216 protein-coding genes, 2 tRNA genes and 1 pseudogene (2 of these 219 cut by a window edge) are annotated in these 225,154 nt (G+C 60.9%); 130 read left to right on the top strand and 89 right to left on the bottom strand.

Annotation, left to right across the window (positions count from 1 at the left end; genetic code table 11):
* Together ABOK31_RS14915 and ffh are read right to left on the bottom strand one after the other, a co-directional pair.
* Nucleotides 1-66, bottom strand: the 5' end (the start) of a protein-coding gene (locus ABOK31_RS14915) for a chorismate mutase (protein ID WP_015341476.1). Its footprint begins 237 nt before the window's first position; the window shows 66 of its 303 coding nt (coding positions 1-66); its start codon is at nt 64-66; its stop codon lies off the left edge, out of view.
* Nucleotides 67-84: 18 nt separating this feature from the next.
* Nucleotides 85-1,653 carry a signal recognition particle protein gene (gene ffh / locus ABOK31_RS14910; protein WP_349956517.1) on the bottom strand — a complete coding sequence of 523 codons (1,569 nt, stop codon included), beginning with the start codon at nt 1,651-1,653 and terminating at the stop codon, nt 85-87.
* A 385-nt stretch (nt 1,654-2,038) separates the two neighbouring features.
* On the opposite strand from ffh, the gene ABOK31_RS14905 reads away from it, so the two are divergent.
* Entirely contained in the window at nt 2,039-3,028 is a 990-nt protein-coding gene (locus ABOK31_RS14905; protein WP_349956516.1) for a hypothetical protein, read from the top strand.
* Nucleotides 3,025-4,041 (top strand): MBL fold metallo-hydrolase, encoded by a 1,017-nt coding sequence (locus ABOK31_RS14900; protein ID WP_349956515.1) that lies wholly within the window; start codon nt 3,025-3,027, stop codon nt 4,039-4,041. The genes ABOK31_RS14905 and ABOK31_RS14900 overlap by 4 nt, the downstream gene beginning before the upstream one ends.
* Before the next feature lie 70 nt (nt 4,042-4,111).
* Here the strand turns inward: ABOK31_RS14900 and ABOK31_RS14895 are convergent, their stop codons facing one another.
* The gene (locus ABOK31_RS14895; RefSeq protein ID WP_075853825.1) at nt 4,112-4,555 is read right to left on the bottom strand and encodes an SRPBCC family protein; all 444 of its coding nucleotides are present in this window, start codon (nt 4,553-4,555) and stop codon (nt 4,112-4,114) included.
* 272 nt (nt 4,556-4,827) lie between these two features.
* Between ABOK31_RS14895 and dapF the strand changes: the two genes are divergently transcribed.
* The 5 genes from dapF to ABOK31_RS14870 are packed head-to-tail and all read left to right on the top strand — an operon-like array spanning nt 4,828 to nt 9,879.
* Entirely contained in the window at nt 4,828-5,733 is a 906-nt protein-coding gene (gene dapF / locus ABOK31_RS14890; RefSeq protein ID WP_349956514.1) for a diaminopimelate epimerase, read from the top strand.
* The gene (gene mtaB / locus ABOK31_RS14885; RefSeq protein WP_349956513.1) at nt 5,730-7,004 is read left to right on the top strand and encodes a tRNA (N(6)-L-threonylcarbamoyladenosine(37)-C(2))-methylthiotransferase MtaB; all 1,275 of its coding nucleotides are present in this window, start codon (nt 5,730-5,732) and stop codon (nt 7,002-7,004) included. Before dapF ends, mtaB begins: the two co-directional genes overlap by 4 nt.
* Nucleotides 7,005-7,022: 18 nt before the next feature.
* Nucleotides 7,023-8,564, top strand: a complete 1,542-nt coding sequence (ftsY, locus tag ABOK31_RS14880; protein WP_349956512.1) for a signal recognition particle-docking protein FtsY — start codon at nt 7,023-7,025, stop codon at nt 8,562-8,564.
* Nucleotides 8,561-9,292, top strand: a complete 732-nt coding sequence (locus tag ABOK31_RS14875; RefSeq protein ID WP_174178124.1) for a septation protein A — start codon at nt 8,561-8,563, stop codon at nt 9,290-9,292. The genes ftsY and ABOK31_RS14875 overlap by 4 nt, the downstream gene beginning before the upstream one ends.
* On the top strand, nt 9,289-9,879 hold the full coding sequence (locus ABOK31_RS14870; protein ID WP_349956511.1) for a DUF2585 domain-containing protein: 591 nt from the start codon (nt 9,289-9,291) through the stop codon (nt 9,877-9,879). Before ABOK31_RS14875 ends, ABOK31_RS14870 begins: the two co-directional genes overlap by 4 nt.
* A gap of 243 nt (nt 9,880-10,122) precedes the next feature.
* Here ABOK31_RS14870 and ABOK31_RS14865 read toward each other — a convergent pair whose 3' ends face one another.
* The 5 genes from ABOK31_RS14865 to ccmA all read right to left on the bottom strand — a co-directional run bounded on the left by ABOK31_RS14865 (nt 10,123) and on the right by ccmA (nt 13,516).
* The gene (locus ABOK31_RS14865) at nt 10,123-10,734 is read right to left on the bottom strand and encodes a DsbE family thiol:disulfide interchange protein (RefSeq protein ID WP_349956510.1); all 612 of its coding nucleotides are present in this window, start codon (nt 10,732-10,734) and stop codon (nt 10,123-10,125) included.
* The gene (ccmD, locus tag ABOK31_RS14860; protein ID WP_174178119.1) at nt 10,731-10,904 is read right to left on the bottom strand and encodes a heme exporter protein CcmD; all 174 of its coding nucleotides are present in this window, start codon (nt 10,902-10,904) and stop codon (nt 10,731-10,733) included. Before ccmD ends, ABOK31_RS14865 begins: the two co-directional genes overlap by 4 nt.
* A 1-nt stretch (nt 10,905) precedes the next feature.
* A complete protein-coding gene (locus ABOK31_RS14855; RefSeq protein WP_349956509.1) occupies nt 10,906-11,667 on the bottom strand; it encodes a heme ABC transporter permease in 762 nt (253 codons plus the stop codon).
* 180 nt (nt 11,668-11,847) lie between these two features.
* Nucleotides 11,848-12,507 carry a heme exporter protein CcmB gene (gene ccmB / locus ABOK31_RS14850; protein WP_349956508.1) on the bottom strand — a complete coding sequence of 220 codons (660 nt, stop codon included), beginning with the start codon at nt 12,505-12,507 and terminating at the stop codon, nt 11,848-11,850.
* Between the two features lie 361 nt (nt 12,508-12,868).
* Nucleotides 12,869-13,516, bottom strand: a complete 648-nt coding sequence (gene ccmA / locus ABOK31_RS14845; RefSeq protein ID WP_349956507.1) for a heme ABC exporter ATP-binding protein CcmA — start codon at nt 13,514-13,516, stop codon at nt 12,869-12,871.
* A gap of 263 nt (nt 13,517-13,779) precedes the next feature.
* On the opposite strand from ccmA, the gene acnA reads away from it, so the two are divergent.
* The 3 genes from acnA (at nt 13,780) to ABOK31_RS14830 (ending at nt 18,204) form a co-directional block, all read left to right on the top strand.
* Nucleotides 13,780-16,470, top strand: coding sequence for an aconitate hydratase AcnA (gene acnA / locus ABOK31_RS14840; RefSeq protein WP_174178111.1), 2,691 nt, complete (start codon nt 13,780-13,782; stop codon nt 16,468-16,470).
* A 258-nt stretch (nt 16,471-16,728) separates the two neighbouring features.
* Nucleotides 16,729-17,472 (top strand): thioredoxin family protein, encoded by a 744-nt coding sequence (locus ABOK31_RS14835; protein ID WP_174178108.1) that lies wholly within the window; start codon nt 16,729-16,731, stop codon nt 17,470-17,472.
* Between the two features lie 330 nt (nt 17,473-17,802).
* Complete coding sequence (locus ABOK31_RS14830) at nt 17,803-18,204, top strand: DUF2794 domain-containing protein (protein ID WP_349956506.1); 402 nt, start codon at nt 17,803-17,805, stop codon at nt 18,202-18,204.
* 249 nt (nt 18,205-18,453) lie between these two features.
* Here ABOK31_RS14830 and ABOK31_RS14825 read toward each other — a convergent pair whose 3' ends face one another.
* The 4 genes from ABOK31_RS14825 to ABOK31_RS14810 form a co-directional block, all read right to left on the bottom strand.
* The gene (locus ABOK31_RS14825; RefSeq protein ID WP_349956505.1) at nt 18,454-19,011 is read right to left on the bottom strand and encodes an N-acetyltransferase family protein; all 558 of its coding nucleotides are present in this window, start codon (nt 19,009-19,011) and stop codon (nt 18,454-18,456) included.
* A 121-nt stretch (nt 19,012-19,132) separates the two neighbouring features.
* Nucleotides 19,133-19,873: a Bax inhibitor-1/YccA family protein gene (locus ABOK31_RS14820; RefSeq protein WP_174178102.1), complete on the bottom strand. Its 741-nt coding sequence runs from the start codon at nt 19,871-19,873 to the stop codon at nt 19,133-19,135.
* 195 nt (nt 19,874-20,068) lie between these two features.
* Complete coding sequence (locus ABOK31_RS14815) at nt 20,069-22,615, bottom strand: ABC transporter permease (protein ID WP_349956504.1); 2,547 nt, start codon at nt 22,613-22,615, stop codon at nt 20,069-20,071.
* Nucleotides 22,612-23,322: an ABC transporter ATP-binding protein gene (locus ABOK31_RS14810; RefSeq protein WP_349956503.1), complete on the bottom strand. Its 711-nt coding sequence runs from the start codon at nt 23,320-23,322 to the stop codon at nt 22,612-22,614. Before ABOK31_RS14810 ends, ABOK31_RS14815 begins: the two co-directional genes overlap by 4 nt.
* A gap of 81 nt (nt 23,323-23,403) precedes the next feature.
* Between ABOK31_RS14810 and ABOK31_RS14805 the strand changes: the two genes are divergently transcribed.
* Nucleotides 23,404-24,054 carry an arylesterase gene (locus ABOK31_RS14805; protein WP_349956502.1) on the top strand — a complete coding sequence of 217 codons (651 nt, stop codon included), beginning with the start codon at nt 23,404-23,406 and terminating at the stop codon, nt 24,052-24,054.
* Between the two features lie 68 nt (nt 24,055-24,122).
* Nucleotides 24,123-24,719: an RNA 2',3'-cyclic phosphodiesterase gene (gene thpR / locus ABOK31_RS14800; protein ID WP_174178094.1), complete on the top strand. Its 597-nt coding sequence runs from the start codon at nt 24,123-24,125 to the stop codon at nt 24,717-24,719.
* Here thpR and ABOK31_RS14795 read toward each other — a convergent pair.
* Nucleotides 24,650-25,132 (bottom strand): low molecular weight protein-tyrosine-phosphatase, encoded by a 483-nt coding sequence (locus ABOK31_RS14795; RefSeq protein ID WP_349956501.1) that lies wholly within the window; start codon nt 25,130-25,132, stop codon nt 24,650-24,652. The genes thpR and ABOK31_RS14795 overlap by 70 nt on opposite strands.
* A 139-nt stretch (nt 25,133-25,271) precedes the next feature.
* On the opposite strand from ABOK31_RS14795, the gene ABOK31_RS14790 reads away from it, so the two are divergent.
* The 5 genes from ABOK31_RS14790 (at nt 25,272) to ABOK31_RS14770 (ending at nt 28,894) form a co-directional block, all read left to right on the top strand.
* On the top strand, nt 25,272-25,577 hold the full coding sequence (locus ABOK31_RS14790) for a 4a-hydroxytetrahydrobiopterin dehydratase (RefSeq protein ID WP_174178090.1): 306 nt from the start codon (nt 25,272-25,274) through the stop codon (nt 25,575-25,577).
* Nucleotides 25,578-25,643: 66 nt separating this feature from the next.
* Nucleotides 25,644-26,033, top strand: a complete 390-nt coding sequence (locus ABOK31_RS14785) for a YkvA family protein (protein ID WP_174178088.1) — start codon at nt 25,644-25,646, stop codon at nt 26,031-26,033.
* Between the two features lie 332 nt (nt 26,034-26,365).
* Nucleotides 26,366-26,929 (top strand): invasion associated locus B family protein, encoded by a 564-nt coding sequence (locus ABOK31_RS14780; protein ID WP_174178086.1) that lies wholly within the window; start codon nt 26,366-26,368, stop codon nt 26,927-26,929.
* Nucleotides 26,930-27,236: 307 nt separating this feature from the next.
* A complete protein-coding gene (rlmN, locus tag ABOK31_RS14775) occupies nt 27,237-28,472 on the top strand; it encodes a 23S rRNA (adenine(2503)-C(2))-methyltransferase RlmN (RefSeq protein ID WP_349956500.1) in 1,236 nt (411 codons plus the stop codon).
* Between the two features lie 5 nt (nt 28,473-28,477).
* A complete protein-coding gene (locus ABOK31_RS14770) occupies nt 28,478-28,894 on the top strand; it encodes a hypothetical protein (RefSeq protein ID WP_349956499.1) in 417 nt (138 codons plus the stop codon).
* On the opposite strand, the gene ABOK31_RS14765 is transcribed toward ABOK31_RS14770, so the two are convergent.
* From ABOK31_RS14765 to ABOK31_RS14755, 3 genes are all read right to left on the bottom strand, one after another.
* Entirely contained in the window at nt 28,878-29,519 is a 642-nt protein-coding gene (locus ABOK31_RS14765) for a LysE family translocator (protein WP_349956498.1), read from the bottom strand. The two genes, ABOK31_RS14770 and ABOK31_RS14765, sit on opposite strands and share 17 nt — an antisense overlap.
* A 64-nt stretch (nt 29,520-29,583) precedes the next feature.
* Nucleotides 29,584-30,438 (bottom strand): SDR family NAD(P)-dependent oxidoreductase, encoded by an 855-nt coding sequence (locus ABOK31_RS14760; protein ID WP_349956497.1) that lies wholly within the window; start codon nt 30,436-30,438, stop codon nt 29,584-29,586.
* A 71-nt stretch (nt 30,439-30,509) separates the two neighbouring features.
* Nucleotides 30,510-31,286, bottom strand: coding sequence for an MBL fold metallo-hydrolase (locus ABOK31_RS14755; RefSeq protein ID WP_349956496.1), 777 nt, complete (start codon nt 31,284-31,286; stop codon nt 30,510-30,512).
* 78 nt (nt 31,287-31,364) lie between these two features.
* Between ABOK31_RS14755 and ABOK31_RS14750 the strand changes: the two genes are divergently transcribed.
* Nucleotides 31,365-32,252: a LysR family transcriptional regulator gene (locus ABOK31_RS14750; protein ID WP_174178074.1), complete on the top strand. Its 888-nt coding sequence runs from the start codon at nt 31,365-31,367 to the stop codon at nt 32,250-32,252.
* A gap of 130 nt (nt 32,253-32,382) precedes the next feature.
* Nucleotides 32,383-33,606: an argininosuccinate synthase gene (locus tag ABOK31_RS14745; protein WP_349956495.1), complete on the top strand. Its 1,224-nt coding sequence runs from the start codon at nt 32,383-32,385 to the stop codon at nt 33,604-33,606.
* A 72-nt stretch (nt 33,607-33,678) separates the two neighbouring features.
* On the opposite strand, the gene ABOK31_RS14740 is transcribed toward ABOK31_RS14745, so the two are convergent.
* Nucleotides 33,679-34,161 carry a MarR family winged helix-turn-helix transcriptional regulator gene (locus ABOK31_RS14740; RefSeq protein ID WP_092717391.1) on the bottom strand — a complete coding sequence of 161 codons (483 nt, stop codon included), beginning with the start codon at nt 34,159-34,161 and terminating at the stop codon, nt 33,679-33,681.
* A gap of 162 nt (nt 34,162-34,323) precedes the next feature.
* Between ABOK31_RS14740 and ABOK31_RS14735 the strand changes: the two genes are divergently transcribed.
* On the top strand, nt 34,324-34,965 hold the full coding sequence (locus tag ABOK31_RS14735) for a LysE family translocator (protein WP_174178070.1): 642 nt from the start codon (nt 34,324-34,326) through the stop codon (nt 34,963-34,965).
* A gap of 98 nt (nt 34,966-35,063) precedes the next feature.
* Nucleotides 35,064-37,127, top strand: a complete 2,064-nt coding sequence (locus ABOK31_RS14730; protein WP_349956494.1) for a M3 family metallopeptidase — start codon at nt 35,064-35,066, stop codon at nt 37,125-37,127.
* A gap of 94 nt (nt 37,128-37,221) precedes the next feature.
* Here ABOK31_RS14730 and chrA read toward each other — a convergent pair whose 3' ends face one another.
* Together chrA and ABOK31_RS14720 are read right to left on the bottom strand one after the other, a co-directional pair.
* Nucleotides 37,222-38,451, bottom strand: a complete 1,230-nt coding sequence (chrA, locus tag ABOK31_RS14725; RefSeq protein ID WP_349956493.1) for a chromate efflux transporter — start codon at nt 38,449-38,451, stop codon at nt 37,222-37,224.
* A gap of 427 nt (nt 38,452-38,878) precedes the next feature.
* Complete coding sequence (locus ABOK31_RS14720; protein WP_174178064.1) at nt 38,879-39,343, bottom strand: helix-turn-helix domain-containing protein; 465 nt, start codon at nt 39,341-39,343, stop codon at nt 38,879-38,881.
* Between the two features lie 92 nt (nt 39,344-39,435).
* Between ABOK31_RS14720 and ABOK31_RS14715 the strand changes: the two genes are divergently transcribed.
* The 4 genes from ABOK31_RS14715 (at nt 39,436) to ppa (ending at nt 43,579) form a co-directional block, all read left to right on the top strand.
* Entirely contained in the window at nt 39,436-40,119 is a 684-nt protein-coding gene (locus ABOK31_RS14715; protein WP_174178062.1) for a glutathione S-transferase family protein, read from the top strand.
* Nucleotides 40,120-40,358: 239 nt separating this feature from the next.
* The gene (gene typA, locus ABOK31_RS14710) at nt 40,359-42,176 is read left to right on the top strand and encodes a translational GTPase TypA (RefSeq protein ID WP_092717403.1); all 1,818 of its coding nucleotides are present in this window, start codon (nt 40,359-40,361) and stop codon (nt 42,174-42,176) included.
* A gap of 200 nt (nt 42,177-42,376) precedes the next feature.
* Nucleotides 42,377-42,883 (top strand): GNAT family N-acetyltransferase, encoded by a 507-nt coding sequence (locus ABOK31_RS14705; protein WP_174178060.1) that lies wholly within the window; start codon nt 42,377-42,379, stop codon nt 42,881-42,883.
* A 159-nt stretch (nt 42,884-43,042) separates the two neighbouring features.
* Nucleotides 43,043-43,579: an inorganic diphosphatase gene (ppa, locus tag ABOK31_RS14700; protein WP_069613363.1), complete on the top strand. Its 537-nt coding sequence runs from the start codon at nt 43,043-43,045 to the stop codon at nt 43,577-43,579.
* On the opposite strand, the gene ABOK31_RS14695 is transcribed toward ppa, so the two are convergent.
* Both ABOK31_RS14695 and ABOK31_RS14690 read right to left on the bottom strand, forming a co-directional pair.
* A complete protein-coding gene (locus ABOK31_RS14695; RefSeq protein ID WP_349956492.1) occupies nt 43,580-43,897 on the bottom strand; it encodes a DUF167 domain-containing protein in 318 nt (105 codons plus the stop codon). It lies immediately after the preceding gene.
* Nucleotides 43,894-44,217, bottom strand: coding sequence for a YggT family protein (locus ABOK31_RS14690; RefSeq protein ID WP_092717410.1), 324 nt, complete (start codon nt 44,215-44,217; stop codon nt 43,894-43,896). The genes ABOK31_RS14695 and ABOK31_RS14690 overlap by 4 nt, the downstream gene beginning before the upstream one ends.
* 106 nt (nt 44,218-44,323) lie before the next feature.
* Here ABOK31_RS14690 and ABOK31_RS14685 point away from each other — a divergent pair, with 106 nt between their 5' ends.
* A complete protein-coding gene (locus ABOK31_RS14685; RefSeq protein ID WP_349956491.1) occupies nt 44,324-45,580 on the top strand; it encodes an MFS transporter in 1,257 nt (418 codons plus the stop codon).
* A gap of 10 nt (nt 45,581-45,590) precedes the next feature.
* Nucleotides 45,591-46,220, top strand: coding sequence for a poly-gamma-glutamate hydrolase family protein (locus ABOK31_RS14680; RefSeq protein WP_349956490.1), 630 nt, complete (start codon nt 45,591-45,593; stop codon nt 46,218-46,220).
* A gap of 99 nt (nt 46,221-46,319) precedes the next feature.
* Here ABOK31_RS14680 and ABOK31_RS14675 read toward each other — a convergent pair whose 3' ends face one another.
* The 6 genes from ABOK31_RS14675 to hemC all read right to left on the bottom strand — a co-directional run bounded on the left by ABOK31_RS14675 (nt 46,320) and on the right by hemC (nt 52,397).
* Complete coding sequence (locus ABOK31_RS14675) at nt 46,320-47,045, bottom strand: glutamine amidotransferase (protein WP_174178275.1); 726 nt, start codon at nt 47,043-47,045, stop codon at nt 46,320-46,322.
* On the bottom strand, nt 47,038-47,523 hold the full coding sequence (locus ABOK31_RS14670; RefSeq protein ID WP_174178052.1) for a TerB family tellurite resistance protein: 486 nt from the start codon (nt 47,521-47,523) through the stop codon (nt 47,038-47,040). Before ABOK31_RS14670 ends, ABOK31_RS14675 begins: the two co-directional genes overlap by 8 nt.
* 113 nt (nt 47,524-47,636) lie before the next feature.
* On the bottom strand, nt 47,637-49,244 hold the full coding sequence (locus ABOK31_RS14665; RefSeq protein WP_349956489.1) for a heme biosynthesis protein HemY: 1,608 nt from the start codon (nt 49,242-49,244) through the stop codon (nt 47,637-47,639).
* Nucleotides 49,245-49,372: 128 nt separating this feature from the next.
* Nucleotides 49,373-50,653, bottom strand: a complete 1,281-nt coding sequence (locus tag ABOK31_RS14660; RefSeq protein WP_349956488.1) for a hypothetical protein — start codon at nt 50,651-50,653, stop codon at nt 49,373-49,375.
* Between the two features lie 79 nt (nt 50,654-50,732).
* Nucleotides 50,733-51,461: a uroporphyrinogen-III synthase gene (locus ABOK31_RS14655; RefSeq protein ID WP_349956487.1), complete on the bottom strand. Its 729-nt coding sequence runs from the start codon at nt 51,459-51,461 to the stop codon at nt 50,733-50,735.
* 6 nt (nt 51,462-51,467) lie between these two features.
* Nucleotides 51,468-52,397, bottom strand: coding sequence for a hydroxymethylbilane synthase (gene hemC / locus ABOK31_RS14650; RefSeq protein ID WP_174178044.1), 930 nt, complete (start codon nt 52,395-52,397; stop codon nt 51,468-51,470).
* Between the two features lie 84 nt (nt 52,398-52,481).
* Between hemC and tsaD the strand changes: the two genes are divergently transcribed.
* From tsaD to ABOK31_RS14625, 5 genes are read left to right on the top strand one after another with little or no spacing between them, the layout of a single operon-like run.
* Complete coding sequence (gene tsaD / locus ABOK31_RS14645; RefSeq protein ID WP_349956486.1) at nt 52,482-53,579, top strand: tRNA (adenosine(37)-N6)-threonylcarbamoyltransferase complex transferase subunit TsaD; 1,098 nt, start codon at nt 52,482-52,484, stop codon at nt 53,577-53,579.
* Complete coding sequence (locus tag ABOK31_RS14640) at nt 53,576-54,565, top strand: NAD(P)H-dependent glycerol-3-phosphate dehydrogenase (protein ID WP_349956485.1); 990 nt, start codon at nt 53,576-53,578, stop codon at nt 54,563-54,565. The genes tsaD and ABOK31_RS14640 overlap by 4 nt, the downstream gene beginning before the upstream one ends.
* Nucleotides 54,566-54,593: 28 nt before the next feature.
* Entirely contained in the window at nt 54,594-54,887 is a 294-nt protein-coding gene (locus tag ABOK31_RS14635) for a YciI-like protein (protein WP_349956484.1), read from the top strand.
* A gap of 3 nt (nt 54,888-54,890) precedes the next feature.
* On the top strand, nt 54,891-55,322 hold the full coding sequence (locus ABOK31_RS14630) for an EVE domain-containing protein (RefSeq protein WP_113347886.1): 432 nt from the start codon (nt 54,891-54,893) through the stop codon (nt 55,320-55,322).
* 18 nt (nt 55,323-55,340) lie between these two features.
* On the top strand, nt 55,341-55,991 hold the full coding sequence (locus tag ABOK31_RS14625) for a methyltransferase (protein WP_349956483.1): 651 nt from the start codon (nt 55,341-55,343) through the stop codon (nt 55,989-55,991).
* 6 nt (nt 55,992-55,997) lie between these two features.
* Here ABOK31_RS14625 and ABOK31_RS14620 read toward each other — a convergent pair whose 3' ends face one another.
* Nucleotides 55,998-56,393 carry a hypothetical protein gene (locus ABOK31_RS14620; RefSeq protein ID WP_349956482.1) on the bottom strand — a complete coding sequence of 132 codons (396 nt, stop codon included), beginning with the start codon at nt 56,391-56,393 and terminating at the stop codon, nt 55,998-56,000.
* Between the two features lie 303 nt (nt 56,394-56,696).
* On the opposite strand from ABOK31_RS14620, the gene sdhC reads away from it, so the two are divergent.
* From sdhC to ABOK31_RS14525, 19 genes and pseudogenes are all read left to right on the top strand, one after another.
* Nucleotides 56,697-57,095 carry a succinate dehydrogenase, cytochrome b556 subunit gene (gene sdhC / locus ABOK31_RS14615; protein WP_174178033.1) on the top strand — a complete coding sequence of 133 codons (399 nt, stop codon included), beginning with the start codon at nt 56,697-56,699 and terminating at the stop codon, nt 57,093-57,095.
* Nucleotides 57,096-57,160: 65 nt separating this feature from the next.
* Nucleotides 57,161-57,541 carry a succinate dehydrogenase, hydrophobic membrane anchor protein gene (gene sdhD / locus ABOK31_RS14610; protein ID WP_174178031.1) on the top strand — a complete coding sequence of 127 codons (381 nt, stop codon included), beginning with the start codon at nt 57,161-57,163 and terminating at the stop codon, nt 57,539-57,541.
* Nucleotides 57,542-57,548: 7 nt separating this feature from the next.
* Nucleotides 57,549-59,405, top strand: coding sequence for a succinate dehydrogenase flavoprotein subunit (sdhA, locus tag ABOK31_RS14605; protein WP_349956481.1), 1,857 nt, complete (start codon nt 57,549-57,551; stop codon nt 59,403-59,405).
* A 17-nt stretch (nt 59,406-59,422) separates the two neighbouring features.
* Nucleotides 59,423-60,202, top strand: coding sequence for a succinate dehydrogenase iron-sulfur subunit (locus tag ABOK31_RS14600; protein ID WP_349956480.1), 780 nt, complete (start codon nt 59,423-59,425; stop codon nt 60,200-60,202).
* A gap of 55 nt (nt 60,203-60,257) precedes the next feature.
* Nucleotides 60,258-61,058, top strand: coding sequence for a nucleotidyltransferase domain-containing protein (locus ABOK31_RS14595; protein ID WP_349956479.1), 801 nt, complete (start codon nt 60,258-60,260; stop codon nt 61,056-61,058).
* Between the two features lie 145 nt (nt 61,059-61,203).
* The gene (locus ABOK31_RS14590) at nt 61,204-61,728 is read left to right on the top strand and encodes a protease inhibitor Inh/omp19 family protein (RefSeq protein WP_174178027.1); all 525 of its coding nucleotides are present in this window, start codon (nt 61,204-61,206) and stop codon (nt 61,726-61,728) included.
* Between the two features lie 64 nt (nt 61,729-61,792).
* Complete coding sequence (zapE, locus tag ABOK31_RS14585) at nt 61,793-62,956, top strand: cell division protein ZapE (RefSeq protein WP_349956478.1); 1,164 nt, start codon at nt 61,793-61,795, stop codon at nt 62,954-62,956.
* A gap of 180 nt (nt 62,957-63,136) precedes the next feature.
* Nucleotides 63,137-64,099, top strand: coding sequence for a malate dehydrogenase (mdh, locus tag ABOK31_RS14580; protein WP_174178023.1), 963 nt, complete (start codon nt 63,137-63,139; stop codon nt 64,097-64,099).
* A 27-nt stretch (nt 64,100-64,126) separates the two neighbouring features.
* Entirely contained in the window at nt 64,127-65,320 is a 1,194-nt protein-coding gene (sucC, locus tag ABOK31_RS14575; RefSeq protein WP_149635908.1) for an ADP-forming succinate--CoA ligase subunit beta, read from the top strand.
* 5 nt (nt 65,321-65,325) lie between these two features.
* Entirely contained in the window at nt 65,326-65,817 is a 492-nt protein-coding gene (locus tag ABOK31_RS14570) for a DUF1579 family protein (RefSeq protein ID WP_349956477.1), read from the top strand.
* 12 nt (nt 65,818-65,829) lie between these two features.
* Nucleotides 65,830-66,732, top strand: coding sequence for a succinate--CoA ligase subunit alpha (gene sucD / locus ABOK31_RS14565; RefSeq protein ID WP_077471929.1), 903 nt, complete (start codon nt 65,830-65,832; stop codon nt 66,730-66,732).
* 175 nt (nt 66,733-66,907) lie between these two features.
* Complete coding sequence (locus ABOK31_RS14560; protein WP_349956476.1) at nt 66,908-69,892, top strand: 2-oxoglutarate dehydrogenase E1 component; 2,985 nt, start codon at nt 66,908-66,910, stop codon at nt 69,890-69,892.
* Nucleotides 69,893-70,138: 246 nt separating this feature from the next.
* A complete protein-coding gene (gene odhB, locus ABOK31_RS14555) occupies nt 70,139-71,377 on the top strand; it encodes a 2-oxoglutarate dehydrogenase complex dihydrolipoyllysine-residue succinyltransferase (protein ID WP_174178017.1) in 1,239 nt (412 codons plus the stop codon).
* Nucleotides 71,378-71,392: 15 nt separating this feature from the next.
* Nucleotides 71,393-72,142: a DUF4241 domain-containing protein gene (locus ABOK31_RS14550; RefSeq protein ID WP_349956475.1), complete on the top strand. Its 750-nt coding sequence runs from the start codon at nt 71,393-71,395 to the stop codon at nt 72,140-72,142.
* Nucleotides 72,139-72,666, top strand: coding sequence for a hypothetical protein (locus tag ABOK31_RS14545; RefSeq protein ID WP_234910272.1), 528 nt, complete (start codon nt 72,139-72,141; stop codon nt 72,664-72,666). Before ABOK31_RS14550 ends, ABOK31_RS14545 begins: the two co-directional genes overlap by 4 nt.
* Nucleotides 72,663-73,418, top strand: a complete 756-nt coding sequence (locus ABOK31_RS14540) for an SDR family oxidoreductase (RefSeq protein ID WP_349956474.1) — start codon at nt 72,663-72,665, stop codon at nt 73,416-73,418. The genes ABOK31_RS14545 and ABOK31_RS14540 overlap by 4 nt, the downstream gene beginning before the upstream one ends.
* Nucleotides 73,419-73,435: 17 nt before the next feature.
* A complete protein-coding gene (locus ABOK31_RS14535; protein WP_349956473.1) occupies nt 73,436-74,074 on the top strand; it encodes a LysE family transporter in 639 nt (212 codons plus the stop codon).
* Nucleotides 74,075-74,102: 28 nt separating this feature from the next.
* Entirely contained in the window at nt 74,103-75,509 is a 1,407-nt protein-coding gene (gene lpdA, locus ABOK31_RS14530) for a dihydrolipoyl dehydrogenase (RefSeq protein ID WP_349956472.1), read from the top strand.
* Nucleotides 75,510-75,621: 112 nt separating this feature from the next.
* Nucleotides 75,622-78,410 (top strand): annotated as a pseudogene (locus ABOK31_RS14525) (insulinase family protein).
* A gap of 80 nt (nt 78,411-78,490) precedes the next feature.
* Here the strand turns inward: ABOK31_RS14525 and ABOK31_RS14520 are convergent.
* The 3 genes from ABOK31_RS14520 to ABOK31_RS14510 all read right to left on the bottom strand — a co-directional run bounded on the left by ABOK31_RS14520 (nt 78,491) and on the right by ABOK31_RS14510 (nt 81,786).
* Entirely contained in the window at nt 78,491-79,378 is an 888-nt protein-coding gene (locus ABOK31_RS14520) for a TraB/GumN family protein (RefSeq protein WP_349956471.1), read from the bottom strand.
* Nucleotides 79,379-79,628: 250 nt separating this feature from the next.
* Nucleotides 79,629-80,720, bottom strand: coding sequence for a TraB/GumN family protein (locus ABOK31_RS14515; RefSeq protein ID WP_349956470.1), 1,092 nt, complete (start codon nt 80,718-80,720; stop codon nt 79,629-79,631).
* 130 nt (nt 80,721-80,850) lie between these two features.
* A complete protein-coding gene (locus tag ABOK31_RS14510) occupies nt 80,851-81,786 on the bottom strand; it encodes a tyrosine recombinase XerC (RefSeq protein WP_349958959.1) in 936 nt (311 codons plus the stop codon).
* Nucleotides 81,787-82,031: 245 nt separating this feature from the next.
* Between ABOK31_RS14510 and ABOK31_RS14505 the strand changes: the two genes are divergently transcribed.
* The 11 genes from ABOK31_RS14505 to ABOK31_RS14455 all read left to right on the top strand — a co-directional run bounded on the left by ABOK31_RS14505 (nt 82,032) and on the right by ABOK31_RS14455 (nt 93,651).
* On the top strand, nt 82,032-82,976 hold the full coding sequence (locus ABOK31_RS14505; RefSeq protein WP_349956469.1) for a 1-acyl-sn-glycerol-3-phosphate acyltransferase: 945 nt from the start codon (nt 82,032-82,034) through the stop codon (nt 82,974-82,976).
* Between the two features lie 26 nt (nt 82,977-83,002).
* Nucleotides 83,003-84,139 carry an AAA family ATPase gene (locus ABOK31_RS14500; RefSeq protein WP_349956468.1) on the top strand — a complete coding sequence of 379 codons (1,137 nt, stop codon included), beginning with the start codon at nt 83,003-83,005 and terminating at the stop codon, nt 84,137-84,139.
* Between the two features lie 58 nt (nt 84,140-84,197).
* On the top strand, nt 84,198-84,896 hold the full coding sequence (locus ABOK31_RS14495; protein ID WP_349956467.1) for a uridylate kinase: 699 nt from the start codon (nt 84,198-84,200) through the stop codon (nt 84,894-84,896).
* Between the two features lie 233 nt (nt 84,897-85,129).
* Complete coding sequence (locus tag ABOK31_RS14490) at nt 85,130-85,504, top strand: VOC family protein (protein WP_174177996.1); 375 nt, start codon at nt 85,130-85,132, stop codon at nt 85,502-85,504.
* A 212-nt stretch (nt 85,505-85,716) separates the two neighbouring features.
* Complete coding sequence (locus ABOK31_RS14485; protein WP_349956466.1) at nt 85,717-87,948, top strand: primosomal protein N'; 2,232 nt, start codon at nt 85,717-85,719, stop codon at nt 87,946-87,948.
* A gap of 108 nt (nt 87,949-88,056) precedes the next feature.
* Nucleotides 88,057-88,440: a DUF4345 domain-containing protein gene (locus ABOK31_RS14480; RefSeq protein ID WP_174177992.1), complete on the top strand. Its 384-nt coding sequence runs from the start codon at nt 88,057-88,059 to the stop codon at nt 88,438-88,440.
* Between the two features lie 262 nt (nt 88,441-88,702).
* Nucleotides 88,703-89,269, top strand: a complete 567-nt coding sequence (locus ABOK31_RS14475; protein ID WP_349956465.1) for a F0F1 ATP synthase subunit delta — start codon at nt 88,703-88,705, stop codon at nt 89,267-89,269.
* Nucleotides 89,269-90,798: a F0F1 ATP synthase subunit alpha gene (atpA, locus tag ABOK31_RS14470; RefSeq protein ID WP_174177988.1), complete on the top strand. Its 1,530-nt coding sequence runs from the start codon at nt 89,269-89,271 to the stop codon at nt 90,796-90,798. Before ABOK31_RS14475 ends, atpA begins: the two co-directional genes overlap by 1 nt.
* A 29-nt stretch (nt 90,799-90,827) precedes the next feature.
* A complete protein-coding gene (locus ABOK31_RS14465) occupies nt 90,828-91,712 on the top strand; it encodes a F0F1 ATP synthase subunit gamma (RefSeq protein WP_174177986.1) in 885 nt (294 codons plus the stop codon).
* A 23-nt stretch (nt 91,713-91,735) separates the two neighbouring features.
* Nucleotides 91,736-93,166 (top strand): F0F1 ATP synthase subunit beta, encoded by a 1,431-nt coding sequence (gene atpD / locus ABOK31_RS14460; protein WP_174177983.1) that lies wholly within the window; start codon nt 91,736-91,738, stop codon nt 93,164-93,166.
* 77 nt (nt 93,167-93,243) lie between these two features.
* Nucleotides 93,244-93,651, top strand: a complete 408-nt coding sequence (locus ABOK31_RS14455; RefSeq protein ID WP_095436050.1) for a F0F1 ATP synthase subunit epsilon — start codon at nt 93,244-93,246, stop codon at nt 93,649-93,651.
* Nucleotides 93,652-93,980: 329 nt separating this feature from the next.
* Here ABOK31_RS14455 and ABOK31_RS14450 read toward each other — a convergent pair whose 3' ends face one another.
* Complete coding sequence (locus ABOK31_RS14450) at nt 93,981-94,886, bottom strand: LysR substrate-binding domain-containing protein (RefSeq protein WP_349956464.1); 906 nt, start codon at nt 94,884-94,886, stop codon at nt 93,981-93,983.
* A gap of 117 nt (nt 94,887-95,003) precedes the next feature.
* Here ABOK31_RS14450 and ABOK31_RS14445 point away from each other — a divergent pair, with 117 nt between their 5' ends.
* The 3 genes from ABOK31_RS14445 (at nt 95,004) to ABOK31_RS14435 (ending at nt 98,846) form a co-directional block, all read left to right on the top strand.
* A complete protein-coding gene (locus ABOK31_RS14445) occupies nt 95,004-96,149 on the top strand; it encodes an iron-containing alcohol dehydrogenase (RefSeq protein ID WP_349956463.1) in 1,146 nt (381 codons plus the stop codon).
* Between the two features lies 1 nt (nt 96,150).
* Nucleotides 96,151-97,650, top strand: a complete 1,500-nt coding sequence (locus ABOK31_RS14440; protein WP_349956462.1) for an aldehyde dehydrogenase — start codon at nt 96,151-96,153, stop codon at nt 97,648-97,650.
* 74 nt (nt 97,651-97,724) lie between these two features.
* Entirely contained in the window at nt 97,725-98,846 is a 1,122-nt protein-coding gene (locus ABOK31_RS14435; RefSeq protein ID WP_349956461.1) for a mandelate racemase/muconate lactonizing enzyme family protein, read from the top strand.
* A 46-nt stretch (nt 98,847-98,892) separates the two neighbouring features.
* Here the strand turns inward: ABOK31_RS14435 and ABOK31_RS14430 are convergent, their stop codons facing one another.
* Together ABOK31_RS14430 and ABOK31_RS14425 are read right to left on the bottom strand one after the other, a co-directional pair.
* The gene (locus ABOK31_RS14430) at nt 98,893-100,104 is read right to left on the bottom strand and encodes an acyltransferase (RefSeq protein ID WP_349956460.1); all 1,212 of its coding nucleotides are present in this window, start codon (nt 100,102-100,104) and stop codon (nt 98,893-98,895) included.
* A 172-nt stretch (nt 100,105-100,276) separates the two neighbouring features.
* Nucleotides 100,277-100,852, bottom strand: coding sequence for an NAD(P)H-dependent oxidoreductase (locus tag ABOK31_RS14425; protein ID WP_349956459.1), 576 nt, complete (start codon nt 100,850-100,852; stop codon nt 100,277-100,279).
* A gap of 74 nt (nt 100,853-100,926) precedes the next feature.
* On the opposite strand from ABOK31_RS14425, the gene soxR reads away from it, so the two are divergent.
* A complete protein-coding gene (gene soxR / locus ABOK31_RS14420; RefSeq protein ID WP_349956458.1) occupies nt 100,927-101,391 on the top strand; it encodes a redox-sensitive transcriptional activator SoxR in 465 nt (154 codons plus the stop codon).
* 9 nt (nt 101,392-101,400) lie between these two features.
* On the opposite strand, the gene glpD is transcribed toward soxR, so the two are convergent.
* Both glpD and ABOK31_RS14410 read right to left on the bottom strand, forming a co-directional pair.
* Nucleotides 101,401-102,912 carry a glycerol-3-phosphate dehydrogenase gene (gene glpD, locus ABOK31_RS14415; protein WP_349956457.1) on the bottom strand — a complete coding sequence of 504 codons (1,512 nt, stop codon included), beginning with the start codon at nt 102,910-102,912 and terminating at the stop codon, nt 101,401-101,403.
* 113 nt (nt 102,913-103,025) lie between these two features.
* Nucleotides 103,026-103,799, bottom strand: coding sequence for a DeoR/GlpR family DNA-binding transcription regulator (locus ABOK31_RS14410; RefSeq protein WP_285174602.1), 774 nt, complete (start codon nt 103,797-103,799; stop codon nt 103,026-103,028).
* A 97-nt stretch (nt 103,800-103,896) separates the two neighbouring features.
* Between ABOK31_RS14410 and ABOK31_RS14405 the strand changes: the two genes are divergently transcribed.
* From ABOK31_RS14405 to ABOK31_RS14365, 9 genes are all read left to right on the top strand, one after another.
* On the top strand, nt 103,897-104,667 hold the full coding sequence (locus tag ABOK31_RS14405; RefSeq protein WP_349956456.1) for an SDR family oxidoreductase: 771 nt from the start codon (nt 103,897-103,899) through the stop codon (nt 104,665-104,667).
* 102 nt (nt 104,668-104,769) lie between these two features.
* Nucleotides 104,770-105,108 carry a metalloregulator ArsR/SmtB family transcription factor gene (locus ABOK31_RS14400; RefSeq protein WP_349956455.1) on the top strand — a complete coding sequence of 113 codons (339 nt, stop codon included), beginning with the start codon at nt 104,770-104,772 and terminating at the stop codon, nt 105,106-105,108.
* Nucleotides 105,109-105,178: 70 nt separating this feature from the next.
* On the top strand, nt 105,179-106,075 hold the full coding sequence (locus tag ABOK31_RS14395; protein ID WP_174177964.1) for a LysR family transcriptional regulator: 897 nt from the start codon (nt 105,179-105,181) through the stop codon (nt 106,073-106,075).
* Nucleotides 106,076-106,235: 160 nt separating this feature from the next.
* Nucleotides 106,236-106,715 (top strand): formate dehydrogenase subunit gamma, encoded by a 480-nt coding sequence (locus tag ABOK31_RS14390; protein WP_349956454.1) that lies wholly within the window; start codon nt 106,236-106,238, stop codon nt 106,713-106,715.
* Complete coding sequence (locus ABOK31_RS14385) at nt 106,712-108,268, top strand: NADH-quinone oxidoreductase subunit NuoF (protein ID WP_349956453.1); 1,557 nt, start codon at nt 106,712-106,714, stop codon at nt 108,266-108,268. The genes ABOK31_RS14390 and ABOK31_RS14385 overlap by 4 nt, the downstream gene beginning before the upstream one ends.
* Nucleotides 108,269-108,273: 5 nt before the next feature.
* Nucleotides 108,274-111,153 carry a formate dehydrogenase subunit alpha gene (gene fdhF / locus ABOK31_RS14380; RefSeq protein WP_349956452.1) on the top strand — a complete coding sequence of 960 codons (2,880 nt, stop codon included), beginning with the start codon at nt 108,274-108,276 and terminating at the stop codon, nt 111,151-111,153.
* A gap of 274 nt (nt 111,154-111,427) precedes the next feature.
* Complete coding sequence (fdhD, locus tag ABOK31_RS14375; protein WP_174177956.1) at nt 111,428-112,255, top strand: formate dehydrogenase accessory sulfurtransferase FdhD; 828 nt, start codon at nt 111,428-111,430, stop codon at nt 112,253-112,255.
* The gene (locus tag ABOK31_RS14370) at nt 112,245-112,511 is read left to right on the top strand and encodes a formate dehydrogenase subunit delta (protein WP_174177954.1); all 267 of its coding nucleotides are present in this window, start codon (nt 112,245-112,247) and stop codon (nt 112,509-112,511) included. The genes fdhD and ABOK31_RS14370 overlap by 11 nt, the downstream gene beginning before the upstream one ends.
* Nucleotides 112,512-112,617: 106 nt before the next feature.
* Nucleotides 112,618-114,279 carry an OFA family MFS transporter gene (locus ABOK31_RS14365; protein ID WP_174177952.1) on the top strand — a complete coding sequence of 554 codons (1,662 nt, stop codon included), beginning with the start codon at nt 112,618-112,620 and terminating at the stop codon, nt 114,277-114,279.
* Nucleotides 114,280-114,352: 73 nt separating this feature from the next.
* On the opposite strand, the gene ABOK31_RS14360 is transcribed toward ABOK31_RS14365, so the two are convergent.
* From ABOK31_RS14360 to rocF, 3 genes are all read right to left on the bottom strand, one after another.
* Entirely contained in the window at nt 114,353-116,026 is a 1,674-nt protein-coding gene (locus tag ABOK31_RS14360; protein WP_349956451.1) for a PAS domain-containing methyl-accepting chemotaxis protein, read from the bottom strand.
* A 299-nt stretch (nt 116,027-116,325) separates the two neighbouring features.
* Nucleotides 116,326-116,802 carry a chemotaxis protein CheW gene (locus tag ABOK31_RS14355; RefSeq protein ID WP_174177948.1) on the bottom strand — a complete coding sequence of 159 codons (477 nt, stop codon included), beginning with the start codon at nt 116,800-116,802 and terminating at the stop codon, nt 116,326-116,328.
* A 281-nt stretch (nt 116,803-117,083) separates the two neighbouring features.
* The gene (gene rocF / locus ABOK31_RS14350; protein WP_174177946.1) at nt 117,084-118,019 is read right to left on the bottom strand and encodes an arginase; all 936 of its coding nucleotides are present in this window, start codon (nt 118,017-118,019) and stop codon (nt 117,084-117,086) included.
* Nucleotides 118,020-118,245: 226 nt separating this feature from the next.
* On the opposite strand from rocF, the gene ABOK31_RS14345 reads away from it, so the two are divergent.
* The gene (locus ABOK31_RS14345; protein ID WP_174177944.1) at nt 118,246-118,686 is read left to right on the top strand and encodes an Lrp/AsnC family transcriptional regulator; all 441 of its coding nucleotides are present in this window, start codon (nt 118,246-118,248) and stop codon (nt 118,684-118,686) included.
* Between the two features lie 231 nt (nt 118,687-118,917).
* Here the strand turns inward: ABOK31_RS14345 and ABOK31_RS14340 are convergent, their stop codons facing one another.
* The 3 genes from ABOK31_RS14340 to ABOK31_RS14330 form a co-directional block, all read right to left on the bottom strand.
* Complete coding sequence (locus ABOK31_RS14340) at nt 118,918-123,102, bottom strand: translocation/assembly module TamB domain-containing protein (RefSeq protein ID WP_349956450.1); 4,185 nt, start codon at nt 123,100-123,102, stop codon at nt 118,918-118,920.
* A 65-nt stretch (nt 123,103-123,167) separates the two neighbouring features.
* Nucleotides 123,168-125,093, bottom strand: coding sequence for an autotransporter assembly complex family protein (locus ABOK31_RS14335; protein WP_349956449.1), 1,926 nt, complete (start codon nt 125,091-125,093; stop codon nt 123,168-123,170).
* 314 nt (nt 125,094-125,407) lie between these two features.
* On the bottom strand, nt 125,408-125,683 hold the full coding sequence (locus ABOK31_RS14330; RefSeq protein ID WP_112804037.1) for a glycine zipper domain-containing protein: 276 nt from the start codon (nt 125,681-125,683) through the stop codon (nt 125,408-125,410).
* A gap of 297 nt (nt 125,684-125,980) precedes the next feature.
* Here ABOK31_RS14330 and ABOK31_RS14325 point away from each other — a divergent pair, with 297 nt between their 5' ends.
* The 4 genes from ABOK31_RS14325 to hemA all read left to right on the top strand — a co-directional run bounded on the left by ABOK31_RS14325 (nt 125,981) and on the right by hemA (nt 131,145).
* Nucleotides 125,981-126,469 (top strand): (2Fe-2S)-binding protein, encoded by a 489-nt coding sequence (locus ABOK31_RS14325; protein ID WP_075853722.1) that lies wholly within the window; start codon nt 125,981-125,983, stop codon nt 126,467-126,469.
* 84 nt (nt 126,470-126,553) lie between these two features.
* Nucleotides 126,554-128,899 carry a xanthine dehydrogenase family protein molybdopterin-binding subunit gene (locus ABOK31_RS14320; protein ID WP_349956448.1) on the top strand — a complete coding sequence of 782 codons (2,346 nt, stop codon included), beginning with the start codon at nt 126,554-126,556 and terminating at the stop codon, nt 128,897-128,899.
* Nucleotides 128,900-128,919: 20 nt separating this feature from the next.
* Nucleotides 128,920-129,714, top strand: a complete 795-nt coding sequence (locus ABOK31_RS14315) for a xanthine dehydrogenase family protein subunit M (RefSeq protein ID WP_349956447.1) — start codon at nt 128,920-128,922, stop codon at nt 129,712-129,714.
* Between the two features lie 219 nt (nt 129,715-129,933).
* Nucleotides 129,934-131,145, top strand: coding sequence for a 5-aminolevulinate synthase (gene hemA / locus ABOK31_RS14310; protein WP_174177935.1), 1,212 nt, complete (start codon nt 129,934-129,936; stop codon nt 131,143-131,145).
* A 119-nt stretch (nt 131,146-131,264) separates the two neighbouring features.
* On the opposite strand, the gene ABOK31_RS14305 is transcribed toward hemA, so the two are convergent.
* The 3 genes from ABOK31_RS14305 to dxr all read right to left on the bottom strand — a co-directional run bounded on the left by ABOK31_RS14305 (nt 131,265) and on the right by dxr (nt 134,197).
* On the bottom strand, nt 131,265-131,897 hold the full coding sequence (locus ABOK31_RS14305; RefSeq protein WP_349956446.1) for a LysE family translocator: 633 nt from the start codon (nt 131,895-131,897) through the stop codon (nt 131,265-131,267).
* Between the two features lie 158 nt (nt 131,898-132,055).
* Complete coding sequence (locus ABOK31_RS14300; protein ID WP_349956445.1) at nt 132,056-132,970, bottom strand: pyridoxal-phosphate dependent enzyme; 915 nt, start codon at nt 132,968-132,970, stop codon at nt 132,056-132,058.
* Nucleotides 132,971-133,003: 33 nt separating this feature from the next.
* Entirely contained in the window at nt 133,004-134,197 is a 1,194-nt protein-coding gene (dxr, locus tag ABOK31_RS14295) for a 1-deoxy-D-xylulose-5-phosphate reductoisomerase (protein ID WP_349956444.1), read from the bottom strand.
* Nucleotides 134,198-134,398: 201 nt separating this feature from the next.
* On the opposite strand from dxr, the gene ABOK31_RS14290 reads away from it, so the two are divergent.
* Entirely contained in the window at nt 134,399-134,665 is a 267-nt protein-coding gene (locus ABOK31_RS14290) for a BON domain-containing protein (protein ID WP_075853728.1), read from the top strand.
* A gap of 72 nt (nt 134,666-134,737) precedes the next feature.
* Nucleotides 134,738-135,199 carry an Ivy family c-type lysozyme inhibitor gene (locus ABOK31_RS14285; RefSeq protein ID WP_349956443.1) on the top strand — a complete coding sequence of 154 codons (462 nt, stop codon included), beginning with the start codon at nt 134,738-134,740 and terminating at the stop codon, nt 135,197-135,199.
* On the opposite strand, the gene ABOK31_RS14280 is transcribed toward ABOK31_RS14285, so the two are convergent.
* The 3 genes from ABOK31_RS14280 to ABOK31_RS14270 form a co-directional block, all read right to left on the bottom strand.
* Complete coding sequence (locus ABOK31_RS14280) at nt 135,135-135,782, bottom strand: GNAT family N-acetyltransferase (protein ID WP_349956442.1); 648 nt, start codon at nt 135,780-135,782, stop codon at nt 135,135-135,137. The genes ABOK31_RS14285 and ABOK31_RS14280 overlap by 65 nt on opposite strands.
* Before the next feature lie 131 nt (nt 135,783-135,913).
* Nucleotides 135,914-135,990, bottom strand: a tRNA-Arg gene (locus ABOK31_RS14275).
* Between the two features lie 123 nt (nt 135,991-136,113).
* On the bottom strand, nt 136,114-137,274 hold the full coding sequence (locus ABOK31_RS14270; protein ID WP_349956441.1) for a M20 aminoacylase family protein: 1,161 nt from the start codon (nt 137,272-137,274) through the stop codon (nt 136,114-136,116).
* Between the two features lie 241 nt (nt 137,275-137,515).
* Between ABOK31_RS14270 and ABOK31_RS14265 the strand changes: the two genes are divergently transcribed.
* Complete coding sequence (locus ABOK31_RS14265; RefSeq protein WP_349958957.1) at nt 137,516-138,634, top strand: D-alanyl-D-alanine carboxypeptidase family protein; 1,119 nt, start codon at nt 137,516-137,518, stop codon at nt 138,632-138,634.
* A gap of 117 nt (nt 138,635-138,751) precedes the next feature.
* The gene (locus tag ABOK31_RS14260) at nt 138,752-139,945 is read left to right on the top strand and encodes a GTP-binding protein (protein ID WP_349956440.1); all 1,194 of its coding nucleotides are present in this window, start codon (nt 138,752-138,754) and stop codon (nt 139,943-139,945) included.
* A 120-nt stretch (nt 139,946-140,065) separates the two neighbouring features.
* On the opposite strand, the gene ABOK31_RS14255 is transcribed toward ABOK31_RS14260, so the two are convergent.
* The 5 genes from ABOK31_RS14255 to ABOK31_RS14235 all read right to left on the bottom strand — a co-directional run bounded on the left by ABOK31_RS14255 (nt 140,066) and on the right by ABOK31_RS14235 (nt 144,006).
* Entirely contained in the window at nt 140,066-140,299 is a 234-nt protein-coding gene (locus ABOK31_RS14255; RefSeq protein ID WP_349956439.1) for a sulfurtransferase TusA family protein, read from the bottom strand.
* Nucleotides 140,292-141,605 carry a L,D-transpeptidase family protein gene (locus tag ABOK31_RS14250; protein WP_349956438.1) on the bottom strand — a complete coding sequence of 438 codons (1,314 nt, stop codon included), beginning with the start codon at nt 141,603-141,605 and terminating at the stop codon, nt 140,292-140,294. The genes ABOK31_RS14255 and ABOK31_RS14250 overlap by 8 nt, the downstream gene beginning before the upstream one ends.
* Before the next feature lie 230 nt (nt 141,606-141,835).
* Nucleotides 141,836-142,789, bottom strand: a complete 954-nt coding sequence (locus tag ABOK31_RS14245) for an acetyl-CoA carboxylase carboxyltransferase subunit alpha (protein ID WP_174177915.1) — start codon at nt 142,787-142,789, stop codon at nt 141,836-141,838.
* Nucleotides 142,790-142,852: 63 nt separating this feature from the next.
* Nucleotides 142,853-143,842 carry a site-specific tyrosine recombinase XerD gene (xerD, locus tag ABOK31_RS14240; protein WP_349956437.1) on the bottom strand — a complete coding sequence of 330 codons (990 nt, stop codon included), beginning with the start codon at nt 143,840-143,842 and terminating at the stop codon, nt 142,853-142,855.
* A complete protein-coding gene (locus tag ABOK31_RS14235) occupies nt 143,839-144,006 on the bottom strand; it encodes a hypothetical protein (RefSeq protein WP_174177912.1) in 168 nt (55 codons plus the stop codon). Before ABOK31_RS14235 ends, xerD begins: the two co-directional genes overlap by 4 nt.
* Before the next feature lie 160 nt (nt 144,007-144,166).
* Here ABOK31_RS14235 and ABOK31_RS14230 point away from each other — a divergent pair, with 160 nt between their 5' ends.
* From ABOK31_RS14230 to ABOK31_RS14220, 3 genes are read left to right on the top strand one after another with little or no spacing between them, the layout of a single operon-like run.
* On the top strand, nt 144,167-144,760 hold the full coding sequence (locus ABOK31_RS14230; protein WP_174177910.1) for a shikimate kinase: 594 nt from the start codon (nt 144,167-144,169) through the stop codon (nt 144,758-144,760).
* A complete protein-coding gene (aroB, locus tag ABOK31_RS14225; RefSeq protein ID WP_349956436.1) occupies nt 144,757-145,887 on the top strand; it encodes a 3-dehydroquinate synthase in 1,131 nt (376 codons plus the stop codon). The genes ABOK31_RS14230 and aroB overlap by 4 nt, the downstream gene beginning before the upstream one ends.
* Nucleotides 145,887-147,197 carry an HlyC/CorC family transporter gene (locus ABOK31_RS14220; protein ID WP_113348336.1) on the top strand — a complete coding sequence of 437 codons (1,311 nt, stop codon included), beginning with the start codon at nt 145,887-145,889 and terminating at the stop codon, nt 147,195-147,197. Before aroB ends, ABOK31_RS14220 begins: the two co-directional genes overlap by 1 nt.
* Nucleotides 147,198-147,215: 18 nt before the next feature.
* Here the strand turns inward: ABOK31_RS14220 and ABOK31_RS14215 are convergent, their stop codons facing one another.
* Nucleotides 147,216-147,503 carry a BolA family protein gene (locus ABOK31_RS14215; protein WP_174177906.1) on the bottom strand — a complete coding sequence of 96 codons (288 nt, stop codon included), beginning with the start codon at nt 147,501-147,503 and terminating at the stop codon, nt 147,216-147,218.
* A 108-nt stretch (nt 147,504-147,611) separates the two neighbouring features.
* Between ABOK31_RS14215 and ABOK31_RS14210 the strand changes: the two genes are divergently transcribed.
* From ABOK31_RS14210 to ABOK31_RS14190, 5 genes are all read left to right on the top strand, one after another.
* Entirely contained in the window at nt 147,612-148,232 is a 621-nt protein-coding gene (locus tag ABOK31_RS14210) for a DnaJ domain-containing protein (protein ID WP_349956435.1), read from the top strand.
* Nucleotides 148,233-148,543: 311 nt separating this feature from the next.
* Nucleotides 148,544-149,533, top strand: coding sequence for a cobaltochelatase subunit CobS (cobS, locus tag ABOK31_RS14205; protein ID WP_113231585.1), 990 nt, complete (start codon nt 148,544-148,546; stop codon nt 149,531-149,533).
* Between the two features lie 17 nt (nt 149,534-149,550).
* Nucleotides 149,551-151,452, top strand: a complete 1,902-nt coding sequence (gene cobT, locus ABOK31_RS14200; RefSeq protein ID WP_174177904.1) for a cobaltochelatase subunit CobT — start codon at nt 149,551-149,553, stop codon at nt 151,450-151,452.
* Between the two features lie 104 nt (nt 151,453-151,556).
* Nucleotides 151,557-152,561 carry an esterase-like activity of phytase family protein gene (locus tag ABOK31_RS14195; protein WP_349956434.1) on the top strand — a complete coding sequence of 335 codons (1,005 nt, stop codon included), beginning with the start codon at nt 151,557-151,559 and terminating at the stop codon, nt 152,559-152,561.
* 96 nt (nt 152,562-152,657) lie between these two features.
* The gene (locus ABOK31_RS14190; RefSeq protein ID WP_349956433.1) at nt 152,658-153,410 is read left to right on the top strand and encodes an alpha/beta hydrolase; all 753 of its coding nucleotides are present in this window, start codon (nt 152,658-152,660) and stop codon (nt 153,408-153,410) included.
* Nucleotides 153,411-153,461: 51 nt separating this feature from the next.
* On the opposite strand, the gene ABOK31_RS14185 is transcribed toward ABOK31_RS14190, so the two are convergent.
* Both ABOK31_RS14185 and rpmB read right to left on the bottom strand, forming a co-directional pair.
* Complete coding sequence (locus tag ABOK31_RS14185) at nt 153,462-154,097, bottom strand: queuosine precursor transporter (RefSeq protein WP_174177898.1); 636 nt, start codon at nt 154,095-154,097, stop codon at nt 153,462-153,464.
* 117 nt (nt 154,098-154,214) lie between these two features.
* Nucleotides 154,215-154,514 (bottom strand): 50S ribosomal protein L28, encoded by a 300-nt coding sequence (gene rpmB, locus ABOK31_RS14180; RefSeq protein WP_004107717.1) that lies wholly within the window; start codon nt 154,512-154,514, stop codon nt 154,215-154,217.
* Nucleotides 154,515-154,751: 237 nt separating this feature from the next.
* On the opposite strand from rpmB, the gene ABOK31_RS14175 reads away from it, so the two are divergent.
* Together ABOK31_RS14175 and ABOK31_RS14170 are read left to right on the top strand one after the other, a co-directional pair.
* Complete coding sequence (locus tag ABOK31_RS14175) at nt 154,752-155,528, top strand: DUF3108 domain-containing protein (protein ID WP_174177896.1); 777 nt, start codon at nt 154,752-154,754, stop codon at nt 155,526-155,528.
* A gap of 139 nt (nt 155,529-155,667) precedes the next feature.
* Nucleotides 155,668-156,567 carry an EamA family transporter gene (locus ABOK31_RS14170; protein WP_349956432.1) on the top strand — a complete coding sequence of 300 codons (900 nt, stop codon included), beginning with the start codon at nt 155,668-155,670 and terminating at the stop codon, nt 156,565-156,567.
* Nucleotides 156,568-156,588: 21 nt separating this feature from the next.
* Here the strand turns inward: ABOK31_RS14170 and ABOK31_RS14165 are convergent, their stop codons facing one another.
* The 3 genes from ABOK31_RS14165 to gloB all read right to left on the bottom strand — a co-directional run bounded on the left by ABOK31_RS14165 (nt 156,589) and on the right by gloB (nt 159,076).
* Nucleotides 156,589-157,704: an alpha/beta hydrolase-fold protein gene (locus ABOK31_RS14165; RefSeq protein WP_349956431.1), complete on the bottom strand. Its 1,116-nt coding sequence runs from the start codon at nt 157,702-157,704 to the stop codon at nt 156,589-156,591.
* 176 nt (nt 157,705-157,880) lie between these two features.
* Nucleotides 157,881-158,306 (bottom strand): cupin domain-containing protein, encoded by a 426-nt coding sequence (locus ABOK31_RS14160; protein ID WP_174177890.1) that lies wholly within the window; start codon nt 158,304-158,306, stop codon nt 157,881-157,883.
* Nucleotides 158,306-159,076: a hydroxyacylglutathione hydrolase gene (gloB, locus tag ABOK31_RS14155; protein WP_349956430.1), complete on the bottom strand. Its 771-nt coding sequence runs from the start codon at nt 159,074-159,076 to the stop codon at nt 158,306-158,308. Before gloB ends, ABOK31_RS14160 begins: the two co-directional genes overlap by 1 nt.
* Nucleotides 159,077-159,129: 53 nt before the next feature.
* On the opposite strand from gloB, the gene ABOK31_RS14150 reads away from it, so the two are divergent.
* The 4 genes from ABOK31_RS14150 to ABOK31_RS14135 all read left to right on the top strand — a co-directional run bounded on the left by ABOK31_RS14150 (nt 159,130) and on the right by ABOK31_RS14135 (nt 162,503).
* A complete protein-coding gene (locus ABOK31_RS14150; RefSeq protein WP_174178266.1) occupies nt 159,130-159,909 on the top strand; it encodes a class I SAM-dependent methyltransferase in 780 nt (259 codons plus the stop codon).
* A gap of 102 nt (nt 159,910-160,011) precedes the next feature.
* A complete protein-coding gene (hisC, locus tag ABOK31_RS14145) occupies nt 160,012-161,121 on the top strand; it encodes a histidinol-phosphate transaminase (protein ID WP_349956429.1) in 1,110 nt (369 codons plus the stop codon).
* Nucleotides 161,118-162,047 carry a prephenate/arogenate dehydrogenase family protein gene (locus tag ABOK31_RS14140; RefSeq protein WP_174177884.1) on the top strand — a complete coding sequence of 310 codons (930 nt, stop codon included), beginning with the start codon at nt 161,118-161,120 and terminating at the stop codon, nt 162,045-162,047. Before hisC ends, ABOK31_RS14140 begins: the two co-directional genes overlap by 4 nt.
* Nucleotides 162,048-162,074: 27 nt before the next feature.
* Nucleotides 162,075-162,503, top strand: coding sequence for a GNAT family N-acetyltransferase (locus ABOK31_RS14135; RefSeq protein WP_349956428.1), 429 nt, complete (start codon nt 162,075-162,077; stop codon nt 162,501-162,503).
* A gap of 4 nt (nt 162,504-162,507) precedes the next feature.
* On the opposite strand, the gene ABOK31_RS14130 is transcribed toward ABOK31_RS14135, so the two are convergent.
* Entirely contained in the window at nt 162,508-163,521 is a 1,014-nt protein-coding gene (locus tag ABOK31_RS14130; RefSeq protein ID WP_174177880.1) for a DUF2125 domain-containing protein, read from the bottom strand.
* Between the two features lie 50 nt (nt 163,522-163,571).
* Between ABOK31_RS14130 and ABOK31_RS14125 the strand changes: the two genes are divergently transcribed.
* On the top strand, nt 163,572-164,105 hold the full coding sequence (locus tag ABOK31_RS14125) for a gamma-glutamylcyclotransferase (protein WP_349956427.1): 534 nt from the start codon (nt 163,572-163,574) through the stop codon (nt 164,103-164,105).
* A 25-nt stretch (nt 164,106-164,130) separates the two neighbouring features.
* On the opposite strand, the gene ABOK31_RS14120 is transcribed toward ABOK31_RS14125, so the two are convergent.
* The 4 genes from ABOK31_RS14120 to ftsE form a co-directional block, all read right to left on the bottom strand.
* A complete protein-coding gene (locus ABOK31_RS14120) occupies nt 164,131-164,934 on the bottom strand; it encodes a 1-acyl-sn-glycerol-3-phosphate acyltransferase (RefSeq protein WP_174177876.1) in 804 nt (267 codons plus the stop codon).
* Between the two features lie 190 nt (nt 164,935-165,124).
* On the bottom strand, nt 165,125-165,841 hold the full coding sequence (locus ABOK31_RS14115) for a YdcF family protein (protein ID WP_174177874.1): 717 nt from the start codon (nt 165,839-165,841) through the stop codon (nt 165,125-165,127).
* 75 nt (nt 165,842-165,916) lie between these two features.
* The gene (locus ABOK31_RS14110) at nt 165,917-166,864 is read right to left on the bottom strand and encodes an ABC transporter permease (protein ID WP_178133053.1); all 948 of its coding nucleotides are present in this window, start codon (nt 166,862-166,864) and stop codon (nt 165,917-165,919) included.
* Nucleotides 166,865-166,952: 88 nt separating this feature from the next.
* Entirely contained in the window at nt 166,953-167,612 is a 660-nt protein-coding gene (ftsE, locus tag ABOK31_RS14105; RefSeq protein ID WP_075853762.1) for a cell division ATP-binding protein FtsE, read from the bottom strand.
* 210 nt (nt 167,613-167,822) lie between these two features.
* Here ftsE and ABOK31_RS14100 point away from each other — a divergent pair, with 210 nt between their 5' ends.
* The 3 genes from ABOK31_RS14100 (at nt 167,823) to ABOK31_RS14090 (ending at nt 169,642) form a co-directional block, all read left to right on the top strand.
* Nucleotides 167,823-168,488 carry a hypothetical protein gene (locus ABOK31_RS14100; RefSeq protein WP_174177872.1) on the top strand — a complete coding sequence of 222 codons (666 nt, stop codon included), beginning with the start codon at nt 167,823-167,825 and terminating at the stop codon, nt 168,486-168,488.
* 86 nt (nt 168,489-168,574) lie between these two features.
* Nucleotides 168,575-169,123, top strand: a complete 549-nt coding sequence (hpt, locus tag ABOK31_RS14095; RefSeq protein WP_132720689.1) for a hypoxanthine phosphoribosyltransferase — start codon at nt 168,575-168,577, stop codon at nt 169,121-169,123.
* A gap of 159 nt (nt 169,124-169,282) precedes the next feature.
* The gene (locus ABOK31_RS14090; protein WP_113332370.1) at nt 169,283-169,642 is read left to right on the top strand and encodes a response regulator; all 360 of its coding nucleotides are present in this window, start codon (nt 169,283-169,285) and stop codon (nt 169,640-169,642) included.
* Between the two features lie 46 nt (nt 169,643-169,688).
* On the opposite strand, the gene ABOK31_RS14085 is transcribed toward ABOK31_RS14090, so the two are convergent.
* The 5 genes from ABOK31_RS14085 to argH all read right to left on the bottom strand — a co-directional run bounded on the left by ABOK31_RS14085 (nt 169,689) and on the right by argH (nt 176,353).
* Nucleotides 169,689-170,114 carry a cupin domain-containing protein gene (locus tag ABOK31_RS14085; protein ID WP_349956426.1) on the bottom strand — a complete coding sequence of 142 codons (426 nt, stop codon included), beginning with the start codon at nt 170,112-170,114 and terminating at the stop codon, nt 169,689-169,691.
* A 52-nt stretch (nt 170,115-170,166) separates the two neighbouring features.
* Nucleotides 170,167-172,911: a TIGR02302 family protein gene (locus tag ABOK31_RS14080; RefSeq protein ID WP_349956425.1), complete on the bottom strand. Its 2,745-nt coding sequence runs from the start codon at nt 172,909-172,911 to the stop codon at nt 170,167-170,169.
* A 351-nt stretch (nt 172,912-173,262) separates the two neighbouring features.
* Nucleotides 173,263-174,534 carry a diaminopimelate decarboxylase gene (gene lysA / locus ABOK31_RS14075; protein ID WP_349956424.1) on the bottom strand — a complete coding sequence of 424 codons (1,272 nt, stop codon included), beginning with the start codon at nt 174,532-174,534 and terminating at the stop codon, nt 173,263-173,265.
* A gap of 13 nt (nt 174,535-174,547) precedes the next feature.
* Nucleotides 174,548-174,742: a lipoprotein gene (locus ABOK31_RS14070; RefSeq protein WP_015341316.1), complete on the bottom strand. Its 195-nt coding sequence runs from the start codon at nt 174,740-174,742 to the stop codon at nt 174,548-174,550.
* Nucleotides 174,743-174,952: 210 nt separating this feature from the next.
* Complete coding sequence (argH, locus tag ABOK31_RS14065) at nt 174,953-176,353, bottom strand: argininosuccinate lyase (protein ID WP_349956423.1); 1,401 nt, start codon at nt 176,351-176,353, stop codon at nt 174,953-174,955.
* Between the two features lie 23 nt (nt 176,354-176,376).
* Between argH and ABOK31_RS14060 the strand changes: the two genes are divergently transcribed.
* Both ABOK31_RS14060 and ABOK31_RS14055 read left to right on the top strand, forming a co-directional pair.
* A complete protein-coding gene (locus ABOK31_RS14060) occupies nt 176,377-177,042 on the top strand; it encodes a TlpA disulfide reductase family protein (protein WP_349956422.1) in 666 nt (221 codons plus the stop codon).
* Between the two features lie 121 nt (nt 177,043-177,163).
* Nucleotides 177,164-179,020, top strand: coding sequence for a tetratricopeptide repeat protein (locus ABOK31_RS14055; protein ID WP_349956421.1), 1,857 nt, complete (start codon nt 177,164-177,166; stop codon nt 179,018-179,020).
* Between the two features lie 44 nt (nt 179,021-179,064).
* Here the strand turns inward: ABOK31_RS14055 and ABOK31_RS14050 are convergent, their stop codons facing one another.
* From ABOK31_RS14050 to ABOK31_RS14025, 6 genes are all read right to left on the bottom strand, one after another.
* On the bottom strand, nt 179,065-179,943 hold the full coding sequence (locus ABOK31_RS14050; RefSeq protein WP_349956420.1) for a 3-hydroxybutyryl-CoA dehydrogenase: 879 nt from the start codon (nt 179,941-179,943) through the stop codon (nt 179,065-179,067).
* 144 nt (nt 179,944-180,087) lie between these two features.
* Nucleotides 180,088-181,017 (bottom strand): electron transfer flavoprotein subunit alpha/FixB family protein, encoded by a 930-nt coding sequence (locus tag ABOK31_RS14045; protein WP_349956419.1) that lies wholly within the window; start codon nt 181,015-181,017, stop codon nt 180,088-180,090.
* A gap of 24 nt (nt 181,018-181,041) precedes the next feature.
* Nucleotides 181,042-181,791 (bottom strand): electron transfer flavoprotein subunit beta/FixA family protein, encoded by a 750-nt coding sequence (locus tag ABOK31_RS14040; RefSeq protein WP_349956418.1) that lies wholly within the window; start codon nt 181,789-181,791, stop codon nt 181,042-181,044.
* Between the two features lie 195 nt (nt 181,792-181,986).
* A complete protein-coding gene (locus ABOK31_RS14035; RefSeq protein ID WP_174177852.1) occupies nt 181,987-182,565 on the bottom strand; it encodes a cob(I)yrinic acid a,c-diamide adenosyltransferase in 579 nt (192 codons plus the stop codon).
* A gap of 13 nt (nt 182,566-182,578) precedes the next feature.
* On the bottom strand, nt 182,579-182,782 hold the full coding sequence (locus ABOK31_RS14030) for a twin transmembrane helix small protein (protein WP_174177850.1): 204 nt from the start codon (nt 182,780-182,782) through the stop codon (nt 182,579-182,581).
* A 121-nt stretch (nt 182,783-182,903) separates the two neighbouring features.
* Nucleotides 182,904-183,737, bottom strand: a complete 834-nt coding sequence (locus ABOK31_RS14025) for an SDR family oxidoreductase (RefSeq protein WP_349956417.1) — start codon at nt 183,735-183,737, stop codon at nt 182,904-182,906.
* Nucleotides 183,738-183,848: 111 nt separating this feature from the next.
* Between ABOK31_RS14025 and ABOK31_RS14020 the strand changes: the two genes are divergently transcribed.
* Nucleotides 183,849-184,799, top strand: a complete 951-nt coding sequence (locus ABOK31_RS14020; protein ID WP_349956416.1) for a YihY/virulence factor BrkB family protein — start codon at nt 183,849-183,851, stop codon at nt 184,797-184,799.
* On the opposite strand, the gene gluQRS is transcribed toward ABOK31_RS14020, so the two are convergent.
* Nucleotides 184,764-185,645 (bottom strand): tRNA glutamyl-Q(34) synthetase GluQRS, encoded by an 882-nt coding sequence (gene gluQRS / locus ABOK31_RS14015; RefSeq protein ID WP_349956415.1) that lies wholly within the window; start codon nt 185,643-185,645, stop codon nt 184,764-184,766. The genes ABOK31_RS14020 and gluQRS overlap by 36 nt on opposite strands.
* On the opposite strand from gluQRS, the gene ABOK31_RS14010 reads away from it, so the two are divergent.
* Complete coding sequence (locus ABOK31_RS14010) at nt 185,644-186,333, top strand: DNA-3-methyladenine glycosylase 2 family protein (RefSeq protein WP_174177843.1); 690 nt, start codon at nt 185,644-185,646, stop codon at nt 186,331-186,333. The two genes, gluQRS and ABOK31_RS14010, sit on opposite strands and share 2 nt — an antisense overlap.
* Nucleotides 186,334-186,445: 112 nt before the next feature.
* Nucleotides 186,446-187,003 (top strand): HNH endonuclease, encoded by a 558-nt coding sequence (locus ABOK31_RS14005; protein ID WP_015341304.1) that lies wholly within the window; start codon nt 186,446-186,448, stop codon nt 187,001-187,003.
* Between the two features lie 264 nt (nt 187,004-187,267).
* On the opposite strand, the gene ABOK31_RS14000 is transcribed toward ABOK31_RS14005, so the two are convergent.
* Complete coding sequence (locus ABOK31_RS14000; RefSeq protein WP_349956414.1) at nt 187,268-187,780, bottom strand: disulfide bond formation protein B; 513 nt, start codon at nt 187,778-187,780, stop codon at nt 187,268-187,270.
* Nucleotides 187,781-187,796: 16 nt separating this feature from the next.
* Nucleotides 187,797-188,390, bottom strand: a complete 594-nt coding sequence (locus tag ABOK31_RS13995) for a YqaA family protein (protein WP_174177839.1) — start codon at nt 188,388-188,390, stop codon at nt 187,797-187,799.
* 244 nt (nt 188,391-188,634) lie between these two features.
* Here ABOK31_RS13995 and ABOK31_RS13990 point away from each other — a divergent pair, with 244 nt between their 5' ends.
* On the top strand, nt 188,635-190,422 hold the full coding sequence (locus tag ABOK31_RS13990) for an AAA family ATPase (protein WP_349956413.1): 1,788 nt from the start codon (nt 188,635-188,637) through the stop codon (nt 190,420-190,422).
* 111 nt (nt 190,423-190,533) lie between these two features.
* Here ABOK31_RS13990 and ABOK31_RS13985 read toward each other — a convergent pair.
* Both ABOK31_RS13985 and ABOK31_RS13980 read right to left on the bottom strand, forming a co-directional pair.
* Nucleotides 190,534-190,618: transfer RNA gene (locus ABOK31_RS13985), tRNA-Leu, on the bottom strand.
* 143 nt (nt 190,619-190,761) lie between these two features.
* Nucleotides 190,762-192,060, bottom strand: coding sequence for an MFS transporter (locus tag ABOK31_RS13980; protein WP_349956412.1), 1,299 nt, complete (start codon nt 192,058-192,060; stop codon nt 190,762-190,764).
* A gap of 232 nt (nt 192,061-192,292) precedes the next feature.
* Between ABOK31_RS13980 and ABOK31_RS13975 the strand changes: the two genes are divergently transcribed.
* Nucleotides 192,293-192,880 (top strand): TetR/AcrR family transcriptional regulator, encoded by a 588-nt coding sequence (locus tag ABOK31_RS13975; RefSeq protein WP_349956411.1) that lies wholly within the window; start codon nt 192,293-192,295, stop codon nt 192,878-192,880.
* A 7-nt stretch (nt 192,881-192,887) separates the two neighbouring features.
* On the opposite strand, the gene ABOK31_RS13970 is transcribed toward ABOK31_RS13975, so the two are convergent.
* On the bottom strand, nt 192,888-193,682 hold the full coding sequence (locus tag ABOK31_RS13970) for a class I SAM-dependent methyltransferase (RefSeq protein WP_349956410.1): 795 nt from the start codon (nt 193,680-193,682) through the stop codon (nt 192,888-192,890).
* 229 nt (nt 193,683-193,911) lie between these two features.
* A complete protein-coding gene (locus tag ABOK31_RS13965; protein WP_349956409.1) occupies nt 193,912-194,892 on the bottom strand; it encodes an aldo/keto reductase in 981 nt (326 codons plus the stop codon).
* 255 nt (nt 194,893-195,147) lie between these two features.
* Between ABOK31_RS13965 and ABOK31_RS13960 the strand changes: the two genes are divergently transcribed.
* Nucleotides 195,148-196,788, top strand: a complete 1,641-nt coding sequence (locus ABOK31_RS13960) for an AMP-binding protein (RefSeq protein WP_349956408.1) — start codon at nt 195,148-195,150, stop codon at nt 196,786-196,788.
* Here the strand turns inward: ABOK31_RS13960 and ABOK31_RS13955 are convergent.
* Complete coding sequence (locus ABOK31_RS13955; protein ID WP_174177821.1) at nt 196,775-198,046, bottom strand: GNAT family N-acetyltransferase; 1,272 nt, start codon at nt 198,044-198,046, stop codon at nt 196,775-196,777. The two genes, ABOK31_RS13960 and ABOK31_RS13955, sit on opposite strands and share 14 nt — an antisense overlap.
* A 2-nt stretch (nt 198,047-198,048) precedes the next feature.
* Nucleotides 198,049-199,464, bottom strand: coding sequence for a lipopolysaccharide biosynthesis protein (locus tag ABOK31_RS13950; protein ID WP_349956407.1), 1,416 nt, complete (start codon nt 199,462-199,464; stop codon nt 198,049-198,051).
* Nucleotides 199,465-199,714: 250 nt separating this feature from the next.
* Here ABOK31_RS13950 and ABOK31_RS13945 point away from each other — a divergent pair, with 250 nt between their 5' ends.
* Nucleotides 199,715-200,344: a glutathione S-transferase family protein gene (locus ABOK31_RS13945; RefSeq protein ID WP_174177816.1), complete on the top strand. Its 630-nt coding sequence runs from the start codon at nt 199,715-199,717 to the stop codon at nt 200,342-200,344.
* A gap of 110 nt (nt 200,345-200,454) precedes the next feature.
* On the opposite strand, the gene secA is transcribed toward ABOK31_RS13945, so the two are convergent.
* On the bottom strand, nt 200,455-203,175 hold the full coding sequence (gene secA / locus ABOK31_RS13940) for a preprotein translocase subunit SecA (RefSeq protein WP_349956406.1): 2,721 nt from the start codon (nt 203,173-203,175) through the stop codon (nt 200,455-200,457).
* Nucleotides 203,176-203,422: 247 nt separating this feature from the next.
* Here secA and ABOK31_RS13935 point away from each other — a divergent pair, with 247 nt between their 5' ends.
* The 4 genes from ABOK31_RS13935 (at nt 203,423) to mutT (ending at nt 206,850) form a co-directional block, all read left to right on the top strand.
* On the top strand, nt 203,423-204,346 hold the full coding sequence (locus ABOK31_RS13935) for a peptidylprolyl isomerase (protein WP_349956405.1): 924 nt from the start codon (nt 203,423-203,425) through the stop codon (nt 204,344-204,346).
* 62 nt (nt 204,347-204,408) lie between these two features.
* Nucleotides 204,409-205,650 carry a bifunctional glutamate N-acetyltransferase/amino-acid acetyltransferase ArgJ gene (argJ, locus tag ABOK31_RS13930; protein ID WP_349956404.1) on the top strand — a complete coding sequence of 414 codons (1,242 nt, stop codon included), beginning with the start codon at nt 204,409-204,411 and terminating at the stop codon, nt 205,648-205,650.
* Nucleotides 205,631-206,440 carry a GNAT family N-acetyltransferase gene (locus tag ABOK31_RS13925; protein ID WP_349956403.1) on the top strand — a complete coding sequence of 270 codons (810 nt, stop codon included), beginning with the start codon at nt 205,631-205,633 and terminating at the stop codon, nt 206,438-206,440. Before argJ ends, ABOK31_RS13925 begins: the two co-directional genes overlap by 20 nt.
* Entirely contained in the window at nt 206,437-206,850 is a 414-nt protein-coding gene (mutT, locus tag ABOK31_RS13920) for an 8-oxo-dGTP diphosphatase MutT (RefSeq protein WP_174177807.1), read from the top strand. Before ABOK31_RS13925 ends, mutT begins: the two co-directional genes overlap by 4 nt.
* A 2-nt stretch (nt 206,851-206,852) precedes the next feature.
* On the opposite strand, the gene ABOK31_RS13915 is transcribed toward mutT, so the two are convergent.
* Nucleotides 206,853-207,179 carry a hypothetical protein gene (locus tag ABOK31_RS13915; RefSeq protein WP_349956402.1) on the bottom strand — a complete coding sequence of 109 codons (327 nt, stop codon included), beginning with the start codon at nt 207,177-207,179 and terminating at the stop codon, nt 206,853-206,855.
* A gap of 387 nt (nt 207,180-207,566) precedes the next feature.
* Between ABOK31_RS13915 and ABOK31_RS13910 the strand changes: the two genes are divergently transcribed.
* Nucleotides 207,567-207,884, top strand: a complete 318-nt coding sequence (locus ABOK31_RS13910; protein WP_069612953.1) for a hypothetical protein — start codon at nt 207,567-207,569, stop codon at nt 207,882-207,884.
* Nucleotides 207,885-207,960: 76 nt separating this feature from the next.
* The gene (locus ABOK31_RS13905) at nt 207,961-208,146 is read left to right on the top strand and encodes a Flp family type IVb pilin (protein WP_174177803.1); all 186 of its coding nucleotides are present in this window, start codon (nt 207,961-207,963) and stop codon (nt 208,144-208,146) included.
* A 20-nt stretch (nt 208,147-208,166) separates the two neighbouring features.
* On the opposite strand, the gene ABOK31_RS13900 is transcribed toward ABOK31_RS13905, so the two are convergent.
* Complete coding sequence (locus ABOK31_RS13900) at nt 208,167-209,051, bottom strand: methyltransferase domain-containing protein (protein WP_349956401.1); 885 nt, start codon at nt 209,049-209,051, stop codon at nt 208,167-208,169.
* Between the two features lie 119 nt (nt 209,052-209,170).
* Between ABOK31_RS13900 and ABOK31_RS13895 the strand changes: the two genes are divergently transcribed.
* The 5 genes from ABOK31_RS13895 (at nt 209,171) to ABOK31_RS13875 (ending at nt 212,240) form a co-directional block, all read left to right on the top strand.
* Nucleotides 209,171-209,947: a ComF family protein gene (locus ABOK31_RS13895; protein WP_349956400.1), complete on the top strand. Its 777-nt coding sequence runs from the start codon at nt 209,171-209,173 to the stop codon at nt 209,945-209,947.
* Between the two features lie 140 nt (nt 209,948-210,087).
* The gene (gene grxC / locus ABOK31_RS13890) at nt 210,088-210,345 is read left to right on the top strand and encodes a glutaredoxin 3 (RefSeq protein WP_349956399.1); all 258 of its coding nucleotides are present in this window, start codon (nt 210,088-210,090) and stop codon (nt 210,343-210,345) included.
* Nucleotides 210,346-210,370: 25 nt separating this feature from the next.
* Nucleotides 210,371-211,228: a carbon-nitrogen hydrolase family protein gene (locus ABOK31_RS13885; protein WP_349956398.1), complete on the top strand. Its 858-nt coding sequence runs from the start codon at nt 210,371-210,373 to the stop codon at nt 211,226-211,228.
* Nucleotides 211,225-211,653, top strand: coding sequence for a DUF1178 family protein (locus tag ABOK31_RS13880; RefSeq protein ID WP_349956397.1), 429 nt, complete (start codon nt 211,225-211,227; stop codon nt 211,651-211,653). Before ABOK31_RS13885 ends, ABOK31_RS13880 begins: the two co-directional genes overlap by 4 nt.
* Nucleotides 211,653-212,240: a DUF3291 domain-containing protein gene (locus ABOK31_RS13875; RefSeq protein WP_349956396.1), complete on the top strand. Its 588-nt coding sequence runs from the start codon at nt 211,653-211,655 to the stop codon at nt 212,238-212,240. Before ABOK31_RS13880 ends, ABOK31_RS13875 begins: the two co-directional genes overlap by 1 nt.
* Nucleotides 212,241-212,261: 21 nt before the next feature.
* Here ABOK31_RS13875 and ubiG read toward each other — a convergent pair whose 3' ends face one another.
* A complete protein-coding gene (ubiG, locus tag ABOK31_RS13870; RefSeq protein WP_349956395.1) occupies nt 212,262-213,014 on the bottom strand; it encodes a bifunctional 2-polyprenyl-6-hydroxyphenol methylase/3-demethylubiquinol 3-O-methyltransferase UbiG in 753 nt (250 codons plus the stop codon).
* Nucleotides 213,015-213,279: 265 nt separating this feature from the next.
* Between ubiG and ABOK31_RS13865 the strand changes: the two genes are divergently transcribed.
* From ABOK31_RS13865 to clpB, 8 genes are all read left to right on the top strand, one after another.
* Nucleotides 213,280-213,906, top strand: a complete 627-nt coding sequence (locus tag ABOK31_RS13865; RefSeq protein ID WP_174177789.1) for a hypothetical protein — start codon at nt 213,280-213,282, stop codon at nt 213,904-213,906.
* A 171-nt stretch (nt 213,907-214,077) separates the two neighbouring features.
* Nucleotides 214,078-215,352, top strand: a complete 1,275-nt coding sequence (locus ABOK31_RS13860) for an aspartate kinase (protein WP_174177787.1) — start codon at nt 214,078-214,080, stop codon at nt 215,350-215,352.
* A 100-nt stretch (nt 215,353-215,452) separates the two neighbouring features.
* Entirely contained in the window at nt 215,453-217,720 is a 2,268-nt protein-coding gene (gene ptsP / locus ABOK31_RS13855; protein WP_174177786.1) for a phosphoenolpyruvate--protein phosphotransferase, read from the top strand.
* Between the two features lie 90 nt (nt 217,721-217,810).
* Nucleotides 217,811-218,890, top strand: a complete 1,080-nt coding sequence (gene prfA, locus ABOK31_RS13850) for a peptide chain release factor 1 (RefSeq protein ID WP_174177784.1) — start codon at nt 217,811-217,813, stop codon at nt 218,888-218,890.
* Nucleotides 218,887-219,762 carry a peptide chain release factor N(5)-glutamine methyltransferase gene (gene prmC / locus ABOK31_RS13845; protein ID WP_349956394.1) on the top strand — a complete coding sequence of 292 codons (876 nt, stop codon included), beginning with the start codon at nt 218,887-218,889 and terminating at the stop codon, nt 219,760-219,762. The genes prfA and prmC overlap by 4 nt, the downstream gene beginning before the upstream one ends.
* 348 nt (nt 219,763-220,110) lie before the next feature.
* Complete coding sequence (locus ABOK31_RS13840; protein WP_349956393.1) at nt 220,111-220,812, top strand: DUF4167 domain-containing protein; 702 nt, start codon at nt 220,111-220,113, stop codon at nt 220,810-220,812.
* 62 nt (nt 220,813-220,874) lie between these two features.
* On the top strand, nt 220,875-221,582 hold the full coding sequence (locus tag ABOK31_RS13835; protein ID WP_349956392.1) for a hypothetical protein: 708 nt from the start codon (nt 220,875-220,877) through the stop codon (nt 221,580-221,582).
* 210 nt (nt 221,583-221,792) lie between these two features.
* Nucleotides 221,793-224,393, top strand: coding sequence for an ATP-dependent chaperone ClpB (gene clpB / locus ABOK31_RS13830; RefSeq protein WP_349956391.1), 2,601 nt, complete (start codon nt 221,793-221,795; stop codon nt 224,391-224,393).
* Nucleotides 224,394-224,495: 102 nt separating this feature from the next.
* Here clpB and ABOK31_RS13825 read toward each other — a convergent pair whose 3' ends face one another.
* Nucleotides 224,496-225,154: the end of a M23 family metallopeptidase gene (locus ABOK31_RS13825; RefSeq protein WP_349956390.1), read on the bottom strand. 1,282 nt of this gene lie beyond the right edge of the window; the window shows 659 of its 1,941 coding nt (coding positions 1,283-1,941); the start codon falls outside the window, past its right edge — the gene reads right to left on this strand; the stop codon is at nt 224,496-224,498.

Genomic DNA, 225,154 nt, shown 5'->3' with positions numbered 1-225,154 from the left:
GGCATCGATATTGTCGATCGACTGGCGGTAGTTGCCCAATTGGGCCTTGATGTCTGGATCAATCATGGGGGTCAACGATCCTTCTCACTTCTTCTTCGGCAAACCGGGAAGCCCCGGGAAACCACCGCCGAGGCCTGGTAGCTTGGCGCCACCGAGACCTGGCAAACCACCACCGCCGCCGAGGCCTGGCATGCCGCCGGGACGACCGAGGCCTGCGGCTTCGGCCTGCTTCTGCAGGGCTTCGAGCTGCTTGGGGTCCATGTTCGACAGGTCGGGCATGCCGCCCATACCGCCGCCGAGGCCCATCTTGCCGGCAAGGCCGCCCATGAGCTGCTTCATCATGCCGCCTTTGCCCTTGCCGCCCATCATCTTCATCATGTCCGCCATCTGGCGGTGCATTTTCAGAAGCTTGTTGATGTCGGAGGCGTCGGTGCCGGAGCCGGCGGCGATGCGCTTCTTGCGGGAATGCTTGAGGAGGTCCGGATTGGCGCGCTCTGCCTTGGTCATCGAGGAGATGATGGCGAGCTGGCGGCCGAAAAGCTTGTCGTTGAGGCCGGCTGCGGCCATCTTGTCCTTCATGCCGGCCATGCCGGGCATCATGCCCATGATGCCGCCCATGCCGCCCATCTTCTGCATCTGACCGAGCTGGTCGGCCAGATCGTTCAGGTCGAACTTGCCCTTGGCCATCTTGGCGGCCATGGCAGCCGCCTTTTCGGCGTCGATATTCTCGGCTGCCCGCTCGACCAGCGAGACGATGTCGCCCATGCCGAGGATGCGGTCGGCGATGCGGCGGGGATGGAATTCTTCCAGCTCGCCCATTTTTTCGCCGACGCCGATCAGCTTGATCGGCTTGCCGGTCACGGCGCGCATCGAAAGGGCCGCACCGCCGCGGCCGTCGCCGTCCATACGGGTCAGCACGAGGCCGGTGATCCCGACGCGCTCGTCGAAGTTGCGGGCGAGATTGACAGCGTCCTGACCGGTCAAGCTGTCGGCAACCAGCAGGATTTCGTGCGGATTGGACTTCTTCTTGATATCCGCCATCTCGACCATGAGCGGCTCGTCGATATGCGTGCGGCCGGCGGTGTCGAGGATGACGACGTCATGGCCGCCGAGCTTGGCAGCCTGCACGGCGCGCGCGGCAATATCGGTCGGCGACTGACCCGCGATGATCGGAAGCGTGTCGACGCCCGTCTGCACGCCGAGCTGGCGCAGCTGCTCCTGCGCGGCCGGACGGCGCGTGTCGAGCGAGGCCATCAGGACCTTCTTGCGGTCGCGGCTCGTCATGCGGCTGGCGATCTTCGCCGTCGTCGTCGTCTTACCAGAACCCTGCAGGCCGACCATCATGACGACGACAGGGGCAGGTGCATTGAGATCGATGCCCACGCCTTCGCCGCCGAGCATTTCGATCAGCTCGTCATGGACGATCTTGACGACCATCTGGCCGGGCTTGATCGACTTCAGGATTTCGGCGCCGACGGCCTTTTCGCGGACGCGGTCGGTAAAGGAGCGAACGACATCCAGTGCCACGTCGGCTTCGAGCAGCGCGCGGCGAACCTCGCGCAGCGCTGCGGAAACATCGGCTTCCGAAAGCGCGCCGCGGCCTGTCAGTCCATTCAGAATGGAACCAAGACGGTCCTGGAGGTTTTCAAACATCGGTTCTTCCTTATCGATCGCTCGGGAATTTGGATTTGCGCCTATGCGCGGTTCCTCGCCCGAAAACGTCGTGCTTTTCCATGACGAAAACAAGACGCAAAGCCAAAAACCACCCGAGGGCGCATCGCGCTGTCGGGTGTTGACCTCCGGGATCTCTTTATACCTCTATGGGTCCCGGTCGGTGGCTCGGAGGCTTGTGCTCGTCGCAGATTGCGGGCGATAAACAGGAAAAGGCCGTCAAAGTCAACCCAAAGCGGCCGAAATGCCTGAAATGCGCGCATGAGATCGCCATACCATCGCCATACCAATGTCGATTGACCGTACCATCGTCTTCCAATTGTTGTATCGATCCCGCCATCCAGTGATTCCCCCGAGACCGTTTCGAATGAATGATGCAGCCCTGACCGATCTTCTCGTCGCCTGCCGCGCTTACGCAGGCGGCCGAGTCGACGCGCGCTTCAACGAAGCGGCGCAAGCCTTTTACGCCAGCGCCAAGGCGCAACCGAAGATCGCGGCGCGGGCGGCGCGCGAGCTCAGCCGTCTGCCGCCGCCGGGTGCCGCCGTTCTTGCCAATATGCTTGGAACCATCGTCGAAAAGGGCGGGGCGGTCGAGCGCAGCGGTGCTGCCGTATGGGAGCTCTATCTGGCGTGGCTGCCGCAGATCCATCGCGGCTTTGCCGGCCGCAAGGAGCTGAGCCCGCGGCAAAGGCAGCTGCTCGACGCTTTCCAGCTGCTCGGCCAATCGGCAGTTTCGCATCTTTCCGGCATGCCGCAGGAGCGTGCACTCGCCGCCGGCAACAAGGCGCTGATGGCGCAGCTTGCGGAACTTCAGGATTATACGCCGGGTGCGGCCTGGGTCCGCCAGGTACTCCTGAGCCGCAGCGACGTGCTGCTGGTGCTGCATCTGCCGAGCCGCCAGGGTTTTCGTCTGCGGTATGAGAATATCGTCAACTGCTTTCATCTGTTCACGCTCATCCAGGCGGCTTTCGGCGAGCGGCTGCCCGGCGGTCGTGCGCCCAACAGGTTCATTGTCGATATGGCGCGCTGCGTGACCGTGGCCGAAGAGGGCAATGACGAGCCTTGGTGGCGCTATGAGACGATGCAGCCGGATGAGCCGGGCTTCCACGAGATTTCCGGCGAGGCATCGGTGGAGACGATTGCCCGCATCGATGGCCGGCAGGTCATCCTGCTTTCGGCACCCATCGAAGGTGCGGTGCTGTGGGATACGAGCTTCTTCACGCCGCAGCTTTTCGCCATGCCGGCGAATGTGGTGTTGGAAGAGACATTGACGGCGCAAGAGGCAGAGGAATGGTTCGCGAGGATCGGCCTGCCAGCCGGCGAAGCGACCGGCGCGCAAGGGGCGGAGAAGGCATGACCAGCTCATCCGGCTCGGCCAAGAAGAATCCCTATTATCAAGGCCCGGTTTCCGATCATTTCGACGGCCAACGCTTCTTCAATCCCGGTGGCGTCGAGCCGGGCGGGGCCTTCGATCTCCTGCGCTGGCAGCTCGGCGGCGGGCGGGTGCGCTGGCCCAATCCCGTCATCAGCGCCTTTCCTCCGGCCAAGCCCGACAGACATGTGTTCGGCGAGCAGATGCGGGTAACGATGGTCGGCCATGCCTCTATGCTGGTGCAGATTGCCGGGCTGAACATCCTGACCGATCCGGTCTGGTCGGAGCGGGTCAGCCCCTTCCGATCCCTAGGGCCGAAGCGCGTGGTGCCGCCCGGCATCCGCTTCGAGGACCTGCCGCATATCGACCTCGTGCTGGTGACGCATAATCACTACGACCACCTCGATCTCGCAACGCTTGTCCGCCTGCAGCAGGCGCACCGGCCGAAAATCCTCACGCCGCTCGGCAACGACACGATCATCCGCCGCGCCGTTCCCGACGCCGATATCACCGTGGTCGACTGGGGTGACCGCATCGCTTTCAGGGCTGGGGTGACCATCGATGTCGAGCCCTGCCATCACTGGTCGGCGCGGGGCATGGGCGACCGGCGCATGGCCCTCTGGGCGGCATTCGTGCTGACGACGCCATCGGGCAAGATCTACCATGTCGGCGACACCGGCTTTCACGGAGGCATCAATTATGAAGCGGCCGCCGGCAAGCATGGTGGTTTCCGCCTCGCGATCCTGCCTTTCGGCGCCTACGAGCCTCGCTGGTTCATGAAGGGGCAGCACCAGAATCCGGAAGAAGCGGTGAAGGGCATGAAGCTTTGCAGGGCCGCCTATGTCGCCGGCCATCACTTTGCGACCTTCCAGCTGACGGACGAGGGCATCGATGCGCCCGTTCAGGCGCTGGATACCGCGCTGAAGGCGGAGGGCGTGGAGCCGGATCGCTTTCGTCCGCTCCGGGCAGGGGAAGTTTTTGACGTGCCTGTTGGCTGAATCTGTCGTTCAGGCCGAAAGCCCCTTCTCCCCGGGGGAGAGGGGGCTGAATCTTGAAAGTCTTGACGACTTACTGGTTGATCTCTGGCTCGACGAGCTTTGCGAGATTGATCAGCGATTCCTGCCAGCCAAGATAGCAGGCCTCCGGCGGAATGACATCGGGCACGCCGGCCTGGGTGATGTTGACTTCGGTTCCGACGAGGACCTTCTTCAAGGTCACGGTCACTTCCATTTCGCCCGGTAGGTTCGGGTCGTCGAACTTGTCGGTATAACGCACCAGCTCGCCCGGGATCAGCTCACGGAAATCGCCGCCGAAGGAGTGGCTGGCGCCGGTCGTGAAGTTGCGGAACGACATTCTGAACGTGCCGCCGACGCTCGGCTCCAGATGATGCACGGTGCAGGCAAAGCCGTTCGGCGGCAGCCACTTAGCAAGCGCATCCGCTTCGATGAATGCGCGATAGACCTTTTCCGGGCTGGTGGCCAGGACGCGGTGCAGGCGTATGGTATTCGGCATTGTCAAAATCCTTCTGGTTTGACGGAGTGGACGAGCCTAGGACGTGCTGGGTTCCGGTGATCCGACATGGGGAATGATTTTTTCTCAAAATAGATTGCGTCAAGGCTTCCTGGCGGGATCATATCGAGACATTTAGTTGAAAGACGAGGCTACCGCCTTCGTCGTTCGAGACAAGCCGGCCAAATCTCAATAGCGCCGTCCTTCACGCCCCACTGGTAATTCCCCCGCAATTCCGCCATATACAGCTCGAAAACACGGACGGACATGGCATCATGAGCAATACGGTCGAATTCGCGAGGATGAACGGGCTTGGCAACAAGATCCTGGTCGTCGACATGCGCGGCCGCAAGGATGTGGTGACGCCTGCTGCTGCGATCGCGCTCAATGCCGATCCAGCGACCCAGTTCGACCAGATCATGGCGATCCACGATCCGAAGATTGATGGCACCGACGCCTGGATCGACATCCTGAACTGCGATGGCACGAAGGCGCAGGCCTGCGGCAACGGCACGCGCTGCGTCGTGCAGGCGCTGGCGGCCGAAACCGGCAAAAAGGTGTTCACCTTCCAGACCGTCGCCGGCATCCTGAATGCCAGGGAGCACGAGGACGGCACGATCTCGGTCGATATGGGCACGCCTGTCTTTGCCTGGGACAAGATCCCGCTTGCCGAGGAATTTGCCGATACCAGCCGCATCGAGCTGCAGATCGGGCCGATCGATAATCCCGTCCTGCATTCGCCTTCTGTGATGTCGATGGGCAATCCGCATGCGGTCTTCTGGGTGGACAGAGACCCGATGTCCTTCGATCTCGATCGCTTCGGCCCGCTGCTCGAAAACCATCCGATGTTTCCCGAGCGCGCCAATATCACGCTGGCGCAGGTGCTTTCGCCGACCCTTGTGCGCACCCGTACCTGGGAGCGCGGCGCCGGCCTGACGCTTGCCTGCGGTTCGGCCGCCTGCGCGACTGCCGTCAGTGCCGCCCGCACCGGCCGCACCGGCCGCAAGGTGACGATCGACGTCGCCTCGGCGCCCGCTCCGGGCAAGCTCACCATCGAATGGCTTGAAAGCAACGATCATGTCGTCATGACAGGGCCTGCCGAGTGGGAATGGTCCGGCATGGTCGATCCGGTCACAGGCAGCTTCTCGCGCGATGAAGAGCAGGGGGCTCAGGCGCGGTGAGCGGGGTCGAGGTCATTACCTTCGGCTGCCGTCTCAATACCTATGAATCCGAAGTGATGAGGGCCGAGGCGGAAAAAGCCGGGCTCAACAACGCCATTCTGGTCAATACCTGCGCCGTGACGGGCGAAGCCGTGCGTCAGGCGCGCCAGGCGATCCGCAGGGCGCGCCGCGACAATCCGCATGCGCGCATTATCGTCACAGGCTGCGCGGCACAGACGGAGAAGCAGACTTTTGCTGAAATGCCCGAAGTGGATGCCGTGCTCGGCAATGAGGAGAAGCTGACGAGCGCTTCCTATCGTTCCCTGCCGGATTTCGGCGTTTCGGCGGAAGAGAAGCTGCGCGTCAACGATATCATGAGCGTGCGGGCGACAGCGCCGCAGATGATCCGCCATATCGACGGTCACGTGCGCGCTTTCATTCAGGTGCAGAATGGCTGCGACCATCGCTGCACCTTCTGCATCATCCCTTATGGCCGCGGCAATTCGCGCTCTGTGCCGATGGGCGCTGTCGTCGATCAGGCCCGTAATCTGGTCGAAAGCGGCTATCGCGAGATCGTGCTGACCGGCGTCGATGCCACGAGTTATGGCGCCGATTTGCCGGGAACGCCGACGCTCGGCCTGCTTGCCAAGACGCTGCTGAAGCAGATCCCGGAAATCCGCCGGCTGCGGCTGTCCTCCATCGACAGCATCGAGGCCGATCGGCATCTGATGGATCTCATCGCCGACGAGCCGCGCTTCATGCCGCATCTGCATCTCTCGCTGCAGCATGGCGACGACATGATCCTCAAGCGGATGAAGCGGCGGCATTCGCGCGCCGATGCTTTTCGCTTTATCGAGGACGTGCGTCGCCTGCGCCCCGAGACGAGTTTCGGCGCGGATATGATCGCCGGTTTTCCGACGGAGACGGAGGAGATGTTTGCCAATGCCGTTGGGCTTGCGGAGGAGGCCGGTATCGCGCATCTGCACGTGTTCCCGTATAGCCCGCGCCCCGGCACGCCGGCTGCCCGCATGCCGCAGCTCGATCGCGGACTGATCAAGGAACGCGCCGCCCGCCTGCGCGAGGCTGGACAAAGATTGCACCAGGCTCATCTCAACAAGATGGTTGGCACGCGGCAATGGCTGCTTGTGGAGAATGGCGGGCTGGCGCATACGGAAAACTTCACGCTTGTCGCCGCCCCCGGCCTTCGCCCGCGCGACCTTGTGCAGGTCGCAATCACCGGCCACAATGGCAAGCACCTCGACATGCAACTTCTGGCCGCCGACGCGGCCTAATGCTTCAACGGACATTTCATGGCGCTCGGTTTCATCAAAAAAGTCTTCACCTTCGGCCGTGAAAAGCCGGCCGAGGAGCAGGCGCCTGCAGAGGTTTCGCAGAAGGTTGATGCGCCTGCTGTAGATGTTTCGCCGGCTTCCGAATTTGTCGAGCCCGCGTCGCCCCCCTCTGTCCCTTCGGGACATCTCCCCCACGAGGGGGGAGATCGGTTGGAGGATGCCGCGCCGGCTGAGCAGGAGCATGAGGCTAAAAGCCAGGCGGAGGCTTCCGGCGCGAAAGAGATTGGGGCCGCTGAGACTCCCGATTCTTTTGAATCCGAGTCGCAAGAGCAGCGTGACGACCTTCAGGCACTCGAACCGGAGCAATCTGCCGATACTGAAGCTAGTGTAGTTTCGGAAGAGCACCCCATCGAACCGATCTCCCCCCTTGTGGGGGAGATGTCCGAGAGGACAGAGGGGGGCGAGGAAGCTTCGGCAAACTTGGAACCTTCGTCTGAAAGCACGGAAACCGAAGCACGCTCCAAACCTTCCTCGGAAGTCACCGAAACTCCATCTGCCCCCATCCTCCCCAAGGGTTTCTCCACCGCTGCCTCAACCCCTGCACCAGTTCCAGAAGCCCCAAAGCAAAAACTCTCCTGGTTTCAGCGCCTGCGCGCCGGGCTTGCGCGCACCTCGTCGCAGCTCACCGGCCAGATCGCGGCGCTTTTCACCAAGCGCAAGCTCGACGATCAGACGCTGCAGGATCTGGAAGATCTGCTGATCCAGGCCGATCTCGGCGTCGAAACGGCGATGCGCGTCACCGATACCCTTGCTTCCGAGCGCTACGGCAAGGATGTAACGAGCGAGGATGTCGGTCGCATCATGGCGCAGGAAATCGCCAAGGTGTTGAAGCCGGTCGCAAAGCCCTTGCAGCTCGACCTTAGCCACAAGCCGCATGTCATCCTCGTGGTTGGCGTCAATGGCACCGGCAAGACGACGACGATCGGCAAGCTGGCGGCAAAGCTCTCGGGCGCCGGGCTGAAGGTCATGGTCGCTGCCGGCGATACGTTCCGCGCCGCGGCCATCGAGCAACTGAAGATCTGGGCGGACCGTACCAAGTCGGAATTCATCGGCACCAAGCTCGGCGCGGATGCGGCCGGCCTTGCCTTCGACGCTTTCCAGCAGGCCAAGGCCAACAAGAGCGACGTGCTGATCATCGATACCGCCGGCCGTTTGCAGAACAAGGCGGAGCTGATGGCCGAGCTGGAAAAGATCGTGCGTGTGCTCGGCAAGCTCGATCCGGATGCGCCGCATACCGTGCTGCAGACGCTGGATGCGACCACCGGCCAGAATGCCTTGAACCAGGTGGAAATCTTCCGCAATGTCGCCGGCGTCAACGGGCTGATCATGACAAAGCTTGACGGCACGGCACGCGGCGGCATTCTTGTCGCTATCTCCGCCAAGCATAAGCTGCCGGTCTATTTCATCGGCGTCGGCGAGGGTGTAGACGATCTCGAGCCGTTCGAGGCCGAGGATTTCGCCAATGCCATCGCGGGCACGGGGGCTGGAAACGGCCAATGAACGACAAGAACAAACTCGATGACAAATTTGATGACAGGGAAAGTGCCGCAATGACGACCAGCGACAGCGATCTCACCCCAAGTGCCGCCGACAAGCACCATCCGATGCTGAAGCTGGTGCTGGAACTCGGGCCTTTGCTGGTGTTCTTCTTCGGCAATCTGCGCGGCGACTGGCTGGTGCAGCATTTCCCGCAGCTGGCCGCGCTCGGCGGCCCGCTCTTCGTCGCCACTGGCCTGTTCATGGCTGCAACGGTGATCTCGCTCGTCGTCTCGAAGGTCATGCTCGGCCATCTGCCGCTGATGCCCTTCGTCTCCGGCATCGTGGTGCTGATCTTCGGGGCGCTTGGCATCTACCTGCAAAACGAAACCTTCATCAAGATGAAGCCGACCATCGTCAATGCGCTATTCGGCGTTGCGCTGCTCGGCGGCCTTGCTTTCGGCAAGTCGCTGCTCGGCTACGTTTTCAACGCCGCCTTCCAGCTGGATGCCGAAGGCTGGCGCAAGCTGACGCTGCGCTGGGGCATTTTCTTCTTCGTGCTGGCCGTGCTCAATGAAGTCGTCTGGCGCGGCTCGAACTGGTACTACCTGCCCGACACCAAGGCCGCGGATAATCTCTGGGTGAACTTCAAGGTGTGGGCGACGATGCCGATCACTATTATCTTCACCCTGTCGCAGATGCCGTTGATCATGAAGCACACGATCGAGCCGCCGGCGGAAGGCGGAAAATGAGCGAAACCGTCGACGCGCAAAACCGCTACCGCCAGCAGAGCTTCTGGTTCATCGCCTGCGCCGTCGTTCTGCTCGTGCAGATCGTCGCGGAATATATGATGGGCCGCGTGCCGATCTGCACCTGCGGCTATGTGAAGCTCTTCGAGCCGGTGGTGAAGTCGAGCGGCAATTCGCAGCATATCGCCGACTGGTACACGCCGTCGCACATCATCCACGGTTTCCTCTTCTTCGGCCTCACGCATCTGATCATGCGCGGCAGGCCGCTGTCGATGCGGCTCTTCGTTGCCATGCTGATCGAATCCGGCTGGGAGCTGTTGGAAAATTCTCCGATCATCATCAACCGCTATCGTTCGGCGACGATCTCGCTCGATTATGTCGGCGACAGCATCCTCAATTCGTCGATGGATGCCGTGTTCATGGTGGTCGGCTTCCTGTTTGCCTGGCGCGCCCCGGTGCTGGTGACAGTTGCCATCGCCATCTTCTTCGAGCTGCTCACCGGCTATCTGATCCGCGACAATCTCACGCTCAATGTGCTGATGCTGGTCTGGCCGGTCGATGCGATCAAGATCTGGCAGGGCGGGATCTAACAGAGTTTTGAAGCTGGCCCCGTGGCCACCTCGTGGTTCGAGGCCCCATTGCCTGCGCTATGCTTCGGCAATAGGGCACCTCACCATGAGGTGGAGTGACTTTTGCGCCGATTGGTTGGCAGCTTAGCTGCCTTAGTGAGCTGGGTGATCTTTAGATTGCGCAAGGGAGATCAGCCCTCATGGTGAGGTGTGGAAGCTCCGAACCACGAGGGCGGGTGGTTGCTCTTCGATGAAGCGAGGAGTCTAGGACGCAGGCTTCCCTTGCGCCTTCGCTATGGCCGGATAGAGCCCTTCCTTCAGGCTGGTCGGCGTGAAGGGGCCGACCTGCTTGTAGAGGATCGTGCCGTCAGGCGAGACGAGATAGGATTCCGGGATGCCGTAGACGCCCCAGTCGATGGCGGCGGAGCCGTTGGGGTCGATGCCGATGGCGTTGTAGGGATTGCCGAGTTCGCCGAGGAAGCGCAGTGCGTTCTCGCTCGTGTCCTTGTAATTGATCGCCACGATGTTGAGCTGGCCGCTCTTGGCGAGTTCCTTCAGCACCGGATGCTCGTCGCGGCAGGGAATGCACCAGGAGGCGAAGACGTTGACGAGCGTCAGCTTGTCCTTGATGGCGTCATCGCTCAGCGCCGGCAGGTTGGAGCCTGCAAGCGGCGGCAGGGCGAGCTTCGGCGCCTTGGTGCCGATCAGGGCCGAGGGAATGGCCGAAATGTCAGTGCCGTGTACTTCCTGGTCATACATGACCTTGCCGACGGCAAGGGCGATGCAGGCAAAGACGATGAGCGGGATCAGCGCGAATAGATAACGCGCTGTGGCGCCTGATTTCGGCTGATCCTTATTGTCGGTATCGGCAGTCATTTCGTATCGCTCTCGGGCGGGCGCTGCGAGCGGCGGCGGATGCCGGAGGCTTCCAATGCAGCGAGCTCGCGGCGGCGCAGGCGTCCGTCGATCCAGATCCAGGCGATGATCGCGAGGATTATGAAGGCGGCAAAGCCATAGGAGCCGAAAACGTAGAAGGGATGCGACATGCTATTCCTCCCGGCCTGCCATGCGCGCGGCCATGCGGCGCTGCGTGGCGATGCGGCGGCGCCAGATCTCATTGCGGATCGCCATCAGGTGCAGCGTGAAGAACAGCAGCGTGAAGGCGAGCGCCATGGTGAAAAGCGGCCAGAGGAATTCCGCGTCGATGGCCGGGCCATCCATGCGCATGATGCTTTCCGACTGATGCAGTGTGTTCCACCAGTCCACGGAAAACTTGATGATCGGGATATTGATGAAGCCGACCAGCGTCAGGATCGAGGCGACGCGGGCCGCCTTCGACGGATCGTCCATGGCGCGGTTGAGCGCGATCAGGCCGAGATACATCAAGAAGAGGATGAAGACCGAGGTCAGGCGCGCATCCCAGACCCAATAGGTGCCCCACATCGGCTTGCCCCAGAGGGATCCTGTCACCAGCGCGATTAGCGTAAAGGCGGCGCCGAGCGGGGCTGCCGTCTTGCCGGCGACATCGGCGAGCGGATGGCGCCAGACCAGCGTGCCGATCGCCGACATGCTCATGATCGTATAGCACATCATCGACAGCCAGGCGGCGGGAACGTGGATATACATGATGCGGACGGTGTCGCCCTGCTGGTAATCGCCCTCGGTCGTAAAGGACAGATAGAGGCCGATTGCGAAAAGTATGGCCGAGATGACGGCCAGCCAGGGAATGAGACGCGTCGAAAAAGCCAGAAACCGCGTGGGGTTGGCGAGGTCGGAAAATCGGCTGATCGCAGGGCTGATATCGCTCATGCGGCTTGTTTAACCCGATATGGCTTTTCCGGCAATCGACCGCATTGTCTCAGATGGACGAAACAGTATCTCCGTTAGAGCCTTTCCGCTTTTCTTCGAAACGCGAAAAGACTCTACCCTTTTGTATTCATGCAATTCCGGACAGAAAACTGCTTCCCACTTTTCCCGGAATTGCTCTGATCAATCAGTCGTGTTCCGCAAGGCAAGGGCGGCCGCGGCCGGGCCGAGGACGGCAAAGAATAGAGTTAGCGCGATCAGGATCAGGAATGGCGGCAGGAAGGGCTGAGGCCCTTCGACGGCGGCATAGGTCGCGCTGACGCCGAAGATCAGCACGGGAATGGTCAGCGGCAGCACGAGAATGGAGACCAACAGCCCGCCGCGCGGCAGCGCCACGGCGACGGCGGCACCCACCGCGCCTATGAAGGTGATCGCCGGCGAGCCGACGAGCAGGGTCAGTGCTGTGGCACCGATTGCCGTCTCGTTCATATTCATAAAGAGGCCGAGCAGCGGTGAGGCGATGACGAGGGGCAGGCCGGTTGCCACCCAATGTGCTGTGCATTTGATGAAGACCGTCAGCACCAGCGGTGTTTCCTGCATGACGAGCAGATCGAGCGAACCGTCGTCACGTTCAGCCTGGAACAGCCGGTCGAGGCCGAGGAGGCTTGCAAGCAGCGCGCCGATCCAGACGATGGCTGGGCCGATGCGCGAGAGAAGCTTCAGGTCAGGCCCGACGCCGAAGGGGATGACGGCGACGACGGTGAGGAAGAAGAGGATGCCGATCAGCGCCCCGCCGCCGGCGCGTACCGAAAGTCTGAGGTCGCGGAGGAGGAGGGCGGTCATGGGGTGCGGCTTTCAAAGTGAATCGGGGAATTGCCTTTCGCCTGGCTCCAGGCGCGAGAAGCGTTTGCTTCCCGCCACCCCCCTCTGCCCCTTTGGGGTATCTCCCCCACAAGGGGGGAGGTCGGCAATTCGTTGTGCACTCGAAGCCAAACAAAGCCTTCCTGTATTTGCAGATCATATGGAAATTGCTTGGGGCAGGGTGCTGCCGTCCATGATCTCCCCCCTTGAGGGGGAGATGTCACGATAATGACAGAGGGGGGTAACTCATCGCAAAGCGATGAGCGCTCTGTGAGGAGGCCGTCGCTTACGTTCATGGCAAGAAGAGGGTAGCGAGGGTTCGGTAAATTCCGCATTGTCTGCTTCATCCCCACACCCCCTCACTTACCCCGGCAAACCGCGTCATCCTCATCTCCTGCACCTTCTCCAATCCCAGCGGCTGGTGCGTCGCAGCAAGAACGATGCCGCCGCTCTTCTGATGCGCGGTGATGAGGTCGGCGAAAAGCTGGTCGGCGGAGCTGTCGAGTGCTGCCGTCGGCTCGTCGAGGATCCAGATGGGGCGGTGGGCGACCAAAAGTTTGGCGAAAGCGATTCGCCGCTGCTGGCCGGCGGAGAGGTAGCCGAAGGGCAGGTGGGCGATGCCGGCAAGTCCGACGGCATCGACGGCTTCATCGACATCCAGACCGAAGCCATCAGCCATGTCGCCGAGGAAGGTTTTCCAGAAGGTCAGATTTTCCGCGACTGTCAACTCGGATTTCATCGCATTGCGGTGGCCGAGATAGTGGCTGGCTTCGCCGGCCGGCCGGCCGGATTCGCCATCGTTTCCGGTGAATGTGACACGGCCCTTTTCCGGCCTGAGAAGGCCCGCCACAACGCGCAGAAGCGTCGATTTTCCCGACCCGTTGCGGCCCGTCAGAACGAGGGCGTCGCCACCTGCCAAGTTGAAGGAAACATTCAAGAAAATCAGGTCTTCGCTTCGCCTTGCCGCCAGATTTTCAGCGCTTAGATGCATTCGCTCAGGCTTTCCCTATTGTCTTTGCCGCAGTGCGCAAAAAATTGTCCAAATTTGCATCTTGTCACTCTGGCAAGTCTTTACGAAATTATCTATAAGACCTGCAACCACGCCAGCGGTCGGCGTGAATTTCATCCTTGCGCCGAACTTAAGGTATTTTACCTTACGTGCGGACAGCGGAAATGGCCGTACCCGCATCCTGATGTGCATAAAGTGCATAGGCGTTCGCACGACTGTGTTGGCTATCAGAAACGGGGTATCTCGTGTCTAAATCTCTTGACAGTTTTAATTGTCGTTCCACGCTGACCGTCGGCGGGAAAGACTATGTCTATTTCAGCCTGCCCAAGGCTGAGGCGAATGGTCTTTCCGGCGTTTCCAAGCTGCCTTATTCCATGAAGGTACTTCTGGAAAACCTGCTGCGTTTTGAAGACGGGCAGTCGGTCACCAAGGACCATATCCTTGCCGTCGCCGAATGGCTGACGAACAAGGGCACCGTCGAGAACGAAATCGCCTATCGCCCGGCGCGCGTGCTGATGCAGGACTTCACCGGCGTTCCGGCCGTTGTCGACCTTGCTGCCATGCGCGACGCGATGGTCTCGCTCGGCGGCGATCCGGAAAAGATCAACCCGCTCGTTCCCGTCGACCTCGTCATCGACCACTCGGTCATCGTCGACGAATTCGGCACGCCGCAGGCTTTTGCCAAGAACGTCGAGCTGGAATACCAGCGCAACGGCGAGCGCTACCGCTTCCTGAAGTGGGGCCAGCAGGCATTCAAGAACTTCCGCGTCGTTCCCCCCGGCACCGGCATCTGTCATCAGGTGAACCTCGAATATCTCGGCCAGACCGTCTGGACGAAGGAAGAAGACGGCGAAACGATCGCTTATCCCGACACCTGCGTCGGCACCGATTCGCACACGACGATGATCAACGGTCTCGGCGTTCTCGGCTGGGGCGTCGGCGGCATCGAGGCTGAAGCCGCGATGCTCGGCCAGCCGGTCTCCATGCTGCTGCCTGAGGTCATCGGCTTCAAGCTGACCGGCAAGCTCAAGGAAGGCGTCACCGCGACCGACCTCGTGCTGACCGTCGTGCAGATGCTGCGCAAGAAGGGCGTTGTTTCCAAGTTCGTCGAATTCTTCGGCCCCGGCCTCGACAACATGCCGCTCGCCGACCGCGCCACCATCGGCAACATGGGTCCGGAATATGGCGCGACCTGCGGCTTCTTCCCGGTCGACAAGGAAACGCTGCACTACCTCAACATGTCCGGTCGCACCAAGGACCGTATCGCGCTCGTCGAAGCCTATTCCAAGGCTCAAGGGATGTGGCGCGACAATGACGGTTCCGACCTCGTCTTCACCGACACGCTGGAACTCGACCTCGGCGACGTCGTGCCGTCGATGGCTGGTCCGAAGCGTCCGGAAGGCCGTATCGCGCTGGAAAACATCGCTTCCGGCTTCGCCACCTCGCTGGAAACCGAATACAAGAAGCCCGGCCAGCTCTCCAACCGCTATGCGGTCGAAGGCACGGATTTCGATATCGGCCATGGCGACGTTGCCATTGCTGCCATCACCTCCTGCACCAACACCTCCAACCCCTCGGTGCTGATCGCTGCCGGCCTTCTCGCCCGCAACGCCGTTGCCAAGGGCCTGAAGACCAAGCCGTGGGTCAAGACATCGCTGGCACCGGGAAGCCAAGTCGTCGGCGAATACCTCGCCAAGTCCGGCCTGCAGGCCGACCTCGACAAGCTCGGCTTCAACCTGGTCGGCTTCGGCTGCACCACCTGCATCGGCAACTCCGGCCCGCTGCCGGCGCCGATCTCCAAGACGATCAACGACAAGGGCCTGATCGTATCGGGCGTGCTCTCGGGCAATCGCAACTTCGAAGGCCGTATTTCGCCTGACGTCCAGGCAAACTACCTGGCTTCGCCGCCGCTCGTCGTCGCTTACGCGCTCGCCGGCTCGGTGCAGCTCGACCTGACGAAGGAGCCGATCGGCGAGGACCAGAACGGCAAGCCGGTCTACCTCAAGGACATCTGGCCGACCTCGCATGAGGTTCAGGAGTTCATCCAGAAGTACGTCACGCGCGAGCTCTACGAGAGCAAGTATGCCGACGTCTTCAAGGGCGACGCCAACTGGCAGGCCGTGCAGGTTCCTCCGGGCCAGACCTATGCCTGGGACGACAACTCGACCTACGTGCAGAACCCGCCTTACTTCGTGGGTATGGGCAAGAAGGGCGCCGGCGTTTCCGACATCAAGGGCGCTCGCGTTCTCGGCCTCTTCGGCGACAAGATCACCACCGACCACATTTCGCCGGCCGGTTCGATCAAGGCTGCCTCGCCGGCCGGTTCCTACCTCATCGGCCATGGCGTCGGCGTTGCCGACTTCAACCAGTACGGCACGCGCCGCGGCAATCATGAAGTCATGATGCGCGGCACCTTTGCCAACATCCGCATCCGCAATCACATGCTCGGCCCGAATGGCAAGGAAGGTGGCTACACCATCCACTATCCGTCCAAGGAAGAGACGTCGATCTACGATGCGGCCATGCAGTACAAGGCCGAGGGCGTTCCGCTCGTCATCTTCGCAGGTGTCGAATACGGCAACGGCTCGTCGCGCGACTGGGCTGCCAAGGGCACGAACCTGCTCGGCGTGCGCGCCGTGATCGCCCAGTCCTTCGAGCGTATTCACCGCTCGAACCTGGTCGGCATGGGCGTCATCCCCTTTGTCTTCGAAGAGGGCACCACCTGGGCAAGCCTCGGCTTGAAGGGTGACGAGCTCGTGACGATCGAAGGCCTGGCTGATATCAAGCCGCGCGAGCGCAAGATCGCCAAGGTCACCTACGGCGACGGCACGGTTCGCGATATCCCGATCATCTGCCGTATCGATACGCTGGATGAGGTCGTCTACGTCAACAATGGCGGCATCCTGCAGACTGTTCTGCGCGATCTCGCTGCCTGATAGGTTTTTAACGCCATTCCTGGAGGCCGCCGGAAAACTCTTCCGGCGGCCTCTTGTTTTTCACGGTGATGTGTACGGCAGGCCCTCAGGCTCACCACGGCCTCACCCCTTCGTGACTTTGCGTCATCGCACTAAACTATTATCTCTTGTTTCAGGTTTTTCAGGCTTGATGTGAGCATGGTCGCTCAACAAGGATGAGTGTTTCGGAGCCTGTGTGGGCAGAAGGCTCGCGGGATTTGATGCAGAGGTAAGATAGAAATGCGCCTTCGATTTTCGGTTTCACTTCTGGCAGGCATTGCGCTCGCAAGTTCGCTGCATGCGCAGGAAGCCACGAAGATCAAGGGCGTGGTCGAACTCTTCACCTCGCAGGGCTGCGCCTCCTGTCCCCCGGCCGATGCGGCATTCCGCAAGCTGATCCGCCAGGGCAATGTGGTGGCGCTCGCCTATCATGTCGACTATTGGAATTATCTCGGCTGGAACGATACCATGGCGTCCAAGGACAATACGGCGCGCCAGTATGCCTATGCCCGGACGATGGGCCGCAGCGGGGTCTATACGCCGCAGGCGATCGTCAATGGCAGGGACCATATGAACGGAGCCGATCTCAATGCCATCAACGTCAAGCTCGATGACTTTCAACGCCTTGGCGAAGGGCTGACGGTTCCGGTGAATGCCGCCATGAAGGGCGACGAGCTCGAGATCAAGATCGGCGCCGGACAGGGCAAGGCCAATGTCGTTGCCGTCTATTTCGACAAGGAGCAGATGGTGGCCCCGAAGGGTGGGGAAAACACCGGCCAGCAGATCGCCTACATGCACGCGGTGTCCGATGTCGAGACCGTCGGCATGTGGGACGGCAAGGCCATGAGCCTCGTGCTGCCCTCCACCGTGCTCGATAAGGCTGGCCGCAGAGGTCTTGCGATTCTCCTGCAATCGTCGACGCCTTCGGGCGATCCCGCCGCCATTCTCGGGGCGACGGTTCTGACGGTCGGTTCTGACGGCTGAACGGCTTTTCCAGCTTTGCTGGGAGTTATCCATTTGGCTTTGGTCGAAAAGGCTCTCTATTCTGGCTGGCGCCAAAAAGGGGAGGTGCCCGGCGAGGACGCATTCGGGGCTGGGGTTTAATCGATGCGCCCCGGCCGGGCCGTTTGACGCGGCGGCGTCAAACGGCCCTCTATACTTCCTGTAAATTGGGCGTCGTTTTGGCTGAAATGCGGCACTGACGAGGTGCTTTGAGACCCGGGAAAGAAATTGTGAGCCGTCAGCCGTCTTGCAATTTGATGCGGCTGAGGCAAACTGTCATTCTCCTGTCATGAGATAGCCCCTGGGGGATTGATGACTGATCAGCCGGATTTGCGACACGGCGAAAGCCGCTCCACCGATACCAGTTCCTCCGTCGTCGTCGATCTCAGGGAATACAAACAGAGCAAGGACCCGCTGCCGGTGACCTTCCATCGCCGGGAGCTGGATGCGATTCTCTGGATCTATGGCCGCATGGTCGGCGAGGGCGAGTGGCGTGACTACGCGATCGACCATTTGAAGGAGAAGGCGGTTTTCTCCGTCTTCAAGCGCTCCGGCGAGATGCCGCTCTTCCGCATCGAAAAGAATCCGAAACTTGCGGCCAAGCAGGGCGCCTTTTCCGTCGTGAACACCAACGGCATGATCCTGAAGCGCGGCCACGATCTGCAGCAGGTGCTGAAGGTTTTCGACAAGCAGCTGAAGCTGGTGGAGAAATAATTCTTCTCAACTGGGATGAGGATGGTGAGGCACCCCCCTCTGTCCCTATCGGGACATCTCCCCACAAGGGGGAGATCGTTGGGAGTGCGCCGAACTTTCCCTGTGAAACAATAGGCTGTACTTTCTGCGGCCGCGATGTTGGTTTGAGCCGGAAGGTTGCCGCAAGCTACCAATCTCCCTCCTTGTGGGGGAGATGTCGCGGTAGCGACAGAGGGGGGTATCAGAGGCGCGGCATGCGCGAAACTCGCTTTAGCCCCCAAACAACGTCCCCGGATAGACCGACGGGTCCGGATCGGTGCCGTTTCCTTCGCCCAGCGCCTTCTGCATCAGCATGGTATCCAGCCAGCGGCCATGCTTGTAGCCGGTGCCCTTCAAGAGCCCGACTTCGGTAAAGCCCGCGGCCCGATGCACGGCGACGGAGGCCGGATGGGCGCCGCCGATGACGGCGATCATCTGGCGGAAGCCGAGTGTCTGACAGCTTTCGACGAGTGCATCGAGCAGCAGCCTGCCGATGCCGCGACCGCGGGCCTCCGGCGCTAGATAGATCGAGTCCTCCACCATCCAGCGATAGGCTGGCCGCGTGCGGAACGAGGAGGCATAGGCATAGCCGAGAAAGGTGCCGGCATCGTCTTCGGCGACCAGATAGGGATAGGCCTTTTCCTGGATCGCCAGGAAGCGGGCGGCCATCTCCTCCTGGCTTGGCGGCGTGATCTCGTAGCTTGCCGTACCGTTGAGGACGGAGTCGCGATAGATTGCCGTGATGTGGGAAAGGTCGTCTCTGGTAGCGCTGCGGAGGCTGACGGACATCTGCTTCTTGTTGCCTGACTTGCTGGATGTGACGGCAGCTATCAAATCGCAGGGCCTGCGGCCAGGCAAATAAAAAAGGCGGCCGAAGCCGCCTTTCCATTTCTTAATTCATGCTGCGCGATTAACGGCGATTGCCCATGAATTGCAGCAGGAACATGAACAGGTTGATGAAGTCGAGGTAGAGCGAAAGGGCGCCCATGATCGCCTTGCGGCCGGCGACCGTCGCATCGTCGGCGGTATAGTACATTTCCTTGATCCGCTGCGTGTCGTAGGCGGTGAGGCCTGCGAAGATCAGGACGCCGATCACGGAGATCGCGAACTGCAGGGCGGACGAAGCCAGGAAGATGTTGACCAGCGAAGCGATGATCAGGCCGAAGAGACCCATCATCAGGAACGAGCCCATCGCCGAGAGGTCACGCTTCGTCGTGTAGCCGAACAGCGACAGCGCGCCGAAGGAGGCGGCGGTCACGAAGAAGGTCTGCACGACGCTCTGGCCGGTGTAGATGATGAAGATCGATGACAGCGACAGGCCCACCAGCGCGGCGTAGACCCAGAAGGTCGTCGTCGCGGCGGCCACGCTCATGCGGTTAATCCTGAAGCTCAGGAAGAAAACCATTGCCAGCGGGGCAAGGATGACCACCCACTTCAGCGGGCTCAGATAGATCGCCTGGCCGAAGGCCGTGATCTGTCCGTTTGCGAAAGCGAGCGAGAAGGAGAGATAGGCGGCAACACCCGTGATCGCCAGACCCAGCGCCATCAGGTTATAGACCTTGAGCATGTAGGCTCGAAGGCCTTCGTCTATCATCGCACCGGATTGCGCACCGCTCTGCGCCCGGTTTTGGTAATTGCGAAAGTCAGCCATGTTTTCCTCTTTCAAGCTCCGATGTGAGTACGGTGTCGGGTCTTTGAAGGCCCAGGCGCCGCTGCGGAGCTCAGCATGCCTGCACAGAATATGAGGCTTTCGGGCCTCATAGACAAGGGTCTAGCGATCGGCCCCATGTTAAATCGGCGTAATATCGTACCGATTCATCGCGTTCGGTTAATGCGCAAAGACGAATCAGAGTTCGCGCAGAACGGGCGCTGCTTTCTGCCCGAGAATCCGCCAAGTGCCGATCAGCCCGATCCCAACTGTCAAAATAAGGGCGATGACAAGCGTGGAGAAGGCGACATCGGGCAGGAAGGCGGAAGGCAGGTGCATGATGCGGCTGACGATATACCAGGCGGACGCGGCGCCGGCGATCAGTGCGAATACGGCGGTTGCGGCACCCAAAATCAGATATTCGTAGCTGAAGGCGCGGATCAACGTCGCCCGCGTCGCGCCGAGCGTCTTGAGGATGACCGCGTCATGCGTGCGGGCGCGGTTGCCGGCTGCAAGCGCGCCGGCCAGCACCAGAACAGAGGCGATCAGCGCCACCGACGCGGCGGAGCGGATGGCTGTTGCCAGCTGTCCGACAAGCGTGTTGACGACATCGAGCGCATCCTTGACGCGGACGCTTGTTATGGTCGGGTAGGTATTGGTGACTTTCCGGAGGATCGCAGCTTCCTGCTCCGAGGTGGCGGATGTGTCGGTCAGCGTTGCGAGCCAGGCATGCGGTGCACCCTTGAAGGTATTGGGCGAGAAGATCATCACGAAATTGATCGACAGCGACTGCCATTGAACCTTGCGGAAGCTGGCGATCCTGGCGGTGACGTTGCGGCCGAGCACGTTGACGGTGACCTTGTCGCCGAGCTTCAGGCCGAGCGCCTTGCCTTCCTCTTCGGAGAAGGAGACCAGCGGCTCGCCGCTATAATCCTTGTCCCACCATTTGCCCTCCGTGACCGAGGCGTTTTCCGGGATGGTTTCGGCATAGGTGATGCCGCGATCGCCGCGCAAGACCCATTGGCCTGCCGCCGGCACCTTCATCTTGGTGACATCCTCGCCGTTGAAGGCAACGATCCGGCCGCGAAGCATCGGTGCCTCGACGAGCTTGCCCTTGGGGTCGATGTCGAGGACGATCTTGCGGAAGCCTTCCAGCTCCGGCCCCTGAATATCGACGAAGAAGAAGTTCGGCGCCTGCTCGCTCATGCGGCCCATCAGCTCGCGGCGCATGTTGCCGTCGATCAGCGTCAGCGTTACCAGCAGCGCCAGGCCGAGGCCGAGCGACAGCACGACGGATGAGGTCAGCGCACCCGGCCGGTGGATGTTGCCGATCGCCAGGCGAAGAGCGGGCGAGCGCACGCGCGGGCTACGGCGGGCAAGCCAGGAGAGCAGCGCGGCAACGACACGCAGTATGACGAAAGCCCCGGCGATCGACACGACGAAGACGACCGCGATGAAGCGGTCATAGGCGGTGACGATCGCCAGAGCCGCAAGTGCTGCCATCAGCACGCCTGCCGCCAGCAGATAGGGCCAGCTGGGCAGGCGGCGCGCCTCGAAGCCCTGCTCGCGGAACAGCGCCGTTGCCGGCACTTCGCGGGCATGGCCGAGTGGCGGAATGGCAAAGGCCAGCGTCGTCAGAAGGCCGAAGAGCGCAGCCAGCGTCAGCGCGCCGGGATAGAGCCGCGGCGCGGTGGAAATCGGCAGGAATTCCGCCATGAATTGTGAAGCGATCATCGGTGCGATGGCGCCGAGTACGAGGCCGACGATGATGCCCGCGAGCGCGATGACGGCGATCTGGATCAGATAGATCAGCACGACGACGAAAGCCGGCGCGCCCAGGCATTTGAAGGTGGCGATGGTCGTGCGCTTGGAATCGAGGAAGGCGCGCACGGCATTGGCAACGCCGACGCCGCCGACGATCAGGGCGGCCAATCCCACCAGCGTCAGGAACTGCGAGAAGCGGGTGACATTGTCGGCAAGCTGCGGCGCGGCGCGGTCGCTGCTGCGGATAGACCAGCCTGCCTGCGGGAAAGCGGCATTGGCGCGGTCGCCGATGTTGCGCAGGCCGGCGGCCGGATCATCCATGCGAATTCGATAGGCCTGCTCGACCAGGCTGCCGGTCGCAATCAGGCCGGAGGCGGTCAGAGCATCCCGGCTGGTGAGCAGGCGTGGCGCAAAGCCGAAGCCTTCGGAGACGGCATCCGGCTCAGTGGTGATGGTGCCGGTAATGCGCAGTTTGGCGTTGCCCAGCAGCAGATCGCTGCCAACCTTCAGGTTCAGGCGTTCAAGCAGCAAGGGCGCGACGACCGCACCATAGGTGCCGTCCTTGACGGCCAGCAGGGTCGAGAGCGGTTCATTCGGGTCGGCCTCGAAGGTGCCGTAGAGCGGATAGGCGTCATCGACCGCCTTGACCTCGACCAGTGCCTGATCGGAGCCATCGGGCAGGCGGGACATGGAGCGCAGATTGGTGGAGCGAGACAGCTTGCCGAGGCCCTGAAGATAGGCCAGCTCCTCCGGCGTCGCCTCGCGATTGCGCAGCTCGAAGCGAACGTCGCCTGACAGCAATGACTGTCCCTGCGTCGAGATCGCGTCGGTGATCGAGCGGGAAACGGAATTGACGGCGGCGATCGCGCCGGTGCCGAGTGCGATGCAGGCGAGGAAGATGTAGAAGCCGCCAAGGCCGCCGCGCAACTCGCGCAGGGCAAGGCGGAAGGCGAGCGGCAGGCGCAATGTCGCCGCGCTCATGCAATCGCCGCCTGGCTGGTGCGGGTGCGGGCGCTGTCGTTCTCGATCTCGCCGGAGCGGACGCGGATCTGGCGTGAGCAGCGGGCGGCAAGGGCGGGATCGTGGGTGACGAGCAGCATGGTCGTGCCGCGCTCGGCCTGCTGGGCAAAGAGCAGGTCGGCGATCTGCCGGCCGGTATCGGTGTCGAGGTTGCCCGTGGGTTCGTCGGCGATCAGAACGGCCGGTGAGGGCGCCAGTGCGCGGGCGATCGCCACGCGCTGCTGCTCGCCGCCGGAGAGCTGCCCGGGATAGTGATTGAGCCTTTCGCCAAGTCCCACCGCTTCCAGCTCACGCCGCGCGATGTCGAAGGCATCGCGGACATTGGCAAGCTCCAGCGGCACGGCGACGTTTTCCAGCGCTGTCATATTGGCGATCAGGTGGAAGGACTGGAAGACGATGCCGATGTTGCGGCCGCGGAAATCGGCAATGCGATCTTCGCTCAGGCTGTGCAGCGGCGTGTCGCGGATCAGAAGTTCGCCGCTGTCGAGCTTTTCGAGGCCGGCCAGCACCATCAGCAGCGTGGACTTGCCGGAGCCGGACGGGCCGACGATACCGACGGCCTCACCCTCTATGACGGTGAGATCGATGCCCTTCAGCACATGGACCGATGCGGCGGCGTTGCCGAGCGTCAAATCCGCCTTCTTCAGCTCAATGATGGTTTTTGCCAATGCGAACGCCCTATATATCAGAGAACATCAGAGACAATGGCGGGCGCGACTGGCCCGAGCAGCGAATTTAGGGAATGGATCATGGGATTTAAAGTTGCTGCGCTTCAATTCGCTGTCATCACTTTCGGTCTTTTGTTTGGCGCGGTTCATGCTGCCGATGCGCGGACGATCCAGCTGGTCGGCTTCGGCGACAGCCTGATGGCGGGCTATCAGCTGTCGCCCGGCGATGGCTTTCCCGCCAAGCTTGAGGCGGCGCTGAAGGCCAAGGGGCTCGATATCGCCGTCGCCGATGCTGGCGTTTCCGGCGATACGACCTCGGGCGGTCTCTCGCGCATCGACTGGTCGGTGCCAGATGGCACGGATGGCGTGATCCTGGAACTTGGCGCCAACGACGCGCTGCGCGGCATTCCGCCGGAACAGACGGAAAAGAACCTGGAGACGATGATCGAGCGGTTGAAGGACAGAAAGATCTCGATCCTTCTCGTCGGTATGCTGGCGCCGCCGAACATGGGTGCCGACTATGCCGATAAATTCAACCCGATCTACAAGCGTCTGGCCGACAAGTACCAGCTCGCGCTCTATCCATTCTTCCTCGACGGTGTTGCAACACATGCGGATTTGCAGCTCTCGGACGGGATGCATCCTAACCCCAAGGGGGTCGATGTCATGGTCGAGCATATGTTGCCTGATGTTATGAGTTTTGTAGGGATGATTGACGCAGGTGCGAAATAGATGCTTGCACCGACTGCAAATGCGTGATTCCCTACCTATACCTGCAAGAGATTCGGGGAGTGCTCGTCATGCCGAGACTTTTTACCGCCCTCGAAATTCCGCGCAATGCGGCCATGAGCCTGTCATTGTTGCGCGGTGGTCTCCCGGGAGCCAGGTGGATCGACGTTGAAAATTATCACATTACCTTGCGCTTCATCGGCGATGTCGATGGCCGCACGGCGGATGAGATCGTCGACCGTCTGGACCGGATAGATCGACCTGAATTCCAGCTTCGGCTGGAGGGCATCGGTTCCTTCGGCTCCAAGAAACCGCATTCGGTTTGGGCCGGGGTCTCGCAGACGCCTGATATGTTCGCCCTGCAGGGCGAGATCGAGCGCATCTGCCAGCGCATCGGTCTGCAGCCGGATCCCCGCAAGTTCACGCCACATGTCACGCTTGCCAGGTTGAAGTCCTCGCGGGTCGACGACGTCGTGCACTATCTCTCCGGTCGCGGCAATTTCTACACTCAGCCGTTCACGGTCGGGCGCTTCGTGCTTCTGTCATCCCGCGAATCGGTCGGTGGCGGTCCTTATCTCACCGAAGAGATATTCCCGCTTCACGAACCCCGCGGCACCTTCCCGGCCTTGGGTAACAGCGCGCTGCAGCCTGCCAAGAGCATGGTATAGACAGCTTCGAAATCCTCGCGGTCTCCGTAATAGGGGTCGGGGATGTCTTTGTTGCTTCCGAGCGCTAGGGTATTGAAGAGATGCAGCTTGCCGAGGGCATCGGCGGGTGCTGCCTTGCGCAAGTTCTTCAAATTGTCTTGATCCATTGCCAGGATCAGATCGAACCTGCCAAAATCGGCGGGTTCTATGCGCCGGGCACGCTGGCCCGAAATATCGATCCCATGACCGGCCGCGACCGCGATCGAGCGGCGATCCGGGCGTTCTCCCTGATGCCAGCCGCCGGTGCCGGCCGAATCGATTTCGAATTCGTCGGCACGGCCCGCCTCGCCCGCCAGATGCCTGAATATGCCCTCGGCGACGGGCGACCGGCAGATATTGCCGGCGCAGACGAAAAGAACCCTGTGACGATCCATGCTATCGTTTCACCGCTAGAGAGTAATTCCAGGAAAAGTGCAAAGCGGTTTTCTGTTCGGAATTGCGTGAGAATAACAAAGTAGAGCGGTTCGGAGATTCCGTGAAGAGTTGAACCGCGCTCGAGAGGAGTGACTTGCCATGAAATACGAAAAGCTGGACCGTGCGGCAATCGATGAAAATCTTGCGGAGCTTGCCGGCTGGGCGCTTGCGGCCGACGGGCTTTCGATTTCGAAGACCTTCAAGTTCCGCAACTTCGTCGAAGCTTTCGGCTTCATGACGGAAGCTGCCCTTGCCGCCGAAAAATTCAACCATCATCCGGAATGGTTCAACGTCTATTCCCGTGTCGAGGTGAAGCTGACGACGCATGATGCCGGCGGCCTGACCGACCATGACGTCAAGCTCGCCAAGGCGATGGAAAAGGCGGCTGCCCGCCGGATCGATTGAATCGCCAGGAGCGATCACCATATGTTTACACGGCCCGGGCGCCGGGCCTTGCTAGAGGTGAATGGAATGGATGACATCAAGTACGGGGAAATCCTGATGCCTGGTGACGAAGAGACCCAAAAAGAGCAGGAGAAATCGGTGCGCAGAAAATTCTGGCCGACCTTGCGGAAGGCGGCTCGCCATATCCCGTTCTCGCGTGACGTCGTTGCTGCCTTCTATTGCGCGCTCGACCCGCAGACGCCGACCCGCGTTCGCGGCATATTGCTGGCCGCACTCGGCTATTTCGTCATGCCCATCGACATCATTCCCGATTTTTTTGCCGTCATCGGCTATTCGGATGACGTCGCGGTGCTGACGCTCGCCTTCAGCATGATCCGGGGCCATATCCGGCAGGAGCATTATGACGCAGCTGACCGGGCTTTGGAGAACGAGCCAGAGACCTTGAAGACGGCATAACGCCCATTTCGGAGGCTGATCTGAATCCTCTCGGCTTTCCAGAGATTTATGAGGCCTCCCTGATTTTAGCGAGGTCAAATTCTTGCCTGAATCTTTCTGTCTTAAATCGAATCCGTTGGGTGGTACTCAACCATCCGGGTTTTCCAATTCCTTCTGGTGCCTTTCAAGCTTAGTGCGATACCTGGGTTGAAATGGCACGGAGCCAGTGGCGGGCAGCGCTCCGTTGACGGTTTGGTAACCTGAATAAAGTCAAAATAAGGCAGCTCACGAGCATAGGCGTGCGTCAATCGAATCGCCATGAGCTCTGGACCGCAAGAAATCGGCAGGAAACCATGTTTGTAAAAAGCTTCGCAATCGCCCTCTCGCTCGTTCTGGCCGGAACCGGCATCGCGTCCGCGCAGACCAAGAAGCAGAAGCAGACGCAGCAGGCACCGGCCGCAGCAGCGGCGGCGCCGGCAGCTCCCACGCGCATTCAGCAGTTCGACGCCTGGGGCGCGTATTCTTACCAGTCCGCTGGCGGCAAGGTATGTTACGTTCTTTCCGTGCCGACGGCCAAGGCGCCGACGACGGGCATCGACCACGGCGACAATTTCTTCATCGTGTCGCAGCGTCCGGGCCAGAACATCTCCTACGAGCCGCAGGCGATGATGGGCTATCCCCTCAAGGACAACTCCAAGGTCAACGTCGTCATCGACAACAAGACCTTCGTGATGTTCACCAAGGACAAGGCCGCATGGGTCGAGAATGCCGCGCAGGAGCCGGCGCTGGTCGCCGCGCTGAAATCGGGCCATTCGCTGAAGGTTTCGGCAACTTCGAAGAAGGGCACCGCCACCTCCTACACCTATTCGCTGAAGGGTGTCAGCGCTGCGCTGAAGCAGATCGAAAACTGCAAATAAGATCGAGGGCCGAGGGATCACGGTAATGTGATCCTCCCGTTGCCGCGACCGCAATGAACAAGGCCGGTCATGTCGACCGGCCTTTCGCTTTTGAGGGCCGGCCTTCGCTTTTGAGGGCCAGCCTTTGCTTTCGAGGGAAAGGGATGACGCGAGCGGAAATTAATGCTAAAGGCCGCGCCAACGATAGGTGCGCGGCAGACAGCTTGTCCCGCCACCGCATGAATCTTCAGATTTCCGTGCCTTGCCCGCATCCGCAGCTTTCGTCAGCTTTTGCGGCATCGCCGATGTGAACCGTTGGAACGATCCTATGTCCGCCACCGATGTCATAACCCCTACCAGGCTTAAGCCGATGCCCGTGTCGCAGCCGGTCGAACTTTCGCCCAAGCCGTCGCTGATCGGCCTGACGCGCGAAGAGATGGGTGCCGCGCTCAGGGAAAAGGGCGTTGCCGACAAGCAGATCAAGATGCGCGTCAGCCAGCTCTGGAACTGGATCTACGTGCGCGGCGTCTCCGATTTCGATGCCATGGCGAACGTATCGAAGGATATGCGCGAGATGCTGAAGACGCATTTCACTATCGCGCGTCCCGAGATCGTCGAGGAGCAGGTCTCCAATGACGGCACCCGCAAATGGCTGCTGCGCTTCCCGCCGCGGGGCGCCGGCCGTCCGGTCGAGATCGAGGCCGTCTACATCCCGGAAGAGGGGCGTGGCACGCTCTGCATTTCCAGCCAGGTCGGCTGCTCGCTCACCTGTTCCTTCTGTCACACCGGCACGCAGCGTCTGGTGCGCAACCTGACGGCGGAAGAAATCCTGTCGCAGCTGCTCTTGGCGCGCGACCGGCTCGGCGATTTTCCGGATCGCGAGGCGCCGCAGGGCACGATCATGCCGGCTGAGGGACGCAAGGTCAGCAATATCGTCATGATGGGCATGGGCGAGCCGCTCTATAATTTTGATAGCGTCAAGACGGCGCTGCTCATCGCATCCGACGGCGACGGCCTTTCTCTTTCGAAGCGGCGCATCACCCTTTCAACCTCGGGCGTCGTGCCGGAAATCTACCGCACCGGCGACGAGATCGGTGTCATGCTGGCGATCTCGCTGCATGCGGTGCGCGATGATCTGCGCGACATGCTGGTGCCGATCAACAAGAAGTATCCGCTGAAGGAGCTGATGGACGCCTGCCGCGCCTATCCCGGCCTTTCCAACGCGCGCCGCATCACCTTCGAATATGTGATGCTGAAGGGCGTCAATGACAGCCTTGAGGATGCGAAGGGGCTGATCCAACTGCTGAAGGGCATTCCGGCCAAGATCAACCTGATCCCCTTCAATCCCTGGCCCGGCACGAACTACCAGTGTTCCGACTGGGAGCAGATCGAGAAGTTCGCCGATTTCATCAATTCGGCCGGCTATGCCTCGCCGATCCGCACGCCGCGCGGCCGCGATATTCTCGCCGCTTGCGGTCAGCTGAAGTCGGAATCCGAGCGCATGCGCAAGACGGAGCGATTGGCCTTCGAAGCGATGATGATCGCCAATCACGGCGAGGATTGAGATCGATGCTCCTTGGACTGCGCAAGCCGATACGCCTCTTGTGGGGCTATCTCGCCGCTTGCGCCCTGATGGGCTTCGTGCTCGCCTGCGTTGCCGCCTACACCCTACCGGGGAGCGGGGCGCCGGAGCTTCTGGCGCTGACCTTCGAGATGACCAAGGCTGCAATGATCGTCAGCATTCTGCCATCTCTCGTCGTCATTCCCATCATGGAATGGCGTGGGGTCCGCCGCTGGTTCGGGTATGCGATCTATGGCTCGGTGTTGTCGGCAGTGGCGTCCATATTGATTTCCGGCGCCATGGAAAAGCCGCAGACCCTCAATCTGATCACGATTGCAGTCTGCTTCGCCTTCCTAGGGGCTGCCTGCGCCACCGTTTACTGGTTGATCGCCGGCCGCTATCCGATCATCAACGAGCCTGAGTGAAGAAGATTTTCACCGCGAAAATCGAAAAGACGCCGGCAAAGGCGTAGTCGAGGCCGCGCATCACGCCGCGGTTCCTCTGCAGCCACGACGACAGACCGTCGGCGGCGAGAACGACCAGCGTGTTGACCGGCATGCCGATGGCGATGAAGAAGAAGCCGAGGAAGAGCAGCTTATGCGTGACGGCGGGGTCGCCGGCGGTCACGAATTGCGGCAGGAAGGTCATGAAGAAGATGATGACCTTGGGGTTCAGGAGATTGACCCAGAAGCCGTTCGAAATGTTGGCGAATGGCGTTCCGTTGACGGCGTCGACCTTCTTGACCGACAGGCTGGAGCCGAAGCGGATCGCCTGGATTGCCAGCCAGAGCAGATAGGCGGCACCGCCGGTCTTCAGGACGGTGAAGGCGACGGGTGAGGCCGTAATCAGCGCGGAAATGCCGAAAGCTACCAGGCAGGTATGGACCACGACGCCGAGCGTGGTGCCGAGCACGACGAACAGCGCTGCTTTCTTGCCCTGCGCCAGCGCGCGGCTGATCGACAGCGTCATGTCTGGGCCTGGTGTCATCGCCAGCAGCAGGCTCGCTGCGGAAAAGGCAAGAAGGGTCGGCAGGCTGGGTATGAAATCCACGAGAATGCTCCGAAAGCCGGATAAGGGGCTGTCCGTTCTTATCCGGCTTTCGGTTGATTGCAAATCAATCCTTCTTTTCGAGGAAGGCCTTGAATTGATCGGCATGGTCGGGGTGCCAGCGTGACAGCGGCGGCCGGTTCTCGACGATATCGCCGGCGGCCCAGAGCATGCGGCGCTCGTCGATCGGCCTGGCCACGTCATTATCGGGGCAAAGAATGTAGAAATCGCCGCGCCTCAGGCTCTCCACCATGAAATCGACCGTCTGCTCCGGCGTCCAGGCGCCGGCCGGCTTTTCCTTGCGCTCGCCTTTGGTCAGGCCGGTAAAGACGAAGCCGGGGATGAGGAGGTGAGCCGAAATCTTCGCGCCTTCCGTATTGCGGAGTTCGTGTTGCAGCGCTTCGGTAAAGACCTTCACGCCGGCCTTCGAGACATTATAGGCGGGGTTGCCCGGCGGGGTGGTGATGCCCTGCTTCGAGCCGGTATTGATGATGATGCCCGGTTCACCATGCGCCAGCATGCCGGGTCCGAAGACGCGCGTGCCGTTGATGACGCCGAGCAGGTTGACGCCGAGGATCGCATCCCATCCCGCCTGGGCGCTGAAGATCGAGGTTTCCGGGCCGATGCCGGCATTGTTCATCAGCACATGCACGCGGCCGAAGCGCTGCAGGACGGCGCGCTCAAGAGCTTCCAGGGCATCCTTGCTGGCGACATCGGTCTCGATTGCCATGACATGCTCTTCGCCCGCGATCGTCTTGAGTTCGGCGCTTGCCTGCGCCAGCCGGTCGCCGCCGAGATCGGCAACGACGACGCTCATGCCGAGCGAGGCGAAATATTTCGCTGCGGCGAAGCCGATGCCCGAAGCGCCTCCGGTGATGACGGCAACATTGGATTTCTTGAAAATGTCTTGAATATCGGTCACGGCGAGGCCCTCCCTGGGCATGGTTCGATCGCGGCCGAATATGGCTCTTTCGCGAACCAAGTCAAACCGGCCTACCATTCAAACAGGGTTGGCTTACCCCTTTCGAGATTGCTCAATCGGGACGCCGCGCCGAGCGTGGCGAAGGCGGCGGCGAGTTGCTCGGGGCTTTCCTTGAAATGTACCCACCCTTCATTGTGAATGGCGACGATTGCGGCGTTGGTAAACGCGTGCGCGGCTTCCAATGCGTCATTGCTGCCCATCGTCATGTGAAAACGCCCTCTCGGCTCCGCCGCGCCCGTGAAAAGCATCACGACCTTGGGCGAGAAACGGCGTGCGACCTCCGCCGTTCCCTCATACCAAACCGTGTCGCCGGTGATGTAGATCGCGTCGCCCGGTTCGTTCTCTCCCAATAGAAAGCCGACGACATCGCCGGAAAGCGGTTCGATACCGACCGGACCATGCCGTGCCGGAGTTGCCGTCACAAACAGCCGCTTCCCATCCTTACCCTCCAGAATGCGGGTCTCCAATGGGGCAAGCCCGATCGCGTTGCCGCCAAGGCGTGCAGCCCCCGCGTTTGTTGTGTAGCTTATGCCGGCGGCCGGAAGCATTGCCCGTCCCGCATTGTCGAGATTGTCGAAATGGTGATCGTGGCTCAGCAGCACGGCATCGATCGGGCCGATCTCTTCCACGGAAAGAGCGGGACCGGACGTCTTTTCGAACCGAACCGGCGCCGTTTGATAAAGACCTGGCGGATCGAAGGTCGGATCGGTCAACAGGCGAAAACCGTCGATTTCGATGAGCGCGGTCGGGCCGCCGATCAGGGTGATCGTGGCACTGGATGTGAGCATGGCAGATCTCCTTGCGAATTTTTCTAAGATCGAGACTAGCCGCTCGCGCCCTGTGATAAAATTCACTAAACTCTCTCAATGGCTGATCAAATTCGCACAGCTCCCGATTGGGAGGATATCCGTATTTTCATCGCGCTTGCCCGTCACGGCAGCCTGTCGGCGGCGGCGCGGGCGCTTTCCGTCAACCATGCGACCATCGCGCGGCGAATTGCGTCGCTGGAGCGGACGCTAGGCGAACGGCTCGTCGAACGGCGGCCGGATGGTTATGTACTGACCCTTGCCGGCAATCGGGCGCTTCAGGCAGCTAGCGACATGGAGACGGCAGCTGCCACATTGCGCCGAGGTGGGGCGGATGAAAGCCCAAGGGGAGTGGTGCGGCTCAGTGCGACGCCGGGCTTGGCACAGAGCTTTCTTGTCGAGCGGCTCGCAAGGCTTGCTGCGCGGCATTCCGGCCTCGATATCGAAGTCGCCACCGACGTTCGCCTCGTGAGCCTCGAACGGCGGGAGGCCGACATTGCGTTGCGCCTGGGGCGTCCGCAGGACGGCGATGTGGTCGCCAAACGTCTCGTGAATTTCGGATTTGGATTTTACGCCTCTTCCGAGTGGTGCCATTGGCTTGAGAACGGTGTTGCGCCTGTTTTCGTGGGATTCGATGAGGCCAATGCCCACCTGCCGGAAGCGATCTGGCTTGCTCGACGCTTCCCGGAGGCACGCACGGCATTTCGAACGAGCAATCAGTTTGCGCAGGCAGCGGCGGCGAAGGCCGATGCAGGCGTTGCCCTGCTACCGCATTTCATCGGGCGGGCGGATGACAATCTCAGTCCCTGCCTCCAAAGCCATGAGCTGCCGCCATCGCGGGAGCTGTGGCTGGTGACGCGGCGGCACGACAGCAAGGATCTTGCGATCGTAACGGTCGTCGATTTTCTGATGCAGGTCTTTCGCGGCGAACGCGATCTTTTCGAGTGACGGAGCGCCATTGTCGAGGACGTCAATGGCCGCACTTTCCCTTGCGCGTTGCGATAATCTCGCTAAAAGTGCCGCGATACGGGGTTTACGGCACTTTCCGCGAGCCCACACTCTAACGGACCTCATCATCATGGCATCACATAAAGACGTGAAGAAAGTCGTTCTCGCCTATTCCGGCGGTCTCGACACCTCGATTATCCTGAAGTGGCTGCAGACGGAGCTGGGCGCGGAAGTCGTCACCTTCACCGCCGATCTCGGCCAGGGCGAAGAGCTGGAGCCGGCGCGCAAGAAGGCCGAACTGCTCGGCATCAAGGAAATCTACATCGAGGACGTGCGCGAAGAATTCGTGCGCGATTTCGTCTTCCCGATGTTCCGCGCCAATGCCGTCTATGAAGGTGTCTACCTGCTCGGCACGTCCATTGCCCGTCCGCTGATCTCCAAGCACCTCATCGAGATTGCCAAGAAGACCGGCGCCGATGCCATCGCGCATGGCGCGACCGGCAAGGGCAACGACCAGGTACGTTTCGAGCTTTCGGCCTACGCGCTGAACCCGGACATCAAGATCATCGCTCCCTGGCGCGACTGGTCGTTCAAGAGCCGTACCGATCTGCTTGAATTCGCCGAGAAGCACCAGATCCCGGTTGCCAAGGACAAGAAGGGCGAAGCGCCGTTTTCCGTCGATGCCAACCTGCTGCACTCTTCTTCCGAAGGCAAGGTTCTGGAAAACCCGGCCCAGGAAGCACCGGAATACGTGCATATGCGCACGATCTCACCTGAGGCTGCTCCCGATAAGGCCACCATCATCAAGGTCGGTTTCGAAAAGGGCGATGCGGTTTCGATCAATGGTGAGCGCCTGAGCCCGGCAACCCTGCTTGCGAAGCTGAACGATTACGGTCGCGACAACGGCATCGGCCGTCTCGACCTCGTCGAGAACCGCTTCGTCGGCATGAAGTCGCGCGGCGTCTACGAGACCCCCGGCGGCACGATCCTGCTTGCGGCCCATCGCGCCATCGAATCCATCACGCTTGACCGCGGTGCGGCGCACCTCAAGGACGAGCTGATGCCGCGCTATGCCGAGCTGATCTATTACGGCTTCTGGTTCTCGCCGGAGCGCGAAATGTTGCAGGCGCTCATTGACAAGAGCCAGGAGCATGTCGAAGGCGAAGTGACGCTGAAGCTCTACAAGGGCAATGTCATGACCATCGGCCGCGAAAGCCCGAAGTCGCTCTATTCCGACAAGCTCGTCACTTTCGAAGACGACCAGGGCGCCTACGACCAGAAGGATGCGGCCGGCTTCATCAAGCTTAACGCGCTGCGCCTGCGCACGCTCGCCAAGCGCAACCTGTCGAAGTAATTCACGACATGCGGAAAGCCCGCTTCCGATCGCCGGAGGCGGGCTTGCTTTTTCGAGGATGGCGGCCTGGAATTAATCCACCGGCCTCAATTCCCGTTCGACTTCTGCAGGTGCTTCGGCCTTCTGAAGATTGCTGCGAAAAGTGCAGAGCGCATCATGCAGTTGCACTTGAAGACCTTCGTCGAAACCCTGTGTCGCATTGCGTTCGACTTCGCAGACTTCACGGTCGATTTGCCTGAGCTTGGCGTCCGCAGCTTCCGAAAGCACGATCCGCTTGGCGCGGCGGTCGAGCGGATCGGGCTGGCGTTCGATCAGGCCGCGTGCCTGCAACTTGTCCAGAAAAGCGCTGACCGTCATCGGCTCCAACCCCATACGGGAGGCGATGTCGAGCTGGCGACTGCCATTGATGGCGGCAACCTGCATCAGCGTCCGTGCTTCACCCGCCGTCAGCCCGAGCCCGGCGACAAGAATGCGTCGCTCGAAGGCCGCTCTGATCAGTCGGGCACAATCGCTTACAAGAAAAGCGAGTGAGTCCGTATTAATCCTGCTGTTCATAAGCGCTTCCCTACTTACGCTCTTTGATTTTTGGGGCCCCACTACGTTCTTATTGATTTCATCCCACGAACACAACGGCTTCTTGGGACTTAAAACGACCAGCCGCTTGACCGGGTTCCGCAGATTGCTACTCTCGCGCGATCATCAGCGGGATCACTCATTATGACGCAATCGCTCGTTGTCGGCGCCTTTCTCGCCGCGCTTTTCTATGTGCTTATTCCCGGCCCTGCCTTTCTGGCGCTGCTCGGCATAGGTGCCGGCCAGGGGCGCAAGGCGGGTGCATTCTTCGTCAGCGGCCATCTGCTTGGCGATCTTGTCTGGTCCACGCTCGCCTTGGTCGCCATTGTCGGCGCCAAAACCATCGGCACCTTCGTCTTCGATCTGCTTGGTTTGCTGTGCGGTTTCTATCTCGCCTGGATCGGCTGGAGTGCCGTGACCGCCAAGCCGAAGGGTGACGGCAAGGCGCTGGTCAAGGTCGACCGCCCCTTCCGTCGCGGCCTGATCTTCGGCGTTACCAATCCGAAGGGATATCCCGTTGCGCTGGCGACATTCACGGCCCTTGTTGCGGGCTCGGCCGGCGCGCTGACCTTCAGCGCCCTGCCGTTGCTGCTCGTGGTCTCTTTTGCCGGCTTCATAACGGCCGACCTCATTCTCATCAGCATCATCGGCGCAGGCGCCGTGCGCCGCTTCTATCGTGCGCATGAGCGGCTGATCGTGCGTTGTTCCGGCGTGCTGTTCATGGGCTTTGCGGCGCAGGCGCTCTGGCACGCCACGCCCGGCCTGCTCGGCTGGCGCAAAGCCTGAACCCGCCACATCAATTTGTTCGACCCTCGCCATACCAATTCGGCGGGGGTAGCCTTATATCGTGCTTCGGTCAGATGTCTGTCGAAAGGATGCCCCGCATGTCTTCCCTTACTGCCGTCAATCCCGCGCTCACCGAATGGAGCGGGCATCAGGGGCTGCCGCGTTTCGATGCGGTGAAGGATACGGATTTTGCACCTGCCTTCGATGCGGCGCTTGCATCGCATGAAGCCGAGATCGATGCGATCGCCGGCAACAGCGAGGTGCCGACCTTCGCCAACACGGTGACGACGCTAGAGATCGCCGGCGACGAGCTGTCGCGCATCTCGGCGCTCTTCTGGAACAAGGCTGGCGCTCACACCAACGAGACCATCCAGGCGCTGGAGCGCGAGATCGCGCCGAAGATGGCGCGGCATTATTCGAAAATCGGCACCAATGCGGCGCTCTTTGCCCGCCTCGATGCGCTCTGGGAGGGCCGTGATGCCCTTGGGCTGACGCTCGAGGAAACCCGCGTGCTGGAACGGCACTGGAAGGGCTTCGTCAAGTCGGGTGCCAAGCTGCCGAAGGCCGAGCAGGAGCGCTTGTCCGCCATCAATGAAAAGCTTGCTGGCCTCGGCGCGCAGTTCGGCCAGAACGTGCTGGCGGATGAAAAGAGCTGGGCACTGCTTTTGTCGGAAGAGGCCGAGCTTGCCGGTCTCCCGGACTATCTGCGCGAGGCGATGGCAGCGGCTGCGCGCGAACGCGGCGAGGAGGGCAAGTATGCCGTCACCCTGTCGCGCTCGATCATCGAACCCTTCCTGACGTCGTCCGAACGCCGCGATCTGCGTGAACAGGCTTTCAACGCCTGGGTGGCGCGTGGCGCCAATGGCGGCAAGACCGACAACCGCGAGATCATCCGCGAGACTTTGGCTTTGAGAGCGGAAAAGGCAAAGCTGCTTGGCTATGCCAACTTTGCCGAGCTCAAGCTCGACAACACCATGGCGAAGACGCCGGCAGCGGTGAACGATCTCCTGATGACCGTGTGGGCGAAGGCGGCCGCGCGCGCGGGAGAAGAGGAAAAGGATATTGCCGGGCTGATCGCCGAGGAGGGCCGCAATCACGAAGTGATGCCCTGGGACTGGCGGCACTATGCCGAGAAGATCCGGACACGGAAGTTCGATTTCTCCGAAACGGAGCTGAAGCCCTACCTGCAGCTCGAAAAGATCATCGCCGCCTGCTTCGATGTCGCCGGGCGTCTCTTCGGCATCAAGGCCGTCGAGCAGAAGGGCGTTCCCGCCTATCATCCAGACGTGCGCGTCTTCGAGATCCGCGACCGCTCCGACAGGCTCGTCGCCCTCTTCCTCGGCGATTATTTCGCCCGCAGCTCGAAGCGCTCCGGCGCCTGGATGAGCTCGTTCCAATCGCAGCATAAGCTGCCACTGAAGAACGGCCATGTCGGCGAGCTGCCGATCATCTACAATGTCTGCAACTTCGCCAAACCGGCGGAAGGCCGGCCGGCGCTGCTGTCACTCGACGATGCGCGCACGCTGTTCCACGAATTCGGTCACGCGCTGCACGGAATGCTTTCGAACGTCACCTATCCCTCGGTTTCGGGCACCGGTGTTTCCCGTGATTTCGTCGAACTGCCGTCGCAACTCTACGAACATTGGCTGACCGTTCCCGCCATCCTCAAGGAATACGCCGTTCATTACGAAACCGGTGCCCCGATCCCGCAGGCGCTGCTCGACAAGGTGCTGGCGGCCCGCACCTTCAATGCCGGCTTCAATACCGTTGAGTTCACCTCCTCGGCCCTGGTGGACATGGCGTTCCACACGCGCGGCGCGGTCGAAGATCCGATGGCGGTGCAGGGCGAAGTGCTGGCTGAGATCGGCATGCCGAAGTCGATCGTCATGCGCCATGCGACGCCGCACTTCCAGCACGTGTTTGCCGGCGATGGCTATTCGGCCGGCTACTATTCCTACATGTGGTCGGAGGTGCTCGATGCGGATGCCTTCGCCGCCTTCGAGGAAACCGGCAATGCCTTCAATCCGGACATGGCGGCGAAACTCAAAGGCAACATTTATTCCGTCGGCGGTTCGATCGACCCGGAAGAGACCTACAAGGCCTTCCGCGGCAAGCTGCCGAGCCCGGATGCGATGCTGAAGAAGAAGGGGCTGGCAGCCTGAGCCAGCAGCGGGATGAGAGCGTCCGGATGGCGAGATTGCCCATGATATGGAGCAATTGCCATCCGTGATGGCTGTTGTCCGTGTCTGCCGAGCCTCAAATGAAGGCGAGGCCTATGCCCGCCAGACCCATCAAGACTACGACGACCCAGGGCGGCGCCTTCCAGGCGACCAGCAGCACGAAGCCGACCAGGGCAGCGGCGAAATCATACGGCCTTAGGATTGCGCTGGTCCATACCGGGTTATAGAGCGCGGTGGCGAGAATGCCGACCACAGCAGCACTCGCGCCACGCATGGCGGCTTGTGCCAGGGGATAGCGACGGAAACTATCCCAGAATGGCAGAGTGCCGACCAAGAGCAGCAGGCCGGGCAGGAAAATTGCAACAAGCGCGATTGCCGCCCCGGCAAGACCGTACGGCGCAGGCCCTATCACTGCGCCGAGATAGGCCGCGAAGGTAAAGAGCGGTCCCGGTACGGCTTGCGCAGCGCCATATCCAGCCAGGAAGGCGTCGGCATTGACCCAGCCGGTATTGACCACCTCCGCCTGCAGGAGTGGCAGCACGACATGCCCGCCGCCAAAGACGAGCGAGCCGGAGCGATAGAAGGCGCTGAACAGGGTCACGCCTTGTGACCCGCTGACGGCCGAGAGGATCGGCGACAGGCCGAGCAACGCAAAGAAGCACGCCAGGCATAAAAGTCCGATCCATCTTGGAACGCGGAACGAGACGTGGTGGGTAGTGGACGCCATTTCGCGGCGGCAGAACCATAATCCGGCGATGGCGCCGGCGGCGATCGCCATGATCTGCCCGATCGCGCTCGGCACGAAGACGACGATCAGGACGGCCGCCAGCGCAATGCTCGCCCGCTCCTTGTCAGGCGTCAGATTGCGCGCCATGCCCCAAACCGCCTGCGCGACCACGGCGACGGCGACGATCTTGAGGCCATGCAGCAAGCCGCCTCCGGCCGATCCGCCAAAGGCGGGTGCTGCCATCGCAAAAGCGACGAGGAGGATCGCCGAAGGGAGGGTAAAGGCCGTCCATGCGGCGAAGGCACCGGCAAAACCGCCGCGCAGCAGGCCAAGGGCAAACCCGACCTGGCTAGAAGCCGGGCCTGGCAGAAACTGGCAGAGGGCAACCAGATCCGCATAGCCTTCCTCGCTTATCCATTTCCGGCGAATGACCAGTTCATTGCGGAAATATCCCAGGTGAGCGATCGGACCGCCAAACGACGTGAGGCCAAGTTTGAGGAAGGCAAGAAAAACCTCGCCAGCCGTGCCTTGCGGCTGGCTGGTCGCGGTCTCAGGAGTTGCCGTTGCCGACGATTTCACCCTTCAACTCCCTGGCTTTTGCTGGCTTAGACGACGTCGTTAAGTAGCGTGCATATGTTACAAATTCCGCACGGCGGCTCGGCACGCAAGGCATGATAACCATTTTCGTTGAATGATGCATCGCAACACGTAGCGTGCCTGCCCGGCTGGCAAGCCTCGGCCAACTTGAACTTCTTCTCATGAGGCACGCGTATCCTGCTTTGGCAAAGATCAGAGCCTTTGCGGAAATTCGATCTCGCGGGCTCTGCTCGACAAGGGGCTGGTGGCGCGCACCGTCAATGCCGGCTTAAATGCGGTCGAGTTTCCTTCCCCGACTTTGATCGACTGTCCTTCCATACCCTGGGTGGCGCCGAGAACCAGACGACGGTGCAGGGCGAAGTTCCGGCCGATTTACCAACGTTTGTTTCGCGTTGATTTGCCCGGTCGATCACGGCTTGCGCGAGAGCATAGCCAAAAGCCCGGCCAGTTGGTCGGCCTGGGCATCGTCCAGCTTGTCGCCCAAGTGGCGTTGAAGTGCCGTGGCATAGACTAACCACATGCGGTTCCGCATGACGCTCCCCGCTTCGGTGATGACGATCCAGCGGCCTCGGCCATCCTCGGAAAACATCTCGCGGCGGACAAGATCGGCCTTCTCCATCCGGTCAAGCAGGCGGGAAAGGTTATGTTGTGCGAGAAGCGTACGCTCCTCGATCTCATAGGGCCGCAGCTTGCCGTCTGAGGCACGCTCCAGCTCCAGCAGGACGTCGTACCAACCGAGTGGTGGCAGGCCTGCCGTCTTGAAATCCTGCTCGATCGCGGCAAGGACGATCTGTTGAGTCCGCATCAGTCGTATCCACGCGCGCGTGATGGCGGGCGACGGCTGCGAGGCTTGGGCATCTGAACGATCGGACATGGATGCAATTACATCTATATTGACCAGGCTGGCAAGTCCGGATATAGATGCAATTACATCTATATTGAGCGAAGCCTCCCGGAGATGCGATCATGCCTGATACGAAATTGGTTCTCGTCAGCCATCACCTGTGCCCCTATGTCCAACGAGCCGCCATCACGCTTGCTGAAAAGGGCACGCCATTCGAGTTCCGCTATGTCGATCTGTCGGCAAAGCCAGATTGGTTTCTGACCATTTCTCCGCTCGGCAAAGTACCGCTTCTGATCGTGCGGCAGGGCGACGGCGTGGAAACGGTCTTGTTCGAGAGTGCCGTGATCTGCGAATATCTCGAGGAAACCCAATCAGGTCCTCGGCTACATCCGGCCGATCCGCTGGCGCGTGCCCGGCATCGCGGCTGGATGGAATTCGGTTCTTCCATCCTTTCGGACTTGTGGGGATTTGAGACGGCCAAGGATGAGGAAACCTTTGAAGCCAAGCGGAAAGCGCTGGTCGGTAAGTTCGCGCGCGTCGAGGCGGAATTGAAAGATGGCCCCTTTTTCGCGGGCGAGGCGTTCAGCCTTGTCGATGCGGTCTTTGCGCCGATCTTCCGTTACTTTGACGTGTTCGATGTCATCACATCAACCGGCGTTTTCGATGCTCTGCCGCGTGTCGCGGCATGGCGCAGAGAATTGGCATCGCGGCAAAGTGTGCGAGATGCGGTGACGCATGATTATCCGGATCGTCTCAAAGTCTTCCTGGTGAATCACGATGCATGGCTGCTTCAGCGTGCCGCCTGAGGGCGGCACGGAAATCCCTGTTAAGACTATTGCTTACATCCGATGTCGGCGGCATCGTAGAACGAAAGCTTTGGCTACCGACTAGTGTGAGCTAGCCATATGCGCGGCGTGCAAAGGCAGGCTTGCCATTGCTTTCTTGCCTCCCCCCTTTCGCATTCGCGAAAAAAAGGGTATGAGCGCGCCAAATGCAATTGGCGTGTTGACCAGACACTGCGCCCCAGCCTCAGAGATTAAGACATATGGCACTTCGCAACATCGCGATCATCGCGCACGTTGACCATGGGAAAACCACCCTCGTCGACGAGCTCCTGAAGCAGTCCGGCTCGTTCCGCGAGAACCAGCGCGTTGCCGAACGCGTCATGGATTCCAACGACCTGGAAAAGGAACGCGGCATCACCATTCTCGCCAAGGCGACCTCGGTCGTCTGGAAGGACACCCGCATCAACATCGTCGACACCCCCGGCCACGCCGACTTCGGCGGCGAAGTTGAGCGTATTCTTTCGATGGTGGATGGCGCGATCGTTCTCGTCGATGCTGCCGAAGGCCCGATGCCGCAGACCAAGTTCGTCGTCGGCAAGGCGCTCAAGGTCGGCCTGCGCCCGATCGTTGCGATCAACAAGATCGACCGTCCGGACGCCCGTGCCGACGAAGTCATCAACGAAGTGTTCGACCTCTTCGCCAATCTCGATGCCACCGACGAGCAGCTCGATTTCCCGATCCTCTACGGCTCCGGCCGTAACGGCTGGATGAACTATTCGCCCGAGGGCCCCAAGGACGAAGGTCTCGGCCCGCTTCTCGATCTCGTCGTCAAGCACGTTCCGGAGCCGACCGTCGGCGAAGGTCCGTTCCGCATGATCGGCACGATCCTCGAAGCCAACCCCTTCCTCGGCCGCATCATCACCGGCCGCATTCATTCCGGCTCGATCAAGCCGAACCAGGCCGTCAAGGTTCTCGGTGCTGACGGCAACCTCATCGAAACCGGCCGTATCTCGAAGATCCTCGCCTTCCGCGGCATCGAGCGTCAGCCGATCGAAGAAGCGCAGGCAGGTGATATCGTCGCCATCGCCGGCCTTTCCAAGGGCACCGTCGCCGACACCTTCTGCGACCCGCAGGTCAGCGAGCCGCTGATCGCACAGCCGATCGATCCGCCGACCGTCACCATGTCCTTCATCGTCAACGACAGCCCCTATGCGGGCACCGAAGGCGACAAGGTCACCTCGCGCGTCATCCGCGACCGCCTTTTCAAGGAAGCCGAGGGCAACGTCGCGCTGAAGATCGAAGAAGCCGAAGGCAAGGATTCGTTCTACGTATCCGGCCGCGGCGAATTGCAGCTCGCAGTTCTGATCGAAACGATGCGCCGCGAAGGCTTCGAGCTTGCCGTGTCGCGCCCGCGCGTCGTCATGCACAAGGACGAGAGCGGCCAGCTGCTCGAGCCGATCGAAGAAGTCGTCATCGACGTCGATGAAGAGCATTCCGGCATTGTCGTGCAGAAGATGTCCGAGCGTAAGGCCGAAATGGCCGAGCTGCGTCCTTCGGGCGGCAACCGCGTCCGTCTCGTCTTCTGGGCGCCGACCCGTGGCCTCATCGGCTACCAGTCGGAACTTCTGACTGACACCCGCGGCACGGCGGTCATGAACCGTCTGTTTCATGACTATCAGCCTTACAAGGGCGAAATCGGCGGCCGCGTAAACGGCGTTCTGCTTGCCAACGAAGCCGGCGAAGCCGTGGCCTACGCCCTGTTCAACCTGGAAGACCGCGGTCCGATGATCATCGACGCCGGCGAGAAGGTCTATGCCGGCATGATCATCGGCATCCACTCGCGCGACAACGATCTGGAAGTCAACGTGCTGAAGGGCAAGAAGCTCACCAACATCCGCGCCGCCGGCAAGGATGAAGCCGTGAAGCTGACCCCGCCGATCCGCATGACGCTCGACCGCGCGCTCTCCTGGATCCAGGACGACGAGCTGGTGGAAGTGACCCCGAAGTCGATCCGCCTCCGTAAGATGTATCTCGATCCGAACGAGCGCAAGCGTTACGAGAAGGCCCGTCTGGCCTGATCATCCTAGCTGATCGAACTATTCGACCCCGGCCATTGTGCCGGGGTTTTTATTTGTATGTTCGGCCTTTGAGCCCTTGTCCTAAAGGTTAAAAAGTCGTTAATTTTTGTTAATGATCCACGGATAAAGCCTGTGGGCAAGTCTGCCATCTTTATGAATGAGGATGGTTAATTCGCGTCGGTAAGACCAGAGTAGACGTTATGAAGACGTTGTCGATTGATGTTCGGCGGGCAGAACCCCATGATGCCCGAGCCATTTCGGAGGTGCACCGCCAGTCGTGGCAGTACACCTATGCCGGCATCATTCCGCATCGCGCTCTCGGCCAGATGATCGAGCGCCGCGGTGAAGCCTGGTGGCGCAAGGCGACCAGCGGTCCGGCAACGCTGCTGGTTCTGGATGTTGCCGGCGAGATCGCAGGCTATGCCACGCTCGGCCTCAATCGCGCCCGCGCACTGCCGCAGGAAGGCGAGATCTATGAACTCTATCTGCGCCCGCAATATCAGGGCCTCGGCTTGGGTCGCATGCTGTTCGGCGAGGCACGCCGGCTGTTGAAATCGCTCGGCTGCAAGGGGATGGTCGTCTGGTGCCTCGAGGAAAACGAGAATGCCTACCGCTTCTATCGCGGGCAGGGCGGCGCGGATTTCTGCGAAGGCATCGAAACTTTCGATCACAGGCAGCTTCGCAAGATCGGCTTCGTCTGGCCCTGAGCGGGCACCTACCGCGCCGCGCGTCATATAGGACATGCAAAACGTCGCTGTAGCGTTTTAAATCTGCAGTAAATCCGCCTGTTTCCCGATGCGTTGTTGCGTTGCGGGATGAATCCTATTATTTGGCTGGCGGCAACCATCCTTATTTAGGGGACAAGCATGCGTATCGACGCGATTTCCATTGGCAAGAACCCGCCCGAAGACGTCAACGTCATCGTTGAAGTGCCGGTCGGCGGTCATCCGATCAAGTACGAAATGGACAAGGAGGCCGGCACGCTGGTCGTCGACCGTTTCCTCTACACGCCGATGACCTATCCGGGCAATTACGGCTTCGTTCCGCACACGCTCTCCGACGACGGCGACCCGATCGACGTGCTGATCGCAAACACCCGTCCGCTGGTCCCGGGCTGCGTCATCAATGTTCGCCCGATCGGCGTGCTGATGATGGAAGACAATTCCGGCAAGGACGAGAAGATCATCGCCGTTCCCGCGCCGAAGCTGACGATGCGCTATGACAAGGTCAAGGAATATACCGACCTGCCCGAGATCACGCTGAAGCAGATCGAGCACTTCTTCGAGCACTACAAGGATCTGGAGCCCGGCAAGTGGGTCAAGATCTTCGGCTGGAAGGGTTCGAAGGAAGCCGGCGAGCTCATTGTCGAAGCCATCGAGCGCGCGAAGAACACGAAGGCCTGATCAGCCGCCTTCGGTTACGGCGCAAAGCCTTCTTATCAAATCCTCCGGTTCGCCCTCGATCCGGAGGATTTTTTTGCGCGCCGTGTCCCCAGCGACGAGGGTAAGCGTGGATTTGGGGATGCCGAGGCTCTTTGAAAGCAGGGCGATGAGCGCCTTGTTGGCCTTGCCCTTTTCCGGCGCGACCGAGACACGCGCCTTCAAATAGCAATCGCCGTCGCTGCCGGCTTCCAGCCCATCGATCGCATCACGCCCGCCATTGGGCGTGAGCCGCACGGAAAGCCGGAGGTGATCCGGAAAGGCCTGCCAGGCTTTGTTCACCGCAGGAACAAGGGCACGATCGAATTCCACATCAGCGAGCGGATGAAGAAGATGATGAGCAGCAGGATGACCGGCGAGATATCGATACCGCCGAGATCCGGCAGGATACGGCGGATCGGGCGCAGGGCCGGCTCAGTGACCGCATAAAGGAAGTTGCCGATGGAGCTGACGAACTGATTGCTCGAATTGATGACGTTGAACGCATAGAGCCAGGAAAAGATGGCGCTGGCGATCAAGATCCAGGTATAAAGATTCAAAGCCAGATCAATGGTTTGAAATAAGGCGAGCATATCCGTCTCCAATTCGCGGTTGACAGACATGTAGACATTGGCGACTAAACGGGCAAGTCCCATGCTCCGAAGCATGTTGAATCATGTTTAAAAGGCCGGCATTTGCGCTAGCGGCCGCGTCGGAAAGTCTCGTCCCATGTCGTTCGCTGCCAGCGGAGACCGGTTTGCCGCCTTCAGGCACATTGCCTATACTTATTTCTTCTTCGCGCGATTTTTGACGGCTTTTGCCACGCAGGTCGTCAGCGTCTCGGTTGGCTGGCAGATGTATGAGCACACCGGTCAGCCGATCTATCTTGGTCTGATCGGCCTTGTGCAGTTCCTGCCGTCGCTGTTGCTGATCCTGGTGACGGGTACGGTTGCGGACCGCTACAACAGGCGCCTGATTTCCGCGATCTGCATTTTCGTCGGTACCCTCTGCGCGGCCGCGCTGCTGTTCCTGACCGTATCGGGCACCTTCGCCCCGCTGCCGGTGTTTCTGATCCTCACGGTTTTCGGCATTGAGCGCGCCTTCATGACGCCGGCCATGCAGTCGCTGGCGCCCAATCTGATCCCGCCCGAAGACCTGACGAATGCGATTACCTGGAACTCGATGTCATGGGATGCCGCCGCCATCCTCGGCCCCGTGGCCGGCGGTCTGCTTTATGGTATCGGTGCCAATGTCGCCTATACCGTGGCCGTCCTTTTCTTTGCGGCCGGTTCGGTGCTGACCTTCCTGATCCCGAAGCCGCAGCAGCGTGTTGCGCATGAGCGGCGGAGCCTCAACGAGATGCTCGCCGGTTTCCGCTTCATCTGGTCGGAAAAAGTGGTGCTCGGTGCGGTCTCGCTCGATCTTTTCGCCGTGCTGCTCGGCGGCGCAGTCGCGCTGATGCCGATCTATGCGCGTGATATCCTGACGCTTGGCCCCTGGGGTCTCGGCATGCTGCGCGCAGCGCCGAGCTTCGGCGCGATCGCCATGGGCCTGTTTCTGGCGACCTACCCTATCCGCAATCGCGCCGGCATCTGCATGTTTGTCGGCGTTGCCATGTTCGGCTTGGGAACCCTGGTTTTCGGCATCTCGCATACCCCGTGGCTGTCGATCGCAGCTCTCGCCATCATGGGCGCCTCCGACCTGATCTCGGTCTATGTCCGCGAAACGCTGATTACGCTCTGGACGCCGGATCACGTCCGCGGCCGCGTCAATGCCGTCAACATGGTCTTCGTCGGCGCGTCGAACGAGCTTGGCGAATTTCGCGCCGGCACCATGGCGCATTATTTCGGCGCGATCCCTGCCGTGGTGATTGGCGGACTCGGCACGCTGACGGTCGCCATCCTCTGGGCCACAGGTTTCCCGCAGCTCCGCCGGATCGACAGCCTGAACGCGCCCGACCGCGACGGTGAGCCGCAGCCGGCCTGAGGAGCGCGTAATGACGAGGCTGCCGGATCGATACAATTCGTTTTCGGCTCTTCGCGAGTATGAGACCGAAGGCGTCGATTACCGCATCCGTATCGTGGATCGATCATCGCCTGTCGCCGTCATCGTTCCCCATGGCGGCTTCATCGAGCCTGCCACATCCGAGATCGCGCTTGCGATCGCGGATGAACGGTTCTCCCTTTATCGTTTCGAAGGGCTCGATCCGGCGCGGCTCCATCATGAGCTGCACGTCACTTCCGAGAATTTCGATGAGCCGATTGCAAACGATCTGGTTGCCAATTCAGCAATCGTCATCGCCGTTCATGGCCGAGCGGATCGGGACGATCCGCAGTCAAGCTGGATCGGCGGGCTTGATGTATCGCTACGTGATCTGATCGCAGACGCGCTTCGCCGGGATGGATTTGTTGCGGTTGCGAGAAAGAAGGGGGAGGCGCTCGCGGGAGCTTCGGCCGGCAATATCTGCAATCGCGGCCAGCGGCAGGTTGGGGTGCAGCTTGAGATTCCGAGAGGTGTCAGGGATGCCCTTATGGCCGATGCGGAGAAGCTGAAGCAATATGCGTCTGCAATCCGTGGGGCGATCGATGAATTCGGCCGCGTGCTTTCGTCAGGCGAGGGCCTTTAGAAGCAATTCCAGGAAAAGTGCATAGCGGTTTTCCGCCCGGAATTGCGCAGAAACAAAAGGCTGGAGCGTTTTCGCGATTCGGAGAAAAGCGGAAACACTCTAAGCCGCCATTGCCTGCTTGCCCTCGAAGACGAGGTCGAGGAATTCCGACAGCCAGGTCTTGAGCGCGGCGTCGAAAATCATGCGGCCTTCCAGATGTTCGCGGCCCTGCTGTGCGTTCGGCATGCAGAAGCGGTGCTCGCCATGCACGACCCAGCGCTGCATCATGGCGCGCGTAAGTTCGGCGTGGAACTGCAGGCCCCAGGCATTGGTGCCGTAGCGATAGGCCTGGTTGGGATAGGTCTCGGCTGTTGCCAGCAGGTCGGCGCCATGCGGCAGCTCGAAGCCTTCGCGATGGAAATGATAGACCATCTGCGGCCAGCGCATCAGCAGCCGACCCTTTTCCGTCGGCTGTAGTCCATACCAGCCGATCTCGGTCTTGCCGTCTTCGCGGGCCTTCACCTTGGCTCCAAGATGGCGGGCGAGGAGCTGCGCGCCAAGGCAGATGCCGAGGTAAGGCCGGTTTTCCTTGAGGGGAACCTTCAGCCAATCGGTCTCGGCCTTGATGAATTCATCCGGGTCGTTGGCGCTCATCGGGCCGCCGAAGACCACGGCGCCGGCATGGGCCTCGAGCGTCGAGGGCAGGCGGTCGCCGAGGACCGGGCGGCGGATATCGAGATCGAAGCCTTTTTCCAGCAGCATCTGGCCAACGCGGCCGGGGCTGGAGCGCTCCTGATGGAGCACGATCAAGATCGGGCGGCCGGCGCTCTTCGGCGCTTCAATCATCATTGCCTGTCTCCACCCTGGAACCGGGCGCGCGGGCGGCTGCTTCCTGGCGCTTCATGATGCGCTCGCGATCGGAAATGCCCATGAGGTCGGCGATGCGCCAGATGGCATGGTCTTCCATCTCGCTGCGCTCACCGTCGGCATAGACAATATCCCAGAGGATGCCCAGCAGTTCGAGCCGCTGGGTGCTGTCAAGATGGCGCTTTAGGTCCGAGGTAAAGCGATAGTAGTCGACGGCCTCGCTTTCGGCTTCTTCGCCGGCCGCGATCAGCTGATCGAGCTTGCGGCCATCAAGGCCATATTGCTCCTTCAGGAGCTTGCGCAGCCGCTTCTTCTCGCTGTTCTCGATCTTGCCGTCGGCTTCCATGACCTGGATACAGAGCGCTGCGACCGCGACGCGCGGGTCGTCGGGTGCAAAGCCGGATTTGGGATGGTCCTGGGTCAGGTTATGAAGGAATTCCTGAAAGCGTTCGAACATCCGTTTCCATTCTCAAAACAAGCAGAGCAGGGTTCTTGGGGCACCATGCTCGATCTTTTCGTCTTCCTGCAATTCCGGGCGCAAAACCGCTGCGCAGTTTTGCTGGAATTGCTCTAAAACAACTTGAGCCGCGTCTTGGGTTCCGGCTCAAGTTTGTGATCCTTCACACCCGGGTCATCCGGCGCACCACCGAAGAAGGGGCGGGACTCCGACTCCTGTTGCGCCGGTTTCAGCGCTGCTTCGGATGTGCTCGGCGATGGTTTCGCCACAGCGGGTTCCAATTCCATGACATAGGTATTGGTGGCCGGCGATGCAACTTTCGGTGAACTTGGCTTCTCTGCGACGGTTGCGGAAGCAGTCTCGCGCACCGGCGGCAGTGATTTCAGCGCCGCATCGACGGACACCGTGGAGCCTTCTTCCACTGGCCCATCGATCTGGCCGAAGGGTGCCTTCCATTCGAAAGCATCGAGACGGCCCGTGATCGGCGACAGCGGCAGCCATTTTTCCGAGACGAAGCCATCAGCAACCCAGGCCGGATCGCGCGGCGCGCGCAGTGCCTGTGCCATCCAGTGGCGGACACGGCCCTGATCGCCGCTTTCGGCCTCCTCGATATCGGCGAGAAGCAGGAAAGCGCCTTCGCGCGCATCGATCCGTGCGGCGGCTTCGGCCTTGGCGCGTGCCTTGGCGAAATCGCCGGCATCCAGCGCCGCCTTTGCGGTCAACAGCAGTGCTTCGACATTGTTCGGGCGGATCGCCTCCAACCTTTCGGCGCGCTTCAAACGGTCCAGGACGGAATCGCCGCTGCGGGCTCGCACATAGGCCTTGCCGATCTCGGGATGCGGATGCGCCTTCCAGACCTGCTCAAGGGTGGAGGCCGCCTTGCGTACCTTGTCTTCGCGGAAGAGTGCCTTGGCGGCGATCAGTGCCGCCGGCACGAAGTCGTCCACGAGCTTCAATGCCGACAGCGCATCGTCGCGCGCGCCGGTAGGATCATTTTCCAGCCTGTCGTTGGCGCGTGCCGTCAGCAGCACGGCGCGCTGGCGATTGGCTGTCGTCTTATCGACGACATGGGCGACCTTCTGCTGGTCGAGGAGCTTGATGGCGTCATCCCAGCGACCGGCCTGGCTGCGATATTCCAGTGTCGCCTGCGCCGCCCAGGGCAGGTAGGGTGCCTGGTCGGCCGCCTTTTCGGCATATTGCCGCGCAGCTTCGTGCGCACCGAGGCGCTTGGCTTCAAGGTAGAGGCCGCGCAAGCCGAGTTCGCGCGTCTCGGGATCGTTGGCCATCAGTTCGAATTTCTGGCGTGCCTCGTCGTGCTTGCCTTCGATCAAGGCAGCCTGCGCTTCGAGGAGATTGATAAGCGGCTCCTGATCGGCGCGGATGAGGCCGCGGGTGCGCGCCGCCATCTTGCGGGCGAGCAGCGAATTGCCAGCGCCGGCGGCGATCAGGCCGGTAGAGAGCGCCTGGTAGCCGCGATCGCGCTTGCGGGCGCGGAAATAGCGGGTGACGGAGTAAGGCGAGGTCCAGATCAGCCGCACGAACCACCAGACGATCATCACGGCGGCGATGAGCGCAATCAGGATCGCGGCGGCGACGATGAGCTTCGTCTGGTAAAGCTGGCCGCCCCACACCAGCGAGAGATCGCCGGGGCGATCCGCCAGCCAGGAGAAGCCATAGCCGAGAGCCAGGACGAAAATGGCGAAGATAAGCAGTCTGATCATTGCTGCGCTCCGTCATTAGAGCCGGATGATTTTAGATCGTAACGATCGAAAATCTGAATCCGCTCTAAAATCAAATAGGTAGAGCATGATGTTGTCCGAAAACCGCTCACACTTTTCGGCATCATGCTCTAATTCTGTTTCCCGGTATTGGCGATCGCCTTCGACAGGGCGTCGCTTACCAGATCCTCGACGCGGATGCGGGCCTCCAGCGATTGCTTGAAGGCGGCCGAGGCGGATTTGGCCGCATCAGGCAGGCTGTTCCACTCGGTTACCGCGCCTGGCAGATCGCCATTCCTGACCTTGTCCTCGAAGCGGGCGGCGACGGCGTCGATGCTGTCGCCGGGGACGTTGCCGACGGCGCGGACCTGGACCAGCGATTTTGCGCCCGACATCAGCCGGCTGCTCCAGCTCTGGTTCGGATCGTCTGTCTGTGCCGTCGCGACGATTGCGGTCGCGACATCGGAAACCTGACGGATCAGGTCGGCGCGGGAGGGGACGCCGGTCTGGGCGAAGTTCTTGAGATCGGCAACGGCCGGGTCGTCCGGCGCAACATTGGCGAAGGTGTCGAGCTCCGGCTGGAACGGCCCGCCACGATCGATCGCGGCCTTCAATGCTGCAGCTGCGATGGCGCGGGCAACAGCGCTCTCCTGGCTCGGTCCGCTCAGCTTCTTTTCGGCGTCGTCGAGACGCTTGCTGACTTCGGCATCCGAGCTTGCCTGGCTCTGCGTTGCCTTGCTGAGATCCGATTTCAGCTGCTCGACCTCGCTGGTCAGCGAAGCGATCTTCTGTTCTGAAGCAGGATTTGCGGCTCCACCCGAACCACTTGCCGAAGCGCCGTTGGCAGCGTTCGTTTCAAGCGCTGCGACGCGAGCGGCAAGCGCCTCGTCGGGCTTGGCTGCCGGCGCGGCGGCGAGATTGGCGATGCTCTGCTTGAGGCCGTCGATCTCCGCATTCAATGCGGTGATCTCGGTAGAACTTTCTTTGCTTGCGCGGCCGCCAGGCAGGAAGCCCGCATACTGTAAGGCGCCGGCGCAGATGAGGGCGATCAGGCCGCCGGTGATGCCGGCCGCGATAAGGCCTGACGTCGAGCCTTCACGCGATTGCGGCCGCTCCGTATGAGACGGATGTTCGGCATGGGAAGGCGGAGGATCGGCCTGCTGCGCCGCTGCTGTTTGCGGTTCTTCCGGCGCGGCACCGAAGATAGACTCCTGAGCCTCCTCGCGAAGTGGTTCCTTCTCCGTTTCAAGCGGCATTTCCACTTCATCGGCCGAGGAGCCGCCAAGCTCGCCATGGCTGCGCTCGGTCAAATCCTCGGGAGCTGCGTCCTGCGCAGTTTTTTCGGCTTCCAGATCGATCGTGACCGGTTCGTCGTTGGGCTTCGAATGGTTAGGCGTTTTTCGCGATACCATGAGGTCCTCTTTTCATGCGCTGCAGCGAAGTTAGACAGACAAGACGATTATGGAAAGGCCTTACATCAAAATTGCGACTTTACGCATGGATCAGAAGCGCCATAAGCCTGTCTTCATTCGGCATATCGGCGATATCGACATGGGCTCGCAGCACCTCTGGAACCGCGCCGGCGACCGCTTCGCTCAGGCAGAGAAACCGCGTTTCGGCAAAAGCCGTCGGGTTGTGGGCGACGAAAGGCAGGCTGAAAAAACGCTTGGCGGTCTCGTGAGAATAAAGCAGCACGGCATCGGCGCGGGTGTCTGAGAAAAGCCGGCGAAGAACGGCGTCGTCGGGGACGATATCCTGCATTCGGTAGCATTCGACGGTCAGGAAAGGCAGATGCCGCTCAGCCAGTCCGGCTTCGAAGCCGGCCGCCCGCGGAAAGCCTGCAAGATAGAGGAGCGGACCGTTGTTCAAGCCTGAAGGATGGCTGGAAATCATAGCGGCAAGCTCTGTGCCGCCACCTTCGGATATGGCGATATCACTGAATCCGAGATCACCCGCCTCTTTAGCTGTCGCCTTTCCGACGGCAAAGAGGCGGCGATCAAGATGGGACTTAAGATCAGAGTCCAATAGCGAAAGCGCCCGGATCGCTTCGGCGCTGGTGACGGCGACGGCACCCTGCGTGGCCAGGAGCGCTCGTCTTGCTTCCTCGGCATTATGGACAGGTTCCGCCAGCGGCAGCAGCAGGGGGTCGTGTCCCAGCTGCGCCAGCCGCCGCATGGTGCGTTCACCCGAATGCCGAGGGCGGGTGACGACGACGCGCATCTCTTGTCAGGTCCAGTCTTCGAAGAAGGAGCTGCCGGCCTCGGCGCGGATCGCCTGGCCGGCATTGATCCCCAGCGCCTCGGCATCGCGCCGATGGCCTTCGATGGTCGTCGTGTGGACCTGCGTGCCATCCGGCGTGAGAATCATGCCGAAGAAACGCAGATGATCACCTTCGCAAATTGCGTAGCCGGCTATTGGTGTGCGACAGGAGCCGTCGAGTGCCGCCAGGAAGGCACGTTCGCAAGATACGGCGTCAAAGGTCGGCGCGTCGTTCACGGCGGCAAGCAGATCGTTCATCCTGCTGTCGTCGATGCGGCTTTCGATCGTTATCGCGCCCTGCGCGGGGGCCGGCGGAAACTCGTCCGGATCGAGAATATCCGTGATGACCTCGACCATGCCGAGCCGCTTCAGGCCGGCCAGCGCCAGCAAGGTCGCGTCGGCCTGTCCTTCTTCCAGCTTGCGCAGACGGGTCTGGACCGAGCCGCGGAAGGTGATGACATTGATATCGGGGCGCAGGCGACGGATCAGCGCTTGGCGGCGCAGCGATGCCGAGCCGACGGTGGCGCCATGCGGCAGTTCTGCCAGTTTCGGCGCGGAGCGGCCGATGACGGAATCGCGAATGTCCTCGCGCGGCAGGTAGGCGGTGAGCGCCAGGCCCTGTGGCAGCTTCGTCGCCATGTCCTTGGCGGAATGGACTGCGAAGTCGAGCTCGCCCGAGGTGAGCTTCTCTTCGAGTTCCTCGGTGAACAGGCCCTTGCCGCCGATTGCCGCCAGAGACCGGTCGGTAATGCGGTCGCCCTTGGTGGTGAGAACGACGATTTCGAACATCTCTTCCGGAAGGCCATGGGCCGCCATCAGACGGTCGCGTGCCTCATGTGCCTGGGCGAGCGCCAGCGGGCTGCCGCGCGTGCCGATCCGGAAAGGTTTTGTTTGCATCCGCTTTGATCCGTTGTTACCGACAGTTCCCGTAACCATATTTCCGCTTTACCGCAATCGACCTGTAGGCAACGAACTTTCTCCATGGCATCCATTCTTCGCATTCTCGGCATCGAAACAAGCTGCGACGAAACCGCTGCAGCCATTGTCGAGCGCCGGGAAGACGGCACGCCCACGGTCTGTTCCGACGTCGTCCTCAGCCAGTTGGACGAGCATAGCGCCTATGGCGGCGTCGTGCCGGAAATCGCCGCGCGGGCACACGTCGAGGCGCTGGATACGCTGATCGACGAAGCATTGAAACGCGCCAATGTGTCGCTCTCGGACGTCGATGCCATTGCCGCCACGTCCGGTCCGGGCCTCATCGGCGGGTTGCTTGTGGGGTTGATGACCGGCAAGGCGATCTCCCGAGCAACCGGCAAGCCATTATACGCCATCAACCATCTGGAAGGCCATGCGCTTACGGCGCGGCTGACGGACGGGCTTGCGTTTCCCTACCTCATGCTGCTCGTTTCGGGCGGCCACACGCAGCTGATCCTGGTGCGCGGCGTCGGTGAGTACGAGCGCTGGGGCACGACCATTGACGATGCGCTCGGTGAAGCCTTCGACAAGACGGCCAAGCTTCTGGGGCTGCCTTACCCCGGTGGTCCGGCCGTCGAGGCAGCCGCGAAAAGCGGCAATCCCGACCGCTTTGATCTTCCGCGGCCGCTCGTTGGCGAGACGCGCCTCGATTTTTCCTTTTCCGGTCTGAAAACGGCGGTACGGCAGGCGGCGACGGCGATTGCGCCCGTCACGGAGCAGGATATTGCCGATATCTGCGCCTCCTTCCAGAAGGCGATTTCGCGCACGCTGAAGGACCGGATCGGCCGCGGCCTGCAGCGCTTCAAGACGGAATTTCCGAAAACGGCGGAAAAGCCATCGCTTGTCGTCGCCGGCGGCGTTGCCGCCAATCTCGAGCTGCGCCGCACGCTGCAGGAGCTCTGCGATGCCAACGGTTTCCGCTTCATCGCACCGCCATTGAGATTGTGTACCGATAATGCCGTCATGATCGCCTGGGCCGGACTGGAGCGCATGGCGACGGGTGCCGCACCCGACGATCTCGATGTGCAGCCACGCTCGCGCTGGCCGCTGGATCAGAAGGCGGAAACCCTGCTCGGGCACGGCAAACGAGGAGCGAAGGCATGAGCGGCAAAGAGCGGATCGCAGTCATCGGCGCCGGCGCTTTCGGCACGGCGCTCGCCGCCGTCATCGCGCTCACCGGCCGCAGCGACGTGACGCTTGTCGGCCGCAAGGCAGGGCTGATGGCGGATCTATCAGCCGATCGCATGCATGATGCCGTGCTGCCCGGCATCGCACTGCCGGATTCGCTGCAGTTCTCGGCCGAGGCCGACTCCATTTCCAATGCCGGCATCGTTCTTTTCGCCATGCCGTCGCAGGCGCAGGCCGATGCCGCCAGGCATTATGGCCCTTATCTTGCCAAGGATCCGATCGTCGTCACCTGCGCCAAGGGTATCGACAAGGTTTCCGGCGACCTCCTGACCGACATGCTGGCGCGGGAACTGCCGCAGCATGCCATTGCCGTGCTCTCAGGCCCGGGTTTTGCCGCCGATATCGCTAGGGGTCTGCCGACGGCGATGGCCATCGCCGCTGCCGATATGGCTGTGGCCGAACGGCTGGCACAGGCGATTTCCGGCCCGACCTTTCGCCTCTACGCATCGGACGACCGCATCGGCGTGCAGCTCGGCGGCGCGCTGAAGAATGTCCTCGCCATCGCTTGCGGCATCGTCGAGGGCCGGGGTATTGGCGATTCCGCCCGTGCGGCACTGATCAGCCGCGGTCTTGCCGAAATGTCGCGCTTTGTCGCGGCCAAGGGCGGCAAGGCTGAAACCGTGCGCGGCCTATCAGGCCTTGGTGACCTCGTGCTGACGGCCACCAGCCATCAATCCCGCAATCTGCGCTTCGGCATCGCGCTCGGTGAAGGCAAGGCCGCCGACCCGACGCATGGCGCCCTGGTCGAAGGCGCCTATGCCGCCTCCATCGCCGCGCGGCTCGCCCACGAGCTCGGCGTCGACATGCCGATCACCGACGCAGTCTCAGCCATCATCGACGGCAAGCTCGACATTCCCACAGCCATCGGGCAATTGATGACACGGCCGATCACCACGGAATAGTTTCTGGATATCCAAAGGAGCCCAAGCAATGCTGTTCGCTTTTGTCTGCAAGGACAAGCCCGGTTACCTCAACGTCCGCATGGAGACGCGCCCGGCGCATGTGGAGCATCTGAACAAGCTCAATGCCGAGGGAACGCTGAAGATGGCGGGTCCGTTCCTCGATGCGGAAGGCAAGCCGAATGGCAGCCTGGTGATTGTCGAGGCGGACAGTGTCGAAGCGGCGGTCGCGATTGCCGATTCGGACCCTTATACGAAGGCCGGCCTGTTCGAGAGCGTCGAGGTCAAGCCGTTCAACTGGGTCTTCAACAAGCCGGAGGCATGAGGAATGGCGCATTGGCTTTATAAATCCGAGCCGTCCTCCTGGTCCTGGCAGCAGCAGAAGGATGCCGGCGAAAAGGGAACCGAGTGGACCGGCGTGCGCAACTACCTTGCCCGCAACAACATGCGGGCCATGCAGATCGGCGACAAAGGCTTCTTCTATCACTCCAATGACGGGCTCGAAGTCGTCGGCATCGTCGAAGTCTGCGCGCTGGCGCATCCGGATTCGACCGCCAAGGACGATCCGCGCTGGGAATGTGTCGACATCCGCGCCGTCCGCGATATGCCGAATCCCGTGACCCTCAAGGACATCAAGGCCAATCCGAAGCTTTCGCAGATGGCGCTCGTCACCTCCATGCGGCTTTCGGTGCAGCCGGTGACGGATGATGAATGGCTTGAAGTCTGCCGCATGGGCGGTCTGGACAACCCTCCGGCCTGATTCGGTGGGTGGGGTTCGTTGAAAACCGATCCGGAAAGCTTCATCCGTGCCAATACCAGCCTGGTGGCGCCGCCGCATGTGCCGGAAATCCGGCTGCATCTGGCAAGCGAGGCGCATGAGCTCTGGCTGAAGACGGAAGAAGAACTCGAAGAGATCGGCCTGCCGCCGCCCTTCTGGGCTTTTGCCTGGGCGGGTGGCCAGGGCCTGGCACGCCATATCCTCGATCATCCGGAGATCGTTGCCGGCAGAACCGTACTGGATTTCGCGAGCGGCTCCGGGCTTGTCGCCATCGCCGCCAAGCGTGCGGGTGCGCGGCATGTTCTTGCCGTCGATATCGATCCCTGGGCAGGCATGGCGGTCCGGTTAAATGCTGTTGAAAACAGCGTCGATCTGGACTTTGCCGGAAACAATATCATCGGCCTGGTCGTGGATGCGGATGTCATCCTTGCCGGCGATGTCTTTTATGATCGCGATTTTGCCGCGAGCCTCGTTCCATGGCTAAGATGCTTGGCGGGCGAGGGGAAGACGGTTCTGGTCGGGGATCCCGGCAGGGCCTATCTTCCCAAGGATCGCCTGGAAGAGCAGGCGACCTATCAGGTGCCGGTGACGCGGGCGCTCGAGGACAGCGAAATCAAGAAAACGACGGTCTGGCGATTTCTCGCCGGCTGATGACCGTCAGTGCCGGATAACGCAGACGCCGGCTTCGTATGCGCAGGGATTGCCGGCATAGCGGACGTCGATGACCTTTGCCTTTGGCCTCAGCTGCGTCGCAGCCGGCCGGGCATAAGGATTGTAACCGCCATAGCCGATAACATAGGTGCCGCCATCGGCCCGATAGACGTCGGCCGAGCCGGCATAGCTGCCGGCGTTTGCCGCGTCGCGCCGTTCCATGATGACGATCCGGGCAGGTTGCTGCCCGGGACCCTGCGGCTGGGATATCTGATTCAGGCGCACGATGCCGGGGCGGTTATGATGGTGCCAGTGGCGATAGTCGCTGGCCGAAGTCGGCGTCGAGGAAAGAGCTGCTGCCGCCAAAATGAGCGCTGCTGCCTTGAAAAGATGCGGCTTCATGATTCGCCCCGCTTCCGATCGGTTAATGAAATCTTAACGGCAGATTGCCCCAAGACTGCCGCGAAGTCCACGCCAGGGTTGCCGGAATGGTAAATAGCCCGGAATGGGGAGTCCGTGGTTGCATGCTCGCTAAAGTGCAGAGCGATCCGAATCGATTAAATTCGATGCAGGCATCAATTGTGCTTGTCGATGGGCGTCTGTGTGATTAATGGTCGCAATGATGCAACGCACACTGCGCATCCCTGCGCGCGCGTTGCCCCGGATATCCGGGTTCTAAGCGTATCGTAACGCCGCGAGGTTCTGATGGCGAACGTCACACAAAACCGGCCCCTGTCGCCGCATCTGCAAATCTACAAACCCATCCCCACCATGGTCATGTCGATCGTCCACCGTATCACCGGCGGCGCGCTCTACTTCGGCACGGTGCTGGTCGCCTGGTGGCTGATCGCCGCGGCGACGGGACAGGGCTATTTCGATCTGGTCAACTGGATCATGGGCACGATCATCGGCCGCATCATCCTGCTCGGCTACACCTGGGCGCTGCTGCATCATATGATCGGCGGTCTGCGCCACTTCGTCTGGGATCTCGGGCACGGTTTCGATCCCGCCGTCTCGACGAAAATGGCCAAGTTCACGCTTATCGCCTCGATCTGTCTGACCGCGCTGGTCTGGATCATCGGCATCGCCATCCGCCTGGGTTGATTGGCATGATCGTTCCCGGAAGCGCCTGGGCGCCGTTCGGGATCATGCTTTAAAGGATATTTCTCATGGATATGCGCACTCCTCTGGGCAAAGTCCGCGGTCTCGGTTCCGCCAAGGAAGGCACCGATCATTTCTGGCGCCAGCGCCTGACCGCCGTTGCCAACGTTCCCCTCTTCCTCTTCTTCGTCATCTTCCTAATCATCTATGCCGGCGCGCCCTATTCGGAAGTCGTGCATGCGATCTCGAACCCGATCGTGGCCGTCATCTTCGGCCTGATGGTGATCTCCGGCGTCATTCACATGAAGCTCGGCATGCAGGTCATCATCGAGGACTATGTCCACGGCGAATTCGGCAAGATCGTCCTTCTCATGCTCAACACGTTCTTCGCGATCGTCATGGCGGGGCTCTGTCTTTTCGCCATTCTGAAGATCGCGTTCGTAGGATAATTGCATCATGGCACCGAACTCATCCGCTCAGAATGGGGCTGCCCAGAACGGGAAAGCCTACAAGTACATCGATCACTCCTATGACGTGATCGTCGTCGGCGCCGGCGGCGCCGGCCTGCGCGCCACGCTCGGCATGGCCGAGCAGGGCTTCCGCACCGCCTGCATCACCAAGGTCTTCCCGACCCGTTCGCACACCGTCGCCGCCCAGGGCGGCATCGCCGCTTCGCTGCGCAACATGACGCCGGACAGCTGGCAGTGGCACCTCTACGACACCGTCAAGGGTTCCGACTGGCTCGGCGACGTCGACGCCATGCAGTACATGGTCATGGAAGCGCCGAAGGCAGTCTACGAGCTCGAACACTATGGCGTGCCCTTCTCGCGCAACGAGGAAGGCAAGATCTATCAGCGCCCGTTCGGCGGCCACATGCAGAATTACGGCGAGGGACCGCCGGTGCAGCGCACTTGCGCTGCCGCCGACCGCACCGGCCATGCCATCCTGCACACGCTCTATGGCCAGTCGCTGCGCAACAACGCGGAATTCTTCATCGAGTATTTCGCGCTCGACCTCATCATGTCCGACGACGGCAGCCGCTGCACCGGCGTTGTCGCCTGGTGCCTCGATGACGGCACGATCCATCGCTTCGCCGCCAAGATGGTGGTGCTGGCAACCGGCGGCTACGGCCGCGCCTATTTCTCGGCGACCTCGGCCCATACCTGCACCGGCGACGGCGGCGGCATGGTGGCTCGCGCCGGCCTGCCACTGCAGGACATGGAATTCGTTCAGTTCCACCCGACCGGCATCTACGGTTCGGGATGTCTCATCACCGAAGGCGCACGCGGCGAAGGCGGCTATCTCGTCAATTCCGAGGGCGAGCGCTTCATGGAGCGCTATGCGCCTTCAGCAAAGGATCTTGCCTCGCGTGACGTCGTTTCGCGCTGCATGACGCTTGAGATCCGCGAAGGTCGCGGCGTCGGCAAGAACAAGGACCATATCTTCCTGCACCTCGACCATCTCGATCCGGCCGTGCTGCATGAGCGCCTTCCCGGCATTTCCGAGAGCGCCCGCATCTTCGCCGGCGTCGACGTGACCCGCGATCCGATCCCGGTTCTGCCGACCGTTCACTACAATATGGGCGGCATTCCGACGAACTACTGGGGCGAGGTGCTCAACGCCGACAGCAACAATCCCGAGCGCGTGCTGCCGGGCCTGATGGCCGTCGGCGAAGCCGGCTGCGCTTCAGTGCATGGCGCCAACCGTCTCGGTTCGAACTCGCTGATCGATCTCGTGGTCTTCGGCCGTGCTGCGGCCATCCGCGCGGGTCAGGTCATCGACCGCGACGGTCCGGTGCCAGCCCTCAATGTTGCGGCTTGCGACAAGATCATGGATCGCTTCGATCGTCTGCGCCATGCCAGCGGCTCGACGCCGACGGCGGCGCTTCGCGAGAAGATGCAGCGCGCCATGCAGGAAGATGCGGCCGTGTTCCGCACCCAGGAATCGCTGGAATCCGGCGTCCGCCGCCTTTCGGAGATCTGGAAGGAAATGGCCGACATCAAGGTCACCGACCGTTCGCTGATCTGGAATTCCGACCTCGTTGAAACGCTGGAGCTGCACAATCTGATGGCCAACGCCATCACGACGATCTACGGCGCCGAGGCCCGCAAGGAAAGCCGCGGCTCGCATGCCCGCGAGGACTATACCGAGGGCAAGTTCGCCGGCCGCGACGACGAAAACTGGCGCAAGCATACGCTTGCCTGGGTCAATGAGGCAGGCGACGTGAAGCTCGACTATCGTCCGGTTCACACCGACCTGATCGCCGAAGGCATCGATCCGCACAAGATCGAGCCGAAGGCACGCGTGTACTGATCTGAGAGGAACTGACCATGGTTGAACTCGCTCTCCCCAAGAACTCTCAGATGCGCGAAGGCAAGGTCTGGCCGAAGCCGGTCGGTGCCAAGAACACGCGCGAATTCCGCGTCTACCGCTGGAGCCCGGATGACGGCCAGAACCCGAGCATCGATACCTACTATATCGATATCGACGATTGCGGCCCGATGGTGCTCGACGGTCTGCTCTACATCAAGAACAAGATCGATCCGACGCTGACGCTGCGCCGCTCCTGTCGCGAAGGCATTTGCGGTTCCTGCGCGATGAACATCGACGGCACCAACACACTCGCCTGCACCAAGGGTCTGGACGAGATCAAGGGCACGGTGAAGATCTATCCGCTGCCGCACATGCCCGTCGTCAAGGATCTCGTGCCGGATCTGACGAACTTCTACGCCCAGCACCGCTCGATCGAGCCCTGGCTGAAGACGGTTTCGCCGCCGCCGGCCAAGGAATGGAAGCAGAGCCATGAAGATCGCCTGAAGCTCGACGGTCTCTACGAGTGCATCCTGTGCGCCTGCTGCTCGACTTCCTGTCCGAGCTACTGGTGGAACGGCGACCGCTATCTCGGCCCGGCTGTCCTCCTGCAGGCCTATCGGTGGCTGATCGACTCGAGAGACGAAGCCAAGGGCGAGCGCCTCGACAATCTTGAGGATCCCTTCCGCCTTTATCGTTGCCACACGATCATGAACTGCGCCCAGACCTGCCCGAAGGGCCTGAACCCGGCCAAGGCAATCGCCGAAATCAAGAAGATGATGGTCGAGCGGCGGTTTTAACCCGCCGGCGATCATTCGCCGGCTTGAGGGCGATAAGGATGATGTTCGCATGACGATGGAAGGCTTCGCGCCGGAGGCTGTGGCCGAAATTCGTTTGCGGCTTGCTTCGGTAAAGACCGAGGGTATCCGTATCGGCTTTGCTATCGAAAGCGGGAGTCGCGCGTGGGGATTTCCCTCACCGGACAGCGATTATGATTGTCGCTTCGTCTATGTCAGACCAGAGCGGGATCATCTGACGTTGTTCCCGCATCGCGATGTCATCGAATTTCCGATCGTTGGCGATATCGATACCGGTGGCTGGGATCTGCGCAAGGCTTTGCTTTTGGCGTTGAAGGGCAATGCCGTTCTTGTCGAATGGTTGAAATCGCCGATCGTCTACGAGGAGGAGGCCGGCTTCCGTGGCCGCCTCGGTACTTTGCTTGATGTGATCATGGTGCCGGAAAAAGTTGCTCGGCATTATATTGGGCTCATGAAGCAGCATCAGCCTGATGATGGGACCGCGCCCATCCGTCTGAAAAAGCTGCTCTACTCCATCCGCCCGGCGATAGCGCTGGAATGGATGCGACAAACGCATTTCGCCAAGTTGCCGCCCATGAACATGCTTGAATGTTTGGCGGATATCGATGTCACCGAAGACATTCGGGCCAGCATTCTGCAACTGGTGACAGTCAAAAAAGACACACGTGAAATGGGGGAAGGCGTGCCGCCGTCGCCCGTCACGGAGTTTTTATCTGCCTCGCTCGTACGTTATTCCAACGTCTCAGGCATATTCCGGGAAGACCAAGCGCGCGACAAAAGCATGCAGGAATTCGCTGATCGGTTTTATCTGGATGAGGTTCGCCGGGTGACGCCTTGAAACCACCCGATTCTTGTCCAGCTATGGCTATCCGCAATTTGTGGCGGTATCGACTTGATTAACCAAAGTGAAATACGATAATTCGGACATCATTAAACATCACTTTGCAGATGTCAGCGGTGGACAATCATTTAGGAGTGTGATGATGCGGTTTAGATATGCAGTGACGGCTGCGGCGATTGGGCTGTCGCTTGCCGGTTGCCAGCGCACGGCATACAACAACGACAGTTATTCTGCCCCGCCACTGCAGGCCCAGCCTGTTCCTTCCGTACAATCCAGCCAGCTTCCGCCCGCAGGCGCCGGCAACGGCTCGCAATTCCCTGCCGCTCCGGCGGGCGCGCCGAATGCGGCCAATCCGGCACAGCAGCAGGCGATGGCGGCTTCCGCCATGGATGTCACGAAGGAATCGATGGTCGGCAGCTGGAAGGTCAGCAACGGCGGATCGAGCTGCGACATGTTCCTGACGCTGACCAACCTTGGCAGCGGCTCGCGGGGTGGTACCCGTGGCTGCGCAGGCGAGCTGACCTCGATGGGGTCGTGGGAAGTGTCCGGCAAGCAGGTTCTCCTGAAAAACCGTGACGGCTCGACGATCGGTACGGTCTACAAGACGGCCGATTCGCGCTTTGACGGCTCGACCGCTTCTGGCCAGCCGCTCAGCCTCAGCCGATAAGCTTATTTGAAAGGGGCGGCACCCTTTGGGTGCGCCCCCATTTTGCACAGGCGGATATTTCCCCATGCAGCCCATGCCAGATTATTCGATCAGCGTCTGCGAACAGCTGAAGGCGCTGACGGCGTCCGGATCCCTTCAGGTGGATTCGGCGCAGATGGATGTGGCGAAAATGCTGGACCGCGTGCTTGCCGATCTCAAGCGAAAGAAACCGGCCGCAAAATCCAGCGCGCTTGGCTGGATGTTTGCCGCGCGCAAGAAATCGGCCGAGACGATCAAGGGTCTCTATATTCACGGCAGCGTCGGCCGCGGCAAGACCATGTTGATGGACATGTTCTTCTCGATGGCGCCCTGCCAGAAGAAGCGCCGGGCGCATTTTTTCGAGTTCATGACCGATGTGCACAACCGGATTGCGGCGCAGCGGCTGAAATTCAAGAACGGCGAAACGAAGCAGGCCGACCCCATACCGCCTGTTGCCGCCGATCTCTACGCCGAGGCCGAGCTGCTGTGCTTCGACGAATTCACCGTCACCGATATCGCCGATGCGATGATCCTGTCGCGGCTGTTTTCCGAGCTGTTCTCGCTCGGCTGCGTGCTGATCGCGACGTCGAACGTCGAGCCCGGCAATCTCTATCGTGATGGGCTCAATCGCGGCCTCTTCCTGCCGTTCATCGATCTCCTGAAGAAGCATGTGGGTGTGGTGACGCTGGATTCGCCGACCGATTACCGCATGGAGAAGCTGAACAGCCAGCCCGTCTATCTCTCGCCGCTCGATCAGCGGGCGGAGATGGCGATGGATGCCTCCTGGATGCAGGCGCTGCACGGGCGCAAGGCGCAGCCGGCGGAGATCCCGATGAAGGGGCGCTCCATCCATGTGCCGCTCGCCGTCGACCGCATGGCGCGCTTTTCCTTTGCCGATCTCTGTGACGCGCCGCTCGGGCCTGCCGATTTCCTCGCCATCGCTGAACGCTTCGATACGATCTTCCTCGATCGCGTGCCGAAGCTCGGGCCGGACAAGCGCAACCAGACGAAGCGCTTCATCATTCTCATCGACACGCTCTACGATCATAACATCCGCCTTTATGTGTCTGCGGCTGCCATGCCGGAGGATCTTCTGGAGGAGCGGCGGGGGACCGAAGGCTTTGAATTCGACCGTACCGCGTCACGGCTTTTCGAGATGCGCAGTGCGGAATATCTGGCCCAGACTCCGGCTAGGCGCGCGGCCGAGTAACAATTCGGTGACAGAATATCTTACGTTTACGTAAGATATTTTCGATCTAACCGATTGAAATTCCTGATCCAAAAATAATCAATTGCCAATTTCACCCTATGGGTCTATGCGATTGACGGCTATTGTGGATGCCTGTCACGGTGTCCCGCCACGGATTTTGATCGCAAAGGATACACCGAAATGGCGCGCAACAAGATCGCACTTATTGGTTCTGGCATGATTGGTGGCACGCTGGCGCATCTCGCCGGCCTGAAGGAACTGGGCGACATCGTCCTGTTCGACATCGCGGACGGCATTCCTCAGGGCAAGGGTCTCGACATCGCCCAGTCTTCTCCGGTCGAAGGCTTCGACGCCAACCTCACCGGCGCCAGCGACTATTCCGCGATCGAAGGCGCTGACGTCTGCATCGTCACCGCCGGCGTTGCCCGCAAGCCGGGCATGAGCCGCGACGATCTTCTCGGCATCAACCTCAAGGTCATGGAACAGGTCGGCGCCGGCATCAAGAAGTATGCCCCGAACGCTTTCGTGATCTGCATCACCAACCCGCTCGACGCGATGGTCTGGGCGTTGCAGAAGTTTTCGGGCCTCCCGGCCAACAAGGTCGTCGGCATGGCCGGCGTGCTCGATAGCTCGCGCTTCCGCCTGTTCCTCGCCAAGGAATTCAACGTCTCGGTCGAAGACGTCACCGCTTTCGTGCTTGGTGGCCATGGCGACTCGATGGTTCCACTCGCTCGCTACTCCACGGTTGCCGGCATTCCGCTGACGGACCTCGTCACCATGGGCTGGCTCACCGCCGAGCGCCTTGAAGAAATCATCCAGCGCACCCGTGATGGCGGCGCCGAGATCGTCGGCCTGCTGAAGACCGGCTCGGCCTATTACGCTCCGGCCGCTTCCGCCATCGCAATGGCTGAATCCTACCTCAAGGACAAGAAGCGCGTTCTGCCCAGCGCTGCCCATCTCGATGGTCAGTATGGCGTCAAGGACATGTATGTTGGCGTTCCCACGATCATCGGTGCTGGCGGTGTCGAGCGCATCATCGAGATCGACCTGAACAAGGCCGAGAAGGAAGCCTTCGACAAATCGGTCGCATCCGTCGCCGGCCTTTGCGAAGCCTGCATCGCCATCGCGCCGTCGCTGAAGTAATCTCCGCCTTCCAACAGGGATAGACCCATGAACATTCATGAATACCAGGCCAAGGCGCTGCTGAAGACCTATGGCGCACCCGTCGCGGACGGCGTTGCCATCTTCTCCGCCGATGAGGCCGCCGCCGCTGCCAAGCAGCTTCCAGGCCCGCTTTACGTCGTCAAGAGCCAGATCCACGCCGGTGGCCGCGGCAAGGGCAAGTTCAAGGAACTCGGCCCGGATGCCAAGGGCGGCGTTCGCCTCGCCAAGTCGGTTGACGACGTCGTCGCCAACGCCAAGGACATGCTCGGCAACACGCTGGTCACCAAGCAGACCGGCCCGGCCGGCAAGCAGGTCAACCGCCTCTATATCGAAGACGGCGCCGACATCGACCGCGAACTCTATCTCTCGATCCTCGTCGACCGCTCGGTCGGTCAGGTCGCTTTCGTCGTTTCGACCGAAGGCGGCATGGACATCGAGACCGTCGCGCACGACACGCCGGAAAAGATCATCACCGTCGCCATCGATCCGTCGACGGGCGTGACGGCTGCCAACACGGCTGCTCTTTCCGATGCGCTGAAGCTTGAAGGTGCTGCCCGCGAAGATGCCGCCAAGCTCTTCCCGATCCTCTATAAGGCCTTCGTCGAGAAGGATATGGCCCTCCTCGAAGTCAACCCGCTGATCGTCATGACCAACGGCCGCCTGCGCGTTCTCGACGCCAAGGTGTCCTTCGACGGCAATGCTCTCTTCCGTCACGAAGACGTCCGCGCGCTGCGCGACACGTCCGAGGAAGACGAGAAGGAAATCCAGGCACACGAATATGACCTCGCCTATGTCGCCCTCGACGGTAACATCGGCTGCATGGTCAACGGTGCCGGTCTCGCCATGGCAACCATGGACATCATCAAGCTCTACGGCGCTGAGCCGGCGAACTTCCTCGATGTCGGCGGTGGCGCCACCAAGGAAAAGGTTACGGCCGCCTTCAAGATCATCACTGCCGATCCGGCTGTCCAGGGCATTCTGGTCAACATCTTCGGCGGCATCATGAAGTGTGACGTCATTGCCGAAGGCGTGCTCGCAGCCGTCAAGGAAGTCGGTCTGAAGGTTCCGCTCGTGGTTCGCCTCGAAGGCACCAATGTCGAACTCGGCAAGAAGATCATCAACGAATCCGGTCTCAACGTCATCTCCGCAGATGACCTGGACGATGCCGCCCAGAAGATCGTGAAGGCAGTCAAGGGCTGATCGGGATGGCTGCTTCCTTCGCTCCAACGGCTGCTCATCTCCGCCTCGGTGCCTTTGCCGGCACCTGGGAAGGGGAAGAGCATGTCGCGGCTTCGGCCTGGACGAAGGAAGGCACGGCAACCGCGCGCCTCACGGCCGAGTGTCTGTTCGGCGGATTTTTCGTCGAACAGCGCTACATGCAGATGCGGGACGGAACCGCATCGTTCGAAGCCCGGAACATTCTCGGCTTCGACGCTGCGGATCAGGCCTACAAGCTCTATCAGTTCGATACCGTGGGCTTTACGCCCGCCGCGCCGGCCTCCGGCGAGTGGATCGATGACAAGCTTGTTCTGACCAAGGTTTCGCCGCGCGGTCAGCAGCGCACTCTCTTTCAGTTCGAAAATGAAGACTGCTACCGCATGGGCGTCACTTTTGCGCCCGCCGGCAGCGATACATGGCAGGAGGTTGTCAGCGGCTTATATCGTCGCGTTGCCTCCGCGTCTTCCAACCTCTCGTAACAAAGGCCTCGCATGTCTATTCTCATCAACAAAGACACCAAGGTTCTGGTTCAGGGCCTGACCGGCAAGACCGGTACCTTCCACACCGAACAGGCGCTTGCCTATCACGGCACGAAGATGGTCGGCGGTATCCACCCTTCCAAGGGCGGTGAAACCTGGACCGGCAAGGACGGCGAAAAGCTGCCGATCTTCAAGTCCGTCGCCGAAGGCAAGGATGCCACCGGCGCCAACGCTTCGGTCATCTACGTGCCGCCGGCAGGCGCTGCGGCTGCGATCCTCGAAGCGATCGACGCTGAAATCCCGCTGATCGTCTGCATCACGGAAGGCATTCCGGTTGCCGATATGGTCAAGGTCAAGGACCGCCTGATCAAGTCGAAGTCGCGCCTGATCGGACCGAACTGCCCGGGCGTTCTGACCCCGAACGAGTGCAAGATCGGCATCATGCCGGGCTCCATCTTCAAGAAGGGCTCCGTCGGCGTTCTCTCGCGTTCCGGCACGCTCACCTACGAGGCCGTGTTCCAGACCACCAATGAAGGCCTCGGCCAGACGACGGCTGTCGGCATCGGCGGCGACCCGGTCAAGGGCACCGAATTCATCGACATTCTTGAGATGTTCCTCGCGGACGACGAAACCAAGTCGATCATCATGATCGGCGAAATCGGCGGTTCGGCTGAAGAAGAAGCCGCGCAGTTCCTCAAGGACGAAGCCAAGAAGGGCCGCAAGAAGCCGATGGTCGGTTTCATCGCCGGCCGCACGGCACCTCCCGGCCGCACCATGGGCCATGCCGGCGCCGTGATTTCCGGCGGCAAGGGCGGCGCGGAAGACAAGATTGCGGCGATGGAAGCGGCAGGCATTCGCGTGTCGCCGTCGCCGGCGCGTCTCGGCAAGACGCTGGTGGAAGTCCTGAAGGGCTGAGCCTACTTCATAGCAAGGCCGGACGGGGCGGCATCTGCTTGTCCCGTCCGGTTTCGACACTCGCAAGTGCATACATACGGCCTTGATAGCCGCGAATGAAATACGGTCGCCGGGGACCCGAAAACCGGCAATGCAAACAAGTTGGGAGACGGGCGAGAGCGCCCGCAGATTCACCATGGCAAGGCAAGAAGCCAACGAGCAATTTCAGATCACCTCGTTCCTGGATGGCGCCAACGCTGCCTATATCGAGCAGCTCTACGCGCGCTACGAGGACGATCCTTCATCGGTTTCCGACGAATGGCGGTCTTTCTTCAAGGCGCTCGAGGATAGCCCCGACGACGTGAAGAGGGCAGCCAAGGGCGCCTCCTGGCAGCGCAAGAACTGGCCGATCCCGGCAAAGGGCGATCTGGTTTCCGCGCTCGACGGCGACTGGGGCGTTGTCGAGAAGGTCATCGAAACCAAGCTGAAGGCGAAGGCCGAAACAGCCGGTACGCCGGCGAGCGCCACCGACGTCCTGCAGGCGACGCGCGATAGTGTCCGCGCCATCATGATGATCCGCGCCTATCGCATGCGCGGCCACCTGCATGCCAAGCTCGATCCGCTCGGCATCGCCGCGCCGGTCGAAGACTACAAGGAGCTGTCGCCGGAAGCCTATGGCTTCACCGAGGCCGACTTCGACCGCAAGATCTTCATCGACAACGTGCTCGGCCTCGAATTCGCAACCATCCGCGAGATGATCGAGATCCTCGAGCGCACCTACTGCTCCACCCTAGGCGTCGAATTCATGCACATCTCCAACCCGGAGGAAAAGGCATGGATTCAGGAACGCATCGAAGGTCCGGACAAGGGCATTGCCTTCAATCCCGAGCGCAAGAAGGCCATTCTTCAGAAGGTCATCGAAGCCGAAGGCTATGAGCAGTTCCTCGACGTCAAGTTCAAGGGCACCAAGCGCTTCGGCCTCGATGGCGGCGAATCGCTGATCCCGGCGCTCGAACAAATCCTGAAGAGCGGCAGCCAGCTCGGCCTCAGGGAAGCCGTGTTCGGCATGGCCCACCGCGGCCGCCTGAACGTGCTGTCCCAGGTCATGGGCAAGCCGCATCGCGCCATCTTCCACGAATTCAAGGGCGGCTCCTACGCGCCTGACGAAGTCGAAGGTTCGGGCGACGTGAAGTACCATCTCGGCGCGTCTTCGGATCGCGATTTCGACGGCGCCAAGGTGCACGTCTCGCTGACGGCAAACCCGTCGCACCTCGAAATCGTCAATCCTGTCGTCATGGGCAAGGCTCGTGCCAAGCAGGACATGGGTGCCACACAGTGGGACGGCGACATCATCCCGTTGTCCGAACGCGCCAAGGTCGTGCCGCTGCTGATCCATGGTGATGCGGCTTTCGCCGGCCAGGGCGTCGTTGCCGAAATCCTTGGCCTCTCCGGTCTACGCGGCCATCGCGTTGCCGGCACGATGCACGTCATCATCAACAACCAGATCGGTTTCACCACCAATCCGGCCTTCTCGCGGTCGTCGCCCTATCCGTCCGACGTCGCCAAGATGATCGAAGCGCCGATCTTCCACGTCAACGGCGACGATCCGGAAGCGGTCGTCTATGCCGCGAAGATCGCGACCGAATTCCGCATGAAGTTCCACAAGCCTGTTGTGGTCGACCTCTTCTGCTACCGCCGCTACGGCCACAATGAAGGCGACGAGCCGTCCTTCACGCAGCCGAACATGTACAAGGTTATCCGCGCCCACAAGACGGTGCTGCAGCTCTATTCGCAGCGGCTGATCAGCGAAGGCGTGCTGACCGAAGGCGAAGTCGAGAAGATGAAGGCCGATTGGCGCGCCCACCTCGAGCAGGAGTTCGAGGCCGGCCAGTCCTACAAGCCGAACAAGGCCGACTGGCTTGACGGCGAGTGGTCCGGCCTGCACACGGCCGACAATGCCGACGAGCAGCGCCGCGGCAAGACCGCCGTGCCGATGAAGTCGCTGAAGGAAATCGGCCGCAAGCTGTCGGAAATTCCGGCCGGCTTCCATGCGCACCGCACCATCCAGCGCTTCATGGAAAACCGCGCCAACATGGTGCAGACGGGCGAGGGCATCGATTGGGCCATGGCGGAAGCCCTGGCATTCGGTTCGCTCGTGGTGGATGGCCACAAGATCCGCCTGTCTGGTCAGGATTGCGAACGCGGCACCTTCTCGCAGCGTCATTCGGTTCTCTACGATCAGGAGACCGAAGAGCGCTATATCCCGCTCGCAAACCTGTCGCCGACCCAGGCCCGCTACGAAGTCATCAACTCGATGCTGTCGGAAGAAGCGGTTCTCGGCTTCGAATACGGTTATTCGCTCGCCCGTCCGAATGCGCTGACCCTCTGGGAAGCCCAGTTCGGCGACTTCGCCAACGGTGCGCAGGTCGTCTTCGACCAGTTCATCTCGTCGGGCGAACGCAAGTGGCTGCGCATGTCCGGCCTCGTCTGCCTGCTGCCGCATGGTTATGAAGGCCAGGGTCCGGAACACTCCTCGGCCCGTCTGGAACGTTATCTGCAGCTCTGCGCCGAAGACAACATGCAGGTCGCCAACGTCACGACGCCGGCGAACTACTTCCATATCCTGCGCCGTCAGCTGAAGCGCGACTTCCGCAAGCCGCTGATTCTGATGACGCCGAAGTCGCTGCTGCGCCACAAGCGCGCCGTATCGACGCTTGCGGAGATGGCGGGCGAAAGTTCCTTCCACCGCCTGTTGTGGGACGATGCGGAACTGATCAAGGACAGCCCGATCAAGCTGCAGAAGGACAACAAGATCCGTCGCGTCGTCATCTGCTCGGGCAAGGTCTATTACGATCTCCTGGAAGAGCGCGAGAAGCGCGGCATCGACGATATCTACCTGCTGCGCATCGAACAGCTCTATCCGTTCCCGGCCAAGGCGCTCATCAACGAGCTCAGCCGCTTCCGCAATGCGGAAATGGTCTGGTGCCAGGAAGAGCCGAAGAACATGGGCGCATGGTCCTTCATCGATCCTTATCTGGAATGGGTGCTCGCCCATATCGATGCCAAGTACCAGCGCGTTCGCTACACCGGCCGTCCGGCCGCCGCCTCTCCGGCGACGGGCCTGATGTCCAAGCATCTGTCGCAGCTTGCGGCGTTCCTCGAGGACGCGCTCGGCGGTTGAGGGGTTGCGCGATGACGCGTTTTCGTTTGAAAATCGCGGCGTCGCGCCCCAGCCTTCCGCATGATGCGACGGGGGAGAACATGGCCGTCATGCAGCAACATGCCGCCTATCGCCGCAATCAAGCAAATGCCCGGTCGACCGCTATGGTCGTTCGGGCGCTTGCGCCGCGGCGCATCACCCGTCCCCCGGCCGTCTGTCGCCGGAATTCCATCCAACTCATAAAGACGAAAAATCAGGATTTGAACAATGGCCACTGAAATCCGCGTTCCTACCCTCGGCGAATCCGTCAGCGAAGCGACCGTCGGTACCTGGTTCAAGAAGGTCGGCGATGCCATCAAGGCCGATGAGCCGCTTCTTGAACTTGAAACCGACAAGGTGACGATCGAAGTTCCGGCGCCCAGCGCTGGCACGCTTTCCGAAATCGTTGCCCAGGCCGGCGAAACCGTAGGCCTCGGCGCGCTGCTCGGCCAGATCTCCGCCGGCAATGGCGCTGCCGCCGCTCCGGCACAGGCTGCCGCGCCTGCTGCTGCTCCGGCCCCTGCCGCTGCTGCACCGGTTGCCGCCCCCGCCGTTTCGGCTCCGGCTTCCTCGATGCCGCCGGCACCGGCTGCCGGTAAGCTGCTTGCCGAAAACAATCTCTCCGCCGATCAGGTCGAAGGCAGCGGTAAGCGCGGTCAGGTGCTGAAGGGCGATGTCATCGCTGCTGTCGCCAAGGCTGCTTCGGCTCCTGCCGCCGCACCGGCCGCACCTGTTGCCGCTCGCGCGCCGACCGCCGTCGAGGACGTCAGCCGCGAAGAGCGCGTGAAGATGACGCGTCTGCGCCAGACGATTGCCCGCCGCCTCAAGGATGCGCAGAACACCGCCGCCATGCTCACCACCTATAACGAGGTGGACATGAAGGCTGTCATGGACCTGCGCAACAAGTACAAGGACGTGTTCGAGAAGAAGCATGGCGTGAAGCTCGGCTTCATGGGCTTCTTCACCAAGGCCGTCACCCACGCGCTGAAGGAACTCCCGGCCGTCAACGCCGAGATCGACGGCACCGATATCGTCTACAAGAACTACTGCCACATCGGCATGGCTGTCGGCACCGACAAGGGTCTTGTCGTTCCGGTGATCCGCGATGCCGACCAGATGTCGATCGCAGAGGTCGAGAAGGAACTTGGCCGTCTGGCGAAGGCTGCTCGTGACGGTACGCTGTCGATGGCCGACATGCAGGGCGGCACCTTCACCATCACCAATGGCGGTGTCTATGGTTCGCTGATGTCCTCGCCGATCCTGAATGCGCCGCAGTCGGGCATTCTCGGCATGCACAAGATCCAGGAACGTCCGGTCGCCATCGGCGGTCAGGTCGTCATCCGCCCGATGATGTATCTGGCGCTCTCCTACGACCATCGCATGGTCGACGGTAAGGAAGCCGTTACCTTCCTCGTCCGCGTCAAGGAAAGCCTGGAAGATCCGGAACGTCTCGTTCTCGATCTCTAAGGGGAGCGTTGGATCATGTCGACATGGCCCATGCGGACGCTGCGCGGATTGTTGTGCGCCGTCGCCGCATGGGTGCCATCGTCCGCCGGCGCGGCCGAACTCGACATTTCCAAGCTTAGCAGCAATCTCGATCTGGCGTCGCTCAGCGACGCCGATCTTGCCGCCCGCTCGATCAAGGTTCTTCATATCGGCAAGGTCGAGCTGACCTCAGGGCGCATCGTTGCCAGCGATCCGCTTGTCGGACCTGACCGAGCGGCATTTACCCGCACCGTTTCTCCCGGCGATTATCCCGTCACCTTGTATCAGGCCTTCGGCCGCATCGCTGCAGCCGGCATGCGTTTTGCCGAGGGCAAGCCCGTGCGCTGGGAGCTGGCCGTGGTCTCCGGCCAGGATATCAATTCGCTGAAGAATGACGAGTTCTTCGGCTATCCGGTTGATGCCGGTCTTGGCTGCTACATGGATGCCGAGACTTATGCGCTGATCCAGGAGCGCGAAAAGCAGGTCCGTATCGAGAAGTCGTCGTCGGATATCAATTATTACGACGATGTCCTGGCGTCCGAACTGCAGCTCAACAATGACGACTACGCCATGCATCGGCCGATATCGGGCAAGCGCGGCAACGTCGCCGTTTTCTCGAGCGGCTGGGGCGATGGCTTCTATCCGGTGTTCTGGGGGCTCGATGCGGGCGGGCGGGCGCTTGTTCTTTTCACCGATTTCGGCGTCACGGAAAATGCCGACGGCCACCACGAGCCGGGAGGGCAATGACCATGCCGGCGATCAATGCAAGGACACGATTGGCGTCGATGCGCTGGGTGGCGCTGGCCTTCGCGGTCAATCCCCTGCCTGCGCTCGCCGAGGAATGCATGCAGGAAAAGGCCGTCTACGTCGATATGGACAATGCCTATGAGCTGCGCTTCGAGTCCATGGGCTCGGAATCATCCGTCAGCAACAAGTTCAAGCTCGCGGTACGCAATACCAATATTGTGGCCGAGGGTGTCGTCATGCGTAGCGACGATCAATTGCGCGCTGATGGGCGGATTATGTTCGAATGCCCTGAAGGGGATATAACAGGAGCGGATCTCAGAGCCTGCACGGTATGGCAAGGCATGGTCTATGCCTCGGATCTGAAAGGCCATATCCGTGCATTGCCGGGAGAAGGCGAGAGTGCTGCCGACCGGCTTTTCCTGCCGGCGCTCGGTCCCTCGATTCAGAAGTCGCCCCTATGGGGCAAGGGCAAGGCGACCATCGCGCCCTGGGATGTCCTTAGTCTGAAAGGATGCAATCAATGACCGACGATGCACCTGTTCTCCTCGTGACCGGCGGCAGCCGCGGCATCGGCGCTGCGGTTTGCCTTGCCGCCGCTCAGCACGGCTGGGCCGTGGCGGTCAACTACGCGTCCAACAGGGATGCGGCAGAGGCCGTGGTCGGGACGATCGTTGAGGCTGGCGGCGAAGCGATTGCGATCGCCGGCGATGTCGGCAAGCCCGAGGATATCAAAGCCATCTTCGCCAAGGTCGACGCCCATTTCGGCCGCATCGACGGGCTCGTCAACAATGCTGGTATTGTCGATGCCATCCAGCGCCTGGATGAGATGACGCCGGAGCGCATCGACCGCATGTTCCGCATCAACGTCACCGGTTCGATGCTGGCGGCGGCCGAAGCCGTGCGCCGCATGTCCACCCGGCATGGCGGCAAGGGCGGGGTGATCGTCAATCTCTCCTCCATGGCGGCGACGCTCGGCGGTGGCGGTCAGTATGTCGACTATGCCGCCTCGAAGGGAGCGATCGATACGTTCACGGTCGGCCTCGCGCGGGAAGTTGCGGCGGAAGGCATCCGCGTCAATGCGGTGCGGCCGGGCATCATCGATACGGATATCCATGCCGCTGCCGGCCTGCCGGATCGGGCGCGCGATATCGTACCGCAATTGCCGATGAAGCGGGCGGGAACCTCCGACGAGGTTGCGGACGCCATCCTCTATCTGCTCAGCCCGCACGCATCCTATATAACCGGTGCCTTGCTCGACGTGAGCGGCGGACGCTGATCGGAAAGGGTCGATAGATGCAATATATCCTCGAGTTCCTGGGCCTGATGGCGGTATTTTCCATCTTCATCGTCGTTCCCGGCGCCGATTTCGCCGTCATCCTGCGCCAAAGCATCGTGCATGGCCGGCGCGCCGCCATGATGACCGGCCTCGGCATGGGCTTCTCGCTGCTTTTCCATATCAGCTACACCATTCTCGGCCTCGGGCTGATCGTCTCGCAGTCGCTTTTCCTGTTCAGCCTGATCAAATGGGCTGGCGTGGCCTACCTCGTCTATCTCGGCATCAAGTCCTTCCGCCAAACCGGCTTCCAGGTGAAGGATGTCGAGATCACCGAGGAAGACCGCAAGCCGGTTTCCGTCTGGCGGTGCCTCGCGACCGGCTTCATCACCAATGCGCTGAACCCGAAGCCGGTGTTGTTCTTCCTGTCGCTGTTTTCGACGCTCGTTCATCACGATACGCCGGCGCTCATCCAGTTCAGCTACGGCATCGGTATGGCAACGGCGCTTGTCGCCTGGTTTGCCGGCGTTTCCACCTTTTTCACCGTCAAGCAGGTTCGCGATCGTTTCATCGCGTCAGGCAAATGGTTCAACCGCATCACCGGAGCGGCGCTCGTCGGCTTCGGCATCCGCCTCGCCTTGGCACGGGCGACTGACTAACAAAGATACAAAACAAGGAAATTAAGACATGTCCTACGATGTGATCATTATCGGAACCGGCCCCGGCGGCTATGTCTGCGCTGTCAAGGCAGCGCAGCTTGGCCTGAAGGTCGCGGTCGTCGAAAAGCGTGCGACCTATGGCGGCACCTGCCTCAACGTCGGCTGCATTCCGTCCAAGGCGCTGCTGCACGCTTCCGAAGTGTTCCATCATGCCGGCCATGGCATGGATGCGCTCGGCGTCGAAGTCGCAGCACCGAAGCTGAACCTCGGCAAGATGCTCGCGCACAAAGACGCGACGGTTAAGTCGAACGTCGACGGCGTCGCCTTCCTGTTCAAGAAGAACAAGATCGATGCCTTTCAGGGCACCGGCAAGATCGTCGCCGCCGGCAAGGTTTCCGTTACGGCCGATGATGGCAAGGTGACCGAGATCGAAGGCAAGAACATCGTCATCGCCACCGGCTCCGACGTTGCCGGCATTCCGGGCGTTCCGCTCGAAATCGACGAAAAGGTCATCATCTCGTCGACCGGCGGCATCGCGCTCGACAAGGTGCCGGGCAAGATGATCGTGGTCGGCGGCGGCGTCATCGGCCTCGAACTCGGCTCGGTCTGGTCGCGTCTCGGCGCCAAGGTCACCGTCGTCGAATATCTCGACACCATCCTCGGCGGCATGGACGGCGAAGTCTCCAAGCAGTTCCAGCGCATGCTGGCCAAGCAGGGCATCGAATTCCATCTCGGCGCCAAGGTCGTCGGCGTTGAAAAAACCGGCAATGGCGCCAAGGTCACCTTCGAGCCTGTCAAGGGCGGCGACAAGGTCGTGCTCGATGCGGATGTCGTTCTCGTTGCCACCGGCCGCAAGCCGTACACGGCAGGCCTCGGCCTTGAGGAAGCCGGCGTTGTGCTCGACAATCGCGGCCGTGTCGAAATCGATGGTCACTTCAAGACGAATGTTGCCGGCATCTATGCCATCGGCGACGTCGTGAAGGGTCCGATGCTCGCGCACAAGGCGGAAGACGAGGGTGTGGCGCTCGCCGAAATCCTCGCTGGTCAGGCCGGCCATGTGAACTACGACGTCATTCCGAGCGTGGTCTACACGCAGCCGGAAGTCGCCTCCGTCGGCAAGACCGAGGAAGAGCTGAAGGCCGCGGGCATCGCCTACAAGGTCGGCAAGTTCCCGTTTTCGGCCAATGGCCGCGCCCGCGCCATGCTGGCGACCGACGGCTTCGTCAAGATCCTCGCCGACAAGGAAACGGATCGCGTTCTCGGCGGCCATATCGTCGGCTTCGGCGCCGGCGAAATGATCCACGAGATCACCGTGCTGATGGAATTCGGCGGTTCGTCGGAGGATCTCGGCCGCACCTGCCATGCGCATCCCACCATGTCGGAAGCCGTGAAGGAAGCCGCGCTCGCGACCTTCTTCAAGCCGATCCATATGTAAGATCGGACGATCCCGGCGTGCCAAGTGCCGGGATTGCAATGCTTGCCTGATGATGCGATGTACGGGGCTCTGTGCATCGCATCATCCAATCGTTCTCACCAACAAAGCAAGCATGTCACGCCAGATCCCAGCCGCTCACCCATCATTGAAACTTTTCGTTGCGACGGCGCTAGCGTTCCTCGTTACCGTTGCGGCTCCCGCCTATGCGGAAGCGCCTGTCGCCGGCTGGCCGCAGGCGGCAAGCGATCTACCCGTAGAGCAGGGGATACGCTTCGGCACCTTGCCGAACGGCATGCGCTATGCCGTCATGCACAATGCGACGCCGGCCGGGCAGGTGGCGATCCGCTTCCGCATCGGCGCCGGCTCGCTGCAAGAGCGCGACGACCAGCAGGGCCTGGCGCATTTCCTCGAGCACATGGCCTTCAAGGGCTCGACCCATGTTCCCGAAGGCGAGATGATCCGCACTCTCCAGCGCCTGGGTCTTGCTTTCGGCGCGGATACCAATGCGTCCACGAGCTACGGCGAAACCGTTTATGCGCTGGATCTGCCCGAAGCCAATCCGGAGACGGTTTCGACCGGGTTGATGCTGATGCGCGAGACCGCGAGCGAGCTGACGCTCGATGCCGGTGCCTTCGACCGCGAACGCGGCGTCATCCTTTCGGAAGAGAAGCTCCGTGACACCCCGCAATATCGCGGCGGGACCGGTTTCCTTGCCCAGCTGCTGCCGGGTCAGCGCGTGCCGCAGCGCTCGCCGATCGGCAAGACGGATATTATCAGCAACGCTCCGGTCGACCTGTTGCGGGATTTTTACCGCACCTATTATCGCCCCGAGCGGGCCACCCTGATTGTCGTCGGCGACATCGACGCGGCGGCCATCGAAGCCGATATCCGCAACCGTTTCGGCAATTGGACGGCCACCGGGCCGGCACCCGCCGACCCTGGTCTCGGTACGCTCGAAAAGCATGGCGAGCGCGTTAGCACCGTTGTCGTACCGGGCGGCGCGACCCGCGTGCAGCTCGCCTGGACACGACCCTACGATACTTCGCCGGATACGGTTGCCACGCGGCGCACGCAGTTGGTCGAAGATATCGGCCTTGCCGTTCTCAACCGGCGCCTGTCGCTGCTGGCGCAGCAGCCCAACCCGCCTTTCGTCAGCGCGCAGGCCGGTGCGCAGGATCTGCTGAAATCAGCCCATGTCGCGATGATTGCCGCAGACAGCGATCCCTCCAAGTGGCAGGCCGCTCTTGCGGCCATCGACCAGGAGCAACGGCGCATTGCGCAGTTCGGCGCCGATCAAAGCGAGATCGACCGTGAAATTGCCGAAACTCGCTCGACGCTGCAGGCTGCCGCGGGCGGAGCTGCGACGCGCACGAGCCCTGATATTGCCTCGTCGCTCAATTGGAGCGTCGGCGAAGACATGGTTTTCACCTCGCCGGCGGAAGATCTGGCACTGTTTGATGCAGCGATGAAGGACCTGAGTGCGGATGAGGTCAACCAGGCTCTTCAGCGCGTCTTTGCCGGTAACGGTCCGCAGCTTGTGCTGCAGATCCCGCAAATGCCCGAGGGTGGGGATGCGGCTGTCGGAAGGGTCTATGCCGACTCGCGCGCCGTGGCGGTGACGGCACCGGAAAAAGCCACTGCGGTCGCATGGCCCTATACCGATTTCGGCAAGCAGGGCGATGTCGTCGAACGCCGCACGGTCGATGATCTCGGCGTCACCATGGTCCGCTTTGCCAATGGTGTCCGGCTGACGGTGAAGCCGACCAAGTATCGTCTCGATGAGGTGCTGGTGCGTGCCAGCATCGGTCATGGCCGGCTGGACCTGCCAAAAGACCGCCCGCTGCCGATTTGGGCAGCACCGGCGCTGCCGCTATCCGGCCTGAAGGCCATCAGCTACGACGACATGCAGAAGGCCTTTGCCGCCAAGACCGTCGGCATCGATTTCACCATTCAGGACGCCGCCTTCAAATTCGAGGGTGCGACGCGGCCGAGCGATCTGCAGACGCAATTGCAGCTGCTGGCGGCCTATGTCTCCGATCCGGCCTATCGCCCGGATGTCTTCAAGCGGGTTCAGCAAGCCTATCTCAATACGCTTCCCCAGCTTCAGGCGACGCCGGGCAGTGTGGTCGGGCGCGACCTTTCCGGCCTTCTGCATTCCGGCGATCCGCGCTGGGCATTCCCGGACCGGACGCAATTGCTCGATGCCAAGCCGGAAGATTTGGAGGGCTTCCTGCAGCCTTCCCTTTCAAAGGGGCCGATCGAGGTCATCATCGCCGGCGATGTCGAGGTCGACGATGCCATTCGGTTGACGGCGCAGACCTTCGGCGCCTTGCCGGCCCGTGGCGGTGATGAGAATGAGGTCGACGGCTCCGGCGTGCATTTCCCCGCGCCGACGGCCGATCCGGTCGTCCGCCTTCACGATGGTCGCAGCGACAGCGCCGGTGCCGCCGTCGCCATCCCGATCGGCGATTTCCTTTCCAATTTGCCGCGAGCCGCCGCCGCCAATGTGGCAGGCTCGATCCTGCAGAATCGCCTGGTCGACCAGTTCCGAATTGCCGAAGGAGCGACCTACAGCCCGCAGGGCGAGGTCGACCTGTCGAGGTCGATCCCCGGTTATGGCTTTGCCTATCTCTATGTCGAAACCACCCCAACAAAGGTGGAGCACTTCTTCGAACTGGTGGACAAGATCGCCGCCGATCTCGGCAATGCTGATGTTTCGCCCGACGAGCTGACGCGGGCGAAGGTGCCGATCCGCGGCGCCTGGACCGTATCCGCGAGAGCATCAGCGGCTACGAGGCCGTGACCGCCGAGGACGTCCGCGCCATCGCAACGACCTATCTGAAGCCGGGCACATCCTGGCGGTTGAAGATATTGCCGGCTAATGGATCGGCGGTTCGCTAACGTCTCGCTTTGAGATGGTGCCGGAACGGCTCAGGCTTTCTCGCAAGCCTTGAACCGCTCCGCATGAGCCATATGCCGGGTCAATTAACCGGGGTCAGCGTGTAGCCTTGCTTGCGCAGCAGCTCGACGACGCCATGATCGCCGGGGAGATGCAGAGCGCCAACGGCCATCATCACATTTCCTCTTTCGAGATAAGGCAAGATGCGCTTCGCCATCACCTCATTGCGGTCGCTGACGATACGTTTCATGAAAGTGATGTCGATCGTCTTGTCATCGGAAAGGCCTTCGACGAAGGCTTTCATCAAGCCGCTATTTCCCGTCACGTAGAGCCCGACCAAGGTCTCCGTGATGTCGTTCATGTTGTAGGGCAGCTTAAAAGCCTCCAGAAGCCCTTTCATCGTCAGCTCATCGGAGAGGTCCGCCATCGCCTGGAATTGCTCGAGCGGCGTTTCGAGACCTTCGATATCCAGGCCGTTCTTTTCCGCATCCACGGCCAATTGCCTGTCGAGGACATATTGGCCATTGGCATTTTGCTGGGCGCTGCACGCCAAGAGCGTCATGTAAATGAACCAGGGGCGCATGCGCAGAACCGAGGCGATCGGTACGCCTCTTTTGGCAAGCCCGGCCGCGATCTGCGCTGTTTCCTCAGGCGGCAGAATTTGATCCAGATTCTTTTGAGGCGGCAGCATCGTCAGCTCCGGATGCTTCAAAAGCTCCAGCGCAATCGTGTTGGGATTGGCGATTTCCTTCAGCTCCAGAACCAGAGTGTCGATGTTGTCGAAGGCATCGTGAAATTCGGCCGGTAATTTCAGTACCCGTTCGTCACTGGAATGCATCGTGCCGAAAAGCCATGAGGGCTCGACGCCGGGTTTTTCGATCTTCCAGAAGATGCTGTAGCCGTTTGCGACTTTCGATGCATCGTCGATGATCGCTCCGTAGCGGGACGGATCGTTCTTGCGCAATTGCAATAGCAGATCCTTGCCGCCACATGACCCGGAATTATCTGCCAGCGCTGATGAACCGGCTGGCGCGGACATAAGGGCGGCTAGCAGGAGCAGCGCGGCAACACGGGACGCGATGCCTCTGAAACGGGCTGCAAAGCTTACAAGGGAATTGTTTCTCATAAGAATGCCGATGCGGCTCGGAACAACATCGCGTCAGTATGACCGAGCGAGTTGTTCAACTCAAGCAGTAGTTGTGGGCGCGCAGCCCGCCGCGTCAGTTCACCGCCGTTACCGTAAAACCCTGCTTGCGCAGCAGCGCCACGAGACCCTTGTCGCCGACGAGGTGAAGCGCACCGACGGCGATGAAGGCGTTGCCCTTATCGAGGACCGGTGCGGCACGCTCGGCCATGATCTTGTTGCGGTCGAGGATGATGCGCTGTTCGAAGGCGGCGGTATCGGCGTCCGTGATCTTCTGGTCCGGTTCGATCACCTTCAGCATCGGGATCATCGCGCCGATATTGCCGTCGATATAGAGCTCCGTCATCGTTTCGTTGACGTCGTTGATCTTGTCGCCCAATTCGAGCGTCTGCATCAGCGACTTCAGGTGGAGCGCAATCGGCAGATCGCTCATGGCCTTGGCCTGCTCGGCCAGCGTTTCGAGACCTACGACCTTCTTGCCTTCGGCCGCGGCGTCGCTCGCCAGTTTCTGGTCGAGGAATTTCGCACCGGCCGTCTTGCGGCGAACCTCGCAGCCCGTCATCTCGAAGGAGCTCGAGATCAGCCAGGGCTGCATGCGGGAAACCGCGGCGAGCGCAATGCCGCGCTCTTTCAGACCCGCTTCCAGCCGAGCATTGTCTTCGGGCGACAGGTGCTGGCTAATCGTCGAGCCGTCGGTGAGCATGGTGAGTGAGGGATTGGCGAAGAGTGCGGCTGCTGCTTTCTTGTCATCGAGGATCTCGTCCGATTCGACAACGATCGTATCGGCTGATGCAACGGCGTCTGCTGCCCCCTTCGGCAAGGTGAGCACGCGCGAATCCGAAACATGCATGGAGCCGAGCAGCCATGACGGCTTCAGGCCGGGCTTTTCGATCTTCCAGAAGATGCCCTTGCCATTCTCCACCTTGTCGCCGGCGGCGATGATGGAGGCGTATTTTGCCGGGTCGCTCTTTTGAAGTTCCGCCATGAGATCCTTGCCGCCGCAGCTGTCGGACACGGCACCTTCGGCATGCGCCGGCTGCAGCGTCAGCATGGTTGCGATCAACAGGATGGCGAGCATCAGCGGAAAGGCCGTGGCAAGCCAGAGCAGCATATCGCCAAGCGTCGGCTTCATCGACCGCATCGTCTTGGACCCGAGGGCAGAAATCATCAGAATCTTCCGTTCGCAGAGAGCATGACCGCTAACGCCCGAAAGCGGCTTTCGGGAGGCATGCCGGGACATGGTTCTGCTTTAAGCGAGCGAGACGGAAATTCCCTTAACGCGAGAGGTTAATCTTTCCTTATGCGCGCGGGTGAGCGCGGTCGTAGACCTCGAGCAGGCGCGAGGAATCGACGCCGGTATAGACCTGCGTCGTCGAGAGGCTGGCATGGCCGAGCAGTTCCTGGATGGTGCGCAGATCGCCGCCGCCGGCCAGGAGATGAGTGGCGAAGGAATGACGGAGCGCGTGTGGCGTTGCCGTATCCGGCAGCCCGAAGGCGCCGCGCAGCTTCTGCATGCCGTGCTGGATGATGCCCGGCTGCAGCTTGCCGCCGCGCGCGCCGCGAAAGAGGGCGTCATCGGCTTCGAGATGGTAGGGGCAGAGCTTGCGATATTGATCGACCGCTTCGATGACGATCGGCAACAGCGGTACCAGCCGCGTCTTGTTGCCTTTGCCGGTGATGCGCAGCGAGGTTGCGCCTGCAAAAAAATCCTGCGGTTTCAGATCCAGTGCTTCGGAAATGCGCAGGCCGCAGCCGTAGAGCAGGGTCAGCACGGCTGCATCGCGCGCGGCGATCCATGGTTCTTCGTGCAGCTGCGCCTCATCACTGACAACCGTGATCGCCTGCTTGTCGGAGAGCGGCTTCGGCAGCGATTTCGGCTGTTTCGGCGAGCGTACGGCTGCCGCGCCGGCGGCATTCACGAGGCCCTTCTTTTCGAGATAGCGCAACAGGGATCGGAGGCCGGCCAGATTGCGCCCGAGCGAACGTGCGCCCGCGCCATCCTTACGACGGGCGGCAAGAAAAGCGCGAAAGTCGGCAGGGCGAAGCGCCCGAATATCCTCGATCGTCGCCGGGCCGCCGAGATGGCCCGTAAGGAAGGTCAGGAATTGCCGTGTATCGCGTTCATAGGCATTCAGCGTGTGGACGGCGAGCCGCCGCTCCCGGCCAAGCGTATCGAGCCAGCGGCTGCGTTCCGCCATCAACCCTGAGTCGGCGATGATCAACAATTCGTTCAGTGGAAAACCCCTTGAAATTCGGATTCCTTCTGCCACTTTGAAGGAAGGAAGGTTATGGAATCGCTAACTTTCCTGCCGCTTTCGGCGCGCTTCCCCCGTGCTGCGAGCGCTGTCGCACTCTAAATAAGACAGCATATGGGCCGATCCAGGATCTCCGATCGTTCGGCCGCCATATGCGAGGCGCTTGTCATGCTTCGATCATATTCGATTGCGATAGAATATATCTCAACCATTCAGGACACTTCATGGCACGCCGCGGTTCGATAACTGCACTGGGACAGATTGCAGAAGCAATCGCTTTGGTATCCCAGGGACAACCGGGACATATCGTCGATACGTTGATCGCCGAACGCGGCCAGAAGATCGTCCGGAATCCGCTCTGGCCGCTGATGCGTCCGTTTCTTTACACGCTGCTGCGCTACAACAAGGCGATCGAGTTTGCCGATGATGTCGCCAAGCTTTCGGGCTTCCAGTGCTTCGAATATATGAGCGACCTGCTTAGGCTCGATATCGGTGTCACCCATGCCGATCGTATTCCCACATCCGGCGGTTTCATTCTTGTCAGCAATCATCCGACTGGCATTGCCGATGGCGTCGCCGTCTTCGATCTCCTGAAGTCGCGCCGGCCAGACATGATGATCTTTGCCAACCGCGATGCGGTGCGCGTCAATCCGCGCTTTGCGGAGATGATCATTCCGGTGGAATGGCGCGAGGAATACAAGAGCAAGCCGAAGACGCGCGAGACGCTGCAGCTGACCAACCGGGCCGTGGCGGAGGGCAAGGTCACGGTGCTCTTTCCGTCGGGCCGCATCGCCTATTGGGCGAACGGCAAGCTGAACGAGCGGCCGTGGAAAACATCGGCCGTGGGTCTCGCACGCAAATACAATCTGCCGATCCTGCCGGTGCATCTGACGGCGCGCAATTCCGGCCTGTTCTATTGGTTCGCCAAGTGGTCGACCGAGCTGCGCGACATGACCGTCTTCCACGAGCTGCTGAACAAGCGGGGCGACCGGTTCGATTTCCTCGTCGGCAACCTCATCCCCGTCGAGCATCTGGACGGCGACGTGAATGAGGTGACGAAGGCGCTGGAGAAGCACACGGTGTTCGACCTTGCGGCCGATGGGAATGCAACTTTCGCGCCGCTCGTCCCTCCGACCCAGGATGAGCCCTTGGTTTCGCATTCTCTTTGATATGGGAATCGGCTAAACCGCGTGGCATGCAGCTACGTTCCATGTTTGCCCGGAATTATCGCTCTCTGCGCTCGATCCGCATGGATCTTGCCGACGTCAATCTGTTCATCGGCGAGAATGGTGTCGGCAAGTCCAACCTCTACCGCTCGTTGCAGCTCGTGCAGGCCGCGGTTCGCGGCCGGCTGGCGCATGAAATCTCCAGCGAAGGCGGCATGTTCTCGGCCATGTGGTCGGGCAAGCGGCGTTCGCACGAATCGGCGCGTATCCGCTTCGATGTCGAGCTGCTCGATATGGAGCGGGCGGCGACCTTCCGCTACTGGATCGAAGCGGGCATGCGGCCGCCCTGCGCCTCCGCCGGCTTTCCGCTGGAGCCGCAAGTTAAGGCCGAAGAGCTTTCGGTCGAGACCGGACGCCGACCTGTGACGATGATGAAACGCGATGGTCCGGGCATTTCCGTACGCGGCGAGAGCGGCCGCATGCAAGCCTATCCCGAGAATGCCCTGACGTCGGAAACGGCAATCGCGCTGCTGGGCGATGCCGGCTATTTTCCAGAGGTTGGCGCCTTTCGGCGCGCTGTCGATGCCTGGCGGTTCTATCATGGTTTCCGCACCGATCGCGGCTCGCCGCTGCGCGGACCTTGTCTTGCCGTCACCGCACCGATGCTGGATGAGGATGGCGCCAATATCGCTGCCGTTTTCGCGACCCTCGTCCACACGCGCGAGGACACCGTCGAGCTGGACCGGGTTCTGGCCGCAGCGCTCGGCGGGGCGCGGCTCGTCGTGCCCGAACCGCAGGAAACGGCGGATTTCGGGCTGATGCTGCCGGAATTTCCCAACCGCGTTTTCCAGCCGCGCGAATTATCGGACGGTCAGATCCGCTTCCTCGGCCTTGCCGCCGCCTTGATGTCTTATCGCCTGCCGCCGCTGATCGCGCTCAACGAGCCGGAGGCGAGCCTCCATCCCGATATGCTGCCGCCGCTTGCCGACATGATCGCTGAGGCCGCGAAAACCAGCCAGATCTGGATCGTCACCCATTCCGAAATTCTGGCTGAGGCCGTGCGGGAGCGCTGCGGCGCCAAGCCGCGCCGGGTGATCCGGGAGGATGGTTCCACCTGGATCGACGGCATGCGGCTGACCGGCGAGATCGACGATGACGACGAGTAGTGTTGATCCGACTTTGCCGCCTGCCAGCCTATGCACCTTATGAAATGGGATTGACGATATGGCCTCCTCGCATAGAACCGCCCTGCTGAACGATCTGGCAGCCATGATAGCAAATCTGAAGTCGGCGCGGCCAATCCGCGTTGCGATCGACGGCAGGACGGCTTCGGGCAAGACCACGCTCGCAAACGAATTGGCCGAGTGTCTGAAAGCTAGCGGGCGAGAGATCATCCGCACCTCGATCGATGGCTTCCACCGGCCGAAGGTGGAGCGCTATGCGCGCGGCCGGCACTCCGCCGAAGGCTATTACCACGATGCGCGCGATCTGCCCGCGATCAATGCGCTGCTTCTCAAGCCCCTGGGACCGGGCGGCGACCAATGGTATCGCACGGCCTCTTTCGACCTGCACAATGACGTGCCGATCGAACAGGACCCGCAATTCGCGCCCGCCGATGCGATCCTCATTGTCGACGGCACGTTTCTGCAGCGGCCGGAGCTGCGGGAGGGCTGGGATCTCGCCATCTTCGTCGAAACTTCGGAACATGTCTCCGAGCAGCGCGGCATTGCGCGCGACACCCAGCTTCTCGGCGGAACGGAAACGACCCGCCAGCTTTACGCCGATCGATACCGCCCCGCCTTTGCGCTCTATGAAAGCCTGTCCGCGCCCGTTCTCGCAGCCGACGCGATTATCAACAATGACGATTTTGATCGGCCGACCCTTCGGATTCGTGAGGGCGGCAGGCTGTCTGCGGTCTCTTGAGACCTCTGATGTTCAAGGAATTTCGCCGCAGATGCGATCGGCTTGGCGTGGAGGTTTTTGTTGTACCTTTGCGCTATTAGCGGACATTGCGGCCGGCGCAAAGCACCCTATTTCGCGATGTGCAAAAGTCCGGAAAACAGGTGCGGCTTTAATCGGGAGTTTTGCGACTGACCCATGGCTAGGCTAGATTGCCCTAGGATGGGGCCTATTGGGCACTTTACTGGAGATGAAGCATGTTCACCCACGTCATGATTGGAAGCAACGATTTGGAGCGGGCCAGAGGCTTCTACGATGCCACGTTCGCTGCATTGGGAGGCAAGCCCGGCGAGATGGATGCGAGAGGCAGGCTGATCTACGCCCACGAGGGCGGTCGGCTGATGATCACGAAACCGATCGACGGCAAGCCGGCGACTGCGGCCAACGGTGGGACTATCGGTATCGTCGCCGCGAGCCAAGACCATGTTCTAGCGTGGCATGCCGCCGGTACCGCGCATGGTGGCACAGCGATCGAAAGCCCGCCCGCGGAGCGTCCGAACGGGTCATTCGTCGCATATCTTCGCGATCCGGATGGAAATAAACTGACCGCACGGACTCTGCCGACGAAATGAGATAGGCGTCAGCGGCGCCTAGTGGACAGCGTGCTCGATGCTCAAGAACGAGTAGGCGTGGGAATGTCGGCTTCGGGCCGATTGCGGACATTGATGGTACTACTAGATACACAGGGATATTCATCGCATCTGAATGCCGTCCGCATTGTGCGGATAGTCATGCGCCACTCCCGGGTTCCCTTTTGCTTCCGTCCGGGGCATGGTCTGGCGCAATGAGCAAAGATTCTTCCGATCTGTTCGGTGCGCTTTTCGAGGCGGCGCCCGCAAAGCCTGTGATGAGCCGTACGGTTCCCGTTCTCGTGCCGATGCCCGCGCCGAGGGCCTATTCCTATGCCGTGCCTGAGGGCATGGCGGTGGAGCCGGGTTCGGTCGTGCAGGTGCCGCTCGGGCCGCGGCAGGTCATCGGCGTCGTCTGGGATGGCGATGATGACGGCGGCGTCGATCCGAAGAAGCTTCGGCCGATCAGCCATGTGTTCGATTGCCCTCCGCTCGGTAGGCATATGCGCGATTTCATCGATTGGGTTGCCACTTACACGCTGTCGCCGCCAGGGTTGGTGGCGCGCATGGCATTGCGTGCACCGGCCGCTTTCGATCCCGAGCCGATGGTGGAGGGCCTGCGCTTCATCGGCGGCCAGCCGGAGCGGCTGACGCCGGCCCGCGCGAAGGTGATGGAGATTGCCGCCGACGGATTGTCCTGGACGAGGCTCGGCCTCGCGCATGCGGCCGGCGTTTCCACCAGCGTCGTCGACGGGCTGATCTCGCAGGGCATTTTCGAGACCATCTTCCTGCCGCCGCCACCCGTCGTCGCCAAGCCCGATCCGGAATTTACGGCGTCGCGGCTGCAGGGGCCGCAAAAGGATGCGGCCGACGAGATATTGGCCGATGTGGGCAAGGGCGAGTTCGCGGTTTCGCTGATCGACGGCGTCACCGGCTCCGGCAAGACGGAGGTCTATTTCGAGGCCATTGCCGAAACGCTGAGGCGCGGCAAGCAGGTGCTGATCCTTTTGCCGGAGATCGCGCTGACCGCAAGCTTTCTCGAACGCTTTCAGGATCGCTTCGGCGCCAAGCCGGCCGAATGGCATTCCGATCTGGCTCCCAAAATGCGCGAAAAGGTCTGGCGACAGGCCGTTACCGGCGAGGTCAGGGTCGTGGCCGGGGCGCGTTCGGCGCTCTTCCTGCCTTTCGAGGATCTCGGGCTCATCATCGTCGATGAAGAGCATGACCCTGCCTATAAGCAGGAGGATCGTGTCTATTATAATGCACGCGATATGGCGGTCGTGCGCGGCCGCATCGGTGACTTTCCCGTCGTGCTGGTCTCGGCCACCCCTTCGGTGGAAAGCCAGGTCAACGGCCAGAGCGGGCGCTACACCACAATCCATCTGCCGACGCGCTATGGCGATGCGGCGCTTCCTGACCTGCACCTGATCGACATGCGCCGGCATGCGCCGGAGCGTGGCGGCTTTCTTTCGCCGGTCATGATCCGCGCGATCGGCAAGACGGTTGCCAAGGGCGAGCAGGCGCTCATGTTTCTCAACAGGCGCGGTTATGCGCCGCTGACGCTCTGCCGTGTTTGCGGCCATCGCTTCCAGTGCCCGCAGTGTTCGAGCTGGCTGGTGGAGCACCGCTTCCGCAACCAGATCCAGTGCCATCAATGCGGTTATGCCGAGCGCACGCCGGAGGCCTGCCCCGAATGCGGTACGCTCGACCACCTCGTTGCCTGCGGGCCGGGCGTCGAGCGCATCGCCGAAGAGGTGGAACGGCATTTCCCCGACGCGCGGACGATCGTGCTCTCCTCCGACATCATGGGCGGCGTCAAGCGGCTGAGACTGGAGCTTGATGCAATCGCCAAGGGCGAGGCCGACATCGTCATCGGTACGCAGCTCGTCGCCAAGGGACATAATTTTCCGTTGATGACGCTGGTCGGCATTGTCGATGCCGATCTCGGCCTGGCGAATGGCGATCCGCGCGCCGCCGAGCGCACGTTCCAGCTCCTGTCGCAGGTGACGGGACGCGCCGGCCGAACCGGTCTGAAGAGCCACGGGTTGCTGCAGACCTATCAGCCGCAGCATCCCGTCATGCAGGCGATCGTGTCCGGCGATGCCAGCGCCTTTTACGAGCGCGAGATTTCGGAGCGGGAGAGGGCCATCTTGCCGCCCTTCGGCCGGCTCGCCTCGATCATCGTCTCCGCCGATACCAGGCAGGATGCCGAGACCCATGCGCGCGGCATGCGCAATGCGGCGCCGCAGGTGACAGGCATTTCGGTGCTAGGCCCGGCCGAAGCGCCGATCGCGCTGGTGCGCGGCCGCCACCGTTTCCGCCTGCTCGTGCATGGCCGGCGCAATTCCGACATGCAGGGTTTTCTCAGGGCCATGCTGGCACAATCGCCGAAGGAGCGCGGCTCCGTGCAGGTGCAGCTTGATATCGATCCGCAAAGCTTTCTGTGATTGACGCGACGGATATCCTGGCTGCGCCTTTCCCTATTTGACCGGATCATGCCATAAGTCGGCCGTCTCACTTAGGTGATTTGCACGCGGCTGATTTGGGGGCGACCAATGGAGCTTTATTTTCCGACAGAATTCGGCGAGCGGCTTGCCTACTGTTCGGCTGCCGTTACGGCGCTGATCGGCCTCTTCCTGATGTTCGCACCGGGTTACGCCTACCGCTTCCTCAAGCTGCAGGTGAAGGAAGGGCGGTCCGAAGCCTATGCCGAGGCGCGCTCGGCCGGCGGCTTCATGGTCGGCATCGGGCTGGTGGCGATCCTGCTGGCGCAGCCGATGATCTATCTGGCACTTGGTGCCGCTTTCGGCGTCGCGGCGTTCGGTCGCATCCTCTCGCTGATGTCCGATCGGGGCAGCATATTTCTGAGTCTTCTTCTTCTGGTTGTGCAGGCTGTGCTGGCTGCGCTACCTTTTCTTTATGGGCTTGGTTATATTTGAGCCAAAAAGCGCTCCGGCGCGGCCATTTTTGTCCGCGCTATCCCCATGGTTTTCGAATTTTGCCATCATAAATTCGCCCGAATGGCGTATTCGTCGAATACGCGTGTTGCGAGTCTCAATATCCTATGTTAGACGAACCCCGAATTTCGGATGAGGCGGGAGAGCACTCCTGCTGATTTCTGGGGGAAATCAAAACGAATTCAAGGACATATCGCTTCCGTCACCCGGAAGTTTGGTTCTTGGGTTGAAATCAGGGAATTTTGTGCCCGTGGCAGACACATCCCAGCATGTTTCTGGTGTCGCAGAACGATATGCCTCGTCGCTGTTCGAATTGGCCCTTGAAGAGGGTTCCGTACCGGCAGTGACCGCCGATCTCGATCGGTTCCAAGCCATGCTTGACGAAAGCGAAGATCTGAAGCGTTTCATCCTCAGCCCGGTCTTTTCGGCTGAAGAGCAGGTCGGCGCGATTGAGGCGCTGGCAAAGAAGGCCGGCTTCGGCGCCTATGTCACCAATTTTCTGAAGCTTGTGGCCAGCAACCGGCGCCTTTTTGCGCTGCCGGGCATGATCAAGGCTTTCCGCATCATCGCCGCTCAGCATCGCGGCGAGATTTCTGCCGAGGTCACCTCGGCCCATGCGCTGACCCCGGCGCAGGAAGATGAATTGAAGGCGGCGCTGAAGGGCGTCACCGGCAAGGACGTGGCGATTGTCGTCACCGTCGATCCGTCGATCCTTGGCGGCCTGATCGTCAAGGTCGGTTCGCGTCAGATCGATACGTCCCTTCGCACCAAACTCTCCACCCTTAAGCTTGCATTGAAAGAGGTCGGCTGATGGATATCCGCGCCGCGGAAATTTCCGCAATTCTGAAAGATCAGATCAAAAACTTCGGCAAGGAAGCTGAAGTCTCCGAAGTCGGCCAGGTTCTCTCCGTCGGTGACGGTATCGCCCGCGTCTACGGTCTGGACAACGTTCAGGCCGGCGAAATGGTCGAATTCCCCGGCGGCATCCGCGGCATGGCGCTAAACCTCGAAGCCGACAATGTCGGCGTGGTTATCTTCGGCTCCGACCGCGACATCAAGGAAGGCGACACCGTCAAGCGCACCGGCGCGATCGTTGACGTCCCGGTCGGTCCGGAACTGCTCGGCCGCGTTGTCGACGCGCTCGGCAACCCGATCGACGGCAAGGGCCCGATCAACGCGACCCGCCGTTCGCGCGTCGACGTCAAGGCTCCGGGCATCATTCCGCGCAAGTCGGTTCATGAGCCGATGTCGACGGGCCTCAAGGCCATCGACGCTCTGATCCCGGTTGGCCGCGGCCAGCGCGAGCTCGTCATCGGCGACCGCCAGACCGGTAAGACCGCCATCATTCTCGACACGATCCTGAACCAGAAGGCCATCCACGATGCAGGTCCGGACAGCGAAAAGCTGTACTGCGTCTACGTCGCTGTCGGCCAGAAGCGTTCGACCGTCGCCCAGTTCGTCAAGGTTCTCGAAGAGCGCGGCGCTCTGAAGTACTCGATCATCGTTGCTGCGACGGCTTCCGATCCGGCTCCGATGCAGTTCCTGGCTCCGTTCGCCGGTTGCGCCATGGGCGAATACTTCCGCGACAACGCCCAGCACGCCCTGATCGGCTATGACGACCTGTCCAAGCAGGCCGTTGCCTATCGTCAGATGTCGCTGCTGCTGCGCCGCCCGCCGGGCCGCGAAGCTTATCCGGGCGACGTTTTCTACCTGCACTCGCGCCTCCTCGAGCGCGCTGCCAAGATGAACGACGAGAAGGGCGCTGGTTCGCTCACCGCTCTGCCGGTCATCGAAACGCAGGGTAACGACGTTTCGGCCTTCATTCCGACCAACGTGATCTCGATCACCGACGGCCAGATCTTCCTCGAAACCGACCTGTTCTATCAGGGTATCCGTCCGGCCGTTAACGTCGGTCTGTCGGTTTCGCGCGTCGGCTCGTCCGCTCAGATCAAGGCGATGAAGCAGGTTGCAGGCTCGATCAAGGGTGAACTCGCCCAGTATCGTGAAATGGCCGCCTTCGCCCAGTTCGGTTCCGACCTCGATGCCGCAACGCAGCGCCTGCTGAACCGCGGTGCTCGCCTGACCGAACTCCTGAAGCAGCCGCAGTTCTCGCCGCTGAAGACGGAAGAGCAGGTTGCTGTGATCTTCGCCGGCGTCAACGGCTACCTCGACAAGCTGCCTGTTGCCCAGGTCGGCAAGTTCGAGCACGGCTTCCTGTCGTACCTCCGCTCGGAAGGTAAGGAAATCCTCGACACCATCCGCACCGAAAAGGCCATCAGCGACGCGACGAAGGGCAAGCTCACGGCTGCTCTCGACAGCTTCGCCAAGTCTTTCGCGTAATCGGGCTCAAGCTCTAGGACGGACCAAGGATGCCTTCACTCAAGGATCTGAAAAACCGGATCGCCTCCGTCAAGGCGACGCAGAAGATCACCAAGGCGATGAAAATGGTCGCCGCGGCGAAGCTTCGGCGTGCGCAGGAGGCGGCCGAGGCCGCCCGGCCTTACTCGCAGCGCATGGCCTCTGTTCTGGCCAACATCTCGGCTGCCGTCACCGATGCTGACGGTGCGCCGCTGCTGATGACCGGAACCGGCAAGAGCGATGTGCATCTGCTCGTCGTCTGCACGGCCGAACGCGGCCTTTGCGGCGGCTTCAATTCGCAGATTTCGCGCTTCGCCCGCGACCATGCCCGCAAGCTTCTGGCCGAAGGCAAGACGGTGAAGATCTTCACCGTCGGCAAGAAGGGCTATGACGTCCTCCGCCGCGAATACGCATCGCTGATCGTCGAGCGCAAGGAACTGCGCGACGTCAAGCGCATCGGCTTCGACAATGCCGACACCATCGGCAAGCGCATCATCGAGATGTTCGAAGCTGGCGAATTCGATGTCTGCACGCTGTTCTATTCCGAATTCAAGTCGGTGATCAGCCAGATCCCGACGGCACAGCAGCTCATTCCGGCTTCGGCTCCGGCCGTCGTCGAAGAAGATGCTGCCCACAAGGGCGCCGTCTACGAATACGAGCCGGATGCGGCTTCGATCCTCGCGGACCTGATCCCGCGCAACATCTCCGTCCAGATCTTCCGCGCGTTGCTCGAAAACGTCGCCGGCGAGATGGGTGCCAAGATGAGCGCGATGGACAATGCGACGCGCAACGCTGGTGAGATGATCAACAAGCTGACGCTGAACTACAACCGTCAGCGCCAGGCACAGATCACCAAGGAATTGATTGAAATCATTTCGGGCGCGGAAGCGCTCTGAGGTTAGGAAAAGAGGGTAAGAATATGGCTGACGCAGCTACCCCCGCAGGTTCTCTCGGTAAGGTTACTCAGGTTATCGGCGCCGTTGTGGACGTTGCTTTCGAAGGCGAGCTCCCGGCGATCCTGAACGCGCTTGAGACCGATAATAACGGCAATCGTCTGGTTCTCGAAGTCGCACAGCACCTCGGCGAAAATTCCGTCCGCACCATCGCCATGGACTCGACCGAAGGTCTCGTTCGCGGCCAGCCGGTCAAGGACACGGGCGCGCCGATCTCGGTTCCGGTTGGACATGAGACGCTCGGCCGCATCATGAACGTCATCGGCGAGCCGGTCGACGAAGCAGGTCCGCTGAACACCGCCAAGAAGCGCGCCATCCACCAGGATGCTCCGTCCTACGTCGAGCAGTCCACGGAAGCGCAGATCCTCGTCACCGGCATCAAGGTTGTCGACCTGCTGGCTCCTTACGCAAAGGGCGGCAAGATCGGCCTGTTCGGCGGCGCCGGCGTCGGCAAGACCGTTCTCATCATGGAACTGATCAACAACGTCGCCAAGGCGCACGGTGGTTACTCGGTGTTCGCAGGCGTGGGTGAACGTACCCGCGAAGGCAACGACCTTTACCACGAAATGATCGAATCGGGCGTCAACAAGCACGGCGGCGGCGAAGGCTCCAAGGCTGCGCTGGTTTACGGCCAGATGAACGAACCGCCGGGCGCCCGCGCTCGCGTCGCTCTGACCGGTCTGACCGTTGCTGAAAACTTCCGCGATGAAGGCCAGGACGTTCTGTTCTTCGTCGACAACATCTTCCGCTTCACCCAGGCAGGTTCGGAAGTGTCGGCTCTGCTCGGCCGTATTCCTTCGGCCGTGGGCTATCAGCCGACGCTCGCCACCGACATGGGCCAGATGCAGGAACGCATCACGACGACGACGACGGGCTCGATCACCTCGGTTCAGGCCATCTACGTTCCGGCCGACGACTTGACCGACCCGGCACCGGCAACCTCGTTCGCCCACCTGGACGCAACGACGGTTCTGTCGCGCTCGATTGCTGAAAAGGGCATCTATCCGGCCGTCGACCCGCTCGACTCCACCTCGCGCATGCTCGACCCGATGGTCGTCGGCGAAGAGCACTACGAAATCGCCCGTAAGGTTCAGTCGACGCTGCAGCGCTACAAGGCCCTGCAGGACATCATCGCCATCCTGGGCATGGACGAACTCTCCGAAGACGACAAGCTGTCGGTTGCCCGCGCCCGCAAGATCGAGCGCTTCCTGTCGCAGCCGTTCTTCGTCGCCGAAGTCTTCACTGGTTCGCCGGGCAAGCTCGTCGCTCTCGAAGACACGATCAAGGGCTTCAAGGGCCTCGTCAACGGCGAATACGATCACCTGCCGGAAGCTGCCTTCTACATGGTCGGCTCGATCGAAGAAGCGATCGAAAAGGCCAAGAAGCTGGCTGCCTAATCAGGCCAATCCATCGGCGCGCGGCTTTGCCCGCGCGCCCTTGCCTTGCGAATAAGACAATCGAGAAGTGACGGGCCATGGCTGACAATTTCAATTTCGAACTGGTTTCTCCGGAGCGTCTGCTGCTGTCGGAACAGGTTATCGATGTCGTCATCCCCGCGAGCGAAGGCGAGATGACCGTCATGGCGAACCACGCTCCGACCATGACCACCATCAAGCCTGGTGTCGTCAAGGTGCATTCGGCTTCGGGCAAGAAGCAGGACTACGTCGTTTTCGGCGGTTTCGCCGACATCCTGCCGACCGGCTGCACGCTGCTCGCCGAATCCGCCGTTCCGGTCGAAGACATGAGCCGCGACGAGCTGGACCGCCGCATCAATGCCGCCAAGGCCGAGCTTGAGGATGCCGAGCATCACGAGCACAAGTCGCGCCTGGAGCACTTCATCATGGAACTCTCGCATCTGCGCGGCTCGATCCCTCAGGATTGATGAGATCCAAACATCGATGAGTGAGATGAAAGCGGTCCTACGGGCCGCTTTTTTGTTTGAAGACCCAGGCCGTCCTCGCCCTTCGAGGCTTCGACTTGCAGTCTCCGCACCTCAGGGTGAGGATGGGGCGAACTCCGAACATAAGCCGGCTCCTATGGCATGGGACCAGCTTCGTGGATGAGTCTTGTTCGGGAGGTCAGCCCTCATGGTGAGGCGCGCAGGCTCCCGAGCTCGTCGAAGGAGCCGGAGCCTCGAACCACGAGGGCGGATGAGGAGCGACTGCAATTACCGTCTGCCGAAGCGAACGCGGCGTTTCCTCCGAAGCCGCGTCAGACCTGCTGCCCCTCCAGCAGGAACCGGTGCAGTTGGGCCGCTTCCGGAGACAGCGAGCGAAAGCGCGGCGCACCGAGATAATATCCAAAGCCGCTATCGACGCGATCGTTGCCAACGGTGACGAGCGCACCGGATTGCAGATACTCCTCGATGAGGCCGAGGCTGCCGAGCGCTATGCCTTCGCCCCTAAGCGCCGCTTCCACTGCCATGATATAGGTGGAGAATGACAGTCGCGGCCTCGGCAGCTTGCCCTTCAGGGGATCGCCGATGCGGCCGAACCATTGGCGGAAGCTGATCCAGTGGGCGTTGGCGCGTTCGTAATCGATGAGATCGAGCCCGGCGATATCGACTGCCGTCAGCGCCTGCGGGTCGAGGCCACGAACTGACAGGTAGTCGGGCGAGGCGATCGGCACCAGCACTTCCTTCAAGAGCGGCGTCAGGCTCCAGCGCGGATGTTCTCCGGTGGAATAGATGATGATGAGATCGTTGTTCTCCGAGGCGAGTTCGGAATGGACGTCCGTGGTCAGCAGGCGAACAGAGATGCCGGGGCTCTCCTTGCCGAAATCCCTGAGCCGCTGCCCGAGCCAGAGATGGGAGATCGAGCCGCTCGCGGCGATCGAAATGATCTCGCCCGTGCCGGCGCGGAAGGGCTCCAGGCTTTCCTCCAGATATTCCAGTGTTGCGCGCACGCGCTGGAACAGCCGCTCGCCATCCGGCGTCAGTGCAAGGTTCCGGCCGCGTCGGGTAAAGAGCGTCGCGCCGAGGTGATCCTCCAGCCCCTTGATGCGGCGACTGACGGCGGCCTGGGTGATGTTCAGTTCCCGGCCGGCGCGGGAAAAATTCATGGCGCGCGCGGCTGCATCGAACACGCGGAAGGCTTCCAGCGGAATTTTCTCCAGCATTGGCTCTCCATAACTTCAGATCATCAATATTCCCGATAATTGCGCGGATTTGAAGATCTGAAATTGTGATGCAGGATCATGGGCATCAAATCAGCCGCTTTTCCAAGGTGATCTCGCGTGTCCTTTTCCATTTCCGCCATTCCTGACATTCATTTCGGCGACGGAGCTCTCTCCGGCCTTCCCGCGGCGGTCAAATCCTTCGATGGCGTTGGCACGGTTTTGCTTGTCATCGATGCCTTCCTGGCGCAGTCCGGTCTTGCCGCCAAGATCAGCGCCGATCTTGCCGAAGCGGGCGTGAAGATGCAGGTCTTTTCCGATTTTGCCGGCGAGCCAAAACTTTCGCATCTGCATGCGGCGATCGAAGCCGGGCAGGGGGCGGATATGGTGATCGGCATCGGCGGCGGCTCGGCGCTCGATATCAGCAAGATCGTCGCCTGCTGCATCGCTTCGGGCGAAGATCCGATGCATTATGCGCTAGCCGCCAACCCGCTGCCGAAGAATCCGCTGAAGAAGATCATGATCCCGACCACGGCCGGCACGGGTTCGGAAACATCGGCCACGAATATCTTCGCGGGACCTGAAGGCAAGAAGCTCTGGATCTGGGGACCGGAGACGAAGGCCGATCTCGTCATTCTCGATCCGGCACTGACGAAGACCCTGCCCGCCAGCCTGACGGCATGGTGCGGTCTCGACGCTTTCATCCATGCCTTCGAAGCAGCCACGAACCGCAACACCCATCGCGGTGCACAGTTCTATGCGCATCAGGCGCTGCAGCTGCTGACCGGTGCGCTGGAAACGGCCGTGAAGCAGCCCGATGATATGGCCGCTCGCGGCGATGTGCTGCTCGGCTCCTGCTTTGGCGGCATTGCCATCGACAATTGCGGCACGGCGATTGCGCACAATATCAGCCATGCGCTGGCGGGCCTTGGTCCCGTTCACCATGGTCTTGCAACCGCACTCGGCTTCGAAGCGACGCTTCCATGGCTCGTGGAATCGGATACGGCAGATCTGAACGCCGCTGCCAAGGCCTGCGGCCTTGAGAGCGCCGCCGAACTGCCCGCTTTCGTCTCCGACTGGATGGATCGCTGCGGCATTGTCCGTTCGCTGCCCGCGGCCTTCAAGCCGTTCGACGAAGCTGATCTCGCCCGCGAAATGCGTGCGCCGGAAAACCAGCCCATGCGGCGCTCGACGATCCGCGATGTGACGGATGCCGATATCGACCGCTTTGCCGCCGCCGTCATGGCGCTGCCGAAAGGAATCTGAGATGACCAAGAACTACACGCGCGATTATTGGGAAGACGTTCTTTCCGGCCTCAAGCCGGAAGGGCGTCATTTCATAAACGGTGCCCATCGCGCCGCGGCCTCGGGCGAGACCTTCACCCGCATCCGCCCGATGGATGGCAAGCCCGGCGCTGAGCTTGCGCGCGGCGATGTCGCCGATGTCGATGCTGCGGTCGCCTCTGCCCGCGCGGCCTTCGAAAGCGGTGTCTGGCGGAAGAAGGAGCCGCTGGAAAAGAAGAAGATCATGCTGAAATGGGCCGATCTCATTCGCGCCCATGGCGACGAGCTGGCCATGCTCGAGACGATCGATGTCGGCAAGCCGGTCATGGCGTCGCTTGGTGTCGATGTGCGTCTTTGCGCCGACGGCATTCAATTTTACGGCGAAATGATCGACAAGATGTATGACGAGATTGCGCCGACCGGTCCGAATGCGCGCGCATTGGTCCGTAAAGTGCCGCTCGGCGTCATCGGCGCGATCACGCCCTGGAACTATCCGATGATCATCGATGCCTGGAAGCTCGGGCCGGCGATCGCTGCCGGCAATTCCGTGGTGCTGAAGCCGGCCGAACAGTCTTCGCTTTCGGCGATCCGCCTTGCCGAGCTGGCGATCGAAGCCGGCTTGCCGGCAGGCGTCTTCAATGTGGTGACGGGTTACGGTGAAGAGACCGGCAAGCCGCTGGCGCTGCACATGGATGTCGACATGATCGCCTTTACCGGCTCCACCGAAGTCGGCAAGCTGATCATGGGTTATGCGGCGCAATCGAACGTCAAGCGCGTGGCGCTGGAACTTGGCGGTAAGTCGCCGCTGGTCGTGTTCGAAGATGCCGATCTCGATGCCGCAGCCGTGGCTGCGGCCTGGGGTTGCTTCTACAATTCCGGCGAGACCTGCCATGCCTCGACGCGCCTCATTGTGCAGCGTTCCGTGCAGGACAAACTGATCGCAAAGATCGAGGCGGTGACCCGCTCCGATATCGCGCTCAAGCATCCGCTCGACCCCGCAGCGCAGATCGGCGCCTTGATCGAGGAAGAGCACATGAACAAGGTGCTGGCGATGATTGCTGCCGGCGAGAAGGAAGGCGCGCGCCGTGCCTTCGGCGCCGAGCGCGTCTTGAGCGAAACCGGTGGCTATTACGTCTCGCCGGGCGTTTTCGTCGACATGACCAACGATATGAGCCTGGCACGACAGGAAATCTTCGGCCCGGTTCTCGCAGCCATCCCCTTTGACACCGAAGAGGAGGCGCTGAAGATCGCCAATGACACGATCTATGGCCTTGCCGGAGCGGTCTTTACCAGGGACATGGATCGCGCTCACCGCTTTTCCGAAGAGATCCATGCGGGTACGGTGTGGATCAACACCTATGACATGTCGAACTTCGCGACGCCGTTCGGTGGCTTCAAGCAGTCCGGTTTCGGCCGCGACCGCTCGGTGCATGCGATCGATAAATACTGCGACTACAAGACGATCTGGCAGCAGTTCGGCTGAGGATTGAAGTCAGCATGATCCCGTCCGAAGCGGCGACGCTTGCGGGATCATGCCTGGAGGATAAGGGGAGCATAATGAGCAAGATCGTTTCCATCGAAATCACCCATCACCGCCTGCCGCTCGATCCGGCGTTCAAGGCGAGCTGGGATGGCCGTCCGCGTAAGCATTTCGATGCGACCATCGTGCGCGTCCGAGATGATGAGGGACGTGAAGGCATCGGCTCCGGCGACCTGATGAAGGGTTTCGAGGGACATGAGGATCTGTTCATCGGGCAGGATCCCCGGCACGTCGAACGGCATTATGAAGTCCTCTCGCACATCAATTTCCATTATGGCCGCTGCTGGCCGATGGATCTGGCGCTGTGGGACCTATCCGGCAAGATCACCGGCGAGCCGGTCTGGCGGATGCTCGGCGGCCGTGCCAGCCGTGTAAGGCTCTATGCCTCCTCCGGCGTGCTGCGCGAACCCTCGGCCATGGCAGATCAGGCCGAGCGCTATATCGACGAAGGCTTCCCGGCCATGAAGGTGCGCTTCTCCTCGTCCTCGGGCGGCCGCGGCGGCTGGCGCGAGGACGTCAAGGCGCTGGAAGCGATCCGCGCCCGCGTCGGCGACCGGCTGGAACTCATGGTCGACTGCAATCAGGGTTGGCGCATGCCCTGGGATACGACGCTCCCCTGGACCTTCAAGGACGCGCTGGCCGTTGCCAAGGAGCTGGAGCGGCTCGGCGTCTACTGGATGGAAGAGCCGCTGCATCGCTCGGACCGCAAGGGCATGAAGGAATTGAAGCAGGCAACGTCGGTCCGGATCGTTGGCGGCGAGATGACGCGCGAGCTCTACGAGTTCCGCGATATCATCGAGGAACGTGCTTTCGATGTCATCCAGCCCGATGTCGCGCTTGTTGGCGGCATTACCGGTTGCCGGCGGCTCGCCTATCAGGCGCGCGAGGCGGGCGTGCAGTTCACGCCGCATTCCTGGACGAACGGTATCGGCGTGTTGGCTAACGCGCATCTGACGGCCGGCGTTGCCGATGCCGCCTGGCTCGAATACCCCTATGACAATCCGGAATGGAGCGAAGCCCGCCGTGACTATCCAATGGCCGCGCCGCTCAAGCATGATGCCGGCTGGCTGGATCTCGGCGTCGCGCCGGGGCTCGGTATCGTTCTCGATGAAGAGCGGCTGAGGGCGACGCGCATCTAGGATGCATTCAGCAATTCTCGCCGGCGCTGCCTCCTTCCACGACCCGTCAAGCAGTGGCGGGTCGCATGACTTTACCTTCCCGTGTCCGCGCCCACTGAATGACGGGGCGCTCGAGCAGCACATAGCTCAGCGTGCCGATAGCGAAGATGATGGCGGCTGCGATCAGGCTCGAGACTATCCAGCCGCCCAGCACATTGTCCGAACCTGCCCCGAAAGACGAGGGGAATAGCTGTGGCATCAAGGTCAGCACGATATCCTGCCAGATGTAGACCCCGAAGGAGACTGTGGCGACATAACGGCTTACGGGATTGTCGAGCAATTTTGCCAGCAGTAGCGATTGCGGAAGCGTGCAAAGCGCGATCGCGACCGCTAGCGGAAGCAACGGGAATTGATAGGGAATGCCGAGCCAGGCATAGCCCTCCGCCGCGCCGCCGATCGACTGCGGCAGCTGCCACGCACCCATGACGATCGCGAGCACGCCGATGGTGTCATAGATTACCGAGCGGCGGGCCGGGAGGGCGGTCTGGATGCCCGCGGCGAGCGCGCCGATCGCGAATATCGCAAAGAAGCCGATGGGGTTGTAGCGCGGCATCCATTCCTTGGCGCCACCCTGGAAGCCATATTGCCATCCCCGCCCGACGCTGTCGGTCGGGAGATAGGTGACGACAAGCCAATGGCCGACCAATGATATCGCGATGATGCCGATCCAGAGCAGGCGGCTGACGAGCATGGAGCGCGATCTCAATTTCGGATGAAACAGCAGCAGGAAACCGACCGGCAAGAGGACATAGCAGGTCGTCTCGAAGGGGATCGACCATAGAGGCCCATCGCCCTGCACCGGGAAAAAGGTGCGCCAATGCCATTGGCTCATCAGGAAGAAACCGGCCATATAGCGGCCGATCAGTTCCGCATCCAACGGAAAGCCGTAGATCGTGAAGCTGATCAGGAAGCCGACCGTCAGGGCAAACCAGAAGCCCGGCAGGATACGCGCCGCGCGGCGCATGGCGTAAATCTTTAGTGAAGGCAAAGGTTGGGCCTTATCCAGCGCCTGCCAGAAGGGACGGGCCAGAAGAAAGCCGCTGAGGACGAAGAAGACCGAGACACCGTGGTTGCCGAAGCGCGCGATTATGAAGGTCATATCCAGATCCGGAGGGATCTTGTAAAAATTCATTCGGAGCACGAGATGGTGAACAAGCACCATCAGACATGCGACGGCGCGCATGAAATCCGCTCCTCCCAGCCGCTTCCCGTTCTCCATTCCCGTATCCGCCCGAGATCTCCTCCTATTGCGTTAGGTCATCGCGACCGTTTCGGCAAGCGTGATCCTTGAAGGCAGGACGCCCGGACCCGTGGTGCCGGATCCGGGCATCGAACCGATCTCCCGCACCTGCCAGAAACGAGAGATCGGATTCCTATGTCTGGGAGAGGGATCAGGCGGCTGCGGAGCGATAGGGGCGCGTCGTGCGTGCCGGTTTCAAGGCGTTGCTCCACCAGTTCAGCCGCGCGATCATGAGAACAAGTGATTTTCGCGCATCGAGCGGGTTTTCCAGCGTACCATCCTCGGCAAATCTGCCCCACGGATTGGCGAAGCTGACCGTATCGCGCACGGTGACCGTATGCAGTTCGGCAAAGACGAGCCGCAACTGTTCCACGGCGCGCAGGCCGCCGGAGATGCCGCCATAGGAGACGAAGGCGACAGGTTTGCCATGCCAGGGTTCGTAGACGAGATCGAGCACGAATTTCAGCGAGGCGGTGAAGCTGTGATTGTATTCCGGCGTGACCACGATGAAGGCATCGGCATCCGAAAGCCGCTCAGAGAGAGCCGCGACGCCGGGATGCTCGCGGTTGTGCGCAAAAGGCAGGTCGAATTCGAGGGGGTCGATCAGGTCGATGTCTACAAGCGGATAGTGCGCCAATTCGCGGGCAACCCAGTTGACCACCCGGTCGCACAGCCGGCCCGGGCGCGTACTGCCGTAGATGATCGCCAGCCGGGTTCTTTCTGTCATGTCATGCTCCTGCTTTACGCGGTTCGGAGCCAGGGTTATAAAACCTCAAGTAAAGTTAAGGTCAATAGCGAATTATGGGAAAAATCGATCCTGCTCAATTTTCGAAGCTGCTGACGGTCGGCGAGGTCGCGGCACGTAGCGGAGTGGCGGTATCCGCACTGCATTTCTATGAGGCGAAAGGCCTGATCGAGAGCCATCGCAGCCGCGGCAACCAGCGGCGTTACCCCCGCGAAGTGTTACGGCGGGTTGCTGTCATCAAGGTAGCGCAAAGGGTCGGCATCCCGCTTGCAGAGATTCAGGCGGCTCTTCAATCATTGCCACAGGGGCGCACGCCGACGGCGTCGGATTGGAAGGCGCTTTCGGAGCAGTGGAAGGACGATCTCGACGACCGCATCAAACGCTTGCAGGGACTTCGCAATCAGCTGGACAGCTGCATCGGCTGTGGCTGTCTTTCGCTCGACAGCTGTCCCTTGCGCAATCCCTGGGATACGCTTTCCGAAGAAGGGGCTGGGCCGCGATTGCTTGATCCCGGAGAGTGAATTGAACGCTCAGGCGTGGACGTGGCTGTCGGCCATGTAGCTTTCGAGCGCTGCGGCTTCATCCTTCGAGAGATAGAGGCCCTTCTTGGAGCGGCGCCAGAGAATGTCGGCGGCGCTATAGGCCCATTCCTGCTCGACCAGATACCGCACTTCCGCCTCGTAGAGATCGCTTCCAAAACAGCGGCCGAGATCGGCGATCGTCTTTGCGTTGCCAAGGATCATCGTGGCGCGCGTCCCATAGCGGCGAATGAGGCGGCGGGCGTGCTGATCGGCGAGGAAGGGATAGCGTGATTTCAGCTTGGAGACTTCGGCATCGTAGCCGCGAACGGGAAAGTCGCCACCCGGCAGCGAGCTCCCGGCGGTCCAGGGCGTGCCCTTGAGGCCGATCGCCTCGCCGATCTTCTCCAGCGCATGCTCGCCCAGGCGACGATAGGTGGTGAGTTTGCCGCCAAAGACATTCAGCAACGGTGCCTGGCCCTCTTCGCCCTCGACCTTGAGAACGTAGTCGCGTGTCGCTTCCTGTGCCTTGGAGGCGCCATCATCATAGAGCGGGCGAACGGCCGAATAGGTCCAGACGATATCTTCGGGTCGTACCGGCTCCTTGAAATATTCGCTGGCAGCGTTGCAGAGATAGGTGGTTTCGTCCTCGGTAATCTTCACATCCTTCGGATCGTCCTTGTAGTCGCGATCCGTGGTGCCGATCAGGGTGAAATCCTGCTCGTAGGGAATGGCGAAGATGATGCGGTTGTCCGGGTTCTGGAAGAAGTAGGCGCGGGGACCATCGAACTTCTTGCGCACGATGATGTGGCTGCCCTGAACGAGGCGGACATTGTGGACCTGGTTCTTGCCGAAGGCATCGGAGAGGACATGATCGACCCAGGGGCCTGCGGCATTGACCAGCATGCGCGAGCGAAACTCGCGCTTCTCGCCGCTGATCGTATTTTCCGTTTCGATCACCCAGACCGCGCCTTCGCGGCGCGCCGAGACCACCTTCGTCCGCGGCATGATCGTCGCGCCGCGATCGGCTGCGTCGCGGGCGTTCAGCACCACCATACGGGCATCGTCGACCCAGCCGTCGGAGTATTCGAAAGCCTTGGTGAAGAGGGCCTTCAGCGGCTTGCCCGCAGGATCCTTCTTCATGTCCAGCGTCGCCGTCGGCGGCAAGAGCTTTCGGCCGCCGAGGTGATCGTAGAGGAAAAGGCCAAGGCGGATCAGCCAGGCCGGCCGGATGCCGCCCTTGTGATAGGGGAGCACGAAGCGCATCGGCCAGATGATGTGCGGTGCCATCGCCCAGAGCACTTCGCGCTCCATCAGCGATTCGCGCACGAGACGGAATTCATAGTGTTCGAGGTAGCGCAGTCCGCCATGGATGAGCTTGGTGGCGCCGGATGACGTGCCCGAGGCGAAGTCGTTCATCTCGGCAAGCGCGACCTTGTAGCCGCGTCCGATGGCGTCGCGGGCGATGCCGCAGCCATTGATACCGCCGCCGATAACGAAAATGTCGTAGACCTGCTCGCTCACCCGCCCCTCCGCAAAGGTCAGCCATCCCCTGAAGATGGAAATCGAAACTAATCCATCTAAAGCGAAACAGATACGAATGTCAAACGAACGTTTCTTGACAGAAAGTGCGCCGATCAGGCCGATCTGCGAGAGGTTTCCACGAGATGCACGTCATGTTCCGCGGCGATGGAGCGCACGGATTCGATACTACATTCGTCTGTTACGAACGTATGAACCTGCGACAGATGGCCGATGCGAACCGGGGCGGTTCGTTCGAACTTGGTGCTGTCGGCGACGAGGATGACATGCCGGGCATTGGCGATGATGGCCTGCGCGACTTTCACTTCGCGAAAGTCGAAATCCAGAAGCGCACCATCGGGATCGATCGCGGAGGCGCCGATGACGGCATAATCGACCTTGAACTGCTTGATGAAATCGACGGCAGCCTCGCCGACGATACCGCCATCCGAGCCGCGCACGACACCGCCGGAAATCACGACCTCGATGGATGGGAAAATACGTAACTTGTTGGCAACGTTGATATTATTGGTAATGACCATCAGCTCGTGATGGCCAAGGAGTGCTTCGCCGACGGCTTCCGTCGTCGTGCCGATATTGATGAAAAGCGAGCTGTTGTTGGGGATCAGGCTTGCCGCAGCGCGGCCGATCGCATGTTTTTCGGGCGCGGCGATGGATCGTCTCGCCTCATATTTCACGTTCTCGGTTCCGCCGGGAAAAATCGCGCCGCCATGCACGCGTGAGAGCACGCGCCCATCGCAGAGATCGTTGAGGTCCTTGCGGATGGTTTGCGGCGTGACCGAAAAGCGCAGCGCCAGCTCCTCGACCAGCACTCGCCCTTCCGCCTTGGCGATGTCGAGTATCTCAGTCTGTCGCCCGGACAGGAACATGGCTTTCGCTCCCTTTCTTTCGTTTTTTCGTCATCATATGATAAAGTGAAAATTCCGCAATTACCGGCGCGCGAATAGTGCGATTGGGGAGGTTATCGTGTTTCATCCGAAGCTATTCGAAAATCGCAACGTCGTGGTCACCGGCGCCGGCCGAGGCATCGGGCTGGAGGTGGCGCGGCAGTTTCTCGATTGCGGCGCCCATGTGCTTGTCCATGTCGGCCGTGACGCCGGGCGCCAATTGCCCGACTTTCTGATGGAGGCAGAGGCCGATCGCCGCGCCTTTCTCATTGCCGGCGATTTCGCCGCCGGCAATGGCACGCGCGATTTCGTCAGCGCTGCCGGCGAGCGTTTCGACCGCGTCGACGTGCTGGTCAACAATGCAGGCACCATGGTCGGGCGATTTCCGGCCGGCGAGCTGACGGACGAACAATACGAGCAGATCGTTCATCTCAATCAGACTTCCGTCATGGAAGTGACGAGAGGGCTGTTGCCGCTGTTGCGGGCTGCCGGGCAGGCTGCGATCGTCAATACGGTTTCGATTTCCGCGCTCACCGGCGGCAGTCCTGGATCTGCGATCTACTCGGCCTCGAAAGCGTTCGTCACGACCTATTCGAAAGCATTGGCGCGCGAGCTGGCGCCTGATGGCATCCGGGTGAACTGTGTCTCGCCCGGCACGATAGCGACCGACTTTCATGAGCGTTATTCCTCCAGGGAGAAGCTGGAGCAGACGCGCAAATCGATTCCGCTTCAGCGCCTGGGCACATCGGAGGATTGCGCGCCCGCCTACCTTTTCCTCGCGGCGCCCCTGCTTTCCGGTTACATCACGGGGCAAGTGGTCGAGATCAATGGTGGTCAGCTTATCTGCTGATAAAACGGACCTTTTTTGGTTTTTCATGTCTTTTTTGAATCAGCTTGTGATTTGATAATATTATAAGCATACCTCCGGGGATTTCTTACTAGAGGCTGTGCCATGTCGTCGTCTCTACCGCAGGGCGGTGAAGCGGAACGCGATGTCGAGGAAATGACTGATAGGGCGCGAAAGGCGAGCGCCCTGCTGAAAGCACTATCGCATGAGACCCGCTTGGCAATTCTCTTCACGCTTGCCAAGCGCGAAAAAACGGTGATGGAGCTCGAGGCTCTTCTCGATCTGCCGCAGGCCGTTGTGTCGCAGCATCTGGCGCGCCTTCGCCTGGACAAGCTGGTCGATACGCGCCGCGAAGGGCGGCTCATCCATTACGCCGTCGCACGGTCGGAAATCTGCGCCGTCGTCGATTCGCTGCAGAAAGCCTTCTGTCAGACCGATCGCTGATGCCTGAAGCCGCCTTGCATGTTGCGCTCGCCATGCGGCCGGTCTAACTCTTTCGTTGCGGGAGAGTGGGATGATCGAGAAGCTGGAATTCTTCATAGCGCTGGCGAATCAGAAGCATTTTGGCCGCGCAGCGGAAGAATGCGGTGTGACGCAGCCGACCTTGTCTGCGGCCATCCGCCAGCTGGAGGACCAGCTCGGCGTGATGCTTGTCAGCCGTGGTTCGCGCTTTCAGGGATTGACGCCCGAGGGGCAGCGCGTCTTGGAATGGGCGCGCCGCATTGTCGGCGACAGCCGCACCATGCGCGAGGAGATGCGCGCGGCGCGCAAGGGTCTTGCCGGCCATATCCGCATTGCGGCCATTCCAACGGCGCTTGCGATGGTGCAGAAAATCACCACGCCTTTTCAGGAGAGGCATCCGGACGTCACTTTCTCCATTTTATCGCGCAATTCGCTGCAGGTTTTGAGCCTGCTGGAAAATCTCGAGATTGATGCCGGCATTACCTATTTGGAAAACGAGCCGCTTGGCCGGGTTACCAGCGTGCCACTCTATGCAGAACGCTATCATCTCATTACGGCGGCCGGCAGCCCGTTTTCCGAGCGCAAGACTGTCACCTGGAAAGAGGTCGGCGATCTTCGGCTTTGTCTATTGACTGCCGACATGCAAAACCGCCGCATTATCAATCGGCATCTCAAAGAGGCGGGCGTCGCAGCCAAGCCGACGCTCGAATCCAATTCGATGATCGTGCTGTTTTCGCATGTGCAGACCGGGCGCTGGGCGAGCATTATGCCGAAGAATATCGCCGATTCTTTCGGTTTTCCGGCCGATATTCGCAAGATTCCCATCACGGAACCTGATGCCGAACATCTCGTTGGCCTGGTCGCCACCCACCGCGAACCCTTTACGCCACTCGTCTCTGCCTTGTTGCACGAAGCGAGATTGCTCGCGGAAGAGAGCAAGAATCGATAGAAAATTTCTATCGAGCAACGGGACTGCCTTATTGATCCTTTGCCGTCTCCCTGCGAGCTTATTCTCGTGGCGTGTCGATCGCGCGCCAGGAGGAAATGCCGCATAAGCCTTTTCCGAAGGTTCGCCTTCGATCTTCGGAGCTATGCGCGGGAGGCTGCTAATGAGTTTGAATCAGGCCGCGGGCGATATCGCAATCCGCGCCGGAACCATCATCGATAGCATGAAATCGATGGAGGGGCCGCTTTTGCCGATCCTGCACGGGATTCAAGAGGAATTCGGTTATGTGCCGCAGGATGCGCTGCCGCTGATCGCCAAGGCTCTGAACCTTTCGCGCGCCGAAGTGCATGGCGTCATGACTTTCTATCATGATTATCGCGATCATCCCGCCGGTCGCCATGTCCTGAAGCTCTGTCGTGCCGAGGCCTGTCAGTCGATGGGCGGCGATGCGCTCGCGGAGCGCGTCAAGCGGCTCTTGGGCATCGATTTCCATCAGACCACGCTCGATGGCAGCGTGACGCTGGAGCCCGTCTACTGTCTCGGGCTCTGTGCCTGTGCGCCGGCGGCAATGCTGGATGGCGAACTCTATGGCCGGCTCGATAATGAGGGCGCCGACGACCTCGTAAAGGAGGCGCGCCAATGACGCTGACTATCTATATCCCCCGCGATGCGGCCGCCCTTTCTCTCGGCGCCGAGAAGGTCGCGAAATCGGTCGCGCAGGAAATCGCCAAGCGCGGCCTGGATGCGCGCATCGTGCGTAACGGCTCGCGCGGCATGTTCTGGCTTGAGCCTCTGGTTGAAGTCGAGATCGACGGCAAGCGTATCGGCTACGGGCCGGTGAAGGCCAAGGATGTATCTGATCTCTTCGATGCCGGGCTCGCCGAAGGCGGCGAGCATCCGCTCTGTCTTGGGGAGGTCGAAAGCCTCCCATTCCTCAAGGAACAGACACGCCTGACCTTTGCCCGCTGCGGCATTATCGATCCGCTTTCGCTGCGGGATTATGAAGCCCATGGCGGCCTCAAGGGGCTGCGCCGCGCCATCGGCATGGCGGCTGGCGATATCGTCAAGGACGTCACCGATTCCGGCCTGCGCGGCCGTGGCGGCGCAGGCTTCCCGACCGGCATCAAGTGGAAGACGGTGCTCGATGCGCCCGGCGACCGCAAATACATCGTCTGCAATGCCGACGAGGGCGATAGCGGCACTTTTGCCGACCGGATGATCATGGAGGGTGATCCCTTCGTGCTGATCGAAGGCATGGCGATCGCGGGCCTGGCGACGGGCGCGACCAAGGGTTTCGTCTATACACGCTCGGAATATCCGCATGCGATCGCGGCGATGACGGAAGCGGTCGAAATCGCCCGCAAGGCCGGCATTCTTGGCGCTTCGGTGCTCGGTTCCGGCAAGGCGTTCGACATGGAAATCCGCACTGGCGCCGGCGCCTATGTCTGCGGCGAGGAAACGGCGCTGCTGAACAGCCTCGAAGGCAAGCGCGGCATCGTGCGCGCCAAGCCGCCGCTGCCGGCGCACAAGGGCCTGTTCAACTGTCCCACCGTCATCAACAACGTGATTTCGCTCGCCTCCGTTCCTATCATTATGGACAAGGGTGCTGCCTTCTATCGTGATTTCGGCATGGGCCGGTCGCGCGGCACGATTCCGCTGCAGATTGCCGGCAACGTCAAGCATGGCGGCCTCTACGAGACGGCTTTCGGCCTTTCGCTCGGCGATATCGTCGACAGGATCGGCGGCGGCACGATAACGGGGCGGCCGGTCAAGGCGGTGCAGGTGGGTGGCCCGCTCGGAGCCTATTTCCCGCGCGCCCTCTTCGACACGCCGTTCGACTATGAAGCCTTTGCGGCCAAGGATGGTCTGATCGGCCATGCCGGCATCGTTGTTTTCGATGATACCGCCGACATGCTGAAGCAGGCGCGCTTTGCCATGGAGTTCTGCGCGGTCGAAAGCTGCGGCAAGTGCACGCCCTGTCGCATCGGCTCGACGCGCGGCGTCGAGACGGCCGACAAGATCGCTAGAGGGATCGAGCCCGAGAAGAACAGGGTGCTGCTTGCCGATCTCTGCAACACGATGAAGTTCGGCTCGCTCTGCGCGCTCGGCGGCTTTACGCCCTATCCCGTGCTAAGCGCGATGACCCATTTCCCGGAGGACTTTTCTCCGGCTCCCTTGATTGAAGCGGCGGAGTAAGATCCATGTCCCTCGTTCCAGAAATCGACTACGGCACGCCGGCCTCCACTTCCGAAACCATGGTGACGCTGACCATCGACGGGCAGCAGATCACGGTGCCCGAGGGCACCTCGATCATGCGCGCTTCCATGGAAGCCGGCATTCAGGTGCCGAAGCTTTGCGCCACCGACATGGTCGATGCCTTCGGCTCCTGCCGCCTCTGTCTCGTCGAGATCGAAGGCCGCAACGGTACGCCGGCCTCGTGCACGACGCCGGTCGCGCCCGGCCTCGTCGTTCACACACAGACCGGCCGGCTGAAGGATATCCGCCGTGGCGTGATGGAGCTCTATATCTCCGACCATCCGCTCGACTGTCTGACCTGCGCCGCCAACGGCGATTGCGAGCTGCAGGATATGGCAGGCGCCGTCGGCCTGCGCGATGTGCGCTATGGCTATGAGGGCGACAACCACGTCAAGGCGCGCAACAACGGCGACATCAATCTGAAATGGATGCCGAAGGACGAGTCGAATCCCTATTTCACCTATGATCCTTCGAAGTGCATCGTCTGCTCGCGCTGTGTTCGTGCCTGTGAAGAGGTGCAGGGCACCTTCGCGCTGACCATCGAGGGCCGCGGCTTCGGCTCGCGCGTCTCACCCGGTATGCACGAGAACTTCATCGACTCGGAGTGCGTGTCCTGCGGCGCCTGCGTGCAGGCCTGTCCGACCGCGACGCTGACCGAGAAATCGGTGATCTCGATTGGTCAGCCGGAACATTCCGTCGTCACCACTTGCGCCTATTGCGGCGTCGGCTGCTCCTTCAAGGCGGAGATGCGCGGCGAAGAGCTGGTGCGTATGGTGCCCTGGAAGGACGGTCAGGCCAATCGCGGCCATTCCTGCGTCAAGGGCCGCTTTGCCTATGGCTATTCGACCCACAAAGACCGCATCCTCAACCCGATGGTGCGCGAGAAGGTGACAGATCCCTGGCGCGAAGTGACCTGGGATGAGGCCTTTGCCCATATCGCTACCGAGTTCAAGCGGCTGCAATATCAGTATGGCCGTGATTCCATTGGCGGTATCACCTCGTCGCGCTGCACCAATGAAGAGACCTTCCTGGTGCAGAAGCTGGTACGTGCCGGCTTCGGCAACAACAATGTCGATACCTGCGCCCGCGTCTGCCATTCTCCCACAGGTTACGGCCTCGGCCAGGCCTTCGGCACGTCGGCCGGCACGCAGAATTTCGACAGCGTCGAGCATTCTGATGTCGTCGTTGTCATCGGCGCCAATCCGACGGATGGCCATCCGGTCTTCGGCTCGCGCCTGAAGAAGCGGCTGCGCCAGGGCGCTAAACTCATCGTCATCGATCCCCGCCGCATCGATCTGGTGCGCACGCCGCATGTCGAGGCGAGCTATCATCTGCCGCTGAAGCCGGGCACCAATGTCGCCATGCTGACGGCGCTGGCCCATGTCATCGTCACCGAAGGCCTGTTCGACGAGAAATTCATCCGCGAGCGCTGCGACTGGTCTGAATTCGAGGATTGGGCCGCTTTCGTCGCCGAGCCGCGGCACAGCCCGGAGGAATCGGAAAAATACACCGGCGTTCCCGCCGATCTGGTGCGCGGTGCTGCCCGTCTCTATGCCAAGGGCGGCAATGGCGCGATCTATTACGGCCTCGGCGTCACCGAGCACAGCCAGGGCTCGACAACGGTCATGGCGATCGCCAACCTTGCCATGGTGACAGGCAATATCGGTCGTCCGGGCGTCGGCGTGAACCCGCTGCGCGGTCAGAACAATGTGCAGGGCTCCTGCGATATGGGTTCCTTCCCGCACGAGCTGACGGGCTATCGCCACATCTCCGACGATGCCACCCGTGATATCTTCGAAAAGCTTTGGGGCGTGAAGCTCAACAACGAGCCCGGTCTGCGCATTCCGAACATGCTCGATGCCGCCGTCGAGGGCACGTTCAAGGGCCTCTACATTCAGGGCGAGGATATCCTTCAGTCCGATCCGGATACCAAGCATGTCGCCGCCGGCCTTGCCGCGATGGAATGCGTCGTCGTCCACGATCTCTTCCTGAACGAGACGGCCAATTACGCGCATGTCTTCCTGCCCGGCTCGACCTTCCTGGAAAAGGACGGCACCTTCACCAATGCCGAGCGCCGCATCAACCGCGTGCGCAAAGTCATGACCCCGCGCAACGGTTATGCCGACTGGGAGGTGACGCAGAAGATGGCGCAGGCCATGGGGCTCGGCTGGAACTATACACATCCGTCCGAGATCATGGACGAAATCGCCGCGACGACGCCGACGTTCTCCCTGGTTTCCTACGACTATCTGGAAAAGATGGGCTCGGTGCAGTGGCCCTGCAACGAGAAGACGCCGCTCGGCTCGCCGATCATGCATGTCGACGGCTTCGTACGCGGCAAGGGCAAGTTCATCCGCACGGAATATGTCCCGACCGACGAGCGTACCGGCCCGCGTTTCCCGCTGCTGCTGACCACCGGCCGTATCCTCAGCCAGTACAATGTCGGCGCCCAGACGCGGCGCACCGAGAACGTTGTCTGGCACGCGGAGGACCGGTTGGAAATCCATCCGCACGATGCGGAGCAGCGCGGCATCCGCGAAGGCGATTGGGTCAGGCTCAGCAGCCGCTCTGGTGACACGACGCTTCGCGCACTGATTACCGACCGCGTTGCGCCCGGCGTTGTCTACACGACCTTCCACCATCCGGACACGCAGGCGAACGTCATCACCACGGATTACACCGACTGGGCGACGAACTGCCCGGAATACAAGGTAACGGCCGTACAGGTCTCGCCGTCGAACGGCCCGTCGCAGTGGCAGGTCGAGTATGACGAGCAGGCCCGGCAGTCGCGGCGCATTGTTGGGAAGATGGAGGCTGCTGAGTGAGTCGGAGGATGTGGAGGGATACCCCCCTCTGTCGCTTTCGCGACATCTCCCCCACAAGGGGGGAGATTGTTGCTGCGTGGCACTCTCCTCACAATATAATGAACATTATCCCCTTGGTAGCGTTGTCTGCGGATATCACAGGGGAGCGCGTTTTCCTCCTGCCGATCTCCCCCCTTATGGGGGAGATGTCACGAAGTGACAGAGGGGGGTATTCGTGTTCCACGAACGCCAAAGTTTGTGGCGTTGCCAAGGAATATGCTGGTATCGCAGCCATATGACCAAATTCACCCCCACAACCACCGTTCCCGAAACTGCCCGCCGCAACGGCTTGGTGCGCTCAGGCTCCCGCATTGTCCCCGAGGAAGTGCCGATCGCCTTTTCCTATGGCGGCACGTCACATGCGGTCATGATGGGAACGCCTGCTGATATCGAGGATTTTGCCGTCGGCTTCAGCCTGACCGAGGGCATTATTACCGATATCGATCAGATCGCGGCCGTCGAGCCGATCGAGGATGAGCAGGGGATCGATGTTCAGATCAGTCTGGTCGACGATGCGGCCGATGCTTTGCGGCTGCGACGCCGCCACATGGCTGGTCCCGTCGGCTGTGGCCTCTGCGGCATCGAATCGATCGAGCAGGCCGTGCGCAAGGTGCCCGACGTTTCCAAGGTCGAGCTGGCCTTGACGCAGAAGGATATCGTCAGCGCGATCGCGCTGCTCAATGATGCCCAGCCGCTGCATCGCGAGACGCGCGCCGTGCATGGGGCTGGTTTTTACATTCCGTCCGAGGGATTGCTTGCCGTGCGCGAGGATGTCGGCCGGCACAATGCGCTCGACAAGCTCTGCGGCGCGGTCATCCGCTCCGGCCACAAGGGAGCGGATGGCGTGGTGGCTGTTACCAGCCGTTTGTCTGTCGAAATGGTGCAGAAGGCGGCGATATTGGGCTGTTCCGTGCTGGTTGCCATCTCTGCGCCGACGGCGCTCGCCATCCGAACCGCCGAGGAGGCCGGCATGACGCTGGTGGCGCTGGTGCGTGGCGACGACTTTGAGATTTTCACCCATCCGCATCGCATCATCACGGGGAGCATCGCCGATGTCGCCTGACGAAACGCCGCACGGCAAGACCGAAACCAAACTCATCTACATGGCGAACCAGATTGCCACTTTCTTCAAGACGCAGCCGGCAGACGAAGCGGTGCAGGGGGTTGCAACTCATATCAACAAATTCTGGGAGCCGCGCATGCGCCGCCAGCTTTTCGCGATCATCGATCACGGAGACAGCGGGTTGAGCCCTTTGGTCTTGGAGGCGGCCTCGCTGATCCACAGACCCGCGCCGGTCGAGGAAGTTAAGTCGGCTTAATATTAGCATTGATGGTGTATTGGGATGGAGAGTGGAGGCTTCATCCTCGAATGCGATTCCTGTTGAGGGAAGGGGTGCCGGTCTTTGAAGCAAGGAGGAGTTGTTCATGACGGCTGCGGATACGAATATTTCCCGAGGCACGGCAACGGCGGGTCTGCTCGATCGTGAGCGCATCATTGCCAGGCCGGGCTTCAACCGGTGGCTCGTGCCGCCGGCGGCACTGGCGATCCATCTATGCATCGGCATGGCCTATGGCTTCAGCGTGTTCTGGCTGCCGCTCTCCAAGGCGCTCGGCACCCCGACGCCGGCTCCGGCAGAGTGCGCGAACCTCAATCTCCTGACCGCCCTGTTCACGACGAGCTGTGACTGGCGCGTCAGCGATCTCGGCTGGATCTATACACTCTTCTTCGTACTGCTCGGGTCTTCTGCCGCCATCTGGGGTGGATGGCTCGAAAAGGTCGGGCCGCGCAAAGCCGGCGTGGTCGCTGCCTGCTGCTGGTGCGGCGGTATTTTGATTGCGGCGATCGGCGTCATCTTCCACCAGCTTTGGATCATGTGGATCGGAGCGGGCGTCATTGGCGGTATCGGCCTCGGCCTCGGTTACATCTCGCCCGTGTCGACGCTGATCAAATGGTTTCCCGACCGGCGCGGCATGGCGACCGGCATGGCGATCATGGGCTTTGGCGGTGGTGCGATGATCGGCGCGCCGCTCGCCAGCCTGCTGATGAATCATTTCCGCACCGATAGTTCGGTTGGCGTCTGGCAGACCTTCATCGTCATGGCGGCGATCTATTTCGTCTTCATGATGGGCGGAGCCTTCGGCTATCGCCTGCCGCCCGCCGGCTGGCGTCCCGAGGGCTGGACGGCCCCTGCCGCCAAGAGCTCGATGATCACCACGAAACATGTGCATCTTCGCGATGCCCACAAAACCCCGCAGTTCTGGCTCATCTGGGCGGTATTGTGCCTCAACGTCTCGGCCGGTATCGGCGTCATCGGCATGGCGTCGCCCATGCTGCAGGAGATTTTTGGCGGAGCATTGATCGGCTTGCCGGATCTGAAATTTGCCGATCTCAGCAAGGACCAGATCGCGACCGTCGCGGCGATTGCCGCCGGCTTTGCAGGCCTGCTGTCGCTTTTCAATATCGGCGGCCGCTTCTTCTGGGCATCGCTGTCCGACAAGATCGGCCGCAAGAACACTTATTATTGCTTCTTCGTCATCGGCATCGTGCTCTATATCCTGGCTCCCTGGGCGGCCGGCATCCATAGCAAGGTGCTGTTCGTGGGCGCGCTCTGCATCATCCTGTCGATGTATGGCGGCGGCTTCGCGACGGTTCCCGCCTATCTCGCCGATATTTTCGGTACGCAGTTCGTCGGCGCGATCCATGGCCGGCTGCTGACGGCCTGGGCGACGGCCGGCATCATCGGGCCTGTCGTGGTCAATTACATCCGCGAGGCGCAGAAGGCGGCCGGCGTCGAAGGCGCGCAGCTCTATACCTTCACCATGTATATCCTGGCGGGCATGCTGGCGCTGGGGTTGATCGCCAACTCGCTGGTCAAGCCGCTTGCCGACAAATGGTTCATGTCGGATGACGAGGTGGCGGCGCTGCAGGCAAAGACCGCCGCGGCCAATGCCGGCCCCACCGGTTCTTTCGGCATCGGGACGGGCGGTTTCGACGGCAAGGCACTGGTCGCCTGGGCGTTGGTCGGCATTCCGCTGCTCTGGGGTGTATGGGTGACGATCAAGAGCACCTACGCCCTGTTCGGCTGAACGATCCTCTACAAGACGGAGAAGCCGCTCCGAAACCTCGGCGCGGCTTCTTGGCGTTCTGCAGGCCTTGCGGTCAGGCTGCGCGGTGCATCACCATATGGCGGATCATCGAGTCCGCCAGGCGGAACTGGGCCAGCAGCATGTGCAGCGCATCCGCCTCGTTGGCGAGCCTGAGGCTTGCGGCGGTGCTCTCCTCGACCATGGCAGCGTTCTGCTGGGTGGTCTGATCCAGCGAATTGATCGCCGAATTGATTTCCCGAAGGCCGATCGTCTGTTCCTTCGAAGCCTTCACGATGGCGGCGACATTGGTGTTGATATCGCCAACTTGGGTAACGATCTCTTCCAGTGCCCTGCCCGTCTGGCCGACAAGACCGACGCCGTTCTTGACGTGCTCACTGGAGGCGGTGATCAGCGCCTTGATCTCCTTGGCGGCGCTGGCGGAGCGCTGCGCCAGCTCGCGTACTTCCTGAGCGACGACGGCAAAACCCTTGCCGGCCTCGCCGGCTCTTGCCGCCTCGACGCCGGCATTCAGCGCGAGGAGATTGGTCTGGAAGGCGATGTCGTCGATGACATCGATGATGTTCGTGATCTCGCGAGAGGATTTCTCGATCTGATCCATGGCGGCGACGGCGTTGCGGACCACCGTGCCGGACTGTTCGGCGCCGCGCTTGGTCTCTGCCACCAGACGCCCGGCTTCTTCGGCCCGCTGGCTCGAATCGGCGACCGTCGTGGTGATTTCTTCCAGGGCCGCCGCCGTTTCTTCCACGGAGGCGGCTTGCTGTTCGGTGCGCCTCGAGAAGGCCTCGGCCGAATCGCCGAGCTCGCGCGAGCCGGCGGCAATGGCGCTGGCATTGTGGCCGACGGTGGTCAGCGTCTCGGAAAGCTTCACGATCGTCGCGTTGAAATCTTGGCGAAGCTGCTCCATGGAAGGCACGAAAGAGCGTTCGAGCGTTTTCGTCAGATCGCCTTCCGATAGGCTGCGGAGTGCGCCGGCAAGCTCGCTGATGGCGCTCATGCGCGAAGTGACGTCCGTCGCGAATTTCACGACCTTGTAGACCTTGCCGTCGGTGTCGACGATGGGGTTGTAGGCCGCCTGGATCCAGATTTCCTTGCCGCCCTTGCCGTAGCGGACGAATTCGTTGGCGATGAACTCGCCCTGCGCCAGGCGCGGCCAGAAGCGCTTGTATTCCTCGGTGCGGGCATAGGCCGGATCGCAGAAGATACTGTGATGCTTGCCGACGATCTCGGCGAGTTGATAGCCCATGGCATTGCAGAAGTTCTCGTTCGCCGTCCGGATTTCGCCGGTCGGCATGAATTCGATGACGGCCTGCGAGCGCGAGAGCGCCTCGAGCTTACTGGCATCGTCGATTGCCTTCTTCTTGGCTTCGGTGACATCGGCGGCGAATTTTACAACCTTCACCGGCTTTCCGTTGCGGAAGACGGGGTTGTATGAGGCCTGTATCCAGATCTCACGATTGCCCTTGGCAAGACGCTTGTAGGTGCCGGCATCGTATTCGCCGCGGCCGAGACGTGCCCAGAAATCATGATAGGCTGGCGTCGTGACATAGGTGGGATCGCAGAACATCCGGTGATGATTGCCGACGATTTCCTTCAGCTCATAGCCCAGCGCGCGGCAAAAATTCTCGTTTGCGGTCAGTGCCTTACCCTGAAGGTCGAATTCGATGATAGCCTGCGATTTGGAAACGGCGGAAAGAATGCGGCTCGTATCCGATGATAGACTGAACATTCCTATTCCCTCTTAGAAAGCTCGGGTGTGTCGGGCATCGATCAATTGCATCGAAGCGGGCGGCCGTGCTCCTCGGCACGCCGAAAGACGGTGTGCCGCAGGGGGAGGGTCGGAATGTTGAGATTGTATTTTCTTTCCTCGCTTCACAATCGATGATGGAGTTGCTTCCTTTAATTTTGGGTAAAAATTAGTGCATTAGAAATTACAATTTAAATAAAATATAACTAACTAAAATTAGGAGATAATAAAAAACCGCCGCGAGAGGGCGGCGGTTCTTAAAAAAGGACTATGTTGCGAAGTTACGCGGCGAGTTCGTCTGCTTCGCTTTCCTTGAACATCTTGGCGAGGTTCAGGAAGCAGATCATTCCGTTCTCCGTGGCGATGATGCCTTCGCAATAGGCGCGATCGAAGGAGGCGGTTACTTCCGGAACGGGTTGAACCTGTTCGGAAGCGATCGTCAGGATGTCCGAGACGCGATCGACCAGCATGCCGATGACCATATTGTGCACTTCGGCGACCACGATGGCGCTGCGCTCATTGGCGACCGTGCTCTGCATGCCGAGTTTGTAGGCAAGATCGATGATCGGGATGACCGAGCCGCGCAGGTTCATGACGCCGATGACGTCTGCCGGCGCATGCGGGATTGGCGTCGACGGCGCCCAGCCCCGGATTTCGCGGATCGTGGTGGTCTTGACGCAGAATTCCTGATCATGCAGCCGGAAGGCAATGATCTCCAGAGTCTCGCCGCTGAAGCTGGTGGAATTGATCGTGGCCATGAACGTTCTTCCCATTGAACCGTCACGCCGAATCCGACGTGTTCCTGCCACGATAAAACAAGAACATTGCTCAAACCTAAATCTATACAAGCGGTTTCGACTAGACAGGCTTTGAGGGATGCGGGGAAGGAGCCTTTTGCCAGGGACGGCGTGCGTCACTCGCCTTCGTGGCTCGAGACGGCCTGTTGGCCCCCTTACCCTGAGCGTGTCAAAGGGCGAGGTGGCCGGAGGAACGAGTGGCTCGCTCTTCCGGCAGGATGCTCAGCCGGTTTAAGAGCGCCTCAAGCAGCCCGTGTCGGGCGGTCGAAGATGCGCCGACCGAAGAGGCTCGCCGCCATTTCCACAAGCACACGGGCGCTCTTGCCGCGGTCATCGAGGAAGGGGTTGAGCTCGACGAGATCGAGCGACGAAACGAGGTTGCTGTCGGAGAGCATTTCCATGATGAGGTGCGCTTCCCGATAGGTCGCGCCGCCCGGCACTGTGGTTCCGACGCCCGGCGCGATGTCCGGATCGAGGAAATCGACGTCGAAGCTGACATGCAGCAGGCCGTTGGCGGCGCTGACGGTATCGAGCACCTTGCGCATGATGGCGGCGACACCCTGTTCGTCGAGGGAGCGCATATCGAAGACGTTGACGCCGTGCTCGCGGATTTCCTCGCGCTCGCGCGGATCGACGGAGCGGATGCCGACCTGGAAGACCTTCATCGGATCGACCAGCGGCCGCCCGGCCGGCAGAACGCCCTCGATCTCGGCCTCACCACAATAGTAGGCGACGGGCATGCCATGAATATTGCCCGAGGGCGAGGTGGCGGGGGAATTGAAATCGGAGTGAGCGTCGAGCCAGAGCACGAAGAGAGGCCGGCCGACCTCCGCCGCGTGGCGGGCCATGCCGGAGACGCTGCCCATGGAGAGACTGTGGTCGCCGCCAAGGATCAGCGGGAAGCCGCCCGATGATGCGACATCATAAACCTTCGCTTCCAGCGCGCGCGTGAAGGCGCCGACAATCTTCAGATTGTGAGCGTGGGGATGCTCCGGCAGGTCTGTGGCCGGCGCTGGGTGCAGGTCGCCGCTATCCGTGACGCGATGGCCAAGTTCGGTCAGAGTGGTTTCGATACCGGCGATGCGGAGCGCCGTCGGCCCCATGCCGGCGCCGCGACGGCCGGAACCTTCTTCCAGGGGAACGCCGATCAGGGTAACGGGAGTGGATTGCGTATTCATCGGCATTGCTCCGAGGGTTAAAGCGATTCCGGAAGAGGCCGCAGCGGCTTTTCTTTCGGAATCGCGTGAAAACAATGAGATAGAGCGGTTCGGGGAGTCCGTGAAGAGCCGAACCGCTCGGGATGATGTCGGGGCGCATTATCGATTGTCTGCATGACAGCAAAAAGATGGAAAATTGCCGAAAATCGACTAGCTTTCGACAGATTGATCAATTCGATTTAGCAGAATGACAAGTCATATGGATGACCTCGATCGCGACCTCCTGAGTGCGCTGCGCAACAATGCGCGCATCTCCGTTTCTTCCTTGGCTGCAGCGACCGGTGCGTCGCGCGCGACCGTGGCCGCCCGCATCGAACGGTTGGTGGAAAACGGCACGATTGCCGCCTTCACCATTCGCACCGGCCACGAGACCCGCGCCGCCGGCGTCAGGGCCATCGTGCTGATCGAGGTGCTCGGCAAGCTCGCCGACAAGGTGGCCGATCAGCTTCGCGGCCTGCCGCAGGTGAGAGCCTTGCACAGCACCAATGGCAAATGGGATTTCATTGCCGAACTCGAGGATCGCGATCTTGCCTCCTTCGACGAGACGCTACGCCGTATCAGGCTCATCAACGGTATCAATACGACGGAATCCAATATTCTGCTGAAGACCAGCAAGATGGGCTTTTGATCGTCGCTTTCCGGGAGAGACCGCTCACTCTCATGCTTCGAGGCTCCGGCCCCCTCGACAAGCTCAGAAGCCGATGCACCTCAGCATGAGGGCTGATCTCTTGAGGGTTGCCGGGAGATTCTTTCCGCCGCAGCCTGAGGTGCTTTGCCGCCTAAGCATTAGCGAAAGCGGCAAGGCCTCGAAGGGCGAGGCGGCCGCAGACCGGCTTGAGCAGAACGGTCCGCCATCACCTCAATATTCATGTTCGTAGACGATGCCGGCTTCGCCGGCGCCGTCCGAACCCGCCGCACCGCGCAGCTTCACGCCGCGCCCGACATTCAGGTTGATGATCGCCTTGGTGTTGTTGGAGGCGCCCTGCTGCAATTCGATATAGGTGCGTTTGTTCAGATACTTGCCGGCGCCGACCTGAGCCTGGCCGTTTGAATCCGTCGAGATATCCAGATCGTCGACTCCGAGATGACTGCGCAGGCCTTCGAATAGCGAGGTGGAGCGTCCGCCGGCCAGCTGGCTTGCCGCATCGGCGAGCTGGGCGATCTGCATGGCGGATAGTTTCGACATGGATTGGCCGAAGATCAGCTGCGCCAGCACCTCGTCCTGCGGCAGGGCTGGCGACGAGGAAAAGCCGATCTGCGGGTCGGTCGCCAGACCGGTGACATCGACCGTTATGGTGGTGGAGCCTGCCGTCGACGTCGCTTCCATGTTGAGCGCCGGCGTCAGGTCGCCGCCGAAGGTGATCTTGCTGGTATCGGTGAAATCCAGCCGGCGGCTCAAGATGGTCAGACGCCCGCGCCGCATGGTGAAACCGCCGGATACGACGGGTTCTGCTGCCGTGCCGCGCACGGTGATGTTGCCGCCGAGTTCGGCATCGATGCCGCGCCCGCGCACGAACATTTGCGAGGGGGCTTCGAGCTGCAGATCGATGCCGAGGGTGGTCGATTTGCTGCGCGGCGCCTCCGGCTTCTGGTCCTTGAACTGGGCGTTGACCGCAGCCGGTGCATTCTTGTGCTTGATGTTGATCTCCGACAACGATGCCGGCAGCTTCTGCGGCACGGTGATCGACGCCTTGTTGATCCGGAGATTGCCCGTCAGCATCGGCGCGGTCATCAGCGGTCCCTTGACGCCGAGCGTGCCGTTGACGGTCGCGGCGACGAGGGTTCCGTCGACATAGGTGGCATTGTTGAACTTCATCTGGATATCGGCAGGGAAGCCGCTATCCGGGGTAATGCCGATCGTGCCGCTGCCGGAAATGCTGCCGCCGCTGGTGAGATTGCCGCTCAGCCGCGAGATGACGGCCTGCCTGCCGTCGAGCGTGACCGTGACGGCTAGTCCGCTGAGCGTCAGGTTTCGCCGGACGTCGACCAGCTTGGCACCGTCGGTGGTAATCGAGCCTGATATGGCGGGTGCCGCCGTCGTGCCGCCGATCTGCATGTCGATTTTCGCCGTACCCGTCATGACCAGGCCCTGGGCGGCCAGCTGGCCCGCCAAGGCGTCGAACGGCAGATTACCGGCAAATTTCAGCGCCATCGCCTTGTTGCCGGCAATGGCGACGGTGCCGCCGCCATTCAACGCCAGGCCGCTCTGGCCGGTCAGGTTGGTGTTGATGGTCACGACGTTCTCGGCGAATTTGCCGTCGGCCTTGATGCCGAGCGGTGCGAGGCCGGCGGATTTGGTCTGGCTTGTTGCCGCCCCCGACCAATTGGTCTGGAAGACGACGGCGGGCGAAGTCGCCTTGCCGGTGACCGCCACTGTGCCCGAGATGACGCCCTCTGCCGCAAGCGTCGGCGCGAAGACATTGGCGAGGCTCGCAGGCAGGTTGGCAATCTTTGCATTGATGTTCAGGGCTTGCCCGGCGGTGCCGTCGACGGTCACCGAACCGCCACCGGTCTGGAGGGTCAGGCCATTCAGCGAGGCGATGCCGTCCTTGATGATGATCTTTGTCGGTGACGCGAGCTTCACCGGTATCGTGCGTGGTGCGCCTGCAAACGAGTCGAGGTTCACCGTCGTCTGGCCGCCGGCCGTTTCGACGCTGCCGCGTGTCGTCAGCGGTGCGCTGTCATAGGTCGATTTCAGATCGAAATCCGTGCGGCTGCCCTGCTGGGTGAAAGTCAGGTTGAGATCAGCGATGCGGTTGGCGCCGGAGGCGATCGTATCGGCGCGGACGCTGCCATTTGCGGAGAAGGCCTTGAGATCATCGACGGCAAGCGCCACGGCCGGCTTGCTGATGACGAGATCGTCGCGGCGGATGCCGCTGCCGTTGGCATTGACTTTCAGGCCGATCTTGCCGTTGGCGCTGGCGATATCGAGCGAGCCCTTGAGGTCACCCTCGGCCTTCTGTCCGGCAAGTGCGGCCAGCAGGCTAAGATCCGGCAAGTCGAAGGTCAGTGCACCTGTCGGCTCAAAGCTCGGTGAAAGATCCAGCTTGCCCTGCAGCTTGTTGGTACCGATTTCGGCTGCCAGCGATGGAATGCTGGTGCGGCCATCCTTGGAAACAGCGTCAGCAGTGATGCGGATCGGCTTGCCGTCGATCGCACCGCTCGCCTGAACCTTCGCCTGCGGTGCCTTGGGATCGGCAGTGCCGGTCACGTTGAGGTCAAGCGTATCCAGCAACCGTCCCGCGAGCTTGACATTGACGGCCTTGACCGTCGCATCGATGCCGAGCGCGGCGAGCGGTCCCTTGGCCTTGAGGCCGATATCGGCCTGTCCCTGTGCATTCGGGACGAGCTTGGAGAGGTCGAGTACCTTGCCTGATAGATCGGATGTCAGCGACTGGTCGTTGAGCGCGACATTGCCGTTGATCTCGGCGACGTTGGATTTCACGGCAAGATTGGAGAGCGTCATCTTGGTCGGCACCGTGCCGGCGACCTGGCCTTCCAGGGAGATCGTGCCTTCGAATTTGTCCGAGATGCCGTCCGGCAGCACGCCAGGCAGGGCAAAGAGCTTGAAATTGCCCGTCAGCGCCTTTGAAGACAGCGTGTATTTGCCGTTGACGGTGCCGCCGATGCTGGCGCTTTCGAGCGTTGTATTGTTGAAGCCGATCGTGTCGGGAGAGAGCTGCAATGGTGCGGTCAGCGCGATCGGCGCGCGGATGAGACGATTGAGGTCGGGGCTGACGAAAGCCGTCTGGCCGACGACGAGACGAAGCTGCAGCGGGCCGGACATGCCAGTGAGGTTGAAGGCATCGCTGCGGGCGCTGAGGTTGATCTGTCCAATATTGCCCTGAGGCGTGCTGGCGCTGTCGAGCGCGGCCTTGGCGTCGATCTTCACCGACTGGGCTGCGCCGGTGAGCGCGATGTCGACCCGCGAAATCAAGGCGCGGATCTCGCCGTCTTCCATCGGCCAGCGGAAATCGACGGGGCCGGAGGTGCCGATCAGATTGGCATTGAGACTGTTGTTGCCGGCGGGATCAAGGGTGCCCGATGCGGCAAGCACGGCGCTGCCGGTGGCAAGATTGCCGGTCTGGATATCGATCTTGCCCTTGCCGTCGAAGGTCGCCGAGAGATCGATGGTGGTCTGGCCGGCAAAGAGTGCCCGCATGGTCGGTGGCAACAGCGAGTCGACGTCGCCGCCGCCCTTGACGTCGATGTGGTGCAGGCCGTCGGTGGAAAGACTGTGATGGCCGCTGATCGCAACCGTCGGCTTGCCGTCGAGTGCTGCCTGCAGCTTGCCGGCCCAATTGGAGAGGGGGCCGTCACCGGAAAGATCGATATTGACGGCCGGGCCGCCCGGCAGGTGCAGAAGGCCGGCCAGCATGCCGTCGCGCGGTTCTGAAATCTGCGTCTTCAACTTCAGCTGGTTCTCGGCCGGTGCGAAGGCGATATCGGCGGAAAGCTTGGCATCCGGCACATCGTGCCTGGAGGCATTAAGCGTCAAGCCCATGCTGCTGCTGTTTGCCTTGACGCTGCCATCGGCGGCCAGAATGAAATCCTGTCCGGCAACAGCCTGTCCGATGCGCAGGTCAGGCAGGGCGATCTTGTCGATATCGATGGCGATGGGCAGGGAGAAGCCGCTAGAGCTTGCCGGCTGCGTTGCCGGTGCGGGTGCGACCGTCGAAACCGGCAGTCGTTCGAAATCGACGACATCGGCTGCGACACGATCGGCATGGAAGGTGCCGGTCAGCAAAGACAGCGGAGACCAGTCGATGGCAAGGTTCTGCACCTTGGCATAGGGGCCTTTCGTGTCGGATACGGTGATCGAACCAACTCTCAGATTGCCGTTCAACAGCCCGGAGGGCGCGGCGATGGCGATGGTGCGATCCGGCGTAGACGCGATCTTCGCCACCTGATCGACGGCATAGCCGGTTGCGGAGGGTACCAGGCTGACGACGAGCACAGCCGCAACCACGAGCACAAGGATCGCCACGACCGCGTAGGCGATCCAGCGCACCAATCTGCCGAGGATTCGAATCAATATGCTCATGAAAGCGACAGTAACCTCAATTTTGTAACCGTGTGCTGAAACGTCCGCGACAACTATACGGCTTGTCAGAAGGCCTGGCCGATGCCGGCATAGATGCCATAAGATGTGCCGCCGTTATATTTCTTCAACGGCATGGCAACATCGAGCCTGATCGGGCCGAAGGGCGTAGCGTAACGCAGGCCGACGCCAGCGCCAATGCGCAGATCGGAAAAGTCAGGGAAGGCGGTGTCGGTGACGCTGCCCATGTCGACGAAGGGTACGACACCGATCGTGTCGGTGATCTTCACGCGGGCTTCGAAGGAGGCGGTCACGTAGGAGCGTCCGCCCGTTTCGTCACCGTTGGAGTTATAGGGCGAAATCTCCTGATAGCTGTAGCCGCGCACCGAGCCGCCGCCGCCGGCATAGAAGCGCCGAGTGGCGGGAATGTCCTCGATACTGTTTGCGCCCAGCAATGTACCGGCGGAGAGCTTGCCGGCAAAGACGACGTTATTGTTGGCGCCGACGCCCTTGTAGCCGCTGATCGATCCTTCGAAGGAGCTGAAGATCGAGCCGCCCATCGCCTCATAGCTCGGCTTGGCGCTGATCGAGGCGCGGTAGCCTTCGGTCGGGTCCAGCTTGTTGTCGCGCGTGTCGCGAACATATTCGAGCGGGATCGCAATCGTCAGATAGTTATGTTTTCCGAAGGCGTCGGTCGTGTCCGATTCATAAGACACTTCGCCACCGGCAGACACTGTGTCCTGGTCGTTGATTTCATAGGCAAGGCCGCCGCTCGCCGTCACCGTATTGGCGTCGTAAGCGTCAGGATGCAGGCTTTGCATCTTGAGGCCGGCGGTGAAGGTCGCTGACGGATAGAAGGTTGCCGGCCGGACATAGGTAATGCCGGCGGTGTAATCGAGCTGGCCGACATCTGTGGTTTCGCCGATGCGGGATACCGATCCTTCGATGCGCAGCGAATCGGCGCGTCCGGTCAGGTTGCGGTGGCCCCAATAGCCTTGCAGGCCGAAGCCGTCGATGGTGGAATATTGCGCGCCGGCGCCGAAGAAGCGCTGCTTGCCTTCCGAGACCTCGATGGTGGTCGGAATGCTGCCATCCGGCGCCAGCTTATCGGCCTCGCGGATCGTGACGCTGGAGAAGACTCCAAGTTTCCTCAAACGGTCCGACGCCTTCTTCAGCTCGTCGGGCGAATAGGGCTTGCCCTCGTTGATGCGGGCGTAGCGCTTGATGAAATCGGGATCGACGGATTTCTGGCCGGTGACGCCGACATTGCCGAAGGGAGCGACGGGGCCGCTCTCGACCTTCAGCGAGACGTCGACGGTATTGCTCGAATGATCGGCGACGACATCGCGCTTGTCGAGCTTGGCGAGCGGATGGCCCTGGTTCTTGAAGTCGGCGACCATCTTGTCGCCTGCCTTCAGAATGGTCAGAGAGCCAGCATCGCCGCCGCGCACGAGGCCATAATTAGCCGGGTCCAGCCTGGCGGCATCGCCGAGCAAATTGACCTTGCCGAGCTTGAAGACGGGGCCGGGATCGACGCTGATCGTGACGGCAACGGGCTTGTCGCGGCTGAAGGTCGGTGTCGGCGGCAAGGCGTCAAGAGGCGTACCGTTGACGGCGATGGTGACAACGCCGCCATAACGGGCCTTCTCATAAAGCGTCGCGATGAGACGATCCCGATCGTCACGTGCCTTCACGACCACGCCAAGGTCGCCGGATACCGGCTTCTTTTCATCAGAGACCAGCATCGAGCTCTCGCTCAACGCCTCCTTGAGATCCTTGTCGAGATTGTCGGACTTGAAATCCACCGTGTAATGGACTGGATCGGAAACCTGATCCGCCGTTTCGTCCTCACCCCAAAGCCTCATACCGAAGAGCTTGAATGCAAAGGCATTCTGGGCGTACACCGGACCGAGCGCGAGGGCTGCCGCAACCGCTGCCACGGTTCCTGCCTGCCGATACGCAATACTCTTTCTCGGTTCAGTTCTTTTATGCATACGCCGCTTTACGGTTACATGAGAACTTACTCAGTTTGACGTTTCCCGGGAGTTAACGCGCGGCCACCATAGAGGCAAAAGTCTCTCAGGTGTACCGTTTTAGAGTCAAAAACGTGGAAAATGTGCCCACTAAAGGGCAAAACGCCCGCGTTTGCGGCGGCCTCTTGCATATTCGGGCGCTCTGAAAAATGGCCCGTTTGAGTTGTCCGAATGCGTTCGGCAAAGCCCTGCCGGCGGTGGCGTACACCATGCTTCAGAACAAAAGGTCCCGGATCTTGCGATCCGGGACCTTCGAAATCTCGATCGGAGATCGATCAGTAACCGCGATAGCCGCCACGCGGGCAATCGTCGATGTAGCGACGGCCGTAGCGGTCGCGATAGTAGCACTGGCCGGGCTGTTCCTGGACGCTGCCGATGACGGCGCCGGAGACGCCGCCGATTGCGGCGCCGACTGCCGCGCCACGGACGTTGCCGGTGACTGCGCCGCCGATGATCGCGCCGGATGCCGCGCCGATGCCTGCGCCCTGTTCGGTCGGCGTGCAGCTTGCGATAGACAAGCCGACCAATGCGAGCATAAGAACTTTCTTCATTTACTCTCTCCAACGTTAGTTAAGCCGAACCCCGGCCAACGTCGTCCCAATTCTTCAGCTCCACCACGATGGGCTGTCTTTACAGTCCTGCAATGATAGAAAATATCGTGCAAAATATGATTGTCTATTGGTGGGCGTCAGTTTTTTTATTGCTGAATAAAGGCGGCCTCGCGCCTGGAGAATAAAACAGTCCTTTGCGAGCATAAAATCAGCCTCCTCTCTAAAGTAGAGGTTGATTGGATTGCGAAAAAGTCAAATGATGCCCCTTGCCTCTGGAGGAGAGGCGAGGAGGAAAATATGGCAAAAGTGACTTTGACGGTGAACGGCCGTTCGGTCAGCAGCGAGTGCGAGGATCGCACGCTGCTTGTCCATTTCATCAGGGAAAAACTCGGCCTGACCGGAACGCATGTCGGCTGCGATACCAGCCAGTGCGGTGCCTGTGTCGTGCATATGGACGGCAAGTCGGTAAAGAGCTGTTCCATCCTGGCCGTTCAGGCTTCCGGCTCCAAGATCACAACCATCGAGGGTCTGGCCGCCAATGGCGAGCTGCATCCGGTACAGGCTGCCTTCAAGGAACATCATGGCCTGCAATGCGGCTTCTGCACGCCGGGCATGGTGATGACATCGGTCGACATGATCAATCGCCATGGCGGCAAGCTGGACGAGAAGACGGTGCGCAGCGAGCTTGAAGGCAATATCTGTCGATGCACCGGCTATCACAACATCGTCAAGGCAGTGCTTTCAGCCAATGCCGAGATGAATGCCGCGAGCCAAGCGGCCGAATAGAGTTTCACCGAGACCGTCTGGCAGAGCGCCAATGATAGACGTCTTGGCGTGGTGCCGGGCCCGCAACCCCGATGGGAGGATGTGATGGGCGTGGAAGGCATTGGCGCACGCGTGGCGCGCAAGGAAGACAAGCGATTTCTGACGGGCAAGGGGCGCTACACTGACGATATGGTGACGCCGGGAATGAAATACGCCTATTTCGTTCGCAGCCCGCATGCACATGCAAAGATCAAGGGTATCGATGCGTCGGCGGCACTTTCCATGCCCGGCGTGATCGGTGTGCTTGAGGGCAAGCAGCTGCTTGCCGACGGCATCGGCAACCTGATCTGCGGCTGGATGATCCATTCCAGGGATGGGTCGCCGATGAATATGGGCGCCTGGAGACCCCTGGCGGTCGACACCGTCCGCTATGTCGGCGATGCCGTCGCGATCGTCGTTGCCGACAGTCTCGGCGAGGCGCGCGATGCGGCCGAAGCCGTAGAGGTCGACTATGAGGAGCTGCCTGCCGTCGTCGAAGCGGTGGATGCGCTGAAAGCCGGTGCGCCGCAGATCCATCCTGAGGCGGCGAACAATCTGATCTTCGACTGGGAACTTGGCGATGCGGCAGCGACCGACAAGGCGATTGCCGAGGCCGCGCACGTCACCGAAATCGAGATCCACAACAACCGGCTTTCGCCAAATGCCATGGAGCCGCGCGCCACGCTCGGGATCTATGATGCGGCCGAAGACCACTATACCTGCTACACGACCAGCCAGAACCCGCATGTGGCCCGGCTCGTCATGAGCGCCTTCTACAATGTCGCGCCGGAAAACAAGCTACGTGTCATCGCGCCGGATGTCGGCGGCGGCTTCGGTTCGAAGATCTATATCTACCCGGAAGAAATCGTCTGTCTCTGGGCGTCGAAGAAGACCGGCGTGCCGGTCAAGTGGACGGCTGATCGTACGGAAGCCTTCCTCACCGATGCGCATGGCCGCGATCATCTCTCCAAGGTGAAGATGGCGTTCGATGCGCAAAACCGCATGACGGCGCTGAAGGTCGACACGATCGCCAATCTCGGCGCCTATATGTCGCTCTTCTCCTCGGCGGTGCCGACCTATCTCTATGCGACGCTGCTGTCGGGCCAATATGCCATTCCGGCCATCCATGCCAATGTCCGCACGGTTTATACCAACACCGTGCCGGTCGATGCCTATCGTGGAGCCGGGCGGCCGGAGGCGACCTACCTTCTCGAGCGCACGGTGGAAACGGCGGCGCGCGAACTCGGCGTCTCGCCCGCCGAGCTTCGGCGGATCAACTTCATCCGCTCCTTCCCCTACCAGACGCCCGTGATCATGAACTATGACGCCGGCGACTACGAGGCTTCGCTCAACGCCGCCATGCAGCAGGCGGATTGGGCCGGCTTTCCCGCACGCAAGGCAGAGGCCGCCCGCCGCGGCATGAAGCGCGGCATCGGCATGAGTTGCTACATCGAGGCATGCGGCATCGCGCCGTCGCAGGCGGTGGGGTCGCTCGGAGCCGGCGTCGGTCTCTGGGAATCGGCCGAGGTGCGGGTGAACGCGGTCGGAACGATCGAAGTGCTCACCGGTTCGCACAGCCACGGCCAGGGGCATGAGACCACCTTTGCGCAGCTGGTGGCCGACCGGCTCGGCGTGCCGATCGACAGTGTCTCCATCGTCCATGGCGATACTGACAAGGTACAGATGGGCATGGGCACCTATGGTTCCCGTTCGGGCGCCGTCGGCATGTCCGCCGTCGTCAAGGCGCTCGACAAGGTGGAGGCGAAGGCGAAGAAGATCGCCGCGCATCTGATGGAGGCCGACGAAAGCGATATCGTCATCGAGAACGGCGAGGTGAAGGTGGCCGGCACGGACAAGGCGCTGCCCTGGTTCCAGGTGGCGCTCGCCTCCTACACCGCGCACAATCTTCCCGCCGGCATGGAGCCGGGCCTGAAGGAAACCGCCTTCTACGATCCGGCGAACTTCACCTTCCCGGCTGGCTGCTACATCTGCGAGGTCGAAGTGGACCCGGAAACAGGCAAGACCGAGATCGTGCAGTTCGTCGCGGCCGACGACTTCGGCAACATCATCAATCCGATGATCGTCGAGGGACAGGTGCATGGCGGCATCGCGCAGGGTATCGGCCAGGCGCTGCTGGAAGGCGTACATTACGATGAGAGCGGCCAGCTTCTGACGGCGAGCTTCATGGATTACACCATGCCGCGCGCCGATGATCTGCCGTCCTTCCAGCTTTCACACCAGAACACGCCGTGTCCGAACAATCCCCTGGGCATCAAGGGATGCGGCGAGGCAGGCGCCATCGGCTCGCCGCCTGCGCTGATCAACGCCATTACCGATGCTATCGGCAACAACACGCTGACCATGCCCGCCACCCCGCTCAAGGTGTGGGAAGCGGCACGGGCCACGGCCTGAGACGAGAGGAGGAAAAGAGCATGTACGCAACGAATTACCATCGCGCCTCCTCGGTCGACGAAGCCGTCAAGCTTCTGTCGAATGCCGACGAAGGCAAATATGTCTCCGGTGGCATGACGCTGATCGCCACCATGAAACAGCGTCTGGCATCGCCGAGCGATCTCGTCGATCTCAGGCATATCCCTTCGATCAAGGGGATACGTGTCGATGGCCGCCGGGTCACGATCGGGGCGGCGACCACCCATGCGGAAGTTGCCTCCTCGGCGGCGATCCGCGCGGTGTGTCCGGCGCTCTGCGACCTTGCCGGCATGATCGGCGATCCGCATGTGCGGCATATGGGCACGATCGGCGGCTCCGTCGCCAACAATGATCCGGCGGCGGATTATCCATCGGCGATGCTGGCGCTGAATGCCACCATCGTCACCGACCGGCGCCAGATCGCAGCCGACGACTTCTTCCGGGGGCTGTTCGAGACGGCGCTGGAGGAGGCGGAGCTGATTACCTCCATCGCCTTCGACGCGCCGGAAAGGGCTGGCTATGCCAAGTTCCCCAACCCGGCCTCGCGCTATGCGATGGTGGGGGTCTTCGTCGCCAAGGGGGCAGGCGGCGTTCGCGTTGCCGTGACCGGCGCAGGCGCGGACGGTGTGTTCCGCCATTCTGGTCTGGAGCAGGCGTTTGCGGCGAACTGGCTGCCGGATGCGGCTACGAGTGTGACTGTGGACTCATCGACGCTGCTGTCCGATCTGCACGCCACGGCCGAATATCGCGCCAATCTGGTCAAGGTCATGGCCAAGCGCGCCGTCGCCGTGGCCTAGATTCGCCATGAAAAGCCCGGAGCGGTGGGGTTTACCCTCCGCTCCGGAGAGAGTGTTTCCACCACGGTTTCGATTGTCAATTTGATGTGAATGGCTATTCTTGTCTGGAATTGTTCAAAATTAGGGGCCATTTGCCGCAGCGTGGCGTGAAAGCAATGCAGAGGGGTTGACGTGTGAACCGGCATTCTCGAAAACGGTCGCACGGTACTGGAGCAGATGATGGATTTCGAAGCATTTTTTAAGGGCGAGCTGGACGGTCTTCACAATGAGGGTCGTTATCGGGTCTTCGCAGATCTCGAACGCCGCCGTGGCAATTTCCCCCGCGCTACCCGCTACACGCCCAATGGCCCGCAGGAAGTGACCGTCTGGTGCTCCAACGATTATCTCGGCATGGGCCAGCATCCAAAAGTGATCGAGGCGATGAAACAGGCGATCGATCACTGTGGCGCGGGTGCGGGAGGCACCCGGAATATTTCTGGCACCAACCATTACCATGTTCTGCTCGAGCAGGAACTCGCCGATCTCCACGGCAAGGAATCCGCGCTGATCTTCACCTCGGGATATATCTCGAACTGGGCGACGCTCGGCACACTCGGTGCGCGCATTCCCGGCCTCATCATCTTCTCGGATGCGCTGAACCACGCATCGATGATCGAAGGCATTCGCTATGCAAAGTGCGACAAGGTCATCTGGAAGCATAACGACCTGCATGATCTCGAAGCCAAGCTGAAGGCTGCCGATCCGAAGGCGCCGAAGCTGATCGCGTTTGAATCCGTCTATTCCATGGATGGCGATATCGCCCCCATCAAGGAAATCTGCGATCTCGCCGACAAGTACGGTGCGATGACCTATCTCGATGAAGTGCATGCCGTCGGCATGTACGGCCCGCGTGGCGGCGGCATTGCCGAGCGTGAGGGATTGATGGATCGCCTGACCGTCATCGAAGGTACGCTCGGCAAGGCGTTCGGCGTCATGGGCGGTTATATCGCCGCTTCGACTGCGCTCTGCGATTTCATCCGGTCGTTCGCGTCCGGCTTCATCTTCACGACGTCGCTGCCGCCGGCTCTGGCTGCGGGCGCCGTCGCTTCGATCCAGCACCTGAAGGTCAGCCAGTTCGAACGCATGCGCCATCAGGATCGCGTGCGCAGGCTGCGCGTCCAGCTCGATGCGGCCGGCATCCCACACATGCCGAACCCGAGCCACGTCGTGCCTGTGTTGGTCGGTGATGCGGCCAAGTGCAAGTGGATTTCCGATCTGCTGCTCGACGCCGGCGTCTATGTGCAGCCGATCAACTATCCCACCGTGCCGAAGAAGACCGAGCGCCTGCGCATCACGCCGACGCCGCTGCATTCGGATGGCGATATCGAGCAGCTGGTCGGCGCGCTGCACGCGCTCTGGTCGCGCTGCGCGCTCGCAAGGGCTGTCGCTTAAGAGGCGGCTTCCTCTTTCGGTCGCGACTATTTGACTGACGCGGTCTCTGCGAAAATTGAGATATAATTCATTGCGGAAATGGCGGTGCTGCCCATTTCCGCAATTTTTTTGTGCAATGGTTAGCCACGGCTTCCCAAGGCCAGGCGGCAGGCGAGGCCGGCAAAGACCGTCGCCAGCAGATATTGCGGCAGCTTCGGAACACGTTTGATCGCTGAGAGCTGGCCACGGATATGGCTGCCGAGCATGATGACGGAACCGTTCACCAGGAAACCGATGCCATTCAGGATCGTGGCGAGCAACGCCATCTGAACGACCATCGAGCCGCCACGCGGATCGACGAATTGCGGAAACAGCGCGAGCACGAACAAGGCCATCTTCGGGTTCAGGATATTGGTCGCGAGACCCTCGATGAAGATACGCCGGCCCGAGAGCCGTTTCAGCCTGGTCGAGGGTGCGAAGGCGGAGCTCTGCGATCGGAGCGTCTTGACCGCCAGATAGAGCAGATAGGCGCAGCCCGCCCAGCGGACGATCTCATAGGCAATCGGCACGGTCAGGAACAGCCGCGAGAGGCCGAGCGCTGCGGCCATGGCATGACAATAGGTGCCGAGCGCAATGCCGGCATAGGTGAGAAAACCGGCTGAGCGGCCCTGGCTGACGCTGCGCGAGGCAATGAGAAACATGTCGGGACCGGGCGTGGCAGTGAGCACCAGCGCGGCGGCGGCAAAAAGAATGAGTGTGGAGAAGTCCGGCATCGTGATTCCCTTGAAAGTGAGGCCGGAATTCCTCCTTAGCATCATTGTCGGGAATGGCAACACCGGATCAATAGGTAAGAAAATACCTACCTATTGATCTTCTGAAGGCTGACGCTGAAGGCTATTGAAGGACATCGCTGCCGGCGCGGCTGTAACGATCAGGATGATTGCCAGGCCTGCAGCTGGGCGAGGGTGGCGGTGGCGCCGCCGCAGGCGATCATCAGCACGCGCTCGAAGCGCGCCAGGCGATCGGCATGGGCATAGGCGACGGCCAGCGCAGCGCCGCAAGCCGGTTCCACGAGGACACGATGATCGTCGAGGAAGCGCAGACAGGCGTCGACGGCAGCCCGGTCATCGACGACGATACTATCGACCGGCCGGTTTTGGGTAATTTCAAAGGCACGCTCGGCAACCTTTCGGGCGCCAAGCGATGTCGCGATGCTGGTGATGGCGGGCAATTCCACTGGCTTACCGGCCTTCACCGCGGCTGCGAGCGAGGCGGCACCCTCCGTTTCGGCGGCGATGATCGGTATGGTTTGGAGGCCGTTGCGGTCAAGCCCTTCAGAGACGCCGGCCAGCAGCCCGCCGCCGCCGACCGAAAGGATGACGGCATCGAACTGCAAGCCGGCTCTGACGACCTCATCGATCATCGTCGCGTGGCCCGTCCAAAGCAGCGGATCATCGAAGGGGTGGATGAAGGCCGTTTCCGCGTCGACCGCCTGAAGCGCGCGTTCGTTTGCCTCCTGCCAGGATGCGCCGTGCACGAAAACCTCGGCTCCCTCCTGGCGGATCAGCGCCTTTGCCCGATCCGAGGTCGTTTCGGGAACGAAGACCGATACGGGGATCGAAAGGCGACGGCCGGCATAGGCGACCGCGATGCCAGCATTGCCGCCGGAAGAGGAGACGAAACGCCGCTTTCCGTTTCTCGCATGGTGTTCGCAGGCCGCACCGATGCCGCGGATCTTGAAGGAACCGGGCGGCTGGAGCGCATCCATTTTCAACCAGATGGAACGCCCCGATGCCTGGCTGAGCGGGCGGGATTCGAGGAGCGGCGTTTCAAGGTGAAGTGGCATGAATCTGTCCGGAGGCTTTGTCGGCGATGAAGTTCAGGCTGCCTTTTCCCGCTGGGCGACGAGCACGGCCGCGCGGCTGCGGGCTTCCTCGTCGGCGGCAAAGACGGCATCCATGCTTTCGGCGCTGCCGGTCGCGATCATCTCGTCCATGACGGCTTCGGCGATATCGGCCATTTCGAGGAAGCCGATGCGCCCATCCACGAAGGCGTGGAAGGCGATTTCCTCGGCCGCATTCATGATTGCGCCCTGCAAGCCGCCACGTTCGAGAGCGGTACGGGCAAGACGCAGCGCCGGGAAGCGAACCTCGTCCGGCGCCTCAAAATCGAGGCGAGCAAGCTTGGCGAAATCCAGGCGGTCGACGCTGAGCCTGGTGCGGGCGGGGTAGGTGAGCGCATAGCCGATGGCGGTGCGCATGTCCGGACAGCCGAGCTGCGCCAGCACCGAGCCGTCGGTATAGCCGACCATGGAATGAATGACGGATTGCGGGTGAACGACGACTTCGATCTGATCCGGCCGCACATTGAAGAGATGCTTGGCTTCGATCATCTCCAGCGCCTTGTTGAACATCGAGGCGCTGCCGATGGAGATCTTGAAGCCCATCGACCAGTTGGGATGGGCGCGGGCGGTCGCCGGCGTCACATTGGCCATCTGCTCGCGCGTCCAGGTGCGGAAGGGGCCGCCCGATGCGGTGATGATGATGCGTTCGACCGCATGCTGCTGATCGTCTTCTAGTGCCTGGAAAATGGCGCTGTGTTCGCTGTCGACCGGGATCAGCCGGCCGCCGCCTTCTGAAACGGCGCGCACGAAAAGATCGCCGGCGGAGACGAGACATTCCTTGTTGGCAAGCGCGATGTCGGCGCCGCGGCGCGCGGCTGCCAGCGTCGGCGCAAGGCCGGCGGTGCCGACGATCGCCGCCATCGCCCAGTCCGAGGGCATGGAGGCGGCTTCGATCAAGGCATTCTTGCCCGCACCGACAACAATGCCCGATCCTGCGAGCGCATCCTTCAAATCCTGATAGCGCTCTTCCTTGGCGGTGACGGCGAAAGCCGCGCCGCAGGCTTTGGCTTGCGCGGCCAGCAGCTCGATATTGTCATGCCCGGTGATGGCGGCGATATCGAAGGCCTCACGTCCGCCCAGCTGGGCGATGACGTCGAGCGTATTCTGGCCGATGGAGCCGGTCGAACCCAATATCGTCAGGCGACGACGCGCCGTGCTGCCGGTGTTCATTCAGGTATCCGCATTTGCTGCTGTTCTCCCATGGCTCTACAGGGGATTGCCGGGAGCGGCAAGTCCGCCGCTATGCAACCTCAGCTCAACCGAAAATGCGCGCGAGAGGCGAAATTACTGATTTGGCGATATTTTTTCGCCTTTTTTGAACCAAATGCGATGTGCCGCGTTTTCCGACCACTCGAATGCGGAGGGTCACGGATGGTTTTTAAGGCGGCAACCTTTCACGGCATGGAACTTTATCTGGAAAACGAGCAGGCGCGGCGCTCGGCGCTGGAATCTGCCGTTGCCAATGCGCTAGCCGTTGCCGGCGGAATCGATGCTTCCGATGTCACTGTGACTGCTGCGGGCCAGGAAATCCGCCTGGATGGCTCGGTCGCGACATATCAGGAGGTGAAGCGGGCAACCGCGGTTGCGGAATCCATTCCCGGCGTGCGGCTTGTGAGGAACAGGATCGCGGTGGGGTGAGCGCAAGCTTCAGTCCTCGTTTATCCTGCGTCCAGTACGGACTTAACCTGGTTCCATCTTCGGGGGAGACGCATGAAAAAGCTCATGATGGCCGCGGCCTTCGCCAGCATCCTATCGTCCGCCACAAGCGCATCCGTGCAAGATCATCCCACAACATTTCGCGAAATTGCCTCGGACCCGACCGCGAGCGCCGCCTTCAAGGCGATGGCGGAAGGGCATCGGCTGCCGGACTGGATCAACGGAAAGACGGTCGAATCCCCCGGCAACGAGGTCATGTTCGAGGGAGACAAGGTTTATGTCATGAGCGCCTGCAAGCAGCATGATTGCGGCGACGAGCAGATCGCCGTTCTATACGATCCCGGCAAGAAGATCATGTACGGCGTACTTCGGGTCGCCGACCAGAAAACCGTATCCGAAAAGCTGACCTGGATGAACATCGGTCCCGGCAATGAAGCGATCGATGGTCGGACTATCCTCTACGCAGCGCTGACCGGCAGTTTGGGGAACCATCCGGATGCGTTCGATTACCAATAGTTGGAAGATCGTAGAATAACTTTGTTATGTCCGGGGAATCAGATGGATCCGTGCCTTCGCGGCAGAGCACGCCGCCAGCTTTCTCGATAACCCGCTTCGATGCAAGATTATCCTCGTTGCAGATGATGCTTATCTTGACGAAGCCGGCGCGATCCGCGATCGGCAACAGAAGTCGCAGTGCTTGCGTTGCATATCCGCGACCTTGTTTCCAAGGAACGATGGAGTAGCCCACGTGACCCGGCACATGTAAGGGCAATTGCATCGTTCCGGGCAAATAACGAAATGTGATGCAGCCGCAAAAGGCTCCGTCCCAGATCCAGAACGGTTGGATCGTCAGGCGTTGAGGATCCCGGTTCGCTACGGACGTGGCGACGACTTCGCCAGCTGCAAGCCGGGTCAGGAAAGCTTGCCGGTCTTGTCTAAGCGCTCTCAGTTCGGTTTCAACGAACGGCTTGTCTTGCTGACGCCGGGGATCGGGTGACCATCCGCGCATGAGCGCGTGCTCAAAACCCTGTAAATTGAGCAGGCTTGGCTCAACAAGGGACAAATCGTTTGCACTCGTTGAAGCCTGATATTCTTCCAATTTCGCATCCTCTAATCGCAATTATCGGCGATGTGGAGATGATATTCGAAGCTGAACATTACTGTCTTGGTGAAGCGAAATGCAAAATCGTCTCTGCAATCTCGATCATGCGGTCATATGAAGCTGGAAAATGGTGATCTCGACGCGATTCGAACGCGTGACCCTCAGATTAGGAATCTGATGCTCTATCCTGCTGAGCTACGAGACCACTCGGCATGATCCATACAAAAGCAAAGGCCCGAAGCCAAGCCCTTTTGCGTCGTGGAGACAATCTGTCTTGAGCGTTGGCCCCCGCGCGGCCCTGGAGGCTGCGCGGGGTGATTATGCAGCCTCAGGCGTTGAGACGCTGTTCGGCGAGCCGCACCCAGTAGGAAATGCCGTGGGCGATGGCTTCGTCGTTGAAGTCGTAGGCCGGGTTGTGCAGGCCGGCGCTATCGCCGTTGCCGACGAAGATGAAGGCGCCGGGGCGGGAAAGCAGCATGTAGGAGAAATCCTCGCCGCCCATCATCGGGTCGATATTCGGGATGACGTTGCCGGCGCCGGCGATTTCTTCGGCCACCGCGATCGCATGATCGGTCTCGTCGGCATGGTTGAAGGTGACGGGGTAATTGCGCTGGAACTCGATCTCGGCTTCGGCGCCGTGGCTGGCGGCGATGCCGGAGACGATCTGCCTGAAGCGCTGCTCGGCAAGGTCGCGCATCTCGGGGTCGAGCGTGCGCACGGTGCCGGCGAGGCTCGCGTCGTTGGGGATGACGTTATGCGCATTGCCGGCGTTGAATTTGGTGACGGAAACCACCACCGATTTCAGCGGGTCGGCGCTGCGCGAGGCGATGAGCTGCAGGTTGGAGACGATCTGTGCGCCGATGGCGATCGGGTCGATCGTCCTGTGCGGCATGGCGGCGTGGCCGCCGACGCCCTTGATCGACACGGTGAATTCATCGGTCGCGGCCATGATCGCGCCCTTGCGGATGGCGAAATGGCCGACGGGCAGGCCCGGCATATTGTGCATGCCGTAGACTTCGGCGATCTGGAAGCGCTCCATCATGCCGTCCTTGACCATGGCGTCGCCGCCGGCGCCGCCTTCTTCGGCCGGCTGGAAGATGACGGCGATGTTGCCGTTGAAATTGCGGTTTTCGGCGAGGTATTTCGCGGCACCCAAGAGCATGGCGGTGTGGCCGTCATGGCCGCAGGCATGCATCTTGCCGGGGGTTTCGGAAGCATAAGGCTTGCCGGTGATTTCGGTGAGCGGCAGGGCATCCATGTCGGCGCGCAGGCCGATCGTGCGCCCTTCGCCCTTGCCGCGGATCAGGCCGACGACGCCGGTGCGGCCGATGCCGGTCACCACCTCGTCGACGCCGAAGGCGCGCAGCTTTTCGGCCACGAAAGCCGCCGTATTCTCCACCGCATAAAGAAGCTCCGGATGCGCATGGATATGGCGGCGCCACTCGGTCACTTCGCCCTGGAGTTCTGCGGCTCTGTTCAAGATCGGCATGCTGATTTTCCTACTGATCAATATCGATTCTGGTTCAACTCACGAATCCGTCGCGCAAGCCCGGCCGTTTTGTCGTGGCCCTTGCGGCGTGCCGCCGGGAAATAAAGTCGTCAATCGCCTTTGCCTTCTCCTAGCCATATAGGTTAAATAGACGAAGCTTTCGAGAAAATTCCGGACTTCTGAAGGATAGATCGTGCCGACGAAGCAGAATCGTTTGTATGCCGCCCTGCGGCTCGTTCCTATGGCCGCAGCAGCATCCATGCTTTTTCTGTCGACCGCCGAGACGGCCGGAGCCAATCCGCATATTCTCGTCGATGTCAGCACGGGCCGCGTCCTCGACCAGCAGGAGGCGTTTCGCCGCTGGTATCCGGCTTCGCTGACCAAGCTGATGACGAGCTACGTCACCTTCCGCGCCCTCCAGTCCGGCCAGATCAAGCTCGATACGCCCGTCGTCATGTCGAAGCTTGCCGCCGCGCAGCCGCCGGCCAAGATGTACTTCAAGCCCGGGCAGAAGATGACGCTCGACAATGCCTTGAAGATGATGCTGGTCAAATCGGCAAACGATCTTGCCATGGCTGTCGGCGAAACGGTCGGCGGCTCGCAGCAGGGCTTCGTGGCGCGGATGAATGCGGAAGCCGCCCGCCTCGGCATGCGCGACTCGCATTTCATCAATCCGAACGGCCTGCCCGGCAAGGGGCAATATACGACGGCGCGTGACCTTGCCATCCTGAGCGTCGCGCTGCGCCGCGAGTTTCCGCAATATGCGGGCTATTTCTCGCTTGAGGGCTTCACCAACGGCGTCAAGCAGGTGCCGAACATCAACATGCTCATCGGCCGCTTCGACGGCGCCGACGGCATGAAGACCGGCTTCATCTGCGCGGCCGGCTTCAACCAGATTGCCTCGGCCACCCGTAACGGCCGCACGTTGATCTCGGTCGTGCTCGGCACGGACAGCCTGGCGGCGCGCGCCGACGATTCCGCCAATTTCCTGGAAAAGGGGTTCCAGAACCAGCTTTCGACCCGGGACACGCTGGCGACGCTTCGGCCCGACACGCCGCTTTCGGACGATGTCGCCGACGTCACCGCCGACATCTGCAGCACCAAGGGTGCGCAGGCGCGCAGCGAAACCCGCGATCCCTTTGGCCGCACCAAGGTACAGTCGCCCTATATCCATGAAATGGATCATGAGCCCAATTTCGTCTATGCCGGCCTGATCGGCGGCCAGGATATCGCGACGGCCGCGAAGGGCGACAAGGACGATGTGACGGCCAGAGGCGACAAGGCGACGAAGGACAACAAGATCGCGATTTCCGGCGGCGGGGCCAATGTGCCGATCCCCATGCCGCGTCCCACTTTCTAGAGCGATTCAGCTTTTCACGGAGACTCTGAACCGCTCTGTCTCTTTGTTTTCACGCAATTCCGGACGGAAAGCCGCTCCGTACTTTTCCTGGAATTGCTCTAGTATCGGATATTGCTCATGAGCGTTTCGCAGCAAAGAGTGCCGGTTGCCATCCTGACCGGCTTTCTCGGTGCGGGTAAATCGACCCTGCTCAACCGCATCCTCAAGGACGAGGCCATGCGCGACGCGGCCGTCATCATCAACGAGTTCGGCGATGTCGGCATCGACCATCTGCTGGTGGAAAGCTCCGGCGATGCCATCATCGAGCTGTCCGATGGCTGCCTGTGCTGCACGGTGCGCGGCGAGCTGGTGGATACGCTGGCAAACCTCATGGATGCGATGCAGACCGGCCGCATCCGGCCGCTGAAGCGCGTCGTCATCGAAACGACCGGGCTCGCCGATCCGGCTCCCGTCATGCAATCGATCATGGGCAATCCGATCATCGCGACCAATTTCGATCTCGATGGCGTCATCACCGTCGTCGACGCCGTCAATGGCCTGCAGACGCTCGACAATCACGAAGAGGCGCGCAAGCAGGTGGCGGTTGCCGACCGGCTGATTGTGTCCAAGACAGGGATTGCCGGCGCCGTGCCGGAAGCGCAGCTGGAGAGCCGTCTTCGGGCGCTCAATCCGCGCGCGCAGATCCTGAACGCCGACAGCGAAGAGGCGGGCCGCGCCGCCATCCTCATCAACGGCCTCTATGATCCGGCGTCCAAGATCGCCGATGTCGGCCGCTGGCTGCAGGACGAGCTGGAGGCGGACGACGATCATCACGATCACCATGATGACCACGACCATCATCACCACGATCATGGTGACCATGGTCATAATCATCACCATCATGGGCACCACCACGGCCATCGGCATCAGCACGCTCACGATGTCACTCGCCATGACGGTTCGATCCGGTCCTTCTCGATCGTCGAGACCCAGCCCATCGATCCGATGGCGCTGGAGATGTTCATCGATCTCCTACGTTCGGCGCACGGCGAAAAGCTCCTGCGCATGAAGGCGATCGTTGCCGTGTCCGACCGGCCGGAGCGTCCTGTCGTGCTGCATGGCGTGCAGAACATCTTCCATGCACCCGAACGATTGCCGGCCTGGCCCGATCCGGAAGACCGGCGCACGCGCATGGTCATCATCACCAAGGACCTGCCTGAGGATTTCGTGAAGGGTCTGTTCGACGCTTTCCTCAGCAAGCCGCGCGTCGATACGCCCGACAGGGCGGCGCTGCAGGACAACCCGCTCGCCGTACCGGGGATGAAGTTTTAGTTTTACGCTAATGGGTTCTGGGCAACCCGCTTCGTCCTTTGAGGGCCTTGCGGGCCGCCTCGGGGTGAGGTGCGAGCGGAGCGCCCCTCGGAACCGCGAGGATGGCCAAAGCTTAGCCAATCAGCCCTTGCGGATCACAAAGCGATGGCCGCCGTCGGTTTTCTCGCTCACGAGAAGCGCATAGCCTTTTTCATTGCAGAGATGGGGAATGTCGATGACGGCGAGCGGGTCCGTCGTTTCAACGATCAAGGTCGCGCCGCTTGCCATGCCGCGCAGGCGCTTTTCCGTCTTGATCGCCGGATAGGGGCATTTCAGGCCACGCAGATCGTAGGTCTCGGTATCCGGACTATTCACTCTTCGCCCAGAATTTCCAGAAAGGCGGCTTTTTGGCCTCGGTTTGCGCAGTCTCGACGGCGGGCGCTGGCGAATAGGCGAGTGCATCAAGGCCGGGGTTCATCGGGTTTGCCGTTGGGATCGGCACATTCGCTGGAACGTTGGCTGCAACGACCGGACCGGCCGCGGGCTGCTGCGTGGTTGCGACGGGACCGGCCGGCGCAGGTGTCGCTGTCGCCACGCGGATGCTTGCGGTTGCCGGATTGGCCGTCGGGCTGAGGACGGTGCCGCCGCGCGCGACCTGCTGCCCCGACTGGTTGGACATCATCGATTCGAGATCGGCGACCTTCATCATCTTGCCGGCGGCAAGGGCGGTGCCTGTGGGGGCATAGGCGATATCGTGGCCCTTGCGCTGCTTGGCGACGACGGCCTTGCGCTCGGCTTCGCTCGGATCGTACCAGGCCATGCCATCGAACTTCTTCGACGCGGTGGCATAGTCCGCCTGATACTGCTTGTCGTAGGTCGAAAGCGCTGTCTGCAAGGCGGGCGGCGTCGTCATGACAGGGCACTTTCCGCCGGCGTTGAACGGGCCGCTGGCCTGCTGGTTGAAGACGTATTTCTTCTCGCAGACCTCAACCTCGGGCGGGCGCTTGGTGACTTCGAAATTGTCGTAGCCGACCTTCAGCATCTTCCAGAATTCGATATTGGGGCTCAGCCGGTGCTTCCACATATTCTCTGCCGTCATGCGGAAGGGGAAGGCTTCGAGCTGAACTGCCTTCTGGCCACCCTTGAAGGCGTCGCGCGCGAAGGCATAGATCTCGAGTACCTGCTGGTCGGTCATCGAATAGCAGCCCGACGACGAGCAGGCGCCATGGATCATCAGATCGGCGCCGGTGCGGCCGTTGGCGGCATCGTAGCGGTTCGGGAAGCCGGTGTTGATGGCGAGATAATATTTCGAATTCGGATTCAGGTTGGCCGGCGTCAGCATGTAGAAGCCTTCCGGCGCCTGCCGGTCACCTTCCTTCACCTTCGGGCCAAGACGGCCGGACCAGGCGCAGATCTTGTAATCCGCGATGACCTCGAAGCGATTGTTCTGGTTTGCCTTCAGGATTTCCATCGCACCTTCTTCCTTGAAGATGCGGATCATGATCGGCGAATTGCGGTCCATGCCCTTCTTGGCCATGTCAGCAAGGATATGGCTCGGAAGCGGTTGTTCGACCTTGTTCTTCACCTTCGACAAGTCGATCGACGCGGTGTCCAGCGCGTCGTTGCAGCCGGCGAGGGCCAGCGCCATCAGGGAAACATAGGCAAGGTGACGGATGCGCATTCTGACTTAGCCCATAAATGCGAAGAGTGGCAGCTCGATCTGTTTCGCCACTCCCCTCGAAGCATGAAACGGAATCATAGACGGCTTATACTTGAAAATTCCTTACCAGCCTATGACGTGCCCGCGGCGCGCCGGCAAGCTTTTCTTTGCCATAAAAGCTTCGATAACGGAAATGTGGCCAAGGTTTGGCCTCATTCCCGCTTTCAGCGATCACTTTTTCCGAATGCTGCTTAGAGATTGCGACCGATGTTGAGGAATTTCTGGCGGCGGTCGCTCCGCAATTGTTCGCCCGAACGGCTGGAAAGTTCCGCGAGCGCGTTCGCAATCGTCTCACCGGCCGAGCTTATCACCGCGTTCGGATCGCGATGCGCGCCGCCGACTGGCTCGGAGATGATGCCATCGATGACACCGAGGCCTTTCAGATCATCGGCCGTGATCTTCATGTTGGTCGCGGCTTCCTTGGCGCGCGTTGAATCGCGCCACAGGATCGAGGCCGCGCCTTCGGGCGAAATGACGCTATAGATCGAATGTTCGAGCATATAGACGCGGTTGCCGACGGCGATCGCGATGGCGCCGCCGGAGCCACCTTCGCCGATGACGATGGAGATGATCGGCACCTTCACGCCGAGACACATCTCGGTCGAGCGGGCGATCGCTTCGGCCTGGCCGCGCTCTTCAGCGCCGACTCCCGGATAAGCGCCGGCGGTGTCGACCAGCGTGATGACGGGCAACTGGAAGCGGTCGGCCATTTCGAGAATGCGGATCGCCTTACGGTAGCCTTCCGGCCGGGCGCTACCGAAATTGTGTTTCAGGCGGCTCTTGGTGTCGTTGCCTTTTTCCTGGCCGATGAGAGCGACCGGCTGACCGCGAAAGCGGGCAAAGCCTGCCTGGATGGCGGCGTCTTCTGAGAATTGGCGATCGCCGGCCAGCGGCGTGAATTCCGTAAACAGTGTATTGGCATAGTCGACGAAATGCGGGCGCTGCGGATGACGGGCGACCTGGGTCTTCTGCCACGCGTTAAGCTTGGAATAGATATCGGCCGTCGCCTCGCGGACACGGATTTCAAGCCGCCCGACTTCTTCGGACGTGTCGATGCTTTCGTCTTCGCTCGCCAGTTTCTTGAGCTCGTGAATCTTGCCTTCGAGATCCGAGATGGGTTTTTCGAAGTCCAGATAATTGTGCATGAGGTGCGTTTCCGATCCTTTTGCCCGTTACGAGAGACGGCGGCTTCAGCCTGTATGCCGGTCCTAATCCTGTTTTTTTGCCTGTTTGGCAAGGGGGTGATGCGTTTGGACCAGCTGATGAAGGCGTTCTTCCAGCACATGTGTGTAGATTTGCGTCGTCGAAATGTCCGAATGGCCGAGAAGTTCCTGCACGACGCGCAGGTCCGCGCCATTGGCGAGAAGATGGCTCGCGAAGGCATGGCGCATCACATGCGGCGAAATCATCGAAGGTGTCAGGCCGGCCCGGATGGCGAGGTCCTTGAGATCGCGTGCAAAAACCTGACGCGGCAGGTAGCCTTGCTTGGAGGCGGCGGGGAAAAGCCATGGGCTTTCGGGGGCAGGGTTCTTGGCGTTCGCGGCAATCTCGGCCTGCAGCCGTCCATAGGTCTTCAGCGCCGAAATGGCCGACTGCGACAGCGGCACCAGCCGCTCCTTGTTGCCCTTGCCGCGGATCATCAGGAAGCGGCCTTCCTGATCCAGCACCTTCGCAGGCAGAGAGATGAGCTCGCTTACGCGCATGCCGGTGGCATAGAGCATTTCCAGGAGCACCAGCATGCGCAGGCGCTGCAGTTGATCTGGCCCTTCGACCGCCGCTTCCTCTTCCGCCTGCGTCAGAAGCCTCGTCACCTCATTAACGCCCATCGTCTTCGGAAGGGCGCGGCCCTTCTTGGGGGCATCGAGGATTCCTGTCGGATCGTCGGTACGCAGACCTTCCGCATAAAGGAACTTGTAGAATTGCCGCATGGCGGAGAGCCGGCGTGCCTGGGAGGACGGTTTGAAGCCCTGGCTCGACAGGCTGGAAAGATAGGCGCCCAGATCGCTGGAGCTGGCTTCCGTCAGGCGCACGCCCTGTTCGGACAGGAAGGAATGGAGATCGTCGAGATCACGCTCGTAGGATTGCAGCGTGTTGACGGCGGCGCCTCTCTCGGCGCTCATCATCTCCAGAAAGGCTTCCAGATGCACTCGCCCCAGATCTCTCTTGCCCGCTCGCATGTTCTCGGCTTGCGCGCTCATGGTTTTAGCGAGCCTGTCGTCGGCGGGTTGATGCGCTCGGGGGCGATGCGGATCGTCACATCACGGGGCTGGGGATCGACGAAGAGCACCAGGGCCCACATCGCTCCATATATCGATCCGGCGATGACCGCGCAGATGACAAGGAAGCGAAACAGGGTTGGCATTCGAAAACTCTCCTTCGCCGTTCATTGGCGCGGCGATGCGCAATAATTATGTCCTTCAAGGGTTAGCTGAAGGATATTGCAGACACGTTTACGACAGCGGCGTCTTGACGCTACCGGTGCATTTGACGATACCGTTTCCAAAGAAATTGTGAATGGGCCGATGAGTGAACAAGTCCTGACCCTTGCCGAAAGTCTTAAAGACAGGGCGCGCGCTGCGCTGGGTCAACGCAATCTCGTGTTCGTGGGATTGATGGGAGCAGGAAAATCCTCGATCGGCCGGCCCGTTGCGCAGCAGCTCGGCCTTCCTTTCGTGGATACGGATGTCGAAATCGAGCGCGTGTCGCGCATGACGATCGCCGAACTGTTTGCCGCTTACGGCGAGCTGGAGTTCCGGGCGCTGGAAACGCGCGTCATCAAGCGGCTCCTCAAGGGCGGCCCGCGTGTCGTCTCGACCGGCGGCGGCGCGTTCATCAACGAAAGCACGCGGCTGCATGTCAAGCGCGGCAGCCTCTCCGTCTGGCTGAAGGCCGATCTCGACGTGCTGTGGGACCGGGTGAACAAGCGTGACACGCGCCCTCTGCTCAAGACCGAGAATCCGAAACAGACCCTCGAGAACCTGATGAATGCGCGCTATCCCATTTACGCGGAAGCCGATATCACGGTTCTCTCTCGCGATGTGAACAAGGATATCATGGTCAAGGAAGTCCTTGCCGCCATCGCCGAGGGAAAGAAAGCAGAAAGCAAAATACCATGAATGCGATCACACCGGCTTCCGCAGAGCGTCTCGTGCGCGTGCCTCTCGGCGAGCGCGCCTATGACATCCTGATCGGTTCCGGCCTGATCGCGCGTGCAGGCCAAGAGATCGCCGCGCGGCTGAAAGGCCGCAAGGCCGCTATCATCACCGATGAAAATGTGGCGCCGCTCTATCTTGATGCGTTGGTTGCCAGCCTTGAAGCGGCCGGTATCCAGGCCTCCAGCCTCGTCCTACCCGCCGGTGAAAAGACCAAGAGTTTCGAGCATCTGATCACCGTCTGCGATGCAGTGCTAACCGCGCGCGTCGAGCGCAACGATGCAGTGATCGCGCTTGGCGGCGGCGTTATCGGCGATCTCTCGGGCTTTGCTGCCGGCATCGTGCGCCGCGGCGTTCGTTTCGTCCAGGTTCCGACCTCGCTGCTGTCGCAGGTGGATTCGTCCGTCGGCGGCAAGACCGGCATCAACACCCATCACGGCAAGAACCTCGTCGGCGTCTTCCATCAGCCGGATCTCGTGCTTGCCGATACCGAAGTGCTGAATACGCTGAGCGCGCGCGAATTCCGCGCCGGTTACGCCGAAGTCGCCAAATACGGTCTGATCGACAAGCCCGATTTCTTCGCCTGGCTCGAGGCGAACTGGAGGGACGTCTTCTCGGGTGGCGCTGCCCGTATCGAGGCGATCGCGGCAAGCTGCCAGGCAAAGTCCGATGTCGTCGTTGCCGACGAGCGCGAGAACGGGCCGCGTGCCCTGCTCAATCTCGGCCACACCTTCGGCCATGCGCTGGAAGCGGCCACCGCCTATGACAGCCGCCGGCTGGTGCATGGCGAAGGCGTTGCGATCGGCATGGTGCTCGCGCATGAATTTTCTTCGCGCCTCAATCTCGCAAGCCCTGACGATGCGAAGCGTGTCGAGGCGCATCTGAAGGCCGTGGGTCTGCCGACCCGCATGGGCGAAATTCCCGGCGCGCTGCCGCCGGCCGAAACGCTGATGGATGCGATCGCGCAGGACAAGAAGGTCAAGAGCGGCAAACTCACCTTCATTCTCACGCACGGCATCGGCCAATCCTTCGTTGCCGATGATGTGCCGTCTTCCGAAGTCCTGAGTTTCCTGAAGGAAAAACATCCCTGATGACGGTCGAGGGCACGCTGGCTGTATTGTTGGAATATTGGCCCGAGATCCTCTCGATCGTCGTGCTCGTGCTATTGTCGGCATTCTTCTCCGGTTCGGAAACGGCGCTGACCGCCGTCTCGCGCACGCGCATCCACACGCTCGAAGCCAATGGCGATGAGCAGGCTGGCATCGTGCGGCGCCTGATCGAGCGGCGCGACCGGCTGATCGGCGCTCTCCTCATCGGCAACAATCTCGCAAACATCCTGGCCTCTTCGCTGGCGACCAGCGTCTTCCTCGGGCTGTTTGGCAATTCAGGCGTGGCGCTGGCGACGGCGGCGATGACCGTCATTCTCGTCATCTTCGCCGAAGTGCTGCCGAAGAGCTGGGCGATTTCGACGCCGGATCGCTTCGCGCTCAACGTCGCCGGCACGGTGCGGCTGTTCGTTGCCTTCGTCGGCCCGATCTCGAGTTTCGTCAATGCCATCGTCCGCTGGATCCTCGGTCTGTTCGGTATCAACCTCTCCAGGGAGGTGTCGATGCTGTCGGCGCATGAGGAGCTGCGCGGCGCCGTGGACCTGCTTCACCGCGAGGGTTCGGTGGTCAAGGCCGATCGCGACCGTCTGGGCGGCGTGCTCGATCTCGGCGAACTCGAGCTTTCCGATATCATGGTGCACCGCACGGCGATGCGCGCCATCAATGCCGACGATCCGCCCGAGGTGGTGGTGCGCGCGATCCTCGACAGCCCCTATACGCGCATGCCGCTCTGGCGCGGCACGATCGACAACATCATCGGCGTCGTGCATGCCAAGGACCTGCTGCGGGCGCTGGCAGAGCGCAATGTCGAGCCGGAAAACCTCGATATCGTCAAGATCGCGCAAAAGCCCTGGTTCGTGCCCGACAGCACCAACCTCGAAGACCAGCTCAACGCCTTCCTGCGCCGCAAGCAGCATTTTGCCGTCGTCGTCGACGAATATGGCGAGGTGCAGGGCATCGTCACCCTGGAAGACATTCTGGAGGAGATCGTCGGTGACATCGCCGACGAGCACGATCTCGACATCCAGGGCGTGCGGCAGGAAGCAGACGGCTCGATCGTCGTCGACGGTGTCGTGCCGATTCGCGACTTGAACCGGGCGCTCGACTGGGATCTGCCCGACGAAGAGGCAACGACGATCGCCGGCCTCGTCATCCACGAATCGATGACCATCCCGGAAGAGCGGCAGGCCTTCACCTTCTACGGCAAACGCTTCATCGTCATGAAACGGGAAAAGAACCGCATCACCAAGCTGCGCATCCGGCCCGCCGAGACGGAAGAGGCAAAGCCGGAATAAAGCCGGCTTGCAGGCAGCCTACCAGCGCACCGTCTCTCCCGGAGCAGCCGGTTCCACCGCCAGTGCATGCAGGCCGGCATCCAGTTCCGGCTTCAAAAGCTCGTTGATCGCGCGGTGGCGCGCAAGGCGCGGCATGCCGGAAAACTTGGCGGAAACGATGCGAACTCTTATATGAGTTTCGCCGGTCCCGGTCATGTCGGGCTGGTGACCCGCATGAAGGTGGCTTTCATTGATGACGGCAAGGCGCTCGGGCGCGAAAGCGTCTCGGAGCTTCCGCTCAATGCGGGATTGCAGTGTCGTTTCCATATTCCCGCGTCGACCTCGCTCACGAAAAAAAAGCTCCCACAAAGCCTATAACATTCCTGTTTGTCAATTCTTGTTGTGGGGTATCCAAGGCCCCATAATTAGGACGCCATGAGACTTGATTCAAAATATTTCGATCGCATCCGCACTCGCCGCAAGCGCGCGCAGGAGCCTGAGCAAGGCCCGCCGACATGCCAGTGGGACGGCTGCGACAAACACGGTACGCATCGCGCCCCGGTCGGGCGCAATGCGGAAGGTCAGTTCTTTTTGTTCTGCTTCGAGCACGTCAAGGAATACAACAAGGGCTACAATTATTTCTCCGGCCTCTCGGACGGGGAAATTGCGCGCTACCAGAAGGAAGCCATTACCGGCCATCGTCCGACCTGGACCGTGGGGGTCAACAGGGCTGCCAAGAACAGCCCGCTTCATTCCGATATCCGATCGGGTTCCTATTCCCGCGTCCGCGATCCGTTCGGCTTCGTCAAGGAAGGCGAAGGGCAGGGGCGCGGCCCGCGTTTTCCGCAGCAGCGCAAGCTGAAGACATTGGAAGCGAAAGCGTTCGATACCATGGGCCTTGGCGCCAATGCCTCGGCTCCGGAAATCAAGCGCCGCTACAAGGAATTGGTGAAAATGCACCATCCCGATGCCAATGGCGGTGACCGCGGATCGGAGGAACGTTTTCGCGCGGTAATTCAGGCCTATCAATTATTGAAGCAGAACGGTTTTTGTTAATTCCCGTCCTTGCTCTCCGCCTTCAATCAGGTATGGTCCAAATCGGCTGAGGCTGCGGGCAACCGCGGCAGGGTGCGCATTTGGCTGGCTGCACCTCGGTCAACTTTCCGGACGCGGCGTTTCTTGTCCGGGGACTCTGTTCAAGGATGCTCGCAAGCGATCATGCAATCGCGCCGAGATTTTGCTTTAGTCCCGGAGAAGTATCGCCGCTGTTCCGACCGAACGGATGCGGGCAACAAGCTGCGGCGTTTCGGAAAAAAATCGGCTGAGTTTGATATGGCAGGGTGAGAGCCACCCGCCCTGGAGACATGATGAGCAAGATTGACCTTGATATTTCCGAAGTTCCCGATACCACCGTTTCGGTCCGTGAAGTTTTCGGCATTGATTCCGATATCCGCGTTCCGGCCTACAGCCAGGGCAGCGCCTATGTGCCGGACCTCGATACGGACTACCTCTTCGACCGCGAGACCACGCTCGCCATTCTCGCCGGCTTTGCTCACAACCGCCGCGTGATGATCTCGGGCTATCACGGTACCGGCAAATCCTCGCATATCGAGCAGGTCGCCGCGCGCCTCAACTGGCCGTGCGTGCGTATCAACCTCGACAGCCACGTCAGCCGTATCGATCTCGTCGGCAAGGATGCGATCGTCGTCAAGGATGGCCTGCAGGTCACCGAATTCAAGGACGGCATCCTGCCCTGGGCCTACCAGCACAATGTCGCGCTCGTCTTCGACGAATACGACGCGGGCCGTCCGGACGTGATGTTCGTCATCCAGCGCGTGCTGGAATCCTCGGGCCGCCTGACGCTGCTCGACCAGAGCCGCGTCATCCGTCCTCACCCGGCCTTCCGCCTGTTTGCGACCGCCAACACCATCGGCCTTGGCGACACGACCGGCCTCTATCACGGCACGCAGCAGATCAACCAGGCGCAGATGGACCGCTGGTCGATCGTGACGACGCTGAACTACCTGCCGCACAACAACGAAGTCGATATCGTGCTGGCAAAGGTGAAATCCTTCCGTACCGACAAGGGCCGCGACACCGTCTCCAAGATGGTCCGCGTTGCCGACCTGACGCGCGCGGCCTTCATGAATGGCGACCTGTCGACCGTCATGAGCCCGCGTACCGTCATCACCTGGGCCGAGAATGCGGAAATCTTCGGCGATGTCGCCTTTGCCTTCCGCGTCACCTTCCTCAACAAGTGTGACGAGCTGGAGCGGCCGCTGGTCGCCGAGCACTATCAGCGCGCCTTCGGCGTCGAGCTGAAGGAAAGTGCAGCCAACATCGTGCTCGAAGCCTAAGGAAAAGCCGACACATCATGTCAGGTCGCGGAGATAATTCCAAAGCGAAGCCGGGTGCCCCGGTGGACATGGAGCCGTTACGCCGGGCGATCACGGGCTGCGTGCGCTCGATCGCCGGCGATGCCGAGGTTGAAGTGGCATTCGCCAATGAACGCCCGGGGATGACCGGCGAGCGCATCCGCTTGCCGGAGCTTTCGAAGCGGCCGACAGCCCATGAGCTCGCGGTGACCCGCGGGCTTGGCGATTCGATGGCCTTGCGGCTCGCCTGTCACGATGCGCGCGTCCACGCCGTCATGGCGCCTCAGGGCGCGGATGCCCGCAGCATCTTCGATGCCGTCGAGCAGGCACGCGTCGAATCGATCGGCTCGCTGCGCATGAGCGGCGTTGCCGCCAACATCAACTCGATGAATACGGAAAAATACGCCAAGGCGAATTTCTCCGGCATCGAGCGGCAGGAAGATGCGCCGATCGGCGAAGCCATGGCGATGATCGTGCGCGAGAAACTGACCGGCCAGAAGCCGCCGGAAAGCGCCGGCAAGGTGCTGGATCTCTGGCGTCCCTTCATCGAGGAAAAGACCGGCGGCCAGCTCGAAAACCTGCTTTCTGCCATCAATGACCAGCAGAGCTTTGCCCGTGTCGTTCGCAATATTCTGACGGCCATGGAAATGGCTGAGGAATATGGCGACGAGCAATCCGAGCCCGACAGCGAAGAGCAGGCGAGCGAAGAAGACAAGCCGAACGGCGAAGACCAGGATAACGACGACGTCAAGGAAGACGAAGGCTCCGATGCCGCGCCAGCCGAGGACAGCGAAGCTTCCGACGAGCAGATGGAAGACGGCGCGACCGAAGACGGCGGCGAGATCTCCGACGACGACATGAGCGAAGAGGGCGAGGAGGATTCGGAAACGCCGGGTGAAACCCGCCGTCCGAACACGCCTTTCGCCGACTTCAACGAGAAGGTCGACTATCACGTCTATACGGAGGAGTTCGACGAGACCACGACCGCGCAGGAGCTCTGTGACACGGCCGAACTCGAGCGCCTGCGCGCCTTTCTCGACAAGCAGCTTGCGCATCTGCAGGGTGCCGTGGGACGGCTTGCAAACCGTCTGCAGCGTCGCCTGATGGCGCAGCAGAACCGCTCCTGGGACTTCGATCTGGAAGAGGGTTACCTCGATCCGGCACGCCTGCCGCGCCTGATCATCGACCCGATGCAGGCACTGTCCTTCAAGATGGAGCGTGATACGCAGTTCCGCGATACCGTCGTGACGCTGCTGATCGACAATTCCGGCTCGATGCGCGGACGGCCGATCACGGTTGCCGCCTCCTGCGCGGATATTCTGGCGCGTACGCTGGAGCGTTGCGGCGTCAAGGTCGAGATCCTCGGCTTCACCACGAAGGCCTGGAAGGGCGGGCAGGCGCGCGAGAAGTGGCTTGCCAGCGGCAAGCCGCAGACACCGGGCCGTCTGAACGACCTGCGGCACATCATCTACAAGTCCGCGGACGAGCCCTACAGACGGTCTCGCAGCAATCTTGGCCTGATGATGCGCGAAGGCCTGCTCAAGGAAAACATCGACGGCGAGGCGCTGATCTGGGCGCATAATCGCCTGCTCGGTCGCCGCGAGCAGCGCCGCATCCTGATGATGATCTCGGACGGTGCGCCGGTCGATGATTCCACGCTGTCGGTCAATCCGGGCAATTATCTGGAGCGGCATCTGCGCGCTGTCATCGACCAGATCGAAACGCGTTCGCCCGTCGAACTGCTGGCCATCGGTATCGGCCATGACGTCACGCGCTACTATCGTCGTGCCGTCACCATCGTCGATGCCGACGAGCTTGCGGGCGCCATGACCGAACAGCTTGCTTCGCTCTTCGAAGACCAGACGAGCATGCCGCGCTCGCGCATGCGCCGCGCCAGCTGAGCCCGCTGCCGCTCCTTCCGGCATCGGCCTTGCGGCCGGTGCCTTTTCCAGCCGGCGGCACTCCTCCTTCAGGCCGCTGTGGATGCAGGGCATGGGCTGCTTTGATGGCAGCCGTTTTGGCAACGTTGCTTGCCGGCTGCAGCTCCGGCGATGATGGCGATGAGGGCGGTCCGGCAAATATCCGCGCCACTGTGATTTCTACATTGAGGCCGGGCTCGAATGAAACGCTGTTCGGTTCGCTGGAATTCGTCGGCGGCCTTGAGCTCAGTTCCGATAATGCGCTTCTCGGTGCCATCTCCGCCATTCGCTTCCGTTCCGACCAGCAGCATTTCATTTCGGTACTGGATACCGGTCATTGGCTGACAGGAGCGATCGAGCGCGACGATAAGGGCCGGCTGAAGGGTATCAGCGATGCCCGTATCTTGCCGATGATCAATCGTCACGGCGGCACCGACGCCGGCAGGGGTGGTATGGATGCGGAGGGGCTGGCACTCCGGGGCGATCATGTCCTTGTCAGCTACGAGCAATATCATCGCATCGACGCCTATCCCGACCCGGGTTTCGAGATTTCTCCGCCTGACGGCAGCTTGCCTCTCCCGATCCCGAGATTGCAGTTGCGCGCCAATCGTAGCCTCGAGGCGCTGATGATTGCGCCGCAGTCGAGCCCGCTTGCCGGTGGGGCTGTCATCGTTACGGAAGACAGCCGGGATGATGAGGGCAATATGCTTGCCGCCATTCTGGACGGCCCGTTGAGTGGCCGCTTCACCGTCCGGCATCATGGCGAGTTCAGTGTGAGCGATGGCGTCTTTCTGCCCGATGGCGACCTATTGCTGCTGGAGCGGCGCTTCGGGCTGATGCACGGCCTTGGCGTGCGCATCCGCCGTATTGCTGGCGCTGATATCAAGCCAGGCGCCGTTGTGGACGGCAATGTGATTTTTGAAGCCAGCACGCGAGAACAGATCGACAATATGGAAGGCATCGATGTCTTCCGCGCCAGCGATGGCTCGCTGCACCTCATTTTAGTCTCGGACGACAATCACTCGATCCTGCAGCGCAGCCTGATGCTCGAATTTCGCCTGCGCGACGACAATCTCGTCAGCCAGAACTAGACGACGGGTCGGCCGATTTATTCGCTGCGCCGGCATTGAGCAAATGTCGGTCGTGGGCTAAGCGACGCCTTTGCTCCAACAATCGGATTCCTCGACATGTCCGCTCCCGACAAACCTATCGTGCTGGTGCATGGGCTCTTTGGCAGCCTGAGCGACCCCAAGATCCTGGCTGCTTTCGGCAATGCCGATGTTCATGCGCCCGACTTGATCGGCTATGGCCGCAATCGCGAGGCGGACACCAGCAGCCTTTCTCTTCTCGATCAGGCGCGCCATATCGCGGGTTTCATATCTGGCCTCGATGCAGGCAAGGTGCACCTGGTCGGACATTCGGTTGGTGGTGCGGTTTCGATGCTGGTTGCCAGGCATTTCCCCGAACTCATCGAATCGCTGACAAGCGTCGAAGGGAATTTTACGCTGAGGGATGCATTCTGGTCGGGCCAGATTGCCGTGAAACCAGATGAGGAAGTGGCGAGTATCATCTCCGGCTATGAGGCTGACCCGGATGCCTGGATCGCGGGCGCGAGCGTGCAGATCAATGAATGGACGTCATCGCTCGCTAGAAGTTGGCTTGCCAATCAGCCGCCGTCGACGATCAAGGCGCAGGCGAAGGCGGTCGTCGCGGCAACGGGAGAGGCTGCCTATCTGGAGGCTGTGCGCGGTATTCTGCAATCCGGCATATCAGTCTATCTGATTGCCGGGCGGCGTTCTGCGGAAGGCTGGGATGTTCCCGACTGGGCGAATGCCCTCTGCACGGCGCGGATCAATATTGCCGATACCGGCCATCTAATGATGGCGGAAAGCCCGGATGCTTTTGCATCCGCCGTCCTGACCTGCCTGTCTTGTCGGTGAAAAACGTTCTCGGCGCGAATCGATAGCGATCCGCGCCGGGCATTCGATCATTCAAGCCGTGGGAGCCTGCGACATCGGCTTCAGCATGTTCATCAGCGCGCCATAGGGCAGCAGCATGACGAGCCCGACGGTCACCTTGACCGAGAAGTCGCCGATCGCCCAGGAAATCCAGCGCGGGGCCGAGGTCGAGAAGACGCCGAGGATGGGAGCCCATTCGATCGCGAAGGGATCGTTCGGTCCGAAGAAGACGAAGAAGGGCGCGAAGGCGAATGAGAAGAAGATCAGCGTATCCAGCATCGAGCCGATGAGCGAGCCGAACAGCGGTGCGCGCCACCAGGCCATGCGGCGCAGACGGTTGAAGACCGAGATATCGAGCAGCTGGCCGGCGAGATAGGCCGAACCGGAGGCAATCGCGATGCGCGGCTGTGCCGTATAGAAGGACAGCGCGACGCCGACGACGAAGCCGGCAAAGACAACCTTGCGCGCGGCCTTGGGGCCGAACTGGCGGTTGGTCAGATCGGTGATGAGAAAGGCGACCGGATAGGTGAAGGCGCCCCAGGTGAGGATATCCGCAAGATTGATGCCGGCGAGTGTAGCCTGCAGCGGATACTGCACGAGGATGTTGGAAGCGACGACGACCAGCGTCATCAGCAGAACGTAGATAAGGGTATGACGTATCGTCAGCATTTTTTTATCCTGGGAGATGCCACCAGTTGAAGGAAACCGGACATGGAAAAAGGCCTGTCCGGAGATGATCCGTGCAAGCCTCTTAGCCGGTATGAAATCGCGAAGTGCTAGTGCTGCTTAAGCAGCAACGGCAGCTTCAGCAGACTTCTTGACGATCTGGCGACGCAGCAGGCGAGCGCGCATGCTGAGTTCGTTTTCGCTTGCCTTGATAAGGAAAGCGTCCAGACCACCGCGATGCTCAACCGAGCGGAGCGCTGCAGCGGAAACGCGCAGGCGGTAACGCTGGCCGAGAACGTCGGAAATCAGAGTGACCTGGCAGAGGTTCGGCAGGAACCGACGCTTGGTCTTGTTGTTGGCGTGGCTGACATTGTTGCCCACGAGGACGGCCTTGCCGGTCAATTCGCACATGCGGGACATGGTACACCTACTTTTGTTTTTCTCGGCCACTGGATAAGCATTCCGAGCAAAACCCGGCGCGCAATCCAACAGGCCATAATTGGAAAGTTGCGGTTCTATAGTCAGAGCGGCCGGCCGCGTCAAGCCAAACCTTGTGTTTTCCCGCAATTCCGTCAAAAAGCTGCTGTTGTCTGACGCTCGCAGCAGGCAAGCAAAGTGACTATATAACTTGCCTGATCCTCGTTGAAGGCCTTGATCATGGTTCAAATTCGGAAGTGGCTTCTCATTTCAGCTATCGTTGCGTCGGTGCCGTCGCTGGCATTGGCCGACGTGCTGCGGCATGAAACGCGGTATCGCGTTTCGCTGGCCGGCCTGCCGATTGCCCGGGCGGATTTCAAGACCGAAGTCACCGGCAAGCAGTTCACCATTCGCGGCGATATCACCTCTGCGGGCCTTGCCGATCTCGTGACCTCCATCGATGCGCGCACCGATGTGACCGGCGTCGTCAACGACAGCAAGCTGCAGGCGACGCACTACACGCTCTTTTACAAGAGCGGCAAGAGAGAGCGCACCTATGATGTCGCCTATGCCAATGGCAATGTGACGTCGAATACGATCACGCCTGAGCCGAAGCGCCCGGATACCTGGGTTCCTCTTACCGGGGAGGATCTAAAGGCGGTGCTCGATCCGATATCCGGCATGATCTTCCCGATCACGCCGAGCCTGAACCTTTGCAACCAGACGCTGGCTGTCTTCGACGGCGAGATGCGCATGGATCTGAAACTGTCGCCGAAGGGATCGCATCCGTTTTCGACCGATGGCTTCAAGGGCAAGACCATTGCCTGCGCTGTGCGCTTCACGCCGAAGAGCGGATACAAGAGTACGCGCAAGGACTATCTCTATCTCGCCAAAAGCGACAATATGGAGATCTGGTTTGCCAAGGCCGATGCCATGAATGTCTATGCTCCGGTCTACGTCCGCATACCGACGCAATACGGGACTGTCACGATTACGGCTGTAAAATACGGCAGCTAGATCTGATCGCTGCTCACGGAATTGCTTGACGGTTCCCGCTGTTGTTCTTACGCAATTCCAGATGGAAAATTGCTGCGCGTTTTTCCTGAAATTGTCTAGGCGGACCGAAGACGTCTGCAGCAACGAGCTGGGGGCAGCGATGAAGTTTCGGGCGACGCTGACGGGCTTTTCGGCCATTTTGATGTGGTCGTTTCTGGCGCTTCTGACGGTCGCATCCGGCAAAATGCCGCCCTTTCAGCTACTCGCCATCTGCTTTGCCATCGGCAGTATTCCCGGAATCGTCGTCCTTCTGCTGAGGCCCGAGCGCCTGCAGCTTCTGCGTCAGCCGGCCAAGGTCTGGATCACGGGCATTGCCGGGCTGTTCGGCTATCATTTCCTCTATTTCACGGCATTGCGTCATGCGCCGGCGGTGGAGGCTGGGCTGATCGCCTATCTCTGGCCGCTGCTGATCGTCGTCGGCTCGGCATTGCTGCCTGGCGAGCGGCTGCGCTGGTATCACATTGTTGGCGCGCTGATGGGGCTTGCTGGTACGATCCTGATCGTCGGCCGCAACGGTTTTCATTTCGAAGGCGCCTATGCCGTCGGCTATGGGGCGGCCTTCCTCTGCGCCTTCACCTGGTCCGGCTATTCGCTGATCACGCGCCGTTTCGAGGCCGTTTCCACCGATGTCGTCACCATCTTCTGCCTCGTCACGTCGATCCTCTCCCTCTTTTGTCATGTTGGGCTGGAGCAAACCATCTGGCCGGAGAATGCGGCGCAGTGGATCGCCGTCCTGGGCCTTGGCCTCTTTCCGGTCGGAGCCGCCTTCTATGCCTGGGATTACGGCGTCAAGAACGGCGATATCCAGATTCTCGGCGCGGCGAGCTATGCCGCGCCGTTGCTGTCGACGTTGATCCTGACGCTGTTCGGCTTTGCCGAGCCGAGCTGGGGCATTGCGCTTGCCTGCCTGCTCGTGACAGGCGGCGCGGTGCTTGCCGCCCATCGCATGATCCTGCGCCGGGACGATGCCGTGCGGACGCAGGCGGAAGCGGCGGAGTAGCTCCGCCGCGGTCACGGCTGCTTATTTCTTGAAGACTTCTTGCAAGAAGGCCACGAGTGAGGGTCGCCAGACATCCATCTCATGCTGGAGGTCCGGATATTCGTGATATTCGTGCTTGATCTTTTTCTCGTCGAGCGTCGCCTTCAAGCCGGCGACATCCTTGCCGACGACCTGGTCCTTGCTGCCGACCGTCACCGTGAAGTTGTGCAAGGCCTTGTTGATCTTCTCCGGCTCGTTCAGCACGGCATCGACCGTCTTGTTCGGAACGGTCGTGGTGCTGACGCCGCTGAAGGTCGCGACCCAGCCGAAGGTGTCGAGATGAGAAAGACCCGACACGAGGGCCTGATAGCCGCCCTGAGACAGGCCGGCAACGGCGCGGCCAGCGGTCTCGTTTTGGACCCGATAATGCTTCTTCATGTACGGGATGAGATCTTCGGTCAGTTCGCGATCGGCTGCCTCGGCATTCGCGGGATAGAAATTCGCGCGGCGATCGGCTGCCGGGAAATTCTCGGCGATCGCGTTTGGCACGTCGGTTTCCGTATCCGGGATGACGACGATCATCGGCTCGATCTTCTTCTCGGCCAGGAGATTGTCGAGGATCTGCGGCGCGCGGCCCTGGAGGACCCAGGACCCCACGGTATCGCCGAAGCCGTGATAGAGGTAGAGCACGGGCAGCGGCTTGGAGGAATCGGTGTAGCCGGGCGGCGTATAGACATACATCTGCCGCTCCGAATCGAGCTCCTTGGAGTGCAGGGTCACCAGCCGCAGGTCGCCATGCGGCACATTGCGGATATCGAGAATGCCGCCAGGCACCAGGATGAGGCTGGTGTTGACCTGCCGTTGCGGCTTGGGCGCATTGGTGCCGGTGTCGATGCTGCGGAAGCCGTCGACGTTGAAGTAATATTCGTAGAGATTCGGCTTCAAAACCTCCGTCTTGACACTCCATGTGCCATCGTCGCCGCGTTGCATGGCGATGGGATCGCGCGAGCCCAAGGCAACGGAAACCGCTTTTGCCGTCGGAGCATAGAGACGGAAAGTAATCGACCCGTCCTTCTCGACCGAGGTCACGAAGTTTTTCAGCGGCTTTTCGGCCGGCGGCGAAGCCGGTGCATCAAGGGCAAAGACAGGCGCGCTCATGACACAACCTGCTGCGACGAGCAAAGGAAACAACAAACGCACGAAAAAACCTCCTCCAGATGAATCAATTTTCACTCTCCCCGTGTAAAGCTGACACAGCGCGCCGCTTTTTCAAGACTGTCGCTGCGCGCTGTCTGGCCGCATCCCGCGTGATGTCAATGAAAGGTAAAAGAGGTTCAGTCTGAGATCGGCTTCCAGTCTGGCGGTGCCATCTCGAAGCTCGAAAATTCGAAGCCGGGTGCGACCGTGCAGCCGACGAGCGTGAATTCGCCGAGGCTTTCGGCCGATTGCCACCAATTGGCGGGAATGATCGCCTGAGGGCGCTCGCCCTTTGCCAGATCCATTCCGAGCACGAGCCTTTCACTGGTTTTGCCGTCGGCGGAGCGATGCAAAGCGAGAGGCGCGCCGGCATAGTAGTGCCAGACCTCGGCGGCATCGTGCACCCGGTGCCAATGCGAGCGTTCGCCGGCTTCGAGCAGATAGTAGATCGCGGTGGAATGGCCGCGATCGCCGCCGTTGTCGTCGCGGAAAGTCTGCACGTACCACCCGCCTTCCGGATGCCGCTGCATGGAAAGCGTTTCGATGATCTCCTTTGCCTGCATCAGAAATTGTCCTTGCGCTTGCGGATCTCGGCGAAGACCTCGTCGTTGCTGCGGCTTTCCATCAGCAGGTTACGGCGAATCGCGGGATCGGCTGCGCGCAGGAACGGGTTCGTTTCCTTCTCCAGCGCCAGCGTCGTCGGGATGGTGAACTTGCCTTCCGCTCTCAATGCCTCGATATCGGCGGCGCGCGCTTTCAGCCGCTCATTGTCGGGATCGATGGTCAGCGCGAAACGGGCGTTGGAGAGCGTATATTCATGGCCGAAATAGACGGCCGTCTCGTCCGGCAGCACGGCAAGCTTCTGCAGCGAAGCCCACATGTCGGCCGGCGTGCGTTCGAACAGGCGGCCGCAGCCGAGCGCAAACAGGGTATCGGCGGCAAAGAGCAGCTTGTCGTCGGCAAAGTGATAGCAGACGTGGCCGGCGGTGTGGCCGGGCGTTTCGATGACATTGACCGTATGGCCGGCAAACTCGAATGTATCGCCGTCACCGACGGCGCGATCGAGGCCGGGAATGGCGACGGCCTCGTTGATCGGGCCGATGATCTCACAGCCGAATTGTTCTTTCAGCGCCAGATTGCCCTCGACGTGATCGGTATGATGATGGGTCGTCAGGATGTGGCTGATCGTCCAGCCGCGCCGATCGGCAGCCTTCAGGACCGCCTCCGCCTCCGGAGCGTCGATCGATGCCGTCAATCCGCTTTCGGGATCATGGACCAAGACGCCGAAATTGTCGGAACGGCAGATAAAAATCTCTAATTCCAATGGTTTCATGATCGAAATCGTCCTTGTCTTTTACGTTGGTGGAGAATGTAAGCCGTTCGGCCTTGAAGTCCAACGCTCGGCTGATAACATTTGTTTCGATGCACGCCGATATTGTCGATCTCCGCCAGTTTTATCATTCCGAGCTCGGTCGCTTGGCGGAGCAGTCGATCGCCATGGCGCTTTCCTCCATCTGGGCGCGGATGCCGGAGGAGCGGCTTGTCGGCCTCGGTTATGCCGTTCCCTATCTCGATCGTTTCCGCGCCGATACCGAGCGCACCTTCGCCTTCATGCCTGCGGGGCAGGGCGCGGTGAACTGGCCGATGGGCTCGGCCTCGTCGACGGCGCTGATCTTCGATGAAGAACTGCCGCTACCTGACAGTTCGATCGACCGCGTGCTGATGGTGCATTCGCTGGAATTCGCCGAAAGCCCGCGCGAGACGCTGAAAGAGCTCTGGCGTGTGCTAGCGCCAGGCGGACGGCTCGTCATCGCCGTGCCGAACCGCCGCGGCGTCTGGGCACGCATGGAGCATACGCCGTTCGGCTCCGGCCGGCCCTATTCGCGTGGCCAGCTCACCTCGCTGCTGCGCGAAACCAATTTCACGCCGGGCGCTACGGCCGAGGCGCTGTTCTTCCCGCCTTCGAAACTGCGCACGGTGCTGCGGCTGCGCCGCGCCTTTGAGCGAGTTGGGCGTACCCTTTGGCCCGCGTTCTCCGGCGTCATCATCGTCGAGGCGCAGAAGCGGCTCTATCAGGGGCTGCCCGTTGCCGTTCGCGCCTCGCGCCGCGTCTTCGTGCCGGTGCTGGCACCGCGCGGCATACCGACCACGCGCGACGGCCGGTGAAGTGATCGGTTGACCGCTGACACTCGACAAAACTGCGTTTCCGCATTAATGCGACGGGGTGTCATAAACCGGAATTTTCCGGTCCTTCCCAAGGTCGATCCCATGAGCATGGAAATGAGCAAGCCCGTCCCGCGTTCCGGCATTCTCGATATAGCCGCCTATGTGCCGGGCAAGGAGCATGCGCCGGGCGTTGCGCGCGTGTTCAAGCTCTCCTCGAACGAGACGCCGCTCGGCGCCAGCCCTAAGGCCATCGAAGCCTTCCGCACCGCTGCCGAACATCTCGAGCGCTATCCGGACGGACAGGCCAGGGAATTGCGTCAGGCGATCGCCGACGTCCACGGGCTGAATGTGGCCAACATCCTTTGCGGCGCTGGCTCCGACGAGCTGCTCGGCCTGCTCTGCCATACCTATCTCGGTACCGGTGACGAAGGCATCATCACCGAGCACGGCTTCCTGGTCTACAAGATCCAGATCATGGCCGCCGGCGCGACGCCGGTAACGGTCAAGGAAAAGGATTGCACCGTCGATGTCGACGCCATCCTCGCCGCCGTCACGGAGAAGACCAAGATGGTCTTCATTGCCAACCCCGCCAATCCCACCGGAACCTATGTGCCGGTCAGCGAGATCCGCCGCCTGCAGGCGAGCCTGCCGAAGCACGTCATCCTCGTGCTCGACGCGGCCTATGCCGAATATGTCCGCCGCAACGATTACGAGGCCGGCCTTGAGCTCGTTTCGGCAAACCAGAACGTCGTCATGACCCGCACCTTCTCGAAGGTTTACGGTCTTGCCGCACTTCGCGTCGGCTGGATGTACGGTCCGGTCGATATCGTCGATGCGATCAACCGCGTGCGTGCCCCGTTCAACATGAACACGGCAGCCATCGCTGCCGGAGCCGCCGCCATTCGCGATCAAGCCTTCACCGAGAAGGCTGTGGCGCACAATACGCTCTGGATCGGGAAGGTAACGGCCGCGCTCGAAGGCCTCGGCCTCAAGGCAACGCCGTCGGTTGCGAATTTCGTGCTGATCCACTTCCCTGACAGCGATGGCAAGCGCGCTGCGGAAGCCGACGATTTCCTGACGAGCCGCGGCTATATCCTGCGCGCCGTCCGGGCCTATGGTTTCCCGAATTCGCTGCGCTTGAGCATTGGCACCGAAGAGGCCAATCTCGGCGTCATCGACGCACTGACCGAATTTATGGGACGCAAGTCATGAGCAGCATCCAGTTCGACCGCATCGCGCTGATCGGTATCGGCCTTATCGGCTCCTCCATCGCCCATGACATCAAGCGCCTCGGCATCGCCAAGGAAGTGGTGATCTCGACGCGCAGCGCCGAGACCCTGAAGCGTGCCGAAGAACTGAAGCTCGGCGACCGTTACACGCCGTCTTCAGCCGAAGCGGTCAAGGATGCCGATCTCATCATCGTCTCGGTGCCTGTGGGAGCCTCGGAGAGCGTTGCCAAGGACATCGCCGCGCATCTGAAGCCGGGCGCCATCGTCACCGACGTCGGCTCCACAAAGGCCTCGGTCATCGCGCAGATGCAGCCGCATATGCCGCCCAACGTGCATTTCATTCCCGGCCATCCGCTGGCGGGTACGGAGAAATCCGGCCCGGATGCGGGCTTTCCGGGGCTGTTCAAAGGGCGCTGGTGCATCTTCACCCCGGTTCCCGGCACCGACGAAGCCGCGATCAAGACGCTTCGCGGTTTTTGGGAGACTCTGGGCTCCCGCGTCGACGAGATGGATCCCGAGCATCACGACAAGGTGCTGGCCATCGTTTCGCATCTGCCGCATCTGATCGCCTATAATATCGTCGGCACCGCCGATGATCTGGAGACGGTGACTGAATCGGAAGTCATCAAATATTCGGCTTCCGGCTTCCGAGACTTCACCCGCCTTGCAGCCTCTGATCCGACCATGTGGCGCGACGTGTGTCTGCATAATCGCGATGCGATCCTGGAGATGCTGTCGCGCTTTTCGGAGGATCTGGCGTCGCTGCAGCGCGCCATTCGTTGGGGGGACGGTGACAAGATCTTCGAACTTTTCACCCGTACGCGCGCCATCCGCCGCTCGATCGTCGAAGCCGGCCAGGATGTCGACGTGCCCGACTTCGGCCGTCACGCGCTGGATGCGAAGGAATAGGCATCCCGACGCAAGGGCGGAGCGCTCATGATCGTCAGACGCGGGCGCTTGGAAGATCTGTCCTGGCTCGTCGAGCACGACGATGCGCGCGAGGCTTGGGTCAATCGCTGCATCGCGTTCGGTGATTATCTCGTGGCCGAGCAGGATGGCGAGCTTATCGGCTTCCTGCGGTTCAGCCGCTTCTGGGGCAGGATACCCTATATGGATATGATCCGCGTGCTGCCGTCGCGCCAGCACGCGGGCGTGGGAACGGCCTTGTTCCACGCCTGGGAAGCCGCCATGATCGACGAGGGTGCCGAGCATCTGATGACATCGAGCGAATGGGCGGAGGCCGAGCCGCAGGCATGGCACCGCCGCAATGGCTTCAAGGCTGCCGGTAGCATCGACCTTCGCATCATCCAGTCGAGCCCGGAGATATTCTTCCTGAAGGATATCTCCGGCACCTGCAAAGAATAGGCTCTCAGATCGGCGGGATCTTGCCGAGCGGGATGAAGCCGCTGAGCGAGAGGCGGCCACGATCGGCGGTGAGATCGACGGAAACCTTGTCGCCGCCATTGGCAAGCGCCTTCAGCATCTTTGTCGCCGTCTTGATGATGCTCTTGGCGGCGGGAAGCGTGGTGGTCAGGCTGTCGCCCCATGGCCCGATCTGGTTGATCTCCAGCTTGAACTGGCCGGACAGAAAACCGTCATCGTCGAAATTGAAGGGGCCGGAAAGCGTCATGATGCGGCCATCACCGATGTCGATAACGGCCTGATGCAGCACGCCGGCGGTGCCGCGAAGCCCCTCGCGGTCGCTGCCATCGAGTAGCCCGGCCTTGCCTGATAGCGTGACGTTGGCGCTCGTCGATGCGGTTGGCAGGGTCTGCGGAAAATCCTTGATCACGGCATTGGCGTTTTCGACGCCGATGGCGAGATCCAGATCGCTGCCATTCTGGTTGGCATGCATCTCCGTGTGGGCAGCGGTGACATTGACGCTCTGGCCGGTGACGGATGAGACGATGCCGGCTTTCAACCCCTCGATGACAGTCTGAGTCTGCGCGACGCCGCGGCCCTTGGCAACGAGGTTCGATTGCAGATCGGTCCATTCGGCCGATACGGTCAGGCCCTCCGTCGTACGCAATTCTGCAGGAGATTTCAGGTTCCAGCTCACATGGTTGGGCTGGAAGACTGGTGCGGAGGCGCTGAGCCGGTCGAAATTGGTGGAGACGCCCCGCGTCTGGTTGTCGACCGTCACCGTGTCGCAAGTCAGGCCGATGGCGAAGGGGAAGCCGTTGAAGGCCATGTTCTCGCATTTGCCGGCAACGCCGGCACTGTTCTGCTGGCCGAGTGCCTTCAGGACATTAGCCCTGACGAAACTGGTCGCGTAGTACCAGCCGCCGGTATAAAGACCGGCCAGGACCACCACCAGCCCCAGAAGGATGAGCCACAGACGCTTGCCTCGACCGGTCGTTACGCTCTGGCTTGACGCTGCCATGTTGTTCTCCAATGGTTGGACTGAAGCTTCACAGTGATTTGGCGTTGGATATGGACGAATTTTGGGTGTTTGGCTACGGATCCCTCATGTGGAATCCGGGCTTTGGTTATGATGAGCGGGCCGAGGCCCTGATTTTTGGTTATCGTCGCTCGCTCTGCGTCCGTTCCTGGGTCCATCGCGGCACGGAAGAAACCCCTGGTCTCGTCTTGGGCCTGGATCGCGGCGGCTCCTGCCGCGGCATAGCTTTTCGCGTACCAGCCGCCTCCTGGGACGAGGTGCTCGCCTATTTGCGCGAGCGCGAACTCGTCACCAACGTCTACCTGGAAAAGACGCTCCCCATCCGTCTGGCCGATGGGAGGCGCGTGACCGCTGTGGCCTATGTCGTCGATCGCAACCACAGGCAATATGCCGGCGCGCTTGACGCGGCCGAGGCGGCGCATGTGGTGGAAGCCGCCATCGGCCGCTCCGGCCCGAACGATGCCTATGTCTTCAACACGCTGACGCATCTGCGCGATATGGGCATCCGCGATCATTGGCTCGAGCAGGTTGCAGACGAAGTGGAGCGGATGCGAAAGGCGTCCTGAGCCCATTGCTTCGCGCCGAAGCTTCTCAGACTGCGGCGGAAACCGGTTTCGCCTTGCCGATTTCAGCCAGACGTTTAGCGGCCGTCGGCGGAACCGGCAGGTTCGGGTTGTTGGCGATCGTCTCGACCAGCAGTTCGTCGCTCGCCCTTTCCGTTTCCTCGATCAGGCGTGCAAAAAAGGCATCGGGGTCCATGCCGGGCTCGATCGGCGGCAGGATGCGAACCTTGATATGGCCGGGATATTTGCGGAAGGTACGGCGTGGCCAGAAAAGGCCGGGATGCATGGCCACGGCGACGACGGGGATGTTGAGGTCGCGATACATGCGGGCGATGCCGTATTTATAGACCGGTTCGGCGCCTGGCGGCCGGCGCGTGCCTTCGGGGTAGATGATGAGCTGGCGGCCGGTGGCGAGCTCTTCGCGTGTGCGCTTCAACACGTCGAACATCACTTTGCCGCGCGCGCTGCGATCCACCGGGATCATGCGCTGCTTCCCCGCATACCAGCCGAACAACGGGATCCACATCAGCTCGCGCTTCAGGATATAGACGGGATCATCGAGATAAGGCAGTAGCGCGAAGGTATCCCAGAAGGATTGATGCTTGGGCGCGAAGATGAAGCTGCCCTTTGGGATGTTCTCCAGGCCCTCGACCTCGAAGGTGGTGCCGACGATCTTTTCCATCAGCCAGGTGCTGGATTTCGCCCATGCCTTGGGAATCGCATAGGCGGCCTTGCGCGGCATCAGGAAATAGATCGGCGTCAATACGATCATGCGAATGATCAGATTGGCATAGAAGACTGTATTGAACAGGATCGAACGCAAGATAATCATCGAGGCTTTCCCAACGCACCGGCTTGCACCGGCATCCGAAGGTTTGCCTACACGATTACGGCGTCAATAAAAAGTCGGTGCATGCTTGGTTTTCGCGTCTTCAGGCGCATCCCTCTCTCCGACATTCGCTCTTGGCGCTTGAAGCTTTCGATGTCATGCAAAACCGCTGCACAGTCTGGCGCGGCGAGCCTCAGTCGTCGTCATCGACCGGCTGTCGGGAACGCAGGCCTATCGGCCGCCCGAGGCCGGTCAGGTTGCGGGCGCCGGCAAGGAGGACCTTGGCGTATTCCGAGATCATTGTCCGCAGCGCGTTCGGGTCCGTGAACCAGTTCTTGGTCTTCAGGTCGGAGTTGACGACCGGATAGGGAATGAAATCGGTCGAGGGATCGACATATTTCAGTTCAGCGAGGCTGCGGGGCATATGGTAGTTGTTCGTCACCACGAGAACGCTCTTATAACCCCTGGCGTGAATCCATTTTGCTGCCTCGCGGGCATTGCCGATCGTATCGAGCGCGTCGTAGCCGATGTCGACACAGCAGCTGAACAGGCTGGCGGAACTCTGCGTCAGTTTGCGGATCTGCGTCGGCGTGGTGGTCGGATGTGCGCCCGATATCAGCAGGCGGTTGCCGGCACCGGTGCGCAGCAGCTCCACCGCCTGGTCGATCCGCTGATAACCGCCCGTGAGCACGACGATGGCATCGGCCTTGGGTTCCAGCGGCGGCTTCAAGGTGGTAATCGAATCGGCGAAATGCAGGAAGCCGCCGAAAATGATGGCGACCAAAAAAATGAAGGCGAAGCCGCCCCAGCGCAAAAGACGCCGGAACAGGCTGCGGCGCACGGGTCTGTCGCCGCGGGAGTGCTCCCGCAACGGCTGCGAACTCACGGTCTTGCGAGTCGTCAGATCCATGCTCATGATTCGGTACTATACGCCAATTGCGGCAAGGAACGGGCTGGCAAACGGTAAAAAAACATCACGGAAGCGTCAATTCTGTACGCTATCCGTCCGCCCGGGATCGGAACGGATCAGATCGATCTCGTAGATCGTGCGCATGACGGTGAAGCGTGCCGTCAGTGTCGTCAGCAGCGCGATGATGATCATGGTGGCGAGAATGCCGACATAGCCGAGCGCGCCGACGGAGAAGGTCCCGAACAGTGCCGTCGCCTGATCGGTCTGCGGCGTGGCTATCGTATGGCTCTGCAGGATGCCGGCTGTCGCGAAGAACAGCGCGGCGAGCGCGCTTCCAGCTCCCGACCCTTTGAGGCTGATCTTCAGGAAATGCTTCTGGAATTCATTGGCCACGAAGGTGCTTTCGGCGCCGACGAAATGCAGCACCTCGACGATATGGCGATTGCCTGACAATGCGCCGCGCGTGGCGAAGACCACGGTCAGAACCATGGCGGTGAAGACAAGCAGCAGGACGCCGGTGCCGATGAGAACGGTGGTGTGCGCCATCGACACGAGCCGGTCGACCCAGGTGCGATGGTCGTCCAGCGTCGCTTGCGGGATCTGCGCCTTGAGCAAGCTGCGCATCGCTTCGAAGTCAGGCGGATGCGTCTCGTCGATGGTGATGATGACGAGGCGCGGGACGGGCAGTTCCTTGATATCGAGGCCGGCGCCGAGCCAGGGCTCGAGAAGGCGAGCTGTCGCTGCCTCATCAACGATCTGGCCCGATTTGGTACCGACGAAGCTGAGCGCGATATCGCGGGCGCTCGTCAGCGCCTTTTCCATGTCGAGATTGTCGTCCGGCTTGATCTGGATGGTGATCTCGCGGGAAATCTGGCTCTCCCAGCTTGCTGCCGTCGAGCGCACCATGCTGACTGCGCCGAGCGTCAGGCAGGCGAGGAAGGCCATGATGGCGATGACGACGATGAGCGCATTGCCCTGAATGTTCGAGGACGGCACGATCGGCCCGGTCGGGCGAACGCGCATCTCCGGACGCTTGCGCTCCACAGGTGCTGCGGGCGTTTGTCGCGCCTGCGGAGCCTTGGCGCTCGGGGCGTTCCTGCGGGGAGGGGGCTCAGTCATAGATATCGAGATGCCCCCCCGATAGAATCATGCGCCTTGCTTCGATCTGATCCATCAGGGCGAGATCGTGCGTGGCAATGACGACGGCGGTGCCGAGACGGTTGAGCTCCAGAAAGAGGTTGAGCAGGCGGCGCGCCATCGGCGGGTCGACATTGCCGGTGGGTTCGTCGGCAAGCAGGATTTCCGGGCGATCGATGAGGGCGCGGGCGATGGCGGCGCGTTGCTTCTCACCGCCAGAGAGCACCGGCGGCAGCACATTTATGCGCTCGCCCAGTCCGACCCATTTCAAGAGCTCCAGGACGTCGGTGCGATAGGAGCTTTCATCCTTGCCGCGCACACGCAGGGGCAGGGCGACGTTTTCATAGGTCGTCAGATGCTCGAGCAGCCGGAAATCCTGGAAGACGATGCCGACACGGCGGCGCAGCAGCGGCAGTTCGTTGCGCGGGATTGAGGATATCTCCCGGTCGAACATGCGGATCAGCCCGCGCGTCGGCTGCAGCGACATGAAGAGCAGGCGCAGCAGCGTCGTCTTGCCGGCGCCGGAAGGGCCGGTCAGGAACTGGAACGATTTCTTCGGTATGTCGAAGCTCAGGTCGCGGAGGATCTCCGGACCCATGCCGTAACGCAAACCGACGTTCTCAAAATGAATCAACGGGCAGTCCAGTCTTCCGCAGGGTTCAATCAGGCGACTTGTTAACCAATGGCATTAACAGCCGGTAAATTTTTCTGGAAAGGCGCCCCATTCATGGCGATCTTTGCGAAGCATTAACCAATAAAATTTACGACTGGGCAGGATTCGTTTCAATGCCCAGATTGGCAATGGGCGTCGAAACCATGTGGATCACCGCAACGGGAGGCCATCATGGGCGCTTTTCGCCACCGTCCACAGCAGACGGGGCTGATTTATGACCTCATTCCGCCCGAACGTGGGGCGGGATCGGGCCAGGTGCATTACGTCATGCCAAAAGCCGATATCGTCGATGCCGAATTCGTGACCGTTTCCGCCGCGCGCGGACGGACAGTGTCGGGCGTCAATATGCGCTATGGCCGGCATGTCCAACCAAAACCGCAGCCGACGACGCGCAAGACTGGCTTTTCGCGCATCCTGTCCGTCCTGCGCGGCATTGAGAAGGTTTTGCAGCAGGCGTCGCGTCGCAGTTTCGTGGCGCTCATCGTTTGCCTCGCAATATTGATCTTCGGTCTTTCCGGCGGCTTTTCCAGTCTCTCGAGCGTACCAGCCGATGCGACGGCCGATCCGCTGCAGTTCTCGCATGTGACACTGACGCCGCGGGATGAGAACGGTCTGCCCGTCTTGAGACTGAACGGCATCATCGAGAATGTCAGCGGCGCCACGCTTTCGGTCCCACAGGTGCGCGCCGATCTTTTCGCCGGAGATCAGCTGGTCAGAAGCATCGTGGTGGATACGCCGGTCGATCGCCTCGGGCCGCATGAAAGCCGCGGATTCTCGACGCGATTGCAGCATCCCGGTGGAAAAACGCCGGATGTCCGGCTTTCCTTCATGCCATAGGGGGTGTGTCCGCGCCGCCGATTGTGCTACGGGCTAGAGCTTGATCGGCGGCCAGGGGCCGCCGCAGCCATGGAGCATGCCAATCAATGCCTGTCGTACGCGGGAAGAATATCGAGCCGCTTTTCACTGCCGAGCAGATCGCCGAGCGCAATCATGCCTTGGCGAAGGAAATCGCCAAGGGGCCGACGAAGGACCTCCTCGTCATCGCCATCCTCAAGGGCTCGTTCATCTTCGCAGCCGATTTGTTGCGCGCCTTGCATGAGACCGGGCTTGCCCCGGAGGTCGAGTTCATCACGCTTTCGAGCTATGGCGCCGGCACGACGTCACAGGGTGTGCGCATCGTCAAGGATATCGATAGCGACGTTAAGGATCGTGATGTCCTGCTGATCGATGACATTCTCGAATCGGGCCGCACGCTGCGCTTTGCCAAAGAGCTGCTCTATGAGCGCGGCGCCCGCAACGTCACGCTGGCTGTCCTGCTCGACAAGAGCGTCAAGCGCCAGGAAGAGCTGGAGGCCGATTATGTCGGCTTCGAATGCCCCGATTATTTCGTGGTCGGCTACGGCATGGATGTCGCCTACGCCTTCCGCGAACTGCCCTTCGTCGGCGTCGTCACGGGCGACGCCGAAGCCTGATCTTAAGTTAATGCAGGCGGCGTGTCCGCCTGTCCCATTCTGCTCCAGTGATGACGAACCATTAACCACGGAGCCTGATCGCCTGCCCGTCGTTTACCTATCGCAAACGGAATTCTGGTGATTTCGGTCGCGGAACATGACGGACCAGGAGCACAGACCATGGCAAAAATTCTGATCACGGAAGACGAAGACTCGCTTCGTACCTTCGTCGCCCGCGCGCTGCGCTTGGACGGTCACGAGACCGAAGAGGCAGCTGACGGCGCGGAAGGTTTGGAAAAGCTGAAAGAGGGCGGCTACGACCTGCTTCTCTCGGATATCCGCATGCCTGTGATGGACGGCATCGAGCTTGCCCATCAGGCGCATTCGACGTGCCCGGGGATGAAGATCCTGCTGATGACGGGCTATGCGGAGCAGCGCGAGCGCGCCGACGACCTTATGGAAAAGATTGTCGACGTCGTCGCCAAGCCCTTCGCGCTGCCGGACATCCGCAAGGCTGTTGCGCGGGCCTTGGCTGCCTGAAATTTGTCGATTGTCGGCGCAGTCGTTTCCTGTGCCGACTTCATCATCATTTGCGGATAGGTCCGAAATCGTCATCCGGATAGTGGATGGTTTCCTCCCCCGGCCTTCTTGAGCCAACGACGATCATCGTCACCGCGGCGGTGGAATGATTGAGCAAATGATGGGCATTCGGTTGCCCCGCCGGAAATCCCACAACATCGCCAGGCCCGAGGATATGGTGACCGTTTTCATCGATCAGCGTCGGGACGCCCGTCAGAATATAAAGGAACTCATCCTCCGCCATGTGCCAGTGACGTGATGATGACATGCTTCCGGGATCGAGCGTGACGAGATTCACGCCGAATTGCGTAACGCCCACGGCCTTGGCCAGCCGAATCTCGTGCTTGCCGCTGAGCCTTGCATCCGCGTCGGCAATACCGGGCAGGCCTGTTGTGACAGGCAGATCCGAAATATTGGCAAGCTTGGTCTCCATGTCATCCCTCTTTGCGAAGCATGAAAGACGGGCCACTTCCATGGCAGGCTGCTTACTGGCCGAGATTCAGCAAACGCTCCAGATAGCGCCGTTCTTCACTCAGCGTGGGATTGTTGCTCAATCGTTCGCGAATGGCATCGAGAATTTCGCGTGCGCGCTGGGCGTCGATGATCTTCGGCACCATGTCCCTATCGGGCGCATCCAAGGGACCATCCCGTAGCCGGCCGAGCGGATCGCGGCCGTTTTGGCCGCCCTGGCCCATCTGTCCCGGCATCTGCCCCTGCCCCTGGCCTTGTCCCTGCTGCTGCATCTGGGCCATGAGCTGGTTCATCATCTCGCGCGTGCCCTTACGCAGGGCGTCCAGCGCGCGTCCTTGTCCCTGCACGGCGCCTTCGCCATTACCTTCAGAGAGCTGGCCTGACGCGCCCTTCATCTCCTGCTGTGCCTTGCCGTAATTCTGGTTCGGCTTCATGCCCAACGAGCCGAGATCTTTCTGCAGTTCGCCGAGCTGCTTGCCGAGATCCTCCTGCTGCTGGCGCAATTGTTTCAGCGCGTCGCGCAGCTGATCGGCCGTCATGCCGTCCGTGGGGTCCTTGCCCTTCTGACCTTGCTGATTCTGGCCCTGCTGGTTTTGGCCTTGCTGCTGATCCTGGTTGCGCTGGCCCATATCAGGGCGCATCTGGTCATTGAGGCCGGGCATGGGCTGATCCATCATGCCGTCGCCGTCCTCGTTGGAATCGCCGCGCTGCATGCGGTCGCGCATGGCCTGATCGAGCTTGAAAGTCTGATCCATCAGCTTCTGCTGATCGCGCATGATGCGGCCGAGCTTATCCATCTGCTCGCGCATCTTGTCATTGGCTTGGTTCTGCTGTTGCCCCGGCTGCGGCTTGCCGGCCTGGAGGCTGTTCATCAGCTGCTGCAGTTCGGAAAGCATCTGCTGCGCGGCCTGGCGGTCGCCGGAGCGAGCGAGATTCTCGATCTGATCCATCATGCGCTGCAGGTCCTGCTGGCGCAGGATATTGGCGGAACGCTGGTTCGGCTGGGCCGGCATGTTGCGCATGCGCTCGGCCAGCTCCTTCATATAGGCGTCCATCGCCTTGCGCAGCTCGTCGGTGAGCTTCTTGATCTCGGCATCGGAGGCATTGCGCTGCAGGGCGTCGGAAAGCTTCTGCTGGGCGTCGCGCAGAGCCTTTTCCGCATCGGTCAGCTGGGCGTCTTCCATGCCGAGCGCGATCTGCCAGAGATAATCGGCGGTATCCTTCAGCGAGGCTTCGCTGCTTGCGAGCTTCATGCGCGTCAGCGCCGACTTGATTGCGAGATAATTGCCGAGATCGGGAATGGTCTCTTCCGGGCGGATGGTCAGCGATTTGTTGAGCTCGATCGCTTCCGGCATCTTCCGCGTGTCGAGCGCAAACACCTGGCGTTCTTCGGCCACGGCGGCAGCGAGCGGCTGGCTGAAATTGCGGGACGGCAATACCATCTCGTAGGGTGAACTGCGGCCCGTCTGGCCGGCACCGTCCTTGGCGACAAGGGTGATGCGGACGCGCTTGCCGGCGAGCGGATCCTGCGTCAGATCGTGGGTTGCCAGACCCTTGCCATTGCGGCGGTCGCGACGCGGAAGCTCCAGCTTGTATTCAGGCAGGCCGTATAGGGGTTTGGCAGCCGGATCGGATTCCACCGGCACGATCTCCGCATAGGCTTCCTCGACGCCGTAGTCATCCTTGACCTTGAAGCCGAGTTCCAGAGCGCTGCTGGTCGTCGCATGCGGAATGCCGTCGAAGGTGATCTCCGGCGGCTTGTCGACGACCACATTGAAGGACCAGGACTTGCCGTTGACGGTCAGTTCGCCGCCCTTCTCAAGCTTGAGAACATGCGTGCGGGCAACCATTCCGTCTGCGGCCGGGATATTGCCGGTGCCGTTTGCTGCGGGCGGTACCGCGGGAGGCGTTGCAGGCTTTGCGCCAGCAGGGCCTTGTTTGTCGGCATCAGCGGCCTGTTCGGGAATTTCGACGCCTTTTTCCGCACCAGTCGCCTGGAACAGCACTTTCTCATCCGTCGCAGCACCCGAAACACGCACGGTGAGCTCGGAGAATTGAGGTACGTTCAGGCTGTTGCCGGCATTGTCGACATTGCCGGTCAGATAGACGGGCGCTTCGCCGGTGTAATAGGGCGGGGTAACCCAGGCATCGACGCGGACATCCGGGTTGCTCGATGTCGAGGTTGATGCCGTGAAGGCATCGCTCAGCGAGCCGCCGCTATTGGACATGGAAAAGCTGAAGGCCGTTACCAGCAGCAACGCCGGGACGGCGCGCAATGCGAAGCGGTCGTAGCGCGTGATGTCCGGCCTCGGCAGGCCGGCATCCAGGGCGGCGATGCGCTCGGCCATGCGCGTCTGGTGCTCGCGCCAGAGGGCGCGCGCAAAGGGAGTATCGAGCGCCGGTTCGTCTTCCTGCACCGTAACAGGCTGGTGAGCGAGACCGTTGCGCTCTTCGAGCAGTCGATCAGCTTCCGCAACACTCGGCCAGCGCAGGCGGCGCAGTGGATAGAGAGAGATGGCGAAGCCGACCGCGAAGACGGCAAGCAGCAGAAAGCGCAGAATATCCGGCGAAATGCGGAAAATGCCGAACCAGGCAACGGACAGGAAAACTGCCAGGATGGATGCCGGCAACAGCAGTCGCGGCAGCAGCTGTTCGCTGACGAGCACCAGCCGGGCAAAGAGACGCTTGACCGCAACCATGCGCGCCAGCGCCGGACGGGTGGCGAAAGCGCCCTTCTTGGGGTGGCTGGGGCTGGTCATCGGTCCGGTCTTCTCCCGATCTGACGTTGATGGCCAGAGCATGATGCCGAAAAATGTAAGCGGCTTTCGGACGATATCATGCTCTACTTCTTTGATTCTAGAGCGGATTCAGATTCTAGATCGATTCGATCCAAAATCATCCGGCTCTAGTCGCCCGTTGGGAATGGCGCGGCGTCCCACACGCTCGCGCACTCGGCGCCCGGCGAGACGCCACTCAATCAAAGATAACATTCTTTGTGGCGAAGACGAGGGCAATGGGCTCGAAAGGCTGTTTTTTAATCGGACTTCGCTGAAACGTGATCGGGCAAAGCAGCTTTTGCAGCCCTGCCCGAAATCATGCATTGAAGTCGATTATCCCTCCAGCCAGGCCGGGATGGAATCCAGGCCGATCAGCTCTTCATAGGTCCCACGCGGGCGGATGACGTGGAATTCACCGCCCTTGACCAGCACTTCCGGAACCAGAAGCCGGCTGTTGTAAGTGCCGGCCTGCACGGCGCCATAGGCACCGGCCGAGCCGACGGCGAGGAGATCACCGGGCTTCGGCAGCGCCATCTCCCGGTCGAGCGCCAGATAATCGCCCGTCTCGCAAACCGGGCCGACGATATCGGCCTTGATGCGCGAGGCATCGGCGGCACTCGTCACGACTGGGCGAATCTCGTGATAGGCTTCGTAAAGTGTCGGGCGGATGAGATCGTTCATGGCGCCATCGACGATGACGAAGCTCTTGTCGCCGCCATCCTTCACATAGATGACCTCGGTGACGAGAATGCCGGCATTGCCCACGATCAGCCGGCCGGGCTCGGTGACGATCTTGCAATTGAGGCCACGGAGCTGGTTTTTGACGATCTCGGCATATGCGTCCGGCAACGGCGGCGGATTGTTGTCGTCGCGATAGGGGATGCCGAGACCGCCGCCGATATCGACGTGATGGATGTCGTGGCCGTCGCCGCGCAGCGTTTCCACGAGGTCGCGCAGCAGCCTGAAGGCATCGTCGAATGGCTGTAGTTCGGTGATCTGGCTGCCGATATGCATGTCGATGCCGGTGGCATTGATGCCCGGCAGGCTGGCGGCACGGTCATAGACGGCGCGGGCACGCTGCCAGGAAATGCCGAACTTGTTTTCCTTCTTGCCGGTCGAGATCTTCGCATGCGTGCGGGCATCCACATCCGGATTGATGCGGAAGGAGACGGGCGCCACCTTTCCGGCGCGAACGGCACGCTGGTTCAGCACTTCCAGTTCGGGCTCGGATTCGACGTTGAAGCAATAGATGCCGGCTTCCAGAGCCACGTCCATTTCCTGTGCGGTCTTGCCGACGCCGGAGAACATGATGCGGTTTGCCGGGATTCCAGCGGCCAGCGCGCGGCGCAACTCACCGACGGAGACGACGTCGACACCGGCACCGAGGCGACCAAGCGTCTTCAGCACCGCCTGGTTGGAATTGGCCTTCATGGCATAGCAGACCATGGCATCGACATCACCGAAGGCTTCCGCGAAGACGCGATAGTGGCGCTCCAGCGTTGCCGTCGAATAAACGTAGAAGGGGGTACCGACCGCCTTGGCGATCTCGGGAACCGGTACATCCTCGGCGTAGAGGATGCCGTCGCGATACTCAAAATGGTTCACGGTCGCTGCCTAATCAGAGAAGCGGGTCGAGGAAGAACTTCTTGTCCTCCGTACCCGGCTCCTTCGTCGGCTTGGAGACGTCACCGCCTTTGGTCGCATGAGCACTCGGCGGATCGAGAGGGCCTTTGCGGCCACATCCGACGACGGCAAGGCCGACGACCGAAAGCACGACGGTCAGGCGGATGATGTGCGGCATGTTGATCTGCATCGAAATCCTCTTGGGCGACTAGAGCGTGATGCTGAAAAGTGTGAGCGGTTTTCAGACGACATCGTGCTCTACTTCTTTGATTCTAGAGCCGGATGATTTTAGATCGTTTCGACCTAAAATCATCCGGCTCTAGCGCGAAAGTCACTCTTCTTAGCGAAGTTTCCCGCGTTTGTGCACCCTGATTGTTTAAGTGCGTTTTCGTCAGTCTTTTCAGTTGCGAGCGCGCCAGAAGGCGATCTGCTTGCGCACTTCCGAGGGCGCCGTGCCGCCGAAGCTCTTGCGGCTGGCAACGGAGGCTTCGACCGTCAGGACATCGAAGATCTTGTCGGTGATATCGGGGTGGATCGCCTGCAGATCTGCGAGCGACAGTTCCGCCAGCTCGCAGGACTTGCTTTCGGCAAGCGCCACGGCGCGGCCCGTCACATGGTGGGCGTCGCGGAAAGGCAGGCCTGCTTCGCGTACCAGCCAATCGGCAAGGTCGGTCGCGGTGGAATAGCCGGAGCCGGCGGCGGCCTTCATGCGGGCGGTGTTGATCGTCATGTCGCGCATCATGCCGGTCATGGCGGCAATGGCGAGTTCCAGGCTTTCGGCTGCGTCGAAGACCTGTTCCTTGTCTTCCTGCATGTCCTTGGAATAGGCGAGCGGCAGGCCCTTCATGATGGTGAGCAGCGCCACCAGCGAACCGTTGATGCGGCCGGTCTTGGCGCGCACGAGTTCGGCGGCATCCGGGTTCTTCTTCTGCGGCATGATCGAGGAGCCGGTGGAGAAGGCGTCGGACAGGCGCACGAAACCGAATTGCGGCGTCGACCAGATGACGATCTCCTCGGCAAGCCGCGACAGATGCATGCCGGCAATCGCGGCGATCGACAGGAATTCGAGGGCGAAATCGCGGTCGGAGACGGTATCGATCGAATTGCGGGTGGGCTCGCGGAAGCCGAGCGCCTTGGCCGTCATGTGGCGATCGATCGGGAAGCCGGTGCCGGCGAGGGCCGCGGCGCCGATTGGCGATTCATCCATATGCTCGATGGCGTGACGTACGCGCGAACGGTCGCGGCCGAACATCTCGACATAGGCCATGCAATGATGGCCGAAGGTGACGGGCTGTGCCGTCTGCAGATGAGTGAAACCAGGCATGACGGTTTCGGCATGTTCCTCGGCGCGGTCAAGGAAGGCCGCGATCAGATCGGTCAGCGCCTGCTCGCACTTCTGCAGCTCTTCCTTCACCCAGAGGCGGAAATCGAGCGCCACCTGGTCGTTGCGCGAGCGGGCGGTATGCAGACGGCCGGCAGCAGGCCCGATCAGGGTCGCAAGCCGCGCCTCGACGTTCATGTGGATGTCTTCGAGGCGGCGGGAGAATTCGAAATTGCCGCTTTCGATCTCTGACAGGATCGTGTTCAACCCGTGAACGATCTTGTCTTTATCCTCGGTTGAAATGATGCCTTGATTGGCGAGCATGCTCGCATGCGCGATTGAGCCGCGGATATCCTGTGCAAACAGCTTCTTGTCGAAACCGATCGAGGCATTTATCTCCTCCATGATCGCCGCGGGGCCGGAAGCGAAACGCCCGCCCCACATCTGGTTGGAGGATTTGGTGTCCGTGCCGTCAGTCATGAGATGCCCACCTGGAGAATGTAATGACAGCAAAGAAGCCGTTCGGTCTGCCGTCCATGAAACTTGTTCTGCTTGCCGCCGTCGCTGGGGTTATTGCCGGCGCGGCAGCGGTATACGTGAAGGAGGCGGGGTATGGCAATGGCATTGGTGAAACCGCCTCTGCCGATCAATGCGGGGCGGCCAAGGATCGTGCAGCGGCCCTGAGGCCGTTCACCAAGGGCCAGGTCGCCGCCATGAGCGTGCCGCCGGCGCCGATCTCGCTTCAGGGTGTTTCCTTCAAGGGGGGCGACGGGCAGCCGTTGTCGATCAGCAGTTTTGCCGGCAAGACCGTGCTGCTGAACGTGTGGGCGACATGGTGCGTGCCGTGCCGTGAGGAAATGCCGGCATTGAACGCGCTTGAGAAGAGCGTCGGCAGCGACAAGTTCGAAGTGGTTGCCGTCAATATCGATACCGGCGACGATGAAAAGACGAAGGCCTTCCGCACGGAATATGCGATCGACAAGCTCGGCTACTATCGCGACAACACGATGGGCGTGTTCAATGTACTGAAGAAGCAGGGTCTGGCCTTCGGTCTGCCGGTGACGTTGCTCATCGACAACAAAGGCTGCCTGCTGTCGGCGATGAACGGGCCGGCGGTCTGGGACAGCGAGGATGCCAAGAACCTGGTGAAGGCCGCAACAGCGCTGTAACGCGTTCGTTCGCTGGGTCGCCAGGCGTAAGAATTGGAATTGATCGAGGGAAGGTCATCCTCGGGTAAGCCCCAGCTGAGAGGCTGGAATCACCCTAGGCACTTTTTGAAAATCGATCCAGATGAACCAGTCTCCTGCGCATGCTTCAGCCGACGCATCAGCGGCTTCCCATGTCTTGGCTCAGGCCGAGACCTTGACGGGGGCCGGTCGTTATGAGGAAGCCATCCACCTATTGCTATCGGCCCGCGAGCTTGTCAGCCGTGAACCAGTCATGTGCAACATGCTGGGATTTCTGCTGCTGCAGGTCGGCAGGCCGCAGGATGCGGTCCTGTGGTTCGAAGCGGCGCTTGGCCTCAAGCCCGATTATATTCAGGCGCTATCCGGCCTCGGCACAGCATATCAGAGCAGTGGCGATCTTGTCCGGGCACTGCGGTGCTATGACAGAGTGGTTGCTGCGCAGCCGGACGACGCGGCGTCGTGGTACCATCAAGGGTTCGTGCTTCAGGAGCTGGGGCGGTCGGTCGAGGCACTTTCGAGCCTTGATCGGGCGATCTCTTTCAAAAGCGACTTTAGTCCGGCCCTTGCCAAGCGCGGAGAGGTCATCGAGTCGCTGAGCAATATGCCGGAGGCCATGCAGGCGGCCTTGCGCAGCTGCCACCAGTCGCCCGAAGATGTGAGATCGTGGTCGCAACTTGGCGATCTTCTCCAGAAATACCGCGATTTCGACAAGGCGATCGCAGCCTATGACAAGGGATTGTCGCGCTTTCCCGGTGACTTCCGCTGCCTCTGCAACAAGGCGCAGGCGCTGGAGGCGATGGGGCGCTACCGCGAAGCCCTGGCCACGGCCCAACAAGCGCTGCGCGTCGAGCCGAGCGACCGCGATGCGCTGGTGCTTTGCGGCAAGCTCGAACTCAAGTTCGGAAATCTGGCGGCCGCGCATATTTGTTTTCAAATCATTGCCGAGATGGGTGTGGTTCGCAATTATCCGGCGGCGAAGAAGCCTGCTAAGTTTCGAGCGCTCCTGCTCTTCTCGCCCGAGGCTGGCAACACACCCTATGAGGATCTGATCAGGGATAGCTGCTTCGATACCGAAGTGCTCTTTGTCTTGCGCAATTATCGCAACGACCCGCAGGACTGCAGCGATCGGGTCGATGTCGTCGTCAATCTCGTCTCGGAAACCGATTTCGGGCTTGATGTCATGGCATCTGCGATCGATGTCGCCGATTCTCTGCGCAGGCCTGTCGTCAATCATCCGCGGCTGATGCTGGCGACCGATCGCGAATCCATCTCGCGGCGTCTGACCAGCGTTGCGGATGCGGTCATGCCGGCGACGATCCGGATCGAGGCCAGGGATCTGCGGCGGCGGGTGCGTGATGGCGATACCAGTTCCTTTCCGCTGATCGTACGCCATGCGGGCAAGCATGGCGGCGACATGATGGAGCTGGCTGGGGATGCCGACGCATTGCTGCGCTTTGCCGAAGAGGCCGGAGAGCAGACCCTCTATCTGACGGATTTCGTCAACTACAGTTCACCCGATGGGCTGTTTCGCAAATACCGTTTCATCTTCGTCGGAGACCAGATTCTCCCCTATCATCTCGCCATCGGCGATGGCTGGAAAGTGCATCACGCCTCGACGCGCATGGCCAGTGTCGAATGGATGCGCAGGGAGGAAGAGGCGTTTCTCAATGAGCCCGCGCGCATCTTCGGAGCCAAAGGCATGGCTGCCCTCGATGCCATCCGCCGCCAGATCGGCCTCGATTATTTCGGTATCGACTGTTCGCTCGATTCCGAGGGCAGGATGGTGATCTTCGAGGTCAACGCGTCGATGCTGATCCACCTCCACAATGCGGGTTTTGAATACAAGACGCCGCATGTGCACAGGATCAAACAGGCGTTCGAGCTGCTTCTGGAGCGGCGAGCGAACGAATACCGTTCATGGATTTCGACAACGGGAGCAACACGGGCGCGGAGCGCATGATCGCACTTCGCCGACCGCGCTTTTCGCAGCGTGATGCTTGACGATTATCGTGTCGGAATCGGGGTTTCGCCGCGGTAGTCGTAGAAGCCACGGCCCGATTTGCGGCCGAGCCAGCCGGCTTCGACATATTTCACCAGCAGCGGGCAGGGGCGGTACTTGGAGTCGGCAAGCCCGTCGTGCAGCACCTGCATGATCGACAGGCAGGTGTCGAGGCCGATGAAATCGGCAAGCTGCAGCGGACCCATCGGGTGGTTGGCACCGAGCCGCATGGCGGTGTCGATGGCATCGACGGTGCCGACGCCTTCATAGAGCGTATAGATCGCCTCGTTGATCATCGGCAGCAGGATGCGGTTGACGATGAAGGCGGGGAAATCCTCGGCAACGGTGATCGTCTTTTCCAACGAGGAGACGTAGGTCTTGGCAGCCGAGAAGGTTGATTCATCGGTGGCGATGCCGCGCACCAGCTCCACGAGCTTCATGACCGGGACCGGGTTCATGAAGTGGATGCCCATAAAGCGTTCGGGACGGTCGGTGGCGGAGGCAAGCCGGGTGATCGAAAGCGACGAGGTATTCGTCGCGAGCAGCGCCTCAGGCTTCAGCACCGGACATACCTGCGCATAGATCTTGCGCTTGACGCTTTCATCTTCCGTCGCGGCCTCGATGGCGAGATCGACTTGGGCGAGATCGTTGAGATCAGCCGAGCCGGTAATGCGCGCGAGAGCCGCCTTGCGCTCTTCATCGGTCATCTTGCCGGATGCGACCTGGCGGGCGAGATTGCCGTTGATGGTGGCAAGTCCGCTTTCGATGCGATCCTGCGAGAGATCGTAGATATGGACCTTATAGCCGGCCATGGCGGATACATGGGCAATGCCGCAGCCCATCTGGCCCGCGCCGATAATACCGATCGTCTTCAGCGAACTCATTGCCAACTCCCCGGCGCGCTCCTGGCGATGCGCTTATGCTCTTAACCCAAATTTGCCGGGCCATTTCTAGCCCGGCAAAGATTGATAGACCTATAAAAGACGATTTTCCAGTCTCTCGCAACTGCGAGAAGGCCAGTGGCGCGATCAAAGCGCCTTTTGCAATTCCGGCAGGGCTTCGAAGAGGTCGGCGACGAGGCCATAGTCGGCGATCTGGAAGATCGGGGCTTCCTCGTCCTTGTTGATGGCAACGATGACCTTGCTATCCTTCATGCCGGCCAGATGCTGGATGGCGCCGGAAATGCCGCAGGCGATATAGAGCTGCGGTGCCACCACCTTGCCGGTCTGGCCCACCTGCCAGTCGTTCGGCGCATAGCCGGCATCGACGGCGGCGCGCGAGGCGCCAACGGCGGCACCGAGCTTGTCGGCAACCGGCAGGATGACTTCCTTGAATTTTTCCGCCGAGCCCAGCGCGCGACCACCGGAGATGATGATCTTGGCGGAGGTCAGCTCCGGACGATCCGAAGAGGACAAGGCATCGCCGACGAAGCTGGAGAGGGCCGGGTCGGCAGCGGCAGACACCGTCTCGATCGCAGCCGAACCGCCTTCGGCAGCCGAGGCGAAGGAGGCGGTACGCACGGTAATCACCTTCCTGGCGTCGGTCGACTGTACCGTCTGGATGGCATTGCCGGCATAGATCGGCCGCTTGAAGGTGTCGGCCGAGATGACCTCAATGATCTCAGAGACCTGGGCGACGTCGAGCAGGGCGGCGACGCGCGGCAGCACGTTCTTGCCGACCGAAGTCGCGGCACCGATGATGGTGTCGTAGGAGCCGGCCAGCGAAACGATCAGCGCCGCCAGCGGTTCTGCCAGATTGTTGGCAAGGCTGGCATCCTCGGCAACCAATACCTTGGAGACGCCGGAAAGCTTGGCAGCCTGCTCGGCCGCAGCCTTGGCGCCCGCACCGGCAACCAGCACATGGACGTCGCCGCCGATTTTCGTTGCCGCCGTCAGCGCCTTGGCAGTCTGGTCGGAGAGATGGGCATTGTCGTGATCAGCCAGAAGAAGAATGGCCATGATGAAGTCTCCTTTTCCTGGACCTTAGAGAACGCCGGCTTCGGTCTTGAGCTTTTCGACCAGCTCGGCAACCGACTTGACCTTGACGCCCGCCTTGCGGCCCGAGGGCTCTTCCGTCTTCAAGACTTTCAGCCGCGGCTCGGTCGATACGCCGAAATCGGCCGGCGACTTCTTGTCGAGCGGCTTCTTCTTGGCCTTCATGATATTCGGCAGCGAAGCATAACGCGGTTCGTTGAGGCGCAGGTCCGAGGTGACGACAGCCGGAAGCTTTACCTCGATCGTCTGCAGGCCGCCATCGACTTCGCGGGTGACCTTGGCGCTACCATCATCGATCTCGATCTTCGAGGCGAAGGTGGCCTGGGCCGTGCCGAGCAATGCTGCCAGCATCTGGCCGGTCTGGTTACTGTCGTCATCGATCGCCTGCTTGCCGACGATGATGAGGCCAGGCTGTTCGGCGTCTGCAACACCCTTCAGGATCTTGGCGACAGCGAGCGGCTCGACTTGATCGTCGGTCTCGACCAGGATGGCGCGATCCGCACCCATGGCGAGCGCCGTTCTCAGCGTCTCTTCAGCCTTGGCCGGCCCGATCGAGACGACCACGACTTCCTCCGCCTTGCCGGCTTCCTTCAGACGCAGCGCTTCTTCGACCGAGATCTCGTCGAACGGGTTCATCGACATCTTCACGTTCGATAGCTCAACGCCAGAACCATCCGGCTTCACGCGGATCTTTACGTTGTAGTCAACGACCCGCTTAACGGGAACCAGTATCTTCATGGAAACCTTCCTTCAACATGACCGCCCGAGAACATGCGCTGCTTAGCGCCATTCCATTTGTCGAATGGCGACATGGATACGCGTTTTTTCCCCAATTACAACGCTTCCAGGCCGCCGAGATGCGAATTGCTTGAAAGGCATAAATAACGTTTACGTCAACGTCAATACATATGCCCGGATGATTGGCGGATGCCGCTATCGATTCTTGCCCGGAACCCAGAGCACGTCGGCGCGGCCACGATCATTGGTATGGCGTGCGGCGACGAAGAGGAAATCGGAGAGCCGGTTGACGTATTTCAGCGCCGCCGGGCTCACCCGTTCGCCCTGCTCACGCGACAGCGCCACCATCAGGCGCTCGGCACGCCTGGCAATGGTGCGGGCGAGGTGCAGATGGGCGGATGCCGCGCTCCCGGCCGGAAGAACGAAGGATCTCAGGGGCTCGAGATCGGCATTCAGCAGATCGATATCGTGTTCGAGGCGCTCGACCTGTTGGTCGATGATGCGCAGGGGTTCATAGGCCAGAGGCTCATCGGTTTCCGGGGTCGAAAGATCGGCGCCGAGATCGAAGAGATCGTTCTGGATGCGCATCAGCATCGCGTCGATCTCGGGCATGTCTGACGTATGCAGCCGGGCGACGCCGATAGCGGAATTGGCTTCATCGACAGTCCCGTAGCTTTCGACGCGCAGGTCGTGCTTCAGGCGCCTCGGGCCGGCGGCAAGGCCGGTGGTGCCGTCATCGCCGGTCTTGGTGTAGATCTTGTTCAGCTTGACCATCGTGTTCCTGTGGTTAGGCCGGGCGGCCGCCGCCCGTCAGCCAAAGCGTCAGCATGATCAGGATGACCGCCACTGCCTGCAGCAGAACGCGCAGCTGCATCAGCCGGTTCGAAAGGTTCGGATTGTCGCCTTTCATCATGTTCAGCAGGCCGCGAATGAGAACGATCGCGACGAGGCCCATGACAATGATGGCGGCGGTATAGGTAACGGTCGACATGGCTCCTCCATCCTTGTCTTCAGAGCGGCTCAGCCTCCAACGGAATCTTCGAGCCGCCCCATTTCATGATTGTTCCGCAATCCCGGACGGAAAACCGTTCCGCGCTTTTCCTGGGATTGCTTTAGTCCAGTCGGCGCATCAGACGATAGAAAAGGTTAGCCGGCAATAGCCTTTTCAAGAGCACGCCCTGCTTGGCGGGTGTCGTTACCAGGTAATGCGGGCGCGGATTTCTGACGTTCAAAGCCGATTTTAGCACATCATAGACCGCTTCCGGACCCAATTTATGTTTATTGATCGGTCCTGATCCATCAAGCCGTTTCAGCTGCCTGCGGTATTCCACCGCATGGGGAGAACCTTCGAGGTCGATATGCTCGTTGATCTTGGCGAGCGCATTGGCGGTAAACTTCGTCGCAATCGGGCCGGGCTCGATGAGGCTCACATGGATGCCGCTATCCTGCAGCTCCATTCTGAGCGTGATCGTCAGCCCTTCGAGCGCGAACTTCGACGCAGTATAGGCGCCGCGGAAGCGATAGGGAACCAGTCCCAGAATGGACGAGCAATTGACGATGCGGCCATGGCCCTGCTTTCGCATCAGCGGCAGAATCTGGCGGGTCAGCTCGTGCCAGCCGAAGAAATTCGTCTCGAACTGTTCGCGCAGCACATCGGTCGAAAGATCCTCAACGGCACCCGGCTGGCCATAGGCGCCATTGTTGAAGAGAGCGTCGATGCGGTCGCCCGTGCGCTCGCGTAGCGTCGCCACGGTGGCGGAAATGGTCTCGGACTTTGTATAGTCGAGGAGCAGCGCTTCGATGCCGTCGGCTTCGAGCACGGCGAGATCTTCTTCCTTGCGCACGGTCGCAAAGACGCGCCATCCATCGTCACGCAACGCCCGTGCGCAGTAAGCGCCGATGCCGGAGGAGCAACCAGTGACGAGGATCGTGCGTTGTTCCGTCATGGAGAGATGATTCCTGTACAAACCGGAACTCGTTTCCCATATTCAGGAACCCGATACAATCGACAACCGGCGGTATCAGCCGGAGGAATGCCGACCCCAAGCGGAGATGGAATGCCGACAGCCCTGCGGACGATTTACAAGGTGATCTACGACGCAGTGTTCCATTTCGTCGAGGATGACGGGTTCGCCATGGCAAGCCATGTGGCGCTGTCGACGCTACTGGCGGTTTTCCCCTTCCTGATCTTCGGCACGGCGCTCGCAAGCTTTCTCGGCGCCAGCCAGTTTTCGTCGACCGCCGTGCATCTGATCTTCGATACCTGGCCCGAAGCCATCGCCAAGCCGCTCGCCGATCAGGTCGTGCAGGTGCTGACCATACCGCGCGGCGGCCTGTTGACGATTTCCGTGCTTGCGGCCGCCTATTTCGCCTCGAACGGCGTCGAGGCGCTGCGCATATCGCTCAACCGCGCCTATCGCGTGCCTGAAACCCGACCCTGGTATTTCAACCGCCTCGCCAGTCTCGGCTATGTGCTGATCGCCGTGCTGATCTTCGCCATTCTGAGCATCCTGCTCGTCGCGGTGCCCTTGGCGCTCAACTACACGCGGCAATGGCTGCCGAAGCTTGCCGATATCTTCGACATCGTCTTCAGCTGGCGGATCTACGGCACGATCTTCCTGCTGCTGGCGGGCCTGATGATCCTGCATCTGTGGCTTGCGGCCGGGCGCCGGCGGGTGTTCGACGTCATCCCCGGCGTGATCCTGACGCTGGTCTTCTGGTCGATCGGCGCGCTGCTCTTTGCCTATTATCTCTCGACCTTTGCCAATTACACCGCCACCTATGCCGGTCTGGCATCTGTCATGATCGTGCTGATCTTCCTTTATATGCTGGCCGTGATCTTCATCATGGGGGCGGAGATCAACGCGGCCTTGATGAAATTCCGCGTACGCCGTCTGCTGTTCGGCAAGGCGGCGAGCCGTTCCGCCGCCGAGGCGCCAGCGGAAAAACAATCTTCCGAATCAAGGGGCGAATCAGAGGCCGATGCGGCGGCGAAGCTCCGCCGGTGAGAGGCCTAGATTGCGCCATTCGGCAATGCCGGTGTCGCCCAGGCTCTTGGACAGTTTCTTTCCATCGCTGCCGAGGAGGAGGCGATGGTGATGATAGAGCGGCTCCGGCAGGGCAAGCAGCGTCTGCAGCAGGCGGTGGATTGAAGTTGCGGGGAAAAGATCGAGGCCGCGCACGATGTGGGTGATGCCTTGCACGGCGTCATCGACGACAACGGAAAGATGATAGCTCGAAGGAGCATCGGAGCGCGACAGCACGACATCGCCCCAGGCGGCCGCGTCGGCGGGGATAGTGCCGGTTTCGCCGTCGCCGCTTTCCCGCCAATGGAGCGGTGTGCTCGTTGCCTTCAACGCCTTTTCCATGTCGAGACGCCAGGCATGCTTCATGCCCGACGCCAACAGGCGCTGGCGCTCGACATCGCTGCGCTCGCGATCGTCCGCGGGATAGAGCGGCGTGCCGTCCGGGTCGCGCGGCCATGATTTGCCATCCGCCTCGAAAGCAGCGACGCGTGATCTGACTTCGCCGCGCGTCAGAAAGGCGGGATAGACGAGGCCGCGCTCGACGAGCCTCTGCAATGCCTCCTGATAGGCCGGAAAATGTTCGGATTGCCGGCGCACCGGCTCCTGCCAGCTGAGGCTGAGCCAGGAAAGATCGCTATAGATGCCCTGTTCGAAATCGGGTGTGCAGCGCGCCTGATCTATGTCTTCGATGCGCAGCAGGAAATCGCCGCTCGCTTCCGCCGCCATGTCGTGATTGAGGATGGCCGACAGGGCGTGGCCGAGATGCAATGGGCCATTGGGGCTCGGGGCAAAACGGAACTTCGGCTTTTGACGGGGAATCTCGATCATGCTTTCTTCTGCCACGAATTCGAACCGGGGACTACGAGACGTCATGCAGATCATTTGCGACGAACGCGACATCGAAGAGGGGCTGGCTGCGTTATTGGAGCTTGATCCGCGCCTGCGGCAGGTTGCCGCAGAGGCGGGCGCCTTGCCGCTGCGCTTGCGCGAACCGGGCTTCGAGGGGCTTGCCCACATCATCGTGTCGCAGGTGGTCTCCCGCGCCAGCGCCGATGCCATATGGGGTAAGATGATTGCCGGGATGGGGCAGATAACAGCAAAGGGCTATGCAGGGCTGGAGCCGGAGGCCTGGCGGACCTTCGGCCTGTCGCGAATCAAGCATGAGACATTGGCGCGCGTGGCCGCAGCCGTTGCCGGCGGCAGCCTCGATCTACATGCGCTCAGCGCCGAATCACCTGAAAAGGCGCTCGCCGAGCTGACGTCGATCAAGGGAATCGGTCCGTGGACGGCCGAGGTCTATCTGATGTTTTGCGGTGGTCACGCAGATGTGTTTCCGGCCGGCGACGTCGCGCTGCAGGCAGCCGTCGGCATGGCTTTCGGCCACGAAGTCAGGCCCTTGGCCAAGGCAGTTGCCCGGGAAGCCGCGGTTTGGGCGCCCTGGCGCTCGGTCGCGGCCCGGCTTTTCTGGGCTTATTATGCCGTGAAAACACGCCGGGATGCGCTGCCTATAGTTTAATCGGCCGCCTCCCCGAAATTGCCTTTATGCACTGAATTTATTGGACTTCACAATCCTGTAACAACCGGCCTAATATACAAGATGTAGATGCCGAATCGATCAGGAGGGTTCCTTGACGATTGCAGTCTCCCCGCAGTCCTTACCGGCGCTCGTGCTGAACGCCGACTACAGACCGCTGAGTTACTATCCCTTGTCGCTCTGGTCCTGGCAGGACGCGATCAAGGCGGTTTTTCTTGACCGTGTGAACATCATCGCAGAATACGATCAGTGCGTGTCCTCACCGAGCTTCTCGATGCGGCTGCCGAGCGTCGTATGCCTGAAGACATATGTGCAGCCGTCCCGCAATCCCGCCTTCACCCGCTTCAACGTCTTCCTACGCGACAAGTTCGAATGCCAGTATTGCGGCTCCCATGACGACCTGACCTTTGACCACGTCATCCCGCGCGCCCACGGCGGCGAGACGACCTGGGAGAATGTCGTGGCCGCCTGTTCGCCGTGCAATCTCCGTAAGGGCAGCAAGCTGCCGAAGCAGGCCGGCATGTTCCCGGCGCAAAAGCCATACCAGCCGACGGTGCAGGACCTGCACAACAACGGCCGCCTGTTCCCGCCGAACTATCTGCACGACAGCTGGCTCGACTATCTCTACTGGGATTCGGAACTGCAGCCGTAAGGGCCTCGTTGGCGACTGTGCACCGGGAGGGTGCGGCACCCCCTCTGTCCCTTTCGGGACATCTCCCCCACAAGGGGGGAGATTGGTCACTTGTGGTACTTTCCCGATCTAAACTGACATCGCGTCTGCTGTCGCCGAGTTCATTTGTCTTTTGCAGAGGCGCGGCAGACTCCCAACGATCTCCCCTCTCGTGGGGGAGATGTCGTGACAGCGACAGAGGGGGGTATCAGAGCCGCCGCATACGAGGGCGTCACCCCCCGAAAATCAAGCCGCCTTTTTCGCACCCACAAAGGCGATTGCAGCCAGGATCACGCTGGCGATCACGTTCCAGCCGGCCATCGACAGGCCGAGGATGCGAAGGGCCGCTTCCGTGCAGGAGGGGCCTTTGATGGTGTTCAGCTGGCCGAGCAGGTCGCCGGCGTTCTGTGTGACGCTGCTTGCCGTCGTCGAGCAGGTGGTCGGGCCTTCCCAGAAATGCCATTCGACGCCGGCGTGGTAGACGCCGATGCCGCCGCCGACAATCATCATCAGGCCGGCGATGATCAAGAGGCCGCGCGTGATCCACGAGGGCAGGCCTGCAACCGCCGTCAGCACGGCGATGATGGCGACCGGGATGCCGTAATAATAGGGCTGGCGCTGCTCCAGGCAGAGCGCGCAGGGGATGTAGCCGCCAATATACTGGAAGCCGAGCGCCGAGCCGATGACGACGATCATGCCGATCGTCAGCAATACGCCATAGCTAAGGCCGGCGCGGGGGGAGGGCGAAGTCATGGACATGCTGGGGGCTCCTTGGTCAGCTCGCCAGGGCAAAATGGAAGACGGCATAGAGGGCAATCAGAATGCCGGCGGCGACCATGGTGATCTGGCCGAGGCGCTTCTCGATGAAATGGCGGATCGATTCGCCATAGCGGCGCAAAAGGAAGGCCAGGAAGAAGAAGCGCGCGCCGCGCGCGACGATGGCGGAGATGATGAACAGGCCGAGATCGATATGGGCGACGCCGGAGAGGATCGTCACCACCTTGATCGGCGGCAGATGCGCCAGACCCGATGTGACCAGCAGCAGGAGCACCCATTCATAGGTGATGCCGGCGCTCATCTGATTGAAGGCGTCGAGCTTGCCGTAGAATTCGAGGATCGGCTTGGCAATGGTCTCGAAGGCGTAGTAGCCGAGCGCCCAGCCGGCAATACCGCCGAGCACGGAGGCAACCGTCGCCGTCAGCGCATAGCGCCAGGCGCGCTCGGGCTTGGCAAGCGACATCGGCAGGAAAAGCACGTCGGCCGGAACGAGAAAGATCGAGCTTTCGACGAAGGCGATAACGGCCAACCAGATTTCCGCCGATTTGCGGCCGGCAAGCGACATGGTCCAGTCGTAAAGTCTACGAAGCATGAAGGCCCCTTTTTGCTGCGTTGCAAACCTTTAGGGGGCAGGAATATGGCTGTAAATGGTCGGGGGCTGACGGAAATGGCGGAAAGGCAAAATTTTTCGTGATGATGTGAGGGTGTGATGGCTTTCATGCCACGTGATTACCTCTGAAATATCCAGCTCTAAAATAATGTTGCTGTATCTTAATACTAAACTTAGCATTGTATTGTGAAAGATTCGCTTTCAAGCGAGCACAAAGAGGTCGGAAATGTATTTAAAGTCATTGGAAATTGAAAATTACGGACCGCTTCCACTGATAAACTACAATTTTCCCTTTGCCGCCAATGAAATGCCTAAGCCTGTCGTTTTTGTGGGTCAGAATGGATCGGGAAAAAGCATCATATTATCCCATCTGGTAAATGCTATGCTTATCGCCAAAGACGCGGCTTTTACAGACGCTGAGGTGGAAAAGGGTAAAGTTTATAAGTTCCGATCCCCGCTCTATGTCAGCCACGGCTCACAATTCTCGTTTACGGAGCTAAAATTCTCAGATGATTTCACGGTGGCTGAAATACAACTTATAGGTTCGAGGGAAAATGTAGAGGAGCAGTTTGGTTTAACATCGGTCAAGCCTTTGTGGAATGCAATATCCCCAAAGGAAGGGTCCATACTCCATACGAATTTCTATGCTGATCCTAAGAAAATTGAAGAAATTCTCTCAAGATTCACATTGCTTCATTTTCCGGCTAACCGCTTTGAAGAGCCAGCTTGGCTCAATCGGGAAAACTTGCTGAACAATGTAAACTATTTGCAACTTACTAGAACTACCGGAGCATCCAATAGACACGTAATAAATTACTCGCCTCTCAGAGAGAATCAGAATTGGCTCTTAGATGTTATCTACGATCGATTCGGCGTCGAACATACCGTCCAAATGATACCGATTGGTCTACCCGGGAACAGTTTTCCGGTGTTTGCACAGACGAATGGACCTGCGACAAAACTGCTCCATGAAATCGAGCGCTTTATTAAAACGCTTTTACAACGCGAAGGAAGCGTAAGGTGGTCCGTAGGTGGCAGGGGTCGGCGGCAGATTGGCATCAGCATTGATGACGTTAACGTAACATCAAATCTTTTTAGCCTGTCCACCGGCCAGACCGGTCTCTTGAACATATTCCTGACCTTAGTAAGGGATCACGACGTAGCCACGGGCAACTTCACATCACTTTCGGATATCCGCGGGCTGGCGATAATAGATGAGGTTGACCTACACCTCCATACAGAATTGCAGCATACGATACTCCCAAACCTAATTTCACTGTTTCCCAGAGTGCAGTTTATATTAGCGAGCCATTCTCCGCTTTTTATCCTTGGTCTCCAAAAAGTTCTCGGTCAGGACGGGTTTGATGTGGTTGAATTGCCGTCAGGAAAGTCAATTAGCGTTGAGCGCTTTGCGGAGTTCGAGAAGGCTTATTCCTTTTTGAAGGAGAGCGTTCGTTACGAAAATGATGTGCGCGAGGCGATAACCCAAAGTCAGAAACCTCTAATATTCGTCGAAGGCAGCATCGATATCGACTACCTTCAAAGGGCAGCAGAATTGCTTGGCCGCAATGCTAGCTTCGCAACCGCAGGATTGCGGGATGCAAACGGCTACGGTGGACTCGATAAAATCTGGAAATACTTTGATGGTCCAATGTCTGCATTGATCAATCAGAATGTTACGCTGTTGTATGATTGCGATATTAACAAGCATAACGAGAAAAAGCCTGGAGTGCGCAGGTTTAGGTTTCCTTTGCAACAAGGTAAGATCAAAACTGGGATAGAGAACCTCTTTCCTGACAGCCTTTTTGAAAGAGCCAGAGCTGCAAAGCCTGAATTCTTCGATATATCGCCTGGCTATCAAAAATTCATTCGAGGACAGCCGGTAGATGTTCAGGAGGAGTGGCAGCTTAACCGCGACGAAAAACGGAATCTTGCCGACTGGATTATTGCAAACGGGACTTCAGAGGAGTTTTCCGCTTTTACACGTGTTTTTGATATGATTGACGAGGAGTAGGCATATTGAAATGCAACGATCTATTGGTGGGCTAGGCTTTCTTCTCGCTCGAACTTTTAAAAGTAGCTTGTCGCCGAAATAGCTTATATCTAGAGGATTACACTGAACAGATGGTGCCCCATGCCGGAGTCGAACCAGCACTTCTTTCGAAACTCGATTTTGAGTCGAGCGCGTCTACCAATTCCGCCAATGGGGCAACGGGGTACTGACGAGGCGGCTGTCTAGCATGTGAGCGGCGGGGCGCGCAAGCCGGGTTGGTCAGATATTGCGAGCGTTTCCGCAGGGTTGCGGTTTGGCCCATGGCGCGGGTGCGCGCCATGGGCTTTTGTCGCTTGGGGCTCAGTGAGCCATGGCCGGGCCTTTGGTGGTGGAGCCGGACTTTTGCAGTGTGATCGCCAGGATCGCGGCGAGCAGGCAGAAGGCGCCGGCGACGAAGAAGGCGGGGAGGTAGGTGTTCAGCTCCGTGCGGGTAAGGCCGGCGCCATAGGCGGCGGTGGCGGCGCCCAGCTGGTGGCCGGCGAAGACCCAGCCGAAGACGAGGCCGGCCTTTTCGCGGCCGAAGCGGTCGGCGGCGATCTTGACGGTCGGCGGCACGGTGGCGATCCAGTCGAGGCCGTAGAAGACGGCGAAGATCGACAGGCCGTAGAAGGTGAAATCGCTGAAGGGCAGGTACAGCAGCGAGAGGCCGCGCAGGCCGTAATACCAGAAGAGCAGCCAGCGATTGTCGAAGCGGTCGGAGAGCCAGCCGGAGCCGATCGTGCCGAAGAAATCGAAGATGCCCATGACGGCGAGCACGCTGGCGGCGGCCACCGGCACGATGCCGAAATCGCCGCAAAGCGTGACGAAATGCGTCTGGATCAGGCCGTTGGTCGACAGGCCGCAGATGAAGAAGGTGGCAAACAAGATCCAGAAGGTCGAGGTGGTGGAGACTTCCCGCAGGATCGCGATCGGCGAGGCAAGTGCTGCCTTCAGGTTCCTGGTGGCGGCCGGCGGCGGGGTGATGTGGATCTCGCCGACGAGCGGCAGATTGACGTCCGAGGGGCGGTCGCGCATCAGGAGCAGCACGACGAGGGCAGCAACGACGATCATGCCGCAGACGAAAAGCACCGTGGTGCGCCAGCCGTAGCGCGTCGTCAGCTCCGCCATCAGCGGCAGGAACACCAGCTGTCCGGTCGCGGAACTTGCCGAGAGCATGCCGATGACGAGGCCGCGATGCTTGGTGAACCAGCGCGTCGAGACGGTCGCCGCCAGCACCATGGCGGTGAGGCCAGTGCCGAAGCCGATGATGATGCCCCAGCACAAAAGCAGCTGCCAGACCTCAGTCATGAACAGCGAGCCGATGAAGCCGACACTGATGGTCGCCAGCGCGAAGACGATAACCTTGCGCACGCCGAAATGGTTCATGAAGGCGGCGGCAAAGGGACCCATCAGGCCGAACAGCAGCAGCCGCACGGCAAGTGCTGACGAGATGGAGGAGGTGCTCCAGCCGAACTCGTCCTCCAGCGGCTTGATGAGCACGCCGGGCGCGCCCATGGCGCCGGCCGTGACCAGCATGGTGAGGAAGGTGGCGGCGACGACGACCCATCCGTAGTGGATGTTGCGCCGGGCGAGCGTCGAAGCAAGAGCAGTGGAAACCATGAGCTGCGTTCCAATCAAGGTGGGTATCTTGGCGTCAGGATCGGGGCTTGCGAAAGCGCGCGATCGCGGACGATGGGGGTATCGTATCCGCTTCTAGCGCTCGGCCGTTCTCCCGGCTTGAACGTTTGTGTAAAGGCATTTACATGATTGTTATCATATTTGTTGCGTATTGATGATGGTCATCATATAAATTGTCAATACAGATTTATTGATGCTCTGATGGAGTTTATTGATGAGAGTGAGCCGGGAAAAATTCGCCGAGAATCGCGAGAAGATCCTTGCCGTGGCAGGGGAGCTCTTTCGCGAGAAGGGTTTTGACGGCATCGGCGTCGCCGACATCATGAAGGCGGCCGGGCTGACGCATGGCGGCTTCTACGGCCATTTCGATTCGAAGGACGAGCTTGCCTGCGAGGCGAGCAAGGCTTTGGTGGCGCGTTCTCTGGAGCGCTGGAAGCAAGTGGCAGCAAGCTCGCCCGACCAGCCGCTGGAAGCGCTGCTTGCCCATTATCTCTCGCATCGCAACGTGGTGGAGCATGCGACCGGCTGCGTCTTCGCGGCGTTGACGCAGGAGGTCAGCCGCCATGGACCGGAGATGCAGTCCACCTTCACCGGCGGGCTGATGGGGCTGGTCGAAGTGCTTGAGGAGATCGTTCCCGGCGAAACGCCGGAGGATCGCCGGCGCAAGGCTTTTGCCAGCCTTTCCGCCATGGTCGGCGCCGTCATCCTGGCACGGGCAATGGACAGTTCCGAACTGTCGCAGGAATTCCTGTCGGCGACCCGGCAGGAGCTGTCGCCCCAGCCGGATCAAAGCAACGGCTAATCCCGATCTAATCGCGAAAGGCGAGCAGCCCGTTCGCCTCGACGATTTCCTTGAACTTGCCGTCAGGCGCGACCGCCAGCAGCTCGGCGCGCAGCGCCGCCTCGAAATCGGTCGCCTTGTCGCCGAGTGCCTGCGGCGAGGTCGACGACATCGAGAAGATGCGGCCGACGATCTCTTCGATATCCCGCTCATATTCCGAGACGATGCCGATCCGTTCCAGATTGCGGAAAGGGGAAGCGAGCAGCATGGCCTCATGCGGCGCCCATTCCTTGCTCCTGCGCATCTGCCGCTCCGCGCTGCGCTCGGGCGAATAGGTTTCCATCAGCGGCTCGAGAATGCCGCGCCAATTCGGCTCCGCCAGAACGCCTTTGTCGTGGAAGAGGACGACGGCACCGCCGGGCTCGATGAGCCTGTCCAGCGCTTGAAGCGTTGCCGGCCTGTCCATCCAGTGGAAGGAGCGGCCCATGACGCAGAGGTGCAGCTTGCCGATATCAGGGCCGAGATCGTAGGAGGAGCCCTGACGGACATTGATATCGACTCCAGCCATCTTCGCGCCGGCCTCGACTTCGGCGAGCATTTCCGGCTCCGGGTCCATGGCGGTGACGGCGGCACCCTGCAGCCGCGCAAAGGCGATGCCGAGCTGGCCGGGGCCGCAGCCGAGATCGAGCACATGGTCGCCGGGCTTCAGGCCGCTGCGCTCAGCTACGCGGGCAATCAGCCTGTCCGGATAGGGGATGCGATAGCGCAGGTAATAGGCCGCGGTCGATTGAAATCGCCGCGCTTCGAAGGGGACTGTGATCATTGGATATCATCCTCGGGTAGGGAATCATGATCTGTTAAGCCTCAACTGTGACCCGTTCGTGAAGTCACTTTTGCGCGATTTGCCGCGGCCTGCATGGCAAGCCCCATTGGGCTCTGGAGCGTAGAGCTGCCCCTCACTCTAACCCTCTCCCCGCGAGCGGGTTAGAGTGAGGGGCAGCTCAGGCAAGCGCAGCTTCATCAGCCTTGCCCGACGCCCCCCAAATCCTCGATCACTTGAACCCGGCCACCCCATGCGGGACATAAGGGCTCTCCAGCGCCTCGATTTCCTCCGGCGTCAACTTGACTTCCAAGGAGGCGACGGCATCGGCAATGTGGCCGGGCTTGGAGGCGCCGACGATCGGGGCGGTGACGGCGCTCTTCTGCAGGATCCAAGCGGTCGCCACCTGCGCGCGCGGGATGCCGCGCGCCTTGGCCACAGTGCCGACGGCCTCGACGATCTTGCGGTCGGCTTCAAGCGCCTGCGTGTAGAGCGTCTTGCCGAATTCGTCGGACTGGGTGCGGGCCGTTGCCTCGTCCCAGTCGCGGGTAAGCCGGCCGCGGGCGAGCGGGCTCCAGGGGATGACGGCGATCTTCTGGTCCTCGCAGAAGGGCAGCATTTCGCGCTCTTCTTCGCGGTAGAGCAGGTTCAGATGGTCCTGCATGCTGACGAACTCGGTCCAGCCGTTCAGGCGCGAGGTATAGATCGCCTTGGCGAATTGCCAGGCATACATGGATGAGGCGCCGATATAGCGTGCCTTGCCGGCCTTGACGACATCATGCAGCGCTTCCAGCGTTTCCTCGATCGGGGTCGTGTAGTCCCAGCGATGGATCTGGTAGAGGTCGACGTAGTCGGTGCCGAGGCGGCGCAGGCTGTTGTCGATCTCGTCGAAGATCGCCTTGCGCGAGAGGCCGGCGCCATTCGGGCCGGGGCGCATGCGGTTGAAGACCTTGGTCGCGAGCACGATGTCGTCGCGGCGGGCGAAATCCTTGATGGCGCGGCCGACGATCTCCTCCGAGGAGCCGTTGGAATAGGTGTTGGCCGTGTCGAGGAAGTTGATGCCGGCCTCGATCGCCTGGCGCAGCAGCGGCCGGCTGTCCTCCTCCTTCAGCGACCAGGCATGCGTGCCCTTGTTGGGATCGCCATAGGTCATGCAACCCAGGCAGATGCGTGAGACCTCAAGACCGGTCCTGCCGAGCTTTACGTATTCCATCGCTATTCTCCGTCCATTTGATTATCCGGTGCAAGGAAGTCCGCCGTCGGGAGGGCGGCGGAATGCGTGCGTCACCAAAGAAAATCGGCGGGTCAAGCTTGCCGCCGGTCGGTGCGTCAGTTCGTGAAGAGCTTCGAAGTATTCTTCAATAAATAAGGCAATTCGCCCGGCAGAGAAGATGGCAATCTCAAATGTTTCCTTGAACCCCAGGGGCGACAGGTGTTAGCTGCACCGCACAATTTTCTGGAACTGCGCATGAAATTGCCCCCGCGTGATACTTATGAAGCCCTCTATCGCGACTTTCGTTGGGAGATTCCGGCGAAATTCAACATGGGACATGCTGTTTGCGATGCCTGGGCCGAAAGTGAGCCGGATCGGGTCTGCCTCCAGCATTTCAATCCGGACGGCAATCACTTTTCCATGACCTACGGAGAGTTGCGGGATCGCTCCGCTTCTTTCGCCAATGCGCTTGTCGCGCTCGGGGTGCGTAAAGGCGATCGGGTGGCGCTCCTGCTGCCGCAGAGTTTCGAGACGGTCGTCGCACATGTGGCGATCTACAAGATGGGCGCGATCGCCCTGCCATTGGCGCTGCTCTTCGGTGCTGAAGCGCTGGAATACCGGCTGCAGGCGTCCGGTGCATCGGCAATCGTCACCAACCGGTTCGGCCTCGAGCGGCTGCGTCCGATCCGGGAGCGATTGCCGGAGCTGGCGCAGGTGATCAGCATCGATGGCGCCGGAGAGGGCGTTGCCGGCTTTGCCGATCTGGTGGCGGCGCATCCACCGTTGTTCGCGATTGCCGATACAAGCCCGGACGATCCGGCATTGATGATCTTCACCTCGGGCACGACCGGGCCGCCCAAGGGGGCGCTGCACGGCCATCGCGTTCTGCCGGGGCATATTCCGGGCATGCAGTTCGCCCATGAGGGCTTTCCGCAGGTTGGCGACCGGCTCTGGACGCCGTCGGACTGGGCCTGGGCCGGCGGTCTCCTGAATGCGCTGCTGCCGAGCCTGATGCTCGGCGTTCCCGTCGTTTCCTCGCCGGCGCAGAAGTTCGATCCGCATATGGCCTTCCGCATCATGGCCGAAATGGGAGTGCGCAACGCCTTTATCCCGCCGACAGCACTGCGGCTGTTGAAAGCCGTGGATAATCCGCGGGCGCAATACGATCTCAAACTGCGCACCATCGGTTCGGCAGGCGAGGCGCTCGGCCGCGAAACCTTCGAATGGGCGCGATCGGCGCTTGGCGTCAGCGTCAACGAGTTCTTCGGCCAGACCGAGTGCAATTTCGTCCTTTCCTCGAGCGAAGCCTTTGGCGTCAGCCGTGGCGGGGCGACCGGCAAGCCCGTCCCCGGCCATCGCGTCGCGGTCGTCGATGCAGATGGTATCGAGGTTCCCGTGGGCGAGACGGGGCAGATCGCGATCAAGCGGCCCGATCCGGTGATGTTCCTCGGCTACTGGCAGAACGAGGCAGCGACGGAGGCGAAATTCGCCAATGACTGGCTGCTGACCGGCGATATCGGCCGGCAGGATGCGGATGGCTACATTTCCTTCGTCGGCCGCGACGACGATGTCATTACCTCGTCGGGCTATCGCATCGGTCCGAGCGAGATCGAGGATTGCCTCGGCGGCCATCCCGCCGTGCAGCTCGCCGCGGCGGTGGGTAAGCCGGACGCGGTGCGGACGGAGATCGTCAAGGCCTATGTCGTGCTCGTGCCCGGTCGCGAGCCGAGCGAAGCATTGGCAGCCGAAATTCGCGATTGGGTGAAGACGCGGCTTTCCATGCACGAATATCCGCGCGAGATCGAATTCGTCGACGCGCTGCCGCTGACCACTTCGGGCAAGGTGATCCGCCGCCTGCTGCGTGAGCGGGCCATCGCCGAGGTCAGCGCTTCGTAAGCGACAGGATCTTTTCGCGCAGCAGCTTCGCCATGTTGCGGGTGCTGCGATACATGTGGAGCTGCGTGGTCACCTGACGCACGTCGCGGTCGCCGTTCGGCGTCAGGCCGATGATGAGCGTGCCCATATCCTCGCGTTCATGCCAGAAGCGGCTCATGATCGGATGATCCGGCACGGCGCAGGAATCGGAGCGGACGACGTTGGCGTCGTCGAGATGCCATTCTGTCAGCTCACCCATCAGCAGCTTGCCCGGCGAATAGCGGGCATAGGCTTCGTCATAGGCGGTCTTCCACGTATAGGCCTCGCCGCCCATGATCAGCACGATCATCGAGGCGATGGCCTTGCCGTTGAGATCGATGGAGTGGATACGCACCGCGTCGATGGCCGCAAGGTTGGAAATCGCCTCGCGGGCAAAGGCGGCATGATGACGATCGGTGACCAGCGCCGAGCGCTTCTTGCCCTTCCAGCCGCTTGCTTCCAACGCCAGGAATTCTTCCATGCGCAGATGAATATCGCGGGGTTGACGCGCGACGCTGTAGGTGACCTCGCCCTGGTTTTCCAGCAGCCGCCATTGCCGGCGCATTTCACGCAAGTGGGCGTTGGAAATCGTGCGCTTGAGATAGGTAAGCGCGTCGTCGTTGCTTTGAAGCATTGGCCGCCGGAACGAATTGGCGACGGCGATCGGCAGATTTCGGCCGATGGCGATGACCTTGGCCATCTGAACGAAGTTCCCGTTCAGGCGCACGTCCGGCAGCACGAGCGTCGTCGGCAGATGCAGTTCCGGCCGGGAGAGCGCGTCGAAGAGATTGTCGAGCGTTTCGCCGGCATCCTCGGCGTCGAGCAGCGGCGTGCCGAGCGGGCCGAAGGAGTTCGACCAGACACGGACGATCGATGGCCCGATCGCAAAGCCGGGCTTGTCGACGGTAAAGGGCATCAACAGACGCATGCGGCTGCGCGTGCTGCTGATATCGCGCATCAGCGCCAGCCGCACTTGCCGATCCTCAAGGCGCGGCATGGCGGGCGCGAGGAAGCGGCCGGAGAAAAAGACGTTCGGCTCCATGGCGCGGTTGGACAGGAAGTCCAGCTCGTCCTGCAACTCATAGCCGAGCTTGCCGGGATAGAGGCAGAATTCGCGGCCGGCGCGGCCGACCTCGACGCGGGCCTCCGCTTTCGGCGTTTCGAAGTGCAGCGCTGCGAGCGTGTGGGTCAGGGCGTTCACTTGGCTGTCGGTGGTTTCGGTGTAGGGGGGACGTGCCATGATCAGAAGACCCTCGCTGCCGATGACGCCGGCGGGCGCCGGATGAGGGCGAATAGAGTGATGCCGAGCGCGCGGCGGACGGCGATATGCAGGAGCAGAGCTTCGATCGCCATGGCGGTGGCGCCGGCAATCGCCGCACCTTCGATGCCGAGATGCGGGATGAGCGCGACGTTGAGACCGACATTGGCAACGAGCGCCACAGCATAGAGATAGACGCAGAGCATCTGCTTGTCCGCCATGGTCAGGAGCACTTCGGCAGGGCCGACGAGCGCTCTTGCGAGGATGCCGGCAAGCAGGATCGCCATCACGATCTGGCCCTCGGTGAAGGCGGCGCCGAACAGCGAAAGGAGGAGCTGCCCGGCTGCCAGCACCACAAGGCCGACGGCAAGCGCAGGAAAGAAGGACCAGCGTGTCGCTTCGGTCGCGAAGGCTGCGAGCTTGCTGCGATCGCCCTCGGCCAGGATGGCGGCAAAGCGCGGCCCGATGGCTGCCCTCACGGCGAAGGAGACGAAGAGTACCAGAGCCATCGTCTTGGCGGCGGCGAAATAGACGGCGACCTCATCCGGATCGAGGAAAAGGCCGACGACGATGACGTCCGAATTGGTGAGTAGATAGCCGACGCCTTCGACCAGGAAGATTGGCAGGGCGACGGCCGTCCAAGCGCTGAATTCAATGGCTTTCGGGCCGCTTGCGTAGTGGTGGCGCAGGCGGAACGTCACTGCGAGATATTGCAGCACGACACTGGTGAAGGCGCCGGCCAAGGCTGCCGCCATGGCGGTGACGGCATCACGCGGAGCGCCGGCGAGGATCGCGGCCACCATGAAGAGCAATATCAACGTCGGGCGGATGAGAAAGGTCGGGCTGAGAGCCATGATCGGCCAGTGCTTGGCGCGAGCTGTGCCGTCCAGAACGTCACCGAGCGCGATCATCGGCACGGCAATCAGGCCGAAGAAGATCGGCATGACATAATAGTGCTCGACCATATCGCGGAAGGCAAAAAGCAGCAGCGCGCCGATCAGCGCCAGCGTGCCCGAGACGGCAACCACGAACAGGCGCGCGGTGGCGTTCAAGCCGCGAATAGCGTCGTGATTGCCGCTGGCATCATACTGCGGCAGGAAGCGGATGATGGCGGTCGGGAAGCCGAGGCAGGCGAGGTTGCCGAACAGGATCATCAGCACCCAGACGAAAACGAAGATGCCGTATTCGAAGCGGCCCATCAGGCGGGCAAGGATGATCTGCGAGAGGAAGGCGAGGGCGGCGCCCGCGACGCGGATGACGAAGGCTGTAAGCGCCATCCGCTGCGAGGCGGCTTTCTCGTCCTGACCTGCAAGAAGAGCGCCGATCTTGCGCAGATACGGCGATAGAGCGGCCCGCAATGCGGACGGCAACATTCTTTCCGCTGTTTGAAAGACCGCCATGATCGATACGCAATACTTTAAGTATGATCCCAAACTCGCGTTAGTCTTGGCAGAGGAGAGTTAAGAATCGGTTCTTTCGATACCTAAAAGTCAGGTTTGTGCATGCGATCGGTTGTCCGTCGAGTGTGCGCAAAAGCAACTGCTGGGTGCGATTGGTTCATGGCCGTTCCAGTGGGGCGGGCGATGCAGGAAACGGGTGGCGGATGCGAGGCTCGCATGTAGGATCGGTCAGCTGCCGGAGGAGGGTTTCATGCTCACGCTTTACGATTATCTGCCGTCTCAGAATGGCTGGAAGGCCCGGGTTCTGTTCGGGTTGCTCGATATTCCCTACCGGACCCGCCTGGTGTCCATCTTCGAGGGTGAGGGGCGCACGGACGCCTTTCTCGATCTCAATCCGGCAGGCGGCATCCCCGTTCTCGAACTGGAGGATGGGCGCACCATCGCCGAATCCAACGCAATTCTGGCTTACGTCGCGGACGGCACGCAATTTTTTCCGGCGGAACGCTATCAGCATGCCAAGGTCATGCAATGGCTGTTCTTCGAGCAATATCATATCGAGCCCGTCATCGGCACGTTGCGCTTCTGGACGCTGACGGGGCGGCTTGAGCTCAATGCCGTCATGGCCGAAGCCAAACGCGCGGCCGGGCTTCGAGCGCTTGCCGCGCTGGAGCGCGGACTGAAGAACACGCCGTTTCTTGTCGGTGGGGAGTTTTCGATCGCTGATATAGCCGTTTACGCCTATGCCCATAGGGCGACGGATTGTGGCTTCGCTCTCGCCGACTACCCAGCGCTTACGGCTTGGTTCGATCGGGTGCTTGACGTCATCGGGCCAAATTACCCGATCCATCTCTACAGCGAAGACCCGCGTACTGCCGTCTGAACGCGGCTGGAGTTTGCATCGTTGGCCAGCAGCGAGCCTCATTCCAGGGCTTACAAACAAAAATGCCGCCGGAAGGCGGCATTCTCGTCATTGCTATCGGTTTGCTAGACTCAGACGACTTCGGTGCTTTCGAAGGCGCCATGGCAGTGCTTGTACTTCTTGCCGGAGCCGCAGGGGCAGGCCTCGTTGCGGCCGACGCGGCCCCACGTGGCCGGGTTCTGCGGATCGCGGTTCTCTGGCGAAACGAAGCTTTCGCTCGCGAGCGCGAACGGGGAGAATTCGTCCTCGCCTGTCGTCGCGTCGATATGGCGGGCCTGCATCGGCGGTGTTTCCGGTTCGGCCGGCTGCTGCACGAGCTCGACGCGCGAAAGCTGGGCTGTGACGGCCTGGCGAAGGTTGTTCAGCAGCGCCTGGAACAGCTCGAAAGCCTCGGCCTTGTATTCCTGCAGCGGATCGCGCTGGGCGTAGCCGCGGAAGCCGATGACCGAGCGCAGGTGGTCGAGGTTGACGATGTGCTCGCGCCAGAGATTGTCCAGCGTCTGCAGCACGATGGAACGCTCGACATAGGTCATGATCTCGGGGCCGAAGCGTTCTGCCTTTTCGGCCGCTGCCTTTTCGGCGGCTTCCGTCAGGCGGGCGCGGATGTCATCTTCGGCGATGCCTTCTTCCTTGACCCAGTCATGAACAGGCATGTCGAGATCGAAGAAGTTGGCGACACCAGTCTTCAGGCCATCGGCATCCCATTGTTCGGCATAGGCGCGCTCGGGAATATGCCTGGCGACGAGGTCCTCGATGACGTCGTGGCGCATGTCGCCGACGAATTCGGAGAGGTCCTTCGATTCCATCAACTCAACGCGCTGGTCGAAGATGACCTTGCGCTGATCGTTCAGCACGTCGTCGTACTTCAGAACGTTCTTGCGGATGTCGAAGTTGCGGGCTTCGACCTTCTTCTGGGCGCGTTCCACCGCCTTGTTGATCCAGGGATGGACGATCGCTTCGCCTTCCTTGAGGCCGAGCTTCTGCAGCATGCCGTCCATGCGGTCGGAGCCGAAGATGCGCATCAGGTCGTCCTGGAGCGACAGGTAGAATTTCGAGCGGCCGGGGTCGCCCTGACGGCCGGAGCGGCCGCGCAGCTGGTTATCGATGCGGCGGCTTTCATGGCGCTCGGATGCGATGACGTAGAGACCGCCGGCAGCGATCGATTGCTGCTTTAGCTCCTTGATCTCTTCGGCGATGCGGGCAATGGCCGCGTCGCGCTCCGGACCCTGCTCCATTTCGTGCAGGTCACGCTCGACCCGCATTTCCAGATTGCCACCGAGCTGGATGTCGGTGCCGCGGCCGGCCATGTTGGTAGCGATCGTCACCGCGCCGGGAACGCCGGCCTGGGCGACGATGTAGGCTTCCTGCTCATGGTAGCGCGCATTCAGAACCTGGAAGTTGCTGAAGCCTCGCTTGCGCATGAGATCGGCGAGAAGTTCGGACTTCTCGATCGACGTCGTGCCGACCAGCACGGGCTGGCCGCGCTTGTGGGCGTCGAGAATCTCGTTGATGATGGCGTTATACTTCTCGGCATGCGTACGATAGACCTCGTCGTCCTCGTCGACACGCTGGATCGGCAGGTTGGTCGGCACTTCGATCACGTCGAGGCCGTAGATGTTGCCGAATTCTTCCGCTTCCGTCGACGCCGTACCGGTCATGCCGGCGAGCTTGTCGTACATGCGGAAATAGTTCTGGAAGGTGATCTGCGCCAGCGTCTGGTTTTCCGGCTGGATCTGCACATGTTCCTTGGCTTCGAGCGCCTGGTGCTGACCGTCCGAATAGCGGCGGCCCGGCATCATGCGGCCGGTGAATTCGTCGATGATGACGACTTCACCGTTGCGGACGATATAGTCCTTGTCGCGCTGGAACAGCTTGTGCGCCTTCAGCGCATTGTTGATGTGGTGGACGATCGCGACGTTCTCGACGTCGTAGAGCGATTCACCCTTCAACAGGCCGGCTTCGCGCAGCATGTTTTCCAGCTTCTCGGTGCCGTCTTCGGAAAAGTTGGCCGAGCGCTGCTTTTCATCGATTTCGTAGTCTTCCTTCGCCAGGCGGGGAATGAAGGCGTCGATGGTGATGTAGAGATCGGAGCGGTCGTCGAGCGGACCGGAGATGATCAGCGGCGTGCGCGCTTCGTCGACAAGGATCGAGTCCACTTCGTCGACGATCGCAAAATTGTGGCCGCGCTGAACCATCTGGGCGCGCTCATATTTCATGTTGTCGCGCAGATAGTCGAAGCCGAGTTCGTTATTGGTGGCGTAGGTGATGTCGCAGGCATAGGCGTCATGGCGCTGTTCGTCCGACAGGCCGTGAACGATGACGCCCGTCGTCAGGCCGAGGAAGCCGTAGAGGCGGCTCATCGTGCCGCTGTCGCGCTGAGCCAGGTAATCGTTGACGGTAACGACATGCACGCCCTTGCCGGCCAGCGCGTTCAGATAGACCGGCAGGGTTGCGACGAGGGTCTTGCCTTCACCGGTCTTCATTTCGGCGATGGCATTGGAATGAAGGATCATGCCGCCGATGAGCTGCACGTCAAAAGGTCGCATGCCGAGAACGCGGCGCGAGGCCTCGCGTGCCACAGCAAAGGCTGGCACGAGGATATCGTCCAGCGTCTTGCCATCCGCGAGCTGCTGGCGGAACTCAACCGTCTTGGCGGCCAGAGCTTCATCGGACAGCGCACGCATCTGCTGCTCGAGCGCATTGATTGCGGCTACTTGCGGCTGGAACGATTTGACCCGGCGGTCGTTGGACGAGCCGAACAACTTGCGGGCAATTCCACCTAGGCTGACCATGTGACTGGTCCTTTCTGAGATTTCATCCTGCCGTTTCCTGCTTTATCCTTTCCCGAAAAAAACGGGAGTATAGCACAAAACGGCCGGAAACTGTTCTGGACGCGAGGTTGCGTGACAGATAAGAGGGGGGTCGATTGATGTCAACGGGATTTGGCCGATACAGAAAGGCCACATTCTCCTGCTGAAGGCTTTTTTACGCCGGATTTCACATCTGTCGAGCCGGTCGAGACCACCGAAGGGTTATTTTATGTTGAAGTATAACAAACTTGCTGCGGTTGCTTTCGCAACAATCGTTACCTTCCAGGCTCCGGTCTTTGCGGCCGATGCCAAGGACCCCGTTGTCGCCAAGGTCGGCGATGTCGAAATCCATCAGTCCGAACTCGATCTGGCGATCGCCAATCTCGATCCGCAGCTCGGCCAGCTTCCGGATGACCAGAAGAAGGTCGCAGCACTTTCGGCTTCGGTCGATGTGAAGCTGCTGTCGCAGAAGGCTGCCGCCGAGAAGCTTGACCAGACGCCGGACTTCCAGGCTCACATGGCCTATCTGCGTGACCGCGAGTTGCACAATGCCTACTTCAAGGCGCATGTCGCCGACTCCATCAAGGACGACGAAGTCAAGGCTCGCTACGACAAGGAAGTCGCAGCCCTGCCGAAGCAGGAAGAAGTTCATGCCCGCCACATCCTCGTAAAGACCGAGGATGAAGCCAAGGCGATCATCAAGGAACTCGATGCCGGCAAGGATTTCGCCGAACTTGCCAAGGAAAAGTCGACCGATCCGAACAAGGCCGACGGCGGCGATCTCGGCTATTTCGGCCATGGCCGCATGGTCAAGGAATTCGAGGACGCAGCCTTCGCCCTCCCGGTCGGCACCTACACGAAGACGCCGGTCAAGACCGATTTCGGCTGGCATGTCATCAAGGTGGAAGACAAGCGCAATGCTCCTCCTCCGCCGTTCGACCAGGTCAAGGACCAGGTTCGTCAGCTCGTCATGCGCGACAAGTATCTTGAGCTGCTGAACAAGGCCAAGCAGGATACCAAGGTCGTCATCAACGATCCGGCTCTCAGCAAGGCCTATGACGATGCGCAGAAGCAGCAGGACGCAGCACCGGCCGACGACGCCGTTGCGCCTGCCGATGGTGCGGCAGCGCCCGACGCTCAGCCGCAGCAGTAATTGAAAGCAGTCAAACAATCAGGGCCCGGGTTTTCCGGGCCCTTCACTGTTAGGTGGGTCTCATGTCCGGTTCCGTTTCTCCGCTCGCTCCTAAAACCTTTACTGCCATGCCAGCCCTTCGCGGTGTGCGTATGACCACGGCATCCGCCGGCATCAAGTACAAGAACCGGACCGATGTCCTGCTGATGGTCTTCGACAAGCCTGCGGCCGTTGCCGGTGTTTTCACCCGTTCGAAGTGCCCTTCGGCTCCCGTCGATTTCTGCCGGAAGAATCTGGCCCACGGCAGCGCCCGTGCCGTGGTCGTCAATTCCGGCAATGCCAATGCCTTTACTGGCCTGAAGGGTCGCCAGGCGACGGAACTGACCGCCAAGTCCGCGGCTGTGGCTGTCGGCTGCGGTGAAAACGAAGTTTACCTCGCCTCGACAGGCGTTATCGGCGAACCGCTTGATGCCACCAAGTTTGCCGGCGTGCTCGACACGATGGCCAAGGATGCGGTCAACGATTTTTGGTTCGAGGCCGCCAAGGCAATCATGACCACGGATACCTATCCGAAGGTCGCGACCCGCACCGCCGAGATCGGCGGTGTCAAGGTCACCATCAACGGCATTGCCAAGGGTGCCGGCATGATCGCGCCCGACATGGCGACGATGCTCTCCTTCGTTGTTACCGATGCCGATATTTCCTCTGCCGCGCTGCAGACGCTGCTGTCCGAGGGTGTCGGCCCGAGCTTCAACTCCATGACCGTCGACAGCGACACGTCGACTTCGGATACGCTGATGCTGTTTGCTACCGGTGCCGCCGCGGCTGACGGGCAAGCGCATATCGACCGCGCCGACGATCCGAAGCTTGCCGGCTTCCGCGCAGCGCTCAACGAGCTCTTGAAGGATCTCGCCATCCAGGTCGTTCGCGATGGTGAAGGCGCGACCAAGATGCTCGAAATCACTGTGACCGGCGCTGAAAGCGATGCTGCCGCCAAGCGCATCGCCCTTTCGATCGCCAATTCGCCGCTGGTCAAGACCGCGGCCGCCGGCGAAGACGCCAATTGGGGCCGCGTCGTCATGGCCGTCGGCAAGGCCGGCGAAATGGCGGATCGCGACAAGCTCGCCATCTGGTTCGGCGATGTCCGCGTCGCCGTCAACGGCGAGCGCGACGCTTCCTATTCGGAAGAAGCCGCCTCGAATGTCATGAAGCAGCAGGATATTCCTGTGAAGGTCGATCTCGGCCTCGGCAATGGTCGCGCAACGGTCTGGACCTGTGACCTCACCAAGGAATATGTTGCCATCAATGGCGACTACCGGAGCTGATATTCTGCTGATGCATGCGCAGTCCACAATAAACAAGCTGCCCCTGGTGCGCAGGCTCGAAGCCGTTGGCTTCCGTGCCTGGCCTGCATCGTCGGTGCAATATGATGGCAGCTGGCAGATCCGGCTGACAGCGGGTCATCCGTCGAAGCGGCTGAATTCTGTCGTGCCGCTCGATCCCTCCGATCATCGCGATCTCGAAATTCGGCTGGCAAAAGCGCAGCGCAAGTTCGAGGCGTATGGGAGGCCGATGGTCGTGCGCGAGACGCCGCTCGCCTCGCGGAGGCTCATCGAGCTCCTGCGGGAGCACGGCTGGACATGCTTCGACGAGACAATCGTCATGACCGCCAATCTCGTCGATCTCGAACTGCCTGACATGCTAGATCATCTGCCGAGCCACGATGTCGGCCGCTTTGTGGATGCAAGCCTCATCGTCGATGAAGCGGACCCCGCCTTGAAGCCGGCACTGGCCGAGGTGGTGAGCGGCATCAAGCCGCCATCGGGCCTCTTCGTCATCGAGGATGCCGAAGCCGGTCCTTTGGCAACGACGCTTTGCGTACAGGACAATGATCTTGCCGGCGTCATGTCTGTTGCCGTCTCGCCGCAGCATCGGCGCAAGGGGCTGGGTGCCGAAATCCTGACCTCTGCCTTGCGCTGGGCCCGTATGCGCAGTGCCAAGACCGCCTGGCTTCAGGTCAGCGCCGACAATGCTCCGGCTTTGGCGCTCTATGCCCGCTTCGGTTTCCGCGAAGCCTATCGTTATTGCTATTGGCAACCGCCGAGGGCTGCATGAGCGAGGCTGGCCGCAAGATCGTTCTCGTTGCCGCCTGTGCGCTTATCGACACGGATGGCCGCATCCTGTTGGCGCAGCGTCCCGAAGGGAAATCGCTTGCCGGCCTTTGGGAATTTCCCGGTGGCAAGGTCGAGGCCGGCGAAACGCCGGAGGAGACCCTGGTGCGCGAGCTTCAGGAAGAACTCGGCATTCAAACGAAGATTGCCTGTCTGGCGCCGCTGACCTTTGCCAGCCACACCTATGAAACCTTCCATCTGCTGATGCCGCTCTATATCTGCCGGCGTTACGAGGGAATCCCCCATGGCCGGGAAGGGCAGGCGCTCAAATGGGTGCGGCCGCAAGCTTTGCGTGACTATCCGATGCCGCCGGCCGACGAGCCGCTGATCCCGTTTTTGCAGGATTTGCTCTAAGGTTAGATATCCCTAAAGCGGAACTTTGATTTCTCAAGCTGATCGAGGCTGTTGGGTGTCGGATCTCTTCCCGATGGGTCTGCCTTTGGTGCTCTTCGCAGCAACTCTGTCAACATCTCCGACTGCCTGACAGAATTGTGGCGAATTGCTTCCAGATGCTCGAGCATGAGTCCAAAGGCAAAAATTGCGGCGCCCCAAAAAGCGTATACAAGGGCGGCGATCACCCCCGCGACAAAACCGCGGATGCCTTCGATGAAAAGCATCGAGATCGCGACCAGGATCGCGAGAGCCATAACGAGGCTGCCAACAGCTTTAAAAAGCCCTACCATACAATAGCCTTCTGCAACTTAAGATGATAAAATTTCCGCATAAGTTGCATCGTGACGGGCAAGTGTCAATCTCAATTTATTGGTGTTTGAGGCGCTTACCCGTTCTATTGCGTGTTGCTGCTGAAGAGATTTGGCATTCGTTGATGCGCCGCATCTTTTTTGAACCCGCCAAGCCAACGTTTCGTGTGCACAACAGCAACGCACGGTAAGTATGGTTAACGAAAATTAGCCATTTGAAATCAGCTGCATAAGCCGAATCACGCACTGTCCCAGAATTTTACGTCTCATTAATTTGCATGTGGATATTAAGGGATCGTTTATGACCTTCTGGCATTCAATTCTCTCAATCAAGCGGGTTGTTGGGTGCGTTAAAGAAGGCTTGACATAATGGACGACGATTTCTGGAAAGCTGTTCAGGAAAAAGAGCAGTCCTATTCCACGTCGCGCAGGACGGGCGCGTTGAATATCGCTCTGCTGTTCGGTACGGCGGCGGTCGCGCTTTCGCTTATTCTCACGCCGATGCTCTCCGACAAATCGAAGTCGCGCGTGCTTGCAAGTGCGCCGGATATTGACAATATTACGACGGGTTCGATCCCGCAGACGGAAAACGGCAAGCGTTATACGATCCGCCGCAGCGTTCTGCAGCAGGAACCGGGTTCGGTCTGCATTGTCCAGGGTTATGGTGCCGACAGCGGCTGCCAATAGTGCATGAGCATAGCCTGCCGGATGCCATGACGAGCATCGGATTCATCTGTTGTCCAATGCTGGGAGCCTTGAGCTTATGCGTTCCGTTCGGCGTATTTTCACCGACAAGACCGGTGCCACGGTCATCGAATACGGCCTCATCGCCGCCTTGATGTCGGCTGCAATCATCAGTGGTGTCGGTGCCTTTAGTGGCAGCCTCTCAAGCACATTCAATATTCTGTCCAATACGATCCAGAATTCCGCCGCCTCCCAGAACAACTGACGCGGCTCGCAAACCTCTGGCTATTGCTTCAGTTTGTGCTCTTCGACCTTGAGCGCATCGGCCAATCGCGCCTTGGCGGAACCCGGTTGTAACGGCTTCTGCTGGCTTTCATGTGGCGTCCAGCCTGAAACATAGATGATCGAGAATGTCGCCCTGATCCGCCCGTCCGGATCGGAATAGCGTTCGGCATAGAGTTCGGCGGCGCGCAGGAAGAAGGCACGCGTCAGCGGCTTGCGGCTGCGATCGACCAGCGGGTTGGTCATCCCCATGGCGCGCAGATCGCGCATCAGGGCAAAGAGATTGTCGTAGCGCACGGTGTAGTTTTCGGCGTCGATGACGGGCAGGGTAAAGCCGGCACGCTGAAGGAGACCGCCGACATCACGGACATCGGCAAATGGGATGACACGCGGGCTGGCACCGCCGGTCAGCTCGATTTCCGTCGCGAGCAATACATCGCGCAGTTCCTGCAGGGTTCCGGAGCCGGGGATCGCCGCCAGGAAAAGCCCGTCGGCCTTCAGCGCGCGACGGATCTGGATGAAGACACCGGGCGTGTCGTTGGTGACATGCAGGCTGAGCGGCGACAGCACGAGATTGACCGATTCCGCCTCCAGGGGCAGTTCCTCCGGCGACGACTGGATGAGGGTCTCGCCGGGAGCGGCAAAGCCGATCTCGCTTTCGATCCGTCTCAAATGGCCGATCTTGCCCGTTGCCAGAGCCAGCTGCGCGGCAATGCCGGTCGCGCCATGCAGCTCGACGGCCTCGTCGAAATGGCGTTCGGTAACACCAAGCCGTTCCGCCAGTTCGCCGGCGGCAATATCGAGCAGAAAGGCCGATTTCGGATCGCCTTGTCTCAAGGCCCGGCGCTTGCGGGCCGAAAGCAGCGATTGGTCGAACACGATTTCCATGGTGGTTTCCTGCGATATCATCAGTTCGGCGGGGCGTGCCGGGCACGCGGGTTTTCCCTCGCGCAATTCCGGACGGAAAACCGCTATACACTTTTCCTGGAATTGCTAGTCTCAATCATATGGGGATGATGGGACGCGAAACCACCTTGTCGATGCTGGGTGCCGGGCTGAAAAGGCCCTTCGTGGCGCTTGCGGATCTCGTCTATCCGCCTGCCTGCCCGGGATGCGGCGTTTCCGTGGGCGCGCATCGCGGTCTTTGTCCGGCGTGCTGGTCCGGTATTCGCTTCATCGAACGACCCTACTGCGAGGTTCTCGGCAGTCCGTTTTCCCATGATCTTGGTGCGGGAATTCTGAGTGCCGAGGCGATTGCCGAACCGCCCGTCTTCGACCGTTTACGGTCGGCTGCCGTTCACGACGGCATCGTGCGGGATCTTGTTCTCAGCCTGAAATATCGCGATCGCACCGATCTCGCGCCGATGATGGCAGGCTGGATGCTGCGCGCCAGCGACGGGGCGATTGCGGGTTGCGATGCGATCATTCCCGTGCCGCTGCACCGCGCGCGGCTGTTTGCGCGCAAGTATAACCAGGCGGCCGAGCTCGCACGCCACATCGCCCGCCTTTCGGGTAAGCCGCTGCTGGCTGCAACGCTGCTGCGTGTCAAGCGCACGAGCCAGCAGGTGGGCCTCGGGGCCAAGGCGCGGCAGGATAATGTGCGCGGCGCGTTCGCCGTCTCCGAGCACCGGGGCGCCGATATATTCGGGCGGCGCATCGTTCTGGTCGATGATGTCTATACCACCGGCGCCACGGTTGCGGCGGCGACACGTGCGCTGAAGAAAGCAGGCGCGGCCGATGTCACGGTTTTGACCTTTGCAAGGGTCGTCGGTCATCTTATATGACACTAGAGGCGGATGATTTTAGGTCGAAACGACCAAAAATCATCCGCCCTAGAATCAAATAAGTAGAGCATGATGTCGTCCGAAAACCGCAGACACTTTTCGGCATCATGCTCTAAATCTAGGCTTTTCCGGAGTGGATCATGGCATCCGTCGTTATCTATACGCGTGAATTCTGCGGCTATTGCGCCCGCGCGAAGTCGCTGCTTGAATCCAAGGGCGTCGATTATGTCGAACACAATGCGACCTATTCGCCTGAGATGCGGCAGGAAATGATCGCCAAGGCGAATGGTGCCTCGACCTTCCCGCAGATCTTCATCAATGGCGAGCACGTCGGCGGCTGTGATGATATCCATGCGCTCGACCGGGCCGGCAAGCTCGACCTGATGCTGGCTGCCTGACCTGTTCTTGACGAGGGAGAAACCGATGAGCTTCAAGGCTGCTGCCATCCAGATGTGTTCCGGCGTCGATCCGGTGAAGAACGCGGCTGATATGGCGCGCCTGGTGCGCGATGCCGCCTCCAAGGGTGCTGTCTATGTGCAGACGCCCGAGATGACCGGCGCGGTGCAGAAGGATCGGCCCGCCATGCGCGCCGTGCTGCGCGACGAGTCGAACGACCTCATCGTCAAGACGGCGTCCGAGCTCGCGAAGGAACTCGGCATCCATCTGCATATCGGCTCGACGGCCATTGCGCTCGATGACGGCAAGATCGCCAATCGCGGCTTTCTCTTCGGTCCCGACGGCAAGCTCATCAATCGCTACGACAAGATCCATATGTTCGACGTTGATCTCGACAATGGCGAGAGCTGGCGCGAGAGCGCCGTCTACCGTCCCGGCTCGGAAGCGCGCATCGCGTCGCTGCCTTTCGCCGAGCTCGGCTTTTCCATCTGCTACGACGTGCGTTTTCCGCAGCTCTTCCGCGCCCAGGCCGTTGCCGGCGCCGAGGTGATGACGGTGCCCGCCGCTTTCACCAAGCAGACCGGTGAGGCGCATTGGGAAATCCTGCTGCGCGCCCGCGCCATCGAAAACGGCATGTTCGTCATTGCCGCCGCGCAGGCCGGCAAGCATGAGGATGGCCGCGAGACCTTCGGCCATTCGATGATTATCGATCCCTGGGGCAAGGTGCTGGCATCCGCCGGCGGCACGGGCGAGGCCGTCGTCATCGCCGAGATCGATGTGGCCGCGGTGAAATCCGCCCATGACAAGATACCGAACCTGAAGAATGCGCGTGAGTTTTCGCTGGAGAAGATCACGACGCCGGCGGCTGGAGGCGTCGCTGCTTGATCCATTATTCGCTTCACTGTGACAATGCCCATGAGTTCGAGGGCTGGTTTTCCGAAAGTGCCGATTTCGACCGCCAGGTCGCAAGCGGTTTCCTCACCTGTCCCGTCTGCAATTCGGCTGCAATTTCCAAGCTGCTAATGGCGCCTTCGGTTTCGACGGCGCGCAAGAGGGACGAGATGCAGACGGTTGCCATGAATACGGCGCGCAAAGAGGCAATGACCAAACTCAAGGAAGCGGTCGACGCCATCAAGGCCAATGCGGAGGATGTCGGCGCGAAGTTTCCCGAGGAAGCCCGCAAGATCCATTATGGCGAGGCGGATGCGCGCGGGATCATCGGCAAGGCGACGCCGGACGAAGCGCAGGCGCTTGTCGAAGAGGGCATCGAGATCGCCGCCATCCCCGTGCTGCCAGACGATATCAACTGATGCCGGCAAGTGCTGGCAAGCATCTCGCCATGTATAATTTCGGGCTGCATGTCGCGGCCTATGAAAGCCCTGCCGTCGAGGGATTTCGCTTGCGGGAAGCGGCGAATTTCGAGGCAGCTGCCCGCGCGCATGGCTTTATCGGTCGATCAGGCTATGCTGGCGAGCCAGATACCCTTTGCTGGGGTGAGCAGGTCTTTCCGCGTTTCATCGAGGGCAGCGGCTTTCGGACCGCGCCGTCATCGCTGTCGCTCTGGGCCGATATCGAATCGCTGATGGCATTCACCTATAGCGGCGTACATGCCGACGCCCTGAAGGGCGCGCGGCATTGGAACGTCAGGCAGAACTGGCCGCCGCTCGTCCTTTGGTGGATCGATGCCGGGACCATTCCGGAATGGAAGGATGGCGTCGAGCGCTTTGAACATCTGCACGATCACGGTGCCAGCCCGGCCGCCTTCTCGTTCAAGCAGCCCTATGGACCTGATGGCCGACCTCAGGAGATCGACCGCCTTCGTATCAAGGAGATCGTTGCTCGCAACGCCGTGGGCCAGAGCGAATTGCTGGCACATGTGCTAACGCTGAAAGTCTGAGGCAAGTTCGCCGAAGTGCGATCAGCTCAAATTCGCTCGCTTCGCCAACAGCATGTAGTTGACGTCCATATCTTTCGAGAGATTCCAGCGATCCTGCAGCGGCGAATAGAAGACGCCGGTGCGGGCGATGATGTCGAGGCCGCTCGCGGCGAGCGGCTTCTCGATCTCTTCCGGGCGCACCAGCTTTTCATATTGATGGGTGCCGCGCGGCAGCCAGCGCAGCACGTTTTCTGCGGCGAAGATGGCAAGGGCCGCTGCCTTCATGGTGCGGTTGATGGTCGCAACGAACATCAGGCCGCCGGGGCGCACCATTTTTGCGCAGGTCGACAGGAAGAATTCGACGTCGGCAACGTGTTCGACCACTTCCATATTCAGCACGATATCGAAGGTCTCGCCAGCCTCGGCCAGCTGTTCGGCGGTAACAGCACGGTAATCGACGGGAACGCCGGAGGCCTTTGCGTGCGTCGAGGCGATGCCGATGTTTTTTTCGGAAGGGTCGGCGCCGATGACGGTGGCGCCCATGCGGGCCACCGGCTCTGACAGCAGGCCGCCGCCGCAGCCGATGTCGAGCACCCGCAGGCCCTCCAGTGGCCGGCTGCTCTTCGGGTCGCGATTAAAATTCTCGCAGGCGCGGTCGCGGATATAGGCCAGACGGACGGGATTGAATTTGTGAAGCGGTTTGAACTTGCCGGTTGGGCTCCACCACTCGGCCGCCATGGCGGAAAAACGGTCCACTTCGCTTTGGTCGATCGTGCTCTTTGCCGTTTCGCTCATGGCTCACTCCGTGATTTGCGTCATTCCGTGGTTTGGATGACCGCAAGCAAATAATTCTTACCCGAAGGGTGAAGTCGGACGATCGATGCGTGATGTCAAGGGCCTGCGACCTTCGATCAGCTGTGGGGTATCTCGATCGCGAGGCGCGAATTGCCATGCGGAGGTTGACATGGAGGTATCTTATGGCCGATCAATCGCCGGGCTGTGAAATGGGCTTTCGGAACCGGGATCGATTGCGATCGACTGGCTTGTAGAGGAGTTCCTCATGAGACCACTCCGTCTCGCGACGACCGTCGTCATGTGCTGGCTTGCGGCCGGCCATGCAAATGCCGGGGACGGCAAGGGGTTTCGCCTGACGATCGACGGGGTCAGCGTCGGCATCAATCCCGGCGATGCGCTCGAGGTCACCATGAAGGACGGCCGCAAGGTTCCGGTGGAGCTGCAACGCAGCGAAACGGTGACCTTCACCGGCGGCAAATTCTCCTTCGATCATGACGGCAAATTTACGGTCGCAAAGACGGATCTGGGCGACGGCGTGCAGCAATATGCGCTGATGACGCCGATCGGCACCGGCATCATCATCCAGGTCTATAAGGGCCTCAACCCTTCCAGCTATACCGATGTCGTACTGCAGCAGATGGTGCAGGAGAGCATCAATGGCGGCGCGAAGATCAGCAAACGGCCAACCGAGCGCACATTGCCGAGCGGCAGCGTGCTGAAGGGCGTGAAAGCCGAGACGAAGACGGACGACGACGTCATGGAGTATGAGATCGTCGCGACCGGTCGGCCGGAAGGCGGCGTGCTCGTCGCCACGTTCCTCAACAAAGAAAACATCCCCAAGGAAGGGGGCGTTCTCGACAAGCTCTGGGCGACCTTAAAAGTGGATTTTTAGAGTAAAGTTTTCGTCGCCTCTGGCGTCCGATGCTATTGCACCTGCCCGACAAACTCGCTAAGAGACGGCCCCATTGAGATCACGCTTTTCCGGCTACCGAACCGGGAGGGCGATTTTGCATGTCGGGCTATCCGCATTCGGCCGCCCGGCGCAGGGTACTGGTAGAGGCACATGGCACGCATCGTGATGAAATTCGGCGGAACCTCCGTCGCGGATCTGGACCGTATCAAGAACGTCGCACGCCATGTGAAACGTGAGGTCGATGCCGGTCACGAAGTAGCAGTCGTCGTTTCCGCCATGTCCGGCAAGACCAACGAGCTGGTCGGCTGGGTTCAGAACATGCCCAAAGTCGCCGGCGCCGAACACTCGATCTATGATGCGCGCGAATATGACGCCGTGGTTGCTTCGGGCGAGCAGGTCACGTCAGGTCTTTTGGCGATCGCGCTGCAGGCGATGGGCATCAATGCCCGCTCCTGGCAAGGCTGGCAGATCCCGATCCGTACCGATAACGCCCATGGCGCGGCCCGCATTCTCGACATCGACGGCGAGGACATGATCCGCCGCATGAAGGAAGGCCAGGTGGCCGTTGTTGCCGGCTTCCAGGGTCTCGGCCCCGACAATCGCCTTGCGACGCTCGGCCGCGGCGGTTCCGATACCTCGGCCGTTGCGATCGCCGCCGCCGTCAAGGCCGACCGTTGCGATATCTATACCGATGTCGACGGCGTCTATACGACCGATCCGCGCATCGAGCCCAAGGCACGTCGCCTGAAAAAGATCGCCTTCGAGGAAATGCTCGAAATGGCCTCCCTCGGCGCCAAGGTGCTGCAGGTGCGCTCGGTCGAGCTTGCCATGGTGTTCAAGGTCCGCACCTTCGTGCGTTCGTCTTTCGAGGATCCCGATGCTCCGGGCATGGGCGATCTGCTTAACCCGCCCGGAACGCTGATTTGTGACGAGGATGAAATCGTGGAACAGGAAGTAGTCACCGGCATTGCCTATGCCAAGGATGAGGCCCAGATCTCGCTGCGTCGTCTTGCCGACCGGCCGGGTGTCTCCGCCGCGATCTTCGGGCCGCTGGCCGAAAACCACATCAATGTCGACATGATCGTCCAGAACATTTCCGAGGACGGCTCCAAGACCGACATGACCTTCACGGTTCCCTCCGGCGATGTCGACAAGGCGCTGCGCGTTCTCGGCGAAAACAAGGAAAAGATCGGTTACGACGTCGTCCAGAGCGAATCAGGTCTGGTCAAGGTGTCGGTCATCGGCATCGGCATGCGCTCGCATGCAGGCGTGGCCGCGACCGCTTTCCGGGCACTTGCCGAAAAAGGCATCAACATCAAGGCCATTACGACGTCAGAAATCAAGATTTCCATCCTGATTGACGGTCCTTATGCAGAACTGGCAGTCAGGACTTTGCATTCCTGCTACGGTCTGGATAAGAGTTGATTCAGGACTGTTGACGAGGGACCGTGACGGAGGCGAGTTTCGGCCGGCCCTGACGTGGGCAAGACAGGCATGAGATCTTGATTCGGGAGCTAGTGGCGCAATGAGAGACCTATCCGGCGGTCCACGCGTTCTGCTCAAGCGGCTACGCGAATTGATGGCGGAGCCGCTGGAGCCGCAGGAGCGCCTTGACCGGATCGTCCGCCAGATTGCCAGCAACATGGTCGCCGAGGTGTGCTCGGTCTATGTGCTGCGCGCCGACGGTGTCCTGGAACTTTACGCCACCGAGGGCCTGAACAAAGAGGCCGTTCACCTCTCGCAATTGAAGATGGGGCAAGGTCTCGTCGGCACGATCGCCGCATCCGCCCAACCGCTCAATCTTTCGGACGCGCAATCGCATCCGGCCTTCCGCTACCTGCCGGAAACCGGCGAAGAGATTTATCATTCCTTCCTCGGCGTGCCGATCCTGCGCACCGGCCGGTCGCTCGGCGTTCTCGTCGTCCAGAACAAGGCGAGCCGCAACTACCGCGAGGAAGAGCTGGAGGCGCTCGAGACGACGGCCATGGTGCTGGCCGAGATGATCGCCACCGGCGAGCTGAAGAAGATCACCAAGCCTGGCCTGGAACTCGATCTTACCCGCTCCGTGACTATCGACGGCGACACTTACAATGAAGGTATCGGCCTGGGCTATGTCGTGCTGCACGAGCCGCGCATCGTCGTCACCAATCTGTTGAACGAGGATGCCGACAAGGAAATCGGCCGTCTCGCCGAAGCGCTCGGCTCGCTGCGCATTTCGATCGACGACATGTTGTCGCGCCGCGACGTTTCCATGGAAGGCGAGCATCGTGAGGTGCTTGAAACCTACCGCATGTTCGCGCATGACCAGGGCTGGGTGCGCAAGCTCGAGGAAGCCGTCCGCAACGGCCTGACAGCTGAAGCCGCGGTTGAAAAGGTGCAGAGCGACACGAAGGCGCGCATGATGCGCCTCACCGATCCCTATCTGCGCGAGCGCATGCACGATTTCGAAGATCTGGCGAACCGGCTACTCCGGCAGCTTATCGGTAATTCGGGCCGCACCAGCGCCGAAGGTTTCCCAGGCGATGCCATCATCTTCGCGCGCGCCATGGGTGCGGCAGAGCTGCTCGACTATCCGCGTGCCAATATTCGTGGTCTTGTGCTGGAAGAGGGTGCGGTCACGAGCCACGTCGTCATCGTGGCGCGTGCCATGGGCATTCCGGTTGTCGGACAGGCGGTAGGCGTTGTTGCGCTGGCGGAAAATGGCGATCCTGTCATCATCGACGGCGATGGCGGTCACGTGCATCTTCGGCCGATGGCAGATCATCAACGCTCTTACGAAGAGAAGGTGCGGTTCCGCGCTCGTCGGCAGGAGCAGTTCCGTGCGTTGCGCTCCGTTGAGCCGGTTACCAAGGACGGGCAGCGCATTTCTCTGCTGATGAATGCCGGTCTCTTGGTCGACCTGCCGCAGCTCTCCGAATCCGGCGCCGAGGGTATCGGTCTGTTCCGCACCGAGCTGCAGTTCATGATCGCCTCGACCATGCCGAAGGCGGAAGAACAGGAAGTCTTCTATCGCAATGTGATGAAGCAGGCGGGCGGGCGCGTCGTTACCTTCCGTACGCTCGACATCGGCGGCGACAAGGTCGTACCCTATTTCCGTGCGCATGAGGAAGAGAACCCGGCGCTCGGCTGGCGCGCCATCCGTCTCTCGCTCGACCGGCCGGGTCTGCTGCGCACGCAGCTGAGAGCCATGCTGAAGGCTGCAGCCGACAACGAATTGAAGATGATGGTGCCGATGGTCACGGAAGTCTCCGAGATCAGAGCGGTGCGCGAGCTCCTGCAGAAGGAAGTGCAGCATCTTTCACGCTTCGGGCACGGCCTGCCGCGCAAGCTGCAATTTGGCGCCATGCTTGAGGTGCCGGCGCTCCTGTGGCAGCTGGACGAGCTGATGGCGGAAGTCGATTTCGTCTCCGTCGGTTCCAACGACCTGTTCCAGTTCTCGATGGCGGTCGATCGCGGCAATGCCCGCGTTTCGGATCGCTTTGACCCGCTCGAACGTCCGTTCCTGCGTATCCTGCGTGATATCGTGCGCGCCGGCGAGCGCAACAAGACGCCGGTAACTCTTTGCGGCGAACTGGCCGGCAAGACGATTTCGGCCATGGCCCTGCTCGGCATCGGCTTCCGTGCAGTGTCCATGTCGCCGGCCTCGATCGGTCCGGTCAAGGCGATGCTGCTCGGGCTCGACCTCAAGGCCCTGTCTGATGTCATGGAGGCAGCGCTCGATGACAAGCAGCCGACGACGTCCATGCGGGATATCCTTGCGCGCTTTGCCGAGAGCCACAATATTCCGCTTTAGCGTGCGATCCTGAAAGACACGAAGCGGTTTGCGGGCAGGATCATGCGCATCACATCAAAGCAGAGATAATAAGAAGAATTGGAGTTAAGGGTGGCGAAGCTCCCCGTTGAAAAAATGCGCGAATTGGAACGCCGCTTCGGCGAGATCGAAGCGCGCATGTCCGCCGGCCCGGCCGCGGATGTCTATGTGAAGCTTGCTTCCGAATATTCCGAATTGCAGCCGGTCGTCGTCAAGATCCGCGACTATGAACGTGTTCTCACCGAGGCTGCAGATCTCGAAACCATGCTCGCCGACAAGTCGGTCGACCGTGAAATGCGAGATCTGGCCGAAATGGAGCTGCCCGAGGTCAAGGAGCGCATCGAGACGCTGGAAAAGGATATCCAGATCGAGCTTCTGCCGAAGGATGCGGCCGACGAGAAGAGCGCGATCCTCGAAATCCGCGCCGGTACCGGCGGCTCCGAGGCGGCGCTTTTCGCGGGCGACCTTTTCCGCATGTATGAGCGTTTTGCCGCCAGCAACGGCTGGAAAGTGGAAGTGCTTTCCGCCAGCGACGGCGAAGCGGGCGGCTTCAAGGAAATCATCGCCACGATCAGCGGCAAGGGCGTGTTCTCCAGGCTGAAATTCGAATCCGGCGTGCACCGTGTGCAGCGCGTGCCGGAAACCGAGGCGAGCGGGCGCATCCATACCTCGGCGGCAACCGTCGCCGTGCTGCCGGAAGCCGAGGAAATCGATATCGAGATCCGGCCCGAGGATATTCGTATCGACACCATGCGTTCTTCCGGCGCTGGCGGCCAGCACGTCAACACGACGGACTCGGCCGTGCGCATCACGCATCTCCCCTCCGGCATCGTGGTGACGAGCTCGGAAAAATCGCAGCATCAGAACCGTGCGAAGGCTATGCAGGTCTTGCGCTCGCGCCTGTTCGACATGGAGCGCCAGCGCGCCGACAGTGAACGCTCCGCCGATCGCAAGAGCCAGGTCGGCTCGGGTGACCGCTCCGAACGTATCCGTACCTATAATTTCCCGCAGGGACGCGTCACCGATCACCGTATCAACCTGACGCTCTATAAGCTCGACCGGATGATGGTCGGCGAGATCGACGAAGTGGTCGATGCGCTGCTGGCGGATTACCAGGCGAGCCAGCTCGCCCAGCTCGGCGAACAGGCGTGAGCGGCGGGCAGCGGCCGACCATATCCGGGCTCCTGCAGGAGGTGCGCGCCCGCTTCGCCGAGGCCGATCTCGATGATCCCGCTACGGAAGCCCGCATTCTTGTCGGCGGCCTTCTGTATCTTTCCGCCACCGGGCTCGTGACACATGGCTCCGAGCCTGTGTCTGAGGGTGATGCCGCGGCGGTACGCGCGGCGATCGCCCGCCGGCTCAAACATGAGCCGGTCTATCGCATTCTCGGCGAGCGGGAGTTTTATGGACTTTCCCTCAAGCTTTCGGCAGCGACGCTCGAACCGCGGCCCGATACGGAAATTCTTGTCGATACGATGTTGCCGCACCTGCGGCGTCTTGAATCCAAAGTCGGCAATGTCCATATACTCGATATCGGAACGGGAACCGGGGCCATTTGTCTGGCTCTGCTTCATGAATGCCCCGGAGCGACGGGTGTAGGTTCCGATATTTCCGGCGAGGCGCTGGAAACCGCTCGCGGGAACGCTGAGCGAAATGGCCTGGCGGCGCGGTTCGGGACTGCGCAAGGAAGCTGGTTTGAAGCCATCCACGGATGTTTTCATGTGATTGTCTCAAATCCGCCCTATATTGCGTCTAGTGTCATTTCCACTCTCGCTCCAGAAGTAAAGGATTTCGATCCTCCCGCGGCCCTTGACGGGGGCCTTGATGGGCTGGATGCATACAGGGCGATCGCAAAGGATGCGGCTCGATTTCTATATCCGAATGGTATGATTGGTGTGGAGATCGGCTACGATCAGCGTGAAACGGTGACTTCGGTTTTTGAAGGAGCAGGATTTTCCCTTGTCGAGGCGGTTCGTGACTACGGCCAGAACGACCGGGTTCTTGTGTTTGAATTTCAACATTAACGTCACATTTTGCAGCGGATTTGTGGGACCCTTGTTGTTATCGCAAAGAAAAAGCTTGGATTTCCTGAGGAAGCAATATAGGTTGCGCTCACGCGTTGGGCGGCTGGGAATGAGCGAGACGATTCGCTTATCTTGGACAGCCTCGGGGAACCGCTCTTTGGTAAGAGTGTCAAAGGTTGAAGATAACCCAATGCGTGATCAGTTTAATCTGACGTAGTCGAGCGGCAGACCGGCGCCAAAGCGCAGTTTGCTTGCGGCACGAAAGCCCTGGTTTGGAAGTGTCCGAACCGCGGCGGCAGGTGTCGTGTATGATTTTATCCCAACGAAGAGAATTCAGGTGAAGGATCTATGAGGCCAGGACAGCAGAACAAGCGCGGTCGGGGGCGTGGTAATAACAACAACGGCGGCGGCGGCGGAAATAACAACAACAATTTCAACCGTAAGGGCTCGAACCCGCTGACCAGGACTTACGACAGCTCCGGTCCCGATGTGAAAATCCGCGGAACCGCACAGCATATCGCCGAGAAGTACGCGGCCTTGGCTCGCGATGCTCAAAGCTCTGGCGACCGCGTCATGGCAGAAAATTACCTGCAGCATGCCGAACACTATAATCGGATCATTGCCAGCGCGCAGGCGCAGATGCAGGAACGCTACCAGCGCGACGATCATCACAACTACAATGACCGCGATAATGCCGAGCGTGACATCGACGATATGGATGCGCAGGAGATCGACGATCAGCCGCAGATGGCTCAGCCGTCGGCGCGCCCGCAGCATGCTGCTCCGGCCGTTGCCGCGGCGCCTGCTCACGAGCCCGAAGCCATCAACGGTACTGGCCCGCAGCCGGTGATCGAAGGCATTCCTGCCGAAGTGGCAATCGAAGAGGAAACTCCGGCAGTCGCCGCCACCGAGCGTCAGCCGCGCCGTCGCAGCGCGGGCGGCAATCGTCCGCGCCGCCAGCCGCGCCGTAGCGCCGCAGCCGAGGGCGAAGACCAGGGTGAAACCGGGTCGAGCGAAGCTCCGGCTATGGCGGATGCGGCCTCGGAATAAGGCTTGTTCCCGGCTGGGAGCCAGCCGTCTGGACGAAACGAGAAACGGCAATGGCGGCTTGAGTGCCGCCATTGCCTTTTTGGTATGGAGTTCGTATTGAGCAAGTAACTCCTCACGCCGTCGCGCATGTGTTGATAGGGTACCGGCCGGAGAGGCAGTCCCCTGTCAGCCGCAAGATCGGTAGCTGGTTCATGTTTGAATTCTTGAGAAAAAAGAAGCCGCTCGTCGTCGCGGTCACATTGAACGCCCGCCTACGGCCACTCGACCGGGCCGACGTCGAAGACGCCTTTGAAGAGGCGCTGACGAAGCACGGTCATGGCGTGCGCGTGGTTGGTGGCGGTACATCGATGACGCCTGATGGCGAAGTCAGTGAATGCGATATCCAGATCGAGCTGGACAATCCCTCCGATAAGATGATCGCAACCGTCATCGGCGCTCTTGAGGCGATACTGGCGCCCAAGGGATCGCGCCTGCAGGTTCCCGGTCGCGATCAATCGATAGCGTTTGGCGTGCAGGAGGGCCTTGCCTTGTATCTGAACGGAACCGATCTGCCGAAAGCCGTATACGCGGATTGCGATGTCAATCATGTTTTCGACGAATGCGAGCGGCTGTTAGAAGGGATCGGCGGCGTCAACAGCTATTGGGAAGGCCCCAGGGAAACGGCCCTGTATATGTATGGGGCCGATTTCATCACCATGCGGGAACGGTTGGCGCCGTTGCTGGAAAGCTACCCCTTATGCCGACAATGCCGTATCGAGCAAATTGCGTAACGATGGCCTGAGGCGTCTTCATCAGGCTATTCAATCCGTCGGTTTTTCCGGCCTATGGCTCTTTAAACTTTTCAAATCTCCTCCCATATTCTCTCCAGTTGTCTTGCCGCAAATCTCAACGGCGGAAAGGCGGGGCCTGCCTCTTGAGGGGGCTCAATCTCAATCATCGATCTGTGCCTTTCTGGGCAGAGCGATTCATGGAGGTCTCATATGAATATTGAAAAATACTCCGAGCGGGTGCGCGGTTTCCTGCAATCCGCCCAAACCTATGCGCTTGCGCAGGGTAATCAGCAATTTGCTCCCGAACATGTGCTGAAGGTGCTTCTGGACGACGATCAGGGCATGGCTGCCTCGTTGATCGAGCGCGCCGGTGGTGACGCCAAGGCTGCCCGCCTTGCCAATGATGCCGCACTTGCCAAGCTGCCGAAGGTTTCCGGCGGCGACGGTCAGGTCTATCTCTCGCAGCCGCTCGCCAAGGTCTTTACCGCAGCTGAAGAGGCAGCAAAGAAGGCCGGCGACAGCTTCGTTACCGTCGAGCGTCTGCTGCAGGCCTTGGCGATCGAGCCTACGGCTTCGACGTCGGCAACCCTGAAGAAGGCCGGCATCACGCCTGTTGCCCTCAACCAGGTCATCAACGATATCCGCAAGGGCCGCACCGCCGACTCTGCCAACGCGGAGCAGGGTTTCGATTCCTTGAAGAAATACGCCCGTGACCTCACTGCCGAGGCGCGCGAAGGCAAGCTCGACCCGGTGATCGGCCGCGACGACGAAATCCGCCGCACGATCCAGGTTCTGTCCCGCCGCACCAAGAACAATCCCGTGCTCATCGGCGAGCCCGGCGTCGGCAAGACGGCCATCGTCGAAGGCCTGGCGCTGCGCATCGTCAATGGCGACGTGCCGGAATCGCTGAAGGATAAGAAGCTCATGGCGCTTGACATGGGCGCTTTGATTGCCGGCGCGAAGTTTCGCGGCGAATTCGAAGAGCGGCTGAAGGCCGTGCTTAACGAAGTGCAGTCGGAAAACGGCGAAATCATCCTGTTCATCGATGAGATGCACACACTCGTCGGTGCCGGCAAGGCCGATGGCGCCATGGATGCGTCCAATCTTTTGAAGCCGGCCCTTGCCCGCGGCGAACTGCACTGCGTCGGTGCGACCACGCTCGATGAGTACCGCAAGCATGTCGAGAAGGATCCGGCCCTTGCCCGCCGCTTCCAGCCTGTCATGGTTGAGGAGCCGACGGTCGAAGACACGATCTCGATCCTGCGCGGCTTGAAGGAAAAATACGAACAGCATCACAAGGTGCGCATCGCCGATGCCGCGCTGGTGGCGGCTGCAACCTTGTCGAACCGCTACATCACCGACCGCTTCCTGCCGGACAAAGCCATCGACCTGATGGACGAAGCCGCAGCGCGTCTGCGCATGCAGGTGGATTCCAAGCCGGAAGAGCTCGACGAACTTGATCGTCGTATCATCCAGCTGAAGATCGAGCGTGAGGCGCTGAAGAAGGAAACCGACCAGGCTTCCGCCGACCGGCTGAAGCGGCTGGAGACGGATCTCACTTCCCTGGAAGAAGAAGCCGATGCGCTGACCGCGCGCTGGCAGGCTGAAAAGCAGAAGCTCGGTCTTGCTGCCGACCTCAAAAAGCAGCTTGATGACGCCCGCAACGAACTCGCCATTGCCCAGCGCAAGGGTGAATTCCAGCGTGCCGGTGAGCTCGCCTATGGCGTGATCCCCAATCTGGAGAAGGAACTCCACGCTGCGGAAGAGCAGGATAGTGCCCGCGATTCCATGGTGCAGGAAGTGGTGACCGCCGACAACATCGCCCAGGTCGTTTCCCGCTGGACCGGGATTCCCGTGGACAAGATGCTGGAAGGCGAGCGCGACAAGCTGCTCCGCATGGAAGACGAGCTGGCAAAGTGGGTCGTCGGTCAGGGTGACGCCGTTCAGGCTGTCTCCCGTGCTGTCCGCCGTTCTCGCGCGGGCTTGCAGGATCCGAACCGGCCGATCGGCTCGTTCATCTTCCTCGGCCCGACCGGCGTCGGCAAGACGGAGTTGACGAAGGCGCTTGCCCGCTTCCTCTTCGACGACGACACCGCGATGGTTCGTATCGACATGTCTGAGTACATGGAGAAACACTCCGTGGCCCGACTGATCGGTGCTCCCCCCGGCTATGTCGGCTATGAGGAAGGCGGCGCTCTGACCGAAGCCGTCCGTCGCCGGCCTTATCAGGTCGTGCTGTTCGACGAGATCGAGAAGGCGCACCCCGATGTCTTCAACATCCTGCTCCAGGTTCTGGACGACGGACGGTTGACGGACGGGCAGGGCCGTACCGTCGACTTCCGCAACACGATGATCATCATGACCTCCAATCTGGGGGCTGAATATCTGACCCAGCTGAAGGATGGCGATGACAGCGATCTGGTGCGCGAGCAGGTGATGGAGGTGGTCCGGTCGCATTTCCGGCCGGAATTCCTGAACCGTGTCGACGAGATCATTCTGTTCCACCGCCTGAAGCGTGACGAGATGGGCGCGATCGTCGATATCCAGCTGGAGCGGTTGCTGAAGCTGCTGTCGGAACGCAAGATCACCCTCGAGCTCGATGAGGATGCCCGCCATTGGCTGGCCAACAAGGGTTACGATCCGGTCTACGGTGCACGGCCGCTGAAGCGGGTGATCCAGAAATATGTCCAGGATCCGCTCGCCGAGCAGATCCTGTCCGGGCAGATTCCGGATGGCTCGGTCGTCAAGGTCACCAGCGGTTCCGACCGGCTGTTGTTCCGTGCGCGCCAGGCCGTGAACGAAGCGGCCTAAACGGGACTGGATGAACAAACACAGATGGCGGTCTTCGGGCCGCCATTTTGCTGTTGGCCATAGTGGCGAGAGGCCAGCACGAAATTGGCCGGTCGGCGGAGATTATTTGCTGGCGATCTGCTTCGACTTGTCGTCGGTGAGCAGCGTATCGATGCGTTTGCGCTCTTCCTGGAACTTGGCGAGCGCATCGCCTTCCAGCGATTTGCCGCCGGGAAGGCGGATGCGCAACGGATCGACCTTCGTGCCGTTGACAATCAGCTCATAGTGCAGGTGAGGGCCAGTCGCGAGACCTGTCGAGCCGATAAAGCCGATCACCTGTCCTTGCACCACCTTCGCGCCAGGGACGACGCCTTTGGCGATGGCGCTCTGGTGATTGTATGAGGAGACATAGCCATTGGCATGGCGGATCAGCGTCTGGTTGCCGAAGCCGCCCGAATCCCAGCCGGCTTTTTCGACGATGCCGTTGCCGGCCGCGATGATCGGCGTGCCGCGTGGGGCTGCCCAGTCGACGCCAGTATGCATGCGCGCAAAACCGAGGATGGGGTGACGACGCATGCCGAAGCCGGATTTGAAGATGCCCGTGGGAACGGGGTTGCGCAGCAGGAACTGCCGGATGCTCTTGCCGGCTTCGTCAAAGTAATCGATCGAATGATCGGTCGGGTCCTCGAAGCGATAGAAGCGGGTGACGTTGTCGCCGAACCTGGCGTTGACGTAGAGCAGTTCCGAATCGGCCGTCGCCTGTCCCTTGTCGTCGGTGACCG

It is taken from the genome of Rhizobium sp. ZPR4, assembly GCF_040215725.1.
GTDB classification, from domain to species: Bacteria; Pseudomonadota; Alphaproteobacteria; order Rhizobiales; family Rhizobiaceae; genus Rhizobium; species Rhizobium rhizogenes_D.
Note: the sequence above shows the minus strand (reverse complement) of the source record. Positions and strands in the feature narration are given on the sequence as shown.

What these genes read in the sequence shown, in the direction of transcription:
- ffh (WP_349956517.1), bottom strand. Translation starts at nt 1,653, where the DNA reads ATGTTTGAAAACCTCCAGGACCGTCTTGGTTCCATTCTGAATGGACTG.
- ABOK31_RS14905 (WP_349956516.1), top strand. Translation starts at nt 2,039, where the DNA reads ATGAATGATGCAGCCCTGACCGATCTTCTCGTCGCCTGCCGCGCTTAC.
- ABOK31_RS14900 (WP_349956515.1), top strand. Translation starts at nt 3,025, where the DNA reads ATGACCAGCTCATCCGGCTCGGCCAAGAAGAATCCCTATTATCAAGGC.
- ABOK31_RS14895 (WP_075853825.1), bottom strand. Translation starts at nt 4,555, where the DNA reads ATGCCGAATACCATACGCCTGCACCGCGTCCTGGCCACCAGCCCGGAA.
- dapF (WP_349956514.1), top strand. Translation starts at nt 4,828, where the DNA reads ATGAGCAATACGGTCGAATTCGCGAGGATGAACGGGCTTGGCAACAAG.
- ftsY (WP_349956512.1), top strand. Translation starts at nt 7,023, where the DNA reads ATGGCGCTCGGTTTCATCAAAAAAGTCTTCACCTTCGGCCGTGAAAAG.
- ABOK31_RS14875 (WP_174178124.1), top strand. Translation starts at nt 8,561, where the DNA reads ATGAACGACAAGAACAAACTCGATGACAAATTTGATGACAGGGAAAGT.
- ABOK31_RS14870 (WP_349956511.1), top strand. Translation starts at nt 9,289, where the DNA reads ATGAGCGAAACCGTCGACGCGCAAAACCGCTACCGCCAGCAGAGCTTC.
- ABOK31_RS14865 (WP_349956510.1), bottom strand. Translation starts at nt 10,734, where the DNA reads ATGACTGCCGATACCGACAATAAGGATCAGCCGAAATCAGGCGCCACA.
- ccmD (WP_174178119.1), bottom strand. Translation starts at nt 10,904, where the DNA reads ATGTCGCATCCCTTCTACGTTTTCGGCTCCTATGGCTTTGCCGCCTTC.
- ABOK31_RS14855 (WP_349956509.1), bottom strand. Translation starts at nt 11,667, where the DNA reads ATGAGCGATATCAGCCCTGCGATCAGCCGATTTTCCGACCTCGCCAAC.
- ccmB (WP_349956508.1), bottom strand. Translation starts at nt 12,507, where the DNA reads ATGACCGCCCTCCTCCTCCGCGACCTCAGACTTTCGGTACGCGCCGGC.
- ccmA (WP_349956507.1), bottom strand. Translation starts at nt 13,516, where the DNA reads ATGCATCTAAGCGCTGAAAATCTGGCGGCAAGGCGAAGCGAAGACCTG.
- ABOK31_RS14835 (WP_174178108.1), top strand. Translation starts at nt 16,729, where the DNA reads ATGCGCCTTCGATTTTCGGTTTCACTTCTGGCAGGCATTGCGCTCGCA.
- ABOK31_RS14830 (WP_349956506.1), top strand. Translation starts at nt 17,803, where the DNA reads ATGACTGATCAGCCGGATTTGCGACACGGCGAAAGCCGCTCCACCGAT.
- ABOK31_RS14825 (WP_349956505.1), bottom strand. Translation starts at nt 19,011, where the DNA reads ATGTCCGTCAGCCTCCGCAGCGCTACCAGAGACGACCTTTCCCACATC.
- ABOK31_RS14820 (WP_174178102.1), bottom strand. Translation starts at nt 19,873, where the DNA reads ATGGCTGACTTTCGCAATTACCAAAACCGGGCGCAGAGCGGTGCGCAA.
- ABOK31_RS14815 (WP_349956504.1), bottom strand. Translation starts at nt 22,615, where the DNA reads ATGAGCGCGGCGACATTGCGCCTGCCGCTCGCCTTCCGCCTTGCCCTG.
- ABOK31_RS14805 (WP_349956502.1), top strand. Translation starts at nt 23,404, where the DNA reads ATGGGATTTAAAGTTGCTGCGCTTCAATTCGCTGTCATCACTTTCGGT.
- thpR (WP_174178094.1), top strand. Translation starts at nt 24,123, where the DNA reads ATGCCGAGACTTTTTACCGCCCTCGAAATTCCGCGCAATGCGGCCATG.
- ABOK31_RS14795 (WP_349956501.1), bottom strand. Translation starts at nt 25,132, where the DNA reads ATGGATCGTCACAGGGTTCTTTTCGTCTGCGCCGGCAATATCTGCCGG.
- ABOK31_RS14790 (WP_174178090.1), top strand. Translation starts at nt 25,272, where the DNA reads ATGAAATACGAAAAGCTGGACCGTGCGGCAATCGATGAAAATCTTGCG.
- ABOK31_RS14785 (WP_174178088.1), top strand. Translation starts at nt 25,644, where the DNA reads ATGGATGACATCAAGTACGGGGAAATCCTGATGCCTGGTGACGAAGAG.
- ABOK31_RS14780 (WP_174178086.1), top strand. Translation starts at nt 26,366, where the DNA reads ATGTTTGTAAAAAGCTTCGCAATCGCCCTCTCGCTCGTTCTGGCCGGA.
- rlmN (WP_349956500.1), top strand. Translation starts at nt 27,237, where the DNA reads ATGTCCGCCACCGATGTCATAACCCCTACCAGGCTTAAGCCGATGCCC.
- ABOK31_RS14770 (WP_349956499.1), top strand. Translation starts at nt 28,478, where the DNA reads ATGCTCCTTGGACTGCGCAAGCCGATACGCCTCTTGTGGGGCTATCTC.
- ABOK31_RS14755 (WP_349956496.1), bottom strand. Translation starts at nt 31,286, where the DNA reads ATGCTCACATCCAGTGCCACGATCACCCTGATCGGCGGCCCGACCGCG.
- ABOK31_RS14750 (WP_174178074.1), top strand. Translation starts at nt 31,365, where the DNA reads ATGGCTGATCAAATTCGCACAGCTCCCGATTGGGAGGATATCCGTATT.
- ABOK31_RS14745 (WP_349956495.1), top strand. Translation starts at nt 32,383, where the DNA reads ATGGCATCACATAAAGACGTGAAGAAAGTCGTTCTCGCCTATTCCGGC.
- ABOK31_RS14740 (WP_092717391.1), bottom strand. Translation starts at nt 34,161, where the DNA reads ATGAACAGCAGGATTAATACGGACTCACTCGCTTTTCTTGTAAGCGAT.
- ABOK31_RS14735 (WP_174178070.1), top strand. Translation starts at nt 34,324, where the DNA reads ATGACGCAATCGCTCGTTGTCGGCGCCTTTCTCGCCGCGCTTTTCTAT.
- ABOK31_RS14730 (WP_349956494.1), top strand. Translation starts at nt 35,064, where the DNA reads ATGTCTTCCCTTACTGCCGTCAATCCCGCGCTCACCGAATGGAGCGGG.
- ABOK31_RS14720 (WP_174178064.1), bottom strand. Translation starts at nt 39,343, where the DNA reads ATGTCCGATCGTTCAGATGCCCAAGCCTCGCAGCCGTCGCCCGCCATC.
- ABOK31_RS14715 (WP_174178062.1), top strand. Translation starts at nt 39,436, where the DNA reads ATGCCTGATACGAAATTGGTTCTCGTCAGCCATCACCTGTGCCCCTAT.
- typA (WP_092717403.1), top strand. Translation starts at nt 40,359, where the DNA reads ATGGCACTTCGCAACATCGCGATCATCGCGCACGTTGACCATGGGAAA.
- ABOK31_RS14705 (WP_174178060.1), top strand. Translation starts at nt 42,377, where the DNA reads ATGAAGACGTTGTCGATTGATGTTCGGCGGGCAGAACCCCATGATGCC.
- ppa (WP_069613363.1), top strand. Translation starts at nt 43,043, where the DNA reads ATGCGTATCGACGCGATTTCCATTGGCAAGAACCCGCCCGAAGACGTC.
- ABOK31_RS14690 (WP_092717410.1), bottom strand. Translation starts at nt 44,217, where the DNA reads ATGTCTGTCAACCGCGAATTGGAGACGGATATGCTCGCCTTATTTCAA.
- ABOK31_RS14685 (WP_349956491.1), top strand. Translation starts at nt 44,324, where the DNA reads ATGTCGTTCGCTGCCAGCGGAGACCGGTTTGCCGCCTTCAGGCACATT.
- ABOK31_RS14680 (WP_349956490.1), top strand. Translation starts at nt 45,591, where the DNA reads ATGACGAGGCTGCCGGATCGATACAATTCGTTTTCGGCTCTTCGCGAG.
- ABOK31_RS14675 (WP_174178275.1), bottom strand. Translation starts at nt 47,045, where the DNA reads ATGATTGAAGCGCCGAAGAGCGCCGGCCGCCCGATCTTGATCGTGCTC.
- ABOK31_RS14670 (WP_174178052.1), bottom strand. Translation starts at nt 47,523, where the DNA reads ATGTTCGAACGCTTTCAGGAATTCCTTCATAACCTGACCCAGGACCAT.
- ABOK31_RS14665 (WP_349956489.1), bottom strand. Translation starts at nt 49,244, where the DNA reads ATGATCAGACTGCTTATCTTCGCCATTTTCGTCCTGGCTCTCGGCTAT.
- ABOK31_RS14660 (WP_349956488.1), bottom strand. Translation starts at nt 50,653, where the DNA reads ATGGTATCGCGAAAAACGCCTAACCATTCGAAGCCCAACGACGAACCG.
- ABOK31_RS14655 (WP_349956487.1), bottom strand. Translation starts at nt 51,461, where the DNA reads ATGCGCGTCGTCGTCACCCGCCCTCGGCATTCGGGTGAACGCACCATG.
- hemC (WP_174178044.1), bottom strand. Translation starts at nt 52,397, where the DNA reads ATGCAAACAAAACCTTTCCGGATCGGCACGCGCGGCAGCCCGCTGGCG.
- tsaD (WP_349956486.1), top strand. Translation starts at nt 52,482, where the DNA reads ATGGCATCCATTCTTCGCATTCTCGGCATCGAAACAAGCTGCGACGAA.
- ABOK31_RS14640 (WP_349956485.1), top strand. Translation starts at nt 53,576, where the DNA reads ATGAGCGGCAAAGAGCGGATCGCAGTCATCGGCGCCGGCGCTTTCGGC.
- ABOK31_RS14635 (WP_349956484.1), top strand. Translation starts at nt 54,594, where the DNA reads ATGCTGTTCGCTTTTGTCTGCAAGGACAAGCCCGGTTACCTCAACGTC.
- ABOK31_RS14630 (WP_113347886.1), top strand. Translation starts at nt 54,891, where the DNA reads ATGGCGCATTGGCTTTATAAATCCGAGCCGTCCTCCTGGTCCTGGCAG.
- ABOK31_RS14620 (WP_349956482.1), bottom strand. Translation starts at nt 56,393, where the DNA reads ATGAAGCCGCATCTTTTCAAGGCAGCAGCGCTCATTTTGGCGGCAGCA.
- sdhC (WP_174178033.1), top strand. Translation starts at nt 56,697, where the DNA reads ATGGCGAACGTCACACAAAACCGGCCCCTGTCGCCGCATCTGCAAATC.
- sdhD (WP_174178031.1), top strand. Translation starts at nt 57,161, where the DNA reads ATGGATATGCGCACTCCTCTGGGCAAAGTCCGCGGTCTCGGTTCCGCC.
- sdhA (WP_349956481.1), top strand. Translation starts at nt 57,549, where the DNA reads ATGGCACCGAACTCATCCGCTCAGAATGGGGCTGCCCAGAACGGGAAA.
- ABOK31_RS14600 (WP_349956480.1), top strand. Translation starts at nt 59,423, where the DNA reads ATGGTTGAACTCGCTCTCCCCAAGAACTCTCAGATGCGCGAAGGCAAG.
- ABOK31_RS14595 (WP_349956479.1), top strand. Translation starts at nt 60,258, where the DNA reads ATGGAAGGCTTCGCGCCGGAGGCTGTGGCCGAAATTCGTTTGCGGCTT.
- ABOK31_RS14590 (WP_174178027.1), top strand. Translation starts at nt 61,204, where the DNA reads ATGCGGTTTAGATATGCAGTGACGGCTGCGGCGATTGGGCTGTCGCTT.
- zapE (WP_349956478.1), top strand. Translation starts at nt 61,793, where the DNA reads ATGCAGCCCATGCCAGATTATTCGATCAGCGTCTGCGAACAGCTGAAG.
- mdh (WP_174178023.1), top strand. Translation starts at nt 63,137, where the DNA reads ATGGCGCGCAACAAGATCGCACTTATTGGTTCTGGCATGATTGGTGGC.
- sucC (WP_149635908.1), top strand. Translation starts at nt 64,127, where the DNA reads ATGAACATTCATGAATACCAGGCCAAGGCGCTGCTGAAGACCTATGGC.
- ABOK31_RS14570 (WP_349956477.1), top strand. Translation starts at nt 65,326, where the DNA reads ATGGCTGCTTCCTTCGCTCCAACGGCTGCTCATCTCCGCCTCGGTGCC.
- sucD (WP_077471929.1), top strand. Translation starts at nt 65,830, where the DNA reads ATGTCTATTCTCATCAACAAAGACACCAAGGTTCTGGTTCAGGGCCTG.
- ABOK31_RS14560 (WP_349956476.1), top strand. Translation starts at nt 66,908, where the DNA reads ATGGCAAGGCAAGAAGCCAACGAGCAATTTCAGATCACCTCGTTCCTG.
- odhB (WP_174178017.1), top strand. Translation starts at nt 70,139, where the DNA reads ATGGCCACTGAAATCCGCGTTCCTACCCTCGGCGAATCCGTCAGCGAA.
- ABOK31_RS14550 (WP_349956475.1), top strand. Translation starts at nt 71,393, where the DNA reads ATGTCGACATGGCCCATGCGGACGCTGCGCGGATTGTTGTGCGCCGTC.
- ABOK31_RS14545 (WP_234910272.1), top strand. Translation starts at nt 72,139, where the DNA reads ATGACCATGCCGGCGATCAATGCAAGGACACGATTGGCGTCGATGCGC.
- ABOK31_RS14540 (WP_349956474.1), top strand. Translation starts at nt 72,663, where the DNA reads ATGACCGACGATGCACCTGTTCTCCTCGTGACCGGCGGCAGCCGCGGC.
- ABOK31_RS14535 (WP_349956473.1), top strand. Translation starts at nt 73,436, where the DNA reads ATGCAATATATCCTCGAGTTCCTGGGCCTGATGGCGGTATTTTCCATC.
- lpdA (WP_349956472.1), top strand. Translation starts at nt 74,103, where the DNA reads ATGTCCTACGATGTGATCATTATCGGAACCGGCCCCGGCGGCTATGTC.
- ABOK31_RS14515 (WP_349956470.1), bottom strand. Translation starts at nt 80,720, where the DNA reads ATGATTTCTGCCCTCGGGTCCAAGACGATGCGGTCGATGAAGCCGACG.
- ABOK31_RS14505 (WP_349956469.1), top strand. Translation starts at nt 82,032, where the DNA reads ATGGCACGCCGCGGTTCGATAACTGCACTGGGACAGATTGCAGAAGCA.
- ABOK31_RS14500 (WP_349956468.1), top strand. Translation starts at nt 83,003, where the DNA reads ATGCAGCTACGTTCCATGTTTGCCCGGAATTATCGCTCTCTGCGCTCG.
- ABOK31_RS14495 (WP_349956467.1), top strand. Translation starts at nt 84,198, where the DNA reads ATGGCCTCCTCGCATAGAACCGCCCTGCTGAACGATCTGGCAGCCATG.
- ABOK31_RS14490 (WP_174177996.1), top strand. Translation starts at nt 85,130, where the DNA reads ATGTTCACCCACGTCATGATTGGAAGCAACGATTTGGAGCGGGCCAGA.
- ABOK31_RS14485 (WP_349956466.1), top strand. Translation starts at nt 85,717, where the DNA reads ATGAGCAAAGATTCTTCCGATCTGTTCGGTGCGCTTTTCGAGGCGGCG.
- ABOK31_RS14480 (WP_174177992.1), top strand. Translation starts at nt 88,057, where the DNA reads ATGGAGCTTTATTTTCCGACAGAATTCGGCGAGCGGCTTGCCTACTGT.
- atpA (WP_174177988.1), top strand. Translation starts at nt 89,269, where the DNA reads ATGGATATCCGCGCCGCGGAAATTTCCGCAATTCTGAAAGATCAGATC.
- ABOK31_RS14465 (WP_174177986.1), top strand. Translation starts at nt 90,828, where the DNA reads ATGCCTTCACTCAAGGATCTGAAAAACCGGATCGCCTCCGTCAAGGCG.
- atpD (WP_174177983.1), top strand. Translation starts at nt 91,736, where the DNA reads ATGGCTGACGCAGCTACCCCCGCAGGTTCTCTCGGTAAGGTTACTCAG.
- ABOK31_RS14455 (WP_095436050.1), top strand. Translation starts at nt 93,244, where the DNA reads ATGGCTGACAATTTCAATTTCGAACTGGTTTCTCCGGAGCGTCTGCTG.
- ABOK31_RS14450 (WP_349956464.1), bottom strand. Translation starts at nt 94,886, where the DNA reads ATGCTGGAGAAAATTCCGCTGGAAGCCTTCCGCGTGTTCGATGCAGCC.
- ABOK31_RS14440 (WP_349956462.1), top strand. Translation starts at nt 96,151, where the DNA reads ATGACCAAGAACTACACGCGCGATTATTGGGAAGACGTTCTTTCCGGC.
- ABOK31_RS14435 (WP_349956461.1), top strand. Translation starts at nt 97,725, where the DNA reads ATGAGCAAGATCGTTTCCATCGAAATCACCCATCACCGCCTGCCGCTC.
- ABOK31_RS14430 (WP_349956460.1), bottom strand. Translation starts at nt 100,104, where the DNA reads ATGGAGAACGGGAAGCGGCTGGGAGGAGCGGATTTCATGCGCGCCGTC.
- ABOK31_RS14425 (WP_349956459.1), bottom strand. Translation starts at nt 100,852, where the DNA reads ATGACAGAAAGAACCCGGCTGGCGATCATCTACGGCAGTACGCGCCCG.
- soxR (WP_349956458.1), top strand. Translation starts at nt 100,927, where the DNA reads ATGGGAAAAATCGATCCTGCTCAATTTTCGAAGCTGCTGACGGTCGGC.
- ABOK31_RS14410 (WP_285174602.1), bottom strand. Translation starts at nt 103,799, where the DNA reads ATGTTCCTGTCCGGGCGACAGACTGAGATACTCGACATCGCCAAGGCG.
- ABOK31_RS14400 (WP_349956455.1), top strand. Translation starts at nt 104,770, where the DNA reads ATGTCGTCGTCTCTACCGCAGGGCGGTGAAGCGGAACGCGATGTCGAG.
- ABOK31_RS14395 (WP_174177964.1), top strand. Translation starts at nt 105,179, where the DNA reads ATGATCGAGAAGCTGGAATTCTTCATAGCGCTGGCGAATCAGAAGCAT.
- ABOK31_RS14390 (WP_349956454.1), top strand. Translation starts at nt 106,236, where the DNA reads ATGAGTTTGAATCAGGCCGCGGGCGATATCGCAATCCGCGCCGGAACC.
- ABOK31_RS14385 (WP_349956453.1), top strand. Translation starts at nt 106,712, where the DNA reads ATGACGCTGACTATCTATATCCCCCGCGATGCGGCCGCCCTTTCTCTC.
- fdhF (WP_349956452.1), top strand. Translation starts at nt 108,274, where the DNA reads ATGTCCCTCGTTCCAGAAATCGACTACGGCACGCCGGCCTCCACTTCC.
- fdhD (WP_174177956.1), top strand. Translation starts at nt 111,428, where the DNA reads ATGACCAAATTCACCCCCACAACCACCGTTCCCGAAACTGCCCGCCGC.
- ABOK31_RS14370 (WP_174177954.1), top strand. Translation starts at nt 112,245, where the DNA reads ATGTCGCCTGACGAAACGCCGCACGGCAAGACCGAAACCAAACTCATC.
- ABOK31_RS14365 (WP_174177952.1), top strand. Translation starts at nt 112,618, where the DNA reads ATGACGGCTGCGGATACGAATATTTCCCGAGGCACGGCAACGGCGGGT.
- ABOK31_RS14360 (WP_349956451.1), bottom strand. Translation starts at nt 116,026, where the DNA reads ATGTTCAGTCTATCATCGGATACGAGCCGCATTCTTTCCGCCGTTTCC.
- ABOK31_RS14355 (WP_174177948.1), bottom strand. Translation starts at nt 116,802, where the DNA reads ATGGCCACGATCAATTCCACCAGCTTCAGCGGCGAGACTCTGGAGATC.
- rocF (WP_174177946.1), bottom strand. Translation starts at nt 118,019, where the DNA reads ATGAATACGCAATCCACTCCCGTTACCCTGATCGGCGTTCCCCTGGAA.
- ABOK31_RS14345 (WP_174177944.1), top strand. Translation starts at nt 118,246, where the DNA reads ATGACAAGTCATATGGATGACCTCGATCGCGACCTCCTGAGTGCGCTG.
- ABOK31_RS14340 (WP_349956450.1), bottom strand. Translation starts at nt 123,102, where the DNA reads ATGAGCATATTGATTCGAATCCTCGGCAGATTGGTGCGCTGGATCGCC.
- ABOK31_RS14335 (WP_349956449.1), bottom strand. Translation starts at nt 125,093, where the DNA reads ATGCATAAAAGAACTGAACCGAGAAAGAGTATTGCGTATCGGCAGGCA.
- ABOK31_RS14330 (WP_112804037.1), bottom strand. Translation starts at nt 125,683, where the DNA reads ATGAAGAAAGTTCTTATGCTCGCATTGGTCGGCTTGTCTATCGCAAGC.
- ABOK31_RS14325 (WP_075853722.1), top strand. Translation starts at nt 125,981, where the DNA reads ATGGCAAAAGTGACTTTGACGGTGAACGGCCGTTCGGTCAGCAGCGAG.
- ABOK31_RS14320 (WP_349956448.1), top strand. Translation starts at nt 126,554, where the DNA reads ATGGGCGTGGAAGGCATTGGCGCACGCGTGGCGCGCAAGGAAGACAAG.
- ABOK31_RS14315 (WP_349956447.1), top strand. Translation starts at nt 128,920, where the DNA reads ATGTACGCAACGAATTACCATCGCGCCTCCTCGGTCGACGAAGCCGTC.
- hemA (WP_174177935.1), top strand. Translation starts at nt 129,934, where the DNA reads ATGGATTTCGAAGCATTTTTTAAGGGCGAGCTGGACGGTCTTCACAAT.
- ABOK31_RS14305 (WP_349956446.1), bottom strand. Translation starts at nt 131,897, where the DNA reads ATGCCGGACTTCTCCACACTCATTCTTTTTGCCGCCGCCGCGCTGGTG.
- ABOK31_RS14300 (WP_349956445.1), bottom strand. Translation starts at nt 132,970, where the DNA reads ATGCCACTTCACCTTGAAACGCCGCTCCTCGAATCCCGCCCGCTCAGC.
- dxr (WP_349956444.1), bottom strand. Translation starts at nt 134,197, where the DNA reads ATGAACACCGGCAGCACGGCGCGTCGTCGCCTGACGATATTGGGTTCG.
- ABOK31_RS14290 (WP_075853728.1), top strand. Translation starts at nt 134,399, where the DNA reads ATGGTTTTTAAGGCGGCAACCTTTCACGGCATGGAACTTTATCTGGAA.
- ABOK31_RS14285 (WP_349956443.1), top strand. Translation starts at nt 134,738, where the DNA reads ATGAAAAAGCTCATGATGGCCGCGGCCTTCGCCAGCATCCTATCGTCC.
- ABOK31_RS14270 (WP_349956441.1), bottom strand. Translation starts at nt 137,274, where the DNA reads ATGCCGATCTTGAACAGAGCCGCAGAACTCCAGGGCGAAGTGACCGAG.
- ABOK31_RS14265 (WP_349958957.1), top strand. Translation starts at nt 137,516, where the DNA reads ATGGCCGCAGCAGCATCCATGCTTTTTCTGTCGACCGCCGAGACGGCC.
- ABOK31_RS14260 (WP_349956440.1), top strand. Translation starts at nt 138,752, where the DNA reads ATGAGCGTTTCGCAGCAAAGAGTGCCGGTTGCCATCCTGACCGGCTTT.
- ABOK31_RS14250 (WP_349956438.1), bottom strand. Translation starts at nt 141,605, where the DNA reads ATGCGCATCCGTCACCTTGCCTATGTTTCCCTGATGGCGCTGGCCCTC.
- ABOK31_RS14245 (WP_174177915.1), bottom strand. Translation starts at nt 142,789, where the DNA reads ATGCACAATTATCTGGACTTCGAAAAACCCATCTCGGATCTCGAAGGC.
- xerD (WP_349956437.1), bottom strand. Translation starts at nt 143,842, where the DNA reads ATGAGCGCGCAAGCCGAGAACATGCGAGCGGGCAAGAGAGATCTGGGG.
- ABOK31_RS14235 (WP_174177912.1), bottom strand. Translation starts at nt 144,006, where the DNA reads ATGCCAACCCTGTTTCGCTTCCTTGTCATCTGCGCGGTCATCGCCGGA.
- ABOK31_RS14230 (WP_174177910.1), top strand. Translation starts at nt 144,167, where the DNA reads ATGAGTGAACAAGTCCTGACCCTTGCCGAAAGTCTTAAAGACAGGGCG.
- aroB (WP_349956436.1), top strand. Translation starts at nt 144,757, where the DNA reads ATGAATGCGATCACACCGGCTTCCGCAGAGCGTCTCGTGCGCGTGCCT.
- ABOK31_RS14220 (WP_113348336.1), top strand. Translation starts at nt 145,887, where the DNA reads ATGACGGTCGAGGGCACGCTGGCTGTATTGTTGGAATATTGGCCCGAG.
- ABOK31_RS14215 (WP_174177906.1), bottom strand. Translation starts at nt 147,503, where the DNA reads ATGGAAACGACACTGCAATCCCGCATTGAGCGGAAGCTCCGAGACGCT.
- ABOK31_RS14210 (WP_349956435.1), top strand. Translation starts at nt 147,612, where the DNA reads ATGAGACTTGATTCAAAATATTTCGATCGCATCCGCACTCGCCGCAAG.
- cobS (WP_113231585.1), top strand. Translation starts at nt 148,544, where the DNA reads ATGAGCAAGATTGACCTTGATATTTCCGAAGTTCCCGATACCACCGTT.
- cobT (WP_174177904.1), top strand. Translation starts at nt 149,551, where the DNA reads ATGTCAGGTCGCGGAGATAATTCCAAAGCGAAGCCGGGTGCCCCGGTG.
- ABOK31_RS14195 (WP_349956434.1), top strand. Translation starts at nt 151,557, where the DNA reads ATGGCAGCCGTTTTGGCAACGTTGCTTGCCGGCTGCAGCTCCGGCGAT.
- ABOK31_RS14190 (WP_349956433.1), top strand. Translation starts at nt 152,658, where the DNA reads ATGTCCGCTCCCGACAAACCTATCGTGCTGGTGCATGGGCTCTTTGGC.
- ABOK31_RS14185 (WP_174177898.1), bottom strand. Translation starts at nt 154,097, where the DNA reads ATGCTGACGATACGTCATACCCTTATCTACGTTCTGCTGATGACGCTG.
- rpmB (WP_004107717.1), bottom strand. Translation starts at nt 154,514, where the DNA reads ATGTCCCGCATGTGCGAATTGACCGGCAAGGCCGTCCTCGTGGGCAAC.
- ABOK31_RS14175 (WP_174177896.1), top strand. Translation starts at nt 154,752, where the DNA reads ATGGTTCAAATTCGGAAGTGGCTTCTCATTTCAGCTATCGTTGCGTCG.
- ABOK31_RS14170 (WP_349956432.1), top strand. Translation starts at nt 155,668, where the DNA reads ATGAAGTTTCGGGCGACGCTGACGGGCTTTTCGGCCATTTTGATGTGG.
- ABOK31_RS14165 (WP_349956431.1), bottom strand. Translation starts at nt 157,704, where the DNA reads ATGAGCGCGCCTGTCTTTGCCCTTGATGCACCGGCTTCGCCGCCGGCC.
- ABOK31_RS14160 (WP_174177890.1), bottom strand. Translation starts at nt 158,306, where the DNA reads ATGCAGGCAAAGGAGATCATCGAAACGCTTTCCATGCAGCGGCATCCG.
- gloB (WP_349956430.1), bottom strand. Translation starts at nt 159,076, where the DNA reads ATGAAACCATTGGAATTAGAGATTTTTATCTGCCGTTCCGACAATTTC.
- hisC (WP_349956429.1), top strand. Translation starts at nt 160,012, where the DNA reads ATGAGCATGGAAATGAGCAAGCCCGTCCCGCGTTCCGGCATTCTCGAT.
- ABOK31_RS14140 (WP_174177884.1), top strand. Translation starts at nt 161,118, where the DNA reads ATGAGCAGCATCCAGTTCGACCGCATCGCGCTGATCGGTATCGGCCTT.
- ABOK31_RS14135 (WP_349956428.1), top strand. Translation starts at nt 162,075, where the DNA reads ATGATCGTCAGACGCGGGCGCTTGGAAGATCTGTCCTGGCTCGTCGAG.
- ABOK31_RS14130 (WP_174177880.1), bottom strand. Translation starts at nt 163,521, where the DNA reads ATGGCAGCGTCAAGCCAGAGCGTAACGACCGGTCGAGGCAAGCGTCTG.
- ABOK31_RS14125 (WP_349956427.1), top strand. Translation starts at nt 163,572, where the DNA reads ATGGACGAATTTTGGGTGTTTGGCTACGGATCCCTCATGTGGAATCCG.
- ABOK31_RS14120 (WP_174177876.1), bottom strand. Translation starts at nt 164,934, where the DNA reads ATGATTATCTTGCGTTCGATCCTGTTCAATACAGTCTTCTATGCCAAT.
- ABOK31_RS14115 (WP_174177874.1), bottom strand. Translation starts at nt 165,841, where the DNA reads ATGGATCTGACGACTCGCAAGACCGTGAGTTCGCAGCCGTTGCGGGAG.
- ABOK31_RS14110 (WP_178133053.1), bottom strand. Translation starts at nt 166,864, where the DNA reads ATGCGCGTTCGCCCGACCGGGCCGATCGTGCCGTCCTCGAACATTCAG.
- ABOK31_RS14100 (WP_174177872.1), top strand. Translation starts at nt 167,823, where the DNA reads ATGGGCGCTTTTCGCCACCGTCCACAGCAGACGGGGCTGATTTATGAC.
- hpt (WP_132720689.1), top strand. Translation starts at nt 168,575, where the DNA reads ATGCCTGTCGTACGCGGGAAGAATATCGAGCCGCTTTTCACTGCCGAG.
- ABOK31_RS14090 (WP_113332370.1), top strand. Translation starts at nt 169,283, where the DNA reads ATGGCAAAAATTCTGATCACGGAAGACGAAGACTCGCTTCGTACCTTC.
- ABOK31_RS14085 (WP_349956426.1), bottom strand. Translation starts at nt 170,114, where the DNA reads ATGGAGACCAAGCTTGCCAATATTTCGGATCTGCCTGTCACAACAGGC.
- ABOK31_RS14080 (WP_349956425.1), bottom strand. Translation starts at nt 172,911, where the DNA reads ATGACCAGCCCCAGCCACCCCAAGAAGGGCGCTTTCGCCACCCGTCCG.
- ABOK31_RS14070 (WP_015341316.1), bottom strand. Translation starts at nt 174,742, where the DNA reads ATGCAGATCAACATGCCGCACATCATCCGCCTGACCGTCGTGCTTTCG.
- argH (WP_349956423.1), bottom strand. Translation starts at nt 176,353, where the DNA reads ATGACTGACGGCACGGACACCAAATCCTCCAACCAGATGTGGGGCGGG.
- ABOK31_RS14060 (WP_349956422.1), top strand. Translation starts at nt 176,377, where the DNA reads ATGACAGCAAAGAAGCCGTTCGGTCTGCCGTCCATGAAACTTGTTCTG.
- ABOK31_RS14055 (WP_349956421.1), top strand. Translation starts at nt 177,164, where the DNA reads ATGAACCAGTCTCCTGCGCATGCTTCAGCCGACGCATCAGCGGCTTCC.
- ABOK31_RS14050 (WP_349956420.1), bottom strand. Translation starts at nt 179,943, where the DNA reads ATGAGTTCGCTGAAGACGATCGGTATTATCGGCGCGGGCCAGATGGGC.
- ABOK31_RS14045 (WP_349956419.1), bottom strand. Translation starts at nt 181,017, where the DNA reads ATGGCCATTCTTCTTCTGGCTGATCACGACAATGCCCATCTCTCCGAC.
- ABOK31_RS14040 (WP_349956418.1), bottom strand. Translation starts at nt 181,791, where the DNA reads ATGAAGATACTGGTTCCCGTTAAGCGGGTCGTTGACTACAACGTAAAG.
- ABOK31_RS14035 (WP_174177852.1), bottom strand. Translation starts at nt 182,565, where the DNA reads ATGGTCAAGCTGAACAAGATCTACACCAAGACCGGCGATGACGGCACC.
- ABOK31_RS14030 (WP_174177850.1), bottom strand. Translation starts at nt 182,782, where the DNA reads ATGTCGACCGTTACCTATACCGCCGCCATCATTGTCATGGGCCTCGTC.
- ABOK31_RS14025 (WP_349956417.1), bottom strand. Translation starts at nt 183,737, where the DNA reads ATGACGGAACAACGCACGATCCTCGTCACTGGTTGCTCCTCCGGCATC.
- ABOK31_RS14020 (WP_349956416.1), top strand. Translation starts at nt 183,849, where the DNA reads ATGCCGACAGCCCTGCGGACGATTTACAAGGTGATCTACGACGCAGTG.
- ABOK31_RS14010 (WP_174177843.1), top strand. Translation starts at nt 185,644, where the DNA reads ATGCTTTCTTCTGCCACGAATTCGAACCGGGGACTACGAGACGTCATG.
- gluQRS (WP_349956415.1), bottom strand. Translation starts at nt 185,645, where the DNA reads ATGATCGAGATTCCCCGTCAAAAGCCGAAGTTCCGTTTTGCCCCGAGC.
- ABOK31_RS14000 (WP_349956414.1), bottom strand. Translation starts at nt 187,780, where the DNA reads ATGTCCATGACTTCGCCCTCCCCCCGCGCCGGCCTTAGCTATGGCGTA.
- ABOK31_RS13995 (WP_174177839.1), bottom strand. Translation starts at nt 188,390, where the DNA reads ATGCTTCGTAGACTTTACGACTGGACCATGTCGCTTGCCGGCCGCAAA.
- ABOK31_RS13990 (WP_349956413.1), top strand. Translation starts at nt 188,635, where the DNA reads ATGTATTTAAAGTCATTGGAAATTGAAAATTACGGACCGCTTCCACTG.
- ABOK31_RS13980 (WP_349956412.1), bottom strand. Translation starts at nt 192,060, where the DNA reads ATGGTTTCCACTGCTCTTGCTTCGACGCTCGCCCGGCGCAACATCCAC.
- ABOK31_RS13975 (WP_349956411.1), top strand. Translation starts at nt 192,293, where the DNA reads ATGAGAGTGAGCCGGGAAAAATTCGCCGAGAATCGCGAGAAGATCCTT.
- ABOK31_RS13970 (WP_349956410.1), bottom strand. Translation starts at nt 193,682, where the DNA reads ATGATCACAGTCCCCTTCGAAGCGCGGCGATTTCAATCGACCGCGGCC.
- ABOK31_RS13965 (WP_349956409.1), bottom strand. Translation starts at nt 194,892, where the DNA reads ATGGAATACGTAAAGCTCGGCAGGACCGGTCTTGAGGTCTCACGCATC.
- ABOK31_RS13960 (WP_349956408.1), top strand. Translation starts at nt 195,148, where the DNA reads ATGAAATTGCCCCCGCGTGATACTTATGAAGCCCTCTATCGCGACTTT.
- ABOK31_RS13955 (WP_174177821.1), bottom strand. Translation starts at nt 198,046, where the DNA reads ATGGCACGTCCCCCCTACACCGAAACCACCGACAGCCAAGTGAACGCC.
- ABOK31_RS13950 (WP_349956407.1), bottom strand. Translation starts at nt 199,464, where the DNA reads ATGGCGGTCTTTCAAACAGCGGAAAGAATGTTGCCGTCCGCATTGCGG.
- ABOK31_RS13945 (WP_174177816.1), top strand. Translation starts at nt 199,715, where the DNA reads ATGCTCACGCTTTACGATTATCTGCCGTCTCAGAATGGCTGGAAGGCC.
- secA (WP_349956406.1), bottom strand. Translation starts at nt 203,175, where the DNA reads ATGGTCAGCCTAGGTGGAATTGCCCGCAAGTTGTTCGGCTCGTCCAAC.
- ABOK31_RS13935 (WP_349956405.1), top strand. Translation starts at nt 203,423, where the DNA reads ATGTTGAAGTATAACAAACTTGCTGCGGTTGCTTTCGCAACAATCGTT.
- argJ (WP_349956404.1), top strand. Translation starts at nt 204,409, where the DNA reads ATGTCCGGTTCCGTTTCTCCGCTCGCTCCTAAAACCTTTACTGCCATG.
- ABOK31_RS13925 (WP_349956403.1), top strand. Translation starts at nt 205,631, where the DNA reads ATGGCGACTACCGGAGCTGATATTCTGCTGATGCATGCGCAGTCCACA.
- mutT (WP_174177807.1), top strand. Translation starts at nt 206,437, where the DNA reads ATGAGCGAGGCTGGCCGCAAGATCGTTCTCGTTGCCGCCTGTGCGCTT.
- ABOK31_RS13915 (WP_349956402.1), bottom strand. Translation starts at nt 207,179, where the DNA reads ATGGTAGGGCTTTTTAAAGCTGTTGGCAGCCTCGTTATGGCTCTCGCG.
- ABOK31_RS13910 (WP_069612953.1), top strand. Translation starts at nt 207,567, where the DNA reads ATGGACGACGATTTCTGGAAAGCTGTTCAGGAAAAAGAGCAGTCCTAT.
- ABOK31_RS13905 (WP_174177803.1), top strand. Translation starts at nt 207,961, where the DNA reads ATGCGTTCCGTTCGGCGTATTTTCACCGACAAGACCGGTGCCACGGTC.
- ABOK31_RS13900 (WP_349956401.1), bottom strand. Translation starts at nt 209,051, where the DNA reads ATGGAAATCGTGTTCGACCAATCGCTGCTTTCGGCCCGCAAGCGCCGG.
- ABOK31_RS13895 (WP_349956400.1), top strand. Translation starts at nt 209,171, where the DNA reads ATGGGGATGATGGGACGCGAAACCACCTTGTCGATGCTGGGTGCCGGG.
- grxC (WP_349956399.1), top strand. Translation starts at nt 210,088, where the DNA reads ATGGCATCCGTCGTTATCTATACGCGTGAATTCTGCGGCTATTGCGCC.
- ABOK31_RS13885 (WP_349956398.1), top strand. Translation starts at nt 210,371, where the DNA reads ATGAGCTTCAAGGCTGCTGCCATCCAGATGTGTTCCGGCGTCGATCCG.
- ABOK31_RS13875 (WP_349956396.1), top strand. Translation starts at nt 211,653, where the DNA reads ATGCCGGCAAGTGCTGGCAAGCATCTCGCCATGTATAATTTCGGGCTG.
- ubiG (WP_349956395.1), bottom strand. Translation starts at nt 213,014, where the DNA reads ATGAGCGAAACGGCAAAGAGCACGATCGACCAAAGCGAAGTGGACCGT.
- ABOK31_RS13865 (WP_174177789.1), top strand. Translation starts at nt 213,280, where the DNA reads ATGAGACCACTCCGTCTCGCGACGACCGTCGTCATGTGCTGGCTTGCG.
- ABOK31_RS13860 (WP_174177787.1), top strand. Translation starts at nt 214,078, where the DNA reads ATGGCACGCATCGTGATGAAATTCGGCGGAACCTCCGTCGCGGATCTG.
- ptsP (WP_174177786.1), top strand. Translation starts at nt 215,453, where the DNA reads ATGAGAGACCTATCCGGCGGTCCACGCGTTCTGCTCAAGCGGCTACGC.
- ABOK31_RS13840 (WP_349956393.1), top strand. Translation starts at nt 220,111, where the DNA reads ATGAGGCCAGGACAGCAGAACAAGCGCGGTCGGGGGCGTGGTAATAAC.
- clpB (WP_349956391.1), top strand. Translation starts at nt 221,793, where the DNA reads ATGAATATTGAAAAATACTCCGAGCGGGTGCGCGGTTTCCTGCAATCC.